Here is a 230,686-nt window from a genome sequence, read left to right as displayed (position 1 = left end):
ACGACATGGTTCCTGTAGAGTAATCTTTCTCTTAAGATTTCTATAAAAATCATCAAAAAATGGTGAAGGATGTCAAGATTATCTGTTATACGATATTGACATCCTTCTGCCATGATGATAATATAACCAAGGTGCTCAAAATAAAACCTGTTACTTTGGAGGATATTCGATGTCTTATGATAAAGTATCACAGGCTCAATCCATTATTATTGGTACGAAGCAAACAGTAAAAGCTCTAAAACGAGATTCGGTGAAGGAAATTGTCGTAGCGAAAGATGCTGATCCTGCTTTAACAGCTGGTGTAATAAAACTAGCGCAAGAGAAGGGTGTAGACATTTTAGTGGTAGATTCCATGAAAAAGCTCGGCAAAGCCTGCGGAATTGAAGTTGGGGCAGCAGCTGTTGCCATTATGTTATAACGTACTTGTTTTGTTTTTGCATGCCTAAAATGCAAAAGCATTGTTTTTTGCCTTTTGATGAACCACCTGGGTATGTGGGTTATAAAAAAAGTAATGAAGGGAGGAATAACAACATGCCTACAATTAATCAGCTAGTACGCAAAGGACGCGTGAGTAAAGTTGAAAACTCAAAGTCTCCTGCACTTAACAAAGGATACAACAGTTTCAAAAAAGAGCACACTAACGTAACATCTCCACAGAAGCGCGGGGTTTGTACTCGTGTCGGTACAATGACACCGAAGAAACCAAACTCAGCACTACGTAAATATGCTCGTGTACGTTTATCTAACCTGATTGAAGTAACAGCTTACATTCCTGGTATCGGACACAACCTACAAGAGCACAGTGTAGTACTTATCCGTGGCGGACGTGTAAAAGACTTACCGGGTGTACGTTACCACATCGTTCGTGGTGCGCTTGATACTGCCGGAGTTGACGGTCGTATGCAAGGACGTTCTAAATACGGAACAAAACGCCCTAAACAAAGCAAATAATATAAACAAACATAAGGGTTTTTAGAAGTTGATGTCAGATCAGTGGAGTCTATTAACTGACAATGAAACTGAGATGAAAGACAGATAGAAATCCTTTTAAAAGAGAAGGGAGGCTATTCAGATGCCACGTAAAGGTCCTGTAGCAAAAAGAGACGTTTTGCCAGATCCAATTTACAATTCTAAACTTGTATCTCGTTTGATCAACAAAATGATGATCGACGGTAAAAGAGGAAAAGCTCAAACAATCCTCTACAAGTCATTTGATATCATCAAAGAACGTACTGGTAATGAAGCGATGGAGGTTTTCGAACAAGCCTTGAAAAACATCATGCCAGTTCTTGAAGTTAAAGCACGTCGTGTAGGTGGAGCTAACTACCAAGTTCCTGTAGAAGTTCGCCCAGACCGTCGTACAACTTTAGGTCTTCGTTGGTTAGTAAACTACGCTCGTCTTCGTGGAGAAAAAACGATGGAAGAGCGTCTTGCTAACGAAATCCTTGACGCAGCTAACAACACTGGTGCTGCTGTTAAGAAACGTGAAGATACACACAAAATGGCAGAAGCGAACAAAGCATTCGCTCACTACCGCTGGTAGGATTTATACCAAACTAAAAAAACTATTCCCTAATAAGGAAGGAGAAATTACCCAATGGCAAGAGAGTTCTCCTTAGACAAAACTCGTAATATTGGTATCATGGCGCACATTGATGCCGGTAAAACGACAACGACTGAGCGTATCTTGTACTACACTGGTCGTATCCATAAAATTGGTGAAACTCACGAAGGAGCTTCACAAATGGACTGGATGGAGCAGGAGCAAGAACGTGGTATTACAATCACTTCTGCTGCTACTACAGCACAATGGAAAGGTTACCGTGTAAACATCATTGATACACCAGGACACGTAGACTTCACTGTTGAAGTTGAACGTTCTTTACGTGTACTTGATGGTGCGGTTGCTGTTCTTGATGCACAATCAGGTGTAGAGCCACAAACTGAAACAGTTTGGCGCCAAGCAACAACTTACGGAGTACCTCGTATCGTATTCGTTAACAAAATGGATAAAACAGGTGCGGACTTCCTTTACTCTGTAGGTACATTAAGAGATCGTCTTCAAGCGAACGCTCATGCAATTCAATTGCCGATCGGTGCTGAAGATCAATTCGAAGGAATCATCGACCTTGTAGAAAACGTAGCATACTTCTACGAAGATGACCTTGGAACTCGCTCTGATGCGAAAGAAATCCCTGCTGAGTATAAAGACAAAGCTGAAGAGCTTCGCAACAGCCTAATTGAAGCTGTCGCTGAGCTTGATGAAGAGCTTATGGAAAAATACCTTGAGGGTGAAGAAATTACAATTCCTGAATTGAAAGCTGCCATCCGTAAAGGAACGTTGAATGTTGAATTCTTCCCAGTTCTTGTTGGATCTGCTTTCAAAAACAAAGGTGTTCAGCTTGTACTTGACGCTGTGCTTGACTACCTTCCTGCACCAACTGATGTTGCTGCAATCAAAGGTATCCTGCCAGATACAAATGAAGAGGTAGTACGTGAGTCTTCTGACGACGCACCATTCTCTGCACTTGCATTTAAAGTTATGACTGACCCTTATGTTGGGAAACTAACATTCTTCCGCGTATACTCTGGAACACTTGATTCTGGTTCATACGTGAAGAACTCTTCTAAGAACAAGCGTGAGCGTGTTGGACGTATCCTTCAAATGCACGCAAACAGCCGTGAAGAAATCTCTACTGTATACGCAGGGGATATCGCAGCAGCTGTAGGTCTTAAAGATACATCTACTGGTGATACTCTTTGTGACGAGAAAAATCTCGTTATCCTTGAGTCTATGGAATTCCCAGAGCCAGTTATCGATGTAGCAATCGAGCCTAAATCTAAGGCTGACCAAGATAAAATGAGTATCGCTTTAGCTAAACTAGCTGAAGAGGATCCAACATTCCGTACACAAACAAACCCTGAAACTGGTCAAACGATCATCTCTGGTATGGGTGAGCTTCACCTTGATATCATTGTTGACCGTATGAAGCGTGAGTTCAAGGTTGAAGCTAACGTAGGAGCTCCTCAAGTTGCGTACCGTGAAACATTCCGTACTGGTGCAAAAGTTGAAGGTAAATTCGTACGTCAGTCTGGTGGACGCGGTCAGTTCGGACACGTTTGGATCGAATTCGAACCAAACGAAGAAGGCGCAGGCTTTGAATTTGAAAATGCAATCGTCGGTGGGGTTGTTCCTCGTGAATACATCCCAGCTATTCAAGCAGGTCTTGAAGATTCACTTGAAAATGGTGTATTAGCTGGATTCCCATTAATCGACATCAAAGCAAAATTATTTGATGGATCTTACCACGATGTTGACTCTAACGAAATGGCGTTCAAAATTGCTGCATCTATGGCATTGAAAAATGCTGCCAGCAAATGTAACCCAGTTCTACTTGAGCCAATGATGAAAGTAGAAGTCGTTATCCCAGAAGAATACATGGGAGACATCATGGGTGATATCACATCTCGTCGTGGACGTGTAGAAGGTATGGAAGCACGCGGTAACGCTCAAGTTGTTCGCGCGATGGTTCCACTTTCTGAAATGTTCGGATATGCAACTGCACTCCGTTCTAACACACAAGGACGCGGTACTTTCACTATGCACATGGATCACTACGAAGAAGTGCCTAAGAGCATCAGTGAAGAAATCATCAAAAAAAATAAAGGTGAATAATTGATTTTGCCTTTAAACTAAAGTATAACTACTATTGAAGATCAGAAAGTGAGAGGTAACTTTTCACTTTCTATCACTTATACCAAATACAATGAACCTTTAAGGAGGATTTTTAGAATGGCTAAAGAAAAATTCGACCGTTCCAAATCGCATGCTAACATTGGTACAATTGGACACGTTGACCATGGTAAAACAACTCTAACTGCTGCTATCTCAACAGTTCTTCATAAGAAATCTGGTAAAGGTACGGCTATGGCTTATGACCAAATCGATGGTGCTCCAGAAGAGCGCGAGCGTGGAATCACAATCTCAACTGCACACGTTGAGTATGAAACTGATTCTCGTCACTATGCACACGTAGACTGCCCGGGACACGCTGACTACGTTAAAAACATGATCACTGGTGCTGCTCAAATGGACGGCGCGATCTTAGTAGTATCTGCTGCTGACGGTCCAATGCCACAAACTCGTGAGCACATCCTACTTTCTCGTAACGTAGGTGTTCCTTACATCGTAGTATTCCTTAACAAATGTGACATGGTTGACGATGAAGAACTACTTGAACTTGTTGAAATGGAAGTTCGTGACCTTCTTTCTGACTATGACTTCCCTGGTGACGATGTACCAGTTATCAAAGGTTCTGCTCTTAAAGCTCTTGAAGGAGATGCTGAGTACGAAGCGAAAATCCTCGAACTTATGGATGCGGTTGATGAGTACATCCCAACTCCAGAGCGTGACACTGATAAGCCATTCATGATGCCAGTTGAGGACGTATTCTCAATCACTGGTCGTGGAACAGTTGCTACTGGTCGTGTTGAGCGTGGACAAGTTAAAGTCGGTGACGAAGTTGAAATCATCGGTCTTCAAGAAGAAAACGGTAAAACAACTGTTACAGGTGTTGAAATGTTCCGTAAGCTTCTTGACTATGCTGAAGCTGGTGACAACATTGGTGCACTACTTCGTGGTGTATCTCGTGAAGAAATCCAACGTGGTCAAGTACTTGCTAAACCAGGTACAATCACTCCACATAGCCGTTTCAAAGCTGAAGTTTATGTACTTTCTAAAGAAGAAGGTGGACGTCATACTCCATTCTTCACTAACTACCGTCCGCAGTTCTACTTCCGTACAACTGACGTAACTGGTATCGTACATCTTCCAGAAGGTACTGAAATGGTAATGCCTGGCGATAACACTGAGATGGAAGTTGAACTTATCTCTACTATCGCTATCGAAGAAGGAACTCGTTTCTCTATCCGTGAGGGTGGACGTACTGTAGGTTCTGGCGTCGTTTCTACTATCATTAAGTAATAAACTTATAAAAGAGACTCCTTGCAAAAGGGTCTCTTTTTTTGCTTTTCCAGAGCAGAACGGCTACTATAAGCTATAGAATCTAAATGGAACCGAGAGGATCACTGGAATGGCGAAGACAAATTTAAAAAAATGGATGATTGGCGGGCTTGAGCAATGGATTATGATAAAAGAGGATCATTCAAAAACAAAGCCCGTTCTATTATTTTTACACGGTGGGCCCGGCTCAGCTCAAATCAGTTATATTGATTCCTTTCATAAGGAACTTGATCAAGATTTTACCGTCGTGCATTGGGATCAACGTGGTGCAGGACTGTCTTATCAAAAAAATATTTCTGATTCGTCGATGACCATACAGCAATTTGTAGAGGATACGATTGAGCTCACAGAAAAACTGCTCTCCTATACTGGCAAAACGAAGGTATACATTGCAGGTTATTCATGGGGATCATTAATAGGCATACAAGCAGTACATAAACGTCCTGACCTGTATCATGCGTACTATGGAATTAGTCAGGTGGTCGATGTATTAAAAGAAGATATTGTGTCGTATGAACTTCTTCTCAAAAAATACCATCGCAATCGACTCTTCACACGTTGTCTGCAATTACTTACACCACCTCCATGGAAACGAACCTCTGCTCATGCTTTGTTCTCTCTATATAAAGAGATTGCAAAAGTGGGACTCACGCATAGGTGGAAGCCGCTTTTTCAAATGGCGCATGCTTTTCTCCGTAGTAAGCATTATCAGCTGAAAGACAAGTGGAAATTCCTTAAAGGGCAGAAGTATAGCCAAGTCAAACTGTGGGATGAGCTGATGAATGAGAGGATTCAATACCGAGTTTCTTCTATATTAATACCGTGCTACTTTATCATTGGGGAACATGACATGATTACACCAGCTGCTGTATCAAAACCATATGTTGATCAATTAAAAGCTCCAATAAAAGAATGGTTCATCTTTAAAGAATCTGCTCATTCCCCGCATATTGAAGAGCCGGATGAATTTATTCGTATCGTTAGAAAGACTGCTATACATCATCTTCAGGGAAGGCTTGATTTATAGGCTCAACCCCTGTATAATATGAAAAGTGTGCAAATCATAAATTTATCCGATTTATTATTGCAACACACAGGCCAATTTGGTACAATAGTGCATGTTGGTCTTTGACTGCGATGAAGTGAGAGGTTGCTGACACACCCGGCCGCTTTGCCATGGCAAGGTGATCAGGTTTTTCTCACGGAGAACTGTCTAACGTAAGTAGGCGAAAAGGAGGGAAAATAATGGCAAAACAAAAAATTCGTATTCGTTTAAAAGCATATGATCATAGAATTCTTGATCAATCTGCTGAGAAGATTGTTGAAACGGCTAAGCGTTCTGGTGCTAGTGTATCTGGTCCGATCCCGCTTCCAACTGAAAAATCAGTTTACACAATCCTTCGTGCGGTGCATAAGTACAAAGATTCTCGTGAGCAATTTGAGATGCGTACTCACAAACGTCTAATCGACATCGTGAATCCAACTCCGCAAACAGTTGATGCACTTATGCGTTTAGATTTACCATCTGGTGTAGATATCGAAATCAAACTTTAATTCAAATAGAAAACACATATTATAGGAGGTGTGACGAATGACCAAAGGAATCTTAGGTAGAAAAATTGGTATGACGCAAGTATTCGCAGAAAACGGTGATCTTATCCCTGTAACTGTTGTTGAGGCTGCTGCAAACGTTGTTCTTCAAAAGAAGACTGCTGAAACGGATGGCTATGAAGCAATCCAAATCGGCTTTGACGACAAACGTGAAAAGCTTTCTAACAAACCAGAGAAGGGCCACGTTGCTAAAGCGGAAACTGCTCCTAAGCGCTTCGTAAAAGAATTACGCGGTGTGGAGTTAGATGCGTATGAAGTTGGTCAGGAAGTCAAAGTTGATATTTTCGCAAATGGAGATATCGTAGATGTAACAGGAACATCAAAAGGTAAAGGATTCCAAGGGGCTATCAAACGCCACGGACAATCACGCGGACCAATGACTCACGGTTCACGTTACCACCGTCGTCCTGGTTCAATGGGACCTGTTGATCCAAACCGTGTATTCAAAGGTAAACTTCTTCCAGGTCGTATGGGCGGAGAGCAAATCACTGTCCAAAACCTTGAGATCGTTAAAGTGGATGCAGAACGCAACCTTCTTTTGATCAAAGGTAACGTACCAGGAGCTAAAAAATCTCTAGTAACTGTAAAGAGTGCAGTTAAATCTAAATAACTCTCTTAGGAAAGGAGGAAACAAGTCATGCCAAAAGTAGCATTATTTAACCAAAACGGTTCTACTAACGGTGAAATCGAATTAAACGCTTCTGTGTTTGGAATCGAGCCAAACGAAAGCGTAGTATTCGATGCTATTCTTATGCAAAGAGCTTCCTTACGTCAAGGAACTCACAAAGTAAAAACTCGTTCTGAAGTACGTGGCGGAGGTCGTAAGCCTTGGAGACAGAAAGGTACTGGTCGTGCTCGTCAAGGTTCTATCCGTTCACCACAATGGCGCGGAGGCGGTATCGTATTCGGTCCAACACCACGCAGCTATTCTTATAAATTACCTAAAAAAGTTCGCCGCTTGGCTATCAAGTCAGTATTGTCATCTAAAGTAATCGACAACAACATCATCGTTCTTGAAGATCTTACTCTTGATGCAGTGAAAACGAAAGAATTCGCAGGCATCCTTAAGGGATTATCTGTTGAGAAGAAAGCGTTGATCGTCACTGCGGATGCAAACGAAACAATTGCTTTATCTGCTCGTAACATCCCTGGAGTAACAGTTGTTGAAGCTAAAGGTATCAACGTTCTTGACGTTGTCAACCACGACAAACTTCTGATCACTAAAGCAGCGGTTGAAAAAGTAGAGGAGGGACTTGCATAATGAAAGATCCTCGTGATGTTCTAAAGCGCCCTATCATTACTGAACGTTCTGCTGATCTAATGACAGAGAAGAAGTACACGTTCGAAGTTGATATCAGAGCTAACAAAACAGAAGTGAAAGACGCTGTTGAAGAAATCTTTGGAGTGAAAGTTGAGAAAGTCAACGTTCAAAACTACAAAGGAAAATCTAAACGCGTTGGACGCTACACTGGTATGACTAGCCGTCGCAGAAAAGCGATCGTGAAATTAACTGCTGACAGCAAAGAAATCGAAATTTTTGAAGCATAAATCTTAAAAAGAAGGAGGGAAATTCAAAATGGCGATTAAAAAGTATAAACCAACCAGTAATGGTCGTCGTGGCATGACTACTTCAGATTTTGCTGAAATCACGACTGACAAACCAGAAAAATCGTTGCTTGCGCCGCTTCACAAAAAAGGCGGACGTAACAACCAAGGTAAATTAACTGTTCGTCATCAAGGTGGCGGACACAAACGTCAATACCGTATCATCGACTTTAAGCGTGATAAAGACGGTATACCTGGACGCGTTGCTACAATCGAGTATGATCCAAACCGTTCAGCGAACATCGCTCTTGTAAACTATGCAGATGGTGAGAAGCGTTACATTCTTGCTCCAAAAGGAGTTCAAGTTGGTACTGAAGTCACTTCTGGACCAGAATCTGACATCAAACCAGGTAATGCTCTTCCACTTATCAACATCCCAGTTGGTACAGTTGTGCATAACATTGAATTAAAACCAGGTAAAGGTGGACAATTAGTTCGTTCTGCTGGTACTTCTGCTCAAGTTCTTGGTAAAGAAGGTAAATACGTTCTTGTACGCTTGAACTCAGGTGAAGTTCGCATGATCCTTTCTGCTTGCCGTGCGACTATCGGTCAAGTTGGAAACGAACAACACGAACTAATCAACATCGGTAAAGCTGGACGTTCTCGCTGGAAAGGCGTTCGCCCAACAGTTCGTGGTTCTGTAATGAACCCTAACGATCACCCACACGGCGGTGGTGAAGGACGCGCTCCAATCGGACGTAAATCACCAATGTCTCCATGGGGTAAACCGACTCTTGGATTCAAGACTCGTAAGAAAACCAACAAGTCTGATAAATTCATTGTACGTCGTCGTAAAAATAAGTAACGGGGTTGTCTACGGTTCATTTAGGACCGTAGTTCAATCACGAAGGGAGGTTCCACAATGGCTCGCAGCTTAAAAAAAGGACCATTTGTTGATGATCATTTGATGGCTAAAGTCGAGAAATTGAATGAAACTGACAAAAAGCAAGTCGTAAAAACTTGGTCTCGTCGTTCTACAATTTTCCCACAATTCATCGGTCACACAATCGCTGTCTATGACGGACGCAAACATGTACCTGTTTTCATTTCTGAAGATATGGTAGGTCACAAATTGGGCGAATTCGCACCAAGCCGTACTTACAAAGGTCATGCTAGTGACGATAAAAAAACAAGACGCTAATGAGAGGAGGCTTTTAAATGCAAGCTAAAGCTGTCGCAAGAACAGTCCGTATTGCTCCTCGTAAAGCACGTCTAGTAATGGACCTGATCCGAGGTAAGCAAGTAGGAGAAGCAGTTTCTATCTTAAACCTTACACCTAAGGCTGCTTCACCAATTATTGAAAAAGTATTAAAATCTGCTATCGCAAACGCTGAGCACAACTACGAGTTGGACGCTAACAGCCTAGTGATTACTCAAGCATTCGTTGACGAAGGTCCAACACTTAAGAGATTCCGTCCACGTGCTATGGGTCGTGCGAGCGCAATTAACAAACGTACTAGCCACATTACAATCGTTGTATCAGAAAAGAAGGAGGGATAATCCGTGGGTCAAAAGGTAAATCCAGTAGGTCTTCGTATTGGCGTCATTCGTGATTGGGAATCTAAATGGTTCGCAGGAAAAGATTACGCTGACTTCTTACATGAAGACTTGAAAATCCGTGAATTCATCAGCAAGCGTTTGTCTGACGCGTCTGTTTCTAAAGTAGAAATCGAACGTGCTGCAAACCGCGTAAATATCACAATCCACACGGCTAAACCAGGTATGGTCATTGGTAAAGGCGGATCTGAAGTTGAAGCACTTCGTAAAGCTCTTAACAGCCTAACTGGCAAACGTGTACACATCAACATTCTTGAAATCAAGAGAGCAGATCTTGATGCTCAGCTAGTTGCTGAAAACATCGCTCGTCAACTTGAAAATCGTATTTCATTCCGTCGTGCACAAAAACAAACAATCCAACGCACAATGCGTGCTGGAGCACAAGGAATCAAAACAATGGTTTCTGGTCGTCTTGGCGGTGCAGATATTGCTCGTTCTGAATATTACAGTGAAGGTACTGTTCCATTGCACACACTTCGTGCTGACATCGACTATGCTACTGCTGAAGCTGATACTACTTATGGTAAGCTTGGCGTAAAAGTATGGATCTATCGTGGAGAAGTCCTTCCAACTAAGAAGAATACTGCGGAAGGAGGAAAATAATATGTTATTGCCAAAACGCGTGAAGTATCGCAGAGAACATCGTGGAAAAATGCGTGGTCGTGCAAAAGGCGGCACTGAAGTACATTTCGGTGAGTTCGGTATCCAAGCCCTTGAAGCTTCATGGATCACTAACCGTCAAATCGAAGCTGCTCGTATTGCTATGACTCGTTACATGAAACGTGGCGGTAAAGTTTGGATCAAAATTTTCCCTTCTAAGCCATACACAGCTAAACCTCTAGAGGTCCGCATGGGTTCCGGTAAAGGTGCTCCAGAAGGCTGGGTAGCTGTAGTAAAACCGGGCAAAGTTTTATTTGAAATTTCTGGTGTGTCTGAAGAAGTGGCTCGTGAAGCTCTTCGTCTTGCATCTCACAAATTGCCAATTAAAACGAAGTTCGTAAAACGTGAAGAAATTGGTGGTGAATCAAATGAAAGCTAATGAAATTCGTGACCTTACCACTGCTGAAATTGAACAAAAAGTAAAGTCTCTTAAAGAAGAACTTTTCAATCTTCGTTTCCAATTAGCGACTGGGCAGCTTGAAAACACTGCTCGCATTCGTGAAGTGCGTAAATCAATCGCACGCATGAAAACTGTGATTCGTCAAAGAGAAATCGCTGCTAATAAATAATAATTAGAGGGGAGGCCCCGCAAACATGAGCGAACGTAACCAACGTAAAGTGTATCAAGGTCGTGTTGTTTCTGACAAAATGGATAAAACCATCACTGTTGTTGTTGAAACATACAAAAAGCATTCACTTTATGGCAAACGTGTAAGATACTCTAAAAAGTTCAAAGCACATGATGAAAACAACCAAGCAAAAATCGGAGACATCGTAAAGGTCATGGAAACTCGTCCATTATCTGCGACTAAACGCTTTCGTCTAGTTGAAGTTGTCGAAGAAGCTGTTATTATCTAATAAAGTTCGGATTTCTTTTTCCGAAGGGAGGTAACATTAATGATTCAACAGGAGACTCGTTTAAAAGTAGCTGACAACTCTGGCGCACGCGAAGTACTAACGATTAAAGTTCTTGGTGGCTCTGGACGTAAAACGGCTAACATCGGTGATGTCATTGTTTGTACGGTTAAACAAGCAACACCAGGAGGCGTTGTCAAAAAAGGTGAAGTTGTGAAAGCAGTTATCGTTCGTACAAAGAGCGGAGCTCGCAGAAACGATGGATCTTACATCAGTTTTGATGAAAATGCATGTGTCATCATCCGTGACGACAAGAGCCCGCGTGGAACTCGTATCTTCGGACCAGTAGCACGTGAACTTCGTGAAAACAACTATATGAAAATTGTTTCTCTAGCACCAGAAGTACTTTAATGAATACAATCCGCGACTCAAGGAGGTGCGATTAAATGCATGTTAAAAAGGGCGATAAAGTAGTGGTTATCTCTGGTAAAGATAAAGGTAAACAAGGTGTCATCCTTGCTGCTTTCCCTAAAAAGGAACGTGTTTTAGTAGAAGGTATTAACCTTGTGAAAAAACACTCTAAACCAACCCAAGCTAACCCTCAAGGCGGAATTTCTGAACAAGAAGCGCCGATCCACGTATCAAACGTAATGCCGCTTGATCCTAAAACGGGTGAAGTGACACGTGTTGGGTATAAAGTTGAGGACGGAAAGAAAGTCCGTGTAGCGAAAAAATCTGGGCAAGTTCTAGATAAATAGTAAATAAGGAAGGGAGGTCTTTCTCATGAACCGCCTTAAAGAAAAGTATATAAAAGAAATTACACCTGCATTAGTTTCTAAGTTTGAATACACTTCAGTAATGCAAGTGCCAAAAATCGAAAAAATCGTGATCAACATGGGTGTTGGTGACGCAGTTCAAAACGCTAAAGCAATCGATACTGCTGTTGAAGAATTAACGTTTATCGCTGGTCAAAAACCTGTCGTTACTCGTGCGAAGAAGTCTATTGCTGGATTCCGTCTACGTGAAGGAATGCCAATCGGTGCGAAAGTAACACTTCGCGGAGAGCGCATGTATGATTTCCTTGATAAACTTATTTCTGTATCTTTACCACGTGTACGTGACTTCCGCGGGATTTCTAAGAAATCTTTCGACGGACGTGGAAACTACACGCTTGGTATTAAAGAACAGTTAATCTTCCCAGAAATTGATTACGATAAAGTAACAAAGGTCCGCGGTATGGATATCGTTATCGTTACGACTGCCAATACGGACGAAGAAGCACGTGAGTTATTAACTCAAGTAGGTATGCCGTTCCAGAAATAATCAATGAAAGGGAGGCGAAATCGTGGCTAAAAAGTCTATGATTGCGAAACAACAACGCAAACAAAAGTTTAAAGTTCAAGAGTATACGCGCTGCGAACGTTGTGGACGTCCACATTCAGTTATTCGTAAGTTTAAACTTTGCCGTATTTGTTTCCGCGAACTTGCATATAAAGGACAAATTCCTGGCGTTAAAAAAGCCAGCTGGTAATCCCCATAAATGGGAAGGAGGTTATTAAATAATGGTTATGACAGATCCGATTGCAGATTTGCTGACTCGTATTCGCAATGCGAACATGGTACGTCATGAGAAGCTAGAAGTACCGGCTTCAAAAATCAAAAGAGAAATTGCTGAAATCTTAAAGCGTGAAGGTTTTATCCGTGACGTTGAGTACGTCGAAGACAGCAAACAAGGTATTATCCGTTTGTTCCTTAAATACGGTCAAAACAACGAACGTGTTATCACTGGTCTTAAAAGAATCAGTAAACCTGGTTTACGCGTATATGCGAAATCAAATGAAGTACCACGTGTACTTAACGGACTTGGAATCGCAATTATTTCTACATCACAAGGCGTTTTATCGGACAAAGAAGCCCGTGCTAAACAAGCTGGTGGAGAAGTACTTGCTTACGTATGGTAAAAAAAGTTTAAGATGAATGGAGGTGCTTGGTATGTCTCGTATAGGTAAAAAACTAATCGAGATCCCTTCAGGAGTAACTGTGACAAACAACGACAACACAGTGACAGTAAAGGGACCAAAAGGTGAACTAACTCGTACATTTCACCCTGATATGGAAATTAAAATTGAGGACAACGTCTTAACTGTAAGCCGTCCGTCTGAAAATAAAGAACACCGTGCATTACATGGTACAACACGTAGCTTGATTGCTAACATGGTTGAAGGTGTATCTAAAGGTTTCGAAAGAGGTTTAGAACTTATCGGTGTCGGTTACCGTGCAGCTAAATCTGGAAACAAACTTGTTCTTAACGTTGGATACTCTCACCCAGTTGAAATCGTACCTGAGGCTGGAGTTGAAATCGAAGTTCCATCTCAAACGAAAGTAATCATTAAAGGTATCGATAAAGAGCGTGTAGGAGCTCTAGCTTCTAACATCCGCGCTGTCCGTGCTCCAGAGCCTTACAAAGGTAAAGGAATTCGTTACGAAGGTGAATTCGTTCGCCGTAAAGAAGGAAAAACTGGTAAGTAAGATCGCTTAAAGTGAAGAAAGGAGTGACTCGGATGATTACGAAAACTAGCAAAAACGCTACTCGTCTTAAAAGACATGCTCGTGTTCGTGCGAAACTTTCAGGTACTGCTGAAAGACCTCGCCTTAACGTTTTCCGTTCTAACAAGAATATCTACGCTCAAGTAATTGATGATGTTAACGGTGTAACACTTGTAAGTGCTTCTACTCTTGATAAAGAGTTAAAGATCGAGAATAGTTCTGACACTGCAGCTGCTACGAAAGTTGGCGAACTTGTTGCAAAACGTGCTGTTGAAAAAGGCATCTCTAACGTGGTATTTGACCGCGGAGGATACTTATATCATGGACGTGTAAAAGCTCTAGCTGAAGCTGCTCGTGAGGCTGGACTGAAATTTTAATAAAAGAAGGAGGGACACATCCGAATGAGTCGTATTGACCCAAGCAAATTAGAGTTAGAAGAACGCTTAGTTACGGTTAACCGCGTAGCGAAAGTTGTTAAAGGTGGACGTCGTTTCCGTTTTGCAGCTTTAGTTGTTGTCGGTGACAAAAACGGTCATGTAGGATTCGGTACTGGTAAAGCACAAGAAGTACCAGAAGCGATCCGCAAAGCTGTTGAAGACGCGAAAAAGAATTTAATTGAAGTACCAATGGTTGGAACTACAATTCCACATGAAATCATCGGTCGATTCGGTGCAGGAAACGTTCTATTGAAGCCTGCTTCAGAAGGTACAGGAGTTATCGCTGGAGGCCCAGTGCGTGCGGTACTTGAGCTTGCTGGTCTAGCTGATATCCTTTCTAAATCTCTAGGTTCTAATACACCGATCAACATGATCCGCGCAACACTTCAAGGTTTAAGTGAACTTAAACGTGCTGAAGATGTAGCGAAGCTTCGTGGAAAATCTGTAGAAGACCTGTTAGGATAAGGAGGGAACAATAATGGCAAATAAATTAGAAATTACCCTCAAACGCAGTGTAATCGGTCGCCCAGAAGATCAGCGTGTCACTGTTCGTACTCTTGGTCTTAAGAAAACAAACCAAACAGTCGTACATGAAGACAATGCAGCGATCCGCGGCATGATTAACAAGGTGTCTCATTTAGTTTCTGTTAAAGAACAATAATACATTTTTAATCGATAAGGAGGTGCCCAAATGAAACTTCATGAATTGAAGCCTTCAGAAGGTTCACGTAAAGTACGCAACCGTGTTGGTCGTGGTATTGGATCAGGTAACGGTAAAACTTCTGGTAAAGGTCATAAAGGTCAAAACGCTCGTTCTGGAGGCGGTGTACGCCCTGGATTCGAAGGTGGTCAAATGCCTTTATTCCAACGCCTTCCAAAACGTGGTTTTACAAACATTAACCGTAAAGATTATGCGGTAATCAACTTAGACAGATTAAACAGTTTTGACGAAGGAACGGAAGTCACTCCTGAACTTCTTCTAGAGACTGGTACAATAAGCAAGTTAAAAGCAGGAGTAAAAATTCTTGGCAACGGTAAATTAGAGAAAAAATTAACTGTAAAAGCCAATAAATTCTCTGCTTCTGCTAAAGAAGCGATTGAAGCTGCTGGCGGTACAGCCGAGGTGATCTAACTTGTTTAAGACAATCTCCAATTTTATGCGCGTGAAAGATATACGGAATAAGATTATATTCACTCTATTAATGTTAGTCGTCTTTCGTATAGGTGCTTTCATCCCTGTGCCTAATGTGAACGCAGAAGTTCTCCAGGCACAGGATCAAATGAGTGTTTTCGGAATCCTCAACACGTTTGGGGGCGGGGCACTTTTCCAATTCTCCATTCTTGCAATGGGGATTATGCCGTATATCACGGCTTCGATCATCATCCAGCTCTTGCAGATGGATGTTGTTCCGAAGTTTACTGAGTGGTCAAAGCAAGGAGAGGTTGGCCGCCGAAAATTAGCACAATTCACAAGGTATTTTACAATTGTTCTAGGATTTATCCAGGCGATAGGAATGTCATATGGATTCAACAATATGGCAGGAGGCTTGCTGATTGAAAACCCAGGTGTTTCAACGTATCTCTTAATTGCGGTCGTACTCACTGCGGGTACAGCATTTTTAATGTGGCTGGGAGAGCAGATTACTGCTCACGGTGTTGGTAACGGTATTTCGATTATTATCTTTGCCGGAATCATCGCAGGTATCCCTCAAACATTAAAACAAGTGTACGCTCAGCAATTTGTAGGTGGAGATGGACAGCTGTTCATGCAAATCCTTAAAATTGCCCTTATTGTAATTGCTATTCTTGTCATTGTTATCGGTGTTATTTACATTCAAATGGCAGTGAGAAAGATTGCAATTCAATATTCAAAAGGAAATGGCCGTGCACAAATGTCTGCTAGTCAAGCAACGCATCTTCCGTTGAAAGTGAATCCAGCAGGGGTGATTCCAGTCATCTTTGCCGTTTCTTTCATTATTACTCCGCAGACGGTCGCATCGTTCTTCGGAACAAATAATGTGACAACCTGGATAACTAACAACTTTGACTATACTAAGCCAATCGGTATGACGATTTATGTAGCACTGATTGTTGCTTTCACATATTTTTATGCCTTTGTCCAAGTAAACCCTGAACAAATGGCTGAAAATCTGCAAAAGCAGGGTGGCTATATCCCGGGAGTTCGTCCAGGGAAAATGACTCAAGATAGAATTACGAGCATTTTGTACCGACTCACGTTTGTGGGCGCCATTTTCTTAGCCGTGATTTCAATACTTCCTATCTTTTTCATTCAATTCGCTGGATTACCTTCCGCTGCACAAATTGGCGGCACAAGTCTTCTCATTGTTGTAGGTGTTGCACTTGAAACGATGAAACAGCTTGAAAGCCAATTAGTGAAACGAAACTACCGTGGATTTATGAAATAAAACAGAGGGCTGGGCTTCTGCCCAACTCCTCTAAGTAAGGAAGGGGAAATCCGAAATGAACTTAGTCTTAATGGGGCTTCCGGGTGCTGGTAAAGGCACTCAGGCAGAACGAATTGTTGATGATTATGGGATCCCTCATATCTCAACAGGAGATATGTTCCGTGCTGCTATGAAAGAGGAGACACAACTTGGGCTCGAAGCAAAATCCTTTATCGATAAAGGAGAGCTTGTTCCTGATGAGGTCACAATCGGTATTGTTAGAGAAAGACTTGGCAAGAATGATTGTGAACAAGGTTTTCTTCTGGACGGATTTCCGCGAACAGTCGCTCAGGCTGAAGCTTTAGAAGACATTCTAAAGGACCTTGGCAGAACGATTGATTATGTCATTAATATTAAAGTCGATAAAGATGCTTTGATGGAGCGTCTGACTGGCCGAAGAATTTGCAAAAATTGCGGAGCAACTTATCATTTAGTATTCAATCCACCTGCGAAAGAAAATGTTTGCGACAAGTGTGGAGGCGAGCTTTATCAACGTGCAGATGATAATGCAGAAACCGTTTCGACTAGACTTGAAGTAAACTTAAAGCAGACTGAACCTTTACTGAACTTCTATTCAGAAAAAGGATATCTTGTAAACATTGATGGTGCGAAGCACATTAACGATGTTTACGCTGATATCAAGGACCTGCTTGGGGGATTAAATAAATGATTATCTGTAAAACTCCTCGCGAGCTTGAAATTATGAGAGAAGCTGGACGCATTGTCGCACTGACTCATGAAGAGCTGAAGAAACACATAAAACCAGGTATTTCGACAAAAGAATTGGATCAAATTGCCGAACGTTTTATTACAAAGCAGGGTGCAATCCCATCTTTTAAAGGGTATAATGGTTTTCGCGGGAGCATTTGCGTTTCGGTGAATGAAGAACTCGTTCACGGTATTCCTGGTAAACGGGTTTTACGTGATGGAGACATCATTAGTATCGATATCGGCGCAAAGTTAAATGGCTATCATGGTGACTCTGCTTGGACTTATCCAGTTGGGGTAATCAGTGATGAGGACCGCAAACTACTGGAAGTCACAGAGGAATCTCTATATAAGGGCTTACAGGAAGCAAAGCCAGGTGAACGTCTGTCAAACATTTCCCATGCCATACAAACGTATGTTGAAGGTGAGAATTTCTCAGTTGTTAGAGAATATGTTGGACATGGGGTCGGACAGGATCTTCATGAGGACCCTCAAATTCCTCATTATGGTCCGCCGAACAAAGGCCCACGGCTAAAACCTGGAATGGTGTTGGCCATCGAACCGATGGTGAACGCAGGCAGCCGATATGTGAAAACACTGGCTGATAACTGGACGGTTGTAACGGTTGATGGGAAAAAGTGTGCTCACTTTGAGCATACGATTGCGATTACAGATACAGGTTTTGATATACTGACTAAGATTTAGGTCTTCACTGAAGCCTTTCAGGCCCAAATCGGGCAGGTTGTCTGTATAGTCCAAAGAAAGAACAAGATCAGTATACAGTTGTCATCGGCATGTTCGATGGCTGCCATGTACTAATCGCAGACGGAGAAAAGCGTAAATTCATTCTCCTAAGAAAAAATATCAATCATTTAACCTTTTATGATTGCGTATCTCCGGAAGTTCAGAACAGTATATTCAAAACAGGTCGGGTGATAGATGAACAATTGAGATGATCTCATTTGGACATTTATCAGAGAGCAAGTTACTGATTTGAAGAAGGGAGAACACTTGAATGGCGAAAGACGATGTAATTGAAGTGGAAGGTACTGTAGCAGAAACTTTGCCAAACGCAATGTTCAAAGTCGAACTAGAGAATGGTCATACAGTTTTGGCTCATGTATCAGGAAAAATCCGTATGCACTTCATTCGCATTTTACCTGGAGACAAAGTTACGGTAGAATTATCTCCATATGACTTAACTCGTGGTAGAATTACGTACCGTTACAAATAAAGCAACTCCGGAAGAAGGAGGTTGGAAACACATGAAAGTGAGACCATCTGTTAAACCTATCTGTGAAAAATGTAAAGTGATTCGCAGAAAAGGAAAAGTAATGGTGATCTGTGAAAACCCAAAACATAAACAAAAACAAGGCTAATAACAAGGAGGTGCCCAAATCATGGCTCGTATTGCTGGTGTAGATATTCCACGTGATAAGCGTGTTGTCATTTCTTTAACATATGTTTTTGGAATTGGTCGTACGACTGCGCAACAAGTCCTTAAAGAAGCAGGTGTTTCTGAAGACACTCGCGTTCGCGATCTAACTGAAGACGAACTTGGTAAAATCCGTGATATCATTGACAAACTTAAAGTAGAAGGTGACCTTCGTCGTGAAGTTTCACTTAACATTAAGCGTCTAATTGAAATCGGAAGCTACCGCGGAATCCGTCATCGTAGAGGACTTCCTGTTCGTGGACAAAACACAAAAAACAACGCGCGTACTCGTAAAGGTCCGCGTCGTACTGTAGCTAACAAGAAAAAATAAGTAAAGGAGGTAGTTAAAGAATGGCTGCTGCTCGTAAATCAAATACGCGTAAACGTCGCGTGAAAAAGAATATTGAAGCTGGAATCGCTCATATCCGTTCCACTTTCAACAACACGATTGTAACGATTACTGATGTTCATGGAAACGCAATTTCTTGGTCAAGTGCTGGTGCATTAGGATTCAGAGGTTCTCGTAAATCTACTCCTTTCGCTGCACAAATGGCTGCTGAAACTGCTGCTAAAGGTTCTATCGAACATGGTCTTAAAACACTTGAAGTAACTGTTAAAGGTCCTGGTTCTGGTCGTGAAGCTGCAATCCGTGCGCTTCAGGCTGCAGGTCTTGAAGTTACAGCAATCAGAGACGTAACTCCAGTTCCTCATAACGGATGCCGTCCACCAAAACGTCGCCGCGTGTAATTTGTTTGTATAGATTTTGTGTCCCTGTCAATAATGGGTTATGATACAGTTATTTATGAGACGAATACACGACTCGTTGCCTGAGCACATACGGGACTAAACAATGAGGAATTTCGGATGGAATCTCATATGATTCTATTCGAGGTTTCGACGTTTTGAAGGAGGGTTTTATTAGATGATCGAAATTGAAAAACCAAAAATCGAAACGGTTGAAATCAGCGACGATGCCAAGTATGGCAAGTTTGTCGTAGAGCCACTTGAGCGTGGATATGGTACCACTTTAGGGAACTCCCTTCGTCGTATCCTTTTATCCTCACTTCCTGGTGCAGCTGTAACATCGATCCAGATAGATGGTGTCTTACACGAATTCTCAACGATCGAAGGCGTGGTTGAAGATGTTACAACGATTATCTTAAACATTAAAAAGCTTGCACTCAAAATCTACTCTGAAGAAGAGAAGACGCTTGAAATTGATGTACAAGATGAAGGAACTGTAACAGCTGCTGATATTACACACGACAGCGATATTGAAATCTTAAATCCAGATCTTCACATCGCAACTCTTGGCAAAAATGCGAGCTTCCGTGTTCGTTTGACTGCACAAAGAGGTCGCGGGTATAATCCTGCTGATGCAAACAAAAGAGACGATCAGCCTATCGGCGTGATTCCGATCGACTCAATCTATACACCTGTATCCCGTGTGACTTATCAAGTGGAGAACACCCGTGTTGGGCAAATCACAAACTATGATAAACTAACACTAGATGTATGGACTGATGGAAGCACAGGACCGAAAGAAGCGATCGCTCTAGGTTCTAAGATTTTAACTGAACACTTGAATATTTTCGTTGGGTTAACTGACGAAGCTCAGCATGCAGAAATCATGGTTGAAAAAGAAGAAGACCAAAAAGAAAAAGTGCTTGAAATGACAATTGAAGAGCTTGATCTTTCTGTTCGTTCTTACAACTGTTTGAAGCGTGCGGGTATTAATACTGTTCAAGAGCTTGCTAACAAGACAGAAGAGGATATGATGAAAGTTCGTAACCTTGGACGTAAATCTCTTGAAGAAGTGAAAGCGAAACTAGAAGAACTTGGACTGGGTCTTCGTAAAGACGATTGACTAGTTTCATTGTGAACTAGGATTTTCGTGTGTTTTTTATTCATACAGTATCTCTAATTAAGGAGGGGACATCACATGGCATACAGAAAGCTAGGACGCACTAGTGCACAACGTAAAGCAATGCTTCGTGACCTAACGACTGATTTGATCATCAACGAACGCATCGAAACAACTGAAACACGTGCGAAAGAACTTCGCTCTGTAGTTGAAAAAATGATCACTCTTGGCAAACGCGGAGATCTTCATGCTCGCCGTCAAGCTGCAGCTTACATTCGTAATGAAGTAGCTAACGCTGAAACAAACCAAGATGCACTTCAAAAATTATTCGCTGACGTTGCAACTCGCTACGAAGATCGCCAAGGTGGATACACTCGTATCATGAAGCTTGGACCTCGTCGCGGCGATGGCGCACCAATGGCTGTCATTGAATTAGTTTAATCACATATCGTGTATCTAAGAAAGGGCGGGACAGTTCATAACTGGATCTATGCCCTTTTTTAGATACTACGGCTTTTTAGGAATAAGCAAAGTAGAGGTTGAGCTGAGAGGAGGTCCGGTAGAGATGGGGAAGACACTAATTGACGTAAAAGACATTGTATTTCGTTATCACAAAGATGCGGACAAGCCCGCTTTAGATCAAGTGTCATTGCATGTGAATCAAAATGAATGGCTTGCCATTGTTGGCCATAACGGTTCTGGTAAATCCACACTTGCCCGTGTACTGAATGGGCTCATTTTACCGGATGCTGGAACGGTCAAGGTTGGTGAGATTGAGCTGAAGGAAGAAAGTGTTTGGGATATTCGTAAAAAGGTAGGCATGGTCTTTCAAAACCCAGATAACCAATTTGTTGGCTCAACGGTTCGTGATGATGTGGCTTTTGGTTTAGAAAATAACGGGGTTGAGCGGGAATTGATGATAGAACGTGTAGATTGGGCTGTTAAACAGGTCAATATGCAGGAGTTTCTTGATCAAGAGCCGCACCATCTATCAGGCGGGCAAAAGCAGAGAGTAGCCATTGCAGGAGTGCTTGCCGCAAGCCCTGACATCATGATCTTGGATGAAGCAACATCAATGCTTGATCCGATTGGCCGTGAAGAAGTGTTAGAGACTGTTAGACTACTGAAGGAACAAGGAACAGTCACAGTCATTTCCATCACACATGATTTAGACGAGGCTGCGAAGGCAGACCGCGTTATTGTGATGAATGGTGGGAAGAAATTTGCTGAGGGAACACCAGAGGAAGTATTTGAACTAGATGAACAGCTGGTTCAGATTGGACTTGATCTGCCATTTTCCTATCGGTTGAGCAAGCAATTGAAGCAGCAAGGTGTGCCACTTGCAAATGCTCATTTGACACAAGAAGGATTGGTGAAAGAGCTATGGACATTACGATCAAAGAATTAGAGCATCGTTATCAAATGAAAACGCCGTTTGAGCGTCTCGCTTTGTATGATGTCAATGCTTCCATCAAAGAAGGCAGCTATGTCGCTGTCATTGGTCATACGGGTTCTGGCAAGTCTACATTGCTGCAGCACTTAAATGGATTGCTCAAACCAACGAAAGGGAGCATTGCGCTTGGAGAGACAGTTTTACAGGCCAATAAAAAGCAGAAGGATATGAAACCCCTCCGGAAAAAGGTAGGCATCGTGTTTCAGTTTCCTGAGCATCAGCTCTTTGAGGAAACCATCCTCAAGGATATCTGCTTTGGCCCGATGAACTTCGGCGTTCCTCAAGAGAAGGCAGAAGCGAAGGCGAAGGAGATGCTGAAACTGGTTGGTCTTCCTGAATCCCTATTATCTCGATCTCCCTTTGAACTAAGCGGCGGTCAAATGAGACGTGTGGCGATTGCAGGTGTACTAACGATGGAGCCAGAAGTGCTTGTGCTTGATGAGCCGACTGCAGGATTAGATCCACGCGGGCGGAAAGAAATCATGGACATGTTCTATGAGCTTCATCAAAAAGCAAACCTGACCACGATCCTTGTGACACACAGTATGGAGGATGCTGCCCATTATGCGGATCAAATGATTGTCATGCATAAAGGAACAGTGAAGGCGACAGGTACGCCGAGAGAGCTATTTGCCAATCGTACAGATATGTCTTCTTTCGGTCTCGATCTCCCTGAAACGATTAAATTCCAGCAGGCTATCGAAGAAAAGCTAGGTATCACGTTTCCAAGGCCGCTTCTGACTATGGATGAAATGGCAGAAGCCTTAACAGCTCTTTATCAGGAGGAAACGACATCATGATGGATAGTATGATTATCGGCAAATATGTGCCAGGTTCATCCTTTGTCCATCGTCTTGATCCAAGGACAAAGCTGTTATCAATTTTCTTTTTCGTCTTCATTGTCTTTTTTGCAAATAATTACATCACTTACGGGCTTTTAGGGGCCTTTACAATCCTTGTGGTGATGGTGTCTCAGGTGCCGCTGTACTTTATTCTCAAAGGAATGAAACCGATCCTATGGATTGTCCTGTTTACCTTTATTCTGCACATCTTCATGACAAAGGATGGCGCTTTGCTGTTTCACTTTGGTTTCTTGAATATTTATGAAGAAGGTCTAAAGCAGGGGATATTCATTTCACTCCGTTTTGTCTATCTCATCATGATGACAACACTTCTTACGCTGACCACAACGCCTATTGAAGTGACAGACGGTATGGAGAAGCTGCTACATCCTTTCCGTAAAATCAAGCTACCTGTTCATGAGCTTGCTCTTATGATGTCTATCTCCCTTCGATTTATTCCGACTTTACTCGAAGAAACAGACAAAATCATGAAAGCACAAATGGCAAGAGGTGTTGATTTTACAAGCGGGCCAGTGAAAGATCGTTTAAAAGCGATTGTTCCATTGCTTGTCCCGCTTTTCGTCAGTGCGTTTAAGCGTGCGGAGGAATTGGCGACTGCGATGGAAGCAAGAGGCTACCGCGGGGGAGAAGGACGGACGAAATACCGTCAGCTTGTCTGGGGTATGAAGGACACGTTCACGTTGCTTCTATTCATCCTGTTAACAGCACTCCTTGTGCTGCTTAGAAATTAGGTGATGCCTAGATGAAAGTAAAATGCACTGTATCATACGATGGGACACATTTTAAAGGCTATCAGGTGCAGCCAGGGCAGCGAACTGTTCAGACGGAGATAGAGTCTGCCCTTGCAAAAATGCATAAACAGGACGAACTGATTCCGATTGTGGCTTCTGGCCGGACGGACAGTGGTGTTCATGCAAAGGGACAGGTCATCCATTTCGATACCCCGCTCGCTATCCCGATGGAGAGGTGGCCTTTTGCCCTCAATAGCTTGCTGCCAGATGACATTCGTGTTCTAAAGGCTGAGGAAGTGGATGAGTCGTTTCATGCCAGGTTTGGTGTTGCTTCAAAGGAGTACCGTTACAAGGTCTCAACGGAAACGCACCAAAATGTGTTCACGCGACAGTATGCCTGCCACTATCCTTATCCACTGGATGTCGACAAAATGAGAGAAGCTGCTGAGTATCTGATTGGCTCACATGACTTCACAAGCTTTTGTGCGGCCAATACAGAGGTTCAGGACAAGGTGAGGGTCATTTACGCCCTCGAGTGGAAAAACGTCTCAGACGGGCTAGAAATGCGTGTGAGAGGAAGTGGCTTTTTATACAACATGGTGCGAATTATGGCCGGCACGTTACTTGAAATCGGTGCTGGTAAATTTCACCCTGAGGAGATAAAAGCCATGCTTGCCGCCCGAAATCGCGAAGCGGCAGGCAAGACTGCGCCTAGTCACGGACTGTATTTATGGGAAGTTTTCTATGACAACTAAACCAGGTGTAACATGTTCTTGACACAGGAAGCAGAAAGTTATAAGATATCATATGGTATGTATTTCAACCCCACAAATAAGCCCCGGAAGACTTATCTGTGTTTTGAAATAGAACGTAGCATTTGATTCAGGAAAATTCATTGATTTATTTAGGAGGGAAACTCATGCGTACAACACCAATGGCGAACGCAAGCACAATTGAGCGCAAATGGCTAGTGGTTGATGCGGCAGGCAAGACTCTAGGACGTCTTTCTACTGAAGTAGCATCACTTTTGCGCGGTAAGCACAAACCAACTTATACACCACACGTTGATACAGGTGATCACGTCATCATCATCAATGCTGAGAAAATCGAATTAACTGGTAAGAAATTGACGGACAAAATTTACTACCGTCACACAATGCACCCAGGTGGTTTGAAACAAAGAACTGCTCTTGAGATGCGTACAAACTACCCTGAAAAAATGTTGGAGCTTGCTATCAAAGGTATGCTTCCAAAGGGTCCACTAGGTCGTCAAATGTTCAAAAAATTAAATGTGTATCGTGGTTCTGAGCATCCACATCAAGCACAACAACCTGAAGTTTACGAACTTCGCGGTTAATTATAAGGGAGGTTAACAATTTGGCACAGGTTCAATATTACGGTACAGGTCGTCGTAAAAGTTCTGTAGCGCGCGTTCGCTTAGTTCCAGGTGAAGGCCGTATCGTCGTTAATAATCGTGAAATTACTGAATACATTCCATTCGCTGCTTTAATCGAAGACGTGAAACAGCCTTTGAACATCACAGAAACAGCTAACAGCTACGATGTTCTTGTAAATGTTCACGGTGGTGGATTCTCTGGTCAAGCTGGAGCAATTCGTCACGGTATCTCTCGTGCTCTTCTAGAAGTAGATCCTGAGTACCGTACACCACTTAAACGTGCTGGACTTCTTACTCGTGACTCTCGTATGAAAGAGCGTAAGAAATACGGTCTTAAAGGCGCACGTAGAGCTCCTCAGTTCTCGAAACGTTAATCAATTTTTCGTTTTTAAAAACCTCAACCATTTGGGACTGACCCCCGTTTTTGAGACAGGGATCAAAACACCTTTACGAAACAGCCAGTTGCCGAAACTCTTTTGGTGACTGGCTGTTTAATTTCAATTGAATTCGGATATTGTTATAATAATCAATATACTCCCTGACTGTTTTTTCTACAATGGCTGTTGTAGTGTTTGTCAGGTGGTGGAGATAAAATCCTTCTGATTTTAAACTTGAGTGGAAGGATTCGATGGGGGCATTATCAGCGGGCATTCCCTTACGGGACATGCTCATGGTAATGCCTTTTTCCTTTATCTCCTTTTGATAAGCATAAGAAGTGTAGACCGAACCTTGATCACTATGAAGTACGCAGCCTTTAGGCAGTGTCTTTAACTGCTTCAATGTATCTAAAACAAGAGAAACATCCTGTTTATCACCAATCGTATAAGCCACAATCTCACTTGTATATAAATCTTTTATGCTGGATAGATAAAGCATTTTTTGCCCAAATGGCAAATACGTGATATCTGTCACCAGTTTTTCAAGTGGCTTTGTCGCAGAAAAATCTCGTTTTAAGTGATTTTCTGCAATGTAATAGGGTTGACCGGTCTGTTTACGCTTTTTCACTTTCACACGACACTGCAAACCGTAGGTTTGCATCATTCGTTGTACTCTCTTATGGTTGATCTTCATTTCTTTGCGTAGAAGAGCCGTTATTTTACGATACCCATACGTATACTTGTGCAACTTACAAAGTGTTGAAATAAGCTTGATTACCCCATGTTGCTTTGAGTGATGATGATCTTGTTTTTTCCAACGATAAAATGTTGATTTAGCCACTTCAAATAGCTGACAGAATTCACTGACACTCACTTTATCTTTTACCGTTTCGTAGATCGACACGAGTGCTTCTTTTTCCACCACCTTTCCCATTCTCGGTACTTTTTTAATATGTCTATTTGTTGATTTAGATAGCGATTTTCTGTTTTCAATCTCTCGTTTTCATCTTGGTATTCAGGTCCTTTACCGTATGAATACTGCTTTCCAACAGGTTGATGAAACCGGTGGGTTTCACCATTGTGATACCATTTCATCCAAGTTTTCACTTGTGTTTTATTCTTAATTCCTAGCTTGTCCATGATTTCTTTTGTTGAGACTCCTGCCAACTTCATCTGAACCGCCTCTTCTTTTACACTTGCGGGGTAACTGACTCTTGTTCCCATACAAAAAACACCTCCAAATTGTTTTCAGATATGATATACCCGATTTTCAACTTAAAGGTGTTTTTATTTGTCTCACTTTATGGGGTCAGTCCCATTTGGTTGAGGGTTTTTTGTTAGTTAATCATGAAGTATGATTCAAAATATGTGCTGTGAAATCAATTTTTTGCCCAAAAATGAGTTTTAATGAAGTTATTATAGACAATTCTTTTTACCACGGTATAGTATATTATTAAAGTGTATACAGAAGTTCCAAATGCTATATCAAGTTAACATATTCTTATTTTGAAAGAGTGAGATAATATATCTTGTTTCCTACCAGTTGTCTAATGTATATCGCTTTATTTAATAAAAATCTTCTAATAAGAATGTATTGTCAAATAGGCGATTATAATAGTAAGACTAATATTTACATATTTACTATATAATGTAATATGGAAAGGTTAATTATAAGTTTTATTAAATAAAGTTATAAAGGAAGGTACTAATATGGATAGGATTAGAATACAAAATTTAAGAGCATTACAAGATACAAATTATGTTGAGTTAAAACCTCTTACTATACTAGTAGGAAAAAATAGTTCTGGTAAAAGTACATTCTTAAGATTTTTTCCATTAATGAAACAAACATTGGAAACAAGAACTAATGAACCGATTTTGTGGTATAGCCCTTCATTTGTTGATTTTGGGAGTTTTGATGAGAGTTTAAATTATAAAAATAAGGGTAACAACATTTCTTTTGAGTTTAAACTAAAATTAACTAAAATGCGTATATATGAAGGTGCGTACTTTTTTTTTAAGAATAGGTATTCTCGAAAAAAGATTATTGAGTCTAAAATAGATGAGAATGTTAATCTAGATTTGAAGATTATTTTTTCAGAAAAAATGATAAACAAGATTGAAGTTAAACTGTGGGATCATGAAATAGAAATTTTTTATCAGAAAGAAGGTGTGAAAATATCAATAAATGGTGAATATTTAAAAGAAAAATTAGTTAGTGGATTATTTGGAAATTCTACAAATATGTTACAAAATTTTTTAATTGAAAAGGAAAAAGAAAAAGAAAAAGAACTTGTATCAACAGGTAGATATTTTAGAGATAAGGTTTTTAGGCTAATTAATGGAAACGATCCCTCTTCCACAGAGGAGAGTTTTATTGTTGAATTAATTAATTCAATTAATTTAGGTGATTCTAATACAATACTAAAAAGTTTAAAAGAAATTGATTATAAATCAAAATCGATAGGAAAAAAAATAGATGAACTTAGAATTAATCAACCTGATTTTATAGAAATTAAAAATAGTTATTTTGGAATATTTTTGAATGAAATAGTGGATATTTGTAATGAGGAGTTAAAATCTTTCTTTTTATCTGTGAATTATATAGCACCGATAAGAGCGAGTGCAGAAAGATATTATCGTATACAGGGATTAGCTCTAAATGAAATAGATCCTCAAGGTGCAAATATCCCTATGTACTTAAATAATATGAGTAATGCACACAAAAAAAAGTTTAATAATTGGATTAAGGATAATTTCCATTTTGATATAGTAGCGGAATCTACAGGTGGGCATACATCTTTGTATATAAGGTATGAAAATGGGACAAAAATAAATCTTGCTGATACTGGATTTGGTTATTCGCAAATTCTTCCTATTATTTTAGTCTTGTGGCAGGCTGTTCAAACAAGTGAAGAATTAGCGAGTTATAACAAAGTGAAATTAATGGGTCGAAATAGAAATTTTACAATTGCTATTGAGCAACCAGAGCTACACCTTCATCCTTCACTTCAGGCTGTTCTAATAGACACTTTTGCAAAAATTATAAAAGTTTCAAAAGAAATAGGGATAGACTTAAAAATTATTATCGAAACTCATAGTGAAACTATGATAAATAGAGTTGGGCAACTTATAGCAACTAAGTATGAAGATTTTAATAAGGATTTAGTTAATGTTCTTATTTTTAATAGTTCTGATCCCTTTATTTCAAATATTAAGAGTACTGGTTATACGGAAGATGGCTACTTGACCTCTTGGCCGATAGGTTTTTTTAGTCCGGAGGACAGATAAAGTGTTAATACAATTAGATAATAGCTTAGAACAAGAACTTTCTGTGAAAAAGCACAAATTAAATGAAAATTCCTCTGAAGTGATGGCGTTGAATAATCTAGCCATAGCTTATAGAAACGGATGGCATATTATTATAGGCCCATTACATGTATTGAATTTTATTAAAAATATAGAACATATCGATAACAGTACAAAAAGTGTCTTTGATAAGTTAATTAAAGAATATGCTTTTCAAAAATCATATAAAGATGTAGTAGGAGAGTATATATTAGTTAGAGGTTTGGATGGTAATGTTACTAGAATTGATGAGAAAGAATCCGAATATCATTATGAAGTTCCGTTAAACTACTTTTTTCAATTATCTAAATGTATGAAAACCTCCTTGTTATGTGAGGATGAGAGTGATTTCAATTTTTATAAAAAACTTTGTGAGAAATATCTTAAAGAGAATAAAGAAATGTTAGGAATTGAATTAGCTGTTAAGTTTTCCAATGGAGGAGGAGTAAATTCATATAGAGTATTAGAAAGGGGGGTTTTAGAGGAGTGCAACCCTGTATTAGCAATTGCAGATAGTGATAAAAAATATCCTGAATCAACTATAGGACAGACCTTGAAAAAATTATTAGAAATAGAAAGAAGACATATGAATACAAAAATATTGAATGTATATTCATTACCAGTGAGGGCAAAAGAAAATCTAATTCCCCCTTCGTTATATTTACAGGTAGGTGAACACACTTTTAAAGACCATTTAGAAAAATTACAATTCATTGAGAAAAAAAATAGCGAAAAACTACTATATTTTAATATTAAAGATGGATATAAAGTTAAGCATTTTAAAGATGAAAAATTCATGAAATTTTTTAGAGGAACTTTTATTGAAACAGAAAAATTATTATCGTGTTCGATAGAGGATATAAGTTTAAAGACAGATGATGACGAAATAGTTGTAAACGGACTTAAAGGGCTTGTTGATAGATTTACTGATACTATTTTAGATGGTGGAATTGAAAAAAAGTTACAGAAAAAAAGAAGTTTGCAAAATCCACCACCACAAGTTCTAGAATCAATTATGGAGTTAGAAGATTTACTAAAGTTAAAGGAAGATTTATTCAACAATTTACCATCATATATAAGTGAGATATTAATAGAACTGTGTAACAAAATACTTAGTTGGGGTTGTAGCAAGGGAGAGACTTACGGCACTTTAGGTGCCTAAGTTGGTTTTTGTTTGAAATTTAATATGAACTTATTCTTGCAAAAATTAGCTGTAAACTAGTTTTAATTTTTTGTATACATAGATACCTTCTTTGGCGATTGTTAGGAAACTTGTTATTAACTTGCTTTTTTTGATAATGACAGTCGTAAAATAAAGTGTAATTTGCTATTTCTTTTTTATTTCATAACTTAATCTACTATATTTCTTAATCACTTAATAGGTAATTCTGATGATGAGTGATTTAACAATCCAAATATCCTTTCGCTTTCTATGTTGATATAATCAGGTCAAATAAGAAGAAGAGGGGCATGGCCATGAGGATCTTTGATGCACATTTTCATATCATTGATGTTGATTTTCCCATTCAAGAAACCAAGAGTACACTCTGCTGAGTTATGTGGTGAATGACAGCTGTTTGATGAAAAAGAAGCTGATCAAATCTTATAGAAGAACGGTCTCATTTGGTATTTTGGTAAGTGAAGATAGTTTCCGTCCATCCTAGGAGGTGCTTTCATTGAATTTAAATCAATTGACATTTAGAGAAGCTGTGAAATCGTTTTCATGCTTTCAGATGATAAGTTAGGTCAAAAGAGAGAGCGTTACACTCGCCCATTATTAGAAAGTTATATCAAAGCCTTTCGTTCAATCGATGCTGATCCAAATATTGAACTCATTGTTGCGTGTGACCAGAAAGAAGCAGTTGGTGTTCTTCAGTTAACCATGACGCCATTTCTTACACATCAAGGGGGATGGAGAGCATCCATCGAAGAGTTCGTACGGCTTCGAGTCATAGAGGGAAAGGAGTCGGTTCGCTGCTTATAAATGCTTATAAAGTGGGCCATTCAACGCGCAAGCGACCGCGGCTGTCATATGATTCAGCTGACAACAGATAAACAGAGGCCAGAAGCACGCCATTTTTATGAGAAATTAGGATTTGAAGCCACTCATGAAGGAATGAAGCTGCATTTGTCCCATGAATAAGGATATCAAGAAGCGGAGGATTCACGTACCTCTGCCTTTTTTGTGCCTTTATTAGAAATATTTTCTATATTCAATATATAAATTCTCTGTTATTTGGAAAGGAGAAACATGTTACTCAAAATCGGTCTAGTTGTTATAGGTGTGGTCGTACTTTACGTAGGGGTTCAAGTCTTGTTGTATAAAAGAGATATGAAAAAAACGAAGGAAGATCTTTTGACATTTGTCGCAAAAAACAAAAAGGACGTTTCAGTGACAATCATTGAAAATGATGATGTGATGTTAGAGTGGAATGCTGATCAAAAAACGCCACTTGCAAGTACGGTGAAATTAGTGGTTTTATTTCATTTTGTTAAAGCTGTATCGAGCGGCGCCATCAAGCTAGAGGAAAAAGTGGCATTGCCTGATATAGAGCGGTTTTATATTGATAGAACAGACGGTGGTGCGCACGCGTACTGGCTGGAGGTCAATGATTTTTCTGAGCATGCGACTTTATTAGATGTTGCCAAAGGGATGATGCAATTCAGTTCGAATGCTTGTACGGATTATTTGATTGACCGGCTGGGCTTAGAAAAGATCAATGATCAGATGAAACAAGCGGGTCTTACAGAACCTGATGAACTCATGCCGCTGACGCCAATGATTTTGTGGTCCGCTTATGTATCTGATCGTAGGCGGGATGCATTCAAGAAAATGAGCGGTGTATCCGAAGAACAATACAAATCTCTAATGAATGAGATTTTTAATATCATGAAAAATGACCCAGAGCATAAAAAGGCGTTAGAAGAAAAAATGAAAAAAAAGAACTTATTAGGCTGGCGTATTCAATCATTACTGACACAAAAGTTGACAAAGTCTACAACCAATCAATATGCACATTTTATGAAACGTCTCCAGGATGAGCTGTTAACAATAGAAGAAAAGAGTCTTTTTAGCCAAATCGTACTGGGAGAAACATTGAAAAAGGAAACAGATCAATATCTTTGGTATAAAGGCGGAGCAACATTGTTCGTTTTCACAGGTGCTTTATATCGAAGAACAGATACATCCTCTATATCCATTTCTCTTTTTATCAATGATCCGAAAGCGAACAATTCTCACTGGATTGGGGGAGTATTCAACGAATTTATGCTTACTGCAGCAGTGGATCAAAACTTTCGACAACGATTGATACAGGCTTTCACTACATAAACATCAAAAAACAGAGGGAAACACCCCTCTGTTTTATTATTTCTGCATTGGAAACGCTCTGTATACATCTTGGCGTTTCTCTTTTGACCTCACAACCCCATCAACCAGTTCCTTTTGCCAAAGCGCTGCATCGTCTTTGTACTTTTTAAAAGGGTGAGGGAGCTTTTTTTCTAGCTGTTTTCTTTTAAACGTGACGGACGGCTCGTCGTTTGAGTTCATTTTGAGGGTCACCTGTTCTACGTTATTGATAAGAATAAAAAGTGCGATTGCGTTGTATAAATACGTTTTTTCAATCGTGTCCTTTTCGTCAAACCAAAATGCATCAAATTGTTCTTCTGTGTAGTTGGCATCTTCTTTTATCCCATACGTGACATCTAATGCTTTTCCATCGATGATTTCAAATTCGCGAATGGCGCCTCCTGGCAGGTCTAATAAAATCTGATGCACGGCTGAGTTGTCACCAAGATACGTACCTTTATGCTTGGAAAGCTGTTTTAAAGATATGTCTTCTATCCTTTTAATGCCGCTCTCATTTTGAGTGGCTTGACTGCTGCATGCGGATAGAATGACTGTCAATAGCAGCAGGATATACATCCATTTCTTCATTGATTTTTCCCCTTTACCCTTCTTTTTATATTCAAGAATCCATTTTATCACAATTTTCCATTTCGTTAGATCGCTAATTTGTCATTTCCATTTACTGAACAGCATGTTTTGTTCAAACCAACGAACAATACAAAGAAAAAAGGAGTTCAGTCCATGGCAGAAGTGCTTTCATTTTATCAATTGAAAACAAAACGCGATGTCGCGCTTGAAAAGAAGCTGTTGCGTACCTTGTCTCTTCAGCGGGTGACAGCCGCCTCGGAGAAATTCACGAAGAAGCTGTTTCCGTTTGCTGATGATCCAGCCGGTATCATGAGTGATGGCTGTATAGATTTTGCCATTGAAGCGTTTTTAGCTGGTGGGAGATACGGTGAGTCGAGTCGATATGGCGAATCGTTCGATAATATGAAGAAGCGGTCATCTCAGGAAGAGGATGAGCTGATCGAAGAGCTGGCAGGGTGTTTGCAATCGTGGGGCACTATGTTCCGAATGGAGCAAAAGACATCAGCTCTCTATCCATTTGCGAAAGATTTTTTAAACATATGGTGGCAGGAAGGCTATCGAGAATCAGAAAAAAGACACAAGCTTCGACTGCACTAAGCATATTTCCAGCCCTTGTCCCATATCTATAAAATAATGGTGTATGGGAGGGACAGGGATGAAAAGAAAGCTGAAGTGGACAGGGTTTTTAATTGGGTTTATTGTCCTCTTATTCTTATTCAGATTTCAATTTCTAAATGATGATTCATGGAAATCGTGGAATTTGCCTCTAAGTGGGAAGATCATCTATCTAGATCCGGGTCATGGTGGTCCAGATGGCGGAGCTGTTGGCGGCGAGCTGCTTGAAAAAGAGATTGCACTGGATGTGTCCATGAAGATACGGGACTATTTGCAGGAGCAGGGTGCGCTTGTGCTCATGACCCGAGAGGATGATTCTGATTTATCATCAAAGAATACAAGGGGATATGCCCGAAAGAAAGCGGAGGATTTAAGGAACCGCGTAAAAGTCATCAATGAGTCTGAAGCGGATCTCTATTTAAGCATTCATTTAAATGCCATTCCTTCGAATAAATGGAGCGGAGCACAGACGTTCTTTTACGGAAAGTATGAAGAGAATGAAAAAGCAGCGAAGTTCATTCAAGATGAATTGCGCAAAAACCTTGAAAACACGGACCGTAAAGCGAAGCGAATCAATGGGATTTATTTAATGCAAAATGTCACGAAGCCAGGAGCTCTTGTAGAAATCGGTTTTCTTTCTAATCCAAAAGAGGCGGGTCAGCTGGCAACACCTAAGTATCAGGATCAAATTGCTGCCTCCATTTATAAAGGCATTCTCAGATATTTAACAGAGCAAAAAGAGCCGCCTGAATAAGGGGCTTTTTCCTTTTGATCGCAGGCAAACAGGACAGACATTGTAAGGATATGTATGATATACTTGGTTTGTAAACGAATTCAATAAAGGGTGAGGTTCTGCTATGATCGGACAAGATGATGTGAGAAAACTAGTTGGGAAGATGGACGAACCTTTCCTTCATATACCGCTTGGTGAGCTGGATGCCATCAAGGAAATCAGCCTAAAGCCTGAAAAAGAGCATGTGAGCTTAAAGGTGGCCATTGCCAAAACAGGTACCGCTGAGCAAATGAAGCTGCAGCAAGACATCGTGCAGGCCTTGAAAGCAGCGGGCGCTAACACAGTAGGACTTCGTTTTGAAGAACTGCCTCAGGAAACGCTTGAAAAATTTATGCCGTCACAGGATGAGGAAGAAAACCTGCTCAACTCTAAAAATCCACCAGTGTTCTTAGCCATTGCAAGTGGAAAGGGTGGCGTTGGTAAATCAACCGTTTCTGTTAACCTTGCTGTGGCACTGGCTCGTTTAGGGAAAAAAGTTGGGCTGATTGATGCTGATATTTACGGCTTTAGTGTACCGGATATGATGGGAATTACCGTCAGGCCGACAGTAAAAGGGGAAAAAATTATTCCTGTGGAACGCTTTGGTGTCAAAGTGATTTCAATGGGCTTTTTTGTTGAAGAAAATGCACCGGTCATTTGGAGAGGACCGATGCTTGGTAAAATGTTAAATAACTTCTTCCACGAAGTAGAGTGGGGAGAATTAGATTACTTACTATTAGACCTTCCGCCGGGAACAGGTGATGTGGCGCTTGATATTCATACAATGCTGCCTAGCTGTAAAGAAATCATTGTGACAACACCGCATCCAACAGCTGCTTTTGTTGCTGCCAGAGCAGGTGCAATGGCACTGCAGACAGATCACGAGGTGCTTGGGGTCGTTGAGAATATGAGCTATTACGAAAGCAAGAAAACAGGTGAAAAAGAATATGTCTTTGGAAAAGGTGGCGGGGACAAGCTGGCTGAAGAGCTGCGAGTATCGGTTCTTGGTCAAATTCCTTTAAGACAGCCTGATTGGAATGAAGATGATTTTGCTCCTTCCGTCTATGATGCGAGTCATCCGACAGGAGAAGTCTATCAACAGATTGCGAGTAAAGTCATTGAACAATTAGCAGTGAAAGCATAATAAAAGCCCGAGTGGACTCTACACCACTCGGGTCATGTTTAACTACCGCTTCCTTCGTTTCCTTGTGATCCTGAATCACTGCTGCTTTCAGATGCTGCTTTTTTTAGCTCATCTTCGAATTTCTTCTTATAGAGAGGGCTGCTTAATGTTTCTGTAATGACTTTTTCTAAGTGTTTTCTGAACTCTTTGCTTTTCACGAGTTCACCGTATTTCTTTTCCATTTCAGGATCCTTGAGAATATCCATCATCATTTGTTGATAGTCAGGATCCTTCATTAATTGTTTTAACATCTTTTCGTGCTGTTGCTGCATGGATTTTGCGAAAGTCTCGGCAAATTTAGAATCCTCAAAGACCTTCTTCCAGAACTCTTTGCCTTTATCAGAAGTCAGTGTTTTCTCTATTGTTTTTTTCACAGTTTGTTCATCCATTACCAAAGCTTCATTCATTGCCTCGTCATTTAATAACTGTTGAATGGCCTTTTTACCGTCATCTGTTTTCAAAATATCGACGACCATTTTTTTCGTTTCGTCATAGTCCATATTAGATGAAGATTGGGTTTTGGGAGCACAAGCTGTTAGAGATAAAAGAAGAAAACAGCTCATTATACGCAAGATGCCTTTTGACATACTGTGGCTCCTTTCGTTACATGTCTTACTTTTAATATGAATGTTTCACGTAAATTTATACATAACAAAAATAGGGGTTGGATCAATTCAATGAAAAGTCGGGATTTAGTTCGTTTTTTCTTCTCTGTGCTGGCTGTTGGAGCGGTCATTACAAGCGTGGTAGGTTTTGCGCTGGAGTGGGGGAAGTATCAGAAGCTGTTTGTATCGTTTGAGATTTTAGAGATCGCATCTGTGTTATTTTGGTTCATTGGTGTGGGAATGATCTTTAGTGTGATTAGTCAGATGGGGTTTGTCGTTTTCTTAACAGTGCACCGGTTTGCACTTGAGATTTTCCGGTCACATTCTTTATGGAATACCATTCAGTTGTTTCTTGTGATTTTTGTGCTGTTTGATTTAGCGTATTTGCGATTTTTGTTTTTCGGGGAAAATGAATCGTTTCTTCCGTACTTGTGGCTGCCTGTTTTTATCGGTGTGTTTGCATTGATCGTCGCTTATTTTAAACAGCAGCAGTCCTCTAAGAAAACATTTATTTCTGCCATGTTTCTTATGGTCGTCATCACATCGTTAGAATGGTTTCCTGCGCTTAGAGTCAATGAAGAGGACTGGCTGTATTTAATGCTTTTCCCGCTATTGGGCTGTAATGCGTTTCAGCTTTTAGCTATGCCCCGGTTTTCAAAGGCGAAATCTACTTAACTTCAGCTGATTTCGTTTTTGTATTTGAAATCAGTTCGCTAACGGTCACATTTTTTAAATTCTTATCTTTTAAGTGTTTTAAGATCGCTGGTAAGGCTTGAGCGGTTTGGGTGGCTGAATCTGAGGCGTGGAGGAGAATGATGTCTCCACTTTTCATTCGATCATTTACATTTTGAACAATCTGATCGACGCCTGGGTTCAGCCAATCCTGAGAGTTGATGCTGTAATGTACAACGGTATAGCCGTACTGTGTTGCAATTTTCAATACTTTTTCATTGAATTGCCCCGTTGGCGGTCTTAATAGTTGAATATCATCTAGTCCAAGCTTTTGAAATGTATTTTGTGCACGGACAAGATCACGCTTGATTTCGTTTTCTTCAAGCTGGCTATAATTTTTATACGCATAGCCAAGACTGCCAATTTGGTGGCCGTCCTCTCTAATCCTTTTCACAATATCAGGGTGACGCTCAGCCCAAGAAGCCGACAGAAAGAAAGTAGCGTTCTTTATATCGTGCTCTCGGAGGACATTTAAAATAGGAACGGCCTTTTCATCTCCCCAGCCAATATTAAAAGTAAGGGAAGCATGTTTTGATGAGGTTTCTCCTTTATAAATCGCCCGGGGTCCTTGTTCTGTTTTAAATACTGACAGCGGCGGTGCCTTTTGTACATAAAAAAAGGTTGCGGCTGCAAGGGCTGCTACAAGAATAATGACAACTTGTTTCAGCCGTTTAATAGGCAACACATATAATCGACTCAATTCAAACACTCCTGCCTTGTCCAAGATTGTTACTTGATTGTATGCAGGACAAGGGTTTGACATGCACAATAAAACTATTTCAAAAAAAGTTTCGAAAAGACGTTGACCGGCAGAATATTTTCGTGATATATTATTAATCGTCGCTGAAACACAGTGACAAACATGAAACGCTTCGGGAAATAAACTTGAAAAAAGTTGTTGACATAAGATGAAGCGAAATGTTATATTATTAAAGCCGCTAAGAACGGCGGAGATGATCTTTGAAAACTAAACAAGACAAAACGTACCTGTTAATTCGAGTTTTAATAAAAAAATCCTATGAAACATCATAGGTAGTCAGTCAAACTGACGAGGCAGGAAATGATCACATGCTAAGTTCGCTACATCGTGTAGCAACGCATGTGTGATATGCATCCTGCATACATCGGAGAGTTTGATCCTGGCTCAGGACGAACGCTGGCGGCGTGCCTAATACATGCAAGTCGAGCGGACAGAAGGGAGCTTGCTCCCGGATGTTAGCGGCGGACGGGTGAGTAACACGTGGGTAACCTGCCTGTAAGACTGGGATAACTCCGGGAAACCGGAGCTAATACCGGATAGTTCCTTGAACCGCATGGTTCAAGGATGAAAGACGGTTTCGGCTGTCACTTACAGATGGACCCGCGGCGCATTAGCTAGTTGGTGAGGTAACGGCTCACCAAGGCGACGATGCGTAGCCGACCTGAGAGGGTGATCGGCCACACTGGGACTGAGACACGGCCCAGACTCCTACGGGAGGCAGCAGTAGGGAATCTTCCGCAATGGACGAAAGTCTGACGGAGCAACGCCGCGTGAGTGATGAAGGTTTTCGGATCGTAAAGCTCTGTTGTTAGGGAAGAACAAGTGCAAGAGTAACTGCTTGCACCATGACGGTACCTAACCAGAAAGCCACGGCTAACTACGTGCCAGCAGCCGCGGTAATACGTAGGTGGCAAGCGTTGTCCGGAATTATTGGGCGTAAAGGGCTCGCAGGCGGTTTCTTAAGTCTGATGTGAAAGCCCCCGGCTCAACCGGGGAGGGTCATTGGAAACTGGGAAACTTGAGTGCAGAAGAGGAGAGTGGAATTCCACGTGTAGCGGTGAAATGCGTAGAGATGTGGAGGAACACCAGTGGCGAAGGCGACTCTCTGGTCTGTAACTGACGCTGAGGAGCGAAAGCGTGGGGAGCGAACAGGATTAGATACCCTGGTAGTCCACGCCGTAAACGATGAGTGCTAAGTGTTAGGGGGTTTCCGCCCCTTAGTGCTGCAGCTAACGCATTAAGCACTCCGCCTGGGGAGTACGGTCGCAAGACTGAAACTCAAAGGAATTGACGGGGGCCCGCACAAGCGGTGGAGCATGTGGTTTAATTCGAAGCAACGCGAAGAACCTTACCAGGTCTTGACATCCTCTGACAACCCTAGAGATAGGGCTTTCCCTTCGGGGACAGAGTGACAGGTGGTGCATGGTTGTCGTCAGCTCGTGTCGTGAGATGTTGGGTTAAGTCCCGCAACGAGCGCAACCCTTGATCTTAGTTGCCAGCATTCAGTTGGGCACTCTAAGGTGACTGCCGGTGACAAACCGGAGGAAGGTGGGGATGACGTCAAATCATCATGCCCCTTATGACCTGGGCTACACACGTGCTACAATGGACAGAACAAAGGGCTGCGAGACCGCAAGGTTTAGCCAATCCCACAAATCTGTTCTCAGTTCGGATCGCAGTCTGCAACTCGACTGCGTGAAGCTGGAATCGCTAGTAATCGCGGATCAGCATGCCGCGGTGAATACGTTCCCGGGCCTTGTACACACCGCCCGTCACACCACGAGAGTTTGCAACACCCGAAGTCGGTGAGGTAACCTTTATGGAGCCAGCCGCCGAAGGTGGGGCAGATGATTGGGGTGAAGTCGTAACAAGGTAGCCGTATCGGAAGGTGCGGCTGGATCACCTCCTTTCTAAGGATATATGGAGCAGTGTGCGTTTTGGTCTTGTTTAGTTTTGAAGGATCATTCCTTCAAAACATGTCTCTAGCGAGACAGGATTGTTCTTTGAAAACTAGATAACAATAAGTAATACATTCACATTGAATGCAATGCAAAGTTCATCACACATAGTGATTCTTTCTAAAGTAAGAAATGGTTAAGTTAGAAAGGGCGCACGGTGGATGCCTTGGCACTAGGAGCCGATGAAGGACGGGACGAACACCGATATGCTTCGGGGAGCTGTAAGCAAGCTTTGATCCGGAGATTTCCGAATGGGGAAACCCACTGCTCGTAATGGAGTAGTATCCATACTTGAATACATAGAGTATGAGAAGGCATACCCGGGGAACTGAAACATCTAAGTACCCGGAGGAAGAGAAAGCAAATGCGATTCCCTGAGTAGCGGCGAGCGAAACGGGAACAGCCCAAACCAAGAGGCTTGCCTCTTGGGGTTGTAGGACACTCTATACGGAGTTACAAAGGAATGATATAAGCGAAGAGGTCTGGAAAGGCCCGCCAGAGAAGGTAACAGCCCTGTAACTGAAATGTCATTCTCTCCAGAGTGGATCCTGAGTACGGCGGAACACGTGAAATTCCGTCGGAATCCGGGAGGACCATCTCCCAAGGCTAAATACTCCCTAGTGACCGATAGTGAACCAGTACCGTGAGGGAAAGGTGAAAAGCACCCCGGAAGGGGAGTGAAATAGATCCTGAAACCGTGTGCCTACAAGTAGTCAGAGCCCGTTAACGGGTGATGGCGTGCCTTTTGTAGAATGAACCGGCGAGTTACGATCCCGTGCAAGGTTAAGCAGAAGATGCGGAGCCGCAGCGAAAGCGAGTCTGAATAGGGCGCATGAGTACGTGGTCGTAGACCCGAAACCAGGTGATCTACCCATGTCCAGGGTGAAGTTCAGGTAACACTGAATGGAGGCCCGAACCCACGCACGTTGAAAAGTGCGGGGATGAGGTGTGGGTAGGGGTGAAATGCCAATCGAACCTGGAGATAGCTGGTTCTCTCCGAAATAGCTTTAGGGCTAGCCTCAAGGTAAGAGTCTCGGAGGTAGAGCACTGATTGGACTAGGGGCCCCTACCGGGTTACCGAATTCAGTCAAACTCCGAATGCCGATGACTTATCCTTGGGAGTCAGACTGCGAGTGATAAGATCCGTAGTCGAAAGGGAAACAGCCCAGACCGCCAGCTAAGGTCCCAAAGTATACGTTAAGTGGAAAAGGATGTGGAGTTGCTTAGACAACCAGGATGTTGGCTTAGAAGCAGCCACCATTTAAAGAGTGCGTAATAGCTCACTGGTCGAGTGACTCTGCGCCGAAAATGTACCGGGGCTAAACGTATCACCGAAGCTGCGGACTGTTCTTACGAACAGTGGTAGGAGAGCGTTCTAAGGGCTGTGAAGCCAGACCGGAAGGACTGGTGGAGCGCTTAGAAGTGAGAATGCCGGTATGAGTAGCGAAAGACGGGTGAGAATCCCGTCCACCGAATGCCTAAGGTTTCCTGAGGAAGGCTCGTCCGCTCAGGGTTAGTCGGGACCTAAGCCGAGGCCGAAAGGCGTAGGCGATGGACAACAGGTTGATATTCCTGTACCACCTCCTCACCATTTGAGCAATGGGGGGACGCAGGAGGATAGGGTAAGCGCGGTAATGGATATCCGCGTCCAATCAGTTAGGCTGGGAAATAGGCAAATCCGTTTCCCGTGAAGGCTGAGCTGTGATGGCGAGCGAAATATAGTAGCGAAGTTCCTGATTCCACACTGCCAAGAAAAGCCTCTAGCGAGGTGAGAGGTGCCCGTACCGCAAACCGACACAGGTAGGCGAGGAGAGAATCCTAAGGTGATCGAGAGAACTCTCGTTAAGGAACTCGGCAAAATGACCCCGTAACTTCGGGAGAAGGGGTGCTTCTTAGGGTGTTAAAGCCCCGAGAAGCCGCAGTGAATAGGCCCAGGCGACTGTTTAGCAAAAACACAGGTCTCTGCGAAGCCGTAAGGCGAAGTATAGGGGCTGACGCCTGCCCGGTGCTGGAAGGTTAAGAGGAGCGCTTAGCGTAAGCGAAGGTGCGAATTGAAGCCCCAGTAAACGGCGGCCGTAACTATAACGGTCCTAAGGTAGCGAAATTCCTTGTCGGGTAAGTTCCGACCCGCACGAAAGGCGCAACGATCTGGGCACTGTCTCAACGAGAGACTCGGTGAAATTATAGTACCTGTGAAGATGCAGGTTACCCGCGACAGGACGGAAAGACCCCGTGGAGCTTTACTGCAGCCTGATATTGAATGTTGGTACAGCTTGTACAGGATAGGTAGGAGCCTTGGAAACCGGAGCGCTAGCTTCGGTGGAGGCATCGGTGGGATACTACCCTGGCTGTATTGACCTTCTAACCCGCTGCCCTTATCGGGCAGGGAGACAGTGTCAGGTGGGCAGTTTGACTGGGGCGGTCGCCTCCTAAAATGTAACGGAGGCGCCCAAAGGTTCCCTCAGAATGGTTGGAAATCATTCGCAGAGTGTAAAGGCACAAGGGAGCTTGACTGCGAGACCTACAAGTCGAGCAGGGACGAAAGTCGGGCTTAGTGATCCGGTGGTTCCGCATGGAAGGGCCATCGCTCAACGGATAAAAGCTACCCCGGGGATAACAGGCTTATCTCCCCCAAGAGTCCACATCGACGGGGAGGTTTGGCACCTCGATGTCGGCTCATCGCATCCTGGGGCTGTAGTCGGTCCCAAGGGTTGGGCTGTTCGCCCATTAAAGCGGTACGCGAGCTGGGTTCAGAACGTCGTGAGACAGTTCGGTCCCTATCCGTCGCGGGCGCAGGAAATTTGAGAGGAGCTGTCCTTAGTACGAGAGGACCGGGATGGACGCACCGCTGGTGTACCAGTTGTTCTGCCAAGGGCATCGCTGGGTAGCTATGTGCGGACGGGATAAGTGCTGAAAGCATCTAAGCATGAAGCCCCCCTCAAGATGAGATTTCCCATTCCGCAAGGAAGTAAGATCCCTGAAAGATGATCAGGTTGATAGGTCTGAGGTGGAAGCGTGGTGACACGTGGAGCTGACAGATACTAATAGATCGAGGACTTAACCTATATTTAATGTGAAGCATGAACATTGTTATCTAGTTTTGAGAGAACATTCTCTCTATCAGGTTTGGTGGCGATAGCGAAGAGGTCACACCCGTTCCCATACCGAACACGGAAGTTAAGCTCTTCAGCGCCGATGGTAGTTGGGGGTTTCCCCCTGTGAGAGTAGGACGCCGCCAAGCTTTTTGTTTATATCCTTCCAATGGAAGAAGTTACTTTATCCATTCCGCAGTAGCTCAGTGGTAGAGCTATCGGCTGTTAACCGATCGGTCGTAGGTTCGAGTCCTACCTGCGGAGCCATGCTTCCATAGCTCAGTAGGTAGAGCACTTCCATGGTAAGGAAGAGGTCAGCGGTTCGAGCCCGCTTGGAAGCTTTCCTCTAAATATTGATCTGACAAGGTTTCTCAAAGATGAGAAGGCTTTTTTTTATGTCTATTTTTAGTACTTGGGGACGTATCATTGAATTTGCTATCGGTTTTGAACTGTATCGACTACCATAGCACAAAACAAATCGGGTACCTATTTTTTGAAGAGGGCAAAGAAGTAGGTAGTCAGTTCTTTTAGTTTTAAAAAGAAAGCGTTTACTTGTTGTTGATTATGTGCTATGATCAGTTATAACTTGTATGACGTGTTACAAGAGAGGGATTAGATTTGGAATTTGATTCTATAGACAAACAAAACATTGTGAATATGGTATATGAACAACTGAAAGACAATATTGCAAAGGGGAACTGGAAGCCAGGAAGTAAACTTCCATCTGAACCGCAGCTGCAGAAGTTGTTTAATGTGAGCAGGGTAAGTGTTCGGAGCGCTATTCAGCGTTTAAGGGATCAAGGAATTGTTGTGACTCATCATGGAAAGGGATCATTCGTGTCAGAGAAAGTTGGTCAATTTGATATACATGATATTGAAATGATTCTGCATTTAAGTGAGAAAGAATTTTTGGACATGATGGAGTTTCGACAGACTATTGAATACAAATGTATTGATTTGGCTGTTAAGCATGCTACAGATGAGGACTTTGAGAATATGGAGCATGCACTCAATGCGATGTTTCGCTATCGTGATGACTATAAAAAATATTCAGAAGCCGACTTTAACTTCCATTTAGCTATTGCGAAGGCTTCAAATAACAAAGTGTTTTATAGTGTCGTCCACTCTATTCGGGATATGTATTACCGCTATTTAGAGGAACTAAATCGGGTGATTGGTGTTACGTTGGAAAGTATCGAAGTCCATCTGCAATTATTTAGAGCCATTCAAAGTAGAGATGCAGAAAAAGCGAAGGAGATACTGAATCATGCGATGGAAAATAACATTGAGAAAATGAGCATGATCAAGGATTGAACATTACCTCTTTAAAAAGAGGTAGTATTTTTTCGTAATCTTGTAGGACAACTAACAAGATTGTAATAAAGGGAGTTATGATAGGAGGCATTTGACCATGAGAGATTTAACTATTCGCGATGTCAAAGTAATTTTAACCGCACCTGGAAATATTGATTTAGTCGTTGTAAAGATCGAAACAAATGAACCAGGTCTATATGGTTTAGGCTGTGCTACGTTTACACAGCGGATATTTGCTGTGAAATCAGCAATTGAGGATTATTTAAAGCCATTTCTTATTGGAAAAGATCCAAGGAGAATCGAAGATATATGGCAGTCTGCAAATGTAAGCGGTTACTGGAGGAATGGTCCAATCATGAACAATGCTTTATCAGGAATTGATATGGCACTTTGGGATATTAAAGGTAAATTGGCTCATTTACCTGTGTATGAACTATTAGGAGGTAAATGTCGGGAGGGTATCCCCCTTTATCGTCATGCCGATGGGCCAGATGAAAAGGCTGTTGAGGAGAATGTACTTGCCTTAATGGAAGAGGGGTATCAATATGCCCGATGTCAAATGGGGATGTATGGTGGCAGTGGAACGACTGATACACGGTTAATTGCAACGATTTATGAAAAATCGAATCAAATTGTACCGAAGCGTTCTCCTAAAAATGCTTTACCCGGATGTTATTTTGACCCTGAAGCCTATGCAAGGAGTGTTGATAAGTTATTTGATTATCTGCGATCTAAGATTGGCTTCAATATGGAATTGATTCATGATGTTCATGAACGCATTCCACCAATCGAAGCGGTAAGGTTGGCCAAGAATTTAGAGCCATACCAACTGTTTTTCTTAGAAGATCCTGTTGCTCCTGAAAATATTGATTGGCTTCAAACTATTAGACAACAAAGTACAACGCCAATTGGTATAGGAGAGTTATTCACGAACATAAATGAGTGGAAAAACTTGATTATCAACCAACAAATAGACTTTATTAGATGCCATGTCAGCACTATCGGAGGAATCACTCCGGCCAAGAAATTAGCTGTATTCAGTGAGTTGTTTGGCGTCAGAACAGCCTGGCATGGTCCGGGGGATATTTCTCCAGTCGGTGTGGCTGCCAATCTGCATTTAGACTTAAGCTCTCCGAATTTTGGGATTCAGGAATGGACAGTGTTTAATGAAGCGTTACAAGAGGTGTTCCCAGGCTGTCCAACTGTTGATCAAGGGTTTGCTTATGTGAATGATCTACCTGGATTAGGCGTTGATATTGATGAAGAGAAAGCAAAATTGTATCCACCTGTAGGCGGTATTCCTTCGTGGACACTTGCCCGAACACCAGACGGGACTGCTGTACGACCGTAAGCGATGAACGGAAAGTTTGAAGACAAAAGGATTCTTTTAAAAGGAGAGAAATGTATGAAAGTAGGAGTATACGTATCACCTAAATGTGTCGCAATGAAGGAGAGAGAGATGCCAGTACCGGCATCTGGGGAGGCACTCATTAAGGTATCTTACGCAGGGATATGTGGCACTGATATGATGATTTATCATGGGCTGCATCCGAGGGCAGAAGCTCCCCTTGTCCTTGGACATGAATTTAGCGGGGTTGTAATAGATATTGATGGTGATCAGCATGTTCAAAAGGGAGATCAGGTGGTGATTGAACCGCTCATACATTGTGGGGTTTGTTCAGCCTGTCAGCAAGGGCAATTTCAAGTTTGTCAGAAATTGAGATATATAGGAATTGATCAAGATGGTGGTTTTGCTGAGTATGTTACGATTCCTATTCACAGGCTTAGGCTCCTTCCAGCATCTGTTACAGAAAAAGAGGGAGCAATGATTGAACCTTTGGCTGTAGCTGTTCATACAGTTCGGCGATCGAAGCTGAAGGTTGGAGATACGGTTGTCATTCTCGGTGCAGGTCCTATTGGGCTTTTAATAGGCTTGATAGCAAGACAGGCTGGCGCTGGAAGAATTGTCATTTCTGATGTAAGTTCAATGCGTTTAGAAATCGCTCAGAAGATGGGGTTTGAAGTCATTGATGCTCGGCACACAGATGTGACACATGTGATAAAAAAATATACAGATGGTGTTGGGGCTGATGTCGTTTTTGAAGTAGCAGGTATTCAGGCAACAGCTGATCAAATGATAGAATGCATCAAATACCAAGGTGAAATCGTTGTGGTCAGTGTCTATAAAAAAGCGCCGACTATACAGTTGTCTGCGATGCATTTTCGAGAAATTTCTTTAACAACGACTCGCTGTTATACACCGAGTGATTTTACAAAAGCTATTGAGTTGCTCGAACAGCAAAAGATTCAAATCGATGAATTGGTGTCACACATTCTACCATTAGAGGAGATACAAACAGGCTTTGATTTGATGGAAAATCCCGATCAAGCTTTGAAAATTTTATTTAAACTATAGGGGTGATGTTGATGAGACAGGCTTTTGATTTACAAGGGAAAACAGCTGTAGTAACTGGGGGAACACGTGGTATTGGTAAAGCAATTGCTATAGGTCTTGCTGAGTCGGGAGCAGATATTGTTCTTCTTCAAAGGTCAGATGATACGGTGACACAACATGAAATTAGAGAGTTAGGTGTGCGTTGTGAAATTGTTCGCTGTGATATGGAAAATATAGACGAAGTAAAAGAGGCGATCCCAAAAGCCATTGAGATGATGGATTCAGTTGATATTTTGGTGAATAATGCAGGTATTCAAAGAAGGGCTCCGGCTGCTGAGTTTCCTGAACAGGATTGGGATGATGTGATCAAAGTGAACCTGAAGGCTGTCTGGATTCTATGTCAGCAAGCAGGAAAACATATGCTTGAAAAAAAGAGCGGGAAAATCATCAATATTGCTTCTATTGCTTCATTTCAAGGAGGTTTGTATGTCCCTGCATATGCAGCTGCAAAAGGGGCGGTTGGTCAATTGACGAAAGCACTTGCAAATGAATGGTCATCATCTGGTATTAATGTCAATGCGATCGTACCAGGTTATATCGCAACAGAAATGAACACTGCGTTGATTGATGATCCAGTTCGCAGCAGGCAAATATTAGAGCGAATTCCTGCGGGGCGCTGGGGAAATCCAGATGACTTTAAAGGAGCTGCTGTTTTTTTAGCATCAGCTGCTGCGAACTATGTGCATGGTCATTTGCTCTCTGTTGATGGTGGTTGGCTTGGACGATAAAAATTTCGTGCCCCATGAGTCAGATGAAGTGGGGCACGAAAGACACACCGAGAGTAGATTCCTCCTTATTTTTTGAAAGCGTTTTCTTTAGGGGTGTTTGACTTGTGTGTGTAAATAATGACAAACAAAGGGGCGAATAAGATGAGGGTAGACAGCAACACAATAATTGGGAATGAGACAGTTCCAGTGCAAGGAAAGAAAACGAATATCCGTTGGTTCATTGTCAGTTTTTTGTTCATTGTGACGACGATAAATTATGCAGATCGTGCCACGATTTCAGTTGCGGCTACGCCTTTACAGAGTGATCTAGGCATTAGTGCGGTGACGATGGGGTTTATCTTTTCGGCTTTTAGTTGGTCTTACGCGCTTGGCCAAATTCCTGGTGGCTGGCTATTAGATCGGTTTGGAACGAAAAGGGTGTTGTTTTGGAGTCTTTTTCTTTGGTCCTTCTTTACGTTATTGCAAGGGTTTGTCGGTTTGTTTAGTGCTTCTACAGCTATTATTCTGCTTTTTGTTCTGAGGTTTATTGTAGGGCTTGCAGAGGCTCCTTCTTTCCCGGGAAATAGCCAGGTTGCAGCTTCGTGGTTTCCTGATCATGAGCGTGGGACTGCATCTGCTATTTTTAGTGCATCTGCCTTTTTAGCCATTATTGTTTTTACACCATTTATGTCGTGGATTACAGCGTACATGGGGTGGGAACATGTTTTCACAATTATGGGTGCGTTAGGGATTGTGATCTCTTTTATTTGGTTAAAAGTCATTCATAATCCAAAGGATCATCCCCGTGTCAATCAAGCAGAGTTAGATTATATTGAGGATGGCGGCGGTCTGTTAGATATGATGGGGGAAAACGCCAATAAAGGGTCTGCGCAGAAAAGTGGAATCAAATGGTCTTATATCAAACAAATTATGAAAAGTCGTATGTTAGTCGGTGTTTATATTGGTCAATATTGTATTTCTACCCTCACTTATTTTTTTATGACATGGTTTCCTGTGTATCTCATACAAGAGCGAGGGATGTCAATACTACAAGCGGGATTTGTCGCCGTATTACCTGGGCTTAGTGGTTTTATAGGTGGGATTTTAGGTGGGATCTATTCGGATTATTTGCTGAAAAAGGGGAAATCGCTTACCTTTGCTCGAAAGACGCCTATTATTATCGGGATGATTCTATCAAGTGTTATGATCGCATGTAACTATACGAATGTGGAATGGCATGTGGTTGGCATTATGGCGCTGGCGTTCTTTGGAAAAGGATTTGGGCAATTGGGATGGGCGGTCATGGCTGATAGCTCTCCAAAAGAAATAGGTGGGTTAAGTGGCGGCTTATTTAATACATTTGGAAATATTTCTGGTATTACGACACCTATTATTATTGGTTTTATCATTAGTGCAACTGGTTCATTTCATGGCGCACTCGTTTTTGTAGGCATAAATGCAATTGTTGCTATGTTGAGTTACTTGTTGATTGTAGGAGATATTAAACGATTGGAATTACATGATGATTCGTCGGTGGTGAAAGAGTAAAAAAGAGCCATATTGATTTTTCTTACTCAATAAGGTGAGACCACTTCTAAGACCTGAATTCGGTATGTATCGAAATTAGGTCTTTTCATTTTTACGGTGGTAATGTGCACATGTACTTCTGACTTTGTGGAGCGGTCTATATGGTGGTGATTTTTTGTCATTTATTTATATTTGATTCAGGAATGTCTTCACATCGATAGTTCTTGATTCTTGCCTTCATTTCTTTTATTCTTACTATATTGCCTTTTAGGTATCCTCAAATATAAAAGACGCTGAACGTCTCTGTTTCTCGAAAGTTATTCTTCTATTTCTTCATTTTGCAGAAAAACCCCTTTCCTTGTGCGGTATGTGTATAAAGTGGATACGTCTAGTCAAAAACTCGTCAAATAGGTGACAGGTTCTTAAAAAGCCAATCTGTTTGTTTGACAATAAATGAGGTAAGAAAGTGAAGGATGGAGGTGCGCGGCATGATTGTCCATTTGAATCAAGTGCTTGGTCGGATGATGCCGGTGATGACTCCTATTAGTGTGTTGCTTGGTGTTGTATTAGCGGCGTATTTAAGGGATTTTACGTTTTTGGTGCCTTGGGTGTTTGCCGTCATGACATTTACAGGAAGTTTATCTGCCAGCTTTTCAGCTTTAAGGCATACGGTGATGCATCCATTGCCTTTGATTTTAACGTTTATGATTTTGCATGTATTAATGCCTCTTTATGCTTGGGCGGCGGGGCATCTGATATTTGCTGATGATTCCATGACCATCACAGGTTTGACGCTAGCGATGGTCATTCCAACAGGTGTGTCTAGTTTAATATGGGCAGCCATGTACAAAGGAAATGTTGGGTTAACTTTATCTATTATTTTAATTGATACACTGCTTTCGCCTTTGATTGTGCCAGCCAGTCTGTCATTGCTTGTCGGAACACAAGTGCATATGGACATTGGGGCCATCATGAAAGGGTTGTTCGGTATGGTGGTGCTTCCGTCTATTTTGGGAATGCTCGTTCATCAGTATGCTAAGCCAACGGTGACGAAGGCCATCAGTCAGACGATGTCACCTTTTTCAAAAATAGGTTTGTTTGTGGTGGTGTCTATTAATAGCTCTGTTGTCGCCCCATATTTGCGTGAGCTTGATGCTGCATTTTTTAGTAAAGCAGTCATTGTGTTTCTCATTGCAATGAGTGGGTATGCGTTTGCGTGGTTCATTGGAAAGGCCATGAAATGTACGCAAGGGGAGGTTGTGGCCATTGTGTATACAGGCGGTATGCGAAACATTAGTGCGGGTGCTGTACTTGCCATTAGCTTTTTTCCGCCTGCTGTTGCCGTCCCTGTTGTGATTGGTATGCTCTTTCAGCAAGTGCTTGCTGCCTTTTTTGGTTTTTTACTTAATCGTTTTGAGCTGAAAACACCTGCTGTGACTAAATCGTTATCATGAAAAAGCCTCCATCCTTTGAGATGGAGGCTTTTTTGCGATTAATAGATGAGGTATTTCTTTCGCTTCTTTTCAAATGTTTTCAGGTCATGGTGATATTGTTTCATGATGTGTTTGATGGAAGTTCCCTTATTGATTTCTTCTTTGACCCAGCCATTTCCGATAAGTTGATCAAAGCTTCCTGTTTGAAGGAATTGAAAGTCATTCGGATACAAATCATGAATTGCTTTGATGATGGATAATCCCGTTTTTACTGCTTCAAATGAAGTACGGTCTGTGACGTATAATTGCACGCCATGGGAAAGAGTCCCGGCATGTTTTGAAAAGGTAGGGGTAAATGAAACAGGTCTAAATTGAATGCCTTTTAGTTTTAGCCCATTTAGATGATCTGCTAGCTGATTGCTATTGATATATGGAGCACCAATGAGCTCGAATGGTTTTGTCGTTCCTCTGCCTTCAGAGACGTTTGTGCCTTCAATTAATCCGGTTGCTGGGTAGACATAGGTACTGTCAACAGTCGGCATGTTAGGGGAGGGAAGGACAAACGGCAGCTTTGTGTCATCGAACGTCATGGAGCGTTTCCAATGTTTCATTTTGATCACAGTGACATCAGCGTTGATATGAAACTCTTTGTTAAACATGTGTGCAAGTTCTCCAGTCGTCATCCCATGTCTTAATGGGATTGGATAGAGACCTACAAATGAGGCGTGTTCGGGCTCTAATACAGGTCCTTCTACTTTTAGCCCGCCTATTGGGTTTGGACGATCTAGGACAACAAATGGAATGTTGTTTTCCTTAGCGGCTTCCATTGCATAGGCCATCGTGTAAATATAGGTGTAATAACGAGTACCAACGTCTTGAATATCAAACAGCAGGACATCTACATTTTTGAGCATATCAGGAGTTGGCTTTCTTGTTTTTCCATAGAGAGAGTAAACAGGCAGGCCCGTTTTTTCGTCGGTATACGATTCGACGCCTTCTCCTGCCTGTGCGTCACCGCGTACGCCGTGTTCAGGTCCGTACAAGGCAGTCAGTTTTATATTTGGATGTTCAAATAGGAGATCGACACTGCTTTTCATGTTTGCATCAATGCCGGTAGGATTCGTAATAAGTCCTACCTTTTTCCCTTTTAGCCAAGAGAGATTACTTGATAGTAATGTTTCGATCCCTGTTTTGACTGCTGTTTTTTTCCCTTTTGTGTCTGTTCGTCCTGAATCTGCGGGGGAGGCGGCGGTCAATGTGCTGATCATGAGAAGACTAGCGAGTATCAAGCTTGCGGTCTTTTTCAAGAGAATCCCTCCTATTTGATCTGTTTCCCTTTTAAATTGAGTCCATAGCCAAATGGATAAAGGGTTTGATTAGGATGAGTGACTGATGGGATAGCAACTGGCAATTTCCCTTTAGGTGATGACGTGCCAAAAATCACTTCTAGTCCAGCAGGAATATTCGGTTGATTGAATTGTCCGTTTGAGTAGCCTTTAAAACCGTAAACAGCCAGTAAGGCATCGGCTTCCTCGAAATTGGCAGCATCATATGGGTTTCTAAGACTCATGATGACCAGTTTTTTGTTTTGTGCTGCTGATTCTTTCATGACAGCACGAGGGAAGGCAGTTGCCCATTTCTTCGGGTCCTGTACATTGTCATCAATCACGCCATCATTTACAGCTGGGTCATTTTGGACAACGTAAGAGCCGGTAATGACATAGTCAGCATCTTGAATCAGCTTGGCTGTTTCTTTCGAGAAGCTCTTATCTGCAAATGCGTACGATTGGATATGAACAGGCTTGATCTTTTTCTGTTTGATCAGAGTGTCAATTGTGACAGACATTGCTTTTGTTTGATCTTCATAGGGTGCCATGAGCACAATTTGATCGTTCTTTTTAGGTTTAAAGGGCAAGGTTTTGTGGTTGTTTTTAAGTAGAGTGATGCCTTCACGTGCCATTTTTTGTTCTGCTTTTCGGTGCGCCTTTTGACCAACGAGTTGAGTGGCTTTTTTGATTTTCTTTTCAAGGCTTACGGGTTTATTGGTGGATATGATGCCTCGTTTGATCTTTAATTCAAGGATTTTCTCAACAGATTGGTTGATCTGAGATATCGGAATTTCGTTTGTTAAAACGGCTTGTTTTAGAGCATTGAACACATTTTCTAAGTTTTTCTCTGTTTTTAAGGACGTGACAGGGGCTGGCATGAGGGCAATGTCGACGCCTGCTTTAATGGCCATCACCACGGCTTCTTCCTGTCCAAAGTTATCTGCGATCGCTTTCATGTTTAGAGCATCTGTCACAACAACTCCTTGAAAGCCCATTTCTTCTTTTAGTAGATGTGTGATCACTTTTTTAGATAAAGTAGCAGGAACCATGATGTCTTCACCATCTTTTTTACTTTGATAGGTCGTGTTATCAATGGCTGGAAATTGAACGTGAGCGGTCATGACCATATCAGCACCTGCGTTGATTGCTTGTTGAAACGGATACAGTTCAACCTTTTTCAAACGATCAAGGTCATGTTTGACGAGCGGAAGTCCGTAGTGACTATCGACAGCTGTATCACCATGGCCTGGGAAATGCTTTAGTGTGGAAATGGTCTTTTCTTTTTGAAGTCCTTTCATGGTTTGAAGACCAAGTCTAGTGACAAGTGCAGGGTCAGAGCTAAAGGAACGGACACCAATGACGGGGTTGTTTGGGTTATTATTCACATCAAGAACAGGAGAGAAGTTTGTATTGATGCCTAAGGCGTTTAATTCCTTACCGATGATTTTTCCTGTGTCGTATGCATTTTTCTTACTTCTAGAGGCACCAATCGACATATTTCCTGGGAAATGTGTTCCCTTTTGAAGTCTTGTGACGATTCCGCCTTCTTGATCAATTGAAATGAATAGAGGAATGTTTGGTGATGCTTTTTGAAATTCATGAGTGAGGTTGACGGTTTGTTTCGTATCAACGACATTCTCTGCAAATAAGATGACACCGCCTAGATGATATTTCTTAACAATATGAGACACTTCTGTATTCATTTTTGTTAACCCTGTAGGAGTGGATTCACCTTCTGCTTGCCAATTTCGAAAGTCTGGCATGAGCATTTGACCAATTTTTTCATCTAGTGACATGTCTTGAACCATTTGTTTGGCGGTTGGAAGAGGGGCAGAGCTCACCTTTTCCGTTGGAATGGAAGCGGTGAGTAGGGCCAAAACCAGTGCAGCTGGGAAGAGAGATTTTAACATCGAATTCCTCCTTTTACTTAAATGATTCGTAGATTGCCGTCATGATGCTTCCATAAGTTCCAGTTGGGAAAAGGTCACCTTCAAATTGATTTGGGTTGATTTCAGGTGAAACGACAGGTGAATGTTTCTTATTCGTCAGCAGGACGACACCTAGATTGTGTTTTGGATCAATCAATGTCATCGTTCCGGTCCAGCCTGTGTGTCCATAGGCTTCGTTACTTGCGTATTTTCCAAACATCCATTCCATGTCAGTATGGCCGTTTTTCCGCCAGCCTAGCCCGTAGGTTGGGTTCGTGTCTGAGGATGTCGTAAAGAGATCGATTGAAGTTTGGTCAAAGATGGTTGTTTTCCCATAGCCTCCTTTGTTGAGCATCAGCTGAAGAAGCACAGCCATATCAGAGGTGTTAGAGAAAAGTCCAGCATGACCAGATACACCAGCCATGGAGTAATATGCTTTCTCGTCGTGGACTTCACCCAGCAGTGTATATCGCCGAATGTTATCAAAATCAATGACACCATCTCGTGTATTGCCTAGGCGCTCGGTAGCTGCAAAATGCTTCAGCTTGAATCCTTTTTTCAGCGGATTGAACATTGTATGTTTGAGACCGAGCGGCCGGTAGATCGTCGACTCTACATATTGATCAAGAGGCATGCCTGTTTTTTTCTCAATGATCATGCCTAACAGCATGTAATCAATGTCACTATAAATATGCTGGGTGCCTGGTGTGTATTGCAACGGTACTTTAGGCAGCCATTTCATAGTTGTTTGTCTATCTTGGGAGAAAAAAGAGCCTGCTGCTTCTTTGCTATAAAATAAGACACTTGAAGGGAGTCCGGCAGAATGGGTGAGAAGATCCTTTACCCTGAGTTGATCTTTGCCGGTTACCTTTGCATCTGGTTCATCCTGAAAGTCTGGCAGGATGGATTGTATTTTTTCATTCACATCTAGTTTTTGTTCGTATACAAGCTTTTGCAGGGCATAGTTGGTGGCATACATTTTTGTATTGGATGCCAGATCGAACAATGTGTTCTTTTTCATTTTCTTATACGATTTGAGTTCAGTCATTCCTTCGTATTTCTGTCTGTAGCCATAGGCTTTTTGGTGGACGATTTTACCATCCTTGATGATGATGAGTGCGGCTCCTGGAAATCCTGCTTTGATATCTTTTTGAATCATTTGATCAACCTTCCTAAGCTGCCTGAAAGAAAAACCTGCTTGTTCCGGTCGTTTTGCTTTTTTTAAGACGGGATATTCTTCAGGTGCTGTTTTAGAGAAAGACGGTACAGGATGGGAGCTAGTTGCAAATGTTGGTACTGGTAACCCAAGGAGCATAAACAGACTTGTTATGCATAGAAACCATTTCTTCAAGAGCTAGACCTCCTTATTATTAGTTTCCTCGAATTCAACAGCCATATCATCATGAAAGCCGAATAAGTATGTGAAAATAAATCCAGCGACATATGCGATAAATAGTCCGATTAAGTAAAGAAGCATTTGATGCGTGTGAACGATAAAGGTTAATGGGAGACCTGATACCCCAATTGCTTTAGTGGCGATTTGGAAATAGGCTTGAAATGCTCCGCCGATTCCAGCACCTAGACATGCGGTAAGGAATGGTCTTCCCAGCGGGAGTGTGACACCGAAAATGAGTGGTTCTCCAATTCCAAGCATTCCTGAAGGAAGTCCGCCTGCAATGGCTCTTTTCAGTTTTTTCTTTTTTGTTTTCATATAAATGGCAAAGGCAGCGCCTACCTGTCCTGCACCTCCCATAGCGAGAATTGGCAGAAGCGGGTCATCTCCAATTGAATGGATGAGCTCCATATGAATAGGTGTTAGACCTTGGTGAAGTCCTGTCACAACAAGAGGAAGGAAGGTTGCACCAAGAACAAATCCGGCAAAAATACCGCCAATGTTTAATAGATAAGTAAGCCCTGAGGTGATGGTATCAGATATAAATCCGCCGACTGGCATGAAGACAACGTATGTGAAAATGCCTGTAATAAGAAGTGTGATGGTTGGTGTGACGATGATATCAAGTGATTGCGGGACGAAGCGTCTGATTCGGTTCTCAACAAGTGCCATAAAGATGGCGGCAAGAAGAACACCGATGAGTCCGCCTCTGCCTGGTAGAATATTTGTGCCAAATAACATAATATCTGCGGAGGCTGGGTTAATAATGAGGATACCTGCTAATGCACCTAATGCAGGAGAGCCTCCAAATTCTTTTGCGGCGTTTGTTCCGACTAATATACCGAGATAGGCAAACAAGCCTGATCCGATCACCGTTAGGATAATGGCTGCTTGGGATTTTCCATCGAGCCAGCCCGCTTGCACGATCGCTTTTGTAATACCCGTAATGAGACCTGATGCGACCAGTGCGGGAATGATGGGGATAAAAATGCTCGCAATTCGACGTAATAGCAGCTTGAATGGTGTGCGGTTCTTTTGTGAAATGGCTTGTTTGTTTTTTTGTGCTTCTTGGTTTAGATCATATGAATCCGAGGCGTTTAGCAGCTGTTCAAACGCACTTGATACATGATTGACAACACCAGTGCCTAAGATGATTTGAACGGTTTCCGCCTCGACGACGCCAATGACACCATCGAGTTCTTTGATCGCTGTGAGTTGAACTTTTTCATGATGAATCGGTGTAATTCGGAGACGTGTCATACAATGTGTATGGGAAGAGATGTTTTCAGAACCACCACAGAGTGAAAGAATGTCTTTCGCCAACTGCTGATATTTCTTTTGATGACTCATGTTGAATCCCCCTTTGATTTTCGTTTCATGGAGCGGATGGCATGCCTTGTCTTGTCAATATATTGTGCCGTTTGTTCATATTGACGGGAGGCTAAGCTTAGGAACAAGACATCGATTAAATAGAGCTGTGCCATTCTAGAGGAAGTGGCAGCACTGCGAAAAGGTGCTTCATTGGAACCGGACGTCGATAGGTGAACGTCACACAATGCAGAAACGCTTGTATGACCTGGATGCGTTAAGGCAATGGTTTTCACTTCATTTTCTTTGGCGAGTTGAAGGGCTTGAATGATGTCTAACGTTTCTCCTGAAAAGGATATGCCGAATACTATGTCATTCTTTCCTGCATTTGCGATGACTGTGGATGCAATGTGCATGTCAGTGAAGGCTGTGGCCGCATAATTGATTCTGAGAAATTTCTGCTGAGCATCAGCTGCAACGATGCCAGATGCACCAACACCGATAAAATGGATTTGGTTTGCATTCAGCAGCAGTTGAACGGCCTTTTCTAAAGCTTCTACATTTAAGATAGAGGCTGTGTCTTTGATCGATTGAATCGAGTTTCCTGCTGTCTTTTGAATAATGGATGGAAGTGGTTCATCTTGTTCGATATCCCGGTAGCCTTGTTTATCGGCGTGCATTAAGTCACCAGCGATTCGCATTTTTAAATCTTGGTAGCCATCCAGCCCGAGTGATTTACAAAGGCGGATGACGGCAGAGCTGCTTGCACCGGCAGCCTGACTGATTTCATGCACTGTGCCTTTAATGACTTTGTCAGGGTGGGCAAGGATATAGTCTGCAATGATTTTTTCAGATTGGGGAAGTTTTGATTTCATTGTGTGTAGTAGGGTGAGTCCGCCTGCTGACATGAGCTTTGCCTCCTTTAGGATTGATGACGTAAGATGGCTTTGTCGATATGGCCATCTGCTTTGTTGAGTAAGTCTTTTGCTGTCTTTTTATCTGTATTTGTTTGAAGCATGACAATGGCGGTTTTGACTTCTAAATCGGCTGCTTCAAGAGTTTTTACGGCTTGTTCATAGGAAGCGTTTGTCACATGTTGGATGATGGTGATGGCGCGTTCTTTTAGTTTGTGATTGCTTACTTTTACATCAACCATTAGGTTTTCATATACTTTGCCTTGTCTGATCATGACCGAGGTGGAAAGCATATTTAAAATCATTTTATGAGCGGATGCGGCTTTCATTCTTGTTGATCCAGTGATGACTTCTGGTCCGACGATGACTTCAATGGCACAGTCTGCCAGCTCACTAATCTCAGCTTGTTCATTGCAGCTGAGGGCGATTGTTTTTGCTCCAATGGATCTTGCATAGTTTAAAGCGCCAATGATATAAGGTGTTCTGCCGCTAGCAGCGATGCCGACAACAGTATCTTTTGATGTCAGGTGAATGTGTTCTAAATCTTTTTGACCAGCTTCTTCACTGTCTTCCACATCTTCTGCTGCATGTGAAAAGGCAGAGTCGCCACCGGCCATGATGCCTACGATGACATCAGGTGAAATGCTATAGGTAGGTGGACATTCGACCGCATCCATTACCCCAATTCTGCCACTTGTTCCAGCGCCTAGATAAATGAGTCTGCCCCCATTCGAGATGGATTCAAAGGCAAAGTCACTTGCTGTCTTTACGTCTGGAAGGACACGGTTGACGGCTTGAGCGACCTTCATATCTTCCGCATTGATCATTTGGAGCATTTCTAGCGGATTTGCTTGTGAAATTCCCATGGTGTTAGGGTTTCTTGATTCTGTTGTCAAAGAACGCAGTTGAGATGGCTGCATGTGACATACCTCCTTATTTCTTCATTTTCAGTATATTGAGTATGATATGAAATTTCAATATTATATTTAAATACTGAAATTATATTTCAGTCGAAACATTGTGCTGATAGGGGGTGAATAATTAGAAAATAAAAAAAATAAAAATCCCCTTTACAAACGGTGGGCAACCTGTATATAATAACTTTTGTCAGCTTCGCGGAAACAGTAAACTTGACAAAATGGCCCGTTGGTCAAGCGGTTAAGACACCGCCCTTTCACGGCGGTAACACGGGTTCGAATCCCGTACGGGTCACCATGATGTGGAGGATTAGCTCAGCTGGGAGAGCATCTGCCTTACAAGCAGAGGGTCGGCGGTTCGAGCCCGTCATCCTCCACCATATGCCGGTGTAGCTCAACTGGTAGAGCAACTGACTTGTAATCAGTAGGTTGGGGGTTCAAGTCCTCTTGCCGGCACTGTTTTTTCTTTATCAATTCCATATGTGGAGGGGTAGCGAAGTGGCTAAACGCGGCGGACTGTAAATCCGCTCCCTCCGGGTTCGGCGGTTCGAATCCGCCCCCCTCCACCATTTTTGGGCTATAGCCAAGCGGTAAGGCAACGGACTTTGACTCCGTCATGCGTTGGTTCGAATCCAGCTAGCCCAGTAAGACACCTTTTTGAAAAAGGTGTCTTTTTTTTTACGATGTTTTTAGAAAGAATGTATAACTATTCAAAATGTTGTTGAGTTGAGTCAGCAGGCATGAAGAAAGTAAAATATAAGCATGAACGGAAAGGGGATGTACATACATGGGAGAAAAAAAGAAGGTCACGATGATCGGGGTTCCAATGGATTTGGGTCAAATGAGAAGGGGCGTCGATATGGGACCGAGTGCGATTCGATGTGCTGGCGTAAAGGAAAAATTGGAATCGCTTTCATTCGAAGTGGAGGATCTTGGGGATATACCAGTCGAGCAAAGGGACGATGAGAAAGGTCTCTATACAAGTGAAAAGCTAAAAAACTTAACGGAGAATGCTGGTGCGAATCAGCTTCTTGCTGAAAAGGTCAGCAGTATTGTGCAGTCAGGTTCGTTTCCACTGATTTTAGGCGGGGATCACAGCATTGCGATAGGCACACTTGCCGGTGTAGCGAAGCATTATGAAAATTTGGGTGTCATTTGGTATGATGCGCACGGTGATTTAAATACAGAGGAAACCTCTCCTTCTGGAAATATTCATGGCATGCCGCTTGCAGTCAGTCTCGGCCTTGGGCATGCTGATTTAACGAATATTGGCGGTTATACGCCTAAAGTGAAGCCTGAGAATGTGATCTTAATTGGTGCTCGTTCCTTAGATGAAGGAGAGCGGGCATTGATTAGAGAAAAAGGGATTAAAGTGTATACGATGCATGAAATTGATCGTTTAGGGATGACAAGAGTGATGGAGGAAGCCATTGCATATTTAAAGGAAAGAACAGACGGTGTTCACCTGTCGCTTGATTTAGATGGGTTAGATCCAGTGGAATGTCCTGGTGTAGGAACGCCGGTTGCAGGCGGCATCAGTTACCGGGAGAGTCACCTTGCAATGGAGCTTTTAGAGGAAGCGGGTATTTTGACTTCAGCTGAATTTGTTGAGGTGAATCCGGTATTAGATGAGAAAAATAAAACAGCTGAAGTGGCTGTTGCGTTAATTGGTTCTTTAATGGGCGAAAAGCTGTTGTAGAGCGGGAATTGTTCCCGTTCTTTTTTGTTTTGGAGAAATTTAAGGATATGTTAAGGTTTTTACCGGCTGATAAGCGCAACACGCTGTCAAAAATTTGTTACACTATTTTTTAGAGGAGAATGAAACCTTTTGGAAAGAGGTTCGTATACATAAAGACCGGTGAAGGCAGAGGTTGAATATACTATGGAAACAATGATTAAAAAGAGAATTAAGCAAGTGAAAAAAGGCGACCAGAACGCATTTGCAGACATCGTAGACCTGTATAAGGACAAAATTTATCAGCTGTGCTATCGTATGCTTGGGAATGCACATGAAGCAGAGGATATTGCGCAGGAGGCATTTATTCGTGCCTATGTGAATATTGAGAGCTTTGATGTGAATCGTAAATTTTCCACGTGGCTGTACCGCATTGCAACCAACCTGACCATCGACCGTATTCGTAAAAAAAAGCCGGATTATTATTTAGATGCAGAGGTGGCAGGAACAGAAGGACTGAATATGTATTCTCAAATTGCTGCTGATGGCATTTTGCCAGAGGATGAGGTGGTGTCGCTTGAATTATCGAGCACCATTCAGCAAAAAATTCTAAGATTACCCGATAAATATCGTTCGGTCATTGTATTAAAGTATATTGATGAACTCTCGTTAAAAGAAATTAGTGAGATTCTGAATATACCAGTTGGTACGGTGAAAACGAGAATACACAGGGGTAGAGAGGCTCTCCGGAAACAGTTGAGAGACCTTTGAGTGAGGTGGTTTTGATGAGCTGTCAGGAAAGAATCGTCCTGCTTATGCATCAGTATTTAGACGGGGACATTGAGCCCGAAGATGAAAAAGAATTAAAGAGCCATCTGCAATCGTGTGAGGAATGCCGTACTCATTTTCAACAAATTGAGAAATCCATCGCGCTCGTGCAGAGTACATCTCATATAGAAGCACCATCAGATTTCACTGCAAAGGTGATGGCAGGTCTCCCAAAAGAGAAAAAGCGTGTGTCGGTTCAAAGATGGATCAAAGCTCACCCGCTGATGGTAGCCGCTGCCCTCTTTGTCATATTGATGGGAGGCAGTCTGTTTACAAGCTGGAATACGGATCATAATTTCAGTGTGTCAAAGCAGCCGAATCTCGTAGTTGAAAATGATACAGTGATTGTACCTAAAGGGGAAACCGTCAAAGGTGATGTCACTGTCAAAAATGGCAAGCTGATTGTAGAAGGCAAGGTTGATGGTAACGTAACAGTCGTCAATGGGGAACAGCTGACTGCTTCTGCCGGACAAGTCACTGGTCAAATCAATGAAATTAATGAAGTGTTTGATTGGGTCTGGTACAAAATGAAATCCACAGCACAAGACGTGATGCGGGTCATTGGACCAGAGGAGCAAAAGTAAATCAAACGGCTTGAGAGCAGTCTCTAAGGGGACTGCTCTTTTTCTATACATGAACCAAGCTTGGAGGCAGCCATATATGGCAACTATTTTCCTTGCTGAAACAAAATGTGATATAATAGCCACGCTATGTATTACACATAGGCTCTTTTTTTATAAAAAAATGAATCAAACGAAGAATAACTGAAAATTCTGGAGGACGAGGAAATGGCTTTAGGGGATATTCCTTTTTTGCAGTACCTCGGTAATGCTGTTGATATTCTCGTTGTTTGGTATGTGATATATAAATTAATGATGGTCATCCGCGGAACAAAAGCGGTTCAGCTTTTAAAGGGAATTGTGGTCATTGTTCTCGTCAGGATGGGAAGTGCGTATCTCGGTCTTAACACACTTCAGTGGCTGATGGATCAAGCGATTACGTGGGGGTTCCTTGCGATCATTATTATTTTTCAGCCTGAGCTAAGGAGAGCGCTTGAGCAGCTTGGGCGCGGCCGTTTCTTTTCAAGAAGCGGGACACCTGTAGAGGAACAGCAGCAGAAAACGATCGAGGCAATTACAAAAGCAATTAACTATATGGCAAAACGAAGAATAGGAGCGCTGCTGACAATTGAGCGTGATACTGGGATGAATGATTACATAGAGACAGGAATTCCTTTGAATGCAAAGGTGAGTTCTGAGCTGCTGATTAATATTTTCATTCCGAATACACCACTTCATGATGGTGCTGTGATTATGAAGCGTGATGAGATTGCAGCTGCGGCTTGTTATTTACCGCTGTCAGAAAGTCCTTTTATTTCAAAGGAGCTCGGCACACGTCACCGAGCGGCAGTTGGTATTAGTGAAGTGACAGACAGCTTAACCGTCATCGTCTCCGAGGAGACAGGCGGTATAAGTGTCGCAAGAAATGGTGATCTCCATCGAGAATTGACAGAAGAAGCGCTTGAAGAAATGCTGGTTGCTGAATTTAGTAAGAACAGCAAAGATGCTTCCTCGACCAAATGGTATTGGAGGGGCAAGAAAAATGGATAAGATTTTGAATAATCGCTGGGCCGTTAAGTTTCTTGCATTGGTCTTCGCTTTATTGCTGTATGGTGCAGTCAATTCAGCGCAAGCGCCCACGCCGAAAAAAATCGGTGAATCCTTTTTCCCAACATCGACAACAGATGAAGCAACCTTAACGGACATTCCTGTTAAAGCGTATTATGATGACGAGAAGTATGTCGTCACTGGTGTGCCGCAGACAGTCAATGTCACAATTAAAGGTTCAACAAGTGCTGTGAAAACAGCAAGACAAACAAAGAACTTTGAAATTTACGCAGATATGCAAAAGCTGACGACAGGTACACATAAAGTGGAGCTGAAGGCGAGAGATGTATCAAAAGGGATCACATTAACGATTAATCCGTCTGTGACAACTGTGACGATACAAGAAAAAACGACAGCTGAATTCCCTGTTGAAACAGAATTTTATAATCAAAATAAAATCAAAGACGGCTATTCACCAGAGCAGCCTATTGTGAATCCGAAAAAGGTCACTGTCACTGGCTCAAAAGACGTGATCGACAAAATTTCTGTCATAAAGGCATTTGTGAACTTAGAGGGTGTCGATCAGCAAATCGAGAAAGAAGCGAAGTTGACTGTTTATGATAGTAGCGGAAATGAACTGCCGGTCGAAGTAAGTCCGTCTGTGGTAGATATTACGGTCCCGATTACGAGTCCGAGCAAGAAAGTCCCGTTTAAGATTGAGCGGACGGGCAGCTTACCGGATGGAATCAGTATTTCAAGCATTGAGACAAGCCCAAGTGAGGTCACGGTTTACGGTTCTCAAAAGGTACTGGATGCACTTGATTTTATTGATGGCGTTAAGCTGGACCTAAGCAAAATCAAAGATGATACGGAGATTGATGCCAACATCCCACTGCCAGATGGTGTGAAAAAGGTATCACCTGAAACCGTTAAGATCAAAGTGAAGGTTGCAACAGCTAAAGAAAAAAAGATTGATAATGTCCCGATTTCTGTCGTGGGCCTGAGCAAGGATCTCAGCTCTGAATTTGTGAGTCCGTCTTCTGGGCGTCTCACGTTAACAGCAAAAGGGTCAAAGAGTGCAATTGATAAACTAAAGGCTTCAGATATTGAAGCCTATATCAATGTGGGGGACTTAAACGAAGGGACACATGAGGTCAAAGTACAAGTGAATGGCCCTCAAAATGTGACGTGGACATTATCTAGATCGAAGGTCAAAGTGAAACTGACTTCTACTGATACAGAAGATCAGCCGGCTTCTACGAATGATCGGAAAGATCAATCATCCGATGATGATCAGGAAGAGAAGAGTCAAAAGGAATCAACACAAGATAAAGCAAAAAAAGAATCGAGTCAAAGACAGCGGGTCAAAGAAGATAACAAAGAGGACTCAGCGTCCTCTTGAATGGTAAAAAAGGAGCGATTGAGACATGGGCAAGTACTTTGGAACTGATGGTGTAAGGGGTGTGGCTAATAGCGAATTAACGCCAGAGCTCGCATTTAAAATTGGGAGATTTGGCGGCTATGTGCTCACGAAGGATAAAGAACGTCCAAAGGTACTCGTTGGACGAGACACGCGTGTATCTGGTCATATGTTAGAAGGAGCACTCGTAGCCGGCTTACTTTCAATTGGGGCTGAAGTCATGCGTTTAGGTGTGATCTCAACACCTGGTGTGTCTTATTTAACGAAGGCAATGGATGCAGAAGCAGGTGTCATGATTTCAGCTTCTCACAACCCAGTTCAAGACAACGGAATTAAATTTTTCGGTGGTGATGGCTTTAAGCTGTCAGATGAACAGGAAAATGAAATTGAGCAGCTAATGGATCAGCCAGTCGATCAACTGCCACGTCCAGTTGGAGCCGATCTTGGAACGGTGAATGACTACTTTGAAGGCGGTCAGAAATACTTGCAATTCTTGAAGCAGACAGCGGATGAGGATTTCACAGGTATTCACGTGGCGCTTGACTGTGCACACGGTGCAACATCTTCTCTTGCGACACATTTATTTGCGGATTTAGATGCAGATGTGTCAACAATGGGGACATCACCGAATGGATTGAATATCAACGATGGCGTAGGTTCTACTCACCCAGAGGCTCTTTCTGCTTTTGTGAAAGAAAAAGGAGCGGATATTGGTCTTGCGTTTGATGGTGATGGTGACCGCTTAATTGCAGTCGATGAAAAAGGTGATATTGTAGACGGCGATCAAATTATGTACATATGTGCACGTTATCTAAAGGGTGAAGGCCGATTGAAGGATGACACGGTCGTGTCAACGGTCATGAGTAACCTTGGTTTCTATAAAGCGCTTGAGAAGCAAGGCATTAAGAGCATTCAAACCGCTGTTGGTGACCGTTATGTGGTCGAGGCGATGAAAAAGGACGGCTATAATGTCGGAGGCGAGCAATCAGGCCATTTGATTTTCCTTGATTATAATACGACAGGTGATGGCATGCTTTCTGCGATCATGCTGGTGAATACACTAAAAGCAACAGGAAAAACATTATCAGAGCTTGCGGCTGAAATGGAAAAGTTCCCGCAGCTTCTAGTGAATGTGAAGGTATCTGATAAGTATAAAGTGGAAGAAAATGAGAAAGTGAAAGCTGTGATTCAAGAGGTTGAAAAAGAGATGAACGGTGACGGCCGCATCCTTGTTCGTCCATCAGGAACAGAGCCGCTTGTACGTGTCATGGCAGAGGCGAAGACAAAAGAGCTGTGTGATGAATACGTGGCTCGCATTACGGCTGTTGTCAAAGAAGAAATGGGTATTGAGTAATAGGTTGAAGCAAATCGCAAAGCTGCGGTTTGCTTTTTTTTGAATAAACGTCATAAGAGGAGGGCTCTTTACGAATGATATAAGCGAGGGCAACTTGCTGCTTGCTTTCATACGTAAGAGAGCACATCAAAGGTAGAACATGACAAGCCTCATCGCATATAGTGTATGGAGGTCTCACCTTCTAAAATGAAGGGGATCACCTGCTACATTGTGATTGACGGAGGTCAGACCTTATAGTACAATCATCCTTGTGTTACTGGATTTTTATTCTAGCAGGAAAGGCAGGGTAGATGTTCAGCCACTCTTATAATTATAGCGCCCGAACTAAGCGATCGAACGACAGATGCTTAGTTGACGAGGATGGAGGTTATCGAATTTTCGGCGGATGCCTCCCGGCTGTTCAAAAATAGAGATCACAGCCGTAAGTGTTTCTTTAAAGCAAAGAGGTGACTCTTTGTACAAAGGGAATACACATGATCTCCCAAAATAAACATGTAGAGAGGGACGAAGAAATGTCCCTTCTATTTTAGTAGGCTTTCTTTGTCCCTTTCTCATGATCGGGAGGAAGAATATTTATGTGTGGAATCGTAGGTTATATTGGTCAGAATGATGCGAAGGAAATCTTATTAAAAGGTTTAGAGAAGCTTGAGTACCGCGGGTATGACTCAGCAGGTATCGCTGTGGCAAACGAAGAAGGCGTGCATGTGTTCAAAGAAAAAGGACGTATCGCTGAGCTTCGTGAAGTCGTTGATGCAAACGTGGCATCTTCAGCAGGAATCGGACATACACGCTGGGCAACACACGGTGTACCAAGCCATCTAAATGCGCATCCGCATCAAAGTGCTTCTGGCCGTTTTACGCTTGTTCATAACGGTGTCATCGAGAACTATGTACAATTGACACGCGAATATTTACAAGACGTCACACTAAAAAGCGACACAGATACAGAGGTTGTTGTTCAAGTTATCGAACAATTTGTGAATAGAGGTCTTGATACAGAGGAAGCTTTCCGTCAAACGCTTCTTCAACTAAAAGGCTCATACGCAATTGCCCTTTTCGATAACGAAAACAAAGAAACAATTTATGTGGCGAAAAACAAAAGCCCGTTATTGGTTGGTTTCGGCGAAGATTTCAACGTTGTGGCTTCTGACGCAATGGCGATGCTTCAAGTAACAAACGAATATGCGGAATTAATGGATAAAGAAATGGTCATTGTCACAAAAGACGAGGTGATCATCAAAAACCTTGATGGTGATATTATGACACGTCCTTCTTATATCGCTGAGCTGGATGCAAGCGACATTGAGAAAGGCACATATCCTCACTACATGTTAAAAGAAACGGATGAACAGCCGCTTGTCATGCGCAAAATCATCCAAGAATATCAAGACGAAAACGGCAAACTGTCAGTCGCTGGCGATATCGCAAGCGCAGTAGCAGAAGCAGACCGCATCTATATTGTGGCTTGCGGAACGAGCTACCATGCAGGACTTGTTGGTAAACAATATATTGAAGACTGGGCAAAAGTACCTGTAGAAGTTCATGTAGCAAGTGAATTCTCTTACAACATGCCGCTTCTATCGAAAAAACCGTTGTTCATCTTCCTTTCTCAATCTGGGGAGACTGCGGACAGCCGTGCTGTACTTGTTCAAGTCAAAGAACTTGGTCATAAAGCATTAACGATCACAAACGTACCAGGATCTACGCTTTCTCGTGAAGCAGACTTCACATTGCTTCTTCATGCAGGACCAGAAATCGCAGTGGCTTCAACAAAAGCTTACACAGCACAAATCGCTGTTCTTGCGATCCTTGCATCCGTTGCAGCTGAATTAAATGGTCAATCGCTTGACTTTGATCTTGTGAAAGAGCTTGGGATTGTGGCAAACGCAATGGAAGCCCTAGTCGATCAAAAGGATGAAATGGAACAAATCGCTCGTGACTTCTTCACAGTGACACGTAACGCATTCTTTATCGGAAGAGGACTTGATTACTATGTGTGCCTTGAAGGTTCACTCAAACTAAAAGAGATCTCTTACATCCAAGCAGAAGGATTTGCTGGTGGAGAACTGAAACACGGCACCATTGCTTTAATTGAAGAAGGCACACCGGTCATTGCCCTTGCCACGCAAGAGCACGTGAACCTCAGCATTCGCGGTAACGTCAAAGAAGTCGTTGCACGCGGCGCAAACCCATGTGTCATCTCACTAAAAGGCCTAGAAGACGAAGGCGACCGTTTCGTCCTTCCAGCTGTACACCCAGCACTTGCACCACTTGCATCTGTTGTCCCATTACAGCTAATCGCTTACTACGCAGCCCTTCACCGCGGGTGTGATGTGGATAAACCACGTAACCTTGCGAAGAGTGTGACGGTGGAGTAGGATTTAAATAAAATCGGATTTTTGATACCCCTTTAGATATCATTGTCTAAAGGGGTATTTTTGTGTTAAAAGAACTAGAAACTGATAGATTTGATAGTAAGCTGATTTTTGATTTAAGGGTACATTATTTCAAGCTTTCTTTACAAAATATTGATCGTTTTCAAGGGGGAGATGTCATTTTTATTCGATACTTAAAAAAGGAAAAATGGGGAATTGCTTTTTTCTTAATTGTTTATATCGCATTGTTTATTAGCTCTTATTTGTTGATTGGTGGTCCTGCAACGATTGAAGGACCAATTTGTGTATTCCTTGGATTTTGTATCGTTCAATTTCTTAAATATAGAGCTTTCAAAAAAGAGGAGAGAAATAAAAGGCGAAATATCAAAAGTTTATATCATCGTTTATAAGTTGTATTGATAATTATAATTTCACATTGAATATAATGTGCTATGTTCATTAAAGATAGAATGCCGAACTGGATTGAAAATAAAGGGAATAAGGCATTCTATCCATGAGAGAGTCTCACCTTGCTGAAGCAATACAAGGTCATTATTTTACCAAGAAAGAGAGAATGACACATGATCAAACCTAAAATTTACACAATGAGCTTTGCAAAAGTCTATCCTCTCTATGTCGCAAAGGCAGAGAGAAAGGAACGAACGAAGGCTGAAGTTGATAGGATTATTTGTTGGTTAACGGGGTACAGTCCAGAAGAGTTAGAGCAACAGTTGGACAAACAGATAGACGTTGAAACCTTTTTTGCTGAGGCTCCAGAGCTGCATCCTTCACGTAACTTAATTAAAGGAGTCATCTGTGGTGTTCGGGTAGAGGACATTGAGGAAGAAACGATGAAAAACATTCGGTATATCTAGATAAGCTGATTGATGAGTTAGCGAAAGGAAAGACGATGGAAAAGATTTTGCTAGGTTCATCATAAGCATCACAAGCAATCCAAATGAACGCATCTTCACTTGGAATCATGGCTATTGGAGCCTGTTCCGTATCATGCTGCAAAGGATGATTTTCATTTTAAATGTGGCTGTGCACGGAAAATCAGATTGCATCAGGAAAAAGAAATGCTTCAGCAGCAGAAAGCCGTCATCATGAAAGATGTGATGGAACTCATGAAGCTGAAAACGGAATGTCTCGTTCAAGGCGATGAGAACAGGTACTTATTGATTTCTGGCACGCTGCTCCATTTAGAAGCGGATTCATCAAATTGAGCATCGGAGCGGTGCATCATTTTAAAGTGGTCTTTCTGTTGAAGAAAGGCCTTTTTTATTTCGCTTCGATCGGAGCATAAACAGATAGGGTGGGCAGAAAGTTTGGTATGATAAGTGTAAATTAATTGTATTTTCAGAAAAGGGGTTTGATTAATGAAAATATCACGTAATCCTGAGACCATTCATGCGCCAGTTGCACCGTACATCCATCAAATAGAGACAACAGGACCGCAGCGGTGGTTAACTTTATCAGGGCAAGTGGGGATGGAAGTCGATGGAACCATCCCAGCGAACCCAATGGAGCAGCTCGAACTAGCGTTAGAGAATGTAAAACGCAATGTAGAAGCGGCAGAAATGAAAGTGGAAGATATAACGAAGCTTGTTTTTTATATAGTAGGTGATTTTGATGCAGAGAGCAGAAAACGAATCATTGGTCAGTTTTTAGGGGATCATCTGCCTTGTATGACGATGGTTTATGTGGTGGCTTTGGCTTCTCCTGCTTTAAAGGTAGAGGTGGATGCGTGGGCATGTCGGGATATGGACTCGGTTGATGATTCGGTTTAATGGAATGTTTATTAAATAGATAAAAGGTTGGGGATGAATGATGCCCAATCTTTTTTTGTTTTGTTATCTTTTAAGTTTAATATATTACCTCAATCCTCTTACCTTGTTATTCTCTATATGGTAATATCAGGGTAAATGATGAGTGGGTCTAATTACATTTACATTCCATCGTAAAAACACCATAGATTAGCATACATCACTCTAATAAAAGGGAGAGATTTGATGCCATTCATGGAGGTTCAGAATGTAAGCAAACGATATAGCAATGGTGATGGGATAGAGGGTCTTTCATTTTCCATTGAAGCAGGGGAGGTTGTGGCGCTGCTTGGGCCTAATGGTGCGGGGAAGACGACAACCATTCGATGTTTAACGGGTCTCTATCAACCTGATCAAGGGGAGATTCTCATAGAGGGTTTTCCTCCTGGTCATTCCTATGTCCAAAAACAAGTAGCTCTTATTCCTGATCAGCCATATTTGTATCCAGAATTAACGGTTGCTGAACATATTCAATTCCGTGCAAGGGGCTATCATAAAGGTTTAAAACAGATCAAAGAAAAGGTATATGAAGCGTTGAAAGAAGTACATATGGAAATGAAGATGAACGAACTGTGCGGAAGGCTTTCAAGAGGCCAAAAACAGCGTGTTGTCTTAGCAGGGGCCATTGTGCAAGATGCCTCCCTTTTTATTTTAGATGAACCGACTGTAGGGTTAGATATCCCTTCAAAACAATGGCTGTCAGATTGGCTGATACAAAAGAGCCGTCAAGGTGGTTCGGTCTTTGTGTCCACTCATAGTCTGGAGTTTGTTCTTGATACGGCTAGCAGGGTGATATTGATTCGAGACGGTGCCATCATGAAAAGTATCGCTGTTCCTAAGCGGCAGGAAGAACAGATGAAGTGGCGGGAAGAAGTCATTCAACTTCTAGGGGAGTGGTCTAGTGAATAACACGCTCTCCCTTTTATGGATGAAATCCCAAAGACGCTTAATCAGTAAACATCAAGAAAAGAAAATGCCCTTTCTGATCTTGCTGCTTATGATTGCTGCCATTGGTTTTCAGCTGAGCGCAGTCTCAAGTATAGGCGATTGGAATGCAAGTACCGCTGGATGGATCATTGTCGTTTTATTTGTTCTTTATACTGGCTTTGGCTTGTTCTCGAATCGGCTGCCTAGTCAGATGAACGATATCATGTGGTTGTATGGAAATGGTGCTTCCTTATGGACGGTTGTAATGAGTGTATGGGTATATCACATTCTTTGGCGATGTGCTTTTCTCATTGTTTCTGCTGTGATGGCTGATATTCTTCTTCTTTGTTTGACGCAGCAGTACTTTTTTCTACTTGGCAAATCACTCCTGTTGACAGGACTGTTATGTATGGTCGAAACATGGATGATTGCGGTATCTTGTGCAAGAACCATTCAAGTATATAAGCGGGTGCTCTTCATTGGTTTTATACTGATGTTTGGCTGTCTTGCATTACTCATTCTGAATCAATTGATATTGAAACAGTCGTATCTTATGGAGATATCTGCTTCTTTTATGTTTCAAGTCGGGCGCAGGATAGAGGAGTTTTCATTCCTTTCTGTATGGCTCTTGCTTGGAGTGATGATTCTATCTTTCATGATGATGTACAGGTCGACTCATCGTATAGAGATGATGGAGTCGTTAGTCAAAGAGGCAGCATTTTGGGAGGAATTTGAGGGGAAAGAGGTTCATTCACATCCAATAAGCCCAAAGAAAAGCAAGACTTGGTGGGGACTTCCTTCATTAACGGGCATCTGGGCTTTCCTTTGGCTAGAATTATTGATGATCAAAAAGTATATTACCTTCCATCTGTTATCTACCATGCTGTTGATAGGTACTTACTATGTCGTCATGTCTTATTTTTCAGATTGGTTGAATCTATTCTTTCTGGTCATTGGTGCATCTGTCCTGCTCAGTTCATATTACGCTGGTATTGTTAGACACGCGCAAACGGGAGTGCTGTATCTTTTTCCAGGTGTTTTATATCAAAAGATTCTTCTATTGGAAGTGTTTCAAACCTTTTGGTTATATGGGGTCTACTTGATTTCTCTTGTCTTGTTAGAGATTCAAGATGTATTGTATTGGACCGTTTATGGGGGCGGGGGTTATATATGGTTTTTGGCCATACGGCTCTTTGCCTTTATGCAGCCTTTGAGACGAGAAACGAGTCTTTCTTTGGGCATCTATTATCGATCATTGCTCATCGGATTTGTCATAAGTGCTGTGGTCATCGTTGGTATTCATTTGTTCACTGATGGCTGGTTTACAGCGATGACATGTTTATTTGCAGGATTTGTATGCTATGTCATTTGTTATCGATGCCGTGGGACTCATTAAAAAGAGGAGTTGATTGTCATGAAGCCAGAAGATAAGCTATCCCAATCGGTTCAGCGTTTGGTCAATACCAATGAAGTAACAATCGTTCAAGCGATGGGAGAATTGAGGAGATCTGGAAAAGAGGCAGTGCCGGTGCTTGTTGAAGCTTTAAAAGAAGAGGGTTCTTTACGGAACATTGCAGCAGCGGTTCTTGGTGAATTTGGAGCAGATGCAGGGGATGCAGCAGAAGCTCTTGCCAAACTGTTAGAAAGTGAAGAAGAGGAGACAAGAATGGCGGCTGCGATCTCACTCATGAGAATTGGTCAGCCTAGTTTGCCATTTCTTCTGCCTTTGGCAAAACGCTATGAGGGTCCTACTTGTTTTTGGGCATCGTGGTGTATCTCTTGGATTGACCCATCAAAAATCGAAAAAAATATGTATGAGTGCCTAAAACAGGAACAAGAGAATCCATCAGGGAATGTGGCCCCTTTTGCCGCAGAAGAGGCACTAGGAAAAATCATCGCTTTTCAATTAAAAGAAAAGGGGGATGAATAATGGAAACGCAAATCCTCAAATGGCCAGAGCATCTTCCTTGGATTCATCCTTCAGATCAGCGGTGTTTATCTGAAGGACTGAATCACCTTCTTTATTTTTGGTCAGTCAATTGTCCTCATTGTGAAGAATTAACCGAGCATATTCTATATAGTGTGGATCAGCTGGGTATCCATTTAACCTGTGTCCATGTGCCATATACGGAAGAAGAAAAATCGATAGAGGTTGTTTCAAAATATGCAGAGGAAAAGAATCTGACAGCTCCCATTGTGTTGGATCAAGATTATGAGATTGTCACAACATATAAGATTCAAGGATTGCCAAGCTTTTGCCTCATAGATAAAGAGGGACAATTAATCGATCGAAAAATGGGAGATACCGGCTGGGAAAAATTATTGAAAAAACTAGAAAAACAACCTTGATTAGGGGTATGGTGGAGGAGAGCGTAATGGGTATCTTTTATGCAGGTGTTGGAGCGGTTTTGCTGATTCTCATGATGCTGAAATGGCTGCCGATTTCAGCAGACTGGGAGCTGTCGTTGATTTTGTTCGGATTGGGGATTTTGTTTTATGTGAGGCGTGTGCTTTGGAAAGCGGAAAAAGATCATAAGCCATGAGTTTAAGTGGAATGAATAAAAGATTGGATTCAACATCCAATCTTTTATCTTAAACACAAGGTTGTATGGGAATGCTTTTACTGCCTCAGAGCAGTGTTGGAATCTATTTTCTCTAGAAATCCAATGTCCTCCATATACTTGAAATAGCGTTTGATTAATTGATCATCCATCTGGGGATAGATGATTCCATGTGCTTGGAGAACTGTTTGAGTATTGGTTGAGTCAAAGTGCGCCATGTTTTCGTATAATTCCCAGACTGTTTTGTTTTGTTCTACCTTTTCAGTGAGCATTGGTAGAAATGGCGTAAGGGCGTTGCTAGCGTGTTGGCTGCTTACCTTAATGAGTGCTTCTACCCAATCGTCATAGGCTTTCTTTTCTAATGGATAGCCTATTTTGTCTGTGATTTTTTGGAAAAATTCACCTAATTCCATGCTTTCTTCTTGAGGCGGGACGAGGTGATAGGCTTTGCCGAAGTTGGCTGGATCTTTGCATATGGTTGTAATGGCTTTTGAGACAAAGTCGACGGGTACGAATTCTTTTCGTTGATTCGGCAGCTCACCGTACGCCTTTAGCTGGATGCATCCTTTGATCAGTCTAGCCATGTAATCCTCTGTATTATGAACGCCTGTTTGGCTGTCGCCCATGATGAAGCCGGGGCGAAGGACTGTGATCGGCACGCCGCGTTTTTTTGCTTCCCACATGATTTTTTCTGCCACCCATTTACTTTGAGAGTACCCAATGTCCTTTTCCACAATAGGAAGATAAGCATCAATGGGTGTATCTTCAAACAGAACGGCTGTGCCATCTAGATACCCGGCAGGTCCGAATATGGCAATGGTCGATAGGAAATGAACAGGCTTTACCTGTTCTGTGCAGGCGAGTTTGATGATATTTTCTGTGCCGGTGACATTTGTATCCTTGTGCATGTGATAGGGCTGAACGTAATTGACTTTTGCTCCATTATGATAGATGGCATCAATGGTTTGGGCGAGTTGTTGAAATTCCTCTGTTGAGAGCCCTAGTTGAGGCTTGTCCAAGTAACCTACAATCGGTTTTAGTTGTTTCAGATAATGTTCGTCCCATAGGTGATATTTCTCCATATTTACTTGTATTCTCTGTCTTGCGTGCTGTTTGTCTCTTGCTCTGATCACACAATAGATTTGGATGGAGGGATTCATTCGAACAAGCTCTTTAATGAGATAAGCGCCTAGAAAGCCGGTTGCTCCTGTTAATAAGACGGCATTCTGTTGAAATGAACTAGATTGGAAGGGTTGTTTCGGTTGAATTTTTTCATTTAAAAAGCCTTCTGATTTGAGCTGTTGTTTCGTCTTAGGTGTTTGCTCTTGTAGCATACAATTCATTTGCTTGATGGTGGGATATTCATAAAGGGTGCTGGCAGGTAGTTCAACGTGTAATGTTTCCTGCATACGCATTAAGGTTTTGGCTGCAAGGATGGAGTTTCCTCCTAAGTCGAAGAAGTGATCGTTTGTGCCAATGGGCTCTACCTTTAATAGGTCTGTCCATATTTCACAGAGTGCTTCTTCGGTTTGATTGGTTGGTGCGACATATTCAGTTTGCAGGTTTGGCCGTTCGAAATGGTGTTTTGGTAGTGCAGTTCGATCTACTTTCCCATTTGTGGTCATAGGGAAATCTGTCAAAAGAACATAATGGGCAGGACGCATGAAATCAGGGAATGTTTGCTTTGCATAAGATTGAATGGTAGTTAGATCCCATGTCTTTTTATTGGACGGAATGATGTATGCAATTAAGCGTTTATCACCAGGTGTCACCTCGGAGGCTGTTACCAAACAGGATTTGACACTTGGATGCTGGATCAGCACATGTTCAATCTCGCTAAGCTCAATACGAAACCCTCTAATTTTGACTTGGTCATCCTTTCTACCAATATATTCAATCAGGCCATCAGGTTGTTGTCGAACAAGATCCCCTGTTTTGTAATAGGTTCTTCCATCCCGTTTGATGAAACGTTCCTTTGTCAAGTTTTCCCTTCGCCAGTAGCCTAATGCTAGTCCATCTCCTGAAGTGATGAGTTCCCCTATTTGTCCTTGAGAGACAGATTCACCTTGTTCATTTGTGATGTCAATGACAGTTCCAGCTACAGGTTTGCCAATCGGTATACTGACTTGGTCATCCCATGTGTTGGGCAGTTGAAAGGTTGTTGTGAAAATGGTGTTTTCTGTCGGTCCATAGCCATTAATAATGGTTGTATTTGGGATGTTTTTTAATGCTTGAGAAACGACATGAGGAGACATGACATCCCCACCAGATACGATGTATTTCACTGATTTGAGCTCGTTCAGGTGTGACTCCATCATCAAGTTGAACAATCCAGTTGTTAAAAAAAGAATCGATACATCAAAGTCTTTAATGGTTTGACTGACGAGTTCAGGTGTCAGCTTTCCAGAATGAGGAATAGCGAGTGTCGCTCCATTTAATAAAGCGCACCATATTTCAAATGTAGAGGAATCAAAAGAGATGGTAGACAGTAATGCCAACGTATCAGAAGAATCAACGGGTAGAAATGAAGGCTGATGTGTTACGTGCATAATACATCTATGTGTAATGACAACACCTTTTGGTTTGCCTGTTGTGCCAGATGTATACATGATGTATGCGGGATCAGAAGGTTTGATATCAATGGCCGGATTGGACGATGGTTGCGTAAGGATGTGACGTTTTTCTTTATCTAAGTAGATCGTAGGAATAGGCAAGGAAGCCGGGCTTGTAGTGTCATGTGATGTTGTGAGTAAAAAGGATAGTTCGGCATCTTCCATCATAAATTGAATACGTTCACTAGGGTATTGCATGTCTATAGGCACATAAACGGCTCCTATTTTGGTGATAGCCAGAATAGAGACAATCAATTGCGATGATCTTTCTAAGGCTAGGCCGATATGAGATGCTTTCGTTACACCCATGCTGATCAGATAATGAGCTAACTGGTTACTTTGTTCCTCAAGTTCAGCATATGTCATGTTCTGATGGATGCACGCTAAAGCTGTATGATGCGGTGTATGAGTGGCGTGGTGTCTGACGATATCACATAAATGTTGAGTGTTCATCATGATATTCCCCCTCTAGAATTTGATAGATTAGGAAAGTGATTCCTAAATCCACCCAAAGTGTATATCATGAAATATCCCATGTCAATGAAGGGAATATCCATAATAAAATGTAAAATTTATATAATAATTGAAATAATAAGCAGATATATTGTGCTATTTAGAGATAAAATGTAAGGGACACTCGGCTTTTTCCTTGAATGAGCGTTGTGTTCATCAAGGTGAGATAAAATAGGGGGAAATTGAACCATAATATAGGGTGGATTCACTGATGGGATGATAGATTACTTTTTTATTAGAAATATATATACGTATTTCAAAATAATTTGGTAAAATATACAGGTATGTCTCAAATTTGTTATATTTTTAAGGAGCTGTCGTGTTGAAGGGATCTAGGGTGGAGTTCATTGATAGTTTACGTGGTTTTAGTTTATTAGGTATTTTGATTGTGAATATGCTTAATTTTCAATATGATTATGATTTTGAGAAGATGTTTGATCCGAGCATGTGGGGGCAGGAATTCGGGGTATATGTGACGGAGATTTTGTTCCAGGGATCGTTTTATCCGATCTTTTCCTTTTTGTTTGGGTATTCTTTTATCAAGCTGATTGAATCTACAAAGGCCAAGGGGCTGAATACGAATGCTATTGTCGTCCGCCGCGGTTTTGGTCTTATTGTGCTTGGGATGCTACATTACATATTTATTTGGAATGGTGACATTCTTCTTTATTATGGAGCTTGTACGTTTTTCTTGATGATGTTTTTGAGCAGCCGGATCAAAACAATGCTTATTTGGTCGGGTGTGTTAGGGGCATTGTCATTAGTGGTTGTGCCGTACTTGATGAACCTTGTTTATGGGAATGATGATTTTTTAACTGATGTGTATGCGAAGGGTGCATATGGAGATATCTTGTTGAGCCGGATTACGGTTGAAGACGATATGGTGATTGTGACCATAATTCTGGCGATCGTGACCATTACGCTTATGCCGATACTAGGGTTTCTTTTCGGTACGATGATGGTTGGTCCATTTGCACTGCTTGGCATGGCCATTGGGAAAAAAGGTCATTTGACAGAAGAAGATCGAGGCATGGCTTATCGTAAAGGCTGGGTTGGGGTGATTGTGATCGGGCTCGCCTTAAAATGTGCGATGTTCATTGATGCCCCTTGGAGTGAAATGGTGATTACGCTGGGGGCTTTTGTCCTGACGATCGGTTATATTCAAGCCTTTATTGTTTTTTACTATTCAAAGGCTGCTCAAGGTTTGAAACGTCTGCTTGCAGGACTTGGCCGGTTGTCTTTATCAAACTATTTAGCGCAATCGGTTATTTGTACAACGATTTTCTATTCTTACGGACTTGGTTTATTTGGACAAATCGGTTCCATATTTGGACTGCTGCTTGCTGTCGGACTTTACACAGCACAGCTGTTCGTCAGCTATCTCTATTTGAAAAAGTGGAGAAGAGGGCCTGTGGAATGGCTTATGGGAAAATGGGTGTATTGGAGATAAAGCATTTTCTTAAAACATGAACAGGTAATGAGTTTATGATTGAGAATAGAGCACTTTCAGACTGTAATCTCCCATGACTTCTTTTAGGAATACTCATAATTAATTTTTACTAATCATGAGTATTGGAAAAAATAAATATGTGTAAATAAGGGTTCTACTGTCATTTATCAAAGGAAGGTGTTCTAGGCAACATTTCAGCTGAATCCATTCGTTTTGGGAGGTTGCTTGGCGGTCGTGGCCCGGTATGGGCAGATGGTTTTCGTATTGAGGATGTGGATGAGAAGACCGTGTGAGCGGTCTTTTTTTGTTCTATATACATTTGTATGAACAGCTTTGGCTGCGAGGTCTTATGTGCTGTTTTGGGAAAGGGTCGATAAGTCTTGTATGAATTTAAGACAATTGTCTGGAGTGATGCTCGCAGCTGTCAAATTGGTGACTTTAGAAAAGATCAGATGCTTTTCTGATGAGAATGGTTTGTAAAAGGAGAGAGGGTTTAAAAGGTGGTTATTTTCTTTTAAGTGAGGGTCATGAAAACCTCGATTAAGTATATCAATATAAAATAATTTGAATTTCTTTTTGTGTCAGAATATTTTGTTAATAGTGTTTCTCTCAAAAAAACAATTGTTTTTTAAGGGTAGATTTATTATGATAATATACGTCGAAAGGTTGAAGATTTTGAATCAGAATGAAAATTCTGATTTTTATTTTTTATGTTGTTTGTTGATGAGGGGGAATATAGAAGTGGCTCAAAAGGAATTAAAGAGAGGGTTAAGTGCTCGTCATATTCAAATGATCGCACTTGGCGGTACAATTGGTGTTGGCTTATTTATGGGGTCAGCTAAAGCCATTCAATGGACAGGTCCATCGGTTCTTTTAGCGTACGCAGTTTGTGGTATTTTTATCTTTTTTATTATGCGTGCGATGGGAGAAATGTTATATCTTGAACCGAGTACGGGATCGTTTGCTACATTTGGGCATCAATATATTCATCCGCTTGCGGGGTATATGACAGCCTGGAGTAACTGGTTCCAGTGGGTCATTGTTGGGATGTCTGAAATTATCGCCGTAGGTGCTTATATGAAATATTGGTTCCCTGAGTTACCAGCGTGGATTCCGGGATTAATCGCTATGATCATTTTAGGTGCGGCGAATTTGATTTCGGTTAAGTCATTCGGTGAGTTTGAATTCTGGTTTGCGATGATCAAGATTGTGACGATTATTTTAATGATCATTGCGGGTTTAGGCATTATTTTCTTTGGATTTGGAAACGGTGGAACAGCGATTGGTTTGTCTAATCTTTGGGCGCATGGCGGTTTCTTTACAGGTGGATTTAGCGGCTTTTTATTTGCATTGTCTCTAGTGATTGCTGCCTATCAAGGAGTAGAGCTGATTGGGATTACAGCAGGTGAGGCGCAAAATCCGCAAAAGACGCTGACAAATGCTATCAAAAGTATCATCTGGCGTATTTTGATTTTCTATATCGGAGCGATCTTTGTCATTGTGACCGTGTACCCTTGGGATCAGCTGAATACCCTTGGCAGTCCTTTTGTGGCGACGTTTGCGAAAATTGGAATTACGGCGGCAGCAGGTATTATTAACTTTGTTGTTATTACAGCAGCGATGTCGGGCTGTAATAGTGGGATTTTCAGTGCGGGGCGTATGCTTTATACATTAGGTGTGAATGGACAGGCACCTGCTTTCTTTACAAAAATTTCAAAGAACGGTGTACCTTATTTTGGGACATTTGCTGTGCTGATCGGTTTAGCGGTAGGAGTGGTCCTAAATTACGTATCTCCGCCAAATATTTTCGTCTATGTGTATAGTGCGAGTGTTCTTCCTGGCATGGTGCCTTGGTTTGTGATTCTAATGAGTCATATCGGCTTCAGAAAGGCAAAGGGGGCAGCACTTGACCAGCATCCGTTCAAGATGCCGCTTGCGCCATTTTCTAATTATGTCACAATCGGTTTCTTACTGATGGTTCTTGCGTTTATGCTCATCAATCAGGATACACGTATTTCGTTGATTGTGGGAATTGTGTTCTTGATTTTAGTGGCGCTTAGTTTTTATGTATTTGGAATCGGCAAACGAGAACCAATTGATAGTGCTTCTTCTGAACAAACATTGAAATAATACAAAGCCTTGCGGAATGAACCGCAAGGCTTTTGTTATTTACAGTGAAGCTTTTACACCCTGAAAGACATCTGGAAAGTTGGTGAAAAGCCCCGTGACGCCGTATTGCAAAAGGCGTACCATGTCTGCCTCGCTATTGACTGTGTATGGATGAAGGAGGAGACCGTGGCTTCTGACCTGTTGTACATTTTCAAGTGTCAAAGCTCTAAAATTCGGTCCGACCCCCACTGCATATGATTTGATGAAGTCGAGCTGATCATCTGTAATAGACGTCATTTGGGCTCTATCTAATAGCTGTACTTTTGGAAGCCGAGGGGCGAGTTTCTGTAGTTTTAGCAGACTTTCCTCGCTGAAAGATTGGATGATGACCTGCCCTTTTCTCGTGTGTTTTCCAAGAAGGTGATGTTTCTTTAAGACGGCCAATAGCTTTTCTTCCATTTGCGGATAGATGTCTGGTTTTTTTGTTTCAATATAATAATTCTCTTGTTTGCCGAAATAGTGTAACACCTCATCTAATGTGAGGACTTGCTGTCCAATAAAGTGGGCATTTTGTTTGTCGGGGTTGGCTTCGTTAAACCATGAACCGGCATCCAGCTGTTTGATTTCGTCAAGGGTGAGGTCTTTAACCCAGCCTGTTCCGTTTGTCGTCCGGTCAACGGTTTCATCGTGCATGACGATGAGATGTCCATCCTTTGTCATTTGGAGGTCGAGTTCAAGGTAATCTGCATTCATGTTTGTGGCGAGCTTGTAGGAAGCCAGGGTATGCTCTGGGGCATACCCTGATGCTCCGCGGTGTGCAATGGTTAAGAGACGATCTGGAGATAAAAGATTTTCATGTGCTGATATGGTGGTCGGCACCCACGCAAAAGACAGTAAAGCAAAAGAGAGCAACACGAAAGCAAGTAATCTACTTTTCTTCATATTTTATCCTCCTTTTACGGTAACTGCCTTCATCATAAGAAATAGATGTAAAGGGCATGTTGGGTGGATATAAATCTTTTATGTGATTTTTATGAAGCTTGCTCTACGCGTTTTCCTGTATTCCATGTCATGGCGAGGAAAACAATCGCAAGCACACAAGAACCTACCAGTAAAATGAAGCCCCCTGTCCAGTCATAGTGATCGACGACGACACCCATCATGGCATTGGCAAAGGCAGAGCCGCCAATGTAGCCGAAGAAGCCTGTCAGTCCGGCAGCAGTGCCAGCGGCTTTTTTCGGAGCGAGATCAATGGCTTGCAGTCCAATGAGCATGACAGGTCCGTAAATCAAAAAGCCGATGCTGATGAGGGCAATGTTATCAACCATTGGATTGCCAGCAGGGTTTAACCAGTACACAAGAACCGCAATTAATACGCCAATCATAAAGAGGACGCCAGCAGGTGCACGGCGGCTTCTAAAGAAGCGGTCACTAATCCACCCGCACAATAATGTACCAGGGATGCCTGCATATTCATAAAGGAAATAAGACCAGCGTGAATGCTCTGGTGAGAATCCTTTTGCTTCTGTTAAATAGGTAGGTGCCCAGTCTACGACACCGTAACGGACGAAGTACACAAAGACGTTGGCAATGGCGATGTACCAAAGGAACTTATTGTTGAGTACATATTTAAATAAAATCTCTTTTACTTTTAATTCTTTTTCTTGATCCTCATATTGTTGAGCCGGATAGTCATTTCGGTATTCTTCAATTGGCGGAAGACCATTGGATTGCGGTGTGTCCCGTACGAGAAGAATAATGACGAAGGAGACGATAATGGCAATGATGGCAGGGAAGAAAAAGATACTTTTCCACGTCGCAAACAGCACAATTCCTAGTGTGATGAGTGGTGCAAGAATACCTCCGCCAATATTATGAGCAACGTTCCAAATGGACATTTTCGTTCCACGTTCACTAATTGAAAACCAATGCGCCATCGTTCGTCCGCATGGCGGCCACCCCATTCCTTGAAACCAGCCGTTTAAGAACATGAATAAAAACATGATCCATACACTGGACGTGACCCATGGAAACGAGACAAATAGGATATTGATAAGAGCTGATAGAAAGAGTCCGGCGGCTAAGAAGTATCTTGGGTTACAGCGGTCTGAGATCATGCCCATGATGAATTTACTGAAGCCATAAGCGATGGAGACGGCCGCCAGCACAAAGCCTAGTTCACTTTTCGTGAACCCTTCTTCCTGTAGATAAGGGATGGCAAAAGCGAAATTTTTGCGCAGCAAATAATAGCCCGCATACCCGATAAAGATCCCTAAAAAAACTTGCAGCCGAAGCCGTTTATAGGTCTCGTCTGTTTTGGCATCATCGAGCCTGTCGATATGCGGAGCAGGTTTAAACCATTTGAACATAAAGATCCTCCTCTTGTAGATATCCGATTGACTGAAACAAAAGTACGAGGTCCGCTTTGATCTTGTACTTTTTCAGAGACAAAAGAATTGATAACGCTTTCTTTTATACTCCCATCATATCGGATGGAGGAGAAGTTTATGATGAGGCTTTTGTCATTATTTTGGAAAAATAGTTCATGAAGTGATGAAAAAAATCCGCACAAGGGCGGATTTTTTAAAAGCGATTAAATAGACACATGAATTTTCGCAGATTTCTTTAGCTTTTCAATTTCTTTTTGTACTTCTTTCTGCTTTTCTTGAGATTCTAGCTGTTTTTTAATTTGTGATTTAACCTCTTTGAAATCTGGTGCTTTTTGCTTTTGTTTTTTCATTTGTTCAGCGTATTGGTCATAGTACGCTTTGACGTCTTTTTCAGAGACGGAGGTTGATTTGATTTCTTTGTCGATATATTGGCTGTATTTGATGCTGTCGGCAATGTCACTTTTTAGCTGATCCACTGTAAGTCCGCTCTTTTTGAGTGCTTCTTCGAATTGAGCGTTGTCTTTAAACTGTTTCTTTTCTTCTTTAAGCTGTTTATCTACTTGCTTGTCAGAGGCTTTGAAGCCTTTCTTTTCAGCATCTTGCAGGATGAGCTCTTGACCTACAAGTGCATCAATGGTTTGCTTCTTGACTGCTTTTGCGCCTTCTTTAGATGTTGGGTCTTGCCCAGACTGCTGAAGCTGACCTTGAATGGTCGATAAGGCGCTATTATATTCACTGCCTGTGATTTTGTCTTTGTTGACGGTCGCAACGACCTTTTGATCATCGATTTTTTGTGCGTCTAATTTCTTTTGCATCTCTTCCATTTTCTTTTGTTGCTCTTTTTGGTCAGCCTGTGTTGTTTCCGTGCTTTTGGCTGAATCGTTTTGTTTATCCTGTTTCGCATCGTTTGATGAGCAGGCTGCAAGCCCCACAGATAACAGACAAGCGATGAGTGTATATGATATCTTTTTCATTATTTTCTCTCCCTTCGGTATGAGAACATCTAGTGCGCATTCTAACCGTTTTAGAGGAGAAATAAAACCGTACAGACCAATTGTTAACGGATTGACATTTTTTTTATCTGTTTGTCCTCATTTTGTCTTCTCGCAGTCATCTCATGACAAACTCAATCGTGGAATAATTGTTCCATCGCTTCGTCGATATCGGTGATTGGCTGGCGGCAGCTGTAGTTTTCACAGATATAGACCGTCGTGCTGCCGTTGATCGTGTTGTAATCTGTTGCAAAAGGTGCAAGATGAGCTAGTTCCTGCCCTGTTTCGGCAGTCAAAATGAGATCAAATGGCATGAATCGTTTTTGCAGTGCCTGTAGAAGCTGTTCTTTTTGCGGGTCGCCCTTTTCCCCGAGGATGATGATTTCTCGTTTCGGCGCATATTGACTCAAGAGTCCTTGTAAAAAGGCGGTATGTCCGCTTGGGTAGGAAGAGACATCGACATAAAAGGCTTTGAACATCTGCTCCAATGCTTCGAGCCAGTCTTGCCGTCCAGTCATTCTGCTCAGTTTAAGAAGCTGATGGAGGGCGGTGCTGTTACCAGACGGCATGGCTCCGTCGTACACTTCTTTTTCACGAACGATCAGCGCTTCTGCATCTAACCCAGAGAAGAAAAAGCCCCCTATTTCGTTGTCCCAAAACAGCTCAAACATGTTCTCCGCAATGGCTCTGGCTTTTGTCAGCCATTTTAGGTCAAAGGTTGCTTCATATAATGACATATAGGCTGAGAGCATATGCGCATAATCCTCGATAAAACCTAGATGCTTTACGTCCCCTTCCCTGTAGCGGACCATGAGCCGTCCCTGTTGGACGAGATGTGTTTCTAGAAAAGACATCGCCTGCTTCGCCATGCGGATGGCTTCTTTTTCATGAAAGACACTCCCTGCTTTGGCCAGTGCGGAGATCATCAGCGCATTCCACGATGTGAGTACCTTGTCATCGACAAGCGGTGCCGGTCGCTGCTGTCTTACAGTGAGTAAGATGTTTCGAGCGGATTGTAGCTTGGATTGAAGGGTTTTGTCGTCGATTGAAAAGGCTGCTTTGATGTCATCAAATGAGGTGGAAATGGTATGAGGGATGTTCTGTCCTTCAAAATTCCCCTCTTCTGTTATGTGATAGACCGCGCAAAATAAAGCGCCGAGGTCATCACCTAAATGAGTCATGATCTCCTCTTTCGTCCAAACGTAATATTGCCCTTCTTTCCCTTCCGAATCGGCATCTATTGCGGAATAAAAAGAGCCGTCACGATTCCTCATGTCTCGTTTGGTAAATTGAATGAGATCTTGGACTAGCTTTTTGTACTCAGGGTGTTGAGTGATTTGATAGGCTTCGGTGTAAGCACCCATCAGCAAGGCGTTATCATACAGCATCTTTTCGAAATGCGGCACAAGCCATTTTTCATCTGTGGAATACCGAGTAAATCCTGAACCAATATGATCATATATACCGCCGTTTGCCATGCCGTTTAACGTTTTTGTAACAGCATATAACGCATTTTCTTGCCCTGTCCATTCGTGATAGCGCATGAGAAACGTGAGCATATGAGGCGCAGGAAATTTAGGCGCAGAGCCGAAGCCGCCATACAGCGTATCAAAACTGCTCATGAGCTGATAATAGGCTTTGTGAATGGATTCTTGAGTCAGCGTATTCTCTGTCTGCCCTGCTGCCTTGATGCGTAAATTGTTTGTTGCCTTTTCTGCCAATGATTCAATATGATCACGATCGTTGTGATACGTATCCAGCAATTGCGTCAGTGCTTCAATGAAGCCGGGACGGCCGTAAGCACTTCTCTTTGGGAAATACGTTCCCGCATAAAAAGGCTTTTGATCAGGCGTAACAAACACGTTGAGCGGCCAGCCGCCTTGCCCCGTCATCATCTGACAGACGGACATATACATAGAGTCAATGTCTGGACGCTCCTCACGATCGACTTTGATTGAAATAAAATGCTCGTTTAAGATGTCGGCAACTTCTTGGTCTTCGAAGCTTTCGTGTGCCATGACGTGGCACCAGTGGCAAGTGGCGTACCCAATACTGACAAGCACCGGTTTGTTTTCACGTTTCGCTTTGTCGAAGGCTTCTTGCCCCCACGGATACCAGTGAACTGGGTTGTGGGCGTGTTGGAGAAGGTATGGTGATTTTTCAGTGATGAGTGGGTTGGGTGTTTGGTTGTTTGGCATGGGTCACCTGCTTTTTTCATTTTATCTTCTATAATGTTCTTCTATTTTGGGGATATATGAAATCTATTTCTTCACCAGTACATATTGTAAGTTTTCTAATTCAAACATATCAATCAGTTCATCGATCTCTTTAAAATCGATATGTTTTCCAAACCGTTTTTTGCTTAGGTCAATTTCTACATCCAATTGATCGTCCTTTTCTTTCATTTCGAGTTCATCTAGACAAGAATAGATTGCGATGGTTTCTCCTTTTGACAGCTCTTTTTCAATGAATTTAAAAAGTGCACGAAGAGAATGAATGATGCCTAATTCATAAACAAAAGGATGCGTGAATTTGTCTCTTACCGCTTCATAGACGGGATCTAGATAATCAATGTGAATGCCTTCGAAATCCTCTTCTGTTTCAAATACTTCTATCAAAAGATCTTCTTGATAGATTTTGTGCTTTTTTTGTTTTTTATCAAACATGTTGATATTGAGTTCAGAGAATGGTTTATAGGTAGGATTTTGACCAATGGTACCAAGCGGCAGTTCTTTGTTTGATCCAATATAATGCTGTAAAGTCATGGGTTGCCCTCTTTTCTTGAAATATTCCTTATAGCGTTGATTATTTCCTTTTTACCAATTTAGAGATGAATATGCAATGGCTTGACATATCGGTATTTCTAGATATACAATGTCTGCCATGGAACCTATTGATGTGTTTAAGGCATTATCGAATGAAACAAGGTTGAATATTTTAAAGTGGCTCAAGGAACCAGAGAAGCATTTTCCTAAGCAAGGCGCTCATTTACCGAAGGAGGTTAGTTATAAGGGGGGCGTTTGTGTTGGGGATATTCAAGAAAAGGCGCAAATTTCTCAATCAACGGTCTCTAGCTACTTACATTTGATGCAAAAGGCTGGTCTGCTTGAATCGGTACGGCATGGACAATGGACATACTATAGACGAAATGAAGAATTTATCCAACAGATCGGACAATATATGAAAACAGAGATCTAAAGGATGTGTGATTTCTGTTTTTTTTCTATCCTTAATATCTGTTTATCTAGATATATAAATATATCAATTAAAGGAGTTTTGATGATGCGTTTGATTTTTTATGTTCTTGCTCTTTTAGCAGGTGCAGCACTTAGCTTTGAAGGAGCGATGTATGCGGAGCTTGGGAAGTCGATTGGACAGTTAGAAACGAGTTTTTATAACTTTTTTGTTGGTTCGATCATTATGGGGCTATTGTGGCTCTTTTTTGGAAAAGGTGATCTTTCCTATACGTTGAAGGCTCCGAAATGGTCACTGCTTGGCGGAGCAATGGGGGTTGTGTACTTAACCTCTATTGTGGTCAGTGTTCCGTTTGTTGGTGTGGGTGTGACAATGGTCGCTGTCATTATTGGTCAGCTGCTGATGAGTATGGTCATTGAGCATTTTGGCTGGCTAGGGAGTCAGAAAACGAAAGTAAACAAAGAGAAGGTATTTGCGGTCATTTCGATGATCATTGCCCTTATTCTCATTCATTAGGAGGAATTCTGATATGGCATTATTGCTGATTTTATTTACCTTAATCGGTGGCATTACGCTGAGTGCACAATCTTCTATAAACGGTACGTTTAGCCGGAGAGCGGGTACGATTGAAACGACCTTTTTGACCTTTTTAACGGGTACGATGTTTTTGACCATTTTGATTTTATTCTTTGGAAGCGGCCATCTGTTGAATCTGCTGCATGCGCCGAAGTGGCAGCTGAGTGCGGCATTTCTTGGAACAGCTTATTTAATGCTTACGGTGATTGCTGTTCCGCGAATTGGTGTGATTGCCGCGAATATTGCGGGAATTGCCGGACAGCTGGTGATCGGGATGGTTATTGATCATTTTGGGTGGTTTCATAGCTTGGTGATCTCATTCGATATGAAACGAATACTGGCATTATTTTTTATGTTGATCGCTCTTTATTTTATATATAAGGGGAATAAGCGCTCTAGGGAGGAAGCGAGTGCTTAAAGAGGAGAAGCTGCTGTGACATGTCATCTCAGCAGCTTTTTTATACTCAATCATCATGTTTGACTAAATACCTCTCAGGGTATACTATCTGATCATAGGAAAAAGAGAAAGGAGTGTTAAACGTGGAATATAATCAGCAGATGAAGAACCGTCTTCGCCGTATTGAAGGACAGATTAAAGGGGTTCTTGCCATGATGGAGCAGGGAAAGGATTGCCGCGAGGTGGTGACGCAGCTGTCTGCATCACGCAATGCCATTGATCGGGCGATGGGTGTGATTGTGAGTACAAACCTTGAACAGTGTGTCCGTGAAAGTCTTGAGCAAGGCAAGGATACGGAGGGTCTTGTCAAAGAAGCGGTTGAGCTCTTGGTGAAAAGCCGGTAAGAAATTCCTCAGCCTTTTGAGGTTGACGAATTTTTTCACTTGTTATAATATACCCTTACCGGTATGTGTATATATTTTTTGTTTTCTGATATACCCCCATGGGTAATTAATATAAGGAGGAGCATGATGGGAGAACAAAAGAAACGAACGACGATTGTTTTATTTAGTGGAGATTATGATAAAGCGATGGCCGCTTATATTATCGCAAATGGCGCAGCGGCCTATGATCACGAGGTGACGATTTTTCATACCTTTTGGGGGCTGAATGCTTTGCGTAAGGAAGAGATGGTGCCACTTAAGAAGGGATTTTTAGAAAAAATGTTTGGTAGCATGATGCCGCGCGGTGCTGATCGAATGGGGCTGTCAAAGATGAATTTTGCAGGAATGGGACCGAAGATGATCAAGCATGTGATCAAAAAACACAATGCGATGACGCTACCGCAGCTCATTGATATGGCAAAGGAACAGGAGATTAACCTCGTGGCATGTACGATGACGATGGATCTTTTAGGGCTGCAGGAGAATGAATTACTAGCAGACATTCAATATGCCGGTGTGGCAGCGTATTTAGCAGAGGCTGAAATCGGGAATGTGAACTTATTTATCTAGGGAGGTGTTCATACATGATTCAAATGCTTTTGCTCATCATTGTGATCGGTTTGCTTGTGAGCCGTTTTCTTCCCGTACGGGGTGTGAAACAAATGGATGCAGGCGATATGAAATCTAATAGTAAAGATCAACAGCTGATTGACGTACGATCTGCCATAGAGTTTCAAACCAACCATATGAAAGGATTTCGAAATATCCCCTTACCTCAGTTAGAAGAACAAGCACATCAGCTTGCGAAGGACAAAGAGATTTATGTGATTTGCCAAAGCGGGATGAGAAGTATGCAGGCAGCTAAAATATTGAAGAAGCAGGGATTTACCCAGATTACGAATATCAAGGGTGGCATGAATGCTTGGCATTCAAAGGCATAATAGGCTTGAAAATATACCCCCACCCCTATAAAAAGGAGGAAATACCATGCAGCAACCAACTGCGATTTTAGATGCAAAAGGCTTGGCATGTCCAATGCCAATTGTAAAAACGAAAAAACAAATGAACGAACTACTGCCAGGTGATGTGCTTGAAGTGCAAGCAACCGATAAAGGGTCAACAGCGGATTTAGCGGCTTGGTCGAAAAGCGCCGGTCATGAATTTTTAGGAACAAAAGTAGAAGGACAGGTGCTTCATCATTTGATCCGGAAGGGCGGAGCGAAACAGGAGGAGGAGCAGTCAATGATTTCGGAGATGTCTTTGAACATGTTTCAACAGAAGGTAAAAGGAGACCAGTCATTGTTTATTTTAGATGTACGAGAGCCGGATGAATATGAAGCGGGTCATATACCAGGAGCTGTTCACATCCCTCTTGGCGAGGTTGAACAACGTGCTGAAGAATTGAACCGGGAGACGCTCATTTACCTCATTTGTCATTCAGGCAGAAGAAGCGAATTAGCCGCGCAAAAGTTAAAAGAAAAAGGGTTTCATCAACTGATCAATGTAGTGCCAGGCATGAACAGCTGGACAGGAGAGATTGAAAAATAGGAGCTGAATGAAGCATGACTGTAAAAGCAATGACAGCAGAACAGGTGACAAAAAAGGTCATCAACAAAGAGCCTCTCTTTTTGTTAGATGTACGAAATGAATCGGATGTACAGGATTGGAAGATTGAAGGAAAAGCGATTGAATATGTCAATGTACCTTATTTTGAGCTGCTTGATGGCGTAGAGGAACTGTTGGAGAAAGTACCAGCTGACCGAGATGTGCTGGTGGTTTGTGCCAAAGAGGGCTCTTCTATGATGGTGGCTGAGATGCTGTCAGAAGCGGGCAGAACGGTTCATTATTTGCAAGGCGGCATGAAGGCATGGAGTGAGCATGTAGAGCCAGTGAAGATCGGTGATCTAACTGGCGGTGGAGAGTTGTACCAATTTGTGCGGATGGGCAAGGGGTGCTTGTCCTATATGATCATGTCCAATGGGGAAGCTGCGATTGTGGATGCAGCGAGAATGACGGATGTTTATCTCCAATTTGCTAAAAAGCATCATGTCACGGTGACGCATGTGTTTGATACGCACCTTCATGCGGATCATATATCTGGCGGGAAAAAGCTGGCTGAACAGACTGGGGCTATCTACTGGCTGCCGCCAAAAGATGCCGAAGAGGTGACGTTTAAGTACAACCATCTTGAAGAAGGGCAGCGGGTGACGATTGGAGCGGCGGCGATTGATATTCACGCCCTTTACTCACCGGGTCATACGATTGGTTCAACCTCTTTTATCGTGGACGGCCAGTATCTTCTGTCAGGCGATATTTTGTTCATTGATTCGATCGGACGACCTGATCTAGCCGGCATGGCGGAGGACTGGGTAGGTGATTTGAGAGAAACTCTTTATGAGCGATATACGGCGCTTTCGAAAGAATTGATTGTGCTGCCTGCACATTTCATGATCGTGGAAGAGCTCAATGAAGACGGGAGCGTTTGGAAGGAGCTAGGCATTCTGTTTGAAGAAAATCATGGGCTGAACATTGAAGATGAAGCCGCATTTCGACAAATGGTCACGCAGGATCTGCCTGCACAGCCAAATGCTTATCAAGACATTCGGTATACCAATATGGGGAAGCTGAATCCAGACGAGGAAGCGCAGCGAGACATGGAAATTGGTCCAAACCGTTGTGCGATTCGGTAATGTTCAATAAAATAGAAGAGAGGGACGATCAGATGACATCAGATCAAATTTTAGACGTAACAGGGCTTGCGTGCCCAATGCCGATTATTCGGACGAAGAAAAAAATGAACGACTTGGCGGAAGGCCAAGTATTAGAAATACATGCAACAGATAAAGGGGCTAAAGCTGACTTGGCTGCATGGGCTAAGTCAAGCGGGCATGAATTGATCACACAGACGGATGAAGGAGATGTGCTGAAGTTCTGGGTGAGAAAGGGTTCCTAAAGGATGTAGGGGTATCTGTTAAAGAGCCCCTTTTCCTTTTGCAAAGGAGGAGACCAGCGTGGATTTTGCGTTTTTCATTACTTTATTTATCATCGGATTTATTGGTTCCTTCTTATCAGGAATGGTCGGAATAGGAGGATCTGTGATCAACTATCCCATGCTGCTTTATATCCCGCCTCTTGTCGGTGTGCTGGCGCTATCTGCACATGAGGTTTCAGGGATTGGGGCCATTCAAGTGCTATTTTCGACGCTCGGCGGTGTGCTGGCGTATCGAAAAAGCGGATTTTTACATCGTTCTTTGATTTTATATATGGGAAGCAGTATATTGGCGGGAAGTTTATTAGGCAGCTATTTATCGCATTTCCTTCCAGAGAAAGGGTTGAATGTGGTCTATGGTCTGCTCGCCATTGTCGCTGTCATCTTAATGTTTGTTCCGAAAAAAGGACAGCGGGATGAAGCAGGTGGAGAGGTGACCTTTCATAAAGGGCTGGCAGCAAGTATTGCCTTTGTCATCGGCAGTGTATCGGGCGTGTTAGGCGCTGGCGGGGCATTTATTTTAGTGCCAGTGATGTTGTCTATTCTCAAAATCCCTGTCCGGATGACGATTGCATCGTCACTTGCGATCACGTTTCTTTCTGCAATTGGAGCATCTACCGGGAAATTGCTGACTGGTCAAGTCATGCTCATTCCTGCTGTTGTTTTAATGGTGGCCAGTTTGATTGCAGCTCCGATTGGTGCGAAAGTCGGTCAGAGAATAAATGCTGTTTATTTGCAATGGCTGCTTGCTGTGATGATTACAGCAACAGCGATCAAAATCTGGCTGGATTTATTATAAGAAAAAGACCAACAACCGAGAGAGCAATGGCTCTTTTCAATGTGTTGGTCTTTTTTATTTGATGTCATCATGCTCGATATATGTTTCAAGTGCTGGGTGATACTCTTTTTGATAATGAAGGTTGGGGCATGTTTTCACGACTTTGCCTTGCAGGGCATTGGACTTCGAGACGTCTAATGCTGTTTTACATTTTGGGCAGCGTTCGGCAAATAATGAGAGCCAGCGCTTCATAGATCACCACTCCAGTTAAAGTCTTAAAAACCGATTATATTAATATGAATTATAGGGGATCGTGTCAATGAGGTCAATGGGTATTTGACTCTTTTTAACAAAAAAGAAGCACAGCGTGTAGACAAACCCTCGCATTCTTTGTCAGTCCTGCGCCGGTGCTCGTGCTTCCTAGACTGCAAAGGTTTTCAGGTCACGCTGAAAAGAAGACAAAGGGCTAAAATCAAGTTCATTTTAGCCCTTTGTCATCTATCTGAAGCATCGTATAGATAGGATGCTCCTCTTTTTTTCTGTATGACTTAGTAGGCTTTCGCCCAGAACACCAGATCTGATGCAGGTTTTCCGCAGCAGACACATGTGTTAGAAACGGATTCTTGTTCAAACGGGATACAGCGTGATGTCGCCCCTGTTCTCTCTTTGATGTCGTTTTCACAGTCTTCATCGCCGCACCACATGGCTTTGATCAACCTGTTTTCTTCGGCAAGAAGCTGCTCGATGTCTTCGATTGTGCGGGCGTTTGAGGTTTTTTCATGTAATCGTTCTTTTGCTTTTTCGTACATCGTCTGCTGAATGTCATCAAGCGTGGACGTGATGGTTTGTTCGAGTGCATCTAACGTGACGGCTTGCTTTTCACCTGTGTCTCGTCTTGCGAGCATGATCTGGCCTTTTTCCATATCCTTTGGTCCTACTTCTACACGTAATGGGATGCCCTGCATTTCGCATTCGTTGAATTTCCAGCCAGGCTGTTTATCACTTGCATCGATGTCAGCGCGTGCGATGCGGGCGAGTCGTTCCTTCAATTCATAGGCATGATTGAGGACGCCTTCTTTATGGGAAGCGATTGGCACAACACGTACTTGGGTTGGTGCAATGTGTGGCGGCAGAACAAGTCCTCTGTCATCGCCATGCACCATGATCATAGCGCCGATGATTCTTGTGGTGAAGCCCCATGATGTTTGCTGAACATGCTCTAGTTTTCCTTCTCGGTTTAAAAATTCAATGCCAAACGCCTTGGCAAATCCGTTGCCGAAGAAGTGGGAAGTGGCGGTTTGCAGGGCTTTTCCGTCATGCATCAGACTTTCGACTGTATAGGTGAAGCGGGCACCAGCGAATTTTTCCTTCTCTGTTTTCCTTCCCTTAATGACAGGGATCGCGAGAAGATCTTCACAAATAGAAGCATAGATATGGAGCATTCTTTCTGTTTCTTCAATCGCTTCTTGCTCAGTCTCATGGCACGTGTGCCCTTCCTGCCAGAGGAATTCAAGGGTTCTAAGGAATGGACGTGTTGTCTTTTCCCAGCGGACGACATTGGCCCATTGGTTATATAGCTTCGGTAAATCACGGTAGGAGTGAATGATGTTTTTATAATGCTCAGCGAACAGCACCTCAGAGGTTGGTCTGACGCACAGTCTTTCTTGTAATTCCGAATCACCGCCATGTGTTACCCACGCCACTTCAGGAGCGAAGCCTTCGATATGATCCTTTTCTTGCTGCAGCAGGCTTTCAGGGATAAAGAGCGGCATATAGACATTCTCATGACCCGTTTCTTTGATTTGACGGTCAAGCTCGTCGCGAATGTTTTCCCAAATTTTAAAGCCGTATGGCTGAATGATCATACTGCCTCTGACGCTTGAGTAATCGACGAGCCGCGCCTTTGTGACAACATCTGTATACCACTGGGCAAAGTCGTCTTCCATGCTTCTAATTTTCTCAACAAATTGCTTTTTTGACATCGCATTTTCCTCCTTTTAGAAAAAACAAAAAGCTGTACTTTAAGTTAGGGACCATTCCTGGTGGTACCACCCTAATTTAAAGCACAGCTTTACACTCGATCATGATAACGGTATGAACCGCTGTATGAAACAGAACTAAATCGGCAGGTTCACTTGAAGATGTCAGTAGGAACTTCTCAGCACCGTTCCCTCTCTGTTAAAGGTCAATTCAAGCTACTATTCCAGATCTACGTTGATCCTTGTTCGTTGATTTTTCATCAGTTTACCTGTAAATGGGGGAGAAAGCAAGTTGTGCTGCTGGTATGCTTATTGCCTCTCCAGCGTCTTTTACTTGGAAATGAAGTTGGCAGGAATTTTCTGTTTTTGCAGCTTGCACGTGATGTAAGGCTATGCTAATATATTTGAAGAAAAAAATAGACTTGTATAACCTCAATAATATGGTTTGAGGGTTTCTACCAGGATCCGATAAATCCTGATTACAAAAGCGTGCTTTCCTTTTTTGTAATCAGGGTTTTTTTGTTTGTCTGCACCCTGTATAAAAGTGAAAGCCATGATATAGAGAAGGGATGTTAGACATGAACTGGAGAGTTTATTTATTAGCTGTTTCTACTTTTGCGGTTGGATTAGTTGAGCTTGTGGTTGGGGGCATTTTGCCAAGTTTAGCAGAGGATCTCAATGTGTCTCTTGCGACAGCTGGGCAGCTTATTACGGTATTTGCGATTGTGTATGCTATTTCAGCACCGGTGCTGCTGACCGTCACAGCCAAAATCGAACGAAAGCGTCTGTATTTAATCGCATTATTGGTCTTTACATTAGGCAATGTATTCACATATTTTAGTTCCACCTTTGCCCTTGTCATGATCTCTAGGGTCTTGATTGCCATGAGTACGGCGCTTGTTGTGGTGCTATCACTAACGATTACCGCCAAGTTGGTGGAACCGACGCATCGAGCGAAAGCATTAGGTTTGATTTTTATTGGGATTAGCTCATCACTTGTTCTCGGTGTACCGATCGGTATTTTTATTACAGAGAGCTTTGGCTGGAGAGTGATGTTTTTAGGAATCAGTATTCTGTCAGCCATATCCATGGTACTCATTTATTTTCTATTGGAGAAAATGCCTGTTGAAAAAGTCACGCCGCTTAAAGAACAAATTCGTTCTTTAGGGCATCCGAAAATTTTCAGTGCACATTTGATTAGTTTGTTCATGCTTGCGGGTCATTATATGCTGTATTCTTATTTCACGCCATTTCTGATGGAAGTTCTGCATATGACTCCGTTTTGGATTAGTATTTGTTATTTGGTCTTCGGACTTGCGTCGATTGGCGGGAATGGGTTTGGCGGCTGGCTGAGTGACAAACTAGGATCAGGAAAAGCCATTTTGCTTGTGACCATGGCGTTTGCCATTGTGATGTTTATCCTTCCTTATACAGCGGGAGTGTTTATGCTCTTTATGGTGATGGTTGTCCTATGGGGTGCTCTTAGCTGGGCACTGACACCTGCTTTGCAGAGCTATTTGATTCAAACAGACCCTGTGACGTCTGATATTCAGCAGAGTTTGAACACATCGGCTTTGCAAATTGGGATTTCCATTGGATCAGCAGTGGGCGGCGTCATGTTTACAATGACCGGTTCATCTGTTGATTTGGCTAAATTCGGCGCTGTTTTTGTGCTGATTGCCTTTAGCTGTGCAGTGATTTCATTAAAGAGACCGCCGCTTTATATGGATCGAGGACATCACGCTGAATAGAAGAGAATAAGATCGTTTAGCTGCCTCATCATAGGCAGCTTTTTATTTTTTGAAAACCACACCTTCGCTTTTACCAGTAATGACTTCTTCTCCATGCTGATTGATATATCGGGAAAAAAGGTGGACACGATGGTATTTTTCAAGGGATTCTACCTTGGTGACGGCCATCTGACAGGTAATGGTGTCACCTGTATAAACAGGGCGTATGAAGGTACATGTCATCTCTTGACCGATAAAATGAAACTCACCGCCAAGCTTCGTGGCTAGACTTGCTGTGAGAAAACCGTGTACCATGAGCCTGCCTTGATCATCTAGCTCGGTATGATGTTTGCCAAGATCACCTGTCATCTCGCCAAATTGGATCACATCTTCATGCGTATAGGTTTTGCTTGTTTGAAATTGATCGCCTGGTCGAACCATCTGTTTTTCAGCTCCTTTTTTTAAATGTACCAAAGGGGTGAATGAATGTACATTCATTTTTTGTTCGTTCTTATTTCACATCTACTTTTTGCAACAAGCTTGTTTGTCGTACGACTGATCAGTAATCTGAAAAGAGAAAGGTGCAAGGAGGAATGGGATTGAAGAAGACGGGAAAGAAGCGTTCAAGAGGTACAGCTTCCTTTTATCAAATAGCATGGAGATGGCATTTTTATGCGGGGCTGATTTTTATGCCTATTCTCGTGCTGCTTACTGTAACAGGAGCTATTTATTTGTTTAAGCCACAGATTGAGGAATCGATATATGATAAGTTTTACCATGTGAAAGCTGAAGGGGAAAAGATGGCTCCTACAAAACAGATCGAGGCGGTGAAGGAGGCCTATCCGAATGCCAAGCTAACGAGATATCAGCCAGGGGAAGGAAAGGGGCGTTCAGCTGAAGTCGGTTTTAGTCAAGGTGAGGAGACGTATACTGCCTATGTGAATCCCTATACAGGACAAGTGTTAGGGCGAATGAAAGATGGAGCAGGTGTTGATCTATTTATGTGCTGAATTTGATAATCTAGTAGAAAAGTTCTCTCACTTATCGGGTCCGATGGCCTGTTCTTTTTCTCACATTCACATTTCTTTTGACTCCTCTCTTGATTATTAGTACCATTTTATTCATCAGTTAATAGTGGAGGTTCAGATGGAAACAAAAGAACAGATTGTCTTAAAAGCGATTCAAGACCTGATTATGCATAGGGAAAAGAGACGGAATGATCCAACAGATCCACTGATTACCACGACTGATACACTCAAGCAAGATTGGACACTCACGCAACTTCATATTTTATCTATGATTCAAGCGAATCCAAACGAATCCAATAATACATTTCTTTCACAACAACTAAAACTATCAAAACCCGCCATTACAAAAGCTGTGAAAAAGCTGATTGAAAAAGGCATGATAAACTATAAGCATCGTCAAGGTGATAAGAAGTCCGTCTACTACTCATTGACAGAGGAAGGCACGCAATTGGCGGCGCTACATGATGAACTTCATGCAAAGGCAGTTTCATCCTATTTAGAATTCCTCCACCAGTTTAATGAAGAGGAATTACAGGTGATTGAGCGTTTTTTAATGGCTTGGAAGGAAAAGATATAAATAAAAAAAGACCGAAATCATTCTATAAACTAGATGATTTTGGTTTTTTATATGGTAAAATTAACATATATTGACGTTATTCGTGATCATGATCAAAAGGAGGGCGCCTCATTGGAGAAAAAGATGCTAGAAAATTTTAAAAAATCCGTGTTCGTTATGCCGTTCGCTGGATTGTTTGTCAGCTTGTTATTATTTGTTTATTTTTTTGGTATTACAGGAGTTGAAGGGTCCATCTGGGCTGCTTTCTTTTATTGTGCGCTGCCTTTTTTGGTGTACACGATATTATATTTGCCTTTATGTATTTATTATAAAGTCAGTAAAAAACGTTCAATACATAGAAATGAGAAACATACATGATTGTGGTCAGTGCTTGTCTTGCGGGGGTCAAGGTCCGTGATCATGGCGGCCATTGATTAGATCAGCGAATCGAAGAGCTCCTGCAGAAAGGCAAGGCGATGACAGTTTGTCCTGAGCTGCTTGGCGGTTTCTCCACACCAAGGTCTCCCGCAGAATTCATTGGGGGAGATGGCCATGATGTTTTACGAGGGCAGGCTTCTGTTGTTGATGTTCATGGAACAGATGTGACAGAGATGTATGTAAAAGGTGCGAAAGTGACGCTTGAGCAGGTTAGTCTTTTGAAGCAACTTCCGTTGTGTGAAAGGAGTACAGCCCCTCAAGCAGCAGCCGGATGATGTATCATGGAGAGTTTATCGGTAAAACGAAGGCTGGAAACGGTGTGGCGTGAATAGAAGGAGGAATTAGGTTGAAAAAGTGGATGATTGGTTTAGTTGTTGTGATTTTAATCGGAATTGGTGTTTATTTTCTCATTAATGCAAAAACATATTCTTTTGATGATGTGGTCTCGATTGATCAAAATAAAGTGACTTCGATTCAAATGGAGCATGATAATGAGCGCGTTGTTGTGGATAAGAAAGAGGATATTCAAAAGTTGCTGAAGGAATTTTCGGGTATGACATTAAAGAAAACGAACGAAGTTAAAAAAGCCTCAAAAGAGTCTTATTGGATCAGAGTGTACGAGAATAAAAAAGAAATGTATGGATTAACTTTTTATGATCAAAGCTTTTTAGAGACATATGATTTTTCTAAAACGAAAGACCAAACAAGTGAATACCAAATCGTTGATGCGAATCAAGTCGATATCGGACAATTTTTTAAATAACACCATTCAGTCTAGGAATGATTGAATGTCATGCATGATCTCTACATCATTCGGGTATAGTGCTTGGTAAGTAAAAATGAAGCGGAGGTTTGTTTGATGAGTGGATTAACAGATACAGTCACATTAGCAAACGGAGTAAAAATGCCGAAGCTAGGCTTTGGTGTATGGCAAGTAAAGGATGGGGATGAGGCTGTAAATGCAGTTAAAGACGCTCTTGAAGCGGGCTACCGAAGCATAGATACAGCAGCTGCCTATCAAAATGAAGAAGGGGTAGGCAAAGCCATTCAGCAATCAGGCATCTCACGCGATGATCTATTTATTACAACAAAAGTGTGGAATAGTGATCAGGGGTATGAGTCGACACTTGAAGCCTTTGACACAAGTATGGCCAAGCTGGGTCTGGATGTATTAGATCTTTATTTAATCCATTGGCCGGTTGAAGGCAAATATAAAGAGACATGGAAAGCGCTAGAGAAGCTGTATAAGGATGGACGCGTTCGAGCAATTGGGGTGTGTAATTTCCATCAGCACCATCTAGATGATTTATTAGAAGAGGCAGAAGTTGTACCAATGGTCAATCAAATTGAGCTGCATCCCAAGCTGACACAGGAGCCTTTACGTGACTACTGCAAGGCAAAAGGCATTCATGTAGAAGCGTGGTCGCCATTAGGCAGCGGGAAGCTTCTTAACCATCCCGTTCTTCAGGATATCGCAAAAAAACATGACAAATCAGTGGCTCAAGTGATTCTTCGCTGGGATTTGCAACATGGCATTATCACGATTCCAAAATCTGTGACGAAGAGCCGAATCATCGAAAACACACAAGTCTTTGATTTCGAGCTGTCCGCACATGAGATGAGTGTCATTGATCAGCTCAATGAAGATGAGCGCACGGGTCCAGATCCAGATAACTTCGATTTTTAAGGGAATGAAAAGTACAGGTGAAATGCCTGTGCTTTTTATTTGTCCGCATGTTCAAGCGGTTTTTTTTGAGGGAGATACGTCGACATCAAGCTCACCCAAATGTCTAGCATAAACCCTTCCGATTTATGGAATTAAGCCGCTGACATTGCCTTTAGGTATGTATTTCCTGTATGATAAACAATGGTATATTTTCATTAAATTTAAGAGGTGTTTATATATATGGAAAAACAATATCGCGTTTTACTTTACTATCAATATGTCCCCATTGAGGACCCAGAGACGTTTACAGCAGAGCATCTAGCATTCTGTAAGGAGCTTGGTTTGTTAGGGCGTATTCTTGTTTCATCTGAAGGCTTGAACGGAACTGTTTCTGGAACCATTGAGCAAACGGACAAGTACATGCAAGCATTAAAAGAAGATCCACGCTTTGCGTCTATGCCGATTAAAATTGACGAAGCAGATGGTCATGCGTTTAAGAAAATGCACGTCCGCCATCGAAATGAATTGGTGAATTTAAGTCTTGAAGATGATGTGAATCCGCTAGAATTAACGGGGAAACATCTCAGCCCAGTTGAATTTTACGAGCAAATGCAATCACCTGATACGGTCGTGATTGATGCACGTAATGATTATGAGTTTGATGTCGGTCACTTCAGAGGTGCTGTGCGCCCTGACATTGAGACATTCCGTGAATTACCTGAGTGGATTCGTGACAACAAGGAGATTCTTGAAGGGAAAAAAATCCTGACGTATTGTACAGGCGGCGTACGCTGTGAGAAATTCTCAGGATGGTTAAAGCGTGAAGGCTTTGAAGATGTATCCCAGCTTGACGGAGGAATTGTCACGTACGGAAAAGACCCGGAAGTCCAAGGAAAGCTATGGGACGGTCAGTGTTATGTGTTTGATAACCGCTTAACCGTGCCGGTCAACCAAACAGAGCATGTAGTTGTCGGAAAAGATTTCTTCACTGGCGAACCTTGCGAGCGTTATGTGAACTGCGCGAACCCTGCATGTAACCGCAAATTGATTGCAACTGAAGAAAGTGAGCATAAATATATGCGCAGCTGCAGTCATGAATGCCGCACAAACGAGCGGAACCTATATGTAAAACAGCACAATTTATCTGAAGAAGAAGTTCAAGAAAGACTAGCTGTGATTGAAAAAGAACAAGTGGTCTCATAAGGATAAAAGGGTCTCCCTTTTATCCTTTTTTCTTTGCATGATACATGTTCAGAAGGGAAAAGGAAGACATTTCCTCTTTCCTTTTTGTTTTGTTTTTTTCAATATAAGGGTAAAGATAGTTAATCAGTCTAATAGATTGAACAGTTGAAAAGGCGCTTTCTTTTGAAATAAGCATGTTCGACTATATCAGAAAATGAAGAATTGAGAGATAATATAACAGGCGGAAAAATGAACAAAGGTAAAGGTTTAGATTAGAAAATATTTTCAGGTGGAATGAAAAATGAACTGTTATGAAAGAAAGACGCTTGCTCGACACATGTTTGGTATTTTAATTGAAAGGTGTTATGAACATGAATCATTTGCATCGTAGAATGGGAACTTTCGCTTTAATGATGGTAGGGCTTGGCTCAATCATTGGGTCAGGATGGCTTTTTGGTGCTTGGCGTGCCGCGCAAATTGCCGGCCCTGCAGCTATTTTGTCTTGGCTGCTTGGGATGGTTGTCATTTTATTTATCGCATTGTCTTATAGTGAACTCGGGTCGATGTTTCCAGAGGCAGGCGGAATGGTCAAATATACGCAATATTCACATGGCTCTTTTATTGGATTTATCGCCGCTTGGGCAAACTGGATTGCGATTGTCTCAGTGATTCCTGTTGAGGCAGTTGCCTCCGTTCAATACATGAGCTCATGGCCTTGGGAGTGGGCAAAGTGGACAAGCCATTTGGTCACAAAAGGGGTTTTGACGACCGAGGGGCTCATGGTGGCAAGTGTGCTGCTGGTGATTTATTTTCTGCTCAATTATTGGACAGTTGGGTTGTTTTCAAAGGCGAATACATTCATTACGATTTTTAAAATCGTCATTCCAGGATTAACAATTGGTGCGCTCTTATTCGTAGGATTTCATAGTGAGAATTTTACTTCTGGAACAAGTATTGCGCCGAACGGCTGGGCGAGTGTGCTCACAGCTGTCGCAACATCAGGGATTGTGTTTGCTTTTAATGGCTTCCAAAGCCCGATTAATATGGCAGGAGAAGCGAAAAATCCAGGCCGTTCGATTCCAATTGCCATTGTTGGATCGATCTTCATTGCAACTGTCATCTATGTGCTGCTGCAAATCGCTTTTATTGGCGCTGTCGATCCATCAATGATTGTGAATGGCTGGGGGCATTTGAATTTCAACTCGCCATTTGCTGACCTTGCCATTGCGCTGGGGATTAACTGGCTTGTTCTGATTTTATATGCAGATGCGTTTGTGTCACCTTCTGGCACAGGGATTACGTATACGGCGACGACGTCTCGTATGATTTATGGGATGGAAAAAAACAAATACTTGCCGAGTGTGCTTGGCCGTTTGCATCCGATTTACGGCGTGCCTCGTCCAGCCATGTTTTTTAACTTAGCTGTATCGTTTATCTTTCTGTTTTTATTTAGAGGCTGGGGCGTACTCGCTGAAATTATCTCAGTAGCGACGCTGATTTCCTATCTGACAGGGCCTGTTACGGTCATGACGCTTAGAAAGACAGGGACAGATTTGTATCGTCCATTGCGAATAAAAGGACTCAGTATCATTGCACCTTTAGGCTTTGTCTTTGCATCATTGACGCTGTATTGGGCAAGATGGCCGTTAACAGGACAGGTGCTGTTCATTATTCTCATTGGTCTTCCCATCTATTTTTACTATCAAGCAAAAGCGAAGTGGAAGGGCTTTGGCCGTAACTTTAAAGCAGGTGCTTGGATGGTTGTGTATCTACTTGTGATGATGACGATTTCTTGTCTTGGCAGTGATAAATTCGGCGGCTACAATGTCATTCATTATGGCTGGGATATGGCACTCATTGCAGTTGTGGCCTTGCTATTTTATATGTGGGCACTTAAAAGTGGATTTGAAACAGAGTTTTTAGAAGATGCGAAAAAAATCAATGATGAACTGCGTGCTTCTCAAAAAGAAGCCGCATCATCCAAGGAATAAAGTATGAAGGCTGCCTGAACATTGCGGGCAGCCTGTTTTATTTTGATGAGCTATGCATGACATGTCGCTTCAGCCAAGTGGTGATGCCGTGTAGAACGGCCGCTGTGACAAGAGAGATGAACAAATATCTCCATAGTTGATCTATGCCTTGTCCACTGAGCCAAAAAACAATACCTAGAATAAAGAGTGTCAGAATGAACATGAATAAAAAAGATGCTGACCAGAAAAAAGCCTTCATCGAAGGTCACCTCCTCGGGGTATTGTATGCAGACCGAGGGAGGATCAGACCAGCAAGAAAAAAGTAAAAATATCGTGAAATCTATTTCAAAAGTCAGATAAAAATGCCAAGTGATTTGACAGTTGTGTTAAGATGAGAGCATATTTTGAGTGTAGATGGCTGGTTATAGACGGAGGTGTTTGGAGATGCAGATTCAAAAGGTTCTAAACAATAATGTCATTAGTGTGATAGATGAACAAGGAAAAGAAATCGTCGTCATGGGCAGAGGCATCGCTTTTCAAAGACGTCCCGGCGACCCGGTGGACGAGACGTTAATTGATAAAGTGTTCCGCCTAGAGGATCATTCCGTTCATGAGCGGATGAAAATGCTGCTTCAAGAGGTTCCGTATGATGTCGTCAAGGTGACCGAGGAAATGATCCAATACGCACATACAAAGCTGAACCGAAGATTAAACGAAAGTCTGCATGTATCGCTGGCAGACCATATTCATTACGCCATTGAACGATTAAAGAAAAACCACTTGATTGAGAATTCGCTGATTTGGGAGATTAAACGTTTATACAAAGATGAATTTCTCGTGGCAAAGGAATGCCTTGAGATGATTGAAGATCGTCTTCATATTGAACTGCATGAAGATGAAGCGGGCTTTATTGCCATGCATATCATTAATGCAGAGCTCAATGAAGACATGAATACAACGGTCAATATCACGAAAGAAGTGAATGCCATACTGACCATTGTGAAATATCATTTGAACATGGAATTTGATGAAGACTCGCTCAACTTTTATCGTTTTCTCACACATTTACGCTTTTTCGTACAGCGTCTCATCAACGAAACGTTACTCGTCAATGAAGATCAAGATTTATATCAGCTGATTAAAGTAAAATATCCGAAGGCGTACGATTGCGCAAAGAAAATCGCAGAATATGTGTATCAAACGTATCATCGCGACCTGACATCAGAGGAGATGCTCTATCTATCGATTCATTTGAATCGACTCATCAAACGAGAAAAATAAAGATAGAATTTTAAAAGAAAGCGTTGACATCATAAAAAGTGAGTGGTACTATTTGCTCATAAACATAAAAGAATACGATTTCACAATGATCGTCTTAGAGGATTGTGACTGTTCGGCAGGCAAAACCTAAACGTTCACTGAAAAAGCGCAATAGCAAGTTGCGACTATTTTTGGTGCCCGTTTAGGTTTTTATTTTGCCTAAAAACGTATTTTTTTGAAAAAAAGGGGGTTTTTGTATGAGTCATCGTCAATTAGCAGAAGACATTATCAAACATATCGGGACAGAGAAAAATGTTCATTCATTGGTTCACTGTGCCACAAGACTTCGCTTCACATTAAATGACAGATCAAAAGCAGATAAAGCGGCTATTGAAAAATTAAATGGTGTGGTGACTGTCATGGAAAGCGGCGGCCAGTTTCAGGTGGTCATTGGCAACACCGTACCAGAGGTATATCGAGAGATTGGGGAGTTTACGAATCTATTAGAGGATTCCACTTCTTCATCTGCTAGATCAAGTGAAGAAAGTACAAGTCTTTTCGGAAAATTCGTCGACATTGTTTCTGGAATTTTCACACCGCTTCTAGGTGTCATGGCGGGTGCCGGTATTTTAAAAGGACTTCTAGGCATCTGTATCAATGCAAAATGGTTATCTCCTGAAGATACGTCGTATCAAATTTTATTTGCCGCATCAGACAGCTTGTTCTACTTCCTGCCGCTGCTGCTCGCATTCACTTCTGCTAGGAAGTTTAAAGCGAATCCATTTGTCGCTGTGACGATTGCAGGTGCACTGATCTACCCGACTATTCAAGAGCTCACAAAAGGCGGCGGAGATGTGTCGTTCTTCGGCATTCCAGTTGTCTTAATGTCTTATACATCAACGGTTATCCCGATTATTTTGGCAGTGTTTGTGATGGGATATATCGAACGTTTCTTTAACAAAGTCATTCATGAAAGTGTGAAAAATTTTATTACACCACTGATTTTACTGGTCACGGTCGTTCCACTGACACTGATCGTATTTGGACCATTTGGTGTGTATGCAGGGAACGGAATTGCAGCCGTCCTGCTGAAAGTATTCTCCTTTAGCCCTACACTTGCCGGTGCTTTAATTGCGATGGCATGGCAGGTTCTTGTGATCTTCGGTATCCATTGGGGGCTTGTGCCAGTCATTTTAAATAATATTGCGGTTCATGGAAAAGATCATATTAAGCCGGCTACTGCGCCAGCTGTATTTTCACAAGCCGGTGCTTCAATCGGTGTTATGCTGAAAACAAAGAATAAAAAGCTGAAATCATTAGCTGGATCGACAGCGGTTTCTGCTGTATTTGGAATTACAGAACCTGCTGTATACGGCGTCACACTTCGTTTGAAAAAACCATTTATTGCAGCGGTTATCTCTGCCGGTGTGGGTGGTGCCATTATCGGTTATTCACAAAGTATTGCGATCGCATCAGGTCTTCCGAGTTTACTGACACTTCCGATCTTCTATGGTCAAGGATTTACAGGGTTCTTAATCGGAATTTCCGTTTCATTTGTCCTTTCAATCGTCTTAACCTATTTGATTGGATTCAAAGATCCTGTGGATGAAGAAGATGCTCCTGCAGCTAGTTCTGCACCAGCATCTGAAAATGAACATGGTGTCAAAGCGGCTCATGTGAAAAGTCCTTTATCTGGCGAAGTCATCAAGCTAGAAGAGGTGCAAGATAAAGCCTTCTCATCTGGCGCATTAGGTAAGGGCGCAGCCATTATTCCATCAGAAGGCAAGCTGTTTGCACCAGTAACTGGAGTCGTGACAACGGTATTTCCGACAGGACATGCATACGGTCTCACCTCTGAAAGCGGAGCAGAAGTACTCATTCATATTGGACTGGATACTGTACAACTTGGGGGCCGACATTTTACGCCGAAGGTTGAGCAGGGCCAAACGATTACAGAAGGTGAACTGCTTGCGGAGTTTGATATTGAGGCCATTCAAGCAGCAGGACTGTCTGTCACAACACCTGTGATTATTACCAATTCCGGTGAATTTAGCGATATCATTGAGACAGAAGAAAAACAAGTGACACCAGGACAATCATTTTTACACTTAGTTTAAGAAAAGGGAGGACATAATCATGAGATATTCAACACTAGCACCATTTCCAAAAGACTTTTTCTGGGGCGGATCGACTTCCGCCTATCAAGTAGAAGGTGCATGGAACGAGGATGGCAAGGGACCTTCAGTCATTGATATGAGAGAAAGCTATCCTGAAGGAACAACTGATTTTAAGGTAGCCAGCGATCACTATCATCGATATAAAGAGGACGTGAAGATGTTTGCAGAAATGGGCTTGAAGGCTTATCGTTTCTCCATTGCATGGACACGTATCATTCCAAATGGAGATGGGGAGATCAATCAAAAGGGAATTGAATTCTACCATTCTCTCATTGATGAATTGCGACGCTATGACATTGAACCAATTGTGACGATGTATCACTTTGATCTACCTCATGCGCTTCAAGTGAAAGGCGGCTGGTCAAATCGTTCAACAGTCGATGCGTTTGAACGTTATGCGGAAGTTTTGTTCCAGGAGTATGGTGAGAAGGTAAAATATTGGCTGACCATTAATGAACAAAACATGATGATCTTACATGGATCAGCTTTAGGTACACTGGATCCAAATTTAGAAAATCCGAAAAAAGAACTATATCAGCAGAACCACCATATGCTTGTGGCACAGGCGAAAGCCATGACGCTTTGTCATCGTTTACTGCCTGAGGCGAAAATCGGACCAGCACCAAACATCGCCCTTATTTACCCGGCATCTCCAAAACCTGAGGATGTCATTGCTGCGGCTAATTACAATGCGATCCGCAACTGGCTATATCTTGATATGGCGGTATTCGGTCGTTATAACAACCTTGCATGGGCATACATGAAGGAAAAAGACATTCTTCCTGTGATTGAAGAGGGAGATATGGATATTTTGAAAAGTGCAAAACCAGACTTCATTGCCTTTAACTACTACACATCTCAAACGGTTGAAGCGAGTAAAGGAGATGGCAATGATGAATTTGCCCGCGGCGGAGATCAGCATTTAAAATCTGGTGAAGATGGCGTCTACAAAGGCGGGAACAACCCGTTCTTAAGTAAAAATGCATTTGGCTGGGAGATTGACCCTACCGGTTTCCGATCAACGATGCGTGAGATTTACGACCGCTATCAGCTGCCTCTTATTATTACGGAAAACGGGCTAGGCGCTTTTGACAAGCTAGAAGCGGATGGATCGATTCAGGATGATTATCGAATTGATTATTTAGAAAAACATATTGAACAAATCAAATGGGCGATCACTGACGGTGTTGAGGTATTCGGGTACTGCCCGTGGTCAGCCATCGACTTAATCAGTACACACCAAGGCTGCTCAAAACGCTACGGTTTTATCTACGTCAATCGTGATGAATTTGACCTGAAAGACCTCAAAAGAATTCGGAAACAGAGCTCTTATTGGTATGAAACATTGATCGAGCAAAATGGGGAGAACATCTGGAAGTAACAGGAAAAGGGACTGACCCCATAAAGTGAGACAAATAAAAACACCTTTAAGTTGAAAATCGGGTATATCATACCTGAAAACAATTTGGAGGTGTTTTTTGTATGGGAACAAGAGTCAGTTACCCCGCAAGTGTAAAAGAAGAGGCGGTTCAGATGAAGTTGGCAGGAGTCTCAACAAAAGAAATCATGGACAAGCTAGGAATTAAGAATAAAACACAAGTGAAAACTTGGATGAAGTGGTATCACAATGGTGAAACCCACCGGTTTCATCAACCTGTTGGAAAGCAGTATTCATACGGTAAAGGACCTGAATACCAAGATGAAAACGAGAGATTGAAAACAGAAAATCGCTATCTAAATCAACAAATAGACATATTAAAAAAGTACCGAGAATGGGAAAGGTGGTGGAAAAAGAAGCACTCGTGTCGATCTACGAAACGGTAAAAGATAAAGTGAGTGTCAGTGAATTCTGTCAGCTATTTGAAGTGGCTAAATCAACATTTTATCGTTGGAAAAAACAAGATCATCATCACTCAAAGCAATATGGGGTAATCAAGCTTATTTCAACACTTTGTAAGTTGCACAAGTATACGTATGGGTATCGTAAAATAACGGCTCTTCTACGCAAAGAAATGAAGATCAACCATAAGAGAGTACAACGAATGATGCAAACCTACGGTTTGCAGTGTCGTGTGAAAGTGAAAAAGCGTAAACAGACCGGTCAACCCTATTACATTGCAGAAAATCACTTAAAACGAGATTTTTCTGCGACAAAGCCACTTGAAAAACTGGTGACAGATATCACGTATTTTCTATTTGGGCAAAAAATGCTTTATCTATCCAGCATAAAAGATTTATATACAAGTGAGATTGTGGCTTATACGATTGGTGATAAACAGGATGTTTCTCTAGTTTTAGATACATTGAAGCAGTTAAAGACACTGCCTAAAGTCTGCGTACTTCATAGCGATCAAGGTTCGGTCTACACTTCATATGCTTATCAAACGGAGATGAAGAAAAAAAGCATTACCATGAGCATGTCCCGTAAGGGAATGCCCGCTGATAATGCCCCCATCGAATCCTTCCACTCAAGTTTAAAATCAGAAGGATTTTATCTCCACCACCTGACAAACACTACAACAGCCATTGTAGAAAAAACAGTCAGGGAGTATATTGATTATTATAACAATATCCGAATTCAATTGAAATGAAACAGCCAGTCACCAAAAGAGTTTCGGCAACTGGCTGTTTCGTAAAGGTGTTTTGATCCCTGTCTCAAAAACGGGGGTCAGTCCCCTTTTTTGTTCGTTCACTTTATTGGCAACAACATATTGTTCGAGTTGTTCGAATGATAGTCTGATTTTAATAGATTAAAAAGCTGCTTTCTTTTATAATCCGAAGAATATCACAATCCATTTCGCTGTTTCAAATGCCACATCAGGTGGAAGGCCTACCTGTATAAAAATTGCGGCTATGCCCTTTTCTTGTACATTTTGGACTTTTTCGATATAATCAGCAACTTTGTAAAAACCTGATTTCGCTTTTTTTGCATATTTCTTGCCTATTACTTTTGATAAGGGTTTTTCTAAATATGTGCCTGACTTGCGAAGAGCCTGTACAGCAAGTTTTTTTGCTATTGTAGTGACAATATTTTTAGTTTGAGCTTCTTTAGGCTGCGGTGGATTATATTTTGCGCCATTGTTTAGGAACATATGCATTTCAGATTGTGTCATTTGTCCAATTGGTGGATATTGTTTTTTGGCTTGAGATGTACTTGATTTTGCTAAAATAGAATTAGGGTGGAAAATTGAAGCTATCATTGTTATTGCCAACAAAAACAAGGTCATTTTTATATATCTTTTTTTAGTCAAGATTGTTTTCTCCTTTATTTTCAGTTTTGTTATTAAACTTATTGAAAATAAATAATATTATGGCAGAAGCTATTAAACTTATAATCAAAGACTGTGAATTTATTTGAAAAAAATTTTTTATCCCGTTGATTAACAGTGTCCATAATACATAAATTGTGATGGCGGTAGGTATAAACATTCTGAACCATCTAGGAATTGATAACCAAGCTTTTAAAATCTTTGTTGAAAAGTTCCCCAACTATAATTCTCCTTTCTTAATTTTTAAAAACCCTTTAATTACCTTTATAGGATTTTAATGTATTTTGAATTATGGCATAACTATGCTTATGTTTAAAGAGTTGTTTGATTGATTTAAGGGAAAATTAAGGTTCATTTAAAAAATTTTGAATGATACCCAGCTATCTTTTTATTTTTGCATTCGTTTTGATGAATTTTACTGTGATAGGTGAATGTGAGTAATAAAGGGGGTTCATTCATTTCTTGTATTTTATGTTTATTACATTTCTTATCTTATAAAAAATTCAAAATGTTTTTTTGTGGAGCTAATCTAATAAACTAAAAGTGTTCTTTTGATTGGGAAGAGTTAACACAGGTTTACAGACGAGCAGGTGTAGAGGAATAAATATATTAACATGTAACCCTTTAATTCTTACCTTTGGGCTTGAAATGAGGTTGGATTGCAGTAGGTATTATTGCTGCTGGAGATTCATTTCCCCCTTACTCTCTACTATCATTATACCCCGAATTTAATCTCATTTATAGACTGTTTTCCGCCCAGATCAGCCCGTATACTGTGATACACAAGTCAAAAATGATAAGGGGAGTGGCCATATGAGCGATCAGAAACATGTCTTAGATCCTGGGCCGTTTTTTCATGGGACGAAAGCAGAATTGAAGATGGGGGGCCTGCTTGAACCGTTGTATGTATCCAATTATCAGGATAAAAAATCGAACTATATCTATTTTACGGGAACATTAAACGCGGCCAAATGGGGTGCTGAATTGGCAAGGTCTGATTCAAAAGAGAGAATTTATATTGTAGAACCATTAGGTGCGTTTGAACATGATCCGAATGTGACGGATCAAAAATTCCCTGGAAACCCAACCCGTTCTTATCGATCAAAATCTCCTTTAAAAATAGTCGCTGAATTAGGTGTATGGGAAAGGCATTCTGATGAAGAAATCAACCATATGCGGGCCTCTTTAAAAAAGTTAAGTGAAGAAGGAAAACATGTGATATACGATTGATTCTGACGTGATGTCACCTACATGAAAGAAGACCGCCTAAACATTTATACATTGGGCGGTCTTTTGTGATCAGTATAGTGTGTGTTTACTGTAAAACATTCACCTTTATCGAAACAACGCATTCATCAGCTCATCAAATGTGTTTGCTTTTTTCAATGAATGAATGCGGTCTGGGCTGTCCAGTAAATCGACGGCTTGCTCGAAAAATTGGTTCATGCAGGCAGCGTCATCCTTATGAATGGCTAATAAGAAAATAAGAGACACTCGATCTCCCTGCCAGTCAATCGGCTCCTTTAGTTGTGCAATGGCTACGCAGGAGGTGCCTTCATTTGTGATGAGTGGGTGCGGCATCGCAATCCCCTTGCCAAGATAGGTAGATGCCATTTGCTCACGCTCCAGCACTGAGAAGCGAAAAGAAGACGATACAAGCTGATGCGCCTCTAATCGGCTGCATAGCGTATCTAATACCTCTTCTTTGCTGGAGAGGTCCGCATCCAATAGGGTCAATCGTTCTTGAAAAAATGCCATCAGCTCCTGCGAAGGTGAGCCGTGTCCGTTTAATAAATGAATGATCTCACTCACACGCTGGACATCATGATGTTCAAAAAAAGCATTCACTTGAATGATCGGTTTCCCCTTTGGTGCGAGAGGTACGGTTGTAATAATCACATCACATGGCAAAGTCGTGCTAAAAGCGTAATCCTGATAAGAATAAAGCTCAACAATCTCAAGCTCATGTTGAAAGGCCGCCTTCAATTTAATTTCAAGCAGCCGTGCCGTTCCTAGTCCAGACCCGCACACAATAATGGCTTTCTTTTTTTGCGAGGTGTCAAGATGACTTCTTTCAAACGAAGCAGCAATATGCAAGGCAACATAAGCCGCCTCATCTTCATTTGGCGTCCGCACCAGGTGTAAGGCATTGAGTCCGCTGACAGCCAAATCAAACGGATAAGGATAAGATGTTTTGATCTCATGCAAAAGCGGATTTTGTAAAGACACGCCGTATTGAATTCGATTTAATAATGGCTTCATATGAAGCATCAAATCTTGACGCAAGATATCGTCATTAGCAAAACGATGTCCGCTTGTCCTTTCAATGTGCTGGAGAAATCGTGTCACTGCCTGCCGTACTTCCTCTGTCGTTTGGTGCTGGTCGGCCTCTTTCCACGTTTGATTCGCCAAGAGGTGCATCACTAAGTAATCTGTTTCATCCTCTGACAAGGTCACGTGAAAAGTGTCGCTCACCTGCTGAGTGATCTTTTTGGCAATTCTCGTTAACACAGGTGACCTTTGTGTGCGTGTGGTGCTGGCAGATATTCGCTGTTTTTTTCGTGTTTGCTGAATGGCAATCGCTAAATGAATCACCAAATTTTTTAGGGCAATGTCTTTAATGAGCAACGATTCTTGATATAGGTTCGTGAGCACAATGGACCGAATGGTTTCAAGTGAAATATCAGGAAAATGAAGCTGTTCCCGCTCGGTAATATTGGAAAGTGCAGGCTCTTCTTCAAGCAGTAAGTCTGCATAGCACGTTCTTTTTTGCAATTCGTCTCCCTCGACTTTTAAGCCAAATCCGGGCTTTGAGACAAGGGTCATGCCGTAACGGGCTAACAGTTCCCGTCCTTTTTTTAAATCACTGCTGACCGTCATGCGGCTGATGAACAACTCCTCTGCCAGCTGATCAATTTTTAAGTAATCTGATTGAAGCAATAGCTTTCTCATCATAAATCGTACACGCTCTTCTGGCATGACGGGTACGAGGGAGCGGGCAGGAAGCTTTTGTTGATGAAGCCAAAGCAGGAAAGCGTCTTGGTCACTTGTTAAGAGTGTATACCCCTTCCCGCGTATCGTCTTAATCATGGCCCCGGCTTGTTTTAACAGCTCGTTTGCTTCTTTGATTAAGTTGCGGATGGAGCGGTCAGATAAGCGAAAAGAGGCAGTTAGCTCCTCTAGCTTCACGAACCCTTTCGTTTCAAATAGCCGCTGAATGAGCTGATAGGTTCGAGTATCTGCCGTCATCATCATTGCGCCGCTCCTTGTGCCTGTAAGGCATCAGTTCCAAGGGCGATTGCTCCCATTAAACCAGATAATCCGTCAAAGGAAGGCTTTGTGACAATTTCATGTAATGGCTTTGGTAATTGTAAGTAGCCGCAAAGCCGCTTGTCTGCTTCTTCAAGGATAAGCGGCAGCATGGCTGGCTGTTTCATCACACCTCCGCCAAGAATGATACGTTCTGGTGAAAGGGTGAGTAATAAATTTGCGGCCATTTGCCCGAGATAGTAGGCGTGAAGTGCCCAGGCAGGATGATCCTCTGGCAGCATCTGTGCCAGTGTATGATAGCGTCCTTCTATGGCAGGACCAGATGCCAGTCCCTCTAGACAATCATGGTGGATTGGGCAGCAGCCCCCATAGGTGTCATGAGGGTGGCGCTGGACTGTGATATGACCCATTTCTGGATGAAGCAGTCCATGGATAAGACGGTTTTCAATATAGGCACCGCCACCGATGCCAGTCCCAACGGTGATGTAGACCAAAGAAGAAGGCTTTTCTGCTTCAGCCGAAAAGCGGACTTCCCCGAGCGCAGCACAGTTGACATCAGTATCAAGCTTCATCGGGAGACCGAGCGCTTGTTTTAAGGTAGAGAGGAATGGAAATTGGCGCCAGGCTGTTTTGGGTGTGTCTAAAATCGTCCCATAGCTTGTACTCTGTTCTTTTACATCAACAGGCCCGAATGCACCAATTCCAATCGCATCGACTGGATGCGCTGTAAAGTAATCGATCACTTGCCGGCATGTTTCATCTGGATCTCCTGTTGGAAAGGAAGTCTTGTGTTCAATCGTTCCATCTGTTGTTACGTAGCCGCAGACAAATTTTGTACCGCCTGCTTCAATGCCTCCAATTCGCATGATCATTGCCCTCCATTAGAGAGGGGCGGAATCCAAATGGATCCCGCCCCTACATGTTCATTTTTTCTTTACAATGTAGGTTTGTACCTGACAAGGTGTGAGCGGTTCAATGTGTAATGATCCATGTTGTGCTTTCAGTATATGTCCTTCAGGTGTTTCGCCTAAATTCGCTGTTTCTCCATGTTGTAGAGATGAACTATTGATTGAAGCGGCTGTTTGACGCGTTAAATATGGATTGAAGAGACGAATGACAATGCCTGTTCCATGCTCCTCTTTTTTCAAAGCGCTTAGAATGGCTCCGTCTGTTTCAATGTCAAGCAGGCTATAAGTAGATTGTAAGTCTTCTTTTTCATCTCGGAAAGAGAAAATTAAACGACCGTTTAAAAAGTCTGCCCGTTCATAGCATTGCACTGGGGTGGTATACCGCTTGGCAAGCTGCGCTAAGTGTCCTTCGCTTACCGCTTCCTTGCTATAATGCATGCCGAAGGAGAACGATAGCGCGCCTTGAAGCTGGGCGTCAGGTGTTTCAACGATTTTTTCTCCAGACGCTCGGCCTGGACGGTAAAGTAGATTTTCTTTCCCCATTTTTCCGAAACAACGGAAGAGTGTATAAGCAATTGTTGTGTAGCCTTCGCCTGTGATTTGGTATTCTCTTACGCAGTCGGTCAACAGAGCGACCCCATATGATTCATCACGAAGGGCAACAAATGATTGCATCGGTTCAATGGTGATCGGTTTTTCTTCCCAATGCTCCTTGCTCCACCATTCAAGCTCTTGCGTCAGCTCTGTTGGACGTTCGATTGTGCCAAACTGCTGATCGCTTAGTGATACGTTTGATGCGATACCTGTATCAAAAAGTACACGCAGACGATGGTCTAATGCACGGTTATCAACATCCACATGAAAACGAATGACCGCTTCGTCTTGATTTAAAGCGACTTTTGCTGTGATCGGAAGAGAGGTCGTCACCTTTTGCTGTGAGCGTTCCTCTAAGTCATATGGAACCGTGAGATGAAGCTGGATGGTCAGTTCTTCTTGCAGCCCACTTTTAGACACGGTGATATTGGCGGATGAGATATCTTGAGATGATACATAAAGGTCCTCACGCGGTGGTGAATAGTTATAGGAATCCCCGTCGTCTCCGTTGTCTTCAAAGATCATTTGCTCAGAGAATGTTCGGCCTGTCTGTTTATCCGTGATCTCTAATGTTCCATTGTCATTTGCCGCAATGCGGTAATACGTATTTTCAATGATACGGTCATCCGTCTGCTCCCAAACGGATTCGCTTGATTCATCGAAAACCATGCTGACTTGTGTATACCCAACGGAAGGTAAGTCGACGGCTTCAATGAGTAGAACGGCTTTCCAGACTTGCTTAGGGATGTACACCTCTTTGCTTGGGTTAAGAGAAATTTGCTGTGCTAAGACATAATCAGTCACATCGGTTTTGCTTTTCACTGTGTAGTGAAGGGTGTGTCCGTTCGCGTCTTTCAGCGTAAATGGCCGTTCCGTTATAAAGGTTTCGACTTCAATGACTTCAGAGCGCTTTGAAGGCAGGGTATTAAATAAAGTGAACGTGATTTCTTGCTCTGTCTGTAATCGAATGGTGATGAGACGCATGTGTAAGTCCACAAGGTTCTCGGCGATTTCTTTTGCCTGCTTATAGCGGAAGAAGACATCTTGATTCGTCGTGTCACTATTACAGCCGCCAATGCTGTCATGCGCTGCATTTTCAAACATGAGGTACCAAATATCACGCACTGTGTCATGCGGATAATCGTGCCCGAGTGAATAGCTGATGGTTAAAATGGGCTCCATCACATTGACGAGATAGTTTTCAATTTGATTGTTTAAGATTTTTAAATCTGCTCTTGTTGAAAAAATCGATTTATGAATTCGCATATGCTTGGCATGAATGAGCTCTCCTTGTAATGTGTCAAAGGAAGTCCGCTCTTTCTTCACCGCTGCAATGTAATCTTCCAGACTGCTGATGTGATAGTGATGCTCGTCTAATTCATTGGCTTTTTCTAATAAGTCAGGCAGGTTTTTACGGATTGGCGCCTGGTCAAACCCATTTGGGAAATAGACATTGTTAGTGGTGGCTTTTGCTTGAAGCGCACCGATTTTTTCAGAAAGAAAGGCTTTTAAGTCTTCATCCTTCTCAGGAATATTTCCACCGTAGTAGTAGCCGAATGGCAGATTCACAGCAAAGACTTCACTGCCGTCAGCACCGCGCCAATTAAATTCTGTATGATTTGTCATATGATCCGAAACGCCGCGCCAAAATGCCGTATCTACAATGCCAAAGCCTTGATAAATTTGAGGCATCTGTGCGGATTGACCGAAGGAATCTGGTACATAACCCACTTTCATGACATGTCCGAATTGATGACAGCGCTCTATACCATACTGCAGGTTCCGTACAATCGATTCACCTGAAATGACGAGCTGATCCGTTTGTGTATACCACGGACCGATGATGAGACGTTTGGCCGTGACGAGCTTTTTGATTCGATTCTCGTCCTCTGGACGCCATTTTAGGTAATCATCAAGCAAGGATGCCTGTGCATCGAGCATGAAGTAATGGAACCTTTCATCTGTTTCAAGGGTGTCTAAAATGTCCATTACGTTTTTCATTAAGTAAATACGGGAGCGGGAGGTGGTGAAATACCATTCCCGGTCCCAGTGAGTATGTGGAATCACATGTACATTGACAGTCATTAATTAACGACACCTTTCTTTGTTCAAATTATCCTTCTAGCACAAGGTCAAAATCGTCTTCTTCTTTCTGCTTCTGATCGTGTTCTGGTTTTTGTGGTTCTTTTTTCTCAGAGAAATTCACAAGCAGGTTGGCGCCAATTCCGATGACGAGCGCGCCAGTTAGGGCACCGATCAAATACGCCCACCAGTTTCCTACTGAGAAGAAGCCATATAGTCCGCCAATTGGCGGCATGATGTCATGAACACCTAATAAGGCAGCGACCCCGCTTCCAGCCGCACAAGCGACGACATTCAGCGGAATCAATTTCAAAGGATTGACGAGGGTAAAAGGAATGGCTCCTTCTGTAATCCCGATAACGCCCATAACCAAGCCGCCTCGTCCGGCTTCTCTAAAGGTAGGGGAGAAGTTGCGTTTTCTAATCAATGTGGCAAGCCCGTATCCAAGTGGCGGAATGACAATGGCAATATTGACGAGAATGGCAGGAAGATACACACCTGATAAGAAGAGGGCGTTACCAGCCATCCAAGCTGATTTATTCACAGGTCCGCCAAGATCGAATCCAATCATTGCGCCTAAAATCAAAGCAAGTGCAATTGTGCTTGTTCCGTCTGCGACCATGCCTTTAATCCATTCAATTAATGCTGTGTTCAAAGCACCTAATGGCCCGCCTAGCAACACCGACATGAGAAGTCCAGTTAAGCCAACAGTAATGAGCGGTAAGATGAGCAGAGGGACGAGTCCAGCTGCGGAGCCTTGAATTTGAATTTTTCTTTTCACAAAGAGGGCGACATATCCGGCAAAGAAACCTGCAATGACGGCGCCAATAAAACCAGCATTTGTTGAGCTGGCAAGAGCTCCGCCGATAAAGCCGGCCGCAAGACCTGATTTATCCGCAATCGAATAGGCAATAAAGCCAGCGAGCAGTACGTTCATTAAGCCAATGCCTGTCCAGCCAACCTGTTCCATCAAATAGGCACCATGTAAAATGCCGCCTGCATCCTTATAGGCATTTAAATCTGACACACCAAAACCTAAACCGACTAGTTTGGCTAAACCAACGATAAGTGAAGCTCCGATGATGACCGGTAGAATATAAGAAATACCGGTCATAAGATGGCCTTCAATGACTTTTAATTTTGCTTTCATTCTGCTTTGCTCCTTTCTATATGGCATTGCTCTTGTTTATTGAGATTCAGATTTTTTCTTTTCAACTAACGCAACGGCTTTTGTGATAATTTGCTCGGCATTTTTTAAAGCGCGTCCGATTTCGACACGTACTGTGGGAATACCCGAGAAGCGTTCTGCGTCGTTAATATGCTGATTTGAGGCAATGATACAAAGGTCTGCCTGTTTGGCTTCCTCTGCTGTAATGCCATTTACCTGTCCCATAATCCCTTGCTGCTCGATTTTGATCTCGTGTCCAAGTTGTTTACCCGCATTCTCTAATGCTTTTGCTGCCATTGGCGTATGCGCTAATCCTGCTGGACATGAAGTGACACCGACAATTTTCATTGTGTAATCCCCTCTTTCAATTGTTGTTCAATGACCTCGTAATAATAGTCTGCTGTTTGACCGGGTTGAATCTTTTCAATGAAAGCAGGCTCCATTAAGCTTGTGGCAATGCCAGACAGTAATTTTAGGTGTGTGACATTGGCATCTTCTAGTGGAACGAGCAAGGTGAATAAATAGCTCGTTGGTAAATCGTCGAAGCTTCCCCAGTCAATGGGCTGTTCAAGCTCTAAAAAAAGAAGTGAAGCCGTTTGAACAGCAGAGCTTTTTGTATGAGGAATGGCAAAGCCTTGCTGAAGTCCTGTTGAGACTTCGTCTTCGCGTTTCAACAAATCTGTTAATAGCCCCGCGTGATCGTTTGTAATCTGAAGGTCTTCAGCTTTCTCAGAAATATATTGTAAAATCTCATTCTTTGATCGACCGTTTACTTGTGTAAAAACATGATCTTTTTGGAACAAGCTGATCCCTTCTCTCTTGTTTGTTAAGCGCTTACAATTTGATTGTAATGTACTTTTCGATATGGTTAAATAGCATCATTTTCCGTTTGAAATGGCAAAAAGTTTATGAAGCGATCAGACTTGCTAACTGAATATCTCAAATCCTAGCTTAAAACGAGTTTAATTATGTCAAAAACAGATTCTACTAAATGATTTTCTGTGATATTCTTCCAAGGTATTGTAAAAAATAAGGGGGTCTTTTCATGTTCAAAAAGCAGGTCAAATCCTGTGTGGTTGTACTCATGGCTATCATTCTATGTATGGCTGCATTACCTGGGTATGAGGCATCAGCAGTTAGTAAAGGAACAAGTGTCAATGAAGCCATTGGGTTAAAAAATGGTGACGTCATTTCAGGTACATTACAGAATGAAAAAGAAGAGTCATGGTATCAAATTACGCCATCTTCACAAGAGGTGGCAAAATATACACATATGCAAATTTCTGTAAAAAGTAAACAAATGTTATCTGTATCGGTCTATCCAAGTAAGGACAGAGCGATGAAGGATGACACTTATTCGAGATATCGCGCTGACACAGCAAGTGGAGAGACAGAGATTAACTTCCCGCATGCATGGTCAGGTCCTTACTATGTCAAAGTGCTGTATTTAGGTACGGAGGAAGACAGCCGTGATGAGGAAGAGGATGCAGCCTATACAATCGGGTATAAAGGCGCGAATCTCCCGCCATCTGAACCGATTTTCCCTGAAGAAGAAGATCCAGGGATCATCATTATTGAGAAAAAGCATGGACGTGAAATTCTTCAATCCATTCGTACGATCGAGGACAAACGATTCAATGAAACCGCCGATGGTCAGAAACTCACACGTCTGCTGCAAAAAACAAAGCCGTTTCTCAAATCTAAACTCATCAACAATCAAAAAAAGCAGCAAACGGTGTACAATCATTTGCTTACATTAAAATCATTGCTGAATGACGTAGAGAAAAATGGTGCATTCAGCGGTCATATCGTCACAGAGAAAGAGCAACAGGCGATCCGTTCCCTTTTTGATATGCTCAAAGAGGCAAGTCCAGCCTATCTAAAAAAGGAATTAGAAACAGTGGGACAAAAAGTAGGAATTGATCAGCTTGAAGGAAAATCAATCGGTTATGTCCTCGAGAAGCAAAAGCTTGTTCCAGAAGAAAAGGTCAACACAAACAAAATCATCTTTAAATTAAAGGATGGACAAACGCTTCAATCCGCAAAAAAGAAGATGAAAAATTACGGAATTCAAGAAAACCGTGTGACATCTCAATCAGTCAGTCCTTTATTTAAAGGAATGTATGTCTATGATGTTCCAGCAGGGCAAGAGTCAGCTGGAAAAACACTAAAAGCAGGGAAAGCTGTGATCAAAAGCACTGCAAGAAAGCTGTCTAGCATGCCGAATGTTGAATTTGCAGAGCCAGTGCAAACTTATCGTGCGCTCAGCAATGACGTGCAGTATGGATACCAATGGCCTTTGAAAAACAGTGCACAAAACAGCGGGAAAAAAGGCGCTGATGTAAAGTTTGAACAAATGAATTCACTGATTGGCACTAGCAAAATGAAGCAAACGTTAATTGCTGTTGTTGATACAGGTGTCGACAGCCGTTTGTCCGATTTAAGCGGGACGGTTCGCACAGACTTAGGTGCTAACTTGATTGGACGAAATAAAGATGCAATTGATGACAATGGACATGGCACTCATGTGGCAGGCATCATTGCAGCAAAAGCCGATAATCATTACTCCATGGCAGGGCTGAATCAGCATACAGGCATCATCCCAGTCAAAGTGCTGGATGCTTATGGATACGGAGATACAGAGCATATTGCACTTGGAATTAAGCATGCAGTGGACAAAGGCGCAAAGGTCATCAACATGAGCCTTGGCGGATATTACAGCAAGGTCATTGAATATGCGATGAACTATGCTGCGCAAAAAAATGTATTAGTGGTAGTGGCTAGCGGAAACGATGGCATTCCAGAAATGGGTTATCCGGCGACTTCCAAATACGCCATGGCAGTTGGTGCAAGTAATCGCATGGATATTGCCGCTGAATTCTCAAGCTATGGGAAAGGATTAAGCATGTCAGCACCGGGGTCTGATATTCCAAGTTTAATGCCGGATGGGAATGTCTCATACTTGAGCGGGACATCCATGGCTACACCATACGTCGCAGCAGCAGCAGGATTACTGCTTTCTAAAAATCCAGCCCTGAAACCAAATCAAGTGAGAAATATTTTGCAAAATACAGCAGATAACATCTCATTTCCCTTTGTTGATGGAAATAATGACATTTTCTATGATGAAAATGACGAGCCGATTGTCGATCCGAAGATTCCGGGTATCGATTGGATGACAGGACATGGCAGACTCAATGCTTTTGCCGCATTAAGTGCTGTTGAATTAAACGCATCAGTCAACAAAGTAGAAGATCAGCATCAAAAGGTGACAGGAAAGGCGAAAGCAGGTGCGGCTATTTCTGTGTATAGGGGCAAAACCCTGCTTGGAAAAGGCACGGCAAGCAAAAAAGGAACCTTTAGTGTGAAGATCAAGCATCAGAACAAAAACAAAGTGCTTCACATCAAGATTTCAAAAGGGAAGGCTGCTACTTCTCTCAAAACGGTCGTGAAAAAGGGCAAAGCACCAGCTAAACCGAAGGTGAGTAAAGTCACGGTGAAAAGCAAAACCATCAAAGGGACTGCGGGTGCAGGCTTGACGATCAAGGTGAAGAACAAATCAAAGAAAGTCATTCAAACGGTCAAAACCAATAGCAAAGGCGCATTTACAGCTAAAATCAAGCCGCAAAAAGCCAAAACCGTCTTGTACGTGACAGCTTCAGATGTGAGAAAAAGAGAAAGTAAAGCAGTGAAAGTTGTTGTGAAAAAATAGTGTGAGAGCTTCCCTTTTCTAAAAAAGGGGAGTTTTTTTGTTTTATACTGGAAAAATACCAATTACTGTCGATAGTAAGAAAGTAGGAAAAAAAAGGAGGATTTATCAATGAAAAAAATCATGTTTGCTTTCTTTCTATCATTACTTCTCGTCTTCCCAACCTTTGCACATGCAGAGGAAACAGAAGCAGTACCAGCATCCGTTCAAGTAACAGGTGTCACAGCAGCAGACGGTGGTATGGTCAATTACGGTTCTGGCAGTAAATATCGAGTGGGTTCATATTATCCGGCTACTTTTAAAGGAACACTAAAAGATACGAACGGAAACCTCATGGCCAATCAGCCAATCCAGCTTTATTTTGAAGCAGCAATCAAATCATTGGCTCAAACAGCGACAGGCACAACGGATGAGAATGGACAATTTTCACTGACGATTCAAGTTCCTTCTGGTGCAGGCTACCGTACATATAATAATGCAGGCTGGTCTACACATTACTACGATATCGTTCCAGTGACTTTCACTTCAAACGACATCACGCTATCTTCAAATGTGACAAGTGTATACCATTTGGCGTATACATTGCGTAACTAATATACTGGGAGAGACGACTTGGCTGAAGCCTTGTCGTTTTTTTGTTGCAAAACCCTTTTGCAGCAAAACAAAAAACCTGGTGTTATACACCAGATTCTTCTCGTTGTTTGCGAATCCAAGCCGTCACGTAATATGCAGCATAGCAAAGCGCGATGAAAGGAATGCCGCAGATGAGGGCAATCCGCTGATTTGGATCAAAGGCAATGCCGATCACAGATGCAAGGCACAGGAGGAAGGCAGCAATCGGAACCACTGGATAGAGCGGGGTTCGGAAAGATAAATCATGAAGCTGTCCGCCTTCCTGTAAAAATCTTTTGCGAAACATGAACTGGGAAGCAGCAATCCCCATCCACACCACAACAACGGCGAGTCCAGAGATGGAAACAAGGACAAGATACACCGTTTCTGGTGCGATCACACTTGATAGCAAAGAGAGGATACCGCCGATCATACTTAAAATAAGTGCATTCAAAGGAATTCCCTTTGGTGTCAATTTCGCTAGTTTCTTTGGAAGTGTCCGTTCCTCAGAAAGTGACCAGAGCATGCGGGATGAGGCGTATAGTCCTGAGTTTGCGGCAGATAAGATCGCCGTCAGAATGACAAAATTCATGAAATCCGCCGCATAAGGAATACCGATGCGGTCAAATACCACGACAAATGGACTTTTGATCACCCCTGCTTCTTCTACAGGAATTAAGCCAGCTAAGACCACGATCGTTCCGACGAAAAACAGAACAAGGCGCAGCACCGTCGTCCGAATCGCCCGAGGAATGGTCTCATCTGGATTGACGCTTTCACCCGCAGCAATCCCGATCAACTCCGTACCGGAAAAAGCAAAATTGACGGCGAGCATCGTCATGAAGATCGGTAAAAAGCCGTTTGGGAAAAGTCCGCCATCTCCAGTGAAGTTAGAAAAGAACGGAGCGGCCTCACCGCCTTTTAATGGTATCAAGCCAAACATCGCAGCTCCGCCAAGGATAATAAAGAGAATAATGGCCATGACTTTAATGCTAGAAAACCAAAATTCGGATTCTGCAAAGAACTTGACTGTAAATGCATTGAGTAAAAAGATGAGAAGCGCAAAAACACCACTCCACATCCAAACCGATGTGTCTGGGAACCAGCGCTGCATTAAAAGTCCAGCTGCTGTAAATTCAGAACCAAGTGCCACTGTCCATGTCAGCCAGTAAAGCCAAGCGACTGTATACCCCGTACCAGGCCCAATGTATTTTGTTGCATACGTATGAAACGCCCCGGTAACCGGCATTGCGACAGACAGTTCACCTAAACAGAGCATCACAAGATACACAATTAATGCCCCAACAAGATAAGCCAGAATCGTTCCCGCAGGTCCGGCCTGATGAATGGTGTATCCTGAGCTTAAAAAGAGTCCTGTACCAATCACGCCCCCTAAAGAAAGCATGAATAGGTGCCGGCTCGTCATTTTTCGTTGATATTGTTGTGACTGATCTTTTGCTTGTTCCATGTCTTCCCGCCCTTTTGCTTAGAAGTATGTGTGTTGATTCATGGTGCTACGATGTTGCCTGTTTTAAGATGTCCGTAATATCTTCTGGTGTCGTCCGGCAGCAGCCGCCGATGATTTGTGCGCCGTCTTTGTACCACTGATGCGCACATTCTCCAAACGTACGGTGGGACGTATCTCCGCTCCATACCTTTTCTTTAGGGTCATATAATTCCCCTGAGTTCGGATACACCACAATTGGTTTGCTCGTCCCTTTTTTCATCTCTTGAATGAGAGAAGAAATAAATTGAGGCGGTGTACAGTTTACGCCAACAGCAGCGATCTGCTCATATGGCTCAAGTGCTTGTACACAGTCTTTCAGCAAATCTCCCTCACTAATGTGCAGATCATCCTTTGCGCTAAACGTGATCCATGCATATACACCGCTGAATTCATCCTGAAGTAGCTTTGCGATAGCCGTTGCTTCAATCAGGCAAGGAATGGTTTCACATGCGAGAATATCTGCACCAGCCTCTACTAATGCCTGAATTCTTGGTCTGTGAAAATCAATGAGTGCCTGCTCTGACAGCCTGTAATTTCCCTTATATTCTGAACCATCAGATAAATAAGCGCCGAATGGTCCTACTGATCCAGCGACAAATGGTTTTGTGCGCCCCTCACGACGTGTTTCATCCTGCCAAAACAGTTCGCATGCTTCTTTCGCTAAAGTGACAGATCGTTTCATTAATGCAATGGCTTCTTCTTTTGTATAGCCTTTTTCAGCGAAGCCATCAATTGTCGTTTGGTAGCTGGCTGTTGTGGCACAGTCAGCACCTGCTTGGAAGTAGTCCAAGTGTACTTGCTGAATCAATTCTGGCTGTTCAATGAGGATTTTGGCTGACCATAAACTGTCGTTTAAATTACAGCCCTTTCGTTCAAGCTCCGTTGCAAGTGCACCGTCTAAAATTAAAGGTGCGTGAGCCTGTAATCGGCTTTGAATAGGGTTCATATGAATTGAACAGCCTCCTTTTTAGATCGGAAATAATGGATAGGATATGAGGCGGTAGTTTAAATGACTAAAGTGTTTTTGTCAAGGAGAGGAAAAAGCATATGAGGGCGTAAAAACCCTGAAAACATGCGGATTTCAGTGCATAAACATGCAGTCAAAATAATAGAAAAACAAGTCATTGACAGCCTCTAAAAAGAGATATATATTATGGAAAGGTTCATTTCAGAAAGCTTCATCAAAAGGCGCCGTCTTTTGATTTTATGTTGTCCAACGACTGTCTTCTTTCGTGCAGAAAGAGGGTTTTTTATATGCTTAAAAAAGGAGGAAAGAAGAAATTGAAAAAATGTGTAAAAGATATTGCCATGATTCTAGTCGGTTCTTTTTTATTCGCTGCAGCAGTAAACATGTTTGTCATTCCGCTTGAATTTGGTGAAGGCGGTGTAACAGGGTTGTCCATCATTTTTTATTATTTGTTTGAGATTGCACCGTGGCTGACGAACCTTGTGTTGAATGCGATCTTATTACTTGTGGGGTATAAATACTTGGACAAGAAGACCACGATCTACACAGTGGTAGCTGTCGCAAGTAACTCCCTATTTTTACACTTGACCACTACATGGGTGGTACATGTACATGAATTGATCATTGGTGCTATTTTCGCGGGAATCATTATCGGAATTGGAATTGGTCTTGTATTAAGAGTAGGCGGAACAACGGCGGGTTCCGCTATTCTTGGGCGAATGGCCAACAAATATTTAGACTGGAACGTGAGCTATGCCATCTTGTTTTTTGATCTAATCGTTGTCTTTGCTTCCTATTTTATTATTGGTGCGGAAAAACTAATGTTTACGATAGTGATGCTGTACGTGGCCACAAAGGTGATGGACTTCGTCATTGAAGGGCTCAACACGAAAAAGGCGGTCACGATTATTTCTTCATGTAAAGATGATATTGCGGAAGAAATCAACCACACCCTTGACCGAGGCGTGACGATCTTAAATGGACGCGGTCATTATTCAAAGGAATCAAAGGAAATTCTTTATGCAGTCATTCAAAAACAAGAGCTTATGCGTCTAAAGAAAATTATTAAGAAAATTGATCGAGATGCATTCGTTGTTGTCCATGACGTGCGGGATGTGTTTGGAGAAGGATTTGTGAATATATAAAAAGTAAAAAAAGACACATCCACTATAAAGTGGGGGTGTCTTTTCATATGTCGAGTGATCTTATGTTTAAGTGACTATTTTTTTAGGGTATCCTCTTTCTTCTCGTTACTTTTCAGAACGAAAAAGCGTATACACTCAGCAATGGCCGCTCCCACCACAAACAGGATGATGGGTGTAATGGTAAAAGGTTGTTTGAAGATGAACAAATACACGGTATAACATAAAGTTAATGTAATAACTAACGTGAGGTAATTGCTCAACGCTCTATTCAAGATCATCACTCCTCTTTTTTAAGGTCTACAACTAGCCGGTATTGGTTGAGTTGAAAAGAATTTTCCACTTCCAGCCGTTCTCATCACTTTTTTTCGAGTTGAGTTTTCGTAAAACTTAGTATGATTAAAATAAGGATAAGCCATGTTGAATTCACTTTTTAATTCCATGCAATTCAACATATCCCTTTAAAATAAAGAGAATAAATTGGTTTTTTCCTAATTTATTAATATTCGTTCTTGTTTATGTTTGTTGTCTACAATAGACACACGCTAGATTTATCTTGATCAGGTGAAGCCTTGAAAAAAGAGATACTTCCTGCATGAAACTTTATAGGTATGTTGCGTGTGAGAAGTTGGGAAAGATACCTCTTGTCACATCATACTATGTAATGTATAGTATAAATGGTTAGGAGTTGTAAACATGAATGCACAACTAAAAAAAGGCTTATTGGAGTTTTGTGTACTGGCGGTATTAAAGAAAGGCGATTCCTATGGTTATCAAATCATTAAAGATATATCTCATTGTATTGAGATGTCCGAGTCGACATTATATCCGATATTAAAGCGGTTAGAACAAAACAATTATGTGGAGACCTATTCACAGGAACATAACAGCCGGTTAAGAAAATACTACCGGATGACAAAGAGCGGACGGGAGCATATCGCGCAATTTTTAGATGAATGGGACCAGGTGATGGAGATTTACGACTTTATTTCTGGAGGACAGAGCAATGAATAAAAAAGAGTTCCTAAGCAGCTTAGAGAAGCATCTGCATCGTCTGGGCGAAAAAGAAAGTGAGCGGTTTATCGAATATTACGATGAAATGATCGAGGATTATCAGGAAGATGGGTACAGTGAACAGGAAGCGGTTCATCAAGTAGGGCATCCTGCAATCATTGCTGAAGGCATTATGAAGGAACAAGGAATGAAAACCGTAGAAGTGCCTACATTTGGAGAAAAGGCGACGAGGTTCTCGATCCTCATTTTAGGCTTTCCTTTATGGGGAAGTATTCTAGCTGCAGTGATCCTGCTTATTCTTTCTGTGTACATGGTGATTTGGTGCATTCCCCTTGTGACGGGTGCATTGACGCTGTCTGGCCTGCTTGGAGGATGTTGGAGCATCATTGGTACTCCGTTTATCTATCAGGACGGTTTGCATGTGGCGGTGACGCAGTTTGGGCTTGGTATTCTTCTTTTAGGTGTAGGGTTATTATGCGGTATTGCCACAGTGTATTTAACAAAGCTATTCACGCACATGACGGTCCAAACCAGTAAGGCATTCATGGGGATGTTTAGAAAGAAGGTCGTGAGAATATGAAGGTGAATGACTTAAAGAAAAAATGCATCACATGGGGCATCATTTTCACCATTGTAGGTGGTTTTGTAGCTGCTCTTGGTTTTGGTTTATCAGGCTTTGACTTAGATGCATATCATACAAACGATCAGTCCAACGTTTTCCGCATCATCAATTGGTAGCTCGCCATCACGAAGCCAAAAAAACCCGCTTATGCGGGTCTTTTTTTCGCTCGGGCTACAAAGAAGATATAACAGCAAAGTGCGCCAACATCACAGAGCATAATAATCAGCCCCATTGGAAAGGCAGTCTGGCTTCCGGCTAGTCCGACAAGAGGTGTCATGCATGCGCCTAAAAGCATTTGCGCTACACCGATGAGGGCGGCCGCACTTCCAGCATGCGCACCATGATGCTGCATGGCAAGGGAGGGAGCAGAAGTACCGACAATCCCAACGCTTGACACCACAAAAAACAATGGGATGAGAATGCCATACATCCCTGCATCAATAGAGATCATCAAAAACAAGGTGACGCCCCCTAAAGCAGCTGTCAGTAATCCAATGCGAAGGACTTTCTCCTCACCAATTTTCGCAGCGACTCGAGCAAATACTTGTCCAGCTGTGATAATCCCAAGACTATTGATTGCAAAGGCAGCGCTGAAGCCTTGAGGAGAAAGGTTGAAAATCTCCTGCAGTACAAACGGTGATCCAGAGATATACGCAAACATGGCGGCGAAGACAAGACCTTGTGAGAGAGCATAGCCAACAAAGAGTCGATCACTCGCTAGAATTTTCATCGCACCGATAATCTGTTGAAAGCCTCCAGTCTGTCTGCGTTCCACAGGTAAGCTTTCTTTCAGTGAAAACATTGATCTTAGGAGCATCAATGCCCCAAGGATTCCTAGTAGAACAAACACACCCTGCCATGTTGTGAATCGTAAAATTTGTCCGCCCACGATAGGTGCGGCTGCCGGGGCAACCCCGTTGACTAACATGAGCAGAGCAAAGAACTTCGTCATCTCTGATCCTTCATAATGATCTCGCACGATGGCTCGTGCGATGACAATGCCAGCTGAACCAGCGAGCCCTTGAATCAGTCTTAAAAGAATGAATGTCCAAATGGATGTGACCACTGTACATAAAAGAGAGGCCGCAATAAAAATGATTAATCCGATCATCAGCGGCTTTCTTCTGCCGACCGTATCACTGATTGGGCCGGCAATCAGCTGCCCAAGCGCCAGTCCAATCAAACAAGCCATGAGACTTAACTGAGACAGCGCCGTGCTGGCTTCAAAATCCCGCGCGATATTAGGTAAAGCAGGTAAATACATATCCATTGCCAGCGGTGCAAGGGCTGTTAAAGAGCCAAGCAGCGCGGCAAGGAGGAACCGATTTTTTTTCGATTCTTGGGGATAAGATAAAGTATTCATATAATGACCCTCCTCGTATATGTCCTCAAATCAGCATAATGAATACGTCGTTTCTTTTCAATGAAAAATGTCCAAATCGGATTTCGTGCAAAATGATTGATCTTTCGATTGAGACTCTTTACATTGAATGAGTAGAGATTGAAAACAAGATCATCGGCATGCAGTGATTGCATGATACGTATATCCTTCAATAGACAATAGGAGGTGCTGTTATGGAGCAGCAAGAGCTGATCATACGTGAAGCAGTGAGAGAAGATCATGAGGCGATTAGACACGTATTAATCAAATCATACGCACAGTATGAGCCTCAATTTACAGAGGAAGGCTGGCAAAATTATTCTGCGGCATTGCGAGCGGCTGTGGATAACCCAAACATGGAGCTTATGCTTGTGGCGGAGTTTGAGGGGAAGGTTGTGGGAACCCTTCAAATGTTTCGGTCATCTGAACAAGCGTATGACAAGCCTGAAATGGGCATTACTTCCGCAATTGTCCGGTTTTTAGGGGTAGATCCTGATGTGAGAGGAAAAGGAATCGCGGAGTCATTGTTACGTAAAAGTATTGAAATCACGCAATCGTGGGGCGAGAACGTCCTGTACCTTCATACATCGGATAAAATGCAGGCCGCCATTCGTTTATATGAAAGAATGGGCTTTGAGCGGGCACTTGATAAGGAATTTGTGAATCAAAATGGAACGCATGTAAAGAGCTATCAGTATGTGATCAAAAAAGAACAGCCGGCTGGCTCATAATACGCCGTATAAGAAAAGGAAGAGCATGTCCTGCATGGACGAGGCTCTTCCTTTTTCTCATGACACCCATACGTTCAGTACCATATACGATAAGCACCATGAGATTAAACCAAACATGACAAAAAATTTCAACACATGTTCATAAACGGTCAGCTTTCTTTCTCTTTTCGTTTTCACAAGCCGCCAGTAAAGGGCATAGCCGCAAAAAACCAACATGATTTGTCCAAGCTCTGCTACGGTTTCGATGATTGTGATCCCGTTCATTTATTTTCACCTCAGCATATGTCTTCCATCAACAGCAGCAGTTAACCTTTATTTCTTCAAAGGAAATCAGTGTATACTGGAATAAGAAGTAGATGCTGAAGGGGTTGTGACACATTGTTTCGGCTACATGCAGATTCTTGGGATGACGTAATCGAGAGAAAAATCAAATACGATGATGAGGTTGTGGAACATACTTGTCAGCTGTTAGACGCACAGGAGCAGCAAGTCGTCTTGTTTCATAAAATTCAAGACCCGTTTACAATGATTGCTGGTGATGGTGCTGTCACGATCCCAAAAGGGAGCTATACGACCGCCTATTATTGGACGGACCGGCCTTACAATGTATATTTTTGGAGAGATGATCAAGGCAATGAACTTGGCTCCTATTTGAATATCGTCAGAAATACGCAGTTCAAAGATCAGATGGTCATTTTTAACGATTTGATGATTGACCTTCTCGTTCTCCCAAATGGTGATGTCTTTGTTTTGGATGAAGAGGAATTGCCGGAGAGTTTAGCTTCTTTTGAAAATGGTTCGGTCCATCAAGCACTAAGTGATGTCATCGGTTCATTAGAGCGTATACTAGGTCGATTGAGATCAGATGCCGAAGGAAGATACCATCACACTTTGTTTGAACCGATTCTAAAATAAAAAAACGATTCCTTTAAGCGAGGAATCGTTTTTTTGTCAGACCTTGATACGATTTAACCGTTTTTGTAAATCGGTTTTCGTTTTAGATGCTTTTAGTTGTTTGACTGCACTTTGAGCTGTTGCTTTTGTTTTCTTTGTTCGTTTGGCTTCAGCTTTTTTTACTTTTTGTTTGGCATCTGTCACTTTCTTTTGATAAGCGACTTGTTTTTTGACTTTGTCGAGTCGGTTTTGCAGGCTTGTTTTTTCTTTGCCTTTGTTTAGCTTGTTAATGGCCGTTTGGGCGCTTTTAATCGAGCTCTGCGTTTTGTTTTTTTCAGCTGTTTTGACCTTTGCACGGGCGGAACGGATATCAATGTTTGCTTGGACTTTTTTCACCCGTTCTGTGAGTGCTGTTTTTTGTTTGCTTGCAGTGAGTCGGCCGATTCTCGTTTTGGCTTGATCGACATCTGCCTGTTTTTTAGATGTTTCAGCAGTCTTGACCGCACTGGTCGCAGCTTTTAAAAAGGTTGATTGGGGAACATATTGCACGCGGCCATAGCCGAATTGTGAATCTTTCCCTTTCGCGCCAAGATCCACTGTATAGCTGCGTAATAAGGTGCGAAGCTGTACATTTGTTTTCTTCGGATGCAGCTGTTTTAACAGCGCAAGCATCCCTGTGACATGCGGTACAGCTTGTGATGTACCCGTTGCATACCAATATTCATTTTTTAAATAGGTGCTGATGACGTTCTCGCCAGGGGCGGAAAATTCAATTTCTTTTCCTGTATTGGAAATCGCCGCGAGTTTGTCTTTGTCAGTTGTTGCGGAAACGGCAATGACGCTACTGTAAGCGGCAGGGTAGCTAATCGCATTTTTCTTCCCATCATTTCCGCTGGCAGCGACCACCAGTAGTCCTTTTTTATATGCTTCATCAACTGCTGAATGCAAGATGGGGATATTATCTTCAAAGCCTAAGCTAAGGTTGATGATGTCCATCTTATTGCTAATCGCCCAATCAATGCCTCGTAGCAGGCTGTATAGGTCGCCTTCTCCTTTTTTATCTAACACTTTCACCGCATACAGCTTCACATCAGAAGCGACACCGACTGTACCATAATCATTATTGAGTGCCCCAATCGTGCCGGCGACATGAGTGCCATGTCCTTCATCATCTTTATATGAGGACGTGTAATCGACGAATGATTTACCGCCGGCGATCTTTAAATCTTCATGTGGGAAAATTCCAGTATCGAGGACGGCTACTTTGACATTTTTCCCTGTCACGCCTTCTTTGATCGCTTGCTTAATATTGAGCTTTTGCAGGTTGTAAGATTTTTGTACCAACACATCCTGACCAATGGCAGCAGCGGTTTTTTTCACGGTAGAAGAAGCGAGTTTGACCTTCACATTTTTTGAGACATAAGCGATGTTTGGGTCTTTTTTAAGTGAGGTGACAGCTTGTTCATTTGCTGTCACCGCTACAGCTGGAAGGTGTATGTACTGAGCGTTCACTTTTTCACTTTCTTGAATCGCAGTTTGTTTTCCTTTTTGATTTTTATAGACGATGATGACATCTGTTTCTTTTGGCGGTGCAGCTGCCTGCGAATGGAGGGGCAAAGCAGTTGTCAAAGCAAGAAGAAACGCGATGACCACGAATATATTCTTTTTCAAGGCAATGGCTCCTTGCATACGAGATGACCTCCGTCTGTTTTCCTCTATTATATCGGAGAAATGAGATAGATCGTTAGAAGAATTATAGTCTGGACAGAAAGTTTTTTGACAAGTATGTCGAAATTGAAATTCATAGAATTCTAGTAGACAATAGAGAGACATAATAAGAGAAAGAAGGACAATGCCGATGAACGTAAAAGAGTATATGACGTATGATGCGACGGGACTTGCAGCACTTGTACGGAAAAAAGAGGTCGCACCCGAAGAACTTGTACAAGCTGCATTTGCTAGATTAGAAGAAGTCAATCCAGCGCTAAATACGGTGATTCGGACGAGACAGGATCAAGTGTTAAAAGACATCCAGCCATTACAGCAGCATCAGCCATTTGCAGGTGTGCCATTTGTGCTGAAAAATATATCGCAAGGGCTGGCCAATGAACCGCTGACAGCAGGTGCTGCAGTGTTAAAGGAGGCTAAGGCGAAAACGGATTCCCATTTTGTTCATCGATTGAAGCAGGCGGGATTTCTCATGATCGGTCATACCAACACACCAGAATTCGGTTTGAGAAATGTGACTGAACCCGCCTTGTATGGTCCAACGAGAAACCCGTGGGATGTTGCGTATTCTCCGGGCGGTTCAAGCGGCGGGACGGCTGCAGCTGTGGCAAGCGGGATCGTACCTGCGGGGGGAGCGAGTGATGGCGGCGGGTCCATTCGTATCCCGGCATCGTTTACTGGTTTGTTTGGACTCAAGCCAACACGGGGGAGAACGCCAGTAGGTCCGGGTGCAGGTAGACAGTGGCAAGGGGCTTCCATTGACTTTACGCTCACAAAGACCGTTCGAGACAGTGCAGCACTTCTTGATCTGCTTCAGGTTATTCAGCCAGAAGCTGCTTTCCAAACCCCGTTATATGACGGCAGCTATCAGGAGGACCTTGTGAAACGCACATCTTCTATGCGAATTGCTTACAGTGTAGACTCTCCAGTTGGTACGCAGGTCAGTGAGGAAGCGAAGCAGGCGGTCTTAAAAACAGTGAAATGGCTGAGTGAACAAGGGCATCAACTAGAGGAAATGAAGCCGGACATTGATGGTGTCCATCTGATGCAGCAATATTACATCATGAACAGCGGAGAAATGTCTGCATTATTTACCTCATTAGCTCGCTCATTAGGGCGTTCTGTGAAGCCGGAGGAAACAGACATTGTGGCATGGGTGCTGGCGGAGGCTGGAAAGAATGTGACGGCTGCCGCTTATACAGAAAGTCTTGATGCATGGGATATGGCTGCTGCACAAATGGCCGCATTTCATCAAACCTACGATCTTTATGTGACACCAGCTACTGCCTATTCAGCTCCAAAGGTTGGTGAGCTTATGCATACCGATCAGGAAATAGCCGCACTGTTACGTGTGTCAGAGCTTTCAATGCAAGCACAGCAGGATTTGATTTATGAGATGTTCCTAAAGAGTTTGACCTACACCCCATTTACACAGCTTGCCAACCTCACCGGACAGCCATCTATGAGTGTTCCAGTTCATCTCACAGAGGCAGGCATGCCTTTAGGGGTTCAGGTGACAGCTCCAAAAGGAAAAGAGGACTGGCTGCTCAGACTGGCGTCAGAGATGGAATCATCCTCAATATGGAAAGGCACTCATCAATTACTGAATCAATAATACGGTGAAATCGCCGTTGGTCTATGGAGGAAAGGAGTGTCATACGTGAGTACGAAAGACAAAATCATTCAAACGGCCGCACTTCTTTTACGTAAACAGGGGTATCATGCGACAGGGTTGAATCAAATCATTCGAGAGAGCGGCACGCCGAAAGGATCTCTTTATTATTACTTTCCAAATGGAAAAGAAGAGCTAGCCATAGCAGCCGTTGAATATATTAGTCAAAAGGTCATCAATCAAATTGAAGAAAGCTTTGCCTATTCAGATGACCCCTATATCGCCATCGATCGCTTTATGACCAACATCATCAAGGGATTTGAGGAGAAAGAAAACGAAAGAGGCATTCCGATTGTCTTGCTGGCAGCTGAGTCAAAGCCTGAGCATACACAGCTTCATGCTGCATGCAAACAAGAAATGATCCGCTGGCAAGAGCTTGTCAAAGAAAAATTGATGAATAGCGGATATGAAGAAGCAAAGGCGGATGAACTGGCATCCCTTCTTCATTCAATGGTCATTGGTGGTTTATCGATGACCACTGCACTCAAACAAACGACACCTTTAGAGCACGTAAAATGCTACCTTAGACACTTATTTATGCGAGCAGAGTAAAATCTCTCGCATATTGTCTATCTATTATATCAATTGGTCTATATAATAAAGATAGTCAATTAGTCATGAGGAGTGATGGGATGTCGGAGCAACCACAATCGATCAAGCAATCCGAAGGTACCTTTTTTTATACCGTGTCTGGTTCAGGGGAGCTGTATGGGCTGGGAAATCAGCTTGTGCATGTGCTGGCAGAAGCAAATCAAACGAATCAACTGTTTGAGCTTGCCTTAATCACAGGCGGTAAAGGTGCTTACTTTCCCTTGCATTGTCACGAGGCATTGTTTGAAACCGTTTTTGTGCTGGAAGGTAAGCTTGAAGTGATGCTTGACGGTAAAAAATATATGGTGACCGCCTTCGATTATATTCATATTCCGCCCAAAACAATACATGGCTACAGAATGCATAGTCACAAAACAAGGTTTATTTCATATACATTGGGCGGACAAATGACAGATGTCTATCAGCAAATTGGCAAGCGGGGTTTGCAGAATGAATGGCCGATGACCGATTATGCATTTGATGCAGACGCCTTTCAGCAGGCTGAAAAAGAGAACGATCTCATGCTGATGCATGGCATTAGAGAGCTGTCTAATACAACCAAGCCAGCCGTTTTGTTTCATAGTCAGCTCCCTCGCGCAGTGCAGCCCTATGTATTAGAGGCTGGTGAAGGGAAGCAATACATTGTCGAAGGTCAGCTTCATGAGCTGATTGCGACAACAGAAACAACAGGAGGCAGATTCAGTCATTTTGTGATTGAAGGGACAGAGGGAAAAGGTTTCCGGCCGCATTATCATCAAGTTCATACAGAAGCAATTTATTGTGTTGAAGGCAGAATGAATCTTCAGTTAAACGGAGAGGATATTTGCCTGATGCCGGGTGATTTTGCTTATATTCCTCCGAATACCGTTCACTCGTATGAATTAGTGTCTCATTCAAATAAATTTTTGATGTTGCTGCTCCCTGGGGATATTGATCAGGTGTATGAACAGTTTCAAGAAGCACAAAATCCAAGTATGTGTCCTTATTTTATACAGGAACAGAACCTGATGATCGATCGGGAGACATTCGCTCATTATGATGTGTATTTTGTAGAAACAGAATAGTTGTATCACACGTTACATAGCTGTCATCAAAAGCCTGCCGAATGGATCGGCGGGCTTTTTCGTTTTTCCTTCTGTGACAGATCATCCTGATCATATGCATGATCCATCCATTCAAGGTGAAGCTATATAAAAGTTGACTTGAGTGAAAGGTGGAGATGCGTGTGAGAGCTGTCAGATAATGCCGCTCATGCGTATGACATATTCAACGAGAAACAGGATGATTGTATAAAGGTCACCTTAAAGCCATAAAAAGAAAGGCTTAGGAGCATTCCTAAGCCTCAGCGTGTAGACAAACCCTCGCATTCTTTGTCAGTCCTGCGTGCCGGTGCTCACGAATCTTGAATTCGCTCCGCGCCGGTACTCGTCCTACCTAGACTGCAAAGGTTTTCATGTCACGCTGAAAAGAAGACAAAGGGCTAAAATAAAGATCATTTTAGCCCTTTGTCAACAATCTAAGGCTTAGGAGCATTCCTAAGCCTTTAATGTGCGATCGTCCATCATTTTTTCAATTAATTCAAAAAATGTTTTTTTATCTTCTTCTGATAAATGGTTGAACAGTTGATTGACAAGTAGCTGGCGATTGTCGATCATTTGTTTGGCTATTTGTTCACCTGATTCAGAGAGTGTAATCCACACCGTACGGCGGTCATTGTTATTTCTAGAGCGGATAATCAGCCCTTCATCTTCTAAGTGGTTGAGAGCGGTTGTTGTTGCAGAGGGAGATAATGAAACTTCCTGCAGAATATTTTTCACAGTACATGATTGATGGCGGTAGATGATGCGTAAAATAAACCCTTTGATATTCGTGACGTTTTTCGGAATGTTCTTTTCATCTATTCGTTTCGTCGCCTTTAAATACTTTGTCAGTGCATGGTCTAACAAACTGGCCTCTAGCTCGAAATGTTGCATTCTCCATACCTCTTTTCCTATTGCATTCGCATTTTCCGATCAGTTACTAGGTCTATCTTATCATAATAATCACCATCATTTAAACCAAAATGGAAGTCGAATATAAAATTACCTATATTATCAATTAACAAAAATAATAATTCTAAAATGAAATGATTTTACTTTCGTCTTTTTTTATTTTAGAATGTGAATGAGATAAAATCTTCCAATCCAATTCTCTGGAAATTGGCTATTGGAAATCAAACGTTTGGAGATGAAGATATTGAATACTTTACAGGCATTACTAAACGACAGAATGGAACGCTCTTCACACATTGAAGCGGTAACTGGCGGGGGTGTGTCTTATACATTTGAAGAATATGCAAAACGCATTGATCAGCTGGCTCATTACTTACATCGTAAAGGAATTCGAAAAGGTGACCGTGTTTGCTTTATTTGTCAAAACCATCACCACTTTTCTACGATTATGCTGGCAGCCATCAAAGCAGGTGCAGTCGCAGTGCCGCTTAGCTGGCAGCTTACCTCCTTTGAGCTGGAAGGTATTTTGAAAAAAGCAGAGCCAAAGGCTTTATTTTTTGACCGAGAATTCCGTGACATCATTGCCGCTGTGAATGTGTCTTTAGAGGATTGCTTGGTGGTGGAGTCCGGTGTGAATGCAAAAACAACGCAACTATTTGAAGACATATTGGCTTCAAACGATGGAAGTGATCTTGCTGATGAGGTGTCAGAAGAGGATCTAGCGATGATTTTGTTTACCTCTGGTACGACAGGCAATCCGAAAGGCTGTATGGTCGGACATGGACGACTCTATCAATTTTTAACAAGACACGGGAATCGAGGATTTGACCTAAGAGGAAAACGTTATTTGGCGAGTCACCCTCTATATCATATGAGCTCAATCAACCATCTTATCGCAGCGGCAATTGAAGGGTATACGCTTGTCTTTTTGCATGATGCAACACCAAAGCGTATTTTAGAAACGATTGAAAAGGAACGAATTACGTTTATGATGGCCTTCCCATCAGCTTATACGTATATGCTGGAAGAGATGAAACGTAGGTCATATGATCTTTCGTCCTTTGAAATTGCGATTTCTGGCGGTACGAAGGTGCCAGTACGTTTGATCAAGGATTACAACGAGGCGGGCATTCAAATGATGCATGGCTACGGAAGTACCGAAGCATGGATTGTCAGTGCATGGTACCCTGCAATGGGCGAAGATAAAATGGGGTCTGCCGGTAAAGTTGATGCGGACGTAGAAGTGAAAATCGTGCATCCTGAGACAAAGGAAACACTGCCGGCTGGAGAAATTGGCGAAGTCGTTATGAGAAGCCCATTTTACTTTCTAGGCTATTATCAGCAGCCTGAAGCGACTGAGAAGGTGCTCAAAGATGGCTGGTTCCATATGGGGGATGCAGGTTATCTAGATGAAGACGGTTTTCTATATATCACAGGCAGATACAAGGATGTGATTGTGTACGGCGGGGATAATATTTATCCTGACCAAGTAGAGGAAGTCATTGAACAAATTCCAGGTGTCATTGAATCAGCTGTGATTGGTGTACCAGATGATGTATATGGTGAAGTGCCAAGTGCGTATATTGTGAAGGACGAATCCATTGATTTCTGCGAAGAAGATGTTGTGCACTATTGCCAAGAACGTTTGGCAGATTACAAAGTTCCGTCCATTCATTTCGCGCAGAAACTGCCAAAAAATAAGCTTGGTAAAATCATGAAGAAAGATTTACGTGAATTGGTTGTGAATGCGTAGTATCTATTCTGCTATAATGAAATTTGAATGATTTTTTGTTTTTCTAACGTTTTGGAGGGAAAGGGTTTGCGACATATTCTTCGTAAGAAACACATTCACGATTTGTTAGAACAGAGTAGACAGCAAAAGGTAAAGAAAACACTGGGCGGGCTCGATCTCACGCTCCTTGGTATAGGGGCTGTGATCGGGACGGGGGTCATGGTGTTGACCGGAATTACAGCAGCTAAGGATGCAGGACCGGCTGTCATTTTCTCCTTTGCGATCGCAGCGATTGTGTGCAGTTTAGCAGCACTTTGTTATGCAGAAATGGCTTCAGCGCTGCCTGTGTTCGGCAGTGCTTACATTTATTCATATACAACGATGGGTGAGCTCGTGGGCCATCTTATGGGCTGGACATTATTATCTGTTTATATGCTGACGGCTTCGGCTGTAGCTAGCGGCTGGTCCAGTTATTTTAACAGCCTGCTGGAGGGATTTGGAATCTCGATTCCACATCAATTTTTAGCGGGACCAGAACAAGGCGGATATATGAATTTGCCAGCGATTATCATTGCTTTACTGATTGCGTGGATCTTATCTAGAGGAACGAAGGAAAGTAAAACATTCAATAATATCATGGTGTTTGTGAAACTTGGTATTATCGTTCTTTTCATTGTAGTAGGTGGTTTTTATGTAGAGCCAGCCAATTGGCAGCCGTTCATGCCGTTTGGTACGGAAGGGATTATTGCCGGTGCAGCTGCTGTGTTTTTTGCCTTTTTAGGGTTTGATGCCATTTCGGCTTCTGCAGAAGAGGTGAAAAATCCACAGCGGAACCTCCCAATTGGTATCATTGGTTCATTGCTTATTTGTACGGTCATCTATATTGTCGTTTGTTTGGTCATGACAGGCATGGTGCACTATACGAAGCTGAATGTGACAGAGGCCATGTCCTATGTGCTGCAAAGTGTGCATCAAAATAGTGTGGCTGGTATTATTTCTGTCGGTGCCGTCATTGGATTGATGGCTGTGATTTTCGCCAATAATTATGCGGCCACTCGAATTGCTTATGCGATGGGTCGAGACGGGCTCTTGCCTAAGCTGTTTTCAAAAACAAACAAGCGTGATACACCTGTTGCAAGCATATGGATGATTGGCGGAATGACAGCTGTTATTTCAGGCTTTATTGATTTGAAGAACCTGTCCAACCTAGCCAATATCGGTGCATTATTAACGTTTGCGATGGTGAGCTTATCTGTTCTCATCTTGAGAAAGACGCATAAGCAGCTTGAAAGGGGCTTCCGGGTTCCTTTTGTGCCGGTCTTGCCGATCATTTCAATGGGCTGCTGTGTGTTTCTTATGCTCAATTTACCGGGCCGGACATGGCTGTACTTTGGGGTTTGGCTGTTCATCGGTGTCGTCATGTACGCAGCGTATTCTAATAAACACAGTGAGTTAGCGAAATCTTCATAAGAAAAAGGTGCAAATCCGTTGACGATTTGTGCCTTTTTTCTTACGATTTGGGATAAACTATATAAGAGATACTGTACGGAATAAGAGGAGGATGAGGGATATGATCAGCGTTAGTCCTTATATTGTCGTAGAAGATGTGAAGGAATCTCTTCAATATTATCAAGGGATTTTTGGCGGAGAGATTCATATCTTAAATGAACATCAAGACCGTATATTACATGCTGAATTGCACCTTGGAGAATCACTGCTCCATTTTTCAGATACGTTTGGGCGCACGCCAAAGCCAGAGAATTTGAGGTTGATCATGCAGTTTGACAATGAAGAAGAGTTAAAGGCTGTATATGAGGCGCTTGAAGCGGACGGAGATGTGCTGGTGGAATTACAGGATACGTTCTTTGGTGCACTTCACGGACAAGTACAAGACCGGAAGAATGGTCTGATATGGGTGCTGAATTATATAAAATAAACAAAGACCTTCACATCTGTGAGGGTTTTTTTGGGGAGTGTTTTTATTTTCTGAAAAATGGAAAATATGCTATGTTGGAAGAATCATACGACATGGGGAAGGGTGGAAAATCAATGGAGAAAGTTGAATTTCAATATATTCAAACAAATGGTATCAAGCTCCATATAGCAATGGCAGGCCCTGTAGATGGCCCGCTTCTTGTTCTGCTGCATGGGTTTCCAGAGTTTTGGTACGGCTGGAAAAATCAAATCATGCCCTTAGCAGAGGCAGGCTATCGCGTCATCGTTCCTGATCAAAGGGGGTACCATCTTAGTGATAAACCAGAAGGAGTCGAATCATACGTCTTAGATCAATTGAGAGATGATATTGTGGGGTTGATTAAGGCGCTGAGTCCAAATCAAAAGGCCATTGTCGGCGGACATGATTGGGGCGGAGCTGTTGCTTGGCATTTGGCTTCAACCCGATCTCAATATGTCGAGAAATTAATCATCGTCAATATGCCGCATCCGCGTGTAATGATGAAGGTTCTCCCGTTTTATCCGCCGCAGTGGAAAAAGAGCTCCTATATTGCATTCTTTCAGCTTCCGAATGTACCGGAGGCAGCGCTTCAAGAAAATCACTTTCAAAGGCTGGATGAAGCCATTGGATTGACGGCTAGACCCCATTTGTTCACGAAGGAAGATGTCTCAAGCTATAAGCTGGCATGGACGCAGCCTGGAGCGATTACGTCTATGCTGAATTGGTATCGGGCTATTAAAAAAGGCGGTTTTGAAAAGCCGATTTCCAAACGAATTTTAGTTCCTGTCCGCATGATTTGGGGAATGGAGGACAAGTTTCTAAGCAGAAAGCTGGCAAAGGAAACGATCAAGATTTGCCCAAATGGACAGCTGATTTTTGTCGATGATGCCTCACATTGGATTAATCATGAGAAACCAAATGTCGTGAACAAGCTCATACTCGAATTTCTCAAATCAAGCAAAAAGCTCTGATCAAAGGACCAGAGCTTTTTTTAGTTAACTGATTTGATTCTTTGTCAACGTAACGGGTTCATCGTCCCAGCATTCGATTTTCTCATTGTTCGGAACGGCATTTTTATAGAAGACAGGATCTTCGCCTGCTTTTTTCTGTCTCATATAATCCTTCAGTGCTGCAAAGGCGACCTTAGACAGCATGGTGATGGCAATGAGGTTGACGATGACCATGAGACCCATGAATATGTCAGCCAGTCCCCAAACAAGATCGACCTTTGCGATGGAACCAAACAGAACCATCCCTATGACAGCGACGCGATATATGTTAAGCCAAATTTTGTTCGCTCCAAGGAACTCAATGTTCGTTTCTCCATAGTAGTAGTTACCAATTAAAGTACTAAAAGCAAAGAGGAAAATCATAACTGCAAGGAATCCAGAAGCCCATGGTCCAATATGCTGACTTAATGAAGCCTGTGTGAGCTCAATCCCTTGCAATTTTGTTGTTTTATACGCATCAGAAAACAGAACAAGAAATGCTGTGCTCGTACAAATAATTAACGTATCTGTTAACACGCCGAATGCTTGAATTAAGCCTTGTTTAACAGGGTGGCTTGTGACAGCAGTTGCTGCTGCGTTAGGTGCACTACCCATACCGGCTTCGTTTGAGAAGAGACCGCGTTTAATCCCTTGTAATAATGCTCCGCCTAGTGTACCTCCGGCGAACTGTTCAAAACCGAAAGCATGATTCACAATCGTACTGATGACGCCAGGCAGTTCAGTGATATTTGTGACAATCACAAATAATGCGATACCGATGTATGCAACAGCAAGCACAACAACAATATATTCAGATGCTTTTGCAATCGCTTGAATACCTTTAAAGATAATGGCGGCAAAAATAACAGCCATTATGATTCCAACAGTTAAACGGTCTAGACCAAAGGAACTTTTAAAAGCAACAGTAATCGTATTAGATTGAACCGAGTTAAAGACAATCCCAAAAGAAATGGTGATGAGGATAGCGAATAACACGCCCATCCATCGCTTGTTTAACCCTTTTTCCATATAATACGCAGGTCCGCCGCGGAACCCTGTTTTATCTTTCACTTTATACACCTGAGCCAGTGTGCTTTCAACAAAACTTGAAGCAGAACCAATAACGGCTACGACCCACATCCAAAAAATAGCTCCAGGTCCACCGACAGCAATAGCGATGGCAATTCCTGTAATGTTCCCTGTTCCTACACGTGCCGCCATACTGATGGCGAATGCTTGGAACGGTGAAATGCCTTCTTTTTCTTTTCTTCCTTCTTTCAGAACAAGTACCATTTCTTTCATCATTCTGATTTGGAGGAAGCGTGATTTATACGTAAAGTAAATCCCTACTCCGAGTAACAGAGCAATGACAATATAAGTCCAAATAAAATCATTTGTATGTGTTAAATAAGATAGCAAAGCTTTTTCGTTCATAACATCACCTCTTCGAATTCATCACTGTTCTTTTTAAAAAATACTGAGATCCCACTCTTTGGCGAGCTTTTTCAGCATCATGACACCAGTAATACTATTTCCGCAATCATCAATGGCGGGGCCATAAATGCCAATTCCGCAGCCTGTCTGAAACGGGAATTCTCTTCTTGCGCTTGGCGGAACGCAAGCCATAATTCCTCCAGACACACCACTTTTGGCTGGCACGCCTACAAAAGCAGCAAAATTACCAGACGCATTGTACATGCCGCATGTCAGCATCAACGCCTTTGTTAGTCTTGCGATATCTTTGGGAATGACTTGGACCTGTTTAAAGGGGTGATAGCCATCACTTGAGATAATCAGTCCAATTAAGGCGATGTCCTCTGTTGTGACCTCGATAGAGCATTGCTTTAAATAGACCTCTAACGTTTCTTCGACATCTGATTCTAAGTAATTGGTTTCTTTTAAATAATAAGCAAGTGCCCGGTTACGGTGCGCTGTTGCCCATTCTGATTGATATACCTCTTCATTAACAGAAGGACGCTTACCTATTAAGTTTTCGATTAAATCGAAAATATATGCTAGCTTTTCTGTAGAAGTCTTTCCGGGAAGGATGGAGGATACGGTAATAGCTCCAGCATTAATCATTGGATTAAAGGGTTTCCCTGGCTTATGCATCTCAAGGCGGTAAATCGAATTAAATGCATCACCAGTTGGCTCTACATCTACCCGATCCAAGACGTAAGGAACGCCTCTTCCTAAGCAGGCAGCTATAAAGCTGATGACTTTTGAGATACTTTGCAGGGTAAAGGGAACGTCCCAATCACCATAACGTACAGATGATCCATCTGGGCCTATCACGCTGATACCAAGTTGAGAGGAATTCACTTTTCCGAGTGCTGGAATGTAGCTAGCATTTTGTCCGTTTTTGTAATACGGACGTATTTCTTCTGCCCATTGATCAACAGCAGGCTGGCATGCGTGTTGTGTATTATTAGAAATTTCTGTTTTCATACGATTCCTCCAATCAAAAATCAAAAAGTACCCTATTGAATTGGCGGATGACAAAAAATGCGATCAAATAGGCACGAAAACATGTTACACATCTTCAATGAACTTGTCATGCGCTGCTTGTACCACTCCTTTACACCTAAATATATGTTCAAATGAAGGCTTTGGCGGCGAAAAAACAAAAAGGGTTTTTAGTGAAAATTCAGAAAACGCTTACATATAGTTTCACTAAAATTGTTCATTTAATTTATCTTGGAAACTACACAATCTGACGAAAATCTACAGAAAAACTTACAAATAAAAATCGGTATGTCGACAATTGTCTAAACAATTCCCATTATTGTAGACAATCACCAAAGAACAGAATAGCTGAAAGGTCACCTTGATGACTCGGAGAATAGTCATAAAAAAAGATTTTGGAGATGAAAGGCACAGTGAAAATTATTTTTTTGCTCATTGTGAAGAAAAGAGTCTCCTTGTATACTGTGGCTATGCAAACAGGGGAAGGGATGTCAGTCACTTGAGTTTAAACCAGCTTGTCAAAAAAGACGCATTCATTTTAATTTTTATGGTGGTCATTGTGCCGCTTGCAGGAGAGCTGAAGTTTTATCCTGTGAACGAGACATTTCGCATCAGTTTTGGGGCACCTGCGTTTTTCTTTTGTTTATTGCTCTTAAGAAAATCAAGACCGTTTCTGCCGGGATTGTTAACAGGCGCAGCCATTGTCCTTTTTCGGGTAGGCTTAGATTTGATTCAGCAAAAGGCTGATCTGGCTGTGTCATTTTATCAGCAATTTCCGAGCTTCTTTTTTTACTTTACTTACGCTTTTCTTTTCTTTGTTGTCCGTACGGGACGTTTTAAGCAGCGCTCCATTTTTATTGGACTGATTGGTCTTATGATTGAGCTGCTTGCTGATTTTGTCGAGCTGTTTGTACAGTTTTTAGTGTTTGATACCACAATCACCTTTTCAAAGCTGAGTGATATGGTGCTCATTGCATTTGCTCACAGCTTTGTAGTTATCAGCTTTTTTAATATGATGAGGCTGTATGAGGCACAATCAAGAGAGAAACAAATCATGAAACAAAATGAGCATATGATGATGGTCATTTCGAATTTATATGAGGAAACGGTTCACTTAAAGAAGACGTTAAATCATACAGAACACATTACACAAGAATCATACCGGCTTTACCGTGTGCTACATGAACACGAAGCAGGAAAAAACGTGAGTCAGGAGCTGTTGAAGCTCGCAGGAGAAATACATGAGGTTAAAAAGGACAATCAGCGTATTTTCGCTGGACTTTCGAAGCTGATCTCAAAAGAAAATATGCAAGACTATATGAGAGCTGAGGAGCTCGTTCAAATTGTGATCCGCATTCAAGAGAAATATGCGCTGTCTCTAGAGAAGAACATTACTTTTACATCTGATATACGAGGCATTCACTTGCATGATTATCATGTGTTCATTTTCTTATCACTGATTAATAATTTAATGGCAAATGCAGTTGAAGCAATAGAGGATAACGGGGCCATCTCACTCGTATTAAAAGGCAGTCATGATAAAATAGAGATTCGGGTTGAAGATGATGGACCGGGTATTCCTGAGAAATTAAGAGAGGTTGTCTTTGATCCAGGCTACACCTCGAAATTTGATGCATATGGTACACCGTCTACGGGGATTGGTTTATCCTACGTGAGAGAGCTGGTTCAAGAGCTTGGAGGGCAAATCAAGATTGAACAAAAAGAAGCAAAAGGTACAGCTTTTCAGCTTGTCCTTCCAATACAAAATTTAATACAGAGAGGGTGAGTGTATGCGATTTTTCATTGCAGATGATGATCGTGCAATACGCTCGATTTTATGTCAAATCATTGAGGATGAGGATTTGGGAGAGGTCGTGGATGAAGCTGATGACGGAATTGGATTAGAAGCTCATTCATTGAACCTGAAAAAAGTAGACATCCTTTTGATTGATCTTTTAATGCCAGCTAGAGATGGTATTCAAACAATACGCCATATTCACCCTGAATTCAAAGGCAAGGTCATTATGATTTCTCAAGTAGAGGCAAAAGAGATGATGGCAGAGGCCTATGAACTTGGGATTGAATATTATATTCATAAACCCGTCAATCGAATTGAAATTGTCAGTGTCATTCGAAAGGTCATAGAGCGTATGAAGCTGGAAAAATCCATTTATGATATTCAAGCTTCCCTTCGGCATGTGCTGCCATTAGAGCCAGTGATTTCTCATGATGCGGGCGCTGGGGCGAAGCGAAGAACGATGAAAGAGGCAGGGGAATTCCTCCTATCTGAATTAGGAATTGTTGGAGAGAGCGGCTCTAAGGATTTACTAGAGATATTGATCTACTTACATGAAACGCAGACAGCCAATTCCCATGAGATCAATTTTCCTCCACTCAAGCAGCTGTTTATCAAAACGGCGGAGAGAAAGCTGGACCATGGTGCGACCGATGTGGAAGTGATGCGGGAAGTGAAAGCAGCAGAGCAGCGAATTAGACGAGCTATTCATCATTCCTTAAACCATTTCGCTTCACTAGGGTTAACAGATTTCTCGAATCCTAAGTTTGAGCATTATGCGTCAAAGTTTTTTGATTTTACCGACGTCAGCCAAAGAATGAAAGAAATGCAGAAGGCATCTTCACCCGCAGGGTCAACAGGCAGGGTCAATACGAAGAAGTTTGTGCAAATTTTTTATTTTGAAGCCAAGCAATTATTCGAAGGAATGAACTAAGGAAAATCTGTTGGAATGATTGGAGAAAATAAACAGAGACAGGATGCTCTTTTCTAGAATCGGTCTTGCTCTTGTAGGTGTCTTTGTTATTTATCCGATCATTCTGATTTTTCTTTTTTCTTGAAAATAAAACTCTCCTATGCAATCGTTTGTTAAAATAGTGAGGTTAGACTAGAATGTCGGAGGTTTTATTTTGGGAAAAATTAAACGAAATGCGCTCTGCCCATGCGGAAGCGGAAAAAAATATAAACATTGCTGTGGTCAAAAGTCAGGCGGAGAACAAACGTCTGAACTTGTGTTTAAGGAAGCTGTTCAAGTTCAAAAGGATTTAATGAATTATGCCTTCTCTAAGCATCAGAGAGCAATCAATCAATTCATTAATGAGTTTTCTTTTCTTGCAGATATGGATAAAGAAACGCAACAAATCTCAGTCTTTCATTTGAGTGTATGGGGCATCTTCTTCCGTCCATTAACAGATAAGAAAGAGACGATCTTCCATGAATTTCTGACAAAGAAAGCAGAGGATATTACCCGTCCGAAAACAAGACAGGTGGTTCAATCTTGGACAAACATGGAGCCATCTTTACTTTTATTAAATGAAAAAACGGACGAGTCTCTTTTCTTCGAGAATATGGTAACAGCTCAGAAGGTTGAAGTTGATGTGAAGCCGAATCAAACGGTACTGCCAGAGAAGGGCAGTCTTGTTCTGGGTTTTCCTGTTCAGTTTGGAGAAAAAGCAGAGTTTTTCATTCAATATACGATGTTTACGAAAGAGTTTACAGATACGCTCCTTCTTCAGGTTCGCCAGCTCGTTGAAGCGCACGAAGCAAATGGAGGCGCGCGTAGCACATTTATGAGAGAAGCCTTCCCTGAAGTGCTGAAGCGTATGTTTGCGAAGCAAGAAGTAGAAGAAACGGAAGCGTCTGTTCCAACAGAAGGCGGTACAGGACTATCAGCAGACCGTATGAACTGGGCAAGTGATGTTCAGCTGGAAACAGCCAAACTGATTGAAGATGGCATGAAAGAGCACGGTGACCAAAGCCTCACAGATGGCGCTTTAACGGTTTGGAAAGCTTACTGTGATCAGAAATCACCTGTGATCCGTAAAGCAGCGTCGTTTGCTGCGGGAATCGAATATTATATTCATTCGCTTGCAAGTGATGCACCACTTTCTCAAGCCCAAGTGGCTAAAAAGTATGGCGTTAGTGCGTCTACTGTATCGAGCCGTTTTAAAGACATTGAAAAAGCGGTCAAAGAAGAGCAAGAGGCGGCTGTATAATGTAAATGAAAAAGACGCGGCACCCTTTAGGGAGCCAGCGTCTTCTTTTCTTATTACCTTGTTTTGATAAAGCCGTTCATATACTGCTCTGTTTGATAATCATTGAGGTCGATTTTCCACTTGTCGTCCCCATTCCGCTTCATTTTCACTTCATATTCAACTGGGCTGGAGACTGGAGGAAGCTTTTCGAACTCAGATGCGTACATCTTCAAGATTTTCTTATACAGTTCTTCTTTCGAACGAATCTTGCCGTTGTAGAACTCATCTTTTTGCTTGTCCAGCTTGTCTTTTAAGTTAGAGGCATCAATGCCTGTTACTTGAGCGGAAACCTTCGCTTCGTCATCTGAAATGGTTTTCACACTTGTTTCTACTTTGGCTTTATCCTTCATTGTGTTTTGCATGCGTTTGTACATGGACAGGATATCACGATCGCTCACTTCATTTCCGTATATGCTTGCACTTCTCTTGAAGTCTTTCACAAACATTTCATGATATTTATTGACGATATCCGATTGGTTGTCACCTGTTAATTCAGAAAATTGATCGTTCTTTTTGTCAAAGACAATGATATCAGTATAAGCGGATAGCGCTTTTGCGGGGTTATCCAGTTTTGTTGCTGTATCTAGTCTTTTGTTGCCATCTAGTGCAATTTCGATTGAATCACTGTTTTTCTTGATGCTGTCTTGGTACACGAATTGATATTTCTTGCCTTTATCTACTAGGAAATAAAGAGCACCAGATAGTGATTTTCCTTTATTCAAAGATTCTAGATCAAGGCGGTCTTTACTGCCGTAGAATTTTAAATCGGAGACTTTGGCATCGTCCTGATAAAGAGAGAAATCAGAGTTATATAAGGAAAGGGCTTTGTCACTTTTGTTGGTGATCGTCACGTTGACTTTTAACACCAATTCATTGTCACGCAGTGTAGTTGTTGAGTCTTCTGGTAACGTATATTCGTAACTATTCACTTTTATCTCGGCTGTTTTCGTAGATTTTTGTTCAGCGTTGGTTGATTTTGATGAGCTCTGGCAGGCTGCAGAGATGATCATCACGAATGAAATCATGAGGAGTGCGCTTAATTTCTTTAGATTCACAGTTGATGCTCCTTTGCTTTTCTTTCGTCATTCCCTTCCCATATCTGACTAAGAAAAAAGAAACAGATAGAATGGTATATTCGGGTGTTAGAGGGGAAAATCTCCTAATGACGATTTGCACTATTCATTCTATCGAATTTCATTTGCAGCGAGGAATAGGTTTTAGTCCCTATCTTTGATAGATTTTTACACATTTTCCTATAAAAAACGGAATTTTGTAAGCTGAGTATACTGGTTAATAAGGATTATTTTATCTTTTTATCGTGGTTTTTAAATGTTTTTTGTATAAAAATCTTGAAATAAAGGTAGTTATTATGTCGCAGGGCGGTGGCGGATAGCGAAGACGACAGCCTGTGCCGGTCTGGTGCATGCCACTTTTGCAAAATGCGTTGATACTAATAAATAGCTTGTCCGCGATGCTTTTACTCTTTAATCTGTAAGCCGCTTGCTTCAGCATTCCCGTTTCAGTTCTGATCATTTGGAGGATTTTGTTTTAGTTTATCTCCATCATACGACCTTTTGTTCTCGAAGCGTCCACCTCCAGATTGATTTTCAGGAGCAGGATACTTGAATGTTGAAAATGATTCGTGGGAAAATAAGGGTGATTAAACAGCCAAGGGAGATGAGGGTTTGAAGAAAGTAACGCTTGGACGAACTGATTTACAAGTGAATCCGATAGGACTTGGAACAAATGCAGTAGGTGGCCATAATTTATTTCCGAATCTAAGTGAAGATGCAGGTCGGGAGCTTGTGGAAACGGCTCTTGATCAAGGTGTCAATTTCTTAGATTCTGCTTTTATTTATGGGCTGGGCCGTTCAGAAGAATTGATTGGCGAGATCATTGCCAAAAGAGGCGGTAGAGAAACACTCGTCCTTGCGACAAAAGGGGCTCATAAAGAAGTAAACGGGCAAATTGAACTTGATAATAGCCGTGATTTCTTAAGGCAGCAGGTCGAAGACAGCTTGAAAAGGCTGCAAACAGATTATATTGACTTGTACTATATGCATTTCCCAGACGGGCGCACGCCGCTGGATGAAGTGGCAGGTACATTAAAGGAATTGAAGGATGAGGGGAAAATCAGGGCAATTGGGGCATCAAACCTTGATTTTGAACAGCTTCAAACCTTTAACCGAGATGGATACTTAGACGTCTTTCAATCAGAGTATTCTCTGCTAAAGCGTCAGGCCGAGCAAGACCTTCTCCCATACTGCGTGGAGCATGGCATTTCCTTTATTCCTTATTTCCCGTTGGCGTCAGGCTTGTTGACTGGAAAATTTACAAAGGATGCGACATTTGATGATATTCGGGCAAAGAACCCGCTTTTCCAAGGTGATGCATTCCTTCAAAATCTCGAAAAAGTAGACAAGCTGAAGGCCATTGCACAAGCAAAGCATGCAGAAACGGCACACGTAGCGCTGGCATGGCTATTAGCGCAGGACGGCATTGATGCGATTATTCCTGGCGCAAAACGAGCAGAGCAAGTCTTGCAAAACCTAAAAACAAACGATGTTCAATTAACAAAAGAAGAAATCAACGAAATCAATCAAATCTTTTCTTAACATAAAAAATAAGGTGCCGAGCAGGGTACTGACCCCATCAGATGAGACAAATAAAAAACACCTTCAAGTTTGAAAATGGATCGTTGTGATCCGAAATAAAACATGGAGGTGTTTTTTCTATGGGGACAAGAGTGAGTTATCCGGTTGAAGTCAAACAGAAGGCTGTAGAAATGAGATTGGCAGGCGTACCTATGAAAGAGATTATGCAAAAATTGAATATCAAGAATAAGACGCAGGTTCAGACATGGGTGAGGTGGCATAAGGCTGGGGATACACACCGGTTTGAACAGCCTGTTGGAAAACAATATACCTATGGAAAGGGTCCTGAGTACTCTTCCGAATTAGAGAGACTTCAGGCAGAAAATCGCTATTTGAGTCAACAGAATGAAGTTTTAAAAAAGTACAACGAATTGGAAAGGAAGTTGATAAGGAAACGTCAATCAAACTGTTAGAAGAATTGTGCGAAACGATGACGATACAGGACACCTGTTTCCATTTAGGTATCTCACGCACTTCGTACTATAGATGGAAAAAGGATCTGACTCAGAATCACTCTAAAAGACAACTAGAGAAACAGGTCGGCACGTTGTGCCGAGAGCACAAGTATCGATATGGTTATCGAAAAATCACCGCCATACTAAAAATGAGCATGCGTATTAACCATAAAACTGTTCAACGTATCATGCAGAAAAACCAGTGGCAGTGCCGAGTTAAAATGAAAAAGCGTAAGAAGAATGGGCAGCCCTATGCCGTGGCTGGTAATATACTGGATCGGAACTTTCAGTCTGATCGCCCTCTTGAAAAACTAGTAACGGACATCACGTATTTGCCTTATGGACAGAAACAATTGTACCTTTCCAGTATATTGGATTTATATAATGGAGAAGTGATTGCTTTTAATATTGGTGATAAGCAGGACACAGACTTTATCTTAAACACACTTAATCAGCTCCCATCACTGCCTGAGAACTGCGTGTTACATAGCGACCAAGGTTCTGTGTATACATCTTACGAGTATCAGAAAGCTGTTCATAAGAAAGGCATTACCATGAGCATGTCCCGTAAAGGGACGCCCGCTGATAATGCCTCCATCGAATCGTTTCATTCCTCACTAAAGTCTGAAACGTTCTATCTTAACAGGATTGATCGAACTACGAACACCATTGTAGAACGCACTGTCAAAGAATACATTTATTATTATAACAACATTCGTATTCAAACGAAACTAAACAACCAATCACCGATAAACTATCGGCAACTGGCTGTTTCGTAAAGGTGTTTTGATCCCTGTCTCAAAAACGGGGGTCAGTCCCCAGCACCTTATTTTTTTATGCCATTGTGAGAGGAATCTTGATCACGAGCCGCAGATTTGGAGAACGATAAGTAAAATCAAGCGTGCCGTCTGCTTTTTTAACAAGCTGATGAATGATATATGTACCCATTCCTTGATGATCACCGCCTTTTGTTGAGCGGCCAAATGTTTTGAATAGATGATCTAATACGTGTTTTTCCATTCCCTTTGTACTGTTCTCACAATGAATCAAAAAGAGCCCGCTCCGTATGGAAGTCGTGATCGAGATGCTCCCTTCGTTCCCAGCTTGCTTCGCTTCAATGGCGGCATCTAAAGCGTTATCGAGCAGGTTGCCAGTAAAACTCACCTGATCAGCCTTAGAAAAAGGAAGAGAAGAAAAGGGTGCTTGAAGATCGAGTGAAAGGACAATGTCCTCTTTTTCAGCTCGCTGGAAAAAGGGATGAAGGGTTGAGGCCAAATAAGCATTTTCCCCTTTGATCCAAGGGACATATTTCACGTAATGCTGAATCAAATCCTTGATCTCATGCTCGTCATTTGACGTGGAAAAAGCATTTAAATGTCTGGCTGTTTCATGGTGTTTACTTCGCAGCTCAAGCAGCAATTCATTGGTTCTCGCTTCAGCATTGGTCAGCTCTTGTAGCCGTCCATTTAAATGGTGCTCCGTTTTCATCATCTTTAAGGAAAGGAGATCCGTTGTCAAAATGATGATAACAGTTAAAAGGGGGCTGAGCCCATTTCCGTGCGTGAGAAAAAGTGAAAGTCCTGAACAGGTGATGAGCACAAAAGCGCCTAATATCACGTAACCACTCATACCCAGCCAAAACCTTTTGTAAATGAAAAATGTGTAAAGGCACATGATACAAAAGGTCAGAAGCCACACCATGTTTGACGACAAAGGCAGAAAAGCTGTCGCGGCAGCTTGAACGGCAAGACCTAGCCAGATGAGCGTATATATGCGAAATCCAAGATAGAAAGCGTTCACGTTCGTTCTCCTTAAAAGTAGTATTTCTTAAAGTATTCCAATTGCTGCTTGGTCATCATGGCCTTTTTATCAGTACCTTCAAAAGACACGATAAATGAATTTTTGGCATACGCCGAAAAGTTCTTAATGTAATGAATATTAATGATAAACGAGCGGTGGGAGCGGATAAAATCTTTCTCAGCTAAATCGCCCTTTAACTCGTTGAGTGTTTGATACGTTTGAATATCTCCTGTTGTTGTGACAATGGTCGTCGACCTGCCCGTACGTTCAACAAAAATGACGTCTTTTTTCTGCAACACATGGATATCTGACTGCTGCTTGATGAGAAGCCGTCCATGAATGCTTTTCTCCTGCTTGGTGGACATGTAGCGCTCTAAGGATTTGGCGATTCGATCGGCATGGTAAGGCTTCATAATATAATCATGGACATTCAAATCAAAGGCATGGACAGCATACCCACTGTTTCCCGTCACAAATACAACATCCACATTCAGTGCGTGAGAGTGAATAAGGTCTGCTAATTCATAGCCTGACATGCCGGGCATTTCAATGTCTGCAAACAACAAATCAATGCCGCCCTGTTTGACCTTCTCATATGCATCCTCGGCTGACTGCGTCACAAAGGCAATGTCAACGGCCTCCATTCTGCCGACGATGGCATGCAGCTTTTCTAAATCCACTCGATAATCATCGACAAGACCTACTTTTATCATAAAAATCACCTATGACTCTTCTTATTATTTGTCTATTTTACCATTTGTTTTTTAAAATTGATCATTTCAAGACAGAAAAAGGACGTTTCGCGACATTTTTATGTCAGGTCCGCTTTATTTTTTCTATCATAGACGTAGATAGTCGAAAGGGGCGAACCAAATGATTACTCTCAGCGATTGCAGCTGCTGGTTTACAGATAAGAAAAAAGTCGTAAAGGCAATGAAGCATATGACGTTCTCCGTGAAGGAAGGAGAAGTCGTCGGCATCTTAGGAGAAAATGGCGCAGGGAAAACCACATTATTGCGCGCCGTTGCGACATTATTGCAGCCTACTCATGGAACCGTGAATGTTGCAGGCTTCGATACAGTCAAAGAAGCAACAGAAGTGAAGAAGCGAATTGGTGTCTTGTTTGGAGGAGAGACGGGGCTTTATGACCGTTTGTCGGCTCGAGAGAACCTTGAATACTTTGGGAAATTATATGGCTTAGATCAGCATGAAATCAAAGCAAGAATTGAGGATTTAGCAAAGCGGTTTGGGATGAGGCAATACATGGATCGCAAAGTAAAAGGATTTTCAAGAGGGATGAAACAAAAGGTGGCGATTGCCAGAACATTGATTCATGATCCTGACATTATTTTGTTTGATGAACCGACAACCGGTTTAGATATCACATCGAGTAATATTTTCAGAGAGTTTATTCATCAGCTGAAACAGCAAAATAAAACGATTCTATTTTCAAGCCACATCATGGAAGAAGTCAGCCTGCTTTGTGACAGTGTCATGATGATTCATCAAGGGGAGCTTGTGTACAAAGGAACGCTTCCAGAATTATATGCACAGGAACAAAGTGAAGACTTGAATTACATCTTTATGTCGAAGCTCGCAAGGGGGAATGCATAATGTGGAAAACCGTCTTTTTAAAAGAAATGACAGATTCGCTCAGAGACAGGAAAACGCTGCTCTTAACCGTGTTGATCCCTCTTTTGACGATGCTCGGACTCGTGTTTTTTTACGAAAGCATGATCGCTGATCCAGGCGATAAAACGTATACAGTCGCAATCAATGAAAAGCTTCCGTCCGATATGAATGACATGATCAAAGAAGTGAAAAACCTGAAACTTGAAACCTTTGATGACCCGCAGCAAGCCGTTAAGGACGGTGAGGCGAATGCTTATCTAGAAATGCCGAAAGATGCAGACGATATGCTTCAGCATCAAACCTCATTTGCCATTAAAGTCCATGGGTATCCAACAGATGATGATTCAGTGATTGCGGTTCAAATGCTGCAATCATTGCTTGAACAATATCAAAATCAAGTCGTAGAAAAGCGTTTAGCACAGGATCAGATCAAATCGTCAGTGATTCATCCGTTTGAGGTGCAATCGGTTGATGTGCAAGAAGGTGAAGATGGGGATGGAGAAAACGGGGTGACCACCATGCTGCTGTCGATTCTCCTTCCAATGATTTTAGTGACCTCTGTGATCTCAGGTGCTTTGCCAGCTGCGCTTGATATCGTAGCAGGTGAAAAGGATAGAAAATCAATTGAAGCCTTATTCCTGACACCGGCCAGCAGACTCCAGCTTTTAATTGGAAAATGGCTAGCTGTTTCTATGTTTGGTATATTAAGTGGCATTGTGGCGATTGGCATGCTGCTGCTCTCTACATTGCTCTTTACAGAAAAGCTGAAACAAGCACTGAACTTTGGAGATCAAGTGTGGAGCATCATCGGCGTTATGTTCGTGGCATTAATTATCTTCTCATTCATGGTCTCAATGATTGAACTGCTGCTCAGTGTCGTTTCAAGCTCAGTGAAAGAAGCACAATCGTACATGTCCATGATTATTACACTAGGTGTGATTCCGATGTTTTTCACCATGAGAGCAGGCGCTACGCAGCTAGATACGTATTACTTTGCGATCCCATTCCTTAATATTCATGCACTATGCAAGCAATTGATGTTTGGCATCGTTGACCCAACGTCGATTGCCCTGACGCTCGGCTCCTCGGCGCTGTTAGTCGTTATCCTGTTTGTCATCGTGAGAAGCTTGTTTATGAAAGAGAAATGGATGCTTGCGAAATAAAGAAATGACTTTAATTCATAGAGGGCGTAAAGGTTGTCGAGAAAATCTCGACAACCTAATTTTGTTTGAAATTTACAACCTTCCTTGTATTAGACAGAAAAATTGCTATATACCTTGCTAAGTAGGCCTTTATAATGCGTTCAAAATAAAAAAGATTGTAGAAAAACATTAATTTCTCTACAATCTGAATCCAGATGATATAAACTGCAATTTTTTATTTGTTAATGAGAGTTTTTTTTTTTAAAATTAGGTTAGTAATTGTTCCAATGACTAGTGAAACTAATAATGCTCCAACTATTGCACCTATAACTGGTCGTATAATCCCATCCCCAGGCATTATACTGAGTATAAGAATCAAGAATATAACTAAAAAAGATATAATGTAATCTTTTTTTCTAAAAATCAATTTTAATCATCTCCTTGTAGTTTAACGTATTGTAGTTGACTTTGAGATTTTACCGTTTTTATTACAGGTAATTTCATTTCTGACATCTTTATATTGAAGGACTATACCCACACCACTATATTCAATTCCATAATGAGCATTAAACCTTGTGAAGACTGTAGCTGATGTACCTTTTGCGTTTCGGGTTGTACCTTCTCCATAATTATCTACTTGCCATGCAACGCCTCCCCACCGCTTTTTAACATATCCATCTTTCCAATAAGCTGTTACAGATTTTCCAGTGTATTTAAACTCTCCTTTAGTGTACACTTCCCACAATGGAATGCCAACCCAGCTATAAGCCACATATTTTTTACTGACTGACCCTGTATATTTAGTTTTTGCACTTGCTGTTTTTGGCCCTATTGCTTTAACTACACTTCCTAATACAGGTATGTTTGATAGCGTATCGTTTTCTTCTTTTAACACATCCGGATTTTCAGCGGTTAAAATTTCTACAAAGAAAGTGTCTTCATTAGTGAAAATAACATTAACATTTTCGTTAATTTCCTCAACCTTGAAATTCCCATTTTTAATATTATCTTGCATATAATCATCTAGATATAGAGTTTTTGTTGATTCGTCTAGTGAACTTGTTTCAGGTAGAATTGTGGTGTTTTCTAATCTTTTGTCGATCTCCTTTTTTGTTTTTTGTTCTGTTCCAACTACATCTTGTAAAGTATCTTCTATTTCTTCATCTGATTTCACATTGTTTTCCTTTAATTCTTGAATAAATTCTTTTTCAGTTGTACTCAAATTTTTATTTTGTGTTGCTGAATTGTATGTACTTGCAAAAGCCCAGTTTTTTGGTAGTGAGTTTGGCGCGATTGAAATAAGCACTACAGTTAGTAATATAATAGATATTTTCTTAAACATGCCCTTCCCTACTGGAAAAAATAATAAAATCATGATAATTATAACAAAAAACCATATAATTATATAAAAATACATTATTTAATGGTTTTTTTCTATTTTTATTATGAATAACTGTTGGATAGTCATATTTTGTTGCGTGTGAAGTGATTTCATTAATTTTGCTTCTTTAAACTTTTTATTTTATACTCTTTCTATTTTTTAAAGTAAGATGAAAGTTCTTTGTATGTTGTAATCAAATATAGACTTCAATCAAAAAAAGACTAAAGAAAACCCCCGGGAACTAGTAGACTGACATAGCAGAAGGAGACACAAATAAAACACCCTTATTAGGCTGACATGCTACCAAATGTTTTTGGTGCGTGGTAGCCTAATTTTTCTTGGATACGCTCTTCATTATCATATTTGATGTAACGGTCGACTCGTTGCCTGACATCTTTTTCTGATATAGAGTTGAATTTAGTAAACATAAATTCCTCTGATTTTAAGCTAGAATGGAATGATTCAATCACTGCGTTATCCCAACAGTTACCTCGCCTAGACATACTGCTTGTGAGGTTCCTTGCCCCCAGCTCCTTTTGATATGCATACGAACTGTATACACTCCCTTGATCTGAATGTACAAGTACACCTTTAGGCAAATTCCTTTTCTCTAAAGCTGCCCTCAATGTGTCCAATATGAGTGATGTCTGTTGGTGATCATCTAGGGTATAGGAAACAACTTCGTTGTTGTACAAATCCATAATGGTCGAAAGGTAGAGCGTTCTCGATCCATACTGAATATAAGTAATATCTGTTACCCATTTTAAATTCGGATGTATTGCGGTGAAGTTTCGATTTAATATATTTGGGGCAATGATGACAGATTCCCCTTGTGATTTCCATTTCCTTTTACGCTTCACACGACATTGAAGATGGTATTTTTGCATGATGCGCTGTACAGTATTTCGGTTTCGTTTGATATCATATTGACGCTGAAGCAGCTTTCGGATTTTACGGTGGCCGTACCGGAACGACGTTTCGGTGCATAAGGAAATAATAGCCTTCTCCACTTGTGATTTTTTACATATTCCTTCGGATACCCAACGATAATAGGTCGATCTGGCGATCTGCAAAATACTTAAGACAGACGTTACTGTATAGTTCTTCCGTAATCTCTCGATCAAACACAAGGCTACCCCCTTTTCAACTCCTCTACGATCTCCAAATACTTTTTTAGAATTTCATTCTCCATCTTAAGGTGTTCAATCTGCCTATTCACTTTTTCCTCTTTGGATACATTGTCAGGTCCATGCCCGAAGCTATATTGTTTTCCAATTGGCTGATCGAATCGATGTAGCTGATTTCCTCGATACCACTTCATCCATGTTTTAATCTGAGATACATTCTTTATATGATATTTATCCATAATTTGTTGATTGGTAAAATGTCCGCTTAATTTATCTTTTACAACCGCCCATTTTATTTCAGCTGAATATCTGTTTTTTTTCATAAAAAATACCCTCCAAATTAGCACTTAGTTTAAGTGTACCACTTGAAGGGTGTTTTTTTATGTCCCATTTGACTAGGTTAGTCTACTATGATAGAGGGCGTTTTCAAGTGAATGCCGATCACCGTATGTTTTAGTCTAAGAAACCGAATTGATCCAAGTTCTCTAAATAAAATTGAAAATACTCGTCATGAATATCAACTGGATATTCTTCTAACTCATTTTCAATAAGTGCACCTACAATTAAAGCATTTATATACCTATCAAGCTTTTCGCAACTAGCTCTTACGGTAAATTCTGAAACATATACTCCATCTTTACTTTCTAAAATAATATCAATTCTTCTACCTTCTTGTTCATCAAGCAATAAGTGATTATATTCCCATTCTTTTACTTTTTTGGGATTCAAAGGATGGAGACGGTTGTGAAGTACTTGTTCACGATGATCCTTTTTTTCCTCATTCGAAAACAATTGAATCAATATACTCGGATCATCAATGACAAAACATTTATATATCTTAGTATATTCAAAGTGATCATCATTTACTAAATCTAAAATCTTTGTTTTTGAAAATTCTCTAGCTTTAAATTTAGACGTTATCATCTCAACGACTTGTTCTTTAGTAAAAGTCAATTGATCTTTTTTATATAAATACTGTTTATATAGCTTTTCGTAATTATACATGATTCACCTCTATTAATTATTTAACAGGACCTCCGTAGAATGAATGAGCTTTTGGAGTTCTTTTATATGGATGCCAGTGATAATAATAACCTTTCTTCGGCTTACCTTTGTATCTATCTACTTCTTTAAATGGTTTACCTTTTGTATTAGCTACAGCTGCAACAACTTCTGCCTGACTAGAAGAAATAGACCAAATATCCTTTTTTGACTTCATTCTAGCGATTGCTTGCGATTTACTTAGTCCTTTTCCAACATATACTCCGCCTTTAATAGCAGCTTCATAATGATTATATTTTTTTTTGCTTTTAGACCTGTGCTTGATGGCTTCTGTAGCAATTACATAACCAGCTCCTCCAACAATAATCACCGCACCGGTATGAAATAAAGCAGTCATAAAGCAGTTACTAATTCTAGCATAATATCAATGATAAAAAGTTTAAAATTACCTTAAAATAAGCATAAAGAACCCTTTTTTTGAATTTTTTATAAAAATGGAATTATTTATATTTAGAAGAGTTTTATTAAGGAATAACTTAAATAGAAAAAAGAGTTGGTGAATGAAAATGATGGTTTACTTTTATAATGAGTTAGGAAAGAAGCTAGTTCTATAATATAGTTCAATAGAAATAAAGTATGAGGAGTACATTTTGTTTACATTTCATCTTTAACACAGATAAGCAGAAAAAATCTTAAGTACAAAAAAGAACAATCAGGATTGAATACCTCATAGTGATCAAGCTAAAGAAATGGAACACTGATTATAGAAAGAAATGTTGTCAGGGGTAAGATAAATTGACTATATTCTTGTTTTTTTATGATAGAGGGGGGAACGTTCGCCAAACCAGATGATAAATTATAACAAAAAACGGGACTGACCCCCGTTTTTGAGACAGGGATCAAAACACCTTTACGAAACAGCCAGTTGCCGAAACTCTTTTGGTGACTGGCTGTTTCATTTCAATTGAATTCGGATATTGATATAATAATCAATATACTCCCTGACTGTTTTTTCTACAATGGCTGTTGTAGTGTTTGTCAGGTGGTGGAGATAAAATCCTTCTGATTTTAAACTGGAGTGGAAGGATTCGATGGGGGCATTATCAGCGGGCATTCCCTTACGGGACATGCTCATGGTAATGCTTTTTTTCTTCATCTCCGTTTGATAAGCATATGAAGTGTAGACCGAACCTTGATCGCTATGAAGTACGCAGACTTTAGGCAGTGTCTTTAACTGCTTCAATGTATCTAAAACTAGAGAAACATCCTGTTTATCACCAATCGTATAAGCCACAATCTCACTTGTATATAAATCTTTTATGCTGGATAGATAAAGCATTTTTTGCCCAAATGGCAAATACGTGATATCAGTCACCAATTTTTCAAGTGGCTTGGTCGCAGAAAAATCTCGTTTTAAGTGATTTTCTGCAATGTAATAGGGTTGACCGGTCTGTTTACGCTTTTTCACTTTCACACGACACTGCAAACCGTGGGTTTGCATCATTCGTTGTACTCTCTTATGGTTGATCTTCATTTCTTTGCGTAGAAGAGCCGTTATTTTACGATACCCATACGTATACTTGTGCAACTTACAAAGTGTTGAAATAAGCTTGATTAACCCATGTTGCTTTGAGTGATGATGATCTTGTTTTTTCCAACGATAAAATGTTGATTTAGCCACTTCAAATAGCTGACAGAATTCACTGACACTCACTTTATCTTTTACCGTTTCGTAGATCGACACGAGTGCTTCTTTTTCCACCACCTTTCCCATTCTCGGTACTTTTTTAATATGTCTATTTGTTGATTTAGATAGCGATTTTCTGTTTTCAATCTCTCGTTTTCATCTTGGTATTCAGGTCCTTTACCGTATGAATACTGCTTTCCAACAGGTTGATGAAACCGGTGGGTTTCACCATTGTGATACCATTTCATCCAAGTTTTCACTTGTGTTTTATTCTTAATTCCTAGCTTGTCCATGATTTCTTTTGTTGAGATTCCTGCCAACTTCATCTGAACCGCCTCTTCTTTTACACTTGCGGGGTAACTGACTCTTGTTCCCATACAAAAAACACCTCCAAATTGTTTTCAGGTATGATATACCCGATTTTCAACTTAAAGGTGTTTTTTATTTGTCTCACTTTATGGGGTCAGTCCCAACCGGGGGTTTTTCTTTAGTTCTTGATGAACTTTTCAACCAATGAGCTTGTTTTGTAGTCGTTCAAATCAAGTTTCCATTGGTCGATATCGTTTTTCTTCATGTTCACTTCTACTGTTTCTTCAGAAGATGATGGTCCTAATTTTTTAAATTCATCTGGATAGATAGAAAGTAGATATTTCTGAGCATCATCATAAGATGCTGTACGGTTTTTGCTGTAGAATTCAGTTGCTTTTTCTTTTAAACGATCGACAAGCGGGCTTGCATCAATTGGTGTAAGTGTCACAGTCACGACAGCTTTATCACCGCTGATTGATTTTGTTTTCGTTGATACTTTTGATTTTTCAGCTAATGTTTCTTTTACAGCTTTTAGAAGCTTATCAAGGTTTTCGTCTTTTGCTGAGCTAGATGAAATACCAGAAGAAGAAATGTAGCCTTGTTTGAATGATTTATCAAATTCGTTTACGACAGTTGATTTGTTATCACCTGTTAGTTTTTCGAAATCGTCATTTTTCTTACCAAAAATCATGACATCAATATAAGAAGAAAGGGCTTTTGCAGACGCTTGAAGTGTATCTGCCTTTTTCATCAAGTCTTTTCCTTTAATATCGAATTCTAGTGTTTTGTCATCTTTTTCCGATCCAGTACCAGGCTCTGTGTAGACAAGTTGATAGTCTTTGTCTTTATCAACCACATAAAAAAGACCGCCTTTTAATACTTTGTCTGCATTTAGAGAACTTGAAGATAATACTTCGTTGTAGTCATCTGGAGAAATCGTAGACACCTGAGCGTCATCTTGGTAAAGTGTAAAGTTGCTTTTATCTACATTAAGAGGCTCTTTGCTGATGTTTTTCACAGATACGTTTACTTTTAAGACATACTGATCATCCTGTACAGATGTATCGTATTGAGGTGGTAATGTGTACTCAGCACTTTCTACTTTTACTTCTGCTGCATCAAGAGATTTTTTTGTATCGCTTTCTTTCGCAGCTGTTTTGTCTTTTCCACCACTACAAGCAGCAGCGACAACCGTTACACACAAAATCAGAAGAAACAGGGATAATTTCTTTTTAAACATGAGATGTTTTCCTCCTCGGGTTTTATGGTGCATTTCATTGGAAATCTTTAGATCATATCGTTCTTTTTGCACAAAAAGAAAAATATTGTATGTTTTTTACTGTAGAATGAAGCGAAAGTACTGTCAATACTTCAGTGCGTTTCAAAGATTGACCGGCTTCAAATAGTAAAAATGACACTAAGTTGATAGGAGAAACTTGTATTTTATTGTTTGAAATCTCCTGTAAAAACTCAATATTTTATATTTTAAGGTTTTGAGTCGGATTATTGAATAGGTTCAAATGACTGTTTTTGAAGAAGGTGTAGGAATTAGAAGGATTTTTATGACTTGTAAATGAGTATATAGTAATGAATATTATTTCCTGTTATGTGTATGGTTACTTGGTTTGTGTGTTGTTGACAGAGAGACACATGTCCAGCGAAATCTTGAGTTATTTAGACAGGCTGCCGCCACTAAACGTGTTTTTTCATGTCAAAATGGCAGTCATCTACACACAAACGCTACATAAAATAAAAGAGAAATGAAATGGAGGTGGATGTATGGCAGTGGTAAGAGCGACAAGCTCTGATATTGATTTAATGGCCAGACTGTTGAGAGCGGAAGCAGAAGGTGAAGGAAAGCAAGGGATGCTGCTTGTAGGGAATGTAGGCATCAATCGTTTGCGTGCCAACTGCTCTGACTTTAAAGGGCTGCGTACGATTCCACAAATGATTTATCAGGAGCATGCGTTTGAGGCGGTCACGCATGGCTATTTTTATCAACGAGCACGAGAAAGTGAAAAGGTACTTGCACGAAGGAACATTAACGGGGAACGATTTTGGCCTGCGAAATTCAGCCTTTGGTATTTCAAGCCGCCTGGAAATTGTCCAGCGACTTGGTACAATCAGCCGTTTGTGGCAAGGTATAAGTCACATTGTTTTTATCAGCCCACCGCCGAAACGTGTGAAAATGTGTATAACACCTTTTAGCTTGATGAACAGCACAATCCTTTTGAAACAAGAGGATTGTGTTTTTCTTTTTTTCAAAATGGGTAACCATTGTGTATCAACAAGATGCAGCACGTGATTGGAGGAAATGAAGATGTATCAAGATTTAAAAGGAAAAACAGCCATTGTGACAGGTTCGTCTAAAGGAATTGGACAAGCGATCGCCTTGCGTTTTGGACAAGAGCAAATGAACGTGGTTGTGAACTATAAAGGCGATGAACAGGGTGCTGAAGAAACGGTACAAGCCATTCAGCGGCATGGAGGTCAAGCGGTGAAAGTACACGCAGATGTCTCCAAAGAGGAGGGAATTCAGGCATTAATGGATGCAGCACTGGAGCATTTCGACGCATTGGATGTGTTTGTCAATAATTCAGGCTTTAACGGGGAAGAAGCGATGCCGCATGAAATGACGCTGGAACAATGGCAAAAAGTCATTGATGTGAATATCACAGGCGCATTTTTAGGAGCAAAGGCGGCCATTGCCTATATGATGGAGCATGATGTAAAAGGATCTGTCTTAAATATATCCAGTGTCCATCAGGAAATTCCGCGTCCGTTCAATGTTCATTATTCCACTTCCAAAGGCGGAATGAATATGATGACGAAGACGCTGGCTCTTGATTATGCCGAAGCGGGTATTCGGGTCAATGCGATTGCACCAGGCACCATGTCAACCGAATCGAATGACGATCTTCAAGATGAACAGAAAAAGGAAAAACAGCTTAAGAAAATTCCGATGAGAGCCTTTGGTGATCCGAAAGAGATTGGGTCTGCCGCTGCATTTCTTGTATCTAAAGAAGCTGCCTATATGACAGGTACCACATTATTTGTTGATGGAGGTATGACGCTTTATCCTTCTCAAATCAATGATGAATAGAAAAAACCATCCGCCCTATTAGCCGGCGGATGGTTTTTGTTCGTAGCGGTGTGCGGATTTGGCTGGTTTGCCGAGCAGCATAGGATACTTGCTCAAGAAGGAGATGCATGGCACCATGAGCAGCAATGTACCGAGCGTATAAAAGAGCGTCCAAGACAGGTGGGCTGTATCAGAAATATTGATGCCGAGTCCATAATAAACAAATGCTTTCATGATATCGATGATGGCAAATTGCAAAACGAGAATGACAATGGAATGACGTCCGAGATACGTCAAAATAGTGGACGTTTTCAATTTGAAGCTTAAATAAATAACGGCAGCTGAACCAAGCAGTGCACATACATAGAAAATAAATAGATCGCCATAGTCGTTGACACGCATATCAATCCGTGAATTAAAGCGTTGCATGTAAGCCGTCAGCACAAGCAACCCTGTACATAGAAGGAGGGTTGGATCTGTTTTTAATTCCACAAACCATTGCTTGGCTAAAAATCCAATTGCATAAAACACAACAGCCGTTAAGGCGACATTGGCATTCCAAGGGAGACTGTGGTCTAACAAGAAAGTAGAGGCATATCCAGCTCCTCCGCAAAGGAGCGTCAGTAAACTCAATACAGCTGGTTTTCCTTTTGAGAGACGATGCATAAAGAAAAATAAGATGTCCACTAAAAAGAGCGTCGTTAAAAACCAGATGGCTGGGTTGTGCGTCAGCCTTGCTTCATCTGCATTGGATATAAAAATACCTGTAAATGGAACAAAGGGATCAATATCCGTCTGCCCCTTAAAAGCGAAAAAGCGGGTAACAGAGAACCAGAAAACATACGTAATGATGGAGAAATAAAGATAAGGTAAGAGCAAGCTTTTGGCTTTTTTCTGAATAAATGACATAGCAGGAATTGAGGATGATCGAAACATCATACCTGATAGTAAAAAGAAAAGCGGCATATGAAAAGAGTAAATGAATTGCTTTATTGAATCAGGAATGGGTACGTGTGCCATGACGACGAGCAGAATACCGATTCCTTTAGCTGCATCTACCCAGTCGAGTCTCTTTTTCATCGCCTATCATCTCCTTTTTTTCAGCATTGTAAACCGTTCATTTTATATGTACCTCCACTATATAGAAGGTACACCTTCAATGCGTTTACAGTTCGCTAACGATTAGACGACACAATTGCGACCAGATGACAAAAGGTAAGATTTTGACATCTCCATGTTACATTTCCCATTTTTTGTGACAATGTAAAAAAGAAGCCATGTGATGATTGGCTTCAAAATAGTTCTGCGATTCGTTCGAAGGAGCGCTGTTTTTCTAATTGATCAAAGGAATTGTTCAGAATCATGATATCCTCCGTTTGATAGCGATCCATTAACATTTGGAGCTGCTCTTTCACTGTTTGCTTCGAGCCCACAACCATTCGCTTACGATTGTGTAACACTTTTTTCTTTTCCTGTTCAGTATAGTGATATGCCGCTGCTTCTTCTATAGAAGGAACGCGGCTGTCGAGTCCTTTTTCAACACGAAGCAGCCATAAATCTGTACTGCTGGCGATGCGGCTCGCTTCCTCATCTGTTTCATCGCAGATAACAAAGACAGCAAACATAGATTGTGGCTGACGAGAGAAAGCAGATGGAGAAAAGTGTGACTGGTACGTCTCAAAAGCCTTTTTGCCGCGTGCAGGGTGAATAAAATGGCCGAAAATATAGTTGATTCCAAGGGATGCCGCCTGCATGGCACTATTTTCTCCTAGTCCAAGCAGCCAAACCGGCGGAGGAGAGGGAACGAGCGGGGCAGCTTTCACTCCCGCATGCGGATGACCAGAAGGCAGGCTGTCAGATAAGTAAAAAAGAAGATCTTTCAGCTGGCGGTCAAACTGAGACAGATCCTTCTTCATGCCGTCCGTCAATGCCAGTCTCGTCCTTTCAATTCCGCCTGGAGATTTACCAACACCGATCTCAATCCGTCCAGGGTAAAGGGCTTCAAGCTGCCGCGCAACCTCTGCCACTTTAAAAGGGCTGTACTGCGGGAGTAAAATGCCGCCAGAGCCTGTCCGCAAGGTCGATGTATGTGCCGCAATATGAGCCATTAATATTTCAGGCGCCGTACTAGCGAGCCCTCTTGTGCTGTGGTGTTCAGCGAACCAATACCGCTCATACCCAAGTGTTTCCGCAAGCTGGGCGAGCTTCGTCGTCTGGACCAATGTCTCATGTGCTGTCTGCCCTTTAGGAATGGCGACTTGATCTAATATATGAAGTGATGGCATCATCAACATCCTTTCATCAATACGTGGAATCTCTATTCACAAGTATAAAGAAATACATGTATGGAAGGAAACGAAAGGGTGATCCTTCTTTTACATATACCTGAATTTTCTATATCAACATATGAAGCTGTGCCAATACTCTTTTCATTAGTAGAGATGTTAATCGGGAACATTCGACATTGTTTCACATGAAACACGTGATTTACGACATAAAGCATTTTTCATCAGGTTCTTTCTTTTTAAAAAAATATGACGTTGTTGAAACCTATGGTGAACATAGATCGTATATACTAGTAAATAGAAAAAAGAGTAAGAGGCTCCCATGTCATTTCATGAATTTTGTCGAATTTTCATGTATGATGATTTAACAGGGTCCATCGCTTAATAAATAGATTTTTATTATGCTGGAGGAGTGATTGATTTGGCGATTACATTAGAAAAAGGTCAACGTATTGATTTAACAAAAGGGAAAGCAGGATTAACTAATATTCTGGTTGGACTTGGCTGGGACCCTGTATCACAAGGCGGCGGTTTTTTAGGAAAACTGTTTGGTGGCGGAGGCGGCGCTGATATTGATTGTGACGCTTCAGTGCTGATGCTGAAAAATGATAAATTTACTGAAAATAAAGATTTAATTTATTTTGGCAACTTGAAAAGCAAATGCGGCAGTGTTGAGCATACTGGTGACAACCTGACAGGTGAAGGAGACGGAGATGATGAACAAGTCCTCGTGAACTTAAGCAAAGTGCCAGGTAATGTGAATAAATTGGTGTTCGTCGTGAACATCTATGATGCTCTTAGAAGAAACCAGCACTTTGGTATGATTCAAAATGCTTACATCCGCATCGTTGATCGATCAAATAATCAAGAATTAGTGAAATATAATTTAAAAGATGAGTATGCAGGTAAAACATCATTAATCGTTGGAGAGCTTTATCGTCACGAGAATGAGTGGAAGTTTGCGGCTGTTGGAAATGGTACAAATGATGTAAAGCTAGCCGATATTACGAGAAACTACATTTAACTTAGAAGGGAGAGGTTCCTGATGGGAATTTCTTTAGCGAAAGGTCAAAAAATTGATTTAACAAAAACGAATCCAGGCTTAACAAAAGTGGTAGTAGGACTTGGCTGGGACGTGAACAAGTATGACGGCGGACATGACTTTGATCTAGACGCAAGTGTATTCCTTTTAGATGCGGCAGGTAAAGCAAACTCTCCATCTGACTTTGTCTTTTACAATCAAACAACTGGCGGAGGCGGCAGTGTCGTACATACAGGCGACAACCGCACGGGTGAAGGAGACGGAGATGACGAGCAGGTCAATGTCGACCTTTCAACGGTACCAGCGAGTGTTGAGAAGATTTCATTTGTCATTACGATTCATGATGCAGAAGCGCGCAGTCAAAATTTTGGACAAGTCTCTAACGCTTACGTACGTATTTTAAATGCGGCATCAAATGAAGAGCTCATTCGATATGATTTGGCAGAAGACTTTTCGATTGAAACAGCGATTATTGTAGGTGAATTATACCGTCATGGCGGAGAGTGGAAATTCTCGGCTGTAGGATCAGGCTATCAAGGCGGACTTGCCCGTATTGCAACGGACTTCGGCTTAGATATCGGGTAATGACCCGTTTTCATATGTTTAAAGACAGGAGAGATACGATATGGCGATTCAACTTTCAAAAGGACAACGTGTCGATTTAACGAAAACCAACCCAGGACTGACAAAGGTGATGATCGGACTTGGCTGGGATACGAATAAATATTCTGGCGGAGCCGAATTTGATTTGGACGCTTCAGCTTTCTTAGTGGATGCAAACAATCGTTGTCAGCAAGATACCGACTTTATATTCTATAATAACCTGCAGCATCCTAGCGGTAGTGTGACTCATACAGGTGATAACCGTACGGGTGAAGGAGATGGAGATGACGAGCAAATTCTCGTTGATTTCTCAAAAATTCCTGCTAACATTGATCGTATCGGAATTACAGTGACGATCCACGATGCAGAGACGCGCAACCAGAATTTTGGACAAGTCTCTAATGCATTTGTTCGTGTTGTAAATGAAGAGGGCGGGGAAGAATTGATTCGCTTTGATTTAGGGGAGGACTTCTCAATTGAAACAGCTGTTGTGGTATGTGAATTGTACCGACACGGTAGCGATTGGAAGTTTAACGCAATCGGAAGCGGATTCTCTGGCGGACTTGCAGCTCTTTGTCAAAATTATGGATTAGAAGTGTAAATAGGAGAAACAAATCAATTCAAGAGGCGCTGCCAATGACTCATATGAGGGCCTTTTCCAAAGTGAGAAAGAAACAGCGATCAAGAATAACAGCAGGCGAAAGCCTGCTGATGCTTCTACACTTATAGGAGGAAAACCAGTTGGACATTTTGAAACATATGTTGGACACGTATGCCTCGTTTTTTGATTGGCAAATGTGGGCAGAGGTATTAACAGACCCTGTCTCTTGGGGGCTCATTGGAACCCTTGTTGTGCTTGAAGGGTTGTTGTCAGCGGACAACGCACTTGTATTAGCTGTCATGGTGAAACACTTACCTGAAAAGCAGCGTAAAAAGGCATTAACCTACGGATTAATTGGCGCTTATTTCTTCCGTTTTCTATTCATTGGCGTAGGAATGCTTCTTATTAAGTTCTGGTGGATTAAGGTTCTAGGTGCTGCATACTTAGCTTGGCTTGTCATTAAGCACTTCTGGTTAGGTGACGGAGATGACGAAGCGAAGGAATTGAAAAAAGAAGGCTGGATGATTCGTGTATTTGGCGTCTTCTGGGCAACCGTTATTTCTGTAGAAATTATGGACCTTGCCTTCTCGGTGGACAGTATTCTTGCCGCATTCGCTGTATCTGAGGAAGTATGGATTCTTCTCTTAGGCGGAATGCTGGGGATTCTCATGATGCGTACAGTGGCACAGTTATTCCTTGTGCTTATTGACCGTATACCAGAGCTTGAGAATACGGCATTTATTCTCATAGGGATCATTGCTGTGAAAATGGGCTTGAGTGCTGCTCATATTGAAATCCCGCATCTCGCATTCTTTGCGATTATCATCCTAGCATTTATCGGAACGTTTATTGTTCATAAAATCAATAAGAAGAAACATCAAGTTGTGACAAACGAAGCTGCGGCTTCAAAAGAAGAATAGGACGATTGAAAAGGAATGGAGTTGACTAACGGCTCCATCCTTTTTTGAATCATCAAGTCATTTGTTCGATTTTCTCTCTAACAACAGGAGGTGGCACTGCATGCGATATTTTCGTTTTTTATCAGAGGCGAGGCAGCACGATATATTTTTTAAGCGGCCGGCGGCGATTCATTCATTGTCGCCAAGGCATGTACTTGCGCATGCATTAGGTGCTACTTTATATATGCCTGCGACCAGACAGGATATAGCAGATATGCTGCTTTCGCAGAAATATGAAGCGCTTTGCTCTGTTGTGTTTTGTTTGGAGGATGCCATTGGTGATCAAGAAGTGGACATGGCTGAACAGAATCTAGTGGCACAACTGACCTTCCTTTCAGAGAAACTCACTCATTCACCAGAAACGGCTGAGCATTTGCCGCTTTTATTCATTCGGGTTCGTTCGCCAAAGCAGCTGCTCAATATGGCAAACTTGCTTGGGTCCTCCCTTCATTTACTCACTGGTTTTGTGTTTCCGAAGTGTTCTGTTCACAATGCAAAGGAATATGTGGACAGCTTGAAACAGGCTTCAGCACAAACGAAGACAAAACTCTATGGAATGCCTATTTTGGAAACACCAGATTTATTAGAAAAAGAAACGAGATATCAGGTGTTGTCTGATTTAAAGCAGATCATGCTGAATGATGAGGAATATATGTTGAATATTCGCATTGGGGCAACGGATCTGTGTGGATTGTACGGCATTCGCCGTGATCGCGAGACCACCATTTATGAAATCAGGCTCATTGCTGAGTTGATCACAGATATCATCAATTATTTTGGCCGTTCTTTTGTGATATCTGGTGCTGTATGGGAGCATTTTGGACCCGCACGAAAAGAACCAAAACCATTCATTCGTGCTCTCTCTAAGGGCGGCGAGCCTTTTTCATCTGAGCCTGATCACATGCAAGGCCTGCTCAAAGAGACAAGGCTGGATGTGGCAAACGGCATTCATGGAAAGACAGTGATCCATCCAACACATCTCAAACCAGTTCAAAGCATGTATGTTGTGACAAAGGAAGAGTACATGGACGCATTAAGCATTTTGGAGCATGCCGATGGCACAGTTGGAGTGATGAAGAGTGCATTCTCTAATAAGATGAATGAAACGAAGCCACATTATCGGTGGGCCGAGCACATTTTAATGAAGTCAGACATTTACGGGGTGTTTCATGAAAATAGAAGCTATATCGACATACTTACAGAATCAGAAGCGGCATACACTGAACATCTTGGCACATATGAAGGTGGAGCTTGATCTCAAAGAGGGGGCTCTTCAGCTTGAAAAAGAGCATCTGTTTGAGATGGCGGCAAGGGTGAACAAAAAGAGAGCCTTTTTATTTGTTAGTAAGGTGCTTGGTAAACATCTGCCTGTTCACCCGCTGAAACCACTTCTTGTCTCAGGTCTTTTGGCAATGGTTTATGCCAAAGAGCAAACGGGCCAGACGCCCCCGCATCAAGACCATCTAGTAAAGGCACTAAAGACGGAAGACCATGCCATGTTAACCGAAGCATATACTGCTCTTAAAAAAGAGAAGCTCATGACGGGCAAACAGCCTATTGTGATCGGTTTTGCTGAAACGGCAACAGCACTTGGTCATGGTGTCTATGACGTGATAGATGGAGCATCTTACATTCATACGACACGTGAACAGCTGCTAGATCTTGATCCTGTATTGGTATTTGAAGAAGAGCATTCTCATGCAACGGATCAGCTTTGTTATGCTGACGAAGCCCTGCTCCTGACTGACCGCCCCGTTGTATTAGTAGATGATGAGGTCACAACAGGCCGAACAAATATGAATATCATTCGGGATCTGCACGCAAAGTACCCAAGACAATCTTATACCCTGCTGTCCATTTTAGACTGGAGAACACCTGCGCATGAGGAAGCTATGCTTCAGCTTCAAGAGGAGCTTGGCATTCAGATCACATCATTGTCTCTATTAAAAGGGCAGATGGTCTTTCGGGGTAAAACGCTGGATGAGCCTTCTTATTCATATGAGATTACTGCACAGGAGAAAAGACCAGCACTCTCTTTTCATTCACTTCAATCTTTCTTTCAACACGTTCCGTATTCACTTTCCTATGCAGTCAATTCGGCTGGCCATTCGTCATATATACATGAAACGGGTCGTTTCGGTTTAAGCGCAGTGGATACGGCCGCCATTGATCAAGCAGCTGCTGAGGCTGGACTAAAGCTGCGGCAAGAACGCAAAGGGAAACAGACACTCTGCTTAGGGACAGGGGAGCTGATGTATGTGCCGATGAGACTGGCAGCCCATATGGGAGAAGGCGTTCTGTTTCATTCGACCACAAGAAGCCCGATTCATCCGGTCGAAAAGGAAGGGTACGCTGTCCAGAACGGGTTTGCGTTCATGAGTCCAGAGGATTCCCGTATTCAGCACTACGTGTACAATATCCCTAAAGATCAGTACGATGATGTCTTTTTGTTTTTTGAGAAAAAGGTGTCTCAAGAAGCTTTGATGCCGCTGATCCACTTATTTGCTGAGCGGCATGTGAAGCATGTGCATATTGTGACTTTATCAGATGAGGTGAAGGTGAATGGCTAATGTGTATACAAAGATGGGAAGTTATCCAGAGCAGGACGTAACCTTCTTACTCAAGGATTTATCATCGATTGAGATGGAGAAAAGTACAGAAGAGCGGGAGCGCTCTATTCAGAGCGGTGCACATTACTCAGACATGCTGCCAATTGAATACAAGCCTACGGCATCTTATATGGACTTATTCTATCAATCTCTTGAAGAAAGTAAGCAAAAGGTAGCGGAAGCTGTAGCGATTGTGGCAGAACAAATTGTGAAAAAACGAGGCTTTCAAACCGTACTTTGCAGCTTGGCACGAGCTGGGACACCGATCGGGGTGCTCATCAAGCGGTATATTCGAAAGACGTATGGTCTTGATTTGCCTCATTATAGTATTTCTATTATTCGTGACCGAGGAATAGATGAGAATGCGGTGCATTATATGCTAAACCAACATCCAGGCTTTGAGATTGCCTTTATTGATGGCTGGACCGGGAAAGGCGCTATTTCCAAAGAGCTGCAAAAGGCTGTGCTTGATTTTGAACATAAGAATGGGATTCGTCTTTCTAGTGAGCTGGCTGTGCTTGCTGACCCTGGCTATTGTACAAATCTATACGGAACAAGAGAGGACTTCCTCATTCCAAGTGCCTGTCTGAACTCGACGGTCTCTGGACTAGTCAGTCGAACGGTACTAAACAACCGCTGGATCAATGCCGATGATTTCCATGGGGCCAAGTATTATGAAGAGTTGCTGGATGAGGATGTGTCTAATCTGTATGTAGATACAATTGAAGAAGCATTTTCTAATCTTGATTCAAATGTACAAGAGAAAGCAGACATCCTCGTCGCACAAGGAGAACCTGCTGATTGGCGGGGGATGACTTCCATTGAAACAATCGGTCAAGCATTTCAAATTGAAAATACGCATTTGATTAAGCCTGGTGTTGGCGAGACGACTCGAGTGCTGCTCAGAAGAATCCCATGGAAAATACTGATTCAGCCAGGGTCTCAGGAGAAGCTGAAGCATATTTTGCTTTTGGCAGAGGATAGAGGCGTTCCCGTCATTGAATATGCAAATATGTCCTACACGTGCTGCGGGTTAATTCGCCCGCTGGAGCAATCGTCATGAAGAAAATAGCGTTTGCCAGCGATTTAGACCGGACACTGATTTACTCGCATCGAATGCTGGAGCAGTTTGCATACAAGGGAGCATATGATGTCATCGAGGTGCTGGATGATCGGCCACTTTCCTATATGTCTGTTGAAACGAAAACATCCTTACAGGCCATTTATCAAGCAGGATGGCTGATCCCAGTGACGACAAGAACGACCACGCAATATGAACGAATCACTCCCTTTCAACAAGAGATCAAACCAGAGTATGCCATCACGACAAACGGCGGCTGCATCCTTCATCACGGCAAGCCGCTGGAGGAATGGCAGACCCTTGTAGATGAGAGATTGAAAGAGTGTCTGCCCGTCAGAGATATGTTGAGGGAAATAGCTGAACTGCCAATTGCCGCCTGGGTCAAGCGGACTCGGACAGCTGATGGGAAATTTCTTTATTTGATCATGAAGGACGAGTATCTTACTCACATTCCGCTCGCTGAATTAAGGCTGTGGGGTGAGGAGAGAGGCTGGCAGGTTTCCCTTCAGGGCAGGAAGCTTTATTTTATTCCACAGCCGCTTCATAAGTGGGATGCTGTTGCCTTTCTAAAGGAAAGGCTGAACCTTGACTACGTATATGGTGCGGGCGATTCCTTGTTAGATGCCGAACTCATTCGTCAGGCTGATAGAGGCTATGCCCCAAGGCATGGGGAAGTCTTAGACTTTGATCGATCACTTGAACCGACGGCAGCATCTGGCATGGCGGCAGCGGATGAAATCGCCGCATCTGTCGCAAAGCAGATGACTGCGGCAAAAAAGCCTTCGATTCGATAGCAGAAGTAGAAGGCTGAATGATATGATAGTAGTAACTTTGGAAAAAATATAGGTGAAAGGAAGGAGCGGCGTGAGCTATAAAGAAATCAATGTGACCCAAACAAGGGCGGATCAGGAAGCCTGGAAAAACTTGCTGAAAAAGCCGCTCCCTGAACGAGATGGCTATGTCAAGGACGAGCATACCTTATCCTTGCCGAGTCTCGCCGCCCGGGTCCTTGGAACTCCGCATGATGCAACCGATTATTTTATTTACTTACATGAATTATATGAAACAGTCGGCACGCATATTTTAAGTGAAACACTCAACCGGCATATTGAACCAGAGCATTTTCAAGCGCTTCAACGGATTCATTTGATTAATCAGGAAGAAAAGGGATTGTCCGTGAATCGTTTTGTGGCTTTTTTAGATGGCGAGCAGCTGATTGTACGTCATCCAAATCCTGTGATGAACCGGCATATCCGCCTTTCATTAATCAAGGTGTTTGAGCATTTCAAGCAGCTGCATGATGGCGGATTTCAGCATCCTGATTTCCGCCGCGTTTTACTAGATGTGGTGAAGTTTTCAAATAACCATCTAGGGCCATGGCTGAAAGAAGTGAATATTGAAGAAAAAATGCCTGCTGTCATTTGGTATGGAGAGGCGAATAAAAGTCAGCTTTATTTTCTTTACTATGTCATGCTGATTGGCTGTGATGTGGTGCTATTTCATCCGGAAGGCAAGGATCCGTTTCGAGAATTAGATCCAGAAGAAAAGCTGACTTTTATTGATCAGTATCCAGGAACTTCAAAGCTTGAGCCGTTCCCTACTGAAAAGCCTGAGAGGAAATCAACGGTGGCGTACCGTTCGACAAGAGAGCTTGAAGAGGTGCTTCACACAGAAGATTCCATGCTGTATAAGCCATGGCAATTCAGAGATCATACCCCTCATTCCATTACGCTAAAGACAACGTATGATGAGCTGTTTTTAATTGCAAAGGAACGGTCGTTTATCCGCCCAAATTTCAAAGCAGATCGAGATACGATTCAAATTCCGAACCTGTTTGCCAAAATGATGGGGGTCACGAGAGACAAGCGTGAATATTGGGACCGTATCCACACGTTAATGGAGTGGAAAGAAACGAAAACGATCCGCCATTTTCCTTTTACGAGAGAAGTGACTTCGAATTATCAATTTCATTATCAGCATGCCCTTTCTCCAGCAGGAGAGATTGATCCTGAATTATTAATGAAAAGCAATGTATGGCAGTTTTCTCATCTATATGAGGGCACGCAGCGAGCGATAGCTGAGGCGATAGCTCGAATCTGCCAGCATCCGAAACTAATCAAAGAAGGCAATGAGACTGATCAGGATGTCCGCCTTTATTTATTCAAACAGAATCTGCATATTAGCCGCGATCTCATTGAACTCATTCAAACCTTTGATTATGCACAGACTGTACCGAAAGTGATTTTATACCATACAGAATATAATGGTGAGCTGACTCGTTCTGATGCGGCTGCCCTGATTTTCCTAAATGAAATGGGTGTGGATCTTTTCGTGTATCATCCAGCCGGATATCAGTGTATAGAGCGGTATATAGATGACCAATTATTTGATACACATTGGCTCGACGACATGGTCATGAATCAGGAGTTTAAAGAGCCGTCCATCGTCAGAAAGTTATTTCAATCCATTAAAAACCGATAAGGAGATCAAAGCTTATGACAAATACAAACGGTAATGACATCATTTCAATTGATAAAGAGGAGATCACGATTGAGAAGGCAGACGATATCCGCGTTCAGCTGCGCAATGATCCAGAAGTTCAAAACATTGCGAGACAGATTGATGCCAAAAATCAGCTCGAGCTACTTGAATATGGAAAACAGCCGGCTGTCGAAATCTCTAAGTTCTCTGACCGTATTCTGTCCATGATGCGTTCAACGAGCGTCACAGACTCAGGAACGATGCTCACGCAGCTTGGAAAAATTATGGATCGCTTTGATAAAAATGATTTTGACGAGCCAAAGGGTGGTTTGTTATCAAAAATCTTTAAGCGCGGCGGCAGCATGATCGAAAAGATTTTCAGTAAATATCAAACGCTCGGTGCAGAAATTGAAAAAATCAATGTGGAAATCAATAAATATAAAGACGAAATGACCAAATCGACTGTGACGCTTGAAGAAATGTATGAGCATAACATTCAATACTACTTGGAGCTTGAAAAGTATGTCGTAGCAGGTCAAATGAAAATCGAAGAATTAAAGCAATTGGTTCCTTCTTATGAAGAAAAAGCGGCGGGTGGAAACCAGCTGGCGCAAATGGAGCTGGATACGCTTCGTAATGGTATTCAAGCACTTGAAGAGCGTGTGTATGACCTTGATATGGCACGAATGGTGGCCCTCCAAACAGCACCGCAAATTCGTTTGCTGCAGCGTGGGAATACGAAATTAATTGGGAAAATCAACTCTGCCTTCATCATCACCATTCCTATTTTCAAAAATGGAATCATTCAAGCTGTCACAGCAAAGAGACAAAAGCTTGTGGCTGATTCAATGAGTGAGCTGGACAGAAGAACCAATGAAATGTTGAAACGAAATGCTGAAAATATTTCAAGCCAAAGTGTTGAGATTGCCAAGTTATCCGGTCGTCCAAGCATTGACATTGAAACGATTGAATCATCCTTTAATACGATTGTACAAGGGATGAAAGAGACGAAGCAGATCGAAGAGGAAAACAAACGATTACGTGAAGATGGCACAAAACGTATGCTTGAGCTTCAAGATCAGATCAAGCGGGCTGCCCTAGAGTCCTAAAAAAACAAGCTGTCTGTAACTAAAGTTGTAGGCAGTTTTTTTGTTTATTTGATTAAAATTTGAGAATAGAGGTTTTTATGAGGCCATTTTCGGGTAAATCCTGTTCAGGAGAATGGTTCACTCATGATTGAAAAAGTCTGGCAGCACGAGTATTCGACTTATTTTTTAGCACAATGAGGAAATTCCAGTAAAATATTGTCTGATGAGAGAAAATACCCCGTAATATGTAGTTTATGAAGCATTCTATAGGATTTAAGAGTAATACGGTGTATAAACCCTAATCACCAGACCTCTATATGGAATTCATACATATTGTGCGGAAATAAGCGAATTCTAAAGATTGTTCGCATCATAACGCGTATGTTACGGTTATAAAGATGCTAATTTGGAGGGAAAATATGAATTCTGAAGAGAGAAAGATCAAAATCAAGATAAATAATGTATCTAAAATTTTCGGTAAAAATGCTAAAAAAGCATCTCAAATGCTTGAAAAAGGGAAAACAAAAAGAGAGATCCTCAAAGAGACCGGCGCAACAGTTGGTGTCAATCGAGCAAATTTTGATGTGTATGACGGCGAGATATTTGTCATCATGGGGCTATCAGGGAGCGGAAAGTCCACACTTGTGCGGATGCTAAACAGGTTAATCGAACCAACCTCCGGCGAAATTTATATTGATGGGGATATGATAACAAATATGTCAAAGGATCAATTGCGTGAAGTGAGACGGAAAAAGATCAGCATGGTCTTCCAAAACTTCGCATTGTTCCCGCATCGTACAATTCTGGAGAACACAGAATACGGACTTGAATTGCAAGGTGTAGAGAAAGAAGAACGCCGCTCAAAAGCGCTTGAATCTTTAAAGCTTGTTGGACTTGAAGGCTTTGAAGAGCAGTACCCAAATCAATTAAGTGGCGGTATGCAGCAGCGTGTTGGATTGGCACGTGCACTAGCAAATGACCCTGACATTTTATTAATGGACGAAGCATTCAGCGCACTAGATCCATTAATTCGTAAAGATATGCAGGATGAATTGCTTGAGCTTCATACGTCTGTAGGAAAAACGATTATTTTCATTACCCATGATTTAGATGAAGCGCTTCGTATTGGCGACCGCATTGTCCTCATGAAGGACGGAAATATCGTTCAAATCGGAACACCAGAAGAAATCCTGATGAATCCATCGAACGAATATGTCGAACGTTTCGTTGAAGATGTTGACCTTTCTAAAGTATTAACCGCTGGTCATATTATGAAACGTGCAGAAACCATTCAGATTGACAAAGGGGCACGTGTTGCACTCACGCTCATGAAGAACCTTGGGATTTCGTCTATCTATGCAGTAGATAAGAAAAAGCATTTATTAGGTGTCATTTCTGCACAAGCAGCGAAAAAAGCGGCAGAAACGGGTGCGTCGCTTGAAACTGTTCTTGATAAAGAATTTACAACGGTATTGGAAACAACGTATTTAACAGAGATCTTTGATGCGGTGTCTGATGCGAACATTCCAATTGCAGTTGTTGATGAGAAAAACAGAATGAAGGGTATTGTGGTCAGAGGTGCATTGATTGGTGCATTATCTGGTAATGATGAGTATATCAACATGTCTGACGCCCCAGAGGAAATTAAAGCACAAGAGCCTTCTACACAGGAGGTAGAATAAGATGTTTAGTATGAGTGATTTACCTAGAATTCCGTTCGCGGATTATATCGATCAATTTGTTGACTGGTTAACATTAACCTTTGGTGGTTTCTTTGATGGCATCACAAATGGATTAGCTGGAACAGTAAATGGAATTGTGGCAGCACTTGGTGTCATTCCATCTATCATTTTAACTCTTATCTTTGCCGGGATTGCTTGGTGGATCAGTACAAGAGGAGTTGCTCTTTTCACACTTATTGGATTTTTACTGATCGACTATTTAGGCTACTGGCAGCCAATGCTTCAGACACTTGCGCTCGTTGTGACAGCCGTGATTATTTCGATTGTGATCGGGGTTCCGATTGGTATTTGGGCTTCACAGCAAGAAACTGTGCGTAAAATTGTCACACCTATCTTAGACTTAATGCAGACAATGCCTGCATTCGTTTATCTCTTACCAGCGATCTTCTTCTTTAACATTGGCGTGGTTCCTGGGGTTGTGGCATCGGTTATTTTCTCTATGCCGCCAACGATTCGTATGACCATTCTCGGTATTAAACAAGTACCAGCCGATTTAATTGAAGCAACAGAAGCGTTTGGTTCTACGACATTCCAGCGTTTATTCAAAGTTCAGCTTCCGCTTGCAACAAAAACGATTCTGGCTGGGATTAACCAAAGTATCATGCTTGCTTTATCCATGGTCGTCATTGCGGCAATGGTAGGTGCGCCAGGACTTGGTTCAGAAGTATACAGTGCGGTAACGCAGCTGAAAACAGGTATTGGTTTTGAAGCTGGTATCGCCATTGTGATAGTTGCGATTACACTGGATCGTATTACACAAAACATTAAAACGAAAAAAACCAGGGGGAATGCTTAATGTGGAAAAAGTCTCTCTACATTGGGATGACCGCCCTGCTCGTCTTTTTACTAGCCGCATGTGGTGCACAATCAGATTCAAATGCAAGTGCAGCACAGCAGGTCAATAAAACGATTATCGGGATTGATCCAGGTTCAGGTATTATGGCCTTAACCGATCAAGCGAAAAAGGATTACGGCTTAGAGGATTGGACGGTTGTGTCTGCATCAAGTGCAGCCATGACAGCCACGTTGAAGAAATCCTACGACCGTAAAAAGCCAATTATCATTACTGGCTGGAATCCTCACTGGATGTTTACCCGCTATGATTTAAAATATTTAGATGATCCGAAAAAATCATATGGTGATGAAGAAGAAATTCACACCATTTCACGTAAAGGATTTGCGAAGGATCAGCCTGAAGCAGCTAAAATGCTCAGTCAGTTTAAATGGTCTCAAGATGACATGGGCGAAGTGATGCTTGATATCCAGGATGGCGTCAAACCGAAAGATGCTGCCGCTAAATATGTGAAAAAACATAAAGATCAAGTGGCTAAATGGACAAAAGGCGTGAAAAAATCGAATGGTGATAAAATCAATCTTGCCTACGTTGCGTGGGACAGTGAGATTGCAAGTACCAATGTTGCGGCAGAAGTACTGCGAGATCTTGGTTTTAAAGTAACCTTGACTCAGGTTGAAGCGGGTCCAATGTGGACAGCAATTGCAACCGGAAGTGCTGATGCATCATTATCTGCTTGGCTTCCAAATACACATAAAACGTATGCAGCGAAGTTTAAAGGAAAATATGATGACCTCGGTACAAGTATGAAGGGTCTGCGAATGGGTCTAGTTGTTCCGACTTATATGAAAAACGTGAACTCCATTGAGGATTTGAAAAAATAGCCAATTATGTAATAGTTCCCTTATAATAGAAGGGAGCATATGGAAAAAGCAGTCTGCTCAAAAAGCGGCTGCTTTTTTCATATACATAAGGATGGTGGACGAATTGTCGATGGTGAAAAAACCAATCATGGTTTTCCTGCATGGCGGAGGAGTGAGCAGCTGGATGTGGCAGGAGCAGATTGAAAAGTTCAAAGAAGCGTATGATTGCTATACCCCTGATCTCATCGGACACGGGACAAGAGCAAATGAAAAGTCGTTTTCTATGCGAGAAAGCGCCGGTGAAATCATCTCATGGATTGAACAGCATGCGCAAGGTCGTATAGTCATTCTCATTGGCTTTTCTTTAGGTGCGCAGATAGCCGTTGATGTGCTATCGAGAGAGCCAGACATCGCAGACATTGCAGTCATTAACAGCGCCCTTGTGCGGCCATTGCCATGGCTCTATTGGATGGTAAGACCGATTTTACCTCTCACTTACCCGCTGTTAAAAAAAGAATGGTTTATCCAGCTGCAAGCTGAAAAGTTAGGAATTCCAAGCCAAGCGCTCGGTAACTATACGGCTGATTCAAAACAGTTGCAGAAGGAAACCCTGCTTACCATGTTTCAAGAAAACCTTCATTACAAGCTCCCACACACATTTCAGCAAGCGAAGGCACGGATTCTTGTCACAGTGGGGGAAAAGGAAAAAGGCATCATGAAACGGTCAGCGAAAAAAATCACACATGCACACCCAAAGGCAGAAGGGTTCATTGTGCCGGGCATTGGACATACGTTTACTTTTGAAAAGAAGGAACTTTTTACGGACATGATCAAGAGCTTTATAGAGGAGCGTGCGTTACCAGCGGAATTAAAGGAGATATAGGGAGCCATGCCATTTTGCCATTCATGTGAGGAAAGATAAAATATCCGTCACCTGTATCAATCCAGAAGAGCTGACGGCAGAAGTTCCATATTAAGATGGCGCCGAAAAAGCCATTTCTCTGTATGATGAAACGAGAATACCTGTACAAGATATTGTCGAGCTGGCGAGATGTGTCATTCATCTATCAAGGGTGTCCTGTGTAAAAGAAATCATGACAGATTTTACGATGAATGCTGCTGAAGGGATTGGTATATAGCTTCAGTCAAACTCTCAATGCCGGTAAAAATCGAAGAGCGGTCGAATGTCATATAAGGGTGATGAAGCCCTGGTTTTAAATCACAGCCTAAACCTAGCATCGTCGATTTAATATGCGGGATTTCTGCTGCATAAAAGTGAAAGTCTTCTCCACCTGTCGTCACGATTGGAGGATCGAGCTGCTCTTTGCCTAGAACTTGCTCTATGGCATGTGACATGATCTCGACAGCTTCTTCATTCATCAGGGGTGTTGATGGCTGTACTTGCTGCAAGTGGCATCCTTTATGTGAAGTGGCTGCGTTTTAGGGTGCTGCTTGCGCTCATTTGGTTTGTGATCGGTCTTGTGTTTATATGTATTGGCGTGATGATCAACTGGGGACCTTATTAAACATGGATGAAGCTGCCGAAGAGTGTTTGGTAGCTTTTTTTCTGATGGAAAAATGTATGGAGACAGCGGTTTGAAACCACAATAAGGGTGTTCACAAATTCGCTACATATTTATTTAAGAAACCCCCTTGAAAAAGTTTGTGAAGTATTGCACAATATAAATGTGAAATAATTCACAAACAAACAACTTAGTTTTACTCAGGAGGATGAGGAGACATGACAAACGAAAAAGTAAACAAAGTAGCACTGATTGGAGCAGGCTTCGTCGGCAGTAGTTATGCCTTTACATTAATAAATCAAGCGATCACAGATGAATTGGTAGTCATCGATTTGAATCAAGATAAAGCAATGGGTGATGTCATGGATTTAAACCATGGGAAAGCATTTGCCCCGCATCCTGTGAATACTTGGTATGGAGATTATGAGGATTGTCAGGATGCTGACATTGTATGTATCTGCGCTGGTGCAAACCAAAAGCCAGGTGAAACAAGACTGGACCTTGTTGAGAAGAATTTAAACATATTTAAAGGCATTGTCGAAAACGTAATGAAAAGCGGATTCGATGGCATTTTCTTAGTTGCTACAAACCCAGTTGATATTTTGACATATGCGACTTGGAAATTCAGCGGACTTCCGAAAGAACGAGTCATTGGCAGTGGAACCACTCTTGATACCGCAAGATTCAGATACATGCTAAGTGAGTACTTTGAAGCAGCAGCACACAACGTACACGCGTACATCATTGGAGAGCATGGGGATACTGAGCTTGCTGTTTGGAGCCATGCAAATATCGGAAGTGTACCGATCGCAGAATTAATGAAGAGAAATGATCAATACAAACAAGAAGATTTAGATGAGATCATGGAAAATGTGCGTCATGCCGCTTATCAAATCATTGAGAAAAAAGGTGCCACTTATTACGGTGTAGCGATGAGTTTAGCCCGTATTACAAGAGCCATTTTGCACAATGAAAACAGCATTCTGACTGTCAGCACTTATTTAGATGGAGAATACGGAGCAGAAGATGTCTACATTGGTGTACCTGCCCTTGTGAACCGAAATGGTGCAACAGAAGTGATGGAGCTTGCACTAAATGACACAGAAAAAGAAAAATTCGCACATAGTGTGAATGTGTTAAAAGGGATTTTAGCTCCTCATTTTTAATCAAACAAAGGCAACCTATCTGAGCAGAAAAGGATGAATCACTATGTGGCAGCAAATATATGATCCGTTTGGTAATGAGTTCGTGAGTGCATTGGTGGCGATGCTTCCAATCTTGTTTTTCCTACTTGCATTAACTGTATTTAAGTTAAAGGGTGTTTTGGCCGCTTTTTTCACCTTGATCGTCAGTTTTGTAACAGCTGTATTCTTCTTTCATATGCCGGTTGAAAAGGCATTATCTGCTGTGCTGCTCGGTATATCTAATGGGCTGTGGCCGATTGGATATATCGTGATCATGGCTGTATGGCTCTATAAAATTGCTGTGAAATCTGGAAAATTCGATGTTATTCGTTCTAGTATTGCAGGAATCTCTCAAGATCAACGTTTACAGCTCTTATTAATTGGTTTTAGTTTTAATGCATTTTTAGAGGGAGCAGCCGGATTTGGTGTACCGATTGCGATCAGTGCCGCTCTCTTAACAGAGCTTGGATTTAAACCACTGAAAGCCGCTATGCTCTGCTTAATTGCCAATGCTGCGTCTGGCGCATTTGGAGCAGTGGGTATTCCAGTGATTACAGGGGCGCAAATGGGAAATATGCCGCCGCTTACTTTGTCTCAAACCTTGGTATATACGATTCCGTTTATTTCATTCTGTATCCCGTTTCTACTCATTTTCATTGTAGACGGCTTTAAAGGGATCAAAGAAACGCTGCCAGCCTTGCTTGTTGTGAGTGGAAGCTATGCCATTTTGCAGGCTGTGACCATGGTGACGATGGGGCCTGAGCTGGCGAACATTATTTCAGCTTTAGCAAGTATGGGGATGCTGGCTCTCTTTCTCCGAAAATGGCAGCCAACACACATTTACCGTGAAGAAGGAGCACCAGCCATTGAACAGAAACAAACGTATAGCGGCATTGAGGTGCTGAAGGCTTGGTCTCCGTTTTATATCTTAACGGCTGTGAGTACGGTATGGAGTCTGCCTGCATTTAAAGCGCTGTTTGCTGCGTCTGGCCCGCTCAATTGGACAACCATTTTAGTGAAAATGCCGTTTCTGCATCAGCAAATTGTGAAATTACCGCCAATTGCCCAAACAGAAACACCGCTTGATGCGATCTTTAAAATGGATGTCATCAGTGCAACTGGTACTGCCATTCTCATTGCGGTCATGCTGACAGGATTGTTTAGCCGGCAGATCAAATTAACAGAAGGCGCTGCCTGCTTACAAGCAGCAGTGAAGGAGCTTTGGATACCTGTTCTCACGATTTGTTTTATTATGGGGTTTGCCAACTTGGCGAACTTTGCTGGACTAAGCTCTGCAATTGGTCTCGCGCTTGCCAAAACAGGCGATTTGTTCCCGCTTGTCAGTCCAATGCTTGGTTGGATCGGTGTGTTTATTACGGGGTCTGTTGTGAGTAACAATGCCCTATTTGGTAACCTTCAAGCAGTCACCGCTTCTCAAATCGGCTCTCAGGCAGGTTTGTTAATTGGGGCGAATACGACCGGCGGTGTCATGGCGAAATTAATTTCTCCACAATCTATCGCCATTGCAACAGCAGCTGTTGGAGAAACAGGGAAAGAATCTGAGCTTTTCAAAAAAACAGTGAAGTACAGCTTCATCTTGCTCGGCATCGTATGTATATGGACATTCATTCTTGCTCAATTTGTATAGGTTGATCGATTGATTGAAAAATGAAAGACTGAGAAATCTCTCAGTCTTTTTTATGTGGATTCTCGTGTGACAAGCCGGGTAGGCAGCTGAATATGTTCACGCTGTAATGGTTTTTGGTCTTGCAGCAGCTGGATCATTTGTTTCACAGACTGCTGGCCAAGCTCGACGATGGGGATGTCGATGGTGGTGATCGTTGGAGCTGTCACCTCACAAATGTCTTGGTTGTCATAACCGATCACCGCTAGATCCTTAGGGATTTGATAACCATATGAAATGGCTTGTTTAATAAGTCCTGCTGCCACCTGATCATTGCCGGTGAAAATCGCATCAGGTGCATCCGGCATCCCGTGGATTAAGTCCATCAAACGAAAGCCGTCCTCAATGGTAAAAGCCTCGCCGAACAGCCAATCTTCTTTAAGCGGCAAACCGTGAGCAGAAAGCGCGTCAAGATAGCCCTGCTTTCTTTGTTTTTGCGCCTCGCTGCTTTCTGTATCAAAGCAAAATCCAATCGATGTACGCCCTGATTGAATCAAGTAGTCAACCGCTTTATAGGCAGCTTCCCGCTCATCATATCCAATAATCGGAATGTCTGCTGTATGATGATACTCATTTGCCATTACGATCGGGCCGTTTGCTAAAAATGGCTCGATTGTTTCCCACTTATTTTCTAACGCCCCCAATATGACACCATCTACTTCTTTTCTTTTTAATAATTGAAGCCCTTCACGTTCTACTGATTCTTGGTAAAACGTCTGGAGCACGATGGCTTTATACCCTTGATCCAGTGCTTCCTTTGAGATGCCTTTAATCAATTGTGCAAAAAAAGGATGATCCACAGCTGGAACAGACACAGCAATGGTTTTTGTCTGATGTGACCGAAGGGTGCGAGCTGCTGAGCTTGGTGTATACTCCATTTCTTTCATCACCTGTAAAATGTGCTGGCGCTTTTCTTCTGATACATATGGATGGTTGTTCAGCACCCGAGAAACAGTGGTCGTTGAAACCCCGCAGCGTTTGGCAATTTCATAAATTGTACACATATTAACAAATCCTTTACACAAAGTTATTGTTCTGAAATCGATAACATCATTTACAATGTGAAACAAGTTAAATATTAACAAATGGAATTGATTAATTGGAGGGAATGGAGTGCAAATATTGACGAAGATATTAGGTAAAAGCAAGGATTATCTACCGTTGCTGGATATGATTAATCAAGGTGTTCAAGTAAAGGCTGATTCAGTTGAAAAGAATCTAGCAAATGAAAAGCTTGCTGCGTTCCTTGAGCAAGATATTACGCGTACTGGTTTGGAAAAAATTCTCTTCCATTATAAACAAAATAAGGAAAAAAAGATACCGTTCCTGCCGGTAGATAAACTGATTTCAGAGGATGAGATCGACGATATTATGCAAGTACTGAAAGAAGTATTAAGTTCAGGCCGTTTTACGTCAGGCCCTTATATTCCAAAGTTTGAAAAGACGCTTGCAGAGTACTTAGGGAAAAAATATGTCATTGCCACATCAAGTGGAACAGATGCCTTGATGATCAGTTTAATCTCAGCAGGCGTCCGTCCTGGAGATGAGGTGATTCTGCCCGCCAACAGCTTTGCTGCAACAGAAAATGCAGTGCTTGCGATTGGTGCGGTTCCAGTCTATGCCGATATTGATCCAGACACCTACTGCCTAGCGCCGAGTGAAATAGAGAAACATGTGACAGAGAAGACAGTGTGTATTCTCCCGGTTCATTTGTATGGAAAACAAGCGGATATGAAGGCCATTTCGGCAATTGCGAAACGGCATGGTCTATCCATCATTGAGGATGGCTGTCAGGCGATTGGCAGCAGCGGGCTTGGGGCATTTGGAGATGGACTTGTTCTCAGCTTTAATCCGTACAAAAACCTTGGAGTTTGCGGAAAGGCAGGAGCCATCGCGACAAATGATGAAGCCCTAGCCGAAAAATGCATGGAAATCAGCTATCACGGCTTTGAAGCAGGAAAGAAAAACGTGAAGCGCAGTGACTATGGCTTTAATTCTAAGATTGATAACTTACAGGCCGCAATCGGATTAGAAAGAATGAAATATTTAGGTTTACAAAATTTTAAACGCTTTTACTTGGCAAAGAGATACATAGATCAGCTGCAAACACTGGAGGACGAAGGCTACATAAAGCTTCCGAAGCTAACAGAGGATCATGTATGGCATCTATTCCCGATCAGAGTGGTGAAGGGAAGCCGAGATGAGCTGGCAGAGAAATTACTGGAGATGGGCATAGAAACAGATGTCTATTACCCGGTTTTATCGCATCAGCATCAAACGAATCTTGTTTCTCAAAAGTATAAACAAACGGCACTTCCACATACGGAAAAAGCCGTGCAGCAATTACTCCACTTGCCGCTTTACCCAGGTATGCCGCTTAAAGATCAGGAGAAAGTCATCGAGGGGGTCCATCATGTTATCAAATCTTCCATTCAATAAAAAGCTTGTGCCTCAACCGCAACATCCGCAGTGGATCGTCTTCTGTGATTTCGATGAGACCTATTATTCTCACGGAATGACCGAGGAGCAGAGAGAGGATGTAAAGCGGCTGGAAGCTTTTGTGGCAGAAAAAAGCGAGGCTGGACAGCTCATGCTGGGCTGGGTAACGGGAAGCAGCCTCGATTCTGTTACGAGCAAAATGGAGAAAGGCGGTTTCTATCAATTCCCGCATTTCATTGCGTCGAATTTAGGAACTGAAATCGTGTATACATCAGAAGCCAAATTTGGAAAGACGGATGCAGAATGGATGAAACGGCTTGATGCACAGGGCTTTTCAGACGAAAAAATCGAAGGTATTCTGCAAAGCGTACGTGAAAAGGGGATCACCCTTAGGCCGCAAACGCAGCTGGGCAGCTCTGGGTATAAAAAGAATTTCTATTATCAGGAGCAGGATGAACGAACAGACCTCCATCATCTATCGTTCATACAAACACTTGCGAAGGAGCGGGGTGTGGCGGTGAACATCAACAAATGCAACCCGCTTGCGGGAGACCCTGCGGATTGCTATGACGTTGATTTTTTACCAGTGGGAACAGGAAAGGATGAAATCGTTCGTTTTATGCTGAATCAATATGATCTGTCAAAAGATCAGGGCTTTGCTTTTGGTGATAGTGGGAATGATCTGCGGATGCTTCAATCCGTCACGCACGGCTTTCTTGTCCAAAATGCAACAGCCGAAGCCAAACGGCACCATCATCAAATTTGTCATCATGGGTATGCAAAAGGAATCTATGAAACACTGAAAACAGTGATGTATAAACATGAGGAGGCACATTCATGAAGAAAATTGGAATTGTTGGAGCAGGGAATATTGCAAAAGCACATGCTAGAGCATTATCAACGATCAAAGGTGCAGAATTATCTGGGGTCTATGACTTGCACGAATCCGTCGCACAAGGATTTATTAAACAGTACGGCGGACGTGTGTATTCCAGTATCGAAACACTAGCGGATGCATCAGATGGATTGATCATTGCTTCCCCTAACTTCTGTCACAAGGACCATGCCCTTCAGGCGCTTAGAGCAGGACAGCCGATTTTATGTGAAAAACCGATGGCTGTATCGTTAAAAGAAGCGAAGGAAATGGTGGAGACAGCCAAACAGTTCCAGGTTCAAGCCAGTATGGGCTTTAACTATCGCTATTTATCATTTGTGAATATTTTGAAGAACTTGATCGCCAATGGTGAATTAGGACGCGTTTTGACAGTACGGACACATTTTAAGAAAAATAGTGCCCTTAGAAGAAAGACATTTTCGTGGAGAGACAGCGGCGAAAGTCTGCGTACAAGCGGTGCATTAGGAGATTTAGGGATTCATTTGATTGATATGCTGTGGTACTGATTTGGCAGTGAAATGAAAAAAGAATCCCTTAATACGAAGATGCTGACACATGTAAAGGAAAAGGAAGAGAAAAAGGTACAGGTCGATGACCATACCGAAATTTTTGGGCAAATGGAGAATCAAGTGTTCTTTCATTTGGTGACGTCCAAAAGTACGCAGCCGGAGGAATGTGGATTTAGTGTAGAAGTGGTGGGTCATGACAAGGTTTTTAAATACCATACAAACATGAAAAACGAATATGAAATCAGTGATGGCTTGTGTGTAGAGCGTCATCAAATGCCGCAAACATTGCTGACAGATCCACCAAATGAATTTTATGGATGGTCTGATACATTCCGTGATCAGCTGATGCATTGGGTAAATACAAACTCATATCCATCTCATATGAAGGTAGCTGATTTTGCAGATGGTTATCGCGCGCAGGCTGCGCTGAATACGTGCTTCGAGAGGGAAGAGGCTGTCGTCTCTGCCCGCGCATATTAATGAAGAGGTGGAGCGGAGGATATCATGACTCCGCTCCTTTTTAGAGGAAGTGAAAAGATGAAAAAGGTGTTTTATTTTGGCTGTATCTTTTATTTTTTTATTGGGACCATTCATGTGTTTTTTGGCAGTTTAACGCCTTATTTGCTGTCTAGTTATGATAAGGGTCCTGGGGAATTATCTTCTTTAATCTTCTTTCAGTTTATTGGCTTTTTGACAGGGGTTCTTTTGTCGCCAATACTTGTCAGGAAAAAAGGCTACGGTGCTGTATTGACCATGGGATTGCTGCTGATGATCGGAGCGCTTCTTCTTGGCCTTTTGGTGCCGGGCTGGACGATTCTTGTGGTGGCAGGTTTTTTCCTCGGAAGCGGTGCTGGCAGTCTTGAGACAACAGCCGGGGCATATGTCATTTCAATGGCAAACAGTGCAAAGCGAATCAGCATTATGGAGGTCTTTTTTGGATTAGGTGCACTTTTATTTCCTCTATTGATTCTGCTGACTGTGACAGAGGAAACGTGGCATTATGTATTTTTATTTCAAGTCGGTGCACTGACTTTTTTTCTCATGCTCTGGCTTACCTTTATGAATAAACTCCCTCGTGGGCAGATGGCGGCTCCTATTCAAGACATGAAGAAACCGTCCTTGCTGTTTGATCGAGGGAATCGAATGATTGTGGTGCTGATGTTCTGTTTTGCGTTTTTCTACGCAGGAATTGAAACGAACTTTGCGAATTTTTTGCCGTCGATCATGCTAGAAAAAGGGGGAGACAATTGGGGGCTTTTTGCCGTCTCTACTTTTTGGACAGCGATCGTCATTGGCAGAACTGTTATTGCGAGAAAAGCCGATCAGTTGCATCCGCTTCGTTTTTTAAAGCTAAGCGCAGCGCTTATGATTGTGCTGCTCGCCGTATTTGCTCTAGCCACCCACATCGCCGCGCAGCTAATTCTGATCTTTTTCATCGGTCTGTGCGCAGCTGGCATGTTCCCCATTGCCTTGACGGCTTCTGCATTAATGATTGAAAATGCCATCGACGAGGCCACGAGTTATTTTATTGCCGCCGCTAGTTTAGGTGGAGCTTGTTTGTCCTTTTTGATTGGGTTTAGCCTTGAGTGGGCAGGTGCGGCAAGCGCCGTCTTTGTTTTCGCCTTTTTAGCTGTTCTCCTTTTTGCGGCTGCCATTCAAATGAATCGATCTCGGAAAAAAGAAACCGTACCCGCGCAGCCGCCGGCGATGAAAGCAGACCGGTGAGCAGCTGATTCGGTAGCTTTTCCTTTTGTATAGCTCATCTTCAGAAAAGGTGACGAAGGACTTGTACTAAAACAACGAAAGCGTGAATAACATGTACAAGTCAGCATCAAAAGGAGGACGTCTTGTGACGGTGTTTTTTGGATATATCTTTTTAGGGTTGTCGCTTTCAGCGCCTGTTGGGCCAGTCAATGCAGCCCAAATTGACAGAGGGATTAAAAGTGGATTTTGGCACGCGTGGATTTTTGGTGTGGGGGCCATGGCTGCGGATATTGTGTATATGCTCCTCATTTATTTTGGTGTCGCCCAGCTTTTGACCGCACCTCTTGTGAAAACTTTTTTGTGGCTGTTCGGCTTTTTCGTTCTGACCTATACCGGTATTGAAAGCCTTCGTAAAATCAATTTGCAGGAGAGCCCGAAAAAGGATGGAGGAAACATATCAATCGGACACTCATTCATGTCAGGGTTTTTCATTTCTCTTTCCAATCCGCTCAGTATTTTATTTTGGCTTGGAATCTATGGCAGCATTTTGGCCAATACGATCGAAAAGTATGGAGCATCCCAAATGCTGATGTACAGTTTGGCCATTTTTATCGGCATGCTCATATGGGATTTCTGTATGGCGCTACTCGCCAGTACGTTTAGACGGTATTTAAATGAACGGATATTGCATGGCTTATCTGTTCTTGCCGGTCTATCTTTACTCGGCTTCGGTGCCTATTTTGGATATCAAGGGATCATGGCGTTGATTGGGTAGAAGGATGAATGAAACAGACTGATATGTTCAGTCTGTCAGCGTGTAGACAAACCCTCGCATTCTTTGTCAGTCCTGCGTGCCGGTGCTCACGAATGTCAAATTCGCTCCGCGCCGGTACTCGTCCTTCCTAGACTGCAAAGGTTTTCAGTTCACGCTGAAAAGAAGACAAAGGGCTAAAATAAAGAGCATTTTAGCCCTTTGTCAACAATCTGACAGACTGATACGTTCAGTCTGTTTTTTTGATGAAGAACCACTCATATAGGCTTTACTCGTTTTTTCTCCTGAAAATGACCGTGTATGACCTTCGAGAATCCGCTTGATACGAAAGTGAGAGCCATCATCAAAAAGACCCAGTATAGATTAGAAAGGTCAAATCCAGTGTAAGCAAAGATGAAAATCGTGGAGAACACGAACGTTAACAGAAGGACAGGCCATATCCGCTTGAATAGAAGATACCCAATGAATCCCCAAAGGAATGCCATGACCGGCAGTGTAAATAAGATGAGATACATTGGATGAAGAAAAAGAAGAAGCATGCCATTCACAACCTTTTCAATGATGATCACTGGCTCTATCAAAAAGAGGCGGCATCATGAATATATGCAGAAGTCTGCTCAAACATGATTGGATAAAAGAAAGAAAACTCCTGCTCATTTTGCAAAAAAATCCACCTTGTGGATGTGCAGGGAAAGTCGTTGAAGGACAGTCACCATAGCTTTTTTTCCTCATAGGCTATGGAGAAGACGCTAAAACGAGGTGGAAGGGAATGGCTCAGCTGTATGCGAAAAGTTGCCTTGATCAAAATCTACGGTCACTGGAAGAATGGAAGCAGGATGCTTTTACGCGATTTGGAGAGATGGTAGGCGATGAGGCAGATACATTTCCCTGTGTACCAGGCAGACAAGGATACTTTCTTGATCATTTGCGTTATGGGTTTGTCGGTGATCCGCGGGGAGATGAGGCAGTGAATGATCTGGCAGAGCTTTTAAGAAACTATCAAAGTTGCTCTAGACAAACTGGTCAATATGCTTCATTCATTTGTTTCTTTGAAACACCACAGGATGTAAAGGAGCACTCAATTGAAGAATTTGAGGAACAGTTCTGGTCTTTGGTTCAGCGGTTGCATCAAAAGGATGAATTGAACTGGCCAGAGGACATTCCGGCAGATCCTGAGCATCACGAATGGGAGTTTTGTTTTCACGGGGAACCTTACTTTATATTGTGTTCGACACCTGCTCATCGACTTCGAAAAAGCCGTCATTTCCCTTATGTTATGATGGCCTTTCAGCCAAGGTGGGTGTTTGAAAAAATGAACGGCTCCACCACATTTGGTCAAAAGATGAGTAAACTCGTACGGAAGCGGCTGAAGGCGTACGATCAAGTAGATGTACATCCAGCGTTAAAATGGTATGGGGATCAGAAAAATTTAGAATGGAAACAATATTTTCTCTCAGATGATGAGGCGGAGAAACCAGCCTCCGCCAAATGTCCATTTACTGCTTTAAAAAACATAATGAAATTATGATGCGGCCTGATCCTGTTTCCACTTTTTCCTCATAAAAAGCACCATAATGGCAATCACTGCGATGATCCCAAGGCTGATAAAAAAGCCAGGCCGTCCGCTTGCTTCTGTCAGAGTGCCTGAAACGGCGGCTCCGATTAAAAGAAGGGCAAGCACCATTTCGCACGTTTGGCGAGTAGATGGCTTTGACAGCTTTTTACTTGAGAGCAGAATGAACACCCATGTATACAAAAGGGTAAGACCAGCTGCTGTTGTGAGATGCTCATAAATGTGTTTGGACAAAAAGAGTGCAAGTAAAATCGAGACGATCAATCCAGCAGCAGTTAACATAATCGAAGACCATCTGACATGAGATGGTTCTTTTTGTTTAAAACAAGCAGGCGCATCCTCATGCTCTGACATCGTGCCAAGCAGCGTCGTGACGGCATAGAGGGAGGCGACCAATGTTGAAAAACCGGCAATAATGAAAATGCCATTAAAGATATGAAGAAAAATGGATAAATGAAATGGCTCCAATGATGTAATAAATGGACTGCTGTTCTCGTTAAAGGCCGTCACTGGCACAAGCATGAGAGCAAGTCCGATGGAGACGATATAAATCACAGCTAGAATGATCAGCATGACACGTCCGGATTTTGCCGCATCTTTCGGGTCCTTTAAATGCACCGCCATCAGCCCCATGACTTCAATTCCTCCGAACGCATAGAATGCATATATCAGCCCATTCCATAGACCAAGCGGACCGAGCGGCATCCATTCGTGGTCTTTATTTGGCAGATGGAGGGCCGGCCGGTGTTCTGTGAGCATGCCGCATAAGACAAGAACGGCAAGGACGACAAATAGCAAGATCGCCCCGGTCTTCAGCACCGCAAGGACATTTTCTGTCTTTTGAAAAGAAGAAAGCCCGATGATAATGACAAGCAGAGCAAGAGCGGAATAAATCGCTGAAAACACCCAAAGTGGAATGGATGGAAACCAGTGCCGAGTAAAAAGAGAGATTGCCGTCAGCTGGCTTCCCGTAATCAGCATTTCTGAAAACCAATACACCCAGCCATTGCTAAAACCCGCCCAGCGCCCATACGCTTTTCGAGCATAGGAACAAAACGATCCCTTATCTGGGTTTTCGGCTGTCATTGCAGCCAGATGTTTAAAGACGAGATATGTGCCGACCGCAGCAAGCAAGAATGACATGCAGACGGAAAAACCGGACTTTGTAATGGCGATGCTGGAACCAAGGAAGAAACCAGTGCCAATTGTACAGCCGACTCCAATGAGAGAAAGCTGCCACCAAGATAACGATTGTTCTTCTTTCAATGCATGTGCAACACCTTTCCAATTCAGTAGCATTAGCTTGTGACCGCCTCTTTTTTTTATACATGATCAAGGGGACGTTTTGGGCATACTGTCATGGAAAGGGAGTGCATGTGATGAACGGAGAATACGTGATTTTCCCAAAGGATGGACAAGGCTTTCGTTTAGGAAAAGGCCAATGTATGCGAGTGGTTGATGTCGAAGGTCAGCAAGTAGCAGATGTGATGGCGTATCATGAGAAGGATTTCTATGAAAGATTTGATCAGGGCGCAACAATGGACAGCCTGTTCTCTTCCAAGGTGAAAAAGGGAGATAAGCTTTATTCTAATTTATATAAACCGATGTTTACGGTCATTGAAGATACAGTGGAATGCCATGATTTATATATGCCTGCCTGCCGGCAAGAAATGTATCAGCTCTTATATGGCCGGACGCACCTAGAGGTCATGCATACTTGCTATGATAATCTGCGGACGGCCTTTGAGCCATTTGGTATTCCGAAGGAGGATATGTATTATCCTTTTAACGTCTTTATGAATACAGTCATTGATGAAAAAGGAAAGCTGTCTGTGGAGGTGCCAAAATCGCTACCCGGTGATTACATTCGCCTGCGTGCAGAAATGGATCTCATTGTCGCGGTGTCCGCCTGCCCTGCTGACATTGGGAAGTGTAACGGTTCAAGTTGTACATCCATACGGGTGGAAATTGATTAAAAAGGACAGACCAGTTATAAAAGACTTGGTCTCTTTCCTTTGTGAATGTTTGATCATTTAAGAAAAAGGGGAACGTCTAAAAAATATCCTTTATGAAAACATGGTATAATAAAGTGTCTAAAATCGTTGTCAAACCAAATGAATTGAGAGTAAAACCTGTTCTCTTCATGTAGAGGATGCTTAGGAGGAAAAGTGTATGAGTTTGCAGAAAAAGATCAGCCAAGAGTTGCATGTGCAGCCCTCAATTGACCCAAAGCAGGAGATCGAAAAACGGGTTGGATTTCTAAAGGATTACTTGAAAAAGACTGGTGCAAAAGGATTCGTCCTCGGCATTAGCGGTGGGCAGGATTCAACGCTTGCAGGCCGCCTCGCTCAGCTGGCAGTAGAAGAGCTGCGCCAAGAGGGAAAAGAAGATGCCGTCTTTATTGCGGTGCGTCTCCCGCATGGCACGCAGCAGGATGAAGACGATGCGCAGCTGGCTCTATCATTTATTCAGCCGGACAAGTCTTGGAAATATGATATAGCGCCTGCCGTGACGGCATTTAGTGATCAATATCAAAAGGAAACAGGCGGCCCGCTGTCTGATTTTAATAAAGGCAATGTCAAAGCACGCATGAGAATGATCGCACAGTATGCCGTCGGTGGACAGGAAGGCTTACTTGTCATTGGGACAGATCATGCTGCTGAAGCTGTGACTGGCTTCTTCACAAAGTATGGTGATGGCGGTGCAGATGTTTTGCCGCTCACAGGTCTGACAAAACGCCAAGGCCGGTCTTTGCTGGAAGCTCTTCAAGCACCTGAACGTCTATACTTAAAGAAACCAACAGCCGACCTGCTGGATGAAAAACCTCAGCAAACGGATGAAACAGAACTTGGTATTACGTACAATGAAATTGATGATTACTTAGAAGGAAAACCTGTTTCAGCTCAAGCAGCAGAAGCGATTGAAAAGCGCTATGTACAATCAGAACATAAACGCCAAGTACCGGCTTCAATGTTTGATGACTGGTGGAAATAAAAAAGAATCCTCTCCAGAAATGGAGAGGATTTCAGCGTGTAGACAAACCCTCGCATTCTTTGTCAGTCCTGCGTGCCGGTGCTCACGAATGTCAAATTCGCTCCGCTCCGGTACTCGTCCTTCCTAGACTGCAAAGGTTTTCTATCACGCTGAAAAGAAGACAAAGGGCTAAAATAAAGATCATTTTAGCCCTTTGTCAACAATCTGGAATCCTCTCCAGAAATGGAGAGGATTTTTTATGTGGAAATTTCATCTGAATTTGACAGGCGGAATGAAAAATGGTTCAGTAAATTAGTAGAACGATCTACATAAGTCTGTTTGACTAAATAAAGGATAATAGAATAAAAAATGGGTGGAATAATTAGTTCGATTCACTTAATTTCTGACCAAATGACAGTATTTTCAGAAAAAATGATTGACGATAAAAACGAATGCGCTTACAATAAAGTCACATTCCAAAAAGTGAAATCAAATTCCACTGTATGGAATAAAAGGAGTGGTTCATCTCCAAATAAGAGGCTAAAGGAATGATTCACACAATGAAAAATCGAAGTGCGCTGGAAATATACAAAGAAGGAGGCGCTTGGTGGGAGACGGAGATTAGTCATATTGAGAAAAATTCAATTGAGCTTCGAGGGTATCCAATTGAAGAGCTTATTGGTGAATTGTCGTATCCGCAAATGCTCTATTTACTGCTTGTTGGTGAATTACTGGATGATTCGAAAGCGGCTCTTTTTGAAAGTGTTCTTGTCGCAGGTGCGGACCATGGACCAAGAGCACCGTCTATTGCAGCGGCCAGAATGGCAGTTACGTGCGGCATTTCGTTTAATTCCTCTGTTGCAACAGGGGTGAATCTATTAGGTGATATTCATGGCGGAGCCGGTGAAAAGGCGATGCGTATGTTATACGAGGCCAAAGCGGTCTACGATGATCACAAGGATATCAAGTCTGCTGCAAAGCAAGTGTGTCAGACGTGGTTAGCCCGCAAGGAAAAAATTCCAGGAATCGGTCACCAGCTGCATGATGATGATCCGAGGGTGAGACGGTTATATGAGCTAAGTCAGTCATATGTGCAGCAAGGGCATATCAGTGGAACATATTTACGGTTAGCCGAGGCCATTAGACATGAACTTGAACAACTAAAAGGGAAAAAAATAACGATGAACATAGATGGTGTATCTGCTGCGATTCAATGTGAATTAAGCATTCCAGCTGGAGCGGCAAAAGGCATCTTTTCCTTATCGAGAGGAATGGGCATCGTGGCGCATGCATATGAAGAGCTGACAAAGGGAGCCCTCGTGAAAGGCCCTTGTCCAAATGAAGAAAAACTGGTTCGTTATGCGGGGGTTGGAACGCGTCACTTGAAGGAGGGTGAGAGAATTTGAGTGAATTGAAAGCGTTATCATATATAAACGGCGAATGGCTGGATGCAAATCATGTCAAAGAAGACATCATCAATCCATACTCTGGGGAGATCATCGGTGCATCCTATCTAGCATCATCAGAAGATATTGAACAGGCACTTTCTATTGCACAGCAAGCTAAAAAACAAATAGCAGGGATGTCGGCATTAGAACGCTCAACGCTGCTAACAAAAGCAGCCACCTTGCTGGAAGAACAAAAAGAGCATTTTGCAAAACTCATTTCTTTAGAATTAGGCAAACCGCTTAAAAATACAAGAGATGAAGTCTCACGATCAATTGAAACGATGGCGCTGTCAGCCCAAGAAGCCAATCGATTAATAGGTGAGACCATTCCTGGCAATGTATCTTCCCGTGGACAGGAAGCCATGGCGATGACATTTAAAGTGCCGGTTGGAGTTGTGCTGGCGATTACCCCTTTTAATGCACCGCTCAACTTAATTTGTCACAAAGTCGGTCCAGCCTTTGCGGCAGGGAATGCCATTATTTTAAAGCCAGCACCGCAAACATCAGCTGTTGCCACAGCATTTGTTAAACTGCTGCTCGAAGCAGGATTTCCTGAGAAAGCCCTCCAGCTTGTGATTGGGGGAGTAGATGCAGGGAGACAGTTAGTCACTGATGAAAGAACCAATCTGATCTCTTTTACCGGCGGAGCGGCTGGCGGAGAGCATATTTCAAACTCTGCTGGATTAAAAAAAGTTCTGCTGGAGCTTGGAGGAAATGGAGCGACGATTGTTCATCATGATGCAGATATTGAGAAAGCCGCATCTCTTTGTGCAAAGACGGGCTTTAGCAACTCTGGTCAAAGCTGTATTTCTGTACAAAGAATTTATGTCCACAAGCACATTTTGCCGTCATTTATTGAATCATTAAAACAAAAAGTGGAGCAGCTTGTCGTTGGAGATCCGCTGTCTAGTGAGAGTGATATTGGCTGTATGGTGGATGTACAAGCAGCGAAGCGTGTTGAGGCTTGGATACAAGAGGCAGAGAAAATGGGTGCTCAGCTTTTATCTGGAGGATTAAGAAAGGGAGCAAGCATCACACCAGCTATTTTGCTGAATCCGCCGAAACAAGCCAAGGTCGTCTGTGAAGAAGTGTTTGGTCCAGTTGTCTGCGTTCTCCCGTACGAGGAGCTGAATGAGGCCATCAAAGAAGCAAACGATAGTCGATATGGTCTGCAAGCAGGCATCTTTACGAACCAGATGGATGTTGCGTTACACGCAGCAAAAGAGCTTGAAACTGGCGGCGTTGTAATCAATGGGACATCGAATTTTAGACTTGATCACTGGCCATATGGCGGAATTAAGCGAAGCGGTATTGGAAGAGAAGGGCCGCGTTTCGCTATCGAAGAGATGACCGAAACCAAAATGGTCGTGCTTCCAAATGGCCTATGAAAAGGAGCAGATGGATGTGAATGCATTTCAGCACAAGCTAAAAGACGTGCAGGCAGGCAGTCAGCCGATGATTTGTACACCGCTAATAGGACAAACAAAGGAAGAATTGTTTCATGAGGTCGAGGTGTTAGTCGAGAAGAAGCCTGATGTGATTGAGTGGCGAGCGGATTTTTTCACACACCTCAATGACAAGGAACAAGTAATAGAAACCCTTAAAGGAATGGTAGAAAAGGCAAATAAAATCCCATTTTTATTTACCATCCGCTCTGAAAAGGAGGGTGGTGAAAGCATATCACTCTCAGAAGAGGAGAAGGTGTCTCTGCTTGTCGAGCTTTGTTCCACTCAGCTTGTGGACGCGATTGATTATGAGTTGATGCATGATGTGACACATATGCAGCAAGTCAGTCAGGCGGCTAAAAGGAATGGGATCACCTTGATTGTGTCATATCACGATTTCCATCGTACCCCTGAGGTGGATCGCCTTGTACAAATATTCACCAATGCAGAATCAGTCGGCGCCGACATCGCAAAGATCGCTGTCATGCCGCATTCGTATGAGGATGCATTAAATCTGCTTTCGGCGACCAACTATGCGCAAAAACGACTGTCGATTCCAGTCATTTCGATGGCGATGGGAGAGCATGGGGCCTTCACCAGAATGGTTGGTGGACTGTTTGGGTCTGTCATGACCTTTGCCGTGGGGAAAGAAAGTTCAGCTCCCGGACAAGTAGCGATTCAAGATTTGAATACCGTTCTATCTGTTGTGTTTTCAAAGAATAAGTGAGTAGCAGATTCATAGCTGCACCGTGAGAGGAGAGAAACATGAAGAAGAATATTTCTACACAGGTCATTCAGTATTTAGAAAATCGGGGAGTCGAGCATATTTTCGGTCTCTGTGGCCATACGAATATTGCTTTTTTATCAGCTCTTGAAAAAAGCCGTATTCAATTTGTGAATGTCAGACATGAACAGATAGCGGCACATGCAGCAGACGGTTATGCACGAGCAAAGAAACAGACGGCTGTTGTTCTTAGTCATTTAGGTCCTGGACTCACCAATGCGGCAACAGGTGTCGCAAATGCAGCACTTGATTCCATTCCAATGGTTGTCATTGCAGGGGATGTCCCAAGTCATTACTACGGAAAGCACCCACACCAAGAAATCAATCTTCATTCCGATGCTTCTCAATACGAAATTTATAGACCGTTTGTGAAAAGGGCATGGCGTGTCGACATTCCAGAATTATTTCCAGAGATATTATCAAAAGCATTTCAGTTAGCTGAAAGCGGACGTCCCGGTCCTGTGCTGATTTCTGTTCCGATGGATGTGTTCTCAAAAGACTTAGATGTGTCCCTATTTGAACAAATCGAGCATCATACACACACCATTGAAAAACCTTCCATTGATGATCATACAGCAAATCGTATATTAGATCGATTGCTGCAGGCGGAAAAACCGCTCTTATATGTAGGGGGAGGCATTTTACTAGCAGATGCTGCGGAAGAGTTAAAGACATTCTCTGACCATTTGAGCATCCCTGTTGCCCATTCTTTGATGGGGAAAGGGGCGATGCCGGATGATCATCCAATGACCTTGGGGATGACAGGTTTTTGGGGAACAAAATTTATCAATGATCAGTGTAAAGAGGCGGACTATATATTGGCTTTAGGCACTCGCTTTGCTGAAGCGGATGCAAGTTCGTGGGAATCGGAGTATACGTTTAATTTCTCATCAACCAAGCTCATTCATATTGACATTGATCCGAATGAAATTGGACGAAACTATCCTGTTGAAATTGGGGCTGTAGCAGATCTCAAGCAGGCGCTGACCGTACTAAATCGTGTGGCGAAAGAAAGACTGCCAGAAGGTCTGGATCGACCTGAATTGAAAAAAGAAATTGCGGCATACCGTGATGAATTTCAAAAGAGCAATCTGACGAATATTCAAGACGAGTCCTTCCCAATGAAGCCGCAGCGTATTTTGCAGGAAGTGCGGGAAATATTGCCGCCAGATGCCTTCATTACAACAGATGTTGGCTGGAATAAAAATGGAGTGGGGCAGCAATTTCCTGTGTTGACACCAGGGACGATTTTAACGCCAGGTGGTTTTGCGACGATGGGATTTGGAGCTCCCGCCGCACTTGGAGCAAAGATTGCTCAGCCTGACCGTGTCGTTGTGTCACTCGTCGGTGATGGCGGATTCGGTCAAAATCCATCCGTTCTCGCAACAGCCATGGAAGAAAACATTCCTGTTGTATGGATTGTGATGAACAACAGTGCGTTTGGGACAATCGCCGGCTTGCAAATGGCGCACTATGAAACGACATACGGCACTGTTTTTAGAAAAGATGGAGAAAGTTATTCTCCTGATTTTGCGGCCATTGCAAGAGGTTATGGGATGAAGGGGATCAAAATCACTGCCGCTTCTGAATTCAAAGAAGCATTGGCTGAAGCAATTGCATCTCAAGAACCATGCGTCATTGATGTAGCAATGAAAAATGATCCTGTGCCGACCGATGGACATTGGAATATTAATGATATTTATTCACCAAATACAAAACGCTCACATGTCAGTGTGAATTAAACAGAACTAGGGAGGAATAAACAATGAAAATTAAAGTATTGAACCCGTTTAAAGATGGAAATCCACTATGGTTAGGTTTAGATCATCCAGAAGAGCAAATGATTCGAAAGGTGTTTCAAACCATTACACCAGATACTGTAGGATCGGAGCATATGATGGCAGGTCTTACTATTTTTGAGCCAGGAGAAGCAAGTTCGGTGCACAATCATCCAGGATCAGAGGAATTTGATTACGTGATTAAAGGATCTGGCGAAGTCATTTGTGATGGAGAAAAACAGTCCTTTAAGCAAAATGATTTTATGTTTATTCCAGACGGTGTCTCGCATCAGCATGTGAATACAGGGGATGAACCGTTATGGCTCATCTGGCTCTATACACCGCAAGGGCAGCTTCCGAAGGACTAAAAATCTGACCCCGTGAGCTCACCTTTCTAATCACCTAGGGCTTCTGGGTCACTCAAAAAGAAGACAAGGGCTAAAATAAGAAGCATTTTAGCCCTTTATCACTTGAATGAAAGGGAGTCAAGCAATGAATAAGAATACACCGCTTGAAGGAATCAAAATATTAGACGTCTCTACAATGATTGCTGCACCCTATGGCGCGGTGCTTCTAGGCGATTTTGGTGCGGAGGTGATCAAAGTTGAGATTCCTGGAAAAGGGGATACACTGCGGCATGTCGGTCCTTTTGCGGATGGTGAACCGCTGAGATGGTCAGGTCTCTCAAGGAATAAGAAATCACTTACACTGGATCTGCACAAAGAAGAAGCAAAAGACATTTTTAAAAAGCTTGCAGCGCAGGTTGATGTCATTATTGAAAATTTTCGTCCAGGAACACTTGAAAAATGGGACGTTGGGTACGATGTATTAAAGGAAATCAACCCTCGTTTAATTATGATTCGAGTATCGGGCTATGGGCAGACCGGCCCGTTTAAGGATAAGGCTGGGTTTGGAACACCTGCGACGGCGTTTAGCGGCTTTACATATATTCAAGGGTTTCCAGATCGACATCCAGTCAGCCCTTCCTTTTCTCTCACGGATTACATTGCAGGAATCTATGTGGCGTTTGCTACTGTGACAGCGATGTATTACCGGGATACGCATCCAGAAGGAACGGGGCAAATGGTGGATTTGGCACTCTATGAATCTGTGTTCCGTATGCTAGAATTCTTGATTGCAGAATATGATAAGCTTGGAAAGGTGCGTGAGCGTTCACCAGGTCTAAGTGGTCATTCAAGTCCTGCCGGCACTTACGAAACAAAGGACGGGCATTATTTGGTCCTTGTGACGAGTACGGATTCGACCTTCAATCGTTTGGCAGAGGCGATGAATCGGTTAGATTTACTAGAGAATGAGAAATTCTCTGTGAATGCAGCCCGGCTGAAACATAACGATGAAATGGATGCTATCGTCTCTCAATGGATTGCGTCTAAAACAAGGGATGAGGTATTAGCCATTCTAGATAAACACGGCGTGCCTGTGAGTCCGATCCTGAGCATTCGGGATATCTTTGAGCATCCGCAATTTAAAGCACGAGAGAATATTGTCGAGGTGCATCACCCTCGTCTTGGCAAAGTGAAAGTACCTGGCATCATTCCGAAGTTTGAAAAAACACCTGGTCGTATCCGGCATATTGCGCCTGATTTAGGTGAACATAATTATGAGATTTTAACGAAAATGCTTGGCTTAACAGAAGAAGAATGTAAACAGTTAGAAGAAAAAGGGGTCATTTAAGACGCTCAACCGATCCGCACGCTGCGGAAACAAAGGAGGATGGTTATGAAAGTGCATTCAGAACTGAAGGGGAACGAATTGCAGCCCAATTATATGAAACCAACGAAAGCCCGTTTTGGTATATTGATTCTGTTGTTTTTTATTACCGCTATTAATTATATTGATCGAGCCAGTGTGTCCATTGTTGCACCTGCTATTCAATCTTCATTGCAGTTAAATCCTGCTTTATTAGGATTAATCTTTTCGGCATTTAGCTGGACATATACCGCGATGCAAATACCAGGCGGTTTTATTCTCGATAAATTTGGCTCAAAGGTAACATATGGGATATCACTTATTACTTGGTCTATTTTCACAGGTTTACAGGCGTTTGCGAACAGTTTTGCCTTTTTATTCGGCTGCCGTTTGTTTATTGGGATTACAGAATCTCCTGCATTTCCTGCGAATAACCGCATTGTGACAACATGGTTTCCAAGACGAGAACGGGCATTTGCTACAGGTGTTTATACCGCTGGAGAGTATGTGGGTCTTGCATTTGCGACACCTCTTCTTTTTTGGATCATGACGACTTTCGACTGGAGAACCGTCTTTATTACTGCAGGTGCGCTCGGTATCATATTTGCTTTCTTTTGGTACAAGTATTATCACGAACCGAAGGAACATCCGAAGGTTAATGAAGATGAGTTAGAATTGATCCGTCAAGGCGAAGGGCTGACAGTAGCATCACAGGAGAAGCTGAAATGGGCAGACTTTGCCGCTCTTTTAAAATATCGTAAATTGATCGGACTCTATATTGGTCAATTTTCTGTTGCGTCCACTCTCTTTTTCTTTTTAACATGGTTTCCGACCTATTTAGCAGAAGCGAAAAATATGGCGTTTCTTAAGGTAGGTTTTGCCGCATCTCTTCCATACATCGCAGCATTCTTTGGGGTACTGTTTGGTGGTTATGTTTCTGACTGGCTGCTCAAGAGGGGTGTCTCGGTCAATGTGGCGAGAAAGCTGCCCGTTGTGGTCGGCTTGCTTCTGACAAGTACGATTGTTTTGGCGAATTTTACAACGAGTATTCCACTTGTGCTGACCATTTTATCCATCGCCTCCTTCGCACAAGGGCTGTCAAATATCTCATGGACCATGCTGTCTGAGGTGGCTCCGAGAGAGATGGTTGGACTGGCTGGCGGCGTATTTAACTTTTTTGCTAATTTATCCGGCATCATCACGCCGCTGATTATCGGTCTCATTGTATCAGCGACAGGCTCATACAACGGCGGTATTTTATTTGTCAGCCTGGTAGCATTAGGCGGGGCGATGTCGTACATCTTTATCGTAGGTAAGATTGAACGCATTCAATTAAAACCATAATGACAAACATAAAGAGAACTCATCCTAGATAGATGAGTTCTCTTTTCTATGAATAAAAGATCATGGTGATGACTGTTGCACATGCGATGCCCATACTGATATAAAAGCCGGCAAACCAGATATTCCAACGAGTGATACGGTAAGGATTGACCTTCATCAAATCGGCTAATAGGGAGACCGAAACATTAAATGGACTAAACATAACAGTTGATGTTCCAGCGATAATGAGCATGATGGCAATAGGAAGGGCAGGCAGTTCATGGATGACAGGTGCCAGCATGCTCACTAACAAAGCGAGTGAGACGAGCGGGTGAAAACCGCAAAGAGCGGTGATCAGAAAATACAACCCAATGACACAATAAACCCAGATGGCATGGTCTGATATACTGACAATAAATGCTTGAATCGGCTGCATACTGTTTGTGGCGAGCAGCATATCGACAAAGAAACCAGCACTTAAAAATAGACACATATAATTGGAGAGCTGACGGGTTCGCTCCTTCCAATGAGGAACAGAGACAGCGACATATTGTTTCCGTTTTTTGATGACCGTTGAAAAGAGTAAAGCAAATGGAATAATCGTCAGCACAACAGCGAATAAATAACCTTTTCCAATCCAGGCATCGACAAGCGAGACGACTGTGATAAAACTTAGCAGCATGAAAGCGAGCTGAAGGGTTTTTCGCTTGATTCTCTTAGGATTGGTATGCGTTTCTTCTGAATGGATGATGTTTGGCAATCGCTTGCTTTGACGAGAAAAGAGCAGCCAATCCGTCAACAGCACAACCACCATTAAACAAAAGGTAACGGGTGCAATTTGATAATATTTCAATTGGGTGGCATCAATGGTGACACTCACCAGCACTTCAACAGGACTCCAGCTTAGACAGAGCGCATATGACCTTAAGAGGTTTCGCGTATAAAGCTGCTGTTTAACTTTCTCTTTCAGGGCGTCCAGCGACGGTTTCAAGGATGTATATAGCAAGGGAATGGTTGCGATATTTAAAAACATGCCAAGAATATGAGTGACGAACGAACTCTTGCGATAAAGCTGATTTGAACTCGTTGTATGCAGGGTAAGCAGTTTATTTAATTGTGTATCGAAATGTCCAACATGTATGAGAGAATGAATAAATGGCAGCATGAAAAATAAAGAAAGCAAGCCTAGCATGGAATGAAAATGAAGAAAAAACGTGTGAAAAGGCTGGTCAGACAAGAAGAATAATACCAAGCCAATTAAGAGAAACATAGCACCTGTTTTTAAATAAAGCCCATTAGCCTTCTTAAACGAAATGGTGAGCGAAGCAGCAGCCAGCAGACCAACAATATAGGAAAGTATGGGAGCAGGGAACAGTTGATGAACGATGTATAAGCTAATAAGAAGTGTATAAATGAATAGGTATATCATGATATCTATATCTCCTCCATCAAAAACCATCTATTTATCTTATTCCGTCTAATGGAATTTGTTTTCTTTTAATGGAACATTTAAAATGGATTATAGCAAAATTGCTCATTCATGTCGATAAGAAATCAAAAGGGAAAAGGAGAAAGTAAACATGGCTGATAAGAAGGTAAAAGAAGAATCAGGACTGCGTACTGTTCAGCGCGCTCTGGATATTCTTTATTGTTTTAGCGAAGAACGTCAAGAGCTGACGCTAACGGACATTTCAAAAGAGATGAATTTAGCAATGTCTACTACGACGAGACTGCTCAAGGCACTTGAAATGAATCATTTTGTAGAAAAGAATCAAGATACACTGAAGTATCGGCTCGGTCAAAGACTGTATCTTCTCGGTTACATTGCTGGGAAGTCCATCAAATTGAGAGAACTGGCAAAGCCGCTGATGTACACACTTCGTGACGAAACAAAGGAAACCGTCAACTTGTACGTGCTGGATCAGACAAGCAGGGTATGTATTGAACAAGCGGAAGGCCTTCAATCTATTCGTCATCTTGTCAAGATCGGCGAGAAGCTACCGTTATACGCAGGTGCCGGCGGAAAGGTACTGCTTGCCTTCCAAAGTGAAGAATTTCAGCAACAAGTGTTTGCATCTGAGGCTGATCACGTGACGAGGGAGGACTGGCAAAAGGAATGTGCGCATATTCTGAAGACATATACTGCTAGCAGTATTGATGAACGGGAGGTCGGATCTGCGGCAGTGGCGGCACCGATCTTTAACATTCATGGCGAGGTGAAGGCATGTTTATCCATCTCTGGACCTACCCATCGATTTACCGAGGACGTCATTCCTCAGCTGCAACAAAAAGTGAAGGAGCATGCCCAGAAGCTCTCCGAACAGCTTGGTTACGTCGTCAAACACAATTTTTAAGAATGCCTATCTTTTCACAGCCCATTTATCATATAATAGAAACATTATGTAGCATTCCTTGTCGTAAGGAGGACGTGTCACGAACATGAAAAACAATAGAGAAATCCCTGTGAGACAGCGAAATATTGTCCTCATTGGCTTTATGGGTGTTGGGAAAACAACCATTGGACAGATGGTTGCCAAAAAGTTATATAGAGATTTTATTGATGTCGATCAGGAGATTGAAAAAAAGTACAACATGACGATTCCAGAAATGTTTCAGCAAAAGGGAGAAGCTTTCTTCAGGCAGGCTGAAAAGGAATATATCGTCGATTTATGTGAACATACTCAGCTGAAGATCGTGTCCCTAGGGGGCGGTGCGTTCAAACAGGAAGAAATCAAACGAGCCTGCTTGAAGCATTGTACGGTTCTTTTCCTTGATTTATCTTGGGAGAATTGGAAGCAGCGGTTGGATATTTTAATCGAAAACCGTCCTGTTCTTCATAACCGCACGATTGACGAGATGAAAGAGCTGTTTGAAGAACGCCGGGAAATTTATGCCCTTCATAACTCAAGAGTTGAAACAGATCATCTAGAGGCAGAGGAAGTCGCCAATTATATTGTCGACACACTTAAACTTGGCTGGGATTTATACTCGAAATAAAAAGTCTACCGTTTAGGGGACGGGACTGACCCCATAAGATGAGACAGATCAAAAACACCTTCAAGTTTGAAAACGGATCGTTGTGATCCGAAATAAAACATGGAGGTGTTTTTTCTATAGCATCACTGTTTGATTCCTTGCAGGAGTGCGGCTTTTAAGCAGAGGGAGGTGGGCTGATGATATTCATCGAATTGAAGTTGAAACAGCTGTTTCGTTTCAGGGTCTGCGGCTTGAAGATGGGAAACGATCTCCTTTTGAACACTCTCTGGTGTACGTCCACGCTTGATCCAGTCCTGATAATCAATCTGCAGGTCCCAGTAGTGAATATCTTCTTTAGTCAGATGGTTGTCAGCGAACAGCTCTTTCCATTCTGATAGCGAGCTTTCACGAACATGAGAAGGGTCCCTCAATCGGTTTAAGTGGTTAATAAATTCATCCTGTGCTCGGTTTTCAGGTGCATAATGGTCTACAAGAAGAAATTTGCCGCCTTTTTTTAAGACACGGCTGATTTCAGACATAGACGCTCGGAGGTTTGGAAAGTGGTGAGCAGCAAATCGGCATGTCACGAGGTCAAATGATGCTTCTGAGAAAGGCAATGCTTCTGCTCCTGCCTGCTGAAACGTAATATGGTCCAAATGGCGTTCTTTTGCTAGTGCTTCTGCCACCTCGATCATTTTGTGCGTGACATCAATGCCAATTCCTTTAGAGATGATGTCTGAAAAGGAAAAAACGGTATGCCCTGCCCCGCTGCCGATATCAAGTAAATGCTCATGACCTTTCGTATTTGCTATCACTTTCATCCATTCTAGCTCTTCTCCTGCTGCAAATATGGGTGAATCTCGGTAGTTCTCTGCATTTTGTGAGAATTGTGTCTCGGCCTTAGAATATGGATTCATTCCTTTTCCCCCTTTTTGTTGTCTACTTTATCGTAGAATTCTTCCGGTTATTTGTCTAAGACATAAAAGATATGATATGAATAGATAAAACCTATGAGGTGAGAAAAGTGGATATACGAATGATGGAATATGTCATTGAAGTGTACCGCCAGCAAAGTTTCACAAAAGCGGCGGAAAACCTTCATATTGCCCAGCCTTCTTTAAGTCAACAAATTAAAAAGCTGGAAGAGAAATTAGACACGCCGTTATTTATTCGGAAGTACGGACAAGTGACCCCAACACCTCAAGGAACTCGATTGATCAAAAGAGCTGAGAACATTTTGAAGGAACGTAATGATTTGCTGCGTGAGATGGAGGAAGCATCTTATGAGGTAGGGAAAGAACTGATGATCGGAGCACCTGCTGTCACAGGAGGATATGTCCTGCCGGGTGTATTAAAAACCTTCTGTAAAACATATCCCCATGTACACGTTCATTTGATAGAAGAATCACCTCGTGAGCTAGAAAGGCTTTTGCTGGCTGGGAAATTGGATTTGGCTATTTTATCTCTGCCTGTCGAGCACGAACAATTGAAAACGAAACAAATGCTGACAGAGCCGCTCCTTCTCGCAGTTCCGCAAGCTGCCGAACCTTGGTTAGGCAAGGAATTGAACGACATCATCCATCAAGCTGACCAGAAAGGAATCGGTGGTGAAGCCGTTCCGTTTCACCTTCTTGAAGGCGTCCCATTCATTATGCTGAAGGAGGGGTATGGCTTTCGGAAAGTGGTCACAGAACTGTGTCGTCATCATGGCTTTCGGCCAAGGATTGCATTTGAAACCAGTCATATTCAAACGGCTCAGGCCTTGGTTAAAAACGAACTAGGCGTGACGGTTGTGCCGAAAATGGTGGCAAAAGAGGAAAGAGGCCAAGTGATCTACTTACCAATTGAGTCATGTCCAACCCGCACGCTTGTGTTTGCATATGTGGAAGAAAGGTATGTAACGAAAGCCGCTCAAGCATTAATGGACCTTTATCAGAGTAGAGGAGAAGCTTAAACAAACGTTTAATCAAACACAAAAAGCAGGGGAGCGCCCTGCTTTAAGATTGTGGACAAGGGGCTAAAATGATCTTTATTTTAGCCCTTTGTCTTCTTTTCAGCGTGACCTGAAAACCTTTGCAGTCTAGGAAGGACGAGTACCGGAGCGGAGCGAATTTAAGATTCGTGAGCACCGGCACGCAGGACTGACAAAGAATGCGAGGGTTTGTCTACACGCTGAAAGCAGGGGAGTGCCCTGCTTTCTAATATAAGTCCAGACGCTGATCCGTCATGACAGGAATTTGTTGTCTCACTTCATCTACCAGCTGAAGATCAATATCTGCATAATAGATGTCTTCGTCATCATTTGTCTCAAGCAGTATACGGCCGAGCGGGTCTATCACCATGGAGTGTCCAGGGAATTCAGTGTCTCTGCTTGTGCCCGTCCGGTTGACCGCAATCATAAACGACTGGTTCTCAATGGCTCTTGCGATGAGCAGGCTGCGCCAATGGTCGACTCTGGCTGACGGCCATTGGGCGGTATTGATGAGCACCTTTGCCCCTTTGTTTACAAGTGTTCTGGAAAGCTGCGGGAAGCGGAGGTCATAGCAGATCATGGCACCGATCTTTATATGTTCATCATAGTCAAATAAACCGAGCTGATCACCAGCGGTTAAATAGTTGTGCTCATCCATTAAGCGGAATAAATGAATTTTATCATAATCTAATACACGATCACCTTGGCGGTTAAACACATACATCGTGTTGGTGATGTCTTGATTTTCAGTACGCTTATTCAATACACTTCCTGCGATGAGATACACTTGATGCTTTCGGGCAAAGTTAGAGAAGAGCTGTTTTGTGCGTTCTCCGTTTACGTCGGCAAGCTGCTCCGCCTGTTCCAGCGCATATCCGGTATTCCACATTTCGGGTAAAATGATCAGGTCAGGCTGTTGGCGGATCGCTTCTTCTAAAAACGCTTCTGCTTTCTTAAAGTTCACATCAGGCTCTCCAATTTGAACGTCCATTTGGATAAGGGCGATTTTCATGACGGTTCCTCCTTAATTTGTTTGCATGCAAAGTAAAAATCCATGAATGCTCCACTTCATGAATGGATGGATAGATAGACTGATTCTGCCTGAGAGCGTCTAGGCTTCAAGTCAGTTTCTTTATCATAAAGGTTTATACCATCTTTGCCAATAGAAATGTCAGAAGGTTTCGTCTATATTAGTAGAAGAGAGTGAAAATCGCTTTCTTAGGAAAGAAATCAGTGATATGATACATATAACTAATAAAACAAAGGGGAATAGTAGGATATGCAATTGTTCGATTTACCACTAGAAGAGCTAAAAGAATATAAACCAAAGAAAACAGCACGCCCTGATTTCTCTCACTTTTGGAAAACGTCGCTTGAAGAACTGCGTCAAGTGGAAGCAGAAGTAACCCTTGAACCTTACGACTATCCTGTAAAAGGGGTCAAAGTATACCGCCTGACGTATCAAAGCTTTGGACAATCTCGTGTTGAAGGCTGGTATGCCGTACCTGATCAAACGGGTCCGCATCCTGCGCTCGTTCGATTTCATGGCTATAACGGAAGCTATGACGGCGGTATTCATGACATTGTCAACTGGGCGCTGCATGGCTATGCGACATTCGGTATGCTTGTCCGCGGTCAAGGCGGCAGTGAAGATACGTCAGTAACACCAGGCGGTCAAGCATTGGGGTGGATGACAAAAGGCATTTTATCGAAGGATACCTACTATTATCGCGGTGTTTATTTAGACGCGGTTCGTGCACTTGAAGTCATTCAGTTCTTCCCTGAAGTGGATGAACACCGTATCGGCGTCATCGGCGGAAGTCAGGGGGGTGCATTAGCGATCGCCGCCGCAGCCCTTTCAGACATTCCGAAGGTCGTTGTGGCTGATTACCCTTATTTATCAAATTTTGAGCGTGCAGTCGATGTAGCCTTAGAGCAGCCTTATTTAGAAATCAATTCATACTTCCGAAGAAACAGTGATCCAGAAGCCGAAGAAAAGGTATTTGAGACATTAAGCTATTTTGATTTAATCAATTTAGCCGGATGGGTGAAACAGCCCACATTGATGGCGATCGGCCTGATTGATAGAGTAACTCCGCCATCTACTGTGTTTGCGGCATACAATCACTTAGAAACAGATAAAGAGCTGAAGGTGTACCGATATTTTGGTCACGAATTTATCCCGGCTTTTCAAACGGAGAAGCTGTCCTTTTTACAAAAGCATTTGCTGATCTAAAAGAACAAAGAGGCCGCTCAAGCTGAGGGCCTCTTTGTTTAATAACTCGTGTTCTGTCTTGTTTTTTCATCAGGCACTAATGCAGTAATGATGAGGACAAGAGCTGTGATGATATGAAGGATGAATCCGAGAATCGGAATCCAGGCGAGGCAGGATGTCACAATTCCGATGATACTCCCAATCATTGGTCCTTGGTCTCGCTTCGATAAGACGAGTGTGATAATATGCAGAATAAGCATGACCATGAGCGGTGTATAGCCATTGCTGATAACAAATAGTCCTCCAATCACTGGGATGGCAAGGCAGGCTTCAAAAATTCCAGTTATCCATTTCATGATGCGAGATATAGACATGAGGTCCAACTCCTTTTTCATATATGTCTTATTCGTATTTTCCCAAAAGGTGAAGAAGTCATGCAGAATTCTATAGAAAGAGTTGATGGACACTTGAGAGAAAGAATTAAGGAAGAGCTGAAAATCATCGAAGAAACGTATGACGTCAAGATTTGTCTCGCCGTTGAATCGGGCAGCAGGGCATGGGGATTTCCTTCAACTGACAGTGATTATGATGTTCGGTTTATCTATGTTCCTCGGAAGGAATGGTATTGGTCGATGGAAGAACATCGTGATGTGATCGAGCTGCCCATTGACGATGCGCTTGATATTAGCGGCTGGGAGCTGCGAAAGGCGCTACGTTTATTCAATCAATCGAATCCATCCATTATCGAATGGCTGTCTTCTGACATCATCTATGCTGAATCCTTCTCTTTGGCCAAGCAGCTGAGAGAATTAAAAGATCGAGCCTTTTATCCAGCAGCATTGATGTATCATTACCTCAATATGGCGAAGCGAAATGAAAGCCGGCATTTACGAGGAGAGCAGGTGCGAATTAAGAAATATTTCTATGTGCTTCGTCCGCTGCTTGCCTGTCAATGGATTGAACGCTACCGGACGGTTCCGCCTATGGACTTTCATGAACTGCTCAAGGAGCTTGTGGAGGATGGACCACTTTTAGCTGAAATTCATGAGCTGCTCAAACGCAAAATGGACGGAGAAGAAATGGATTTAGAGGACCGCCTTGTGCATGTCCACCCATTTATCGACAAAGAGCTAGCTCGTTTTCATGAATTGGTGAAAAGCTACAATCAGCCGAAAGACGATCTCACTGAAGAATTAAATGAGTTATTGCAGTCTACCCTTGATGAGGTGTGGGCGTAAGCGTGGAAGAGCCAGCCGGTTAGCGGCAGGCTCTTTTTGATCTCGTATTGTGATAAAACCACAAAAAAAGTCAGAATTTTTGTCATCTTCAAATATTGTAGCGGACAGCTCATGAGCCTTACAATAAAGACATAGCTTACAAAGAGTGGGAGGTGCCCTTTATGGAGTCGGTCACAAGAAATTTCTTCTTGTTTTTGTCAAAGAGCAGTCTCTTGAACCATATTGCTCGTAATTGGGGAAGTGCTGTTGCATCAAAGAAGATCATCGGGGGGAAGGATTTTGAGAGTGCTATCCCTGTCATCAAACGATTAAATGATCAAGGTATGGCTGTAACAGTCGATCACCTTGGTGAATTTGTCACAAAGGCAGAGATTGCAAATGAGCGGACGAATGAATGTATTCAAACCATTCAACGGATTGCAGAGGAAAAACTCAATTCCCACGTATCACTCAAAATGACGTCACTTGGCTTAGATATTGACGATGACCTTGTGTATCGCAATATGAAAAGCATTTTAGATACGGCGGAGAAACACCGTATTATGGTGACAATTGACATGGAGGATGAACAGCGCTGTCAAAAAACGCTAGACATCTTCAAAGAGATGAAATCTCAATATGAGTATGTCAGTACGGTCTTGCAGGCGTATTTGTACAGAACAGAAAAGGATCTTGATGACCTAAATGAGCTGCAGCCATTTTTAAGACTTGTCAAGGGTGCCTATAAGGAATCCGCTGAAGTGGCGTTTCCAAACAAAAAAGACGTCGATCAGAATTACAAGAAGCTGATCGAAAAGCAATTACTCTCGGGGAACTATACAGCTATTGCGACACATGATGATCAAATGATCGAGTTTACGAAACATATTGTGAAAAAACACAATATACGGACAGATCAGTTTGAATTTCAAATGCTGTATGGCATGAGATCAGAAACGCAGCAAGCGCTTGTGAAAGAAGGCTATCAAATGAGGATCTATACCCCGTATGGACGAGAGTGGTATGGCTACTACATGAGACGTCTTGCAGAACGACCGGCAAACATTGCATTTGCTTTAAAAGGGATGACGAGAAAATAATTTGAAACGGGAGCGTGACAAAGATGACAACACCTTACAAGCATGAACCATTTACGGATTTTAGCCAGGAAGAAAATCGCCAAGCGTTTGAACAAGCATTAGCCAAAGTAACCGAATCTCTTGGTCAAACCTATCCGCTTGTGATTAATGGAGAGAGAATCGAAACGAAAGACAAGATTGTCTCAATCAATCCGGCGAAGAAGGAAGAAGTCGTTGGCACGGTATCGAAGGCCGGAAAGGAAGATGCAGAACAAGCGATTCAAGCTGCGGCAAAAGCATTTGAAACATGGCGCTACACGTCTCCAGAAGAAAGAGCCGGCGTTTTATTCCGTGCTGCGGCAAGCATTCGCCGTAAAAAGCATGAGTATTCAGCCCTTCTTGTAAAAGAAGCAGGGAAGCCTTGGAATGAAGCGGATGCAGATACAGCAGAAGCAATCGACTTCCTAGAGTATTATGCCCGTCAAATGCTGGAGCTGGCGAAAGGCAAACCTGTGAACAGCCGCGAGGGAGAACGCAATCAATATGTGTACACACCAACTGGCGTGACGCTCGTTATTCCGCCGTGGAACTTCTTGTTCGCAATTATGGCAGGAACAACCGTAGCACCAATCGTTACAGGAAATACAGTCGTATTAAAGCCAGCTAGTGCGACGCCTGTTATTGCGGCCCGCTTTGTGGAAGAACTTGAGCAAGCAGGTCTTCCAAAAGGTGTTGTCAACTTTGTACCAGGAAGCGGAGCAGAGGTGGGAGATTACTTAGTGGATCATCCGAAAACAAGCCTCATTACATTCACTGGATCAAGAGAAGTAGGGACACGTATTTTTGAACGTGCGGCAAAAGTGCAGCCAGGACAGCAGCATTTAAAGCGTGTCATTGCTGAAATGGGCGGTAAGGATACTGTGGTTGTAGACGAGGATGCAGATGTTGAACTTGCAGCGAACGCCATTTTCACATCAGCCTTCGGTTTCTCAGGTCAGAAATGTTCGGCTGGATCTCGTGCTGTTGTCCACGAGAAGCTGTATGACCAAGTGATCGAGCGAGTGAAGGAAATCACTGAAACGAAAACAACAGCCAATCCGCTATCGGCTGATGTCTACATGGGACCGGTCATTGATCAGGCTTCCTTTGACAAGATCACAGAGTATATCGAGATTGGCAAGCAGGAAGGTCGCTTAGTCACGGGCGGAACGAGTGATGATTCAGAAGGCTACTTCATCCACCCAACTATTTTTGCAGATCTTGAGCCAACATCTCGCTTGATGCAAGAAGAAATCTTTGGACCTGTCCTAGCTTTCTCAAAAGTCTCAAGCTTTGATGAGGCACTTGAAGTAGCCAACAACACGGAATACGGTTTAACCGGTGCGGTCATTACAAATAACCGTGATCACATCAATCGTGCGAAGCAGGAGTTCCATGTGGGGAATCTCTACTTTAACCGTAACTGTACAGGAGCTATCGTGGGGTACCACCCATTTGGCGGCTTCAAAATGTCAGGAACAGATTCAAAAGCAGGCGGCCCAGATTACCTTGCGCTGCACATGCAGGCCAAAACGATTAGTGAAATGTTTTAATATGGAAAAGCATGAACCTGTGCAGGCGGGTTCATGCTTTTTTTATCTGCCTGCGACTTGCTTCTATACAAATCTGACTGGAAAGAAGTATGATAAATGTATCACTTATTCAGGGAGCAATCGGGATGGAAGAGATATTAGAAAAGCTTCATACATTTTTTGATGTCGATAAATTAATTGCATTTATTAGTGGTTATTTAAAAAAACCGGTCATTTTAGAAAGTACTGAATGTCAGTTGCTTGCCTATAATTCTTACAGCATCCAGCAGTTCGACCCAGTCAACCAGCAAACGATTTTCTCAAAGGAATGTCCGGGAGCTGTGGTCGATTGGTTAAAGAAAACAGGAGTGATTCAGCAGCTGTACACAGATTCAAATCCTTTTTATGTGAATGGTCATGAGGAGCTCGGATTTAATCGACGGGTGGCTGTGAGTGCCAAGCATAAACAAGAGGTTGTGGGGTTTATTTGGGTGCAGGACATTGAGGATTCTCTCTCTCAGGAGGAGCTGCAATTTTTACACGAGGCATCCTTTCAGGTTGGAAAAGTCATTTATAAAAATAAGAAACAGCTGGAGAAAAAGGAAGGCAAGATTGAAGAATTTTTCAAAAAGGTCATGGATGATCATTTTTATACAGAAGAAGAGCTGAAATGGGAAGCCGAGAACTTAAGCATTCCGCTTCCAGCTGTCTTTACTGTGATGGTTGTTCATGCCGCCGATAACAAAAGTGAGACGGCAGAAGATGTGAAGGATGTGATTAGAACCTATTTGCAGCTAGAAGATAAGGTCAATCACGTCTATTCGGTGCAAGCAGATATTGTTGTCATATTAGGCAGTCTGTCAGACCGTCATTCACCGAAAGCGACTGCCGCCGATGTCATCGCTCATCTTCAATCGAAAACGCATTCACATTCGTCCCCTTTGTATATTGGGATGGGAAGAGAATATCGAGATGTCATGAAAATGAGTACAAGTCGATTTGAAGCGATAGAGGTAGTGAAGGCTGTAAAAATTGTCGGGGGGCAGGAATTGATTCCGTATGATTACGAGCAGCTGGGTGTCTTTCGTTTCTTAGACTCGATTTACAGCCACCAAAAAAAGAAAAACGACTTCAATCCAGATTTGTTACGTTTGAAGGAAAAAGACCGTGGCAGCCAGACCTCTTTTTTAAAAACCCTTGAGGTTTACTTATTGAATAATTGCAAGCTAAAGCCAGCAGCAGAACAGCTGTTTATTCATCAAAATACATTAAACTATCGAATGAAACAAATCTTTGATATGACTTCGATTGATTTGAGTCATTTTAGCCAGCGGTGTGAGTTATTTATTGAATTGATGCTGATGAAGAAAGATCAATAAACGTAGAATCCGCAGGTGCACGGAATCACCTGCGGATTTTCGATTTTCATGCGAGCTGTAAAAGAGGCATACAATTGCTGCGTTTCGTTGTATGATAGATAAAGATTTGAAAGGAGGGCCACCTTTGGGATCAGTCACCTTGGCCATTTTGATTTTCATCATGACCCTCGTCCTTGTCATTTGGCAGCCAGGACGTTTAACCATTGGATGGTCAGCATGTGGGGGAGCCATTCTTGCTCTTGCCTTTGGCGTGGTTCATTTGGGCGATGTGTGGGAAGTCACACAAATTGTCTGGAATGCCACTTTTGCATTTATTGGGATTATCATCATTTCGTTAATTTTAGATGAAATCGGATTTTTTGAATGGGCGGCACTGCATATGGCAAAAGCCGCAAAAGGAAACGGTGTCCGCATGTTTATTTATTTAACATTACTCGGCGCTGTGGTAGCCGCTTTTTTTGCCAACGATGGAGCGGCACTCATTTTAACTCCGATCGTTTTATCTGTGGTGAGAGCATTAAAGTTGGATGAACGTATGGTGCTCCCATTTGTGATGGCGAGCGGCTTTATTGCAGATACGACGTCCTTGCCATTTGTCATTAGTAACTTGGTCAATATCGTATCAGCTGATTATTTTCATATTGGCTTTCTAGAATATACGGCGAACATGTTCGTGCCAAACCTTGTGTCACTTGGGGCGAGTATGCTTGTGCTTTATGTGTTTTACCGAAAGCTCATCCCAAAAACATACGATTTGTCACAGGCGAAGGAGCCAGCGTCAGCCATTCGTGATCTGCGCATGTTCCGCTTGTCTTGGTATGTGTTAGGGTTGTTGCTCGTTGGTTATTTTGCCGGGGAATTGGTTGGCATTCCGGTGTCAATCATTGTAGGAGGCATTGCCCTTGCTTTCTTGTGGCTGGCGAAAAGGAGTCCGCAAGTGGCGACAAAACGAGTCATCAAGGAAGCACCGTGGTCCATTGTGTTCTTCTCAGTCGGCATGTATGTCGTCGTCTATGGCTTGAAGAATGTTGGCCTAACAGAAATATTAGCGGCTTGGATTGAACAAGGGGCATCGCATGGCTTGCTTGCAGGAACGATGTTTATGGGGGTTCTGGCCGCAGTGCTGTCCTCTGTGATGAACAATCTTCCAACCGTTTTAATTGATGCGATTGCCATCGGTCATACCGATGCAGCAGGTGTGATGAGAGACGGACTCATTTATGCCAATGTCATCGGCTCAAACCTTGGCCCGAAAATGACCCCAATCGGCTCATTGGCGACATTGCTGTGGCTTCATGTCTTGAAGAAAAAGGGAGTCCATATCTCTTGGGGCGCCTATATGAAAGCTGGAATCATTCTGACCATACCGACTCTAATGATCACTTTATTGGGGTTATATGTGTGGTTATGGTTGATCCATTAAAGGAAAAAGAGAGCAGATCCATTGGAACTGCTCTCTTTTTTGTTATAAATATTTAGCATAGCGTTTTTCCAAAAAGTCTTGCAGCAATGAGACGACACTGCAAATGCCCCAGTAAATCAATGCGACCAAAATATACATGGTCATATAATCGAATTCTCGTCCACCCACGATTTTGGCTTGCTGGAAAAGCTCTGGTACAGTAATCATCGCCGCTAGGGAGGAGGCTTTGATTAAGTCGAGCATGACATTGGTCAACGGCGGCAGTGCAATGCGAACGGATTGAGGCAGAATGACCCCGCGCATCGTTTGCCAATAGCTGAGACCAATTGATTTGGCGGCTTCCACCTGACCATTTGGAACAGAGGAGAGAGCCGCCCGGTTGATTTCTGCAATATATGCAGCACTATTGAAGCTGAACCCAATAATAGCAGCAGTGACAGCTGTAAACTCAATACCGATGTAAGGGAATCCGAAATAAAGGATAAATAAAATCACCAGTATGGGAACCCCGCGCATAAATGAGATATACAGCCGGGCAGGCAGTCGAAGCACCCACGAATTTGCCATTCTGGCAAGGGCAATAAAAAAGCCGAGAATGGTTCCAAAAAACATGCTCACAAAGGAAATGAGCAGCGTCAGCCAGATGCCTTTCATGACAAATGGAAACGACGCCTTTGCTAGTGCAGGATTAAAGATATATTCGAAATGAATATCTCCCACGGCTGCGGCTCCTTATTTAGAAATGTCGACATCTTCGACATCAACATCAATTTTTTTTGAGACGTCAGCATGATTAAAGAATTTCTCTGAAATCTTTTTCATTGTTCCGTCGTTTTTCATGTCTTTTAAGACACGATTCAATTCTTTCTGAAGCTCTGTATTGTCTTTTTTCATGACAAACCCTTGTTCATTTGGCATGTATTTTAAGTCAGGGTGAATCGTAATATTTAATTTAGGGAATGCAGCAAGAGCGAGTGTTTGCAAGTAGTAGTCATTCAGAATGACATCTGTTCGGCCGTTCGCGACATCCTTTAAGTATTGCTCGTTTGTGGCATTATCATAAATGACTTCTTTTGCACCGTATTTACGAGCGACATCCATATAAATCGTTGTTGCAGCACCAGCTGCTTTCTTTCCTTTTAAATCCTTTAGTGTCTTAATACCAGACAAATCATCTTTCCGTACGATAGCCGTTCCGTAGGAATATTTATAAGGAGTCGAAAAGGCGAACTTATCCTTCCTGTCATCTGTGATGTCGATATCATTTGCAGCGGCATCCACTTGACCAGAATTAATGGCGCTCAGCATACCATCATAGCCCATTTCTTTAAATTCTACTTTCACGTCAAGGCGTTTAAAGGCTTCTTTGACAACTTCAACTTCATAGCCAGTCAATTGATCCTTGCCGTTAGATGTATCATGGTATGACGTAGGATAAAGGGTGCCTGAAGTAGCAACCACGATTTTTCCTTTCTTTTGAATCTGATCCCACTTTGATTCTCCAGACTGAGATGAGCCTGATTGACTGCAAGCAGACATGACAAGCATGAGAGCAGACGCAACAAGCAGCACCCATATAGGTTTTCTATGATAAAAACGACTCATTTAAGAATCCTCCTCTATTTTTTATACAAAACAAAACATAGCACGCTTTTTCAGTTAGGACAACGTTTTCAGACGAAAAGCAAAAAAGTAAGAATATTATGCTCAATTTGATGACGTGAAATAATGTATAAAAAAGGAAAGTGCGTGCAAAATAACATTCAATAAAGGAGGGAACACAGAGATGAAAAAAAGAAGAGGCTTCATCATGTTATCTATGATGCTGTTGTTATTTGGCTTTCAAGTGGAGACAGCTCATGGCGAAACACCCCAAATGGAAAAGCGTCCGGTCACGCAGCAAGTAAAATTAACGACAGAACAACAAAAACAAATCGAAGTGCTTGAGCAGCAAATTCTTTCTAAACGAAAAGAAGTGATTAAGAAATATGTTCAATATGGTGTGTTAACAAAGGAACAAGGCACGCATATCACGAAACGAATGGATGAACATTACAATCACTTAAAAAATAACGGGTTTGTTCCATTGCTGAAAAAACCACAGCACCATCGACCATAATGATGAAACCGGCAGCGAGGTGCCGGTTTTTTTATTGTTTATAGAGCCTTTTTAAAAGGTCAGGGTCTCACCATCATTAGGGACAAAAATAGATTGTTCTGCATGATGTTCTTGAATGTAAGCTTTTAATGCAGCTCTTGTTAATAAACAATGATTCACAGCCTCAAGATGACAGGCGACAATTTGAGCATTTGGCTGGGAATAGTGAATGTCCACGACCTCTTCCTTTGTCATTGTAATCGGATCGCCCTCTAGAAATTGGGCAGCCCCACTATTGACCACAATAACATCTGGCTGACTATTCACAACTTCTTTCGGCTCATCACACCAAATGGTATCACCTGCAATATAAAGAGTGGGCTCATCCAGGTGAGAGAAAACAAAACCGCTCACTTGTCCCATCCGTTTTGCGGTATCACCTGTCCCATGCTGTCCGCCTGTACGTTTAATATGAACACCCAAAATATTGATTTCATCTTCAATACATGTGACATGCTGAAAGCCAGCTTCTTCGACTTCTTTTCGATCTTTCTCCGATTGAGTATAGATAGGCAGCTCTTGAGCTAATTTCTTTTTTGCTTCGTCGTCAAAGTGATCCACGTGTAAATGAGTGAGCAGGACAGCATCCGGCTGTAACATCTTGTCCAAATCAATGTTTGCAGGCAGCTCGACAATTGGATTGTTTAAATGTTGATTGGCTGTATGCGGAAACGGCGGGTATGTTCCCTTTCTTGCTAAAAATGGATCAATCAAGAAAGTAGATTGACCATATTGAAGGTATAAAGTAGCTTGACGAATGAGCGTTATTTTCATCAAAAAGGCCTCCTTTTTTTCTAAGTAATTTTACAGTATATTAAAAGAGCCTCATGTGACAGAGGGGGATGAAAGTCTTTCAGCAGAAGGACTTGATTTTTGAAAGTGGTGATCCAATGCTAGACCAAACAGATATGGCCATTTTAAATGAACTCTCAAAGAATAGTCGATTGACGATGAAAGCACTTGGTGAAAAAGTTCATTTAACCGGTCAAGCAGTTGCAAATCGTGTGTTAAAGCTAGAAGAAGAAGGTGTCATTGAAGCCTATACCATTTCGATTGACTGGCGGACACAGCAGACCATTCAGACATTTATGCAGCTCTATACCAAAAGTCATCATCACGAACTGCTCCTGTCGTTTCTTCACCAAAAGGAAGAAATCAAGAACCTGTTTAAAATAAGTGGAGACGGCTGTTATATGGCCGAAGGACATTTCTCCAGTCATGATGAGCTTGATCAGTTTTTAACGGAGCTAACAAATTACGCAAATTATAAATTGTCGATCGCGGTTAAACGTCTCATTCATCAGTAATAGAAGAGACGCAGGAGGAAATAAACGATGCGAAAATTAATCGAAAATCAAGCTGAACCGATCACAAAGGAAAGAATCAAAGCAGACTTGGTTCAACTTGGTGTGAAGAAGGGCATGATCTTATGTGTCCACTCATCCTTATCATCTATGGGCTGGGTGAATGGGGGTGCTGTAGCCGTCATACAAGCATTAATGGAAACCTTAACAGAAGAAGGCACACTGATTATGCCGGCACAAACGTTAGAGCTGTCTGATCCCGCTGATTGGATTGATCCGCCTGTTCCTTATTCTTGGTGGAAATCGATCAAAGATACGATGCCTGCATTTGATCCGGCCTACACGGCTCCAACAGCAATGGGAAAGATAGCAGAAACATTTTGGAAATACCCAGGCGTAGAGAGAAGTAATCATCCTCATTTTTCTTTCACAGCCTGGGGGAAAAAGAAACATGACATTTTGAAACACCATAGGCTTGCTTATGGTTTAGGAGAAGCCTCGCCTCTTGGACGTATGTACGATCTTGATGCAAACGTACTATTGGCTGGTACGTCATTTGAGAGCCATACAGCCTTCCACCTAGCTGAATATCGAATTCCTCAGCAAGACCTCATGACTCGAGGGGCTCCTATGTTAGAAAAAGGGTGGAGAGTATGGAAAGAGTATCCAGATATCATTACAAGAGAAGAATTATTTGAAGAAATTGGTCGTGATTTTTTACATTCAGGATGTACTCATCATCATGGTCAAATCGGGCTCGCCCATTCGTATTTACTGCCGATGAGAGAATCGGTAGATTTTGCGGAAAAGTGGTTTGATCAGTACGACAAATTGTGACCTACGCACTCCGAAAATCAAAGCAATAGAGATCTTGATCAGGTTGTTGAGAGGTATAATAGCAGGTGAGCTGATAGTCTCCTTTTGGTATGGAGAAAGACAGTACCTGTGCCATGACGCTTGTAAGATAAACGTGGCCGCTTGTATGTGTAAATGGCACTGTGATGGCTCTATCGACGGAAGATGGAGTCTCATGGCTATTTAATGTCACGACAATAGAAGCCTTTCCGTTGTTAATGCCTTCAAAGGAAATTCCTTGATCTCCAGTTGCGAATCCTTGTTGAATCGCATCATCTGTCCAATCAATAACAGGTGGTGTTTCGCTTCCTGTGTATACCGTGATTTGATGATAAGAAATAGAGAGGGAATAGGTTTTGTTTAAATCATTCATCATATCAAACTCCTTTATTAATGGATGTTGTTAGCTAGCGTTAACGTCGAAAGGTGAATGTTTGAAAGAAAAGATTCTTGAAGAGAATGTTAGGCAGCAAGACGATTGTCGCCGTCTTGCGCTCCTGTGTTGAGGGATCTAGATGTGAAATTGTGACACCATTTCTTGTAAGTCTCCTGCTAAATGGGCAAGAGCTTCTGATGAAGCTGTTACTTCTTCCATTGCTGCAAATTGTTCTTCTGTTAAACCGGCTACTTGCTGTGAATGTTCGCTCGTCAGTTTAACGCCTTCTGTGATAGAGGCAAAGGACTGTTTCGCATCAGTTGTATAAGCTGCGATTTTTTGTGATGCACTTGATAAATGTTTAATGCCATCTGCCATTTCCCTCATTGACCGCTGAATATCAATAAATGATTCCTCTGTATGAGAAATAAGAACAGCCCCTTGAGCCGCTTCCTCCCTCACTCGTTTGATTGCACTCGTCGAATGATTCATCTCTTTTTGAATTTCAGAAATGAGGTGAGAAATCATGTTGGATGACGTTTGAGATTCTTCTGCAAGCTTTCTTACTTCGTCTGCCACAACGGCAAAACCTTTTCCGTGTTCACCTGCTCGTGCTGCCTCAATAGCCGCATTAAGAGCAAGAAGGTTTGTTTGGTTGGCGATGTCTGTAATGACTTTGGAAATATGATCAATTTCGACTGAACGTGTTTCCAGCGCTTGAATCGCTGTGCCATTTTCTTCAATTGATTTTGCAATTGATGTCATTTGTGAGTTGACTTCACCAATATTCTGTACCCCTTTTTGGGCCATTTCTTGTGCGAATTGACTTCTTGTCGCCATTTGTCCCGCATTTTCAGTGATATTTTCAAGTTCGTTTGATACTTGTCTCATCGTGTGTTCACTTGCTGTCATTTGAAGGGCTTGCTGTTCAGACGATTGCGCAACCTCTTGAATGGTGTGAGTGATTTTTTCTGATGCTGCACTCGTTTCTTCTGCGCTAGCTGAAAGCTGTTCTGAAGAGGTGGCCACTAATTCAGATGTTTTCATGACATTTAAAATGGTTTGATTTAATTTCTCCCGCATCTTATTAAAATGATCGGCTAGTTCAGAAAGTTCATCCCCTGTGTGATCTGTCACATTGATTGTCAAATTTCCTTCTCCCGCACTCTTAATAGCAGATGCCATGTGTTTGAGGCGTTTCTGAATCCGCTTTGTGAAAATAGAAATAATGATAACTGAAACAATTAAACTTAGCAGCAGGACAATGAGAAATTGAATAAAGAACGACTGAAGCATTTGTGAAATCATGCTTTGATTGGCACCGGTGTAAAAAATACCAATCGTTTCACCTGAATCATTTTTGATTGGCATATAAGCCGTTTGGTAGTCTTTCCCCGCAACATTTGCTGTGCCGTAATAATGTTCTCCTTTATCTAAAACAGCGGCTTTGACTTCAGGTGAGACTTCTGTCCCTACAGCTCGTTTTCCGTTTAACATGACATTCGTGGCAACACGGGTATTTCCTTGGAAAATCGTGATTGTATCACCAGTATATTTAGCTAATTGATCAACCAATGCGTTAGAGTCATTGATTTTCGTATCGCCTTTGTAAAGCTTGTCATCTTTTATCTGCCATGAGCCCGCAATCTTTTCGTTTAAATAAGCGTAGCCTAGTTTTAAATCACCTTTTGCTTTTTCTGTGGCCATTTGCTTAATGTTCTCTGTCATTTCGCGATTCACCACATAACCAACAACCGCTGAAAATACGATGAGCACAGTTAAAAAGATCAGCATTATTTTGGCACCAAGCCTCAGTTTTCCCTTTTTCTGCATGCTTTTTGACTCCTTTAGGTATAAGGTAGGGTATCCCTCCTTAAGGATTATCGGCATAAAAAAAATGTTTGATATACCTGCATGCACTTACACGAAATTTTTTTGATACAGAAGAGAAAAATGATGCTAGTCAATAATAAATTGGATTCTTGTTCCATCAGGATCATCGGATAATTGATGACTTACCCAAGAGCCTGCGCCTCTGTTATCTGATGGACGCACATATTTCACAGAAGCGCCTGTTCCTCCTTCTTTACACATTGCCATTGGCCATTCGTCTCGATCATATCCATGCTTTGTTGGGATGCCATGCAGTGATCGGTCTCTCTGCTCATCACTATTTTCTCGATCAATCGTACAAATGGAAGAATGACCTTCATCAATTGCCTCTTCTATGTGCTTGGCTGTTTCTGGATAACGATCTGATGGAAAGTGAATGGTTTTGTCATAAGAAGAGTCTGTTGTCTCTTGTTTACTTTGCTCCAGCTGGATATAGCCTGTTGCTACACCAATGACTATCAATAAAAGCAGGAGAATGGTTTTAAGAAGTTTCATAGATGCTGGCTCTCTTTCTTTTTTGCGTATTTTGTAAACAGAGTATAGCAGAATTACTTACCAATTTCTCCTCGTTTTGAAAAAACGTCTTTTAAAATTCGAAAAACGTTTTTTACCGTTTTTCCCCATTTCATATTTGGATAGAAAGCATAAAAATTTTAATTTGGCTGCTCATAAAATGATTATGCTGATGCAGAACGGCTTTATCATTGGTTTTTGGGCTAATTTCAAGATTTTAACACACAGAAATTTTAGAAAAATAAAATTGACTAGACCGATATGCTTTAATAATATGGAGTCAAATATCAAAAAAATGTTGTAATTTATCAAAATATGATTCCATTTACATTGCAGGAGGGAAGTACAAATGGCGGATGTCTCTTATCGGCTCGGAATAGACATAGGTGGAACATTTACTGATTTATCGCTGATGAATGAAGCAACAGGGGAGCTGACTGAACTCAAGACACCTACAGTGACAGATGACCCAGCTCAAGGAATTATCAATGGGCTGAATCTTCTAAAAGAAAGAGGTGTCGATTTATCCAAAATCCAATATCTTGTACACGGGATGACAATAGGTCTTAATACTTTATTGCAGAGAAAGGGAGCAGATTTAGCCCTTTTTGTGACGGAAGGTTTTCAAGATATTTTGTCATTACAGCGTTTACGTCTACCCATCCCTTATGATTTCAATTCTCGATTGCCAGAACCATTGATACCACGGAAGCATGTATATCCAATTTCTGAAAGGTTGATACACGATGGTTCGATCAAAAAACCTCTCCATCTGCAGCAATTAGATGATGCTGTCCAGCAGGTCATGTCTAAAAAGCTAGCAGGTATTGTCATTTCTTTTTTACATAGTTATCAAAATCCAGTTCATGAATTACAAGCAAAAGCCTATATCAATCACCATTACCCGCAGTTAGAAGTCCTGACTTCATCTGAACTATGGCCCCAAATGAGGGAATATGAGCGGACAGTGATGTCTGTTGTTAATTTGTACATTCAACCAAAGGTGAAACAGTATTTACAAACCTTGAAAAGCCGCTTGAAACAAGAAGGTGTCCCAATTTCTCCATACATTACCCAATCAAATGGTGGGTTAATGGATGCAGAAAGTGCAGCCACTTCACCCGTTAAAACACTTTTTTCTGGCCCGGCAGCTGGTGTAATTGGTGCGGCGAGAATTGCAACTTCTGCAAATGAACCCAATTTAATTACGTTTGATGTTGGTGGCACAAGTGCAGATATCTCGATCATTCAAAATGGGCAGCCTACAATGGCTCAATCGAATCAGCTTTCAGGATTTCCGATCATTCTTCCATCTGTTGCAATGTATTCGATAGGGGCTGGCGGAGGTTCTGTCGCATGGCTTGACCAAGGCGGGCTTCTTAAAGCAGGACCGGAATCAGTTGGCTCGCAGCCTGGACCTGCTTCGTATGGAAAGGGGAAAAAAGCTGCTTTAACCGATGCATTTCTCATATGCGGTTACCTCAATCAAGATCGGTTTGCCGGAGGACATTTACAATTGCAGCGGTCTGCAGCGGAAATGGCCTTTCAGCCAATCGCTGATCAGCTTCATAAAACGGTCGAACAGGCGGCTGACCAGCTGATTCAAGTGGCTGTAGCCAATATGTACACGGAACTAAGCAATGTCATGGAGCAGCAAGGGTTTGATCCTAGAGATTTTAGTTTGCTGGCGTTTGGCGGGGCAGGTCCTGTTGTGGCAAATTTCCTTGCGAGAGAAATTCATGCAAAAAATGTGGTTGTTCCTCCAAGTCCTGGTACATTATGTGCGTTAGGTGCTCTAACAGCTGATTTTATTCACGATGCTGTTTTGTCTAAGAAAATATGCCTGCAAGACTATACAATTGACCAATTAAAACAAGATTATGACATGCTTTCGCGTAAAGCGGAGGATTGGTTTAGTCAGCAAAACATCCAACATATCAAAGAGACGTCCATTCTGTTATTGGCCGACGCACGCTATCAAGGGCAGGCATTTGAGATTGAATTGCCATTATCGGCGGATTGGCTGAAGCAAGAACAAGACATTCATCAACTCACTGAAGCATTCCACAATCTGCATAAACGTCAATATGGCCATCGAGATGATCAGGCGAATATTGAGTTTACTCATTTACGGGTTCGAGTCATAGGAGAGACACCACAGTTGCCTTTCTCGTCTGTTCATGCAAGCGGTGTGCAACCTTTGGAACCATATGAATATAGACGTATTTTTATAGAAGAAAAAGAGTACGAAGCAGCCGTTTACAACCGGGGTACTCTGTCAGTAGGTTCTAACGTGAAAGGACCTGCTATCATTGAGCAAGATGATACGACAACATTGATTTTGCCAAAATGGTCCGGCAACATAGACCATTCAGGAAACTTAGTGATTTCTAGGGAGGCAGCTTTACATGAGAACTGATCCAGCAAAGCTTGAGATGATGCGCAGTTATTTTAATGCGATTGCATCAGGTATGGGACATGTCATTGAGCGGACGTCATTTACGACATTTGTAAAAGAATCTGCTGATTTTGCGACAGCATTAGCCACGCCTTCTGGAGATTTCTTTGTCTATCCGAAGACAGTCGGTGTGACGATCTTTTTAGGGCTGAGTCTCAAAAAGGCGATTGAAGAAAGCGGACCGATGCAGCCTGGAGATATTATCATCACAAATGATCCATATACTACAGACGGTTTAGCGACTCATCTGCCAGATGTTCATATCATAAAACCTATTTTTATAGAAGATGAAATTGTGAGCTATGCTTGGTCTTTTGTCCATGTAAGTGATGTTGGGGGCCTTGTGCCTTCAAGTATTTCTCCGACTGCAACCGATGTTCATCAAGAAGGATTAAGAATTCCGCCAGTGAAAATTTATGAAGGCGGAAAAGAGAATCAGGTGGTTCGGACCTTTTTAAGAGCCAACAGCCGGGCCAGTCATTTAAATGATGGGGATATCAATGCGATGATTGCAGCAGTCAATACAGCAGATGTTCGATTAAAAGAAATGATTGAGAAATTTGGAAAGAACGAAGTGAAACAAGGAATGATGGACCTGCTCAAGCAAGCCGAAGATCGTGCAGGAAAAGTAATTGAAGCCATTCCAGATGGAACGAGTGAATTTGCCGATTACTTAGATGATGATATGATTTCTGACGTGCCGATCCGATTAAAAATCAAGCTGACGGTCAAAGGGAAACAGCTGACACTGGATTTCTCAGAGTGTGACCCGCAAGTAAAGACGGCCTTTAATCTTGTCACCAATGGTCAAAAGCATTCCTTTTTATATCAAGGATTAATTAATTACATTATTAGCAAAGATCCATTTATTCCGATTAATGGTGGTATTACGTATCCGATAAACGTGATTTCTCCTAAAGGAACGCTTGTGTATCCAGAGTATCCAGCTTCTGTCGGTATTCGGCATTCCATTACAATGAGGCTGTACAATGTCGTGTTAGGAGCTATTGGCAAGCTGTTGCCTGAGGCAGTGCCAGCAGCAGGTGCAGGTCAATCTGCCATTGTTGTTCTCTCTGTTCCTGATGATCAAACAGGAGGCAGGAAAATGTCTGTTGTCGAACCGTTAGGCGGAGGCGGTGGTGCTCAAAAAGGGACGGATGGAGTAGATGGCATTGATCATTCGTCAGGCTTTTTAAAGAATACACCGATTGAGAGCTTGGAACAGCATATTGATATCCATGTACACCGATATGAGCTGCTGCCGAACACAGGTGGAGTGGGGGAATATAGAGGAGGACATGCAATTGGCTTAGCATTTGAAATGATCAAGCCTGAATCTATGGTGACAGCACGAGGAATGGAACGAATGAAGTTTCAGCCTTGGGGATTAATGGGCGGCAAAGCAGGAGCAGTTGGTGAGGTAAAACTGACCAAACCAAATGGGGAAAAACAAGACCAGCCAAAAATTGATGTCATGCGACTTGAAAAAGGCGATATTGTTCAATTGATTTCACCAAGCGGAGGCGGCTGGGGGAATCCATTTGCTAGGAAGAAAGAAAAAGTCCTTCATGAAGTGGAAGCAGGGCTTTTAAGTGAAGAAAGAGCACTGCAGCAATATGGCGTCAAAGTCTATCTAGACCATAATGAATGGAAGATCGACGAAGAGCAGACCAGCAGGCTTCGCGAAAGGGTGAATGATGCCGAGGCTGCCTTATGGGATTTTGGAGAGCAAAGAGCAGTTTATGAGAAGGTATGGACGGACGAAGCCAGCAGTGAGCTTGCTGTGCAGCTACGTTCATACCCAGCGAATGAACGTACGCACTATAAACATGCGGTTCACTCCCATTTCAGTCATAGACATGAACCGTTAACAAAGATGGATATTATTCAGGCACTTCGTCAATTGAACCAACAAAAAGGGGGAAATGAATCATGAACAGAAGATTAATCACTATATTTGCAGGGATTTTATCAATGGTTTTACTGCTGGCGGCATGCGGTGGGAACGGGCAGGATCAAAGTAAACAACAGCAAACTGTGATCGTTGGTGTCTATGGCGGGGATTGGGAAAAGAATATCAAGCCAATCCTTGAAAAATTTGAAAAAGATACAGGAATTAAAGTTCAAACGGTCTCTGGAGCAGATTCTGAATGGTTTACAAAATTAAAAGCATCAAATGGTAAGAATCCACCGTATGATCTGCTTATTTTACAGCCTGATACGATTCAAAGAGGGATTGCAGCAAACGTTCTTTCGCCTATTGACGAAAATAAAGCACCGAATGTGAAGAAGCTTTATCGTTCTGTTCAAAAGAAACTCACTGTTGATGGAAAACAATATGCAGCAGGCTTTAGTATGGGGCAGCTAGGGATCGCTTATAGAAAAGACCTTGTCAAGCAGGAACCGAACAGCTGGACAGACCTATGGAGCAATCAGCTGAAAGGGAAGATAGCTATTTCTTCTCCGACCTATGCAGCTGGCTTGCAATTTTTCTCTGCACTTGTCCACGCTCAAGGAGGGACAGAATCAAACCCGAAGGATATTGATAAAGCATTTAAAAGTCTAGCACAATTAAAAGGGCATGTAGCTGCTTTTCCAGATAACCCAGGGTCTATTCAAACGTTGTTAGAACGTGGTGACGTTACGGCAGTTCCGTATTGGGATGGTCGAGCATTTGCACTTGAAGAAGAAGGAATGAATATTGGGTTCTCTTATCCGAAAGAAGGCGCTGTAGCAGCTGTAGCGAGCTGGGCGTTAACGAAGGGAAGTCAGCATGAGGACGCGGCTTATAAGCTATTAAACTACTTAAGTGGAAAAGAAGCTCAGGAGGTTTTCTCTGAAAAATCTTACTATGGCATGTCGAATTCTGATGTGAAATATGGGGACAAGATTAAGGGGAAAGTGAAGGTTGGCGAGAATTATTATAGCAAGCTGACTTGGGTAGATTACGAAACAGCGACTTCGGAGCTTGGTCAGTGGACAAATCGCTGGAACGAAGTTTTAGGTGGAGGAAAATAGGTGATCGCATGAGTGGAATCAATTTAGAACATATCAGCCAGCATTTCGGCGAACAGATTGCTCTTCGTGATGTCAGTCTTACGGTGAAAGAGGGAGAGTTTTTCTCCCTTCTTGGTCCTAGTGGCTGTGGAAAATCAACTTTACTCAATATCATTGGCGGGTTTTTAGAACCGACAAAAGGCGTCGTCTATATTGGTGATCAGGATGTGACGACTTTACCGCCTTATCAAAGGAAAACAGGCATGGTGTTTCAAAGCTATGCACTTTTCCCACATCTCACCGTATTTGATAATGTGGCATACGGGTTAAAGGTTCAAAAGAAAAAGAAGGCGGAAATCAAGCAAAAGGTCATGGAGAGTTTGTCGCTTGTTCAATTAGACTCGTTTGCCAAACGTATGCCGCACCAATTAAGTGGTGGTCAGCAGCAGCGGGTGGCAATTGCCCGGGCGCTTGCCATTCAGCCGTCCGTTCTCCTTCTGGATGAACCGCTTAGTAACCTAGATGCAAAGCTAAGAAAAAATATGCAGTCGGAGCTTCGAAATATTCAACGAAATGTAGGAATTACGACCATTCTCGTGACTCATGATCAGGAAGAAGCTTTAAGTCTCTCAGACCGAATTGGGATATTAGGTGAGGGAAGAATTCAGCAGATTGGGACGCCTTTAGAGGTATATCGCCAGCCAAATAATCGATTTGTCGCTGAATTTATCGGGCAGGTCAATCTATTTGAGGCGGAGTATGATGAAGCTAGTTCCACGTATATTGTTCCACATTTCACTCAGTCAAACGGGCAGCCTGTCCAGTTGAAGGCTGAGGGGGATAAAGAGAAGAGAAAGAAGCATTTACTCATGCTGCGTCCTGAGAGAATCAGCATATCTTCTGTGCGGGAGGAAGCTCAGCCAAACCATGTCACAGGGGTTTTAGCGGATGTTAGTTATATCGGGCACTCTTTACGTTTGGTTGTGCGGCTTGATAAAGGTGAAATCATTGTCCATGCATCAGATGCAGCATTTCCTCATCTGCCTGAAGTTGGAGAAACCGTGCATATTCATTGGCAGCCTGAAGATATCGTGTTCTTAGATTCGAAGGTGCATACGTGATGCGAATCAAAAAAAAGAATCAACGATTCCATTGGTTTATGCTGCTGCCAGCTTGTTTGTTTCTGGTTGTATTCCTTCTTGCTCCGCTTGTGATGATGCTTGTCCTTAGTTTTCGTGATGTTGATTCGATGATGAATACATTACAAACCTATAGTTTGTCTCAATATATACATGTGTTTACGACAGATGCATATGTGAAAGCAATTGGAAGTACAGTATGGGTGGCACTACAGACAACGGTGATTTGTTTATTGATGGCATATCCCGCAGCTTATGTGCTAGTCAAGGCACCCAACCCACGACTGCGGGCATTTTTCTATATCTTACTTGTATCGCCGCTTTTGACAAGTGTTGTCATTCGGACATTTGCATGGATCGTTCTTCTCTCCCAAAATGGCCTGATCAATGGCATGTTATTAGATTTACATGTGATTAAGCAGCCGTTATCGATGCTGTGGAATATGAATGCGGTGATTATTGCGTATGTTCAAGTGATGCTTCCTTTTGCGGTACTGCCTATTGCAACGAGCTTAACCGATATGGATCGTCATTTAAGGCCGGCTTCTATGAGTCTTGGGGCAGGACGTATCCGGACTTTTTTACATGTGACTTTACCACTGACCATTCCAGGAATGATCACTGGAGCCATTATTGTCTTCTCATTAGCAGCTGGGAGCTATATTACCCCGCTGTTAGTCGGCGGACGGATGCAGCCGCTGCTGCCTCTGTCTATTTATCAGCAGGTCATGCAGGTATATAACTTGCCTCTTGCAGCGGCTATGTCCTTTACGTTATTGGTTTGTGTACTCGCGGTGGTTAGTCTATTAAGTTATCTATTGAAGCGTTGGGAGGCGAGGATGCATGCGTAAAAAGTCGGTAGGAGACCGCTTGCTTTCGATCCTGATTTGGACCTCTGGCTCACTGGTGTATCTTTTTTTAACTATACCTGTTCTTGTCATTGTCCTTTCTGCTTTTAGTCCGAATGCCTTTCCTGAATTTCCGCCGACTTCGTTCTCTGTTCGTTGGTTTCATGAGGTCGTGTCAAACCCGGAATGGATGGAATCTTTGCGCATCAGTGTGATTCTGCTAGTGATTGTGACGCCGCTTACCGTTCTTTTAGGAACGATGGCTTCTTATGCTTTAGCGAGGCTTTCTTTTAAG

226 protein-coding genes, 7 tRNA genes, 3 rRNA genes, 9 pseudogenes and 1 riboswitch (2 of these 246 running past the window's edge) are annotated in these 230,686 nt (G+C 42.3%); of the genes and pseudogenes, 185 read left to right on the top strand and 60 right to left on the bottom strand.

All coding sequences use genetic code 11. The annotated features are described in order from the left end of the window. The 44 genes and pseudogenes from rpoC to rpsI form a co-directional block, all read left to right on the top strand. A protein-coding gene (rpoC, locus tag BK049_RS07540) for a DNA-directed RNA polymerase subunit beta' (protein ID WP_008356513.1) crosses the window boundary here: on the top strand, window positions 1-23 show its 3' portion. 3,577 nt of this gene lie to the left of the window's left edge; 23 of the gene's 3,600 nt are visible here — the last part of the coding sequence; its start codon lies off the left edge, out of view; it ends in the stop codon at window positions 21-23. A gap of 146 nt (window positions 24-169) precedes the next feature. After that, window positions 170-418 (top strand): 50S ribosomal protein L7ae-like protein, encoded by a 249-nt coding sequence (locus tag BK049_RS07535; protein ID WP_008356515.1) that lies wholly within the window; start codon window positions 170-172, stop codon window positions 416-418. A gap of 113 nt (window positions 419-531) precedes the next feature. Further along, window positions 532-951, top strand: coding sequence for a 30S ribosomal protein S12 (gene rpsL / locus BK049_RS07530; protein WP_008356518.1), 420 nt, complete (start codon window positions 532-534; stop codon window positions 949-951). 121 nt (window positions 952-1,072) lie between these two features. After that, entirely contained in the window at window positions 1,073-1,543 is a 471-nt protein-coding gene (gene rpsG, locus BK049_RS07525) for a 30S ribosomal protein S7 (RefSeq protein WP_008356520.1), read from the top strand. A gap of 54 nt (window positions 1,544-1,597) precedes the next feature. Next, window positions 1,598-3,676, top strand: coding sequence for an elongation factor G (gene fusA / locus BK049_RS07520; protein ID WP_008356523.1), 2,079 nt, complete (start codon window positions 1,598-1,600; stop codon window positions 3,674-3,676). A gap of 117 nt (window positions 3,677-3,793) precedes the next feature. After that, window positions 3,794-4,984, top strand: a complete 1,191-nt coding sequence (tuf, locus tag BK049_RS07515) for an elongation factor Tu (RefSeq protein WP_008356525.1) — start codon at window positions 3,794-3,796, stop codon at window positions 4,982-4,984. Between the two features lie 109 nt (window positions 4,985-5,093). Continuing rightward, window positions 5,094-6,050: an alpha/beta fold hydrolase gene (locus BK049_RS07510; protein ID WP_071168230.1), complete on the top strand. Its 957-nt coding sequence runs from the start codon at window positions 5,094-5,096 to the stop codon at window positions 6,048-6,050. A 218-nt stretch (window positions 6,051-6,268) separates the two neighbouring features. Continuing rightward, entirely contained in the window at window positions 6,269-6,577 is a 309-nt protein-coding gene (gene rpsJ / locus BK049_RS07505; protein WP_003156464.1) for a 30S ribosomal protein S10, read from the top strand. Window positions 6,578-6,614: 37 nt separating this feature from the next. Next, entirely contained in the window at window positions 6,615-7,244 is a 630-nt protein-coding gene (rplC, locus tag BK049_RS07500; protein ID WP_008356528.1) for a 50S ribosomal protein L3, read from the top strand. A gap of 27 nt (window positions 7,245-7,271) precedes the next feature. Further along, window positions 7,272-7,895: a 50S ribosomal protein L4 gene (gene rplD / locus BK049_RS07495; protein ID WP_008356530.1), complete on the top strand. Its 624-nt coding sequence runs from the start codon at window positions 7,272-7,274 to the stop codon at window positions 7,893-7,895. Continuing rightward, entirely contained in the window at window positions 7,895-8,182 is a 288-nt protein-coding gene (rplW, locus tag BK049_RS07490; RefSeq protein WP_008356532.1) for a 50S ribosomal protein L23, read from the top strand. Before rplD ends, rplW begins: the two co-directional genes overlap by 1 nt. Window positions 8,183-8,210: 28 nt before the next feature. Continuing rightward, on the top strand, window positions 8,211-9,044 hold the full coding sequence (gene rplB / locus BK049_RS07485) for a 50S ribosomal protein L2 (protein ID WP_008356534.1): 834 nt from the start codon (window positions 8,211-8,213) through the stop codon (window positions 9,042-9,044). A 57-nt stretch (window positions 9,045-9,101) separates the two neighbouring features. Next, window positions 9,102-9,380 carry a 30S ribosomal protein S19 gene (rpsS, locus tag BK049_RS07480; protein WP_003216920.1) on the top strand — a complete coding sequence of 93 codons (279 nt, stop codon included), beginning with the start codon at window positions 9,102-9,104 and terminating at the stop codon, window positions 9,378-9,380. Between the two features lie 17 nt (window positions 9,381-9,397). Next, on the top strand, window positions 9,398-9,739 hold the full coding sequence (gene rplV, locus BK049_RS07475; protein ID WP_007496316.1) for a 50S ribosomal protein L22: 342 nt from the start codon (window positions 9,398-9,400) through the stop codon (window positions 9,737-9,739). A 3-nt stretch (window positions 9,740-9,742) separates the two neighbouring features. Further along, the gene (rpsC, locus tag BK049_RS07470) at window positions 9,743-10,399 is read left to right on the top strand and encodes a 30S ribosomal protein S3 (protein ID WP_003217241.1); all 657 of its coding nucleotides are present in this window, start codon (window positions 9,743-9,745) and stop codon (window positions 10,397-10,399) included. 1 nt (window position 10,400) lies between these two features. Further along, window positions 10,401-10,835, top strand: coding sequence for a 50S ribosomal protein L16 (gene rplP / locus BK049_RS07465; protein WP_003225801.1), 435 nt, complete (start codon window positions 10,401-10,403; stop codon window positions 10,833-10,835). Further along, entirely contained in the window at window positions 10,825-11,025 is a 201-nt protein-coding gene (gene rpmC / locus BK049_RS07460; RefSeq protein ID WP_003217155.1) for a 50S ribosomal protein L29, read from the top strand. The genes rplP and rpmC overlap by 11 nt, the downstream gene beginning before the upstream one ends. A gap of 25 nt (window positions 11,026-11,050) precedes the next feature. Further along, window positions 11,051-11,314 carry a 30S ribosomal protein S17 gene (rpsQ, locus tag BK049_RS07455; RefSeq protein ID WP_003216906.1) on the top strand — a complete coding sequence of 88 codons (264 nt, stop codon included), beginning with the start codon at window positions 11,051-11,053 and terminating at the stop codon, window positions 11,312-11,314. A gap of 39 nt (window positions 11,315-11,353) precedes the next feature. Further along, window positions 11,354-11,722 (top strand): 50S ribosomal protein L14, encoded by a 369-nt coding sequence (gene rplN / locus BK049_RS07450; protein WP_003216882.1) that lies wholly within the window; start codon window positions 11,354-11,356, stop codon window positions 11,720-11,722. A 35-nt stretch (window positions 11,723-11,757) separates the two neighbouring features. Continuing rightward, window positions 11,758-12,069, top strand: coding sequence for a 50S ribosomal protein L24 (gene rplX / locus BK049_RS07445; protein ID WP_008356538.1), 312 nt, complete (start codon window positions 11,758-11,760; stop codon window positions 12,067-12,069). Window positions 12,070-12,094: 25 nt separating this feature from the next. Further along, window positions 12,095-12,634 carry a 50S ribosomal protein L5 gene (gene rplE / locus BK049_RS07440; RefSeq protein ID WP_008356540.1) on the top strand — a complete coding sequence of 180 codons (540 nt, stop codon included), beginning with the start codon at window positions 12,095-12,097 and terminating at the stop codon, window positions 12,632-12,634. A 22-nt stretch (window positions 12,635-12,656) separates the two neighbouring features. Next, on the top strand, window positions 12,657-12,842 hold the full coding sequence (rpsN, locus tag BK049_RS07435) for a 30S ribosomal protein S14 (protein WP_008356542.1): 186 nt from the start codon (window positions 12,657-12,659) through the stop codon (window positions 12,840-12,842). Between the two features lie 31 nt (window positions 12,843-12,873). Next, window positions 12,874-13,272, top strand: coding sequence for a 30S ribosomal protein S8 (gene rpsH / locus BK049_RS07430; RefSeq protein WP_007496327.1), 399 nt, complete (start codon window positions 12,874-12,876; stop codon window positions 13,270-13,272). A 31-nt stretch (window positions 13,273-13,303) separates the two neighbouring features. Further along, a complete protein-coding gene (gene rplF, locus BK049_RS07425) occupies window positions 13,304-13,840 on the top strand; it encodes a 50S ribosomal protein L6 (RefSeq protein ID WP_008356543.1) in 537 nt (178 codons plus the stop codon). Window positions 13,841-13,872: 32 nt separating this feature from the next. Further along, the gene (gene rplR, locus BK049_RS07420; protein WP_008356544.1) at window positions 13,873-14,235 is read left to right on the top strand and encodes a 50S ribosomal protein L18; all 363 of its coding nucleotides are present in this window, start codon (window positions 13,873-13,875) and stop codon (window positions 14,233-14,235) included. 24 nt (window positions 14,236-14,259) lie between these two features. Continuing rightward, entirely contained in the window at window positions 14,260-14,760 is a 501-nt protein-coding gene (rpsE, locus tag BK049_RS07415; RefSeq protein ID WP_007496332.1) for a 30S ribosomal protein S5, read from the top strand. A gap of 13 nt (window positions 14,761-14,773) precedes the next feature. After that, on the top strand, window positions 14,774-14,956 hold the full coding sequence (gene rpmD, locus BK049_RS07410) for a 50S ribosomal protein L30 (protein ID WP_003217067.1): 183 nt from the start codon (window positions 14,774-14,776) through the stop codon (window positions 14,954-14,956). Window positions 14,957-14,986: 30 nt separating this feature from the next. Next, window positions 14,987-15,427, top strand: a complete 441-nt coding sequence (gene rplO / locus BK049_RS07405; protein WP_008356545.1) for a 50S ribosomal protein L15 — start codon at window positions 14,987-14,989, stop codon at window positions 15,425-15,427. A gap of 1 nt (window position 15,428) precedes the next feature. Further along, complete coding sequence (secY, locus tag BK049_RS07400; RefSeq protein ID WP_008356546.1) at window positions 15,429-16,721, top strand: preprotein translocase subunit SecY; 1,293 nt, start codon at window positions 15,429-15,431, stop codon at window positions 16,719-16,721. 55 nt (window positions 16,722-16,776) lie between these two features. Next, window positions 16,777-17,430: an adenylate kinase gene (locus tag BK049_RS07395; RefSeq protein WP_008356547.1), complete on the top strand. Its 654-nt coding sequence runs from the start codon at window positions 16,777-16,779 to the stop codon at window positions 17,428-17,430. Beyond that, the gene (gene map, locus BK049_RS07390) at window positions 17,427-18,173 is read left to right on the top strand and encodes a type I methionyl aminopeptidase (RefSeq protein ID WP_007496338.1); all 747 of its coding nucleotides are present in this window, start codon (window positions 17,427-17,429) and stop codon (window positions 18,171-18,173) included. The genes BK049_RS07395 and map overlap by 4 nt, the downstream gene beginning before the upstream one ends. Before the next feature lie 27 nt (window positions 18,174-18,200). Then, window positions 18,201-18,506 (top strand): annotated as a pseudogene (locus BK049_RS19750) (KOW domain-containing RNA-binding protein). Then, window positions 18,484-18,702, top strand: coding sequence for a translation initiation factor IF-1 (gene infA, locus BK049_RS07385; RefSeq protein WP_003217190.1), 219 nt, complete (start codon window positions 18,484-18,486; stop codon window positions 18,700-18,702). The pseudogene BK049_RS19750 and the gene infA overlap by 23 nt, the downstream one beginning before the upstream one ends. Window positions 18,703-18,733: 31 nt before the next feature. Beyond that, entirely contained in the window at window positions 18,734-18,847 is a 114-nt protein-coding gene (gene rpmJ / locus BK049_RS07380; protein WP_003156543.1) for a 50S ribosomal protein L36, read from the top strand. A gap of 21 nt (window positions 18,848-18,868) precedes the next feature. Next, complete coding sequence (gene rpsM, locus BK049_RS07375) at window positions 18,869-19,234, top strand: 30S ribosomal protein S13 (RefSeq protein WP_003217023.1); 366 nt, start codon at window positions 18,869-18,871, stop codon at window positions 19,232-19,234. Window positions 19,235-19,254: 20 nt separating this feature from the next. Continuing rightward, entirely contained in the window at window positions 19,255-19,650 is a 396-nt protein-coding gene (gene rpsK / locus BK049_RS07370; protein WP_008356548.1) for a 30S ribosomal protein S11, read from the top strand. A gap of 175 nt (window positions 19,651-19,825) precedes the next feature. Beyond that, a complete protein-coding gene (locus tag BK049_RS07365; RefSeq protein ID WP_003217009.1) occupies window positions 19,826-20,770 on the top strand; it encodes a DNA-directed RNA polymerase subunit alpha in 945 nt (314 codons plus the stop codon). 75 nt (window positions 20,771-20,845) lie between these two features. After that, window positions 20,846-21,208, top strand: a complete 363-nt coding sequence (gene rplQ / locus BK049_RS07360; protein WP_003216944.1) for a 50S ribosomal protein L17 — start codon at window positions 20,846-20,848, stop codon at window positions 21,206-21,208. 124 nt (window positions 21,209-21,332) lie between these two features. Then, window positions 21,333-22,175: an energy-coupling factor ABC transporter ATP-binding protein gene (locus BK049_RS07355; RefSeq protein ID WP_008356549.1), complete on the top strand. Its 843-nt coding sequence runs from the start codon at window positions 21,333-21,335 to the stop codon at window positions 22,173-22,175. Next, entirely contained in the window at window positions 22,151-23,020 is an 870-nt protein-coding gene (locus tag BK049_RS07350) for an energy-coupling factor ABC transporter ATP-binding protein (protein WP_071168229.1), read from the top strand. The genes BK049_RS07355 and BK049_RS07350 overlap by 25 nt, the downstream gene beginning before the upstream one ends. After that, entirely contained in the window at window positions 23,017-23,814 is a 798-nt protein-coding gene (locus tag BK049_RS07345) for an energy-coupling factor transporter transmembrane component T family protein (protein WP_071168228.1), read from the top strand. Before BK049_RS07350 ends, BK049_RS07345 begins: the two co-directional genes overlap by 4 nt. Before the next feature lie 11 nt (window positions 23,815-23,825). Next, entirely contained in the window at window positions 23,826-24,569 is a 744-nt protein-coding gene (truA, locus tag BK049_RS07340) for a tRNA pseudouridine(38-40) synthase TruA (protein WP_008356552.1), read from the top strand. 164 nt (window positions 24,570-24,733) lie between these two features. Next, window positions 24,734-25,171, top strand: coding sequence for a 50S ribosomal protein L13 (gene rplM / locus BK049_RS07335; RefSeq protein ID WP_003217042.1), 438 nt, complete (start codon window positions 24,734-24,736; stop codon window positions 25,169-25,171). A gap of 20 nt (window positions 25,172-25,191) precedes the next feature. Then, window positions 25,192-25,584 carry a 30S ribosomal protein S9 gene (gene rpsI, locus BK049_RS07330; RefSeq protein ID WP_007496354.1) on the top strand — a complete coding sequence of 131 codons (393 nt, stop codon included), beginning with the start codon at window positions 25,192-25,194 and terminating at the stop codon, window positions 25,582-25,584. 73 nt (window positions 25,585-25,657) lie between these two features. Here the strand turns inward: rpsI and BK049_RS07325 are convergent. Beyond that, window positions 25,658-26,811 (bottom strand): IS3 family transposase gene (locus tag BK049_RS07325; RefSeq protein WP_145939400.1). Its coding sequence is split into 2 segments (ribosomal slippage): window positions 25,658-26,538 and window positions 26,538-26,811, totalling 1,155 coding nucleotides; the frame shifts between segments, so codons are not numbered across the junction. A gap of 486 nt (window positions 26,812-27,297) precedes the next feature. Between BK049_RS07325 and BK049_RS07315 the strand changes: the two genes are divergently transcribed. The 5 genes and pseudogenes from BK049_RS07315 to BK049_RS07300 all read left to right on the top strand — a co-directional run bounded on the left by BK049_RS07315 (window position 27,298) and on the right by BK049_RS07300 (window position 32,266). Continuing rightward, window positions 27,298-28,878, top strand: coding sequence for an AAA family ATPase (locus BK049_RS07315; protein WP_071168226.1), 1,581 nt, complete (start codon window positions 27,298-27,300; stop codon window positions 28,876-28,878). Window position 28,879: 1 nt separating this feature from the next. After that, on the top strand, window positions 28,880-30,097 hold the full coding sequence (locus tag BK049_RS07310; RefSeq protein WP_071168225.1) for a hypothetical protein: 1,218 nt from the start codon (window positions 28,880-28,882) through the stop codon (window positions 30,095-30,097). Between the two features lie 308 nt (window positions 30,098-30,405). After that, window positions 30,406-30,506: pseudogene (locus tag BK049_RS20095) on the top strand (amidohydrolase family protein); the annotation flags it as partial. A 152-nt stretch (window positions 30,507-30,658) separates the two neighbouring features. After that, window positions 30,659-31,078: pseudogene (locus BK049_RS19635) on the top strand (GNAT family N-acetyltransferase). 108 nt (window positions 31,079-31,186) lie between these two features. Then, window positions 31,187-32,266, top strand: coding sequence for a serine hydrolase (locus BK049_RS07300; RefSeq protein ID WP_008356565.1), 1,080 nt, complete (start codon window positions 31,187-31,189; stop codon window positions 32,264-32,266). A gap of 36 nt (window positions 32,267-32,302) precedes the next feature. Here the strand turns inward: BK049_RS07300 and BK049_RS07295 are convergent, their stop codons facing one another. Next, window positions 32,303-32,872, bottom strand: coding sequence for a DUF4825 domain-containing protein (locus BK049_RS07295; RefSeq protein ID WP_071168224.1), 570 nt, complete (start codon window positions 32,870-32,872; stop codon window positions 32,303-32,305). Between the two features lie 153 nt (window positions 32,873-33,025). On the opposite strand from BK049_RS07295, the gene BK049_RS07290 reads away from it, so the two are divergent. From BK049_RS07290 to BK049_RS07280, 3 genes are all read left to right on the top strand, one after another. Further along, window positions 33,026-33,469 (top strand): DUF2521 family protein, encoded by a 444-nt coding sequence (locus BK049_RS07290; protein WP_008356567.1) that lies wholly within the window; start codon window positions 33,026-33,028, stop codon window positions 33,467-33,469. Between the two features lie 58 nt (window positions 33,470-33,527). After that, window positions 33,528-34,241, top strand: coding sequence for an N-acetylmuramoyl-L-alanine amidase CwlD (gene cwlD / locus BK049_RS07285; protein WP_008356568.1), 714 nt, complete (start codon window positions 33,528-33,530; stop codon window positions 34,239-34,241). Between the two features lie 103 nt (window positions 34,242-34,344). Continuing rightward, entirely contained in the window at window positions 34,345-35,403 is a 1,059-nt protein-coding gene (locus BK049_RS07280; protein WP_071168223.1) for an Mrp/NBP35 family ATP-binding protein, read from the top strand. Window positions 35,404-35,441: 38 nt separating this feature from the next. On the opposite strand, the gene gerD is transcribed toward BK049_RS07280, so the two are convergent. Next, window positions 35,442-36,029 carry a spore germination lipoprotein GerD gene (gene gerD / locus BK049_RS07275; RefSeq protein WP_008356570.1) on the bottom strand — a complete coding sequence of 196 codons (588 nt, stop codon included), beginning with the start codon at window positions 36,027-36,029 and terminating at the stop codon, window positions 35,442-35,444. Between the two features lie 90 nt (window positions 36,030-36,119). Between gerD and BK049_RS07270 the strand changes: the two genes are divergently transcribed. Then, window positions 36,120-36,722, top strand: coding sequence for a KinB-signaling pathway activation protein (locus tag BK049_RS07270; RefSeq protein WP_071168222.1), 603 nt, complete (start codon window positions 36,120-36,122; stop codon window positions 36,720-36,722). Here BK049_RS07270 and pdaB read toward each other — a convergent pair. Beyond that, window positions 36,715-37,479 (bottom strand): polysaccharide deacetylase family sporulation protein PdaB, encoded by a 765-nt coding sequence (gene pdaB, locus BK049_RS07265; protein ID WP_071168221.1) that lies wholly within the window; start codon window positions 37,477-37,479, stop codon window positions 36,715-36,717. The genes BK049_RS07270 and pdaB overlap by 8 nt on opposite strands. A 421-nt stretch (window positions 37,480-37,900) precedes the next feature. Between pdaB and BK049_RS07260 the strand changes: the two genes are divergently transcribed. From BK049_RS07260 to BK049_RS07210, 11 genes are all read left to right on the top strand, one after another. Then, a 16S ribosomal RNA gene (locus BK049_RS07260) occupies window positions 37,901-39,449 on the top strand. A 182-nt stretch (window positions 39,450-39,631) separates the two neighbouring features. Next, window positions 39,632-42,562 (top strand): 23S ribosomal RNA (locus tag BK049_RS07255). A gap of 60 nt (window positions 42,563-42,622) precedes the next feature. Continuing rightward, window positions 42,623-42,738 (top strand): 5S ribosomal RNA (gene rrf, locus BK049_RS07250). Together the 16S, 23S and 5S rRNA genes with 2 tRNA genes alongside form the textbook arrangement of a ribosomal RNA operon. A 43-nt stretch (window positions 42,739-42,781) precedes the next feature. Continuing rightward, window positions 42,782-42,856 (top strand) — tRNA-Asn (locus BK049_RS07245). 1 nt (window position 42,857) lies between these two features. Further along, window positions 42,858-42,930, top strand: a tRNA-Thr gene (locus BK049_RS07240). Between the two features lie 277 nt (window positions 42,931-43,207). After that, entirely contained in the window at window positions 43,208-43,903 is a 696-nt protein-coding gene (locus tag BK049_RS07235) for a FadR/GntR family transcriptional regulator (protein WP_008361407.1), read from the top strand. A gap of 97 nt (window positions 43,904-44,000) precedes the next feature. Continuing rightward, a complete protein-coding gene (locus tag BK049_RS07230) occupies window positions 44,001-45,254 on the top strand; it encodes an enolase C-terminal domain-like protein (protein ID WP_071168220.1) in 1,254 nt (417 codons plus the stop codon). Window positions 45,255-45,308: 54 nt separating this feature from the next. After that, a complete protein-coding gene (locus tag BK049_RS07225) occupies window positions 45,309-46,319 on the top strand; it encodes a zinc-dependent alcohol dehydrogenase (RefSeq protein ID WP_071168219.1) in 1,011 nt (336 codons plus the stop codon). A gap of 11 nt (window positions 46,320-46,330) precedes the next feature. After that, window positions 46,331-47,086, top strand: a complete 756-nt coding sequence (locus BK049_RS07220; RefSeq protein ID WP_008361401.1) for a glucose 1-dehydrogenase — start codon at window positions 46,331-46,333, stop codon at window positions 47,084-47,086. A gap of 141 nt (window positions 47,087-47,227) precedes the next feature. Further along, complete coding sequence (locus BK049_RS07215) at window positions 47,228-48,613, top strand: MFS transporter (RefSeq protein ID WP_071168218.1); 1,386 nt, start codon at window positions 47,228-47,230, stop codon at window positions 48,611-48,613. 467 nt (window positions 48,614-49,080) lie between these two features. Then, entirely contained in the window at window positions 49,081-50,046 is a 966-nt protein-coding gene (locus tag BK049_RS07210; RefSeq protein ID WP_008361397.1) for a bile acid:sodium symporter family protein, read from the top strand. A gap of 38 nt (window positions 50,047-50,084) precedes the next feature. Here the strand turns inward: BK049_RS07210 and BK049_RS07205 are convergent, their stop codons facing one another. Genes BK049_RS07205 through murQ form a run of 6 tightly spaced genes read right to left on the bottom strand, consistent with a single transcriptional unit; the run spans window position 50,085 to window position 57,816 of the window. Further along, window positions 50,085-51,332 carry an exo-beta-N-acetylmuramidase NamZ family protein gene (locus BK049_RS07205; RefSeq protein ID WP_071168217.1) on the bottom strand — a complete coding sequence of 416 codons (1,248 nt, stop codon included), beginning with the start codon at window positions 51,330-51,332 and terminating at the stop codon, window positions 50,085-50,087. An 11-nt stretch (window positions 51,333-51,343) separates the two neighbouring features. Beyond that, window positions 51,344-53,263, bottom strand: a complete 1,920-nt coding sequence (locus BK049_RS07200; protein ID WP_071168216.1) for a glycoside hydrolase family 3 protein — start codon at window positions 53,261-53,263, stop codon at window positions 51,344-51,346. Between the two features lie 13 nt (window positions 53,264-53,276). Further along, window positions 53,277-54,632, bottom strand: a complete 1,356-nt coding sequence (gene pbp4b / locus BK049_RS07195) for a penicillin binding protein PBP4B (protein WP_071168215.1) — start codon at window positions 54,630-54,632, stop codon at window positions 53,277-53,279. A gap of 3 nt (window positions 54,633-54,635) precedes the next feature. Beyond that, window positions 54,636-56,024 carry a PTS transporter subunit EIIC gene (locus BK049_RS07190; protein ID WP_071168214.1) on the bottom strand — a complete coding sequence of 463 codons (1,389 nt, stop codon included), beginning with the start codon at window positions 56,022-56,024 and terminating at the stop codon, window positions 54,636-54,638. After that, window positions 56,021-56,890, bottom strand: coding sequence for a MurR/RpiR family transcriptional regulator (locus tag BK049_RS07185; RefSeq protein ID WP_008361389.1), 870 nt, complete (start codon window positions 56,888-56,890; stop codon window positions 56,021-56,023). The genes BK049_RS07190 and BK049_RS07185 overlap by 4 nt, the downstream gene beginning before the upstream one ends. Window positions 56,891-56,904: 14 nt before the next feature. Further along, the gene (gene murQ, locus BK049_RS07180) at window positions 56,905-57,816 is read right to left on the bottom strand and encodes an N-acetylmuramic acid 6-phosphate etherase (RefSeq protein ID WP_071168213.1); all 912 of its coding nucleotides are present in this window, start codon (window positions 57,814-57,816) and stop codon (window positions 56,905-56,907) included. A gap of 220 nt (window positions 57,817-58,036) precedes the next feature. Between murQ and BK049_RS07175 the strand changes: the two genes are divergently transcribed. From BK049_RS07175 to BK049_RS19320, 21 genes and pseudogenes are all read left to right on the top strand, one after another. Further along, window positions 58,037-58,111, top strand: a tRNA-Glu gene (locus BK049_RS07175). Window positions 58,112-58,117: 6 nt separating this feature from the next. Further along, window positions 58,118-58,193: transfer RNA gene (locus BK049_RS07170), tRNA-Val, on the top strand. Window positions 58,194-58,196: 3 nt separating this feature from the next. Next, a tRNA-Thr gene (locus BK049_RS07165) sits at window positions 58,197-58,269 on the top strand. Window positions 58,270-58,297: 28 nt separating this feature from the next. Further along, window positions 58,298-58,382 (top strand) — tRNA-Tyr (locus BK049_RS07160). 4 nt (window positions 58,383-58,386) lie between these two features. Continuing rightward, a tRNA-Gln gene (locus BK049_RS07155) sits at window positions 58,387-58,458 on the top strand. 142 nt (window positions 58,459-58,600) lie between these two features. Next, window positions 58,601-59,512 carry an arginase gene (gene rocF, locus BK049_RS07150; protein ID WP_008360591.1) on the top strand — a complete coding sequence of 304 codons (912 nt, stop codon included), beginning with the start codon at window positions 58,601-58,603 and terminating at the stop codon, window positions 59,510-59,512. A 183-nt stretch (window positions 59,513-59,695) separates the two neighbouring features. Further along, window positions 59,696-60,259 (top strand): RNA polymerase sigma factor SigW, encoded by a 564-nt coding sequence (gene sigW / locus BK049_RS07145; RefSeq protein ID WP_007498553.1) that lies wholly within the window; start codon window positions 59,696-59,698, stop codon window positions 60,257-60,259. A gap of 14 nt (window positions 60,260-60,273) precedes the next feature. Beyond that, complete coding sequence (rsiW, locus tag BK049_RS07140) at window positions 60,274-60,900, top strand: anti-sigma-W factor RsiW (RefSeq protein WP_008360589.1); 627 nt, start codon at window positions 60,274-60,276, stop codon at window positions 60,898-60,900. Between the two features lie 204 nt (window positions 60,901-61,104). Continuing rightward, window positions 61,105-61,926, top strand: coding sequence for a diadenylate cyclase CdaA (gene cdaA / locus BK049_RS07135; RefSeq protein WP_008360587.1), 822 nt, complete (start codon window positions 61,105-61,107; stop codon window positions 61,924-61,926). Continuing rightward, entirely contained in the window at window positions 61,919-63,325 is a 1,407-nt protein-coding gene (locus BK049_RS07130) for a CdaR family protein (RefSeq protein ID WP_071168212.1), read from the top strand. The genes cdaA and BK049_RS07130 overlap by 8 nt, the downstream gene beginning before the upstream one ends. 25 nt (window positions 63,326-63,350) lie before the next feature. Further along, a complete protein-coding gene (gene glmM / locus BK049_RS07125; protein ID WP_008360584.1) occupies window positions 63,351-64,697 on the top strand; it encodes a phosphoglucosamine mutase in 1,347 nt (448 codons plus the stop codon). A gap of 575 nt (window positions 64,698-65,272) precedes the next feature. Further along, on the top strand, window positions 65,273-67,075 hold the full coding sequence (glmS, locus tag BK049_RS07120; RefSeq protein WP_008360582.1) for a glutamine--fructose-6-phosphate transaminase (isomerizing): 1,803 nt from the start codon (window positions 65,273-65,275) through the stop codon (window positions 67,073-67,075). A 62-nt stretch (window positions 67,076-67,137) separates the two neighbouring features. Next, window positions 67,138-67,482: a hypothetical protein gene (locus tag BK049_RS07115; RefSeq protein ID WP_008360580.1), complete on the top strand. Its 345-nt coding sequence runs from the start codon at window positions 67,138-67,140 to the stop codon at window positions 67,480-67,482. 171 nt (window positions 67,483-67,653) lie between these two features. Then, window positions 67,654-68,012: pseudogene (locus BK049_RS07110) on the top strand (DUF2200 domain-containing protein). Window positions 68,013-68,046: 34 nt separating this feature from the next. Continuing rightward, a pseudogene (locus BK049_RS07105) lies at window positions 68,047-68,323 on the top strand (PadR family transcriptional regulator); the annotation flags it as partial. Window positions 68,324-68,451: 128 nt separating this feature from the next. Further along, complete coding sequence (locus BK049_RS07100; RefSeq protein ID WP_071168211.1) at window positions 68,452-68,862, top strand: RidA family protein; 411 nt, start codon at window positions 68,452-68,454, stop codon at window positions 68,860-68,862. A 222-nt stretch (window positions 68,863-69,084) separates the two neighbouring features. Next, entirely contained in the window at window positions 69,085-69,807 is a 723-nt protein-coding gene (locus BK049_RS07095) for an ABC transporter ATP-binding protein (protein WP_071168210.1), read from the top strand. Continuing rightward, window positions 69,800-71,221 (top strand): sporulation killing factor system integral membrane protein, encoded by a 1,422-nt coding sequence (gene skfF, locus BK049_RS07090; protein WP_071168209.1) that lies wholly within the window; start codon window positions 69,800-69,802, stop codon window positions 71,219-71,221. The genes BK049_RS07095 and skfF overlap by 8 nt, the downstream gene beginning before the upstream one ends. A gap of 18 nt (window positions 71,222-71,239) precedes the next feature. Further along, window positions 71,240-71,755: a HEAT repeat domain-containing protein gene (locus tag BK049_RS07085; RefSeq protein ID WP_071168208.1), complete on the top strand. Its 516-nt coding sequence runs from the start codon at window positions 71,240-71,242 to the stop codon at window positions 71,753-71,755. Further along, window positions 71,755-72,174, top strand: coding sequence for a TlpA family protein disulfide reductase (locus BK049_RS07080; protein ID WP_071168207.1), 420 nt, complete (start codon window positions 71,755-71,757; stop codon window positions 72,172-72,174). The genes BK049_RS07085 and BK049_RS07080 overlap by 1 nt, the downstream gene beginning before the upstream one ends. 26 nt (window positions 72,175-72,200) lie before the next feature. After that, entirely contained in the window at window positions 72,201-72,368 is a 168-nt protein-coding gene (locus tag BK049_RS19320) for a hypothetical protein (protein ID WP_008360560.1), read from the top strand. A gap of 77 nt (window positions 72,369-72,445) precedes the next feature. Here the strand turns inward: BK049_RS19320 and BK049_RS07075 are convergent, their stop codons facing one another. Then, window positions 72,446-75,454, bottom strand: coding sequence for a non-ribosomal peptide synthetase family protein (locus BK049_RS07075; RefSeq protein WP_244887378.1), 3,009 nt, complete (start codon window positions 75,452-75,454; stop codon window positions 72,446-72,448). Window positions 75,455-75,833: 379 nt separating this feature from the next. Between BK049_RS07075 and BK049_RS07070 the strand changes: the two genes are divergently transcribed. Both BK049_RS07070 and BK049_RS07065 read left to right on the top strand, forming a co-directional pair. Then, window positions 75,834-76,961: a DUF418 domain-containing protein gene (locus BK049_RS07070; RefSeq protein WP_071168206.1), complete on the top strand. Its 1,128-nt coding sequence runs from the start codon at window positions 75,834-75,836 to the stop codon at window positions 76,959-76,961. Between the two features lie 741 nt (window positions 76,962-77,702). Continuing rightward, window positions 77,703-79,091 carry an amino acid permease gene (locus BK049_RS07065; RefSeq protein WP_008359361.1) on the top strand — a complete coding sequence of 463 codons (1,389 nt, stop codon included), beginning with the start codon at window positions 77,703-77,705 and terminating at the stop codon, window positions 79,089-79,091. Between the two features lie 39 nt (window positions 79,092-79,130). On the opposite strand, the gene BK049_RS07060 is transcribed toward BK049_RS07065, so the two are convergent. The 5 genes from BK049_RS07060 to BK049_RS07040 form a co-directional block, all read right to left on the bottom strand. Next, window positions 79,131-80,012, bottom strand: a complete 882-nt coding sequence (locus tag BK049_RS07060; RefSeq protein ID WP_071168205.1) for a glycerophosphodiester phosphodiesterase — start codon at window positions 80,010-80,012, stop codon at window positions 79,131-79,133. 89 nt (window positions 80,013-80,101) lie between these two features. Further along, window positions 80,102-81,439 carry a glycerol-3-phosphate transporter gene (gene glpT / locus BK049_RS07055; protein ID WP_071168204.1) on the bottom strand — a complete coding sequence of 446 codons (1,338 nt, stop codon included), beginning with the start codon at window positions 81,437-81,439 and terminating at the stop codon, window positions 80,102-80,104. 224 nt (window positions 81,440-81,663) lie between these two features. Next, the gene (locus tag BK049_RS07050) at window positions 81,664-82,434 is read right to left on the bottom strand and encodes a SurA N-terminal domain-containing protein (protein ID WP_071168203.1); all 771 of its coding nucleotides are present in this window, start codon (window positions 82,432-82,434) and stop codon (window positions 81,664-81,666) included. A gap of 152 nt (window positions 82,435-82,586) precedes the next feature. After that, window positions 82,587-84,650 carry a thioredoxin domain-containing protein gene (locus tag BK049_RS20035; protein WP_071168202.1) on the bottom strand — a complete coding sequence of 688 codons (2,064 nt, stop codon included), beginning with the start codon at window positions 84,648-84,650 and terminating at the stop codon, window positions 82,587-82,589. Window positions 84,651-84,713: 63 nt separating this feature from the next. Then, window positions 84,714-85,217, bottom strand: a complete 504-nt coding sequence (locus tag BK049_RS07040) for a hypothetical protein (protein WP_071168201.1) — start codon at window positions 85,215-85,217, stop codon at window positions 84,714-84,716. A 118-nt stretch (window positions 85,218-85,335) separates the two neighbouring features. Here BK049_RS07040 and BK049_RS07035 point away from each other — a divergent pair, with 118 nt between their 5' ends. The 10 genes from BK049_RS07035 to BK049_RS06990 all read left to right on the top strand — a co-directional run bounded on the left by BK049_RS07035 (window position 85,336) and on the right by BK049_RS06990 (window position 90,851). Continuing rightward, entirely contained in the window at window positions 85,336-85,650 is a 315-nt protein-coding gene (locus BK049_RS07035; protein WP_008343888.1) for an ArsR/SmtB family transcription factor, read from the top strand. A gap of 84 nt (window positions 85,651-85,734) precedes the next feature. Beyond that, window positions 85,735-86,163, top strand: coding sequence for a DMT family transporter (locus BK049_RS07030; protein ID WP_071168200.1), 429 nt, complete (start codon window positions 85,735-85,737; stop codon window positions 86,161-86,163). Window positions 86,164-86,176: 13 nt separating this feature from the next. Next, window positions 86,177-86,641, top strand: a complete 465-nt coding sequence (locus BK049_RS07025) for a DMT family transporter (RefSeq protein WP_071168199.1) — start codon at window positions 86,177-86,179, stop codon at window positions 86,639-86,641. A 122-nt stretch (window positions 86,642-86,763) separates the two neighbouring features. Then, window positions 86,764-87,024 (top strand): metal-sensitive transcriptional regulator, encoded by a 261-nt coding sequence (locus tag BK049_RS07020; RefSeq protein ID WP_003217059.1) that lies wholly within the window; start codon window positions 86,764-86,766, stop codon window positions 87,022-87,024. A 126-nt stretch (window positions 87,025-87,150) separates the two neighbouring features. Then, window positions 87,151-87,633 carry a DsrE/DsrF/DrsH-like family protein gene (locus tag BK049_RS07015; RefSeq protein WP_071168198.1) on the top strand — a complete coding sequence of 161 codons (483 nt, stop codon included), beginning with the start codon at window positions 87,151-87,153 and terminating at the stop codon, window positions 87,631-87,633. Window positions 87,634-87,647: 14 nt separating this feature from the next. Beyond that, a complete protein-coding gene (locus BK049_RS07010) occupies window positions 87,648-88,004 on the top strand; it encodes a rhodanese-like domain-containing protein (RefSeq protein WP_071168197.1) in 357 nt (118 codons plus the stop codon). 46 nt (window positions 88,005-88,050) lie between these two features. After that, window positions 88,051-88,611, top strand: a complete 561-nt coding sequence (locus BK049_RS07005) for a sulfurtransferase TusA family protein (RefSeq protein ID WP_071168196.1) — start codon at window positions 88,051-88,053, stop codon at window positions 88,609-88,611. A gap of 14 nt (window positions 88,612-88,625) precedes the next feature. Beyond that, window positions 88,626-89,753: an MBL fold metallo-hydrolase gene (locus BK049_RS07000; protein WP_071168195.1), complete on the top strand. Its 1,128-nt coding sequence runs from the start codon at window positions 88,626-88,628 to the stop codon at window positions 89,751-89,753. A gap of 32 nt (window positions 89,754-89,785) precedes the next feature. Next, complete coding sequence (locus BK049_RS06995; protein ID WP_071168194.1) at window positions 89,786-90,016, top strand: sulfurtransferase TusA family protein; 231 nt, start codon at window positions 89,786-89,788, stop codon at window positions 90,014-90,016. Between the two features lie 58 nt (window positions 90,017-90,074). Then, a complete protein-coding gene (locus BK049_RS06990) occupies window positions 90,075-90,851 on the top strand; it encodes a sulfite exporter TauE/SafE family protein (protein ID WP_071168193.1) in 777 nt (258 codons plus the stop codon). Window positions 90,852-90,905: 54 nt separating this feature from the next. On the opposite strand, the gene BK049_RS19490 is transcribed toward BK049_RS06990, so the two are convergent. Together BK049_RS19490 and proS are read right to left on the bottom strand one after the other, a co-directional pair. After that, window positions 90,906-91,082 carry a hypothetical protein gene (locus tag BK049_RS19490; protein WP_008359314.1) on the bottom strand — a complete coding sequence of 59 codons (177 nt, stop codon included), beginning with the start codon at window positions 91,080-91,082 and terminating at the stop codon, window positions 90,906-90,908. 296 nt (window positions 91,083-91,378) lie between these two features. After that, window positions 91,379-92,812, bottom strand: a complete 1,434-nt coding sequence (proS, locus tag BK049_RS06985) for a proline--tRNA ligase (RefSeq protein WP_071168192.1) — start codon at window positions 92,810-92,812, stop codon at window positions 91,379-91,381. Between the two features lie 399 nt (window positions 92,813-93,211). After that, window positions 93,212-93,311, top strand: a riboswitch (purine riboswitch). A gap of 76 nt (window positions 93,312-93,387) precedes the next feature. Here proS and BK049_RS06980 point away from each other — a divergent pair. Then, window positions 93,388-94,560 carry an MFS transporter gene (locus BK049_RS06980; RefSeq protein ID WP_071168191.1) on the top strand — a complete coding sequence of 391 codons (1,173 nt, stop codon included), beginning with the start codon at window positions 93,388-93,390 and terminating at the stop codon, window positions 94,558-94,560. 42 nt (window positions 94,561-94,602) lie between these two features. Here BK049_RS06980 and BK049_RS06975 read toward each other — a convergent pair whose 3' ends face one another. Continuing rightward, entirely contained in the window at window positions 94,603-94,980 is a 378-nt protein-coding gene (locus tag BK049_RS06975; protein ID WP_071168190.1) for a hotdog domain-containing protein, read from the bottom strand. Between the two features lie 158 nt (window positions 94,981-95,138). Here BK049_RS06975 and BK049_RS06970 point away from each other — a divergent pair, with 158 nt between their 5' ends. The 7 genes from BK049_RS06970 to BK049_RS06935 all read left to right on the top strand — a co-directional run bounded on the left by BK049_RS06970 (window position 95,139) and on the right by BK049_RS06935 (window position 101,400). Further along, complete coding sequence (locus BK049_RS06970; RefSeq protein WP_071168189.1) at window positions 95,139-95,549, top strand: PepSY-associated TM helix domain-containing protein; 411 nt, start codon at window positions 95,139-95,141, stop codon at window positions 95,547-95,549. Window positions 95,550-95,685: 136 nt separating this feature from the next. Further along, window positions 95,686-96,144 (top strand): MarR family transcriptional regulator, encoded by a 459-nt coding sequence (locus BK049_RS06965; RefSeq protein WP_071168188.1) that lies wholly within the window; start codon window positions 95,686-95,688, stop codon window positions 96,142-96,144. Between the two features lie 455 nt (window positions 96,145-96,599). After that, complete coding sequence (locus tag BK049_RS20090; RefSeq protein WP_244887376.1) at window positions 96,600-96,836, top strand: 2-thiouracil desulfurase family protein; 237 nt, start codon at window positions 96,600-96,602, stop codon at window positions 96,834-96,836. A 71-nt stretch (window positions 96,837-96,907) separates the two neighbouring features. Further along, on the top strand, window positions 96,908-97,324 hold the full coding sequence (locus BK049_RS06950; RefSeq protein ID WP_071168186.1) for a DUF5301 domain-containing protein: 417 nt from the start codon (window positions 96,908-96,910) through the stop codon (window positions 97,322-97,324). A gap of 96 nt (window positions 97,325-97,420) precedes the next feature. After that, window positions 97,421-98,248 carry an aldo/keto reductase gene (locus BK049_RS06945; RefSeq protein WP_071168185.1) on the top strand — a complete coding sequence of 276 codons (828 nt, stop codon included), beginning with the start codon at window positions 97,421-97,423 and terminating at the stop codon, window positions 98,246-98,248. A gap of 219 nt (window positions 98,249-98,467) precedes the next feature. Next, window positions 98,468-99,430: an oxygen-dependent tRNA uridine(34) hydroxylase TrhO gene (trhO, locus tag BK049_RS06940; RefSeq protein WP_071168184.1), complete on the top strand. Its 963-nt coding sequence runs from the start codon at window positions 98,468-98,470 to the stop codon at window positions 99,428-99,430. A gap of 350 nt (window positions 99,431-99,780) precedes the next feature. Then, on the top strand, window positions 99,781-101,400 hold the full coding sequence (locus BK049_RS06935; RefSeq protein ID WP_071168183.1) for a glutamate/serine transporter AimA: 1,620 nt from the start codon (window positions 99,781-99,783) through the stop codon (window positions 101,398-101,400). Between the two features lie 37 nt (window positions 101,401-101,437). Here BK049_RS06935 and BK049_RS06930 read toward each other — a convergent pair whose 3' ends face one another. Continuing rightward, window positions 101,438-101,638 (bottom strand): hypothetical protein, encoded by a 201-nt coding sequence (locus BK049_RS06930; protein ID WP_071168182.1) that lies wholly within the window; start codon window positions 101,636-101,638, stop codon window positions 101,438-101,440. A 185-nt stretch (window positions 101,639-101,823) separates the two neighbouring features. On the opposite strand from BK049_RS06930, the gene licT reads away from it, so the two are divergent. From licT to BK049_RS06905, 4 genes are all read left to right on the top strand, one after another. Then, window positions 101,824-102,660 carry a BglG family transcription antiterminator LicT gene (gene licT / locus BK049_RS06925; RefSeq protein ID WP_071168181.1) on the top strand — a complete coding sequence of 279 codons (837 nt, stop codon included), beginning with the start codon at window positions 101,824-101,826 and terminating at the stop codon, window positions 102,658-102,660. Window positions 102,661-102,896: 236 nt separating this feature from the next. Then, complete coding sequence (locus BK049_RS06920; protein WP_008343857.1) at window positions 102,897-104,756, top strand: beta-glucoside-specific PTS transporter subunit IIABC; 1,860 nt, start codon at window positions 102,897-102,899, stop codon at window positions 104,754-104,756. Window positions 104,757-104,775: 19 nt separating this feature from the next. After that, window positions 104,776-106,197, top strand: coding sequence for a glycoside hydrolase family 1 protein (locus BK049_RS06915; RefSeq protein WP_071168180.1), 1,422 nt, complete (start codon window positions 104,776-104,778; stop codon window positions 106,195-106,197). 101 nt (window positions 106,198-106,298) lie between these two features. Beyond that, window positions 106,299-107,407 (top strand): IS3 family transposase gene (locus tag BK049_RS06905; protein ID WP_145939399.1). Its coding sequence is split into 2 segments (ribosomal slippage): window positions 106,299-106,572 and window positions 106,572-107,407, totalling 1,110 coding nucleotides; the frame shifts between segments, so codons are not numbered across the junction. Between the two features lie 177 nt (window positions 107,408-107,584). Here BK049_RS06905 and BK049_RS06900 read toward each other — a convergent pair. Next, on the bottom strand, window positions 107,585-108,067 hold the full coding sequence (locus tag BK049_RS06900; RefSeq protein WP_071168177.1) for a hypothetical protein: 483 nt from the start codon (window positions 108,065-108,067) through the stop codon (window positions 107,585-107,587). 831 nt (window positions 108,068-108,898) lie between these two features. On the opposite strand from BK049_RS06900, the gene arr reads away from it, so the two are divergent. After that, window positions 108,899-109,315, top strand: coding sequence for an NAD(+)--rifampin ADP-ribosyltransferase (arr, locus tag BK049_RS06890; protein ID WP_008358208.1), 417 nt, complete (start codon window positions 108,899-108,901; stop codon window positions 109,313-109,315). Window positions 109,316-109,420: 105 nt separating this feature from the next. On the opposite strand, the gene BK049_RS06885 is transcribed toward arr, so the two are convergent. The 6 genes from BK049_RS06885 to BK049_RS06860 are packed head-to-tail and all read right to left on the bottom strand — an operon-like array spanning window position 109,421 to window position 116,910. Beyond that, window positions 109,421-111,340 (bottom strand): BglG family transcription antiterminator, encoded by a 1,920-nt coding sequence (locus BK049_RS06885; protein ID WP_071168175.1) that lies wholly within the window; start codon window positions 111,338-111,340, stop codon window positions 109,421-109,423. Beyond that, window positions 111,337-112,221 carry an ROK family protein gene (locus BK049_RS06880; protein ID WP_071168174.1) on the bottom strand — a complete coding sequence of 295 codons (885 nt, stop codon included), beginning with the start codon at window positions 112,219-112,221 and terminating at the stop codon, window positions 111,337-111,339. The genes BK049_RS06885 and BK049_RS06880 overlap by 4 nt, the downstream gene beginning before the upstream one ends. Before the next feature lie 57 nt (window positions 112,222-112,278). After that, on the bottom strand, window positions 112,279-114,942 hold the full coding sequence (gene mngB / locus BK049_RS06875; RefSeq protein WP_071168173.1) for a mannosylglycerate hydrolase: 2,664 nt from the start codon (window positions 114,940-114,942) through the stop codon (window positions 112,279-112,281). A gap of 28 nt (window positions 114,943-114,970) precedes the next feature. Further along, window positions 114,971-116,089, bottom strand: a complete 1,119-nt coding sequence (locus BK049_RS06870) for a PTS fructose transporter subunit IIC (RefSeq protein WP_071168172.1) — start codon at window positions 116,087-116,089, stop codon at window positions 114,971-114,973. A gap of 36 nt (window positions 116,090-116,125) precedes the next feature. Next, window positions 116,126-116,455 (bottom strand): PTS fructose transporter subunit IIB, encoded by a 330-nt coding sequence (locus BK049_RS06865; protein ID WP_007498438.1) that lies wholly within the window; start codon window positions 116,453-116,455, stop codon window positions 116,126-116,128. After that, a complete protein-coding gene (locus tag BK049_RS06860; RefSeq protein ID WP_071168171.1) occupies window positions 116,452-116,910 on the bottom strand; it encodes a PTS sugar transporter subunit IIA in 459 nt (152 codons plus the stop codon). The genes BK049_RS06865 and BK049_RS06860 overlap by 4 nt, the downstream gene beginning before the upstream one ends. 242 nt (window positions 116,911-117,152) lie before the next feature. On the opposite strand from BK049_RS06860, the gene BK049_RS06855 reads away from it, so the two are divergent. Together BK049_RS06855 and BK049_RS06850 are read left to right on the top strand one after the other, a co-directional pair. Next, window positions 117,153-119,819 carry a S8 family peptidase gene (locus tag BK049_RS06855; RefSeq protein ID WP_071168170.1) on the top strand — a complete coding sequence of 889 codons (2,667 nt, stop codon included), beginning with the start codon at window positions 117,153-117,155 and terminating at the stop codon, window positions 119,817-119,819. Window positions 119,820-119,927: 108 nt separating this feature from the next. Continuing rightward, entirely contained in the window at window positions 119,928-120,410 is a 483-nt protein-coding gene (locus tag BK049_RS06850) for an Ig-like domain-containing protein (RefSeq protein WP_008358215.1), read from the top strand. Between the two features lie 82 nt (window positions 120,411-120,492). Here the strand turns inward: BK049_RS06850 and mmuP are convergent, their stop codons facing one another. Then, window positions 120,493-121,896 carry an S-methylmethionine permease gene (gene mmuP, locus BK049_RS06845; protein WP_008358216.1) on the bottom strand — a complete coding sequence of 468 codons (1,404 nt, stop codon included), beginning with the start codon at window positions 121,894-121,896 and terminating at the stop codon, window positions 120,493-120,495. A 46-nt stretch (window positions 121,897-121,942) separates the two neighbouring features. Then, window positions 121,943-122,881, bottom strand: a complete 939-nt coding sequence (gene mmuM, locus BK049_RS06840) for a homocysteine S-methyltransferase (RefSeq protein WP_071168169.1) — start codon at window positions 122,879-122,881, stop codon at window positions 121,943-121,945. A gap of 335 nt (window positions 122,882-123,216) precedes the next feature. Between mmuM and BK049_RS06835 the strand changes: the two genes are divergently transcribed. The 4 genes from BK049_RS06835 to BK049_RS19485 all read left to right on the top strand — a co-directional run bounded on the left by BK049_RS06835 (window position 123,217) and on the right by BK049_RS19485 (window position 125,796). Continuing rightward, window positions 123,217-124,047 (top strand): YitT family protein, encoded by an 831-nt coding sequence (locus BK049_RS06835; RefSeq protein WP_008358218.1) that lies wholly within the window; start codon window positions 123,217-123,219, stop codon window positions 124,045-124,047. Window positions 124,048-124,740: 693 nt separating this feature from the next. Further along, complete coding sequence (locus BK049_RS06825) at window positions 124,741-125,058, top strand: PadR family transcriptional regulator (protein ID WP_008358220.1); 318 nt, start codon at window positions 124,741-124,743, stop codon at window positions 125,056-125,058. After that, the gene (locus BK049_RS06820; RefSeq protein WP_071168168.1) at window positions 125,051-125,638 is read left to right on the top strand and encodes a DUF1700 domain-containing protein; all 588 of its coding nucleotides are present in this window, start codon (window positions 125,051-125,053) and stop codon (window positions 125,636-125,638) included. The genes BK049_RS06825 and BK049_RS06820 overlap by 8 nt, the downstream gene beginning before the upstream one ends. After that, window positions 125,635-125,796, top strand: a complete 162-nt coding sequence (locus BK049_RS19485; RefSeq protein WP_167358858.1) for a hypothetical protein — start codon at window positions 125,635-125,637, stop codon at window positions 125,794-125,796. Before BK049_RS06820 ends, BK049_RS19485 begins: the two co-directional genes overlap by 4 nt. 29 nt (window positions 125,797-125,825) lie before the next feature. On the opposite strand, the gene BK049_RS06815 is transcribed toward BK049_RS19485, so the two are convergent. After that, window positions 125,826-127,043, bottom strand: a complete 1,218-nt coding sequence (locus tag BK049_RS06815; protein ID WP_071168167.1) for a multidrug effflux MFS transporter — start codon at window positions 127,041-127,043, stop codon at window positions 125,826-125,828. Window positions 127,044-127,255: 212 nt separating this feature from the next. Here BK049_RS06815 and BK049_RS06810 point away from each other — a divergent pair, with 212 nt between their 5' ends. Beyond that, on the top strand, window positions 127,256-127,792 hold the full coding sequence (locus BK049_RS06810; RefSeq protein WP_071168166.1) for a GNAT family N-acetyltransferase: 537 nt from the start codon (window positions 127,256-127,258) through the stop codon (window positions 127,790-127,792). A 57-nt stretch (window positions 127,793-127,849) separates the two neighbouring features. Here BK049_RS06810 and BK049_RS06805 read toward each other — a convergent pair whose 3' ends face one another. Further along, window positions 127,850-128,056 carry a hypothetical protein gene (locus BK049_RS06805; protein ID WP_008358225.1) on the bottom strand — a complete coding sequence of 69 codons (207 nt, stop codon included), beginning with the start codon at window positions 128,054-128,056 and terminating at the stop codon, window positions 127,850-127,852. Window positions 128,057-128,170: 114 nt separating this feature from the next. Here BK049_RS06805 and BK049_RS06800 point away from each other — a divergent pair, with 114 nt between their 5' ends. Beyond that, window positions 128,171-128,707 carry a ribonuclease FAU-1 family protein gene (locus BK049_RS06800; protein ID WP_008358226.1) on the top strand — a complete coding sequence of 179 codons (537 nt, stop codon included), beginning with the start codon at window positions 128,171-128,173 and terminating at the stop codon, window positions 128,705-128,707. A 36-nt stretch (window positions 128,708-128,743) separates the two neighbouring features. Here the strand turns inward: BK049_RS06800 and BK049_RS06795 are convergent, their stop codons facing one another. Beyond that, window positions 128,744-130,375, bottom strand: coding sequence for a S8 family peptidase (locus BK049_RS06795; protein ID WP_071168165.1), 1,632 nt, complete (start codon window positions 130,373-130,375; stop codon window positions 128,744-128,746). 169 nt (window positions 130,376-130,544) lie between these two features. Between BK049_RS06795 and BK049_RS06790 the strand changes: the two genes are divergently transcribed. The 3 genes from BK049_RS06790 (at window position 130,545) to BK049_RS06780 (ending at window position 133,741) form a co-directional block, all read left to right on the top strand. Further along, on the top strand, window positions 130,545-132,029 hold the full coding sequence (locus BK049_RS06790; protein ID WP_034738989.1) for an amidase: 1,485 nt from the start codon (window positions 130,545-130,547) through the stop codon (window positions 132,027-132,029). Window positions 132,030-132,074: 45 nt separating this feature from the next. Then, window positions 132,075-132,638, top strand: a complete 564-nt coding sequence (locus tag BK049_RS06785) for a TetR/AcrR family transcriptional regulator (protein ID WP_008358229.1) — start codon at window positions 132,075-132,077, stop codon at window positions 132,636-132,638. Between the two features lie 80 nt (window positions 132,639-132,718). Then, window positions 132,719-133,741, top strand: a complete 1,023-nt coding sequence (locus tag BK049_RS06780) for a quercetin 2,3-dioxygenase (RefSeq protein ID WP_071168164.1) — start codon at window positions 132,719-132,721, stop codon at window positions 133,739-133,741. A gap of 471 nt (window positions 133,742-134,212) precedes the next feature. Here BK049_RS06780 and BK049_RS06775 read toward each other — a convergent pair whose 3' ends face one another. Continuing rightward, window positions 134,213-134,650, bottom strand: a complete 438-nt coding sequence (locus BK049_RS06775; RefSeq protein WP_008358231.1) for a MarR family winged helix-turn-helix transcriptional regulator — start codon at window positions 134,648-134,650, stop codon at window positions 134,213-134,215. A gap of 262 nt (window positions 134,651-134,912) precedes the next feature. Between BK049_RS06775 and BK049_RS06770 the strand changes: the two genes are divergently transcribed. The 4 genes from BK049_RS06770 to BK049_RS06755 all read left to right on the top strand — a co-directional run bounded on the left by BK049_RS06770 (window position 134,913) and on the right by BK049_RS06755 (window position 139,325). Next, entirely contained in the window at window positions 134,913-136,421 is a 1,509-nt protein-coding gene (locus BK049_RS06770; RefSeq protein WP_008358232.1) for a class I adenylate-forming enzyme family protein, read from the top strand. A gap of 66 nt (window positions 136,422-136,487) precedes the next feature. Next, window positions 136,488-137,870, top strand: a complete 1,383-nt coding sequence (locus BK049_RS06765) for an amino acid permease (protein ID WP_071168163.1) — start codon at window positions 136,488-136,490, stop codon at window positions 137,868-137,870. Between the two features lie 100 nt (window positions 137,871-137,970). Beyond that, the gene (locus BK049_RS06760) at window positions 137,971-138,336 is read left to right on the top strand and encodes a VOC family protein (protein WP_008358234.1); all 366 of its coding nucleotides are present in this window, start codon (window positions 137,971-137,973) and stop codon (window positions 138,334-138,336) included. A gap of 113 nt (window positions 138,337-138,449) precedes the next feature. Further along, entirely contained in the window at window positions 138,450-139,325 is an 876-nt protein-coding gene (locus BK049_RS06755; protein ID WP_034738998.1) for an alpha/beta fold hydrolase, read from the top strand. A 24-nt stretch (window positions 139,326-139,349) separates the two neighbouring features. On the opposite strand, the gene BK049_RS06750 is transcribed toward BK049_RS06755, so the two are convergent. Together BK049_RS06750 and BK049_RS06745 are read right to left on the bottom strand one after the other, a co-directional pair. Next, window positions 139,350-140,777: an alanine/glycine:cation symporter family protein gene (locus BK049_RS06750; protein ID WP_071168162.1), complete on the bottom strand. Its 1,428-nt coding sequence runs from the start codon at window positions 140,775-140,777 to the stop codon at window positions 139,350-139,352. Window positions 140,778-140,810: 33 nt separating this feature from the next. Next, window positions 140,811-141,791, bottom strand: a complete 981-nt coding sequence (locus BK049_RS06745) for a glutaminase (RefSeq protein ID WP_071168161.1) — start codon at window positions 141,789-141,791, stop codon at window positions 140,811-140,813. A gap of 517 nt (window positions 141,792-142,308) precedes the next feature. Here BK049_RS06745 and BK049_RS06740 point away from each other — a divergent pair. The 3 genes from BK049_RS06740 to BK049_RS06730 all read left to right on the top strand — a co-directional run bounded on the left by BK049_RS06740 (window position 142,309) and on the right by BK049_RS06730 (window position 145,817). Continuing rightward, complete coding sequence (locus BK049_RS06740; protein WP_008358238.1) at window positions 142,309-143,595, top strand: ATP-binding protein; 1,287 nt, start codon at window positions 142,309-142,311, stop codon at window positions 143,593-143,595. A 4-nt stretch (window positions 143,596-143,599) separates the two neighbouring features. Beyond that, window positions 143,600-144,538, top strand: a complete 939-nt coding sequence (locus tag BK049_RS06735) for a response regulator (RefSeq protein WP_008358239.1) — start codon at window positions 143,600-143,602, stop codon at window positions 144,536-144,538. A gap of 193 nt (window positions 144,539-144,731) precedes the next feature. Further along, window positions 144,732-145,817 (top strand): SEC-C metal-binding domain-containing protein, encoded by a 1,086-nt coding sequence (locus BK049_RS06730; RefSeq protein ID WP_071168160.1) that lies wholly within the window; start codon window positions 144,732-144,734, stop codon window positions 145,815-145,817. A 53-nt stretch (window positions 145,818-145,870) separates the two neighbouring features. Here BK049_RS06730 and BK049_RS06725 read toward each other — a convergent pair whose 3' ends face one another. Continuing rightward, window positions 145,871-146,911, bottom strand: coding sequence for a DUF4352 domain-containing protein (locus BK049_RS06725; RefSeq protein ID WP_071168159.1), 1,041 nt, complete (start codon window positions 146,909-146,911; stop codon window positions 145,871-145,873). Between the two features lie 630 nt (window positions 146,912-147,541). Here BK049_RS06725 and BK049_RS06720 point away from each other — a divergent pair. After that, window positions 147,542-148,471 carry an aldo/keto reductase gene (locus BK049_RS06720; RefSeq protein ID WP_008358244.1) on the top strand — a complete coding sequence of 310 codons (930 nt, stop codon included), beginning with the start codon at window positions 147,542-147,544 and terminating at the stop codon, window positions 148,469-148,471. Between the two features lie 119 nt (window positions 148,472-148,590). Continuing rightward, window positions 148,591-149,744 (top strand): IS3 family transposase gene (locus BK049_RS06710; RefSeq protein ID WP_145939398.1). Its coding sequence is split into 2 segments (ribosomal slippage): window positions 148,591-148,864 and window positions 148,864-149,744, totalling 1,155 coding nucleotides; the frame shifts between segments, so codons are not numbered across the junction. A 55-nt stretch (window positions 149,745-149,799) separates the two neighbouring features. On the opposite strand, the gene BK049_RS06705 is transcribed toward BK049_RS06710, so the two are convergent. Together BK049_RS06705 and BK049_RS06700 are read right to left on the bottom strand one after the other, a co-directional pair. Further along, window positions 149,800-150,765: a sensor histidine kinase gene (locus BK049_RS06705; protein ID WP_071168157.1), complete on the bottom strand. Its 966-nt coding sequence runs from the start codon at window positions 150,763-150,765 to the stop codon at window positions 149,800-149,802. Window positions 150,766-150,776: 11 nt separating this feature from the next. Next, window positions 150,777-151,478, bottom strand: a complete 702-nt coding sequence (locus BK049_RS06700) for a LytR/AlgR family response regulator transcription factor (protein WP_071168156.1) — start codon at window positions 151,476-151,478, stop codon at window positions 150,777-150,779. A gap of 160 nt (window positions 151,479-151,638) precedes the next feature. Here BK049_RS06700 and BK049_RS06695 point away from each other — a divergent pair, with 160 nt between their 5' ends. After that, window positions 151,639-152,379: an ATP-binding cassette domain-containing protein gene (locus tag BK049_RS06695; RefSeq protein WP_008358249.1), complete on the top strand. Its 741-nt coding sequence runs from the start codon at window positions 151,639-151,641 to the stop codon at window positions 152,377-152,379. Then, window positions 152,379-153,560 carry an ABC transporter permease gene (locus BK049_RS06690; protein WP_071168155.1) on the top strand — a complete coding sequence of 394 codons (1,182 nt, stop codon included), beginning with the start codon at window positions 152,379-152,381 and terminating at the stop codon, window positions 153,558-153,560. Before BK049_RS06695 ends, BK049_RS06690 begins: the two co-directional genes overlap by 1 nt. Window positions 153,561-153,987: 427 nt before the next feature. On the opposite strand, the gene BK049_RS06680 is transcribed toward BK049_RS06690, so the two are convergent. The 6 genes from BK049_RS06680 to BK049_RS06645 form a co-directional block, all read right to left on the bottom strand. Further along, window positions 153,988-154,881, bottom strand: coding sequence for a hypothetical protein (locus BK049_RS06680; protein ID WP_071168153.1), 894 nt, complete (start codon window positions 154,879-154,881; stop codon window positions 153,988-153,990). A gap of 326 nt (window positions 154,882-155,207) precedes the next feature. Continuing rightward, window positions 155,208-156,370 (bottom strand): IS3 family transposase gene (locus BK049_RS06675; protein ID WP_145939397.1). Its coding sequence is split into 2 segments (ribosomal slippage): window positions 155,208-156,094 and window positions 156,094-156,370, totalling 1,164 coding nucleotides; the frame shifts between segments, so codons are not numbered across the junction. Between the two features lie 130 nt (window positions 156,371-156,500). Then, on the bottom strand, window positions 156,501-157,052 hold the full coding sequence (locus BK049_RS06665; RefSeq protein WP_071168150.1) for a hypothetical protein: 552 nt from the start codon (window positions 157,050-157,052) through the stop codon (window positions 156,501-156,503). A gap of 16 nt (window positions 157,053-157,068) precedes the next feature. Next, window positions 157,069-157,446, bottom strand: coding sequence for a hypothetical protein (locus BK049_RS06660; protein ID WP_071168149.1), 378 nt, complete (start codon window positions 157,444-157,446; stop codon window positions 157,069-157,071). Window positions 157,447-158,004: 558 nt separating this feature from the next. After that, window positions 158,005-159,113 (bottom strand): IS3 family transposase gene (locus BK049_RS06655; protein WP_145939396.1). Its coding sequence is split into 2 segments (ribosomal slippage): window positions 158,005-158,840 and window positions 158,840-159,113, totalling 1,110 coding nucleotides; the frame shifts between segments, so codons are not numbered across the junction. 110 nt (window positions 159,114-159,223) lie between these two features. Next, the gene (locus tag BK049_RS06645; RefSeq protein ID WP_071168146.1) at window positions 159,224-160,285 is read right to left on the bottom strand and encodes a DUF5105 domain-containing protein; all 1,062 of its coding nucleotides are present in this window, start codon (window positions 160,283-160,285) and stop codon (window positions 159,224-159,226) included. 539 nt (window positions 160,286-160,824) lie between these two features. On the opposite strand from BK049_RS06645, the gene BK049_RS06640 reads away from it, so the two are divergent. Next, entirely contained in the window at window positions 160,825-161,253 is a 429-nt protein-coding gene (locus tag BK049_RS06640) for a cell wall hydrolase (RefSeq protein WP_008360333.1), read from the top strand. A 112-nt stretch (window positions 161,254-161,365) separates the two neighbouring features. Next, a complete protein-coding gene (locus BK049_RS06635; protein ID WP_008360334.1) occupies window positions 161,366-162,148 on the top strand; it encodes a glucose 1-dehydrogenase in 783 nt (260 codons plus the stop codon). A gap of 18 nt (window positions 162,149-162,166) precedes the next feature. Here the strand turns inward: BK049_RS06635 and BK049_RS06630 are convergent, their stop codons facing one another. Then, on the bottom strand, window positions 162,167-163,207 hold the full coding sequence (locus BK049_RS06630) for an acyltransferase family protein (RefSeq protein WP_071168145.1): 1,041 nt from the start codon (window positions 163,205-163,207) through the stop codon (window positions 162,167-162,169). A 212-nt stretch (window positions 163,208-163,419) separates the two neighbouring features. Next, entirely contained in the window at window positions 163,420-164,412 is a 993-nt protein-coding gene (locus tag BK049_RS06625; RefSeq protein WP_071168144.1) for an LLM class flavin-dependent oxidoreductase, read from the bottom strand. A 421-nt stretch (window positions 164,413-164,833) separates the two neighbouring features. Here BK049_RS06625 and BK049_RS06620 point away from each other — a divergent pair, with 421 nt between their 5' ends. The 15 genes and pseudogenes from BK049_RS06620 to BK049_RS19730 all read left to right on the top strand — a co-directional run. Then, window positions 164,834-165,436 carry a TerD family protein gene (locus BK049_RS06620; RefSeq protein WP_008360337.1) on the top strand — a complete coding sequence of 201 codons (603 nt, stop codon included), beginning with the start codon at window positions 164,834-164,836 and terminating at the stop codon, window positions 165,434-165,436. A gap of 21 nt (window positions 165,437-165,457) precedes the next feature. Then, a complete protein-coding gene (locus BK049_RS06615; RefSeq protein ID WP_008360338.1) occupies window positions 165,458-166,039 on the top strand; it encodes a TerD family protein in 582 nt (193 codons plus the stop codon). A 40-nt stretch (window positions 166,040-166,079) separates the two neighbouring features. Continuing rightward, window positions 166,080-166,658 carry a TerD family protein gene (locus BK049_RS06610; protein ID WP_071168143.1) on the top strand — a complete coding sequence of 193 codons (579 nt, stop codon included), beginning with the start codon at window positions 166,080-166,082 and terminating at the stop codon, window positions 166,656-166,658. Window positions 166,659-166,798: 140 nt separating this feature from the next. Continuing rightward, the gene (locus BK049_RS06605) at window positions 166,799-167,578 is read left to right on the top strand and encodes a TerC family protein (protein ID WP_071168142.1); all 780 of its coding nucleotides are present in this window, start codon (window positions 166,799-166,801) and stop codon (window positions 167,576-167,578) included. A 100-nt stretch (window positions 167,579-167,678) separates the two neighbouring features. Next, window positions 167,679-168,872, top strand: coding sequence for an HpcH/HpaI aldolase/citrate lyase family protein (locus BK049_RS06600; RefSeq protein WP_071168141.1), 1,194 nt, complete (start codon window positions 167,679-167,681; stop codon window positions 168,870-168,872). After that, window positions 168,856-170,187 carry a phosphoribosyltransferase family protein gene (locus BK049_RS06595; protein WP_071168140.1) on the top strand — a complete coding sequence of 444 codons (1,332 nt, stop codon included), beginning with the start codon at window positions 168,856-168,858 and terminating at the stop codon, window positions 170,185-170,187. The genes BK049_RS06600 and BK049_RS06595 overlap by 17 nt, the downstream gene beginning before the upstream one ends. Next, entirely contained in the window at window positions 170,180-171,289 is a 1,110-nt protein-coding gene (locus BK049_RS06590) for a cysteine protease StiP family protein (protein ID WP_071168139.1), read from the top strand. The genes BK049_RS06595 and BK049_RS06590 overlap by 8 nt, the downstream gene beginning before the upstream one ends. Further along, on the top strand, window positions 171,286-172,101 hold the full coding sequence (locus BK049_RS06585) for an HAD family hydrolase (protein WP_071168138.1): 816 nt from the start codon (window positions 171,286-171,288) through the stop codon (window positions 172,099-172,101). The genes BK049_RS06590 and BK049_RS06585 overlap by 4 nt, the downstream gene beginning before the upstream one ends. A gap of 70 nt (window positions 172,102-172,171) precedes the next feature. After that, window positions 172,172-173,788, top strand: a complete 1,617-nt coding sequence (locus BK049_RS06580) for a YceG family protein (protein WP_071168137.1) — start codon at window positions 172,172-172,174, stop codon at window positions 173,786-173,788. Window positions 173,789-173,802: 14 nt separating this feature from the next. Next, a complete protein-coding gene (locus BK049_RS06575) occupies window positions 173,803-174,897 on the top strand; it encodes a toxic anion resistance protein (protein WP_008360346.1) in 1,095 nt (364 codons plus the stop codon). 398 nt (window positions 174,898-175,295) lie between these two features. Next, window positions 175,296-176,558, top strand: a complete 1,263-nt coding sequence (gene opuAA / locus BK049_RS06570) for a glycine/proline betaine ABC transporter ATP-binding protein OpuAA (protein WP_071168136.1) — start codon at window positions 175,296-175,298, stop codon at window positions 176,556-176,558. Between the two features lie 10 nt (window positions 176,559-176,568). Beyond that, a complete protein-coding gene (gene opuAB, locus BK049_RS06565) occupies window positions 176,569-177,414 on the top strand; it encodes a glycine/proline betaine ABC transporter permease subunit OpuAB (RefSeq protein WP_008360348.1) in 846 nt (281 codons plus the stop codon). Beyond that, window positions 177,414-178,295, top strand: a complete 882-nt coding sequence (locus tag BK049_RS06560; protein WP_071168135.1) for a glycine betaine ABC transporter substrate-binding protein — start codon at window positions 177,414-177,416, stop codon at window positions 178,293-178,295. The genes opuAB and BK049_RS06560 overlap by 1 nt, the downstream gene beginning before the upstream one ends. Window positions 178,296-178,404: 109 nt before the next feature. After that, complete coding sequence (locus BK049_RS06555) at window positions 178,405-179,157, top strand: alpha/beta fold hydrolase (protein ID WP_237739230.1); 753 nt, start codon at window positions 178,405-178,407, stop codon at window positions 179,155-179,157. Window positions 179,158-179,179: 22 nt separating this feature from the next. Further along, window positions 179,180-179,413, top strand: a pseudogene (locus tag BK049_RS19730) (hypothetical protein); the annotation flags it as partial. Here the strand turns inward: BK049_RS19730 and BK049_RS06550 are convergent. Further along, a pseudogene (locus BK049_RS06550) lies at window positions 179,379-179,654 on the bottom strand (M20/M25/M40 family metallo-hydrolase); the annotation flags it as partial. The pseudogenes BK049_RS19730 and BK049_RS06550 sit on opposite strands and share 35 nt — an antisense overlap. Between BK049_RS06550 and BK049_RS18810 the strand changes: the two are divergent. The 3 genes and pseudogenes from BK049_RS18810 to BK049_RS06540 form a co-directional block, all read left to right on the top strand. Continuing rightward, window positions 179,651-179,800 (top strand): annotated as a pseudogene (locus tag BK049_RS18810) (YfcC family protein); the annotation flags it as partial. The pseudogenes BK049_RS06550 and BK049_RS18810 overlap by 4 nt on opposite strands. A 215-nt stretch (window positions 179,801-180,015) precedes the next feature. After that, window positions 180,016-180,963 (top strand): L-lactate dehydrogenase, encoded by a 948-nt coding sequence (locus BK049_RS06545; protein ID WP_071168133.1) that lies wholly within the window; start codon window positions 180,016-180,018, stop codon window positions 180,961-180,963. Between the two features lie 43 nt (window positions 180,964-181,006). Continuing rightward, entirely contained in the window at window positions 181,007-182,629 is a 1,623-nt protein-coding gene (locus BK049_RS06540; protein ID WP_071168132.1) for an L-lactate permease, read from the top strand. A 50-nt stretch (window positions 182,630-182,679) separates the two neighbouring features. Here BK049_RS06540 and BK049_RS06535 read toward each other — a convergent pair whose 3' ends face one another. Beyond that, window positions 182,680-183,669 (bottom strand): LacI family DNA-binding transcriptional regulator, encoded by a 990-nt coding sequence (locus BK049_RS06535; protein ID WP_071168131.1) that lies wholly within the window; start codon window positions 183,667-183,669, stop codon window positions 182,680-182,682. 109 nt (window positions 183,670-183,778) lie between these two features. Here BK049_RS06535 and BK049_RS06530 point away from each other — a divergent pair, with 109 nt between their 5' ends. The 5 genes and pseudogenes from BK049_RS06530 to BK049_RS06510 all read left to right on the top strand — a co-directional run bounded on the left by BK049_RS06530 (window position 183,779) and on the right by BK049_RS06510 (window position 188,987). Then, window positions 183,779-185,104 carry a DegT/DnrJ/EryC1/StrS family aminotransferase gene (locus tag BK049_RS06530; RefSeq protein ID WP_071168130.1) on the top strand — a complete coding sequence of 442 codons (1,326 nt, stop codon included), beginning with the start codon at window positions 183,779-183,781 and terminating at the stop codon, window positions 185,102-185,104. Then, window positions 185,079-185,945 (top strand): HAD-IIB family hydrolase, encoded by an 867-nt coding sequence (locus BK049_RS06525; protein WP_071168129.1) that lies wholly within the window; start codon window positions 185,079-185,081, stop codon window positions 185,943-185,945. Before BK049_RS06530 ends, BK049_RS06525 begins: the two co-directional genes overlap by 26 nt. Beyond that, window positions 185,942-186,988, top strand: a pseudogene (locus BK049_RS06520) (Gfo/Idh/MocA family protein). Before BK049_RS06525 ends, BK049_RS06520 begins: the two are co-directional and overlap by 4 nt. A 57-nt stretch (window positions 186,989-187,045) precedes the next feature. Beyond that, on the top strand, window positions 187,046-188,233 hold the full coding sequence (locus BK049_RS06515) for an MFS transporter (RefSeq protein WP_071168128.1): 1,188 nt from the start codon (window positions 187,046-187,048) through the stop codon (window positions 188,231-188,233). Between the two features lie 124 nt (window positions 188,234-188,357). Next, on the top strand, window positions 188,358-188,987 hold the full coding sequence (locus tag BK049_RS06510) for a LysE family translocator (RefSeq protein WP_008360353.1): 630 nt from the start codon (window positions 188,358-188,360) through the stop codon (window positions 188,985-188,987). 254 nt (window positions 188,988-189,241) lie between these two features. Here BK049_RS06510 and BK049_RS06505 read toward each other — a convergent pair whose 3' ends face one another. Next, window positions 189,242-189,565 carry a DUF2651 family protein gene (locus BK049_RS06505; protein ID WP_244887374.1) on the bottom strand — a complete coding sequence of 108 codons (324 nt, stop codon included), beginning with the start codon at window positions 189,563-189,565 and terminating at the stop codon, window positions 189,242-189,244. A gap of 188 nt (window positions 189,566-189,753) precedes the next feature. On the opposite strand from BK049_RS06505, the gene BK049_RS06500 reads away from it, so the two are divergent. Next, window positions 189,754-190,512: a YqcI/YcgG family protein gene (locus BK049_RS06500; RefSeq protein ID WP_008362119.1), complete on the top strand. Its 759-nt coding sequence runs from the start codon at window positions 189,754-189,756 to the stop codon at window positions 190,510-190,512. On the opposite strand, the gene BK049_RS06495 is transcribed toward BK049_RS06500, so the two are convergent. After that, window positions 190,507-191,856: an amino acid permease gene (locus BK049_RS06495; protein WP_071168127.1), complete on the bottom strand. Its 1,350-nt coding sequence runs from the start codon at window positions 191,854-191,856 to the stop codon at window positions 190,507-190,509. The two genes, BK049_RS06500 and BK049_RS06495, sit on opposite strands and share 6 nt — an antisense overlap. 80 nt (window positions 191,857-191,936) lie before the next feature. Here BK049_RS06495 and BK049_RS06490 point away from each other — a divergent pair, with 80 nt between their 5' ends. From BK049_RS06490 to BK049_RS06445, 9 genes are all read left to right on the top strand, one after another. Then, the gene (locus tag BK049_RS06490) at window positions 191,937-192,533 is read left to right on the top strand and encodes a DUF1989 domain-containing protein (protein ID WP_071168126.1); all 597 of its coding nucleotides are present in this window, start codon (window positions 191,937-191,939) and stop codon (window positions 192,531-192,533) included. Between the two features lie 196 nt (window positions 192,534-192,729). Further along, on the top strand, window positions 192,730-193,551 hold the full coding sequence (gene nadE, locus BK049_RS06485; protein WP_071168125.1) for an ammonia-dependent NAD(+) synthetase: 822 nt from the start codon (window positions 192,730-192,732) through the stop codon (window positions 193,549-193,551). Between the two features lie 527 nt (window positions 193,552-194,078). Next, entirely contained in the window at window positions 194,079-194,936 is an 858-nt protein-coding gene (locus BK049_RS06475; RefSeq protein WP_083381096.1) for a citryl-CoA lyase, read from the top strand. Then, window positions 194,933-196,366 (top strand): aldehyde dehydrogenase family protein, encoded by a 1,434-nt coding sequence (locus BK049_RS06470; RefSeq protein ID WP_071168123.1) that lies wholly within the window; start codon window positions 194,933-194,935, stop codon window positions 196,364-196,366. Before BK049_RS06475 ends, BK049_RS06470 begins: the two co-directional genes overlap by 4 nt. 10 nt (window positions 196,367-196,376) lie before the next feature. Continuing rightward, window positions 196,377-197,150 carry a type I 3-dehydroquinate dehydratase gene (aroD, locus tag BK049_RS06465; RefSeq protein WP_071169201.1) on the top strand — a complete coding sequence of 258 codons (774 nt, stop codon included), beginning with the start codon at window positions 196,377-196,379 and terminating at the stop codon, window positions 197,148-197,150. 38 nt (window positions 197,151-197,188) lie between these two features. Next, on the top strand, window positions 197,189-198,949 hold the full coding sequence (locus BK049_RS06460) for a thiamine pyrophosphate-binding protein (protein ID WP_008361544.1): 1,761 nt from the start codon (window positions 197,189-197,191) through the stop codon (window positions 198,947-198,949). Window positions 198,950-198,972: 23 nt separating this feature from the next. Further along, window positions 198,973-199,353 (top strand): cupin domain-containing protein, encoded by a 381-nt coding sequence (locus tag BK049_RS06455; protein WP_008361546.1) that lies wholly within the window; start codon window positions 198,973-198,975, stop codon window positions 199,351-199,353. Between the two features lie 124 nt (window positions 199,354-199,477). Further along, complete coding sequence (locus BK049_RS06450) at window positions 199,478-200,680, top strand: CaiB/BaiF CoA transferase family protein (protein WP_008361548.1); 1,203 nt, start codon at window positions 199,478-199,480, stop codon at window positions 200,678-200,680. Window positions 200,681-200,725: 45 nt separating this feature from the next. Beyond that, a complete protein-coding gene (locus BK049_RS06445) occupies window positions 200,726-202,039 on the top strand; it encodes an MFS transporter (RefSeq protein ID WP_008361550.1) in 1,314 nt (437 codons plus the stop codon). A 46-nt stretch (window positions 202,040-202,085) separates the two neighbouring features. Here BK049_RS06445 and BK049_RS06440 read toward each other — a convergent pair whose 3' ends face one another. Beyond that, on the bottom strand, window positions 202,086-203,447 hold the full coding sequence (locus BK049_RS06440; RefSeq protein ID WP_071168122.1) for a hypothetical protein: 1,362 nt from the start codon (window positions 203,445-203,447) through the stop codon (window positions 202,086-202,088). A 151-nt stretch (window positions 203,448-203,598) separates the two neighbouring features. Between BK049_RS06440 and BK049_RS06435 the strand changes: the two genes are divergently transcribed. Together BK049_RS06435 and BK049_RS06430 are read left to right on the top strand one after the other, a co-directional pair. After that, window positions 203,599-204,372, top strand: a complete 774-nt coding sequence (locus tag BK049_RS06435) for an IclR family transcriptional regulator (protein ID WP_008361553.1) — start codon at window positions 203,599-203,601, stop codon at window positions 204,370-204,372. Window positions 204,373-204,457: 85 nt separating this feature from the next. After that, a complete protein-coding gene (locus tag BK049_RS06430) occupies window positions 204,458-205,015 on the top strand; it encodes a shikimate kinase (RefSeq protein WP_071168121.1) in 558 nt (185 codons plus the stop codon). Between the two features lie 122 nt (window positions 205,016-205,137). Here BK049_RS06430 and BK049_RS06425 read toward each other — a convergent pair whose 3' ends face one another. Beyond that, window positions 205,138-205,911 carry a class I SAM-dependent methyltransferase gene (locus BK049_RS06425; RefSeq protein ID WP_008361557.1) on the bottom strand — a complete coding sequence of 258 codons (774 nt, stop codon included), beginning with the start codon at window positions 205,909-205,911 and terminating at the stop codon, window positions 205,138-205,140. A 119-nt stretch (window positions 205,912-206,030) separates the two neighbouring features. On the opposite strand from BK049_RS06425, the gene BK049_RS06420 reads away from it, so the two are divergent. Continuing rightward, window positions 206,031-206,948, top strand: coding sequence for a LysR family transcriptional regulator (locus BK049_RS06420; RefSeq protein WP_008361558.1), 918 nt, complete (start codon window positions 206,031-206,033; stop codon window positions 206,946-206,948). A 244-nt stretch (window positions 206,949-207,192) separates the two neighbouring features. Here the strand turns inward: BK049_RS06420 and BK049_RS06415 are convergent, their stop codons facing one another. Then, window positions 207,193-207,978 (bottom strand): carbon-nitrogen family hydrolase, encoded by a 786-nt coding sequence (locus BK049_RS06415; RefSeq protein ID WP_008359465.1) that lies wholly within the window; start codon window positions 207,976-207,978, stop codon window positions 207,193-207,195. A gap of 267 nt (window positions 207,979-208,245) precedes the next feature. Between BK049_RS06415 and BK049_RS06410 the strand changes: the two genes are divergently transcribed. Beyond that, on the top strand, window positions 208,246-209,202 hold the full coding sequence (locus BK049_RS06410; RefSeq protein WP_071168120.1) for an acetylxylan esterase: 957 nt from the start codon (window positions 208,246-208,248) through the stop codon (window positions 209,200-209,202). Window positions 209,203-209,240: 38 nt separating this feature from the next. Here BK049_RS06410 and BK049_RS06405 read toward each other — a convergent pair whose 3' ends face one another. Further along, window positions 209,241-209,555: a hypothetical protein gene (locus BK049_RS06405; RefSeq protein WP_008359470.1), complete on the bottom strand. Its 315-nt coding sequence runs from the start codon at window positions 209,553-209,555 to the stop codon at window positions 209,241-209,243. A 60-nt stretch (window positions 209,556-209,615) separates the two neighbouring features. On the opposite strand from BK049_RS06405, the gene BK049_RS06400 reads away from it, so the two are divergent. The 5 genes from BK049_RS06400 to BK049_RS06380 all read left to right on the top strand — a co-directional run bounded on the left by BK049_RS06400 (window position 209,616) and on the right by BK049_RS06380 (window position 215,850). Then, on the top strand, window positions 209,616-210,419 hold the full coding sequence (locus BK049_RS06400; RefSeq protein WP_083381095.1) for a nucleotidyltransferase domain-containing protein: 804 nt from the start codon (window positions 209,616-209,618) through the stop codon (window positions 210,417-210,419). A gap of 161 nt (window positions 210,420-210,580) precedes the next feature. Then, complete coding sequence (locus BK049_RS06395) at window positions 210,581-211,498, top strand: proline dehydrogenase family protein (protein ID WP_008359475.1); 918 nt, start codon at window positions 210,581-210,583, stop codon at window positions 211,496-211,498. Window positions 211,499-211,521: 23 nt separating this feature from the next. Next, entirely contained in the window at window positions 211,522-213,069 is a 1,548-nt protein-coding gene (pruA, locus tag BK049_RS06390) for an L-glutamate gamma-semialdehyde dehydrogenase (RefSeq protein WP_071168119.1), read from the top strand. 125 nt (window positions 213,070-213,194) lie between these two features. Then, window positions 213,195-214,427: a PucR family transcriptional regulator gene (locus BK049_RS06385; RefSeq protein ID WP_008359480.1), complete on the top strand. Its 1,233-nt coding sequence runs from the start codon at window positions 213,195-213,197 to the stop codon at window positions 214,425-214,427. Between the two features lie 124 nt (window positions 214,428-214,551). Next, on the top strand, window positions 214,552-215,850 hold the full coding sequence (locus BK049_RS06380; RefSeq protein ID WP_071168118.1) for an arsenic transporter: 1,299 nt from the start codon (window positions 214,552-214,554) through the stop codon (window positions 215,848-215,850). Window positions 215,851-215,892: 42 nt separating this feature from the next. On the opposite strand, the gene BK049_RS06375 is transcribed toward BK049_RS06380, so the two are convergent. Both BK049_RS06375 and BK049_RS06370 read right to left on the bottom strand, forming a co-directional pair. Then, window positions 215,893-216,570, bottom strand: a complete 678-nt coding sequence (locus BK049_RS06375) for an amino acid ABC transporter permease (RefSeq protein WP_071168117.1) — start codon at window positions 216,568-216,570, stop codon at window positions 215,893-215,895. A 12-nt stretch (window positions 216,571-216,582) separates the two neighbouring features. Then, window positions 216,583-217,398, bottom strand: a complete 816-nt coding sequence (locus tag BK049_RS06370) for a transporter substrate-binding domain-containing protein (RefSeq protein WP_406566834.1) — start codon at window positions 217,396-217,398, stop codon at window positions 216,583-216,585. A gap of 238 nt (window positions 217,399-217,636) precedes the next feature. Between BK049_RS06370 and BK049_RS06365 the strand changes: the two genes are divergently transcribed. Beyond that, window positions 217,637-217,969 carry a YckD family protein gene (locus BK049_RS06365; protein ID WP_071168116.1) on the top strand — a complete coding sequence of 111 codons (333 nt, stop codon included), beginning with the start codon at window positions 217,637-217,639 and terminating at the stop codon, window positions 217,967-217,969. A gap of 51 nt (window positions 217,970-218,020) precedes the next feature. On the opposite strand, the gene BK049_RS06360 is transcribed toward BK049_RS06365, so the two are convergent. Continuing rightward, window positions 218,021-218,782, bottom strand: a complete 762-nt coding sequence (locus BK049_RS06360; RefSeq protein WP_071168115.1) for an MBL fold metallo-hydrolase — start codon at window positions 218,780-218,782, stop codon at window positions 218,021-218,023. Window positions 218,783-218,850: 68 nt separating this feature from the next. Here BK049_RS06360 and BK049_RS06355 point away from each other — a divergent pair, with 68 nt between their 5' ends. Continuing rightward, entirely contained in the window at window positions 218,851-219,315 is a 465-nt protein-coding gene (locus tag BK049_RS06355) for an Lrp/AsnC family transcriptional regulator (protein ID WP_083381094.1), read from the top strand. A 27-nt stretch (window positions 219,316-219,342) separates the two neighbouring features. Then, entirely contained in the window at window positions 219,343-220,149 is an 807-nt protein-coding gene (locus tag BK049_RS06350) for an AAC(3) family N-acetyltransferase (protein WP_008359492.1), read from the top strand. Window position 220,150: 1 nt separating this feature from the next. Here the strand turns inward: BK049_RS06350 and comJ are convergent, their stop codons facing one another. From comJ to BK049_RS06335, 3 genes are all read right to left on the bottom strand, one after another. Continuing rightward, window positions 220,151-220,540, bottom strand: coding sequence for a competence protein ComJ (comJ, locus tag BK049_RS06345; RefSeq protein WP_008359494.1), 390 nt, complete (start codon window positions 220,538-220,540; stop codon window positions 220,151-220,153). A 138-nt stretch (window positions 220,541-220,678) separates the two neighbouring features. Further along, the gene (locus BK049_RS06340) at window positions 220,679-222,376 is read right to left on the bottom strand and encodes a methyl-accepting chemotaxis protein (RefSeq protein ID WP_071168114.1); all 1,698 of its coding nucleotides are present in this window, start codon (window positions 222,374-222,376) and stop codon (window positions 220,679-220,681) included. Window positions 222,377-222,502: 126 nt separating this feature from the next. Then, window positions 222,503-222,931 (bottom strand): NucA/NucB deoxyribonuclease domain-containing protein, encoded by a 429-nt coding sequence (locus BK049_RS06335; protein ID WP_071168113.1) that lies wholly within the window; start codon window positions 222,929-222,931, stop codon window positions 222,503-222,505. Between the two features lie 367 nt (window positions 222,932-223,298). Between BK049_RS06335 and BK049_RS06330 the strand changes: the two genes are divergently transcribed. The 6 genes in view from BK049_RS06330 to BK049_RS06305 are tightly spaced (at most 8 nt apart) and all read left to right on the top strand, a layout consistent with a single transcriptional unit that may run on beyond the window. After that, a complete protein-coding gene (locus tag BK049_RS06330) occupies window positions 223,299-225,368 on the top strand; it encodes a hydantoinase/oxoprolinase family protein (protein WP_071168112.1) in 2,070 nt (689 codons plus the stop codon). Continuing rightward, window positions 225,358-227,343: a hydantoinase B/oxoprolinase family protein gene (locus BK049_RS06325; RefSeq protein ID WP_071168111.1), complete on the top strand. Its 1,986-nt coding sequence runs from the start codon at window positions 225,358-225,360 to the stop codon at window positions 227,341-227,343. The genes BK049_RS06330 and BK049_RS06325 overlap by 11 nt, the downstream gene beginning before the upstream one ends. Continuing rightward, window positions 227,340-228,425, top strand: a complete 1,086-nt coding sequence (locus tag BK049_RS06320) for an ABC transporter substrate-binding protein (protein WP_071168110.1) — start codon at window positions 227,340-227,342, stop codon at window positions 228,423-228,425. The genes BK049_RS06325 and BK049_RS06320 overlap by 4 nt, the downstream gene beginning before the upstream one ends. Window positions 228,426-228,433: 8 nt before the next feature. Further along, entirely contained in the window at window positions 228,434-229,525 is a 1,092-nt protein-coding gene (locus BK049_RS06315) for an ABC transporter ATP-binding protein (RefSeq protein ID WP_008359507.1), read from the top strand. After that, the gene (locus BK049_RS06310; RefSeq protein ID WP_008359509.1) at window positions 229,525-230,394 is read left to right on the top strand and encodes an ABC transporter permease; all 870 of its coding nucleotides are present in this window, start codon (window positions 229,525-229,527) and stop codon (window positions 230,392-230,394) included. Before BK049_RS06315 ends, BK049_RS06310 begins: the two co-directional genes overlap by 1 nt. After that, window positions 230,387-230,686, top strand: the beginning of a protein-coding gene (locus tag BK049_RS06305) for an ABC transporter permease (protein WP_071168109.1). 504 nt of this gene lie beyond the right edge of the window; 300 of the gene's 804 nt are visible here — the first part of the coding sequence; the start codon lies at window positions 230,387-230,389; its stop codon lies beyond the right edge, outside the window. The genes BK049_RS06310 and BK049_RS06305 overlap by 8 nt, the downstream gene beginning before the upstream one ends.

The organism is Bacillus xiamenensis (assembly GCF_001857925.1).
In the GTDB taxonomy this organism is placed as follows: domain Bacteria; phylum Bacillota; class Bacilli; order Bacillales; family Bacillaceae; genus Bacillus; species Bacillus xiamenensis.
This window is presented reverse-complemented; position numbering and strand designations above follow the sequence as displayed.

Excerpts from the sequence above, each read along its gene's own strand:
- BK049_RS06450 (WP_008361548.1), top strand. The coding sequence starts at position 199,478 with ATGAATAAGAATACACCGCTTGAAGGAATCAAAATATTAGACGTCTCT.
- BK049_RS06370 (WP_406566834.1), bottom strand. The coding sequence starts at position 217,398 with ATGCTTGTCATGTCTGCTTGCAGTCAATCAGGCTCATCTCAGTCTGGA.
- BK049_RS06695 (WP_008358249.1), top strand. The coding sequence starts at position 151,639 with ATGATTACTCTCAGCGATTGCAGCTGCTGGTTTACAGATAAGAAAAAA.
- glmS (WP_008360582.1), top strand. The coding sequence starts at position 65,273 with ATGTGTGGAATCGTAGGTTATATTGGTCAGAATGATGCGAAGGAAATC.
- BK049_RS06385 (WP_008359480.1), top strand. The coding sequence starts at position 213,195 with ATGGAAGAGATATTAGAAAAGCTTCATACATTTTTTGATGTCGATAAA.
- BK049_RS06745 (WP_071168161.1), bottom strand. The coding sequence starts at position 141,791 with ATGAAAACAGAAATTTCTAATAATACACAACACGCATGCCAGCCTGCT.
- BK049_RS06965 (WP_071168188.1), top strand. The coding sequence starts at position 95,686 with ATGGAAACAAAAGAACAGATTGTCTTAAAAGCGATTCAAGACCTGATT.
- BK049_RS06320 (WP_071168110.1), top strand. The coding sequence starts at position 227,340 with ATGAACAGAAGATTAATCACTATATTTGCAGGGATTTTATCAATGGTT.
- BK049_RS06945 (WP_071168185.1), top strand. The coding sequence starts at position 97,421 with ATGAGTGGATTAACAGATACAGTCACATTAGCAAACGGAGTAAAAATG.
- licT (WP_071168181.1), top strand. The coding sequence starts at position 101,824 with ATGCAGATTCAAAAGGTTCTAAACAATAATGTCATTAGTGTGATAGAT.
- BK049_RS07270 (WP_071168222.1), top strand. The coding sequence starts at position 36,120 with ATGAAAAGTCGGGATTTAGTTCGTTTTTTCTTCTCTGTGCTGGCTGTT.
- mmuP (WP_008358216.1), bottom strand. The coding sequence starts at position 121,896 with ATGGAACAAGCAAAAGATCAGTCACAACAATATCAACGAAAAATGACG.
- BK049_RS06475 (WP_083381096.1), top strand. The coding sequence starts at position 194,079 with ATGATTCACACAATGAAAAATCGAAGTGCGCTGGAAATATACAAAGAA.
- BK049_RS06880 (WP_071168174.1), bottom strand. The coding sequence starts at position 112,221 with ATGCGAATTGGAGGCATTGAAGCAGGCGGTACAAAATTTGTCTGCGGC.
- BK049_RS19485 (WP_167358858.1), top strand. The coding sequence starts at position 125,635 with ATGAAGGTGAATGACTTAAAGAAAAAATGCATCACATGGGGCATCATT.
- BK049_RS06330 (WP_071168112.1), top strand. The coding sequence starts at position 223,299 with ATGGCGGATGTCTCTTATCGGCTCGGAATAGACATAGGTGGAACATTT.
- glpT (WP_071168204.1), bottom strand. The coding sequence starts at position 81,439 with ATGTTCAAATGGTTTAAACCTGCTCCGCATATCGACAGGCTCGATGAT.
- BK049_RS06930 (WP_071168182.1), bottom strand. The coding sequence starts at position 101,638 with ATGAAGGCTTTTTTCTGGTCAGCATCTTTTTTATTCATGTTCATTCTG.
- BK049_RS07350 (WP_071168229.1), top strand. The coding sequence starts at position 22,151 with ATGGACATTACGATCAAAGAATTAGAGCATCGTTATCAAATGAAAACG.
- BK049_RS07200 (WP_071168216.1), bottom strand. The coding sequence starts at position 53,263 with ATGTTAAAATCTCTCTTCCCAGCTGCACTGGTTTTGGCCCTACTCACC.
- BK049_RS07230 (WP_071168220.1), top strand. The coding sequence starts at position 44,001 with ATGAGAGATTTAACTATTCGCGATGTCAAAGTAATTTTAACCGCACCT.
- BK049_RS06360 (WP_071168115.1), bottom strand. The coding sequence starts at position 218,782 with ATGAAAATAACGCTCATTCGTCAAGCTACTTTATACCTTCAATATGGT.
- BK049_RS06430 (WP_071168121.1), top strand. The coding sequence starts at position 204,458 with ATGAAAAACAATAGAGAAATCCCTGTGAGACAGCGAAATATTGTCCTC.
- BK049_RS06865 (WP_007498438.1), bottom strand. The coding sequence starts at position 116,455 with ATGAAAATTGTCGGTGTCACTTCATGTCCAGCAGGATTAGCGCATACG.
- BK049_RS06515 (WP_071168128.1), top strand. The coding sequence starts at position 187,046 with ATGAAAAAGGTGTTTTATTTTGGCTGTATCTTTTATTTTTTTATTGGG.
- rpsQ (WP_003216906.1), top strand. The coding sequence starts at position 11,051 with ATGAGCGAACGTAACCAACGTAAAGTGTATCAAGGTCGTGTTGTTTCT.
- rplD (WP_008356530.1), top strand. The coding sequence starts at position 7,272 with ATGCCAAAAGTAGCATTATTTAACCAAAACGGTTCTACTAACGGTGAA.
- BK049_RS07395 (WP_008356547.1), top strand. The coding sequence starts at position 16,777 with ATGAACTTAGTCTTAATGGGGCTTCCGGGTGCTGGTAAAGGCACTCAG.
- rplR (WP_008356544.1), top strand. The coding sequence starts at position 13,873 with ATGATTACGAAAACTAGCAAAAACGCTACTCGTCTTAAAAGACATGCT.
- BK049_RS07085 (WP_071168208.1), top strand. The coding sequence starts at position 71,240 with ATGAAGCCAGAAGATAAGCTATCCCAATCGGTTCAGCGTTTGGTCAAT.
- BK049_RS06490 (WP_071168126.1), top strand. The coding sequence starts at position 191,937 with ATGAACGGAGAATACGTGATTTTCCCAAAGGATGGACAAGGCTTTCGT.
- map (WP_007496338.1), top strand. The coding sequence starts at position 17,427 with ATGATTATCTGTAAAACTCCTCGCGAGCTTGAAATTATGAGAGAAGCT.
- aroD (WP_071169201.1), top strand. The coding sequence starts at position 196,377 with ATGGATGTGAATGCATTTCAGCACAAGCTAAAAGACGTGCAGGCAGGC.
- BK049_RS06590 (WP_071168139.1), top strand. The coding sequence starts at position 170,180 with ATGGCTAATGTGTATACAAAGATGGGAAGTTATCCAGAGCAGGACGTA.
- BK049_RS06495 (WP_071168127.1), bottom strand. The coding sequence starts at position 191,856 with ATGCTACTGAATTGGAAAGGTGTTGCACATGCATTGAAAGAAGAACAA.
- BK049_RS06610 (WP_071168143.1), top strand. The coding sequence starts at position 166,080 with ATGGCGATTCAACTTTCAAAAGGACAACGTGTCGATTTAACGAAAACC.
- BK049_RS07040 (WP_071168201.1), bottom strand. The coding sequence starts at position 85,217 with ATGACTTTACAGCATTATATTGGATCAAACAAAGAACTGCCGCTTGGT.
- BK049_RS06595 (WP_071168140.1), top strand. The coding sequence starts at position 168,856 with ATGAAGGTGGAGCTTGATCTCAAAGAGGGGGCTCTTCAGCTTGAAAAA.
- BK049_RS06310 (WP_008359509.1), top strand. The coding sequence starts at position 229,525 with ATGCGAATCAAAAAAAAGAATCAACGATTCCATTGGTTTATGCTGCTG.
- BK049_RS07025 (WP_071168199.1), top strand. The coding sequence starts at position 86,177 with ATGGCATTATTGCTGATTTTATTTACCTTAATCGGTGGCATTACGCTG.
- BK049_RS06355 (WP_083381094.1), top strand. The coding sequence starts at position 218,851 with ATGAAAGTCTTTCAGCAGAAGGACTTGATTTTTGAAAGTGGTGATCCA.
- rpsJ (WP_003156464.1), top strand. The coding sequence starts at position 6,269 with ATGGCAAAACAAAAAATTCGTATTCGTTTAAAAGCATATGATCATAGA.
- BK049_RS07300 (WP_008356565.1), top strand. The coding sequence starts at position 31,187 with ATGTTACTCAAAATCGGTCTAGTTGTTATAGGTGTGGTCGTACTTTAC.
- BK049_RS07005 (WP_071168196.1), top strand. The coding sequence starts at position 88,051 with ATGCAGCAACCAACTGCGATTTTAGATGCAAAAGGCTTGGCATGTCCA.
- BK049_RS06795 (WP_071168165.1), bottom strand. The coding sequence starts at position 130,375 with ATGCAAGGAGCCATTGCCTTGAAAAAGAATATATTCGTGGTCATCGCG.
- rpsL (WP_008356518.1), top strand. The coding sequence starts at position 532 with ATGCCTACAATTAATCAGCTAGTACGCAAAGGACGCGTGAGTAAAGTT.
- rplF (WP_008356543.1), top strand. The coding sequence starts at position 13,304 with ATGTCTCGTATAGGTAAAAAACTAATCGAGATCCCTTCAGGAGTAACT.
- BK049_RS07365 (WP_003217009.1), top strand. The coding sequence starts at position 19,826 with ATGATCGAAATTGAAAAACCAAAAATCGAAACGGTTGAAATCAGCGAC.
- BK049_RS06645 (WP_071168146.1), bottom strand. The coding sequence starts at position 160,285 with ATGTTTAAAAAGAAATTATCCCTGTTTCTTCTGATTTTGTGTGTAACG.
- opuAB (WP_008360348.1), top strand. The coding sequence starts at position 176,569 with ATGAGTGATTTACCTAGAATTCCGTTCGCGGATTATATCGATCAATTT.
- BK049_RS06525 (WP_071168129.1), top strand. The coding sequence starts at position 185,079 with ATGTTATCAAATCTTCCATTCAATAAAAAGCTTGTGCCTCAACCGCAA.
- BK049_RS06350 (WP_008359492.1), top strand. The coding sequence starts at position 219,343 with ATGCGAAAATTAATCGAAAATCAAGCTGAACCGATCACAAAGGAAAGA.
- BK049_RS06325 (WP_071168111.1), top strand. The coding sequence starts at position 225,358 with ATGAGAACTGATCCAGCAAAGCTTGAGATGATGCGCAGTTATTTTAAT.
- BK049_RS07290 (WP_008356567.1), top strand. The coding sequence starts at position 33,026 with ATGGCAGAAGTGCTTTCATTTTATCAATTGAAAACAAAACGCGATGTC.
- rpsG (WP_008356520.1), top strand. The coding sequence starts at position 1,073 with ATGCCACGTAAAGGTCCTGTAGCAAAAAGAGACGTTTTGCCAGATCCA.
- rsiW (WP_008360589.1), top strand. The coding sequence starts at position 60,274 with ATGAGCTGTCAGGAAAGAATCGTCCTGCTTATGCATCAGTATTTAGAC.
- cdaA (WP_008360587.1), top strand. The coding sequence starts at position 61,105 with ATGGCTTTAGGGGATATTCCTTTTTTGCAGTACCTCGGTAATGCTGTT.
- trhO (WP_071168184.1), top strand. The coding sequence starts at position 98,468 with ATGGAAAAACAATATCGCGTTTTACTTTACTATCAATATGTCCCCATT.
- BK049_RS06555 (WP_237739230.1), top strand. The coding sequence starts at position 178,405 with ATGGTGAAAAAACCAATCATGGTTTTCCTGCATGGCGGAGGAGTGAGC.
- BK049_RS06680 (WP_071168153.1), bottom strand. The coding sequence starts at position 154,881 with ATGTTTAAGAAAATATCTATTATATTACTAACTGTAGTGCTTATTTCA.
- BK049_RS07060 (WP_071168205.1), bottom strand. The coding sequence starts at position 80,012 with ATGAAGAAAAGTAGATTACTTGCTTTCGTGTTGCTCTCTTTTGCTTTA.
- BK049_RS06750 (WP_071168162.1), bottom strand. The coding sequence starts at position 140,777 with ATGAACGAAAAAGCTTTGCTATCTTATTTAACACATACAAATGATTTT.
- BK049_RS07510 (WP_071168230.1), top strand. The coding sequence starts at position 5,094 with ATGGCGAAGACAAATTTAAAAAAATGGATGATTGGCGGGCTTGAGCAA.
- truA (WP_008356552.1), top strand. The coding sequence starts at position 23,826 with ATGAAAGTAAAATGCACTGTATCATACGATGGGACACATTTTAAAGGC.
- BK049_RS06575 (WP_008360346.1), top strand. The coding sequence starts at position 173,803 with ATGACAAATACAAACGGTAATGACATCATTTCAATTGATAAAGAGGAG.
- BK049_RS06460 (WP_008361544.1), top strand. The coding sequence starts at position 197,189 with ATGAAGAAGAATATTTCTACACAGGTCATTCAGTATTTAGAAAATCGG.
- BK049_RS06615 (WP_008360338.1), top strand. The coding sequence starts at position 165,458 with ATGGGAATTTCTTTAGCGAAAGGTCAAAAAATTGATTTAACAAAAACG.
- BK049_RS07210 (WP_008361397.1), top strand. The coding sequence starts at position 49,081 with ATGATTGTCCATTTGAATCAAGTGCTTGGTCGGATGATGCCGGTGATG.
- BK049_RS06660 (WP_071168149.1), bottom strand. The coding sequence starts at position 157,446 with ATGACTGCTTTATTTCATACCGGTGCGGTGATTATTGTTGGAGGAGCT.
- BK049_RS07215 (WP_071168218.1), top strand. The coding sequence starts at position 47,228 with ATGAGGGTAGACAGCAACACAATAATTGGGAATGAGACAGTTCCAGTG.
- mngB (WP_071168173.1), bottom strand. The coding sequence starts at position 114,942 with ATGACTGTCAATGTACATGTGATTCCACATACTCACTGGGACCGGGAA.
- BK049_RS06545 (WP_071168133.1), top strand. The coding sequence starts at position 180,016 with ATGACAAACGAAAAAGTAAACAAAGTAGCACTGATTGGAGCAGGCTTC.
- BK049_RS06780 (WP_071168164.1), top strand. The coding sequence starts at position 132,719 with ATGTCGGAGCAACCACAATCGATCAAGCAATCCGAAGGTACCTTTTTT.
- BK049_RS06915 (WP_071168180.1), top strand. The coding sequence starts at position 104,776 with ATGAGATATTCAACACTAGCACCATTTCCAAAAGACTTTTTCTGGGGC.
- arr (WP_008358208.1), top strand. The coding sequence starts at position 108,899 with ATGAGCGATCAGAAACATGTCTTAGATCCTGGGCCGTTTTTTCATGGG.
- rpsM (WP_003217023.1), top strand. The coding sequence starts at position 18,869 with ATGGCTCGTATTGCTGGTGTAGATATTCCACGTGATAAGCGTGTTGTC.
- cwlD (WP_008356568.1), top strand. The coding sequence starts at position 33,528 with ATGAAAAGAAAGCTGAAGTGGACAGGGTTTTTAATTGGGTTTATTGTC.
- BK049_RS07280 (WP_071168223.1), top strand. The coding sequence starts at position 34,345 with ATGATCGGACAAGATGATGTGAGAAAACTAGTTGGGAAGATGGACGAA.
- BK049_RS07080 (WP_071168207.1), top strand. The coding sequence starts at position 71,755 with ATGGAAACGCAAATCCTCAAATGGCCAGAGCATCTTCCTTGGATTCAT.
- BK049_RS06635 (WP_008360334.1), top strand. The coding sequence starts at position 161,366 with ATGTATCAAGATTTAAAAGGAAAAACAGCCATTGTGACAGGTTCGTCT.
- murQ (WP_071168213.1), bottom strand. The coding sequence starts at position 57,816 with ATGCAGCCATCTCAACTGCGTTCTTTGACAACAGAATCAAGAAACCCT.
- BK049_RS06855 (WP_071168170.1), top strand. The coding sequence starts at position 117,153 with ATGTTCAAAAAGCAGGTCAAATCCTGTGTGGTTGTACTCATGGCTATC.
- sigW (WP_007498553.1), top strand. The coding sequence starts at position 59,696 with ATGGAAACAATGATTAAAAAGAGAATTAAGCAAGTGAAAAAAGGCGAC.
- BK049_RS07535 (WP_008356515.1), top strand. The coding sequence starts at position 170 with ATGTCTTATGATAAAGTATCACAGGCTCAATCCATTATTATTGGTACG.
- rplW (WP_008356532.1), top strand. The coding sequence starts at position 7,895 with ATGAAAGATCCTCGTGATGTTCTAAAGCGCCCTATCATTACTGAACGT.
- BK049_RS06805 (WP_008358225.1), bottom strand. The coding sequence starts at position 128,056 with ATGAACGGGATCACAATCATCGAAACCGTAGCAGAGCTTGGACAAATC.
- rplC (WP_008356528.1), top strand. The coding sequence starts at position 6,615 with ATGACCAAAGGAATCTTAGGTAGAAAAATTGGTATGACGCAAGTATTC.
- BK049_RS07130 (WP_071168212.1), top strand. The coding sequence starts at position 61,919 with ATGGATAAGATTTTGAATAATCGCTGGGCCGTTAAGTTTCTTGCATTG.
- BK049_RS06700 (WP_071168156.1), bottom strand. The coding sequence starts at position 151,478 with ATGATAAAAGTAGGTCTTGTCGATGATTATCGAGTGGATTTAGAAAAG.
- BK049_RS06935 (WP_071168183.1), top strand. The coding sequence starts at position 99,781 with ATGAATCATTTGCATCGTAGAATGGGAACTTTCGCTTTAATGATGGTA.
- BK049_RS20090 (WP_244887376.1), top strand. The coding sequence starts at position 96,600 with ATGACAGTTTGTCCTGAGCTGCTTGGCGGTTTCTCCACACCAAGGTCT.
- BK049_RS06995 (WP_071168194.1), top strand. The coding sequence starts at position 89,786 with ATGACATCAGATCAAATTTTAGACGTAACAGGGCTTGCGTGCCCAATG.
- mmuM (WP_071168169.1), bottom strand. The coding sequence starts at position 122,881 with ATGAACCCTATTCAAAGCCGATTACAGGCTCACGCACCTTTAATTTTA.
- BK049_RS07315 (WP_071168226.1), top strand. The coding sequence starts at position 27,298 with ATGGATAGGATTAGAATACAAAATTTAAGAGCATTACAAGATACAAAT.
- BK049_RS06410 (WP_071168120.1), top strand. The coding sequence starts at position 208,246 with ATGCAATTGTTCGATTTACCACTAGAAGAGCTAAAAGAATATAAACCA.
- BK049_RS07345 (WP_071168228.1), top strand. The coding sequence starts at position 23,017 with ATGATGGATAGTATGATTATCGGCAAATATGTGCCAGGTTCATCCTTT.
- BK049_RS06420 (WP_008361558.1), top strand. The coding sequence starts at position 206,031 with ATGATGGAATATGTCATTGAAGTGTACCGCCAGCAAAGTTTCACAAAA.
- BK049_RS06540 (WP_071168132.1), top strand. The coding sequence starts at position 181,007 with ATGTGGCAGCAAATATATGATCCGTTTGGTAATGAGTTCGTGAGTGCA.
- BK049_RS06335 (WP_071168113.1), bottom strand. The coding sequence starts at position 222,931 with ATGAAACTTCTTAAAACCATTCTCCTGCTTTTATTGATAGTCATTGGT.
- BK049_RS07100 (WP_071168211.1), top strand. The coding sequence starts at position 68,452 with ATGAAAATATCACGTAATCCTGAGACCATTCATGCGCCAGTTGCACCG.
- BK049_RS07050 (WP_071168203.1), bottom strand. The coding sequence starts at position 82,434 with ATGAAAAAGATATCATATACACTCATCGCTTGTCTGTTATCTGTGGGG.
- BK049_RS06445 (WP_008361550.1), top strand. The coding sequence starts at position 200,726 with ATGAAAGTGCATTCAGAACTGAAGGGGAACGAATTGCAGCCCAATTAT.
- glmM (WP_008360584.1), top strand. The coding sequence starts at position 63,351 with ATGGGCAAGTACTTTGGAACTGATGGTGTAAGGGGTGTGGCTAATAGC.
- pruA (WP_071168119.1), top strand. The coding sequence starts at position 211,522 with ATGACAACACCTTACAAGCATGAACCATTTACGGATTTTAGCCAGGAA.
- gerD (WP_008356570.1), bottom strand. The coding sequence starts at position 36,029 with ATGTCAAAAGGCATCTTGCGTATAATGAGCTGTTTTCTTCTTTTATCT.
- rplN (WP_003216882.1), top strand. The coding sequence starts at position 11,354 with ATGATTCAACAGGAGACTCGTTTAAAAGTAGCTGACAACTCTGGCGCA.
- rplP (WP_003225801.1), top strand. The coding sequence starts at position 10,401 with ATGTTATTGCCAAAACGCGTGAAGTATCGCAGAGAACATCGTGGAAAA.
- BK049_RS06920 (WP_008343857.1), top strand. The coding sequence starts at position 102,897 with ATGAGTCATCGTCAATTAGCAGAAGACATTATCAAACATATCGGGACA.
- opuAA (WP_071168136.1), top strand. The coding sequence starts at position 175,296 with ATGAATTCTGAAGAGAGAAAGATCAAAATCAAGATAAATAATGTATCT.
- BK049_RS06755 (WP_034738998.1), top strand. The coding sequence starts at position 138,450 with ATGGAGAAAGTTGAATTTCAATATATTCAAACAAATGGTATCAAGCTC.
- rocF (WP_008360591.1), top strand. The coding sequence starts at position 58,601 with ATGGGAGAAAAAAAGAAGGTCACGATGATCGGGGTTCCAATGGATTTG.
- comJ (WP_008359494.1), bottom strand. The coding sequence starts at position 220,540 with ATGAATGATTTAAACAAAACCTATTCCCTCTCTATTTCTTATCATCAA.
- BK049_RS07190 (WP_071168214.1), bottom strand. The coding sequence starts at position 56,024 with ATGAGTCATCAAAAGAAATATCAGCAGTTGGCGAAAGACATTCTTTCA.
- BK049_RS06315 (WP_008359507.1), top strand. The coding sequence starts at position 228,434 with ATGAGTGGAATCAATTTAGAACATATCAGCCAGCATTTCGGCGAACAG.
- BK049_RS06790 (WP_034738989.1), top strand. The coding sequence starts at position 130,545 with ATGAACGTAAAAGAGTATATGACGTATGATGCGACGGGACTTGCAGCA.
- infA (WP_003217190.1), top strand. The coding sequence starts at position 18,484 with ATGGCGAAAGACGATGTAATTGAAGTGGAAGGTACTGTAGCAGAAACT.
- BK049_RS06885 (WP_071168175.1), bottom strand. The coding sequence starts at position 111,340 with ATGATGATGACGGCAGATACTCGAACCTATCAGCTCATTCAGCGGCTA.
- rpsS (WP_003216920.1), top strand. The coding sequence starts at position 9,102 with ATGGCTCGCAGCTTAAAAAAAGGACCATTTGTTGATGATCATTTGATG.
- BK049_RS06415 (WP_008359465.1), bottom strand. The coding sequence starts at position 207,978 with ATGAAAATCGCCCTTATCCAAATGGACGTTCAAATTGGAGAGCCTGAT.
- rplX (WP_008356538.1), top strand. The coding sequence starts at position 11,758 with ATGCATGTTAAAAAGGGCGATAAAGTAGTGGTTATCTCTGGTAAAGAT.
- BK049_RS07010 (WP_071168197.1), top strand. The coding sequence starts at position 87,648 with ATGATTCAAATGCTTTTGCTCATCATTGTGATCGGTTTGCTTGTGAGC.
- BK049_RS07225 (WP_071168219.1), top strand. The coding sequence starts at position 45,309 with ATGAAAGTAGGAGTATACGTATCACCTAAATGTGTCGCAATGAAGGAG.
- rplQ (WP_003216944.1), top strand. The coding sequence starts at position 20,846 with ATGGCATACAGAAAGCTAGGACGCACTAGTGCACAACGTAAAGCAATG.
- BK049_RS06435 (WP_008361553.1), top strand. The coding sequence starts at position 203,599 with ATGGCTGATAAGAAGGTAAAAGAAGAATCAGGACTGCGTACTGTTCAG.
- BK049_RS06425 (WP_008361557.1), bottom strand. The coding sequence starts at position 205,911 with ATGAATCCATATTCTAAGGCCGAGACACAATTCTCACAAAATGCAGAG.
- rpsE (WP_007496332.1), top strand. The coding sequence starts at position 14,260 with ATGAGTCGTATTGACCCAAGCAAATTAGAGTTAGAAGAACGCTTAGTT.
- BK049_RS06585 (WP_071168138.1), top strand. The coding sequence starts at position 171,286 with ATGAAGAAAATAGCGTTTGCCAGCGATTTAGACCGGACACTGATTTAC.
- BK049_RS07030 (WP_071168200.1), top strand. The coding sequence starts at position 85,735 with ATGCGTTTGATTTTTTATGTTCTTGCTCTTTTAGCAGGTGCAGCACTT.
- BK049_RS07075 (WP_244887378.1), bottom strand. The coding sequence starts at position 75,454 with ATGATGAACACTCAACATTTATGTGATATCGTCAGACACCACGCCACT.
- BK049_RS20035 (WP_071168202.1), bottom strand. The coding sequence starts at position 84,650 with ATGCCAAACAACCAAACACCCAACCCACTCATCACTGAAAAATCACCA.
- rplB (WP_008356534.1), top strand. The coding sequence starts at position 8,211 with ATGGCGATTAAAAAGTATAAACCAACCAGTAATGGTCGTCGTGGCATG.
- BK049_RS07295 (WP_071168224.1), bottom strand. The coding sequence starts at position 32,872 with ATGAAGAAATGGATGTATATCCTGCTGCTATTGACAGTCATTCTATCC.
- BK049_RS06825 (WP_008358220.1), top strand. The coding sequence starts at position 124,741 with ATGAATGCACAACTAAAAAAAGGCTTATTGGAGTTTTGTGTACTGGCG.
- tuf (WP_008356525.1), top strand. The coding sequence starts at position 3,794 with ATGGCTAAAGAAAAATTCGACCGTTCCAAATCGCATGCTAACATTGGT.
- BK049_RS07355 (WP_008356549.1), top strand. The coding sequence starts at position 21,333 with ATGGGGAAGACACTAATTGACGTAAAAGACATTGTATTTCGTTATCAC.
- BK049_RS06815 (WP_071168167.1), bottom strand. The coding sequence starts at position 127,043 with ATGAATACTTTATCTTATCCCCAAGAATCGAAAAAAAATCGGTTCCTC.
- BK049_RS06500 (WP_008362119.1), top strand. The coding sequence starts at position 189,754 with ATGGCTCAGCTGTATGCGAAAAGTTGCCTTGATCAAAATCTACGGTCA.
- BK049_RS06625 (WP_071168144.1), bottom strand. The coding sequence starts at position 164,412 with ATGCCATCACTTCATATATTAGATCAAGTCGCCATTCCTAAAGGGCAG.
- BK049_RS06760 (WP_008358234.1), top strand. The coding sequence starts at position 137,971 with ATGATCAGCGTTAGTCCTTATATTGTCGTAGAAGATGTGAAGGAATCT.
- rpmJ (WP_003156543.1), top strand. The coding sequence starts at position 18,734 with ATGAAAGTGAGACCATCTGTTAAACCTATCTGTGAAAAATGTAAAGTG.
- BK049_RS06535 (WP_071168131.1), bottom strand. The coding sequence starts at position 183,669 with ATGTGTACAATTTATGAAATTGCCAAACGCTGCGGGGTTTCAACGACC.
- rpmD (WP_003217067.1), top strand. The coding sequence starts at position 14,774 with ATGGCAAATAAATTAGAAATTACCCTCAAACGCAGTGTAATCGGTCGC.
- BK049_RS06440 (WP_071168122.1), bottom strand. The coding sequence starts at position 203,447 with ATGATATACCTATTCATTTATACACTTCTTATTAGCTTATACATCGTT.
- rpsK (WP_008356548.1), top strand. The coding sequence starts at position 19,255 with ATGGCTGCTGCTCGTAAATCAAATACGCGTAAACGTCGCGTGAAAAAG.
- BK049_RS19490 (WP_008359314.1), bottom strand. The coding sequence starts at position 91,082 with ATGAAGCGCTGGCTCTCATTATTTGCCGAACGCTGCCCAAAATGTAAA.
- rpmC (WP_003217155.1), top strand. The coding sequence starts at position 10,825 with ATGAAAGCTAATGAAATTCGTGACCTTACCACTGCTGAAATTGAACAA.
- rplE (WP_008356540.1), top strand. The coding sequence starts at position 12,095 with ATGAACCGCCTTAAAGAAAAGTATATAAAAGAAATTACACCTGCATTA.
- BK049_RS06560 (WP_071168135.1), top strand. The coding sequence starts at position 177,414 with ATGTGGAAAAAGTCTCTCTACATTGGGATGACCGCCCTGCTCGTCTTT.
- BK049_RS07220 (WP_008361401.1), top strand. The coding sequence starts at position 46,331 with ATGAGACAGGCTTTTGATTTACAAGGGAAAACAGCTGTAGTAACTGGG.
- BK049_RS06980 (WP_071168191.1), top strand. The coding sequence starts at position 93,388 with ATGAACTGGAGAGTTTATTTATTAGCTGTTTCTACTTTTGCGGTTGGA.
- BK049_RS06735 (WP_008358239.1), top strand. The coding sequence starts at position 143,600 with ATGCGATTTTTCATTGCAGATGATGATCGTGCAATACGCTCGATTTTA.
- rpsH (WP_007496327.1), top strand. The coding sequence starts at position 12,874 with ATGGTTATGACAGATCCGATTGCAGATTTGCTGACTCGTATTCGCAAT.
- BK049_RS19320 (WP_008360560.1), top strand. The coding sequence starts at position 72,201 with ATGGGTATCTTTTATGCAGGTGTTGGAGCGGTTTTGCTGATTCTCATG.
- BK049_RS06640 (WP_008360333.1), top strand. The coding sequence starts at position 160,825 with ATGGCAGTGGTAAGAGCGACAAGCTCTGATATTGATTTAATGGCCAGA.
- BK049_RS06630 (WP_071168145.1), bottom strand. The coding sequence starts at position 163,207 with ATGAAAAAGAGACTCGACTGGGTAGATGCAGCTAAAGGAATCGGTATT.
- rplV (WP_007496316.1), top strand. The coding sequence starts at position 9,398 with ATGCAAGCTAAAGCTGTCGCAAGAACAGTCCGTATTGCTCCTCGTAAA.
- BK049_RS06820 (WP_071168168.1), top strand. The coding sequence starts at position 125,051 with ATGAATAAAAAAGAGTTCCTAAGCAGCTTAGAGAAGCATCTGCATCGT.
- nadE (WP_071168125.1), top strand. The coding sequence starts at position 192,730 with ATGAGTTTGCAGAAAAAGATCAGCCAAGAGTTGCATGTGCAGCCCTCA.
- BK049_RS07000 (WP_071168195.1), top strand. The coding sequence starts at position 88,626 with ATGACTGTAAAAGCAATGACAGCAGAACAGGTGACAAAAAAGGTCATC.
- BK049_RS06665 (WP_071168150.1), bottom strand. The coding sequence starts at position 157,052 with ATGTATAATTACGAAAAGCTATATAAACAGTATTTATATAAAAAAGAT.
- BK049_RS07035 (WP_008343888.1), top strand. The coding sequence starts at position 85,336 with ATGGAACCTATTGATGTGTTTAAGGCATTATCGAATGAAACAAGGTTG.
- BK049_RS06600 (WP_071168141.1), top strand. The coding sequence starts at position 167,679 with ATGCGATATTTTCGTTTTTTATCAGAGGCGAGGCAGCACGATATATTT.
- BK049_RS06870 (WP_071168172.1), bottom strand. The coding sequence starts at position 116,089 with ATGAAAGCAAAATTAAAAGTCATTGAAGGCCATCTTATGACCGGTATT.
- BK049_RS06775 (WP_008358231.1), bottom strand. The coding sequence starts at position 134,650 with ATGCAACATTTCGAGCTAGAGGCCAGTTTGTTAGACCATGCACTGACA.
- proS (WP_071168192.1), bottom strand. The coding sequence starts at position 92,812 with ATGTCAAAAAAGCAATTTGTTGAGAAAATTAGAAGCATGGAAGACGAC.
- BK049_RS06850 (WP_008358215.1), top strand. The coding sequence starts at position 119,928 with ATGAAAAAAATCATGTTTGCTTTCTTTCTATCATTACTTCTCGTCTTC.
- fusA (WP_008356523.1), top strand. The coding sequence starts at position 1,598 with ATGGCAAGAGAGTTCTCCTTAGACAAAACTCGTAATATTGGTATCATG.
- BK049_RS06975 (WP_071168190.1), bottom strand. The coding sequence starts at position 94,980 with ATGGTTCGACCAGGCGATCAATTTCAAACAAGCAAAACCTATACGCAT.
- BK049_RS06340 (WP_071168114.1), bottom strand. The coding sequence starts at position 222,376 with ATGCAGAAAAAGGGAAAACTGAGGCTTGGTGCCAAAATAATGCTGATC.
- BK049_RS06395 (WP_008359475.1), top strand. The coding sequence starts at position 210,581 with ATGGAGTCGGTCACAAGAAATTTCTTCTTGTTTTTGTCAAAGAGCAGT.
- rplO (WP_008356545.1), top strand. The coding sequence starts at position 14,987 with ATGAAACTTCATGAATTGAAGCCTTCAGAAGGTTCACGTAAAGTACGC.
- BK049_RS06810 (WP_071168166.1), top strand. The coding sequence starts at position 127,256 with ATGGAGCAGCAAGAGCTGATCATACGTGAAGCAGTGAGAGAAGATCAT.
- BK049_RS06455 (WP_008361546.1), top strand. The coding sequence starts at position 198,973 with ATGAAAATTAAAGTATTGAACCCGTTTAAAGATGGAAATCCACTATGG.
- BK049_RS06690 (WP_071168155.1), top strand. The coding sequence starts at position 152,379 with ATGTGGAAAACCGTCTTTTTAAAAGAAATGACAGATTCGCTCAGAGAC.
- BK049_RS06400 (WP_083381095.1), top strand. The coding sequence starts at position 209,616 with ATGCAGAATTCTATAGAAAGAGTTGATGGACACTTGAGAGAAAGAATT.
- BK049_RS06365 (WP_071168116.1), top strand. The coding sequence starts at position 217,637 with ATGAAAAAAAGAAGAGGCTTCATCATGTTATCTATGATGCTGTTGTTA.
- BK049_RS07015 (WP_071168198.1), top strand. The coding sequence starts at position 87,151 with ATGGGAGAACAAAAGAAACGAACGACGATTGTTTTATTTAGTGGAGAT.
- BK049_RS06405 (WP_008359470.1), bottom strand. The coding sequence starts at position 209,555 with ATGTCTATATCTCGCATCATGAAATGGATAACTGGAATTTTTGAAGCC.
- BK049_RS07185 (WP_008361389.1), bottom strand. The coding sequence starts at position 56,890 with ATGTCAGCAGGCGGACTCACCCTACTACACACAATGAAATCAAAACTT.
- rplM (WP_003217042.1), top strand. The coding sequence starts at position 24,734 with ATGCGTACAACACCAATGGCGAACGCAAGCACAATTGAGCGCAAATGG.
- BK049_RS07095 (WP_071168210.1), top strand. The coding sequence starts at position 69,085 with ATGCCATTCATGGAGGTTCAGAATGTAAGCAAACGATATAGCAATGGT.